Raw genomic sequence first — 230,686 nt, 5'->3', positions numbered from 1 at the left:
GGCGGCCAGACCGGCCGCGGCCGCCGGGACCAGCCCGCCGAGCGCGAGCGCGGTCACCGGGCCGATCGCCCCGGCGAGCACCCCCATCCCGGCGTCGCCGAGCGCGGGCCCGCCCCGTGAGGCCATCTGGTAGATCGCCGAGACCCTGCCGCGCAGCTCGTCCGGCGTTTCGACCTGCACGGCGGCATGCCGGACCGTCGTCGCCAGCGCGTCCGCCGCGCCCAGCGTCAGCGCCGCCGCCAGGGCGAGGACGAAGGTGCCGGACAGGGCGAGCCCCGTCACCGCGAGGCCGTACACCGCGGTGCCCCACAGCGCCAGGCGCCCCGCGCGGGCGGTGCGCACCAGCCGGAACACCCATACCGAGCCGAGCAGCGCGCCGGCCGAGGGGGCCGCGGACAGCAACCCGTAGCCCGTGGCGCCGACATGGAGCACATCGGCGGCGAACGCGGGCAGCAGCACCCGGTAGGCCCCGCTCACCGTGGCGGCCAGGTCCAGGCCCATCAGCTGCCACACCACCGGGCGGCGGGCCACGTACGAGGCCCCCTCGCGCAGGCTGGCCAGGAGCCCGGCGGGCTTCCCCCGCGCACCCGGCAGCGCCGGTACCCGCAGCACCGCGAGGGCGGCCACCAGTGCCGCGTAGGTGAAGGCGTCGAACACATAGACGGCCGCCGGCCCGCCGGCCGCGATCAGCACACCGGCGAGCGCGGGACCGGCCAGCACGGCCAGCTCCCGCGAGGGGTTGAGCAGCGCGAACGCGTCGACGAGCCGTTCGCGCGGCACGAGCGCCGGGATCAGTGCCTGTCTGGCCGGCTGGTCGAAGGTGGCGGCCGCCGTGGCGAGCAGCGAGGACAGCGCCACCGCCCATACGGTGGCCGTGCCCGTCAGGGTGAGACCGGCCAGCGCCAGCGACACCACGAGCGCCACGGCCTGGGTGGCCTGGAGCAGCCGCCGCCGGTCGAGCCGGTCGGCGTACACCCCGCCGAGCGGGGAGAGCGCCAGCAGGGCCACGGCCTGGGCGAGGCCGACCAGGCCGACCTGCGCGGTCGACCCGGTCAGCTCGTACACCTGGTACAGGTTGGCGGCCACGGCCCCGCGGGTGCCGATCTGAGACAGCACCACTCCGGCCCAGTACAGGGCGAAGTCGCGCTGCCGGAGTACCTCCGGAAGCGTCGGACGCACGGTCCTCCTCTGTGGTCGGTCGGGACGGCGGTGGTTCGGCCGGGGCCGGTCAGCCGACCGGCACCAGCGTCACCTTGTCCGGCGTGACCGAGAAGTGGACCTCCGTGCCGGGCGGGATGGAGAGCGTCGGGTTGGACCGGTTGCGGATCTCGGTGTCGCCGATCTGCACGATGTGGTCGACGACATCGCCGAGGAACGCGCGGGTCCGGACGGTGCCGGTCCACTCGTTGGGCAGACCGCGCCGCTCGCGCGACAGGTCCACGCATTCGGGGCGGATGGAGAGGAGCACCGGGTCGCCGACGACGGGCTTGCGCGGCGGATCGGCGGCCACCAGCCGGCCGTGCGGGGTGTCCACCTCCACCTCGCCGCCGTTCACGGCGACGACCTTGCCCTCCAGGAAGTTGGAGGTGCCGATGAACTCGGCGACGAAGCGGGTGGCGGGCCGGGTGTAGATCTCCCGGGGCTTGCCGATCTGCTCGACGCGGCCCTCGTTCATCACGGCGATCCGGCTCGACATCACCAGAGCCTCGGCCTGGTCGTGTGTCACATAGATCGCGGTGAGGTTCAACTCCCGCTGCAGGCGCTTGAGTTCGAACCGCATGGTCTCGCGCAGCTTGGCGTCCAGATTGGACAGCGGCTCGTCGAGGAGCATCAGCTCGGGCCGGGTCACCAGGGCGCGGGCCAGGGCCAGGCGCTGCTGCTGGCCACCGGACAGCTTGGTCGCCGACCGCTGGGCGTAGGCGCCGAGTTCCACGCTCTCCAGGACCTCGGCGACCTGGTGGTCGATCTCCTGGCGGGAGGGCCGCTTGGCGCGCGGCATGACCTCCAGCGGGAAGGAGACGTTCTTGGCCACGGTCATGTGCGGCCAGATCGCGTACGACTGGAAGACCATGCCGAAACCGCGCTGGTTGGGGCGGAGGTTGACGTCCTGCGCCGAGTCGAACAGGACCCGGCCGCCCAGCGCGACCTTGCCCTCGGTGGGGCGTTCCAGACCGGCGATGGAGCGCAGTGTCGTGGTCTTGCCGCAGCCGGACGGACCGAGCAGGGTGAAGAGTTCGCCGTCGTTGACCTCGAAGTCGACGCCGCCGACGGCATAGGTGCGGGTGGTGTCCCTCTTCTTGCGGCGGGCCGCCCTTCCCGGCGCCTCGTCGTAGGACTTCTTCAGGGATTCGACAGTCAGCATCAGCCTGTCCTTGGGCTAGTTGGAGGAGTCGGCCTGGCCCTGGAGCCCGAAGCGGGCGCCGAGCCGGTAGGCGAGGGCGACGAGCACGACCAGCAGGAGCACCATGCACACGCCGAGCGCGGCGAGCGTGGTGAACTGCCCGTTCTCGAACTGCTCCCAGATCAGGACGGACAGCACCTCCTTACCGGGGCTGTACAGCAGGATCGTGCTGGACAGCTCGCGGAAGGAGACGACGAGGATGTACACCCAGCCGGCCAGGATGCCGCTGCTCATCAGCGGCAGCAGCACCCGCCGGAAGGTCTGGAACCAGGACGCCCCGGACACCGCGGCGGACTCCTCCAGCTCGGGTGCCATCTGCGCCATCGCCGCCGACGAGTAGCGCATGCCGTACGGCAGGTAGCGGGTGCAGTACGACACCAGCAGGATCAGCAGGGTGCCGTAGATCGGCAGTGGCATCCGCAGGTAGACGAAGGCCAGGGCGAGGCCGAGGACCAGGCCGGGGATGACGATGGGGGTGAAGGCGAGCAGGTCGAGCAGGCGCCGCCCGCGCGCCTTGGTGCGCAGCACCACCCAGGAGACGACCGCCGTGAGCAGCATGACCACGGTGGCCGCGCCGAGGCCCAGGATCAGCGAGTTCTTCAGCGCGGTGAACGCCAGCGGCATGTCGAAGACCTGCCGGTAGTTGTCGAAGGTGAGCGAGGACAGCGTCTCGGCGGACGGCGCCGCGTAGTACTTCAGCAGCGACGCGTACACGAGCACCGCGACCGGCAGCACCACGGTGATCAGGAAGTACACGATGACCGCGACGCCCACGACGGGCCGGGCCCGGCCGAGCTCGACCGGGCGGGGGCGGAACGCCTTTCCGGTGACGGTCTGGAAGTTGCGCGAGGAGCGCTGGAGCCACGATGAGAGGAGCACCCCGGCCGCGGCGATGAGCAGCAGACCGATGGCGTAGGCGCCGGCGGCACCGTAGTCCGTGGGGTAGGAGCGCAGCACGAAGTAGATGCGGCTGGTGAAGACGTAGATGCCGTTCTGCAGCCCGAGCAGGGCCGGTACCTCGAAGCTCTCCAGGGACTGGACGAACATCAGCAGTGCGGCGGAGATGAGGGCCGGCCGCACCAGCGGCACCGTGATGCGGCGCAGCACCGTGAGCCGGGAGGCCCCGGACATCGCCGCGGACTCCTCGAGCGAGGGGTCCATGGCGCGGAACGCCGCGACCATCAGGAGGAACGCGACGGGGGACAGATGGAGGCCCTGGACCCAGATCATGCCCCATACGCTGTAGATGTTGACCGGTGAGGTGCCGGTGAGGGGTTTGAAGAGCAGCGCGTTCAGCAGTCCGCTCTGCGGGTCGCCGAGGAAGATCCAGGACGTGGAGTACAGGATGCCCGGGACGATCAGCGGGACCAGGGACGCGGCGAAGAACAGGCTCTTGAACGGGGTGTCGGTACGGACCTGGATATAGGCGAGCGTGGTGCCCAGGATCAGCGCGAGGGCGGCCGAACCCAGCGCGAACCACAGCGAGTTGAGGAGCATGTCCCCCGACTGGGAGTTGCCGCCGTAGGCGCGGGAGAAGGCGTCGAGGGAGACGCCGGAGCCGTCGGCGTCGAGGAACGTGTCATGGATGAGATAGCCGAGCGGTACGACCGCGAGATAGCCGACGACGATCACGGCGCCGCCGACCAGGAGGGTCTGCGCGGAGAGCCGTTTGCGCCGCAGCCGGGTCAGCAGCCCTGGCCTGGACGGCGGCGGCGGGTCCTGTGAGGGCGCGGCGGGATCCTTGCGGGAGGCGGATATCAGGGCCATCGGGTCACTTCCCCACGGTGTCGACGCCGCGCAGCAGCGCGTCGTACTTCCTGTCCCAGGTGCCCTGGTCGTGGCTGAGGCCCTTGACGTCGAACGGGACGAGGGTCAGGCCGTCGAGGCTCTTGTCGCCGGGGACCTTGGTGGAAGGGGTCAGGTGGAGCCCCACGAGCTCCTTCTGACCCTCGGTGAGCATCCAGTCGTAGAACAGCCAGGCGGAGGCCGGGTGCTGGGCGGACTTGAGCATGCCGACGCCGTTGGGGCGCGGGAACGCCGGCACCGTCGACTTCCCGCTCTTCGGCAGGAAGGTGACCGGTGCGCCGCTGGCCGCCGAGCGGGTGGTGATGTAGGTGTAGTTCATCGCCTCCATGGGGGTCTGTCCTGAGGTGAGGAACTGCATCATCGTGGTGTGGCCCTTGGCCACCTTGGAGTTGGCGACGATCTTCTTCCAGAGCTGGTCTATTTCGGCCTCGGACTTGCCGCGCTCCAGCCAGTAGTGGGTGACGTTCTCGAACCAGTCGCTGTCGCTGACCTCCAGGGTGATGCGGCCCTTGTACCTGGGGTCGGCCAGGTCCTCCCAGCTCGTCGGCTCCTCACCGGGCTTGATGAGGCGGGTGTTCCAGGCCGGGTGGAAGATGTTGAGGCGGGTGGCGGTCCAGGTGGCGAACTTGCCGGTCTTCTCCACCTTGTCGAGTGCGGAGCCGTGGAACGCGGCGAGCAGCTTGTTGTCGGAGAGCGCCACCATTTCGCGGAAGTTGGTCTCCACCGCGTCCGCGCCCGCCCTGCGGGCCTGCGACTCCTGGAGGGTGCGCTGGAGGACCGTCTCGGAGTTGCCGCGGAAGACGGTGACGTGGATGCCGGTGTCCTTCTCGAAGGCCTTGGCGACGGGGGTGGCGATGTCGGCCGTCATCGAGGTGTAGAGGGTGAACGTGCCGCCCTCGTCCTTGGCCAGTTCGCGGGCCTTCTCCCGCTGCTTCTCCTTCGGCAGGGCGGCGATCTCGGCGTAGACGGCGTTCTCCTTGCCGCCGGCGGCCGCGTTCGGCAGGGCGCCGCCGCAGCCGCTGAGGGCACCGGCGGACAGCAGCGCGGCTGCCGCGAAGATCGGGGTACGGCTCCTCATTAGAGCTCCAGATCGGTGGGAGGGACAGGTCAGTCGGCCTGCGGGGCGCCCCGCAGCAGGGCGTCGTAGGCCGCGTCCCATTTCTTGGTTTCTGTCTCGCCGGTCTTGGAGAGGGTGAAGGTCTCCGTACCGGCGGGCACGGGTTCGTCGTATCCGGGTACGTGGCGCGCCGCGGGGATCCGCAGCGACTTGGCGATCTCCTTCTGGCCCTCGCCGAGGACGTAGTCGGTCCACAGCAGCGCCGCGGCCGGATGCCGCGGACTGGCCATGAGCCCGATCCCGTTGGGCCGGAGGATCACCGGTTCGACGACCGGCTTCCAGGTGACGGGCGCGCCCTTGCGGGCGGCCTTGTCTACGGTGTGGCTGTATACGGACAGGGCCAGGCCGAACTGGCCGGCGCTGAGCATCTCGCCCTGCACGGTGTGGCCCTTGGCCACCTTGACGTTGGCGACGACCTTCTTGAACAGGGCGTCGGCCGCCGCCTCGGTCATTCCCTTCTTCTCGGTGAGATAGGTGTGCATGGCGGCGTACCAGTCCCAGTCGCCGACCTCGACCGAGAGCTTTCCCTTCCACTTCGGGTCGGCGAATCCGGTGAAGTCCTCGGGCTGCCCGCCCCTGGGGATCTCCCGGGTGTTCCAGCCGGCGACGAAGGCGTTGAACCGCTCGGCGGTCCAGTTGCCGAGGCCCTTGGCCTCGGGCTTGAGACCCCTCGCTGAGGGGCCGGTGTAGGCCCGCAGGAGGTGCTGGGAGTCGAGGGCGCGCAGTTCGAGGTCGTTGGTGTCGATGACGTCGTTCTGCGGCTTGCCCGCCTGGTTCTCCTGGAGGGTGCGCTGGAGCACCGTCTCGGAGTTGGCGCGGAAGGCACGGACCTTGATGCCGGGGTGGGCCTTTTTGAAGCCGTCGACCAGGTCCTGGATATCGGTGTTCGAGGTGTACAGGTCGAGCACACCGCCCTCTTCACGGGCGTCGGCGAGGAGCTTCGCGGTGCGCTTCCCGCCCTTCAGGCCCTCGTAGGCGGCGTACGGGTTGGACTTCTCCCGGGGGGCGTTGGCGGCGGTCGTCGTGGGCGAGGGACCGCACGCGGACATCAGCAGACCGGCGACCAGCAGGCCGGCGGTAAGAGCGCCATGACGCATCACACACTCCAGGGCCGAGGGATGGTCTGGGGAGTGGGGGGTGCCGGCGGCCGGTTTACCTTCCGGCCACCGTGCTTGTCCCTGCATGAAACAAGACCGAGGTATTATGGTCTAACCATCGGACAGGACTTTATTGATTCGTTACCGATCTGGGCCGCCCCGGGCGGCCTCCGGAGCACCCGTCGGAGCACCCGTCGGCCGCTCCGCGAAGACAAGGGACTTGATGGTCACGGGCACGGTCCCGGAGGGGTGCCGCACCCGGCCGAGGTCGACGTGGTCGAAGTCCTGGAGCGTGATGCCGTCGAGCACCAGCACCTCACCGGGGAGGCCGAGTTCATCGGTCAGCAGCCGGCCCAGGGTCATCGCCACGTCCCCGTCGAGGACCACGTACACCGGCCGGCCGGCCGCCGTGCGCGCGGCCAGCCCGTCCCGGACGCCGCGGGCGAACGGCAGCAGCCGCTCGTACGACGGCGGCCCGTGCCAGGCCAGGGCCAGCGCCACGTCCCGGTCCGGGCCCTCGGCGTCCGCCTCGCGCAGGCACCCGCGGATCGCCCCGGCGAGCGCGGCGGCGTCCACCTCCTCGCCGGGGGCGTAAGCGGGGCACACCACCGCCAGGTTGCGGCGGGGCAGCAGGGCGTCGGGCGAGGAGATATGCCCGGTGTTCCCGCTCAGCTGGACGCTGTACTCCGAGGCGCCGACCGCGGTGGCGCGGATGCACTCACCGGCGGGCAGCAGCGGCACCCCCAGCGCCCCCTCCCCGGCAGCCGCCCGCAGCCGGTCGCCGAGCCGTCGGCCCAGGTCGCCGAAGTCGCGGTGCTCACGGCCGTAGACGTACTCGGCGACCCCGCCGGAGAAGACCACCCCGTCCAGCCGGCCGAGGTTCGGCAGGGGATCGGTGAGATACAGATCCCTCACCTCGTGCGGGGCGAGCAGGGCACGGACCAGCAGGTCCGCCATCGACGCCGCCACCGCGTCCTGCTGGGCGTCCGACACCCGGCTTCCGAGGTCCCAGTCAAAGCCGGCGCGGTGGGCGTGGTCCCGGCCCGCCGGTGCCAAGCGCTCGATCCGTCCGTCGGGCCCGGTCACCTGGAGGCGGCCGCCGATGTGCACGGCCGCCGTCGCCTCCACCCGCCCGTGGTCGACCAGGGCGAGCTTGGTGGTGCCGCCGCCGATGTCGACGGTGAGCACCCGGGTGCCCGCCTCGTAGGAGGCACGGGCCGCTCCGGAGCCGTAGGCGGCGAGTCGGGCCTCCATGTGGTGGCCCGCCGTCGCGGTGACCAGGTCGCCTCCCTTGGCCGCGAGCACCGAGGCGATCGCGGAGGCGTTGTGGCGGCGCAGCGCCTCCCCGGTCAGGATCACCACCCCGGTGTCCACATCCTCGGGCCGGATGGCCGCCGCGCCGTACGCCTCGTCGACGAGCCCGCCCAGCGCACTCGCGTCGATCATCGTCTCGCTCGCGTAGGGAGTGAGCCATACCGGCGAACGGTGCAGGGTCTCCCGGCGCACCACCAGATAGCGGCTGGTCAGCTCCTCTCCGATGCGGCGCAGAAAGAGCCGGGAGAACAGCACCTGGGTCCCCGAGGAGCCGATGTCGATGCCGACGCTGCACAGGGTCACATTGTCCTGCCGCCAGATCGGGTTGTCCTCGATGCGGCCCGGGTCCTCGTCGTGCTCGTGGTCGTGGGCGGGTACGTAGGAGGAGTGCACGAGGCGGACCTCGTCGTGCCCGTGTTCTTGAGTGTGCGGGTGCGGGTGCGGCATGGATCAGCCCTGGGGGCGGGGGTGCGGCAGCGGCGGCAGGGTGGCCAGCTCGGCCTCGTACACCTCGTCCATCCGCGGCTCCATCCCGTGCTTGGCCAGCGCCTCGCGGAAGGTCTCCCGCACATAGGCGGACTCGTCGGCGTAGTCGATCTGGTCGCCGCCGATCCGCTGGCTGATCCACGCCTTGGGCACCCCCTGGGCGTTGCGCACGGAGACCACCTCGTGCTTGAAGGCGAGATAGCGGGCGGGCTCCGTACCGGTGTTGAAGTGCTGGTGGAACCACATGTTCGGCGGGACGATCAGTGTGCCGGGGCCCCACTCGTAGCGGCGCGGCTCCTCGCCCTCGGGCCACATCAGGCTGTAGCCCTCGCCGGAGAGGATGATGACATGGGCGCCGGGGCCGTGCCGGTGGCCTTTCTTGTAGGTGGCGGTGGGGAACTGGGAGATATGGCTGTTCATCGACCCCTTGGCCATCGCGAAGCGGATGTGGCCGCCGCCCGCGCCGCGCTCCTTCGCCTCGATCAGCGGCAGGTTGACCGCGTCCGCGACGAAGTTGGTGTCGAGGAGGAGGCCCTTCTGCTCGCCCTTGGGTGAGAAGTAGTCCGGCTCGCCGTCGAAGCGGTCCGGGAAGTCGCGGGCGGTGCCGAAGACGAAGTCCGGGTCGGCGTAGAGGTTCAGGACGGGCGGCAGATTGGTGGACGCCACGAAGCGGGCGGCCCTGCCGCCGGACCCGTTGAAGTGCTGGTGGTGGGTGTTGAGCGGGATCGCGAAGATCGAGCCGGCCCGCCACTCGAAGGTGACCGACGCACCGGTGTCGTTCCACACCCGGGTCGAGCCGTTGCCCTCGAGGACGAGGATCATCTCCTCGAACAGCTGGCGCTGCGGGGCGAGCTTGCCGCCGGCCGGGATCTCGCACACGTAGCAGTCGTTGGAGGTGCGGGTGGCCTCGTGGTTGATGAACACGCCGCGCCCGCCGCGCCGCTGCCATGGCTTGAGATCCACGGTGCGCAGGTCCGGAACGTAGTGGGCGGCGATGATGTCAAGGCCCTCCGCCGCGACCCAGCGGGTGTACGGGGACTCCTTCTCGGTGGCGAACTTGGCGGCGAGGTTGTCATTGACGATCGCGTTCTCGGCCATCCTGAGTCCTTTCTGGTCGACGGTGACAGCTGGGGTGGTGGGCAAAAGCGCAGCTCAAGGGGATTGGTAAAACCATAAGGCCGCTACTGTGAGCCCGCTCACCATAAGTCGACCCCATGTATGCGTCAACGGTTCGCCGTCACTCCGGCCCGCCGTGGCCGAGCACGGCCGGGGCGGGCCATGCCGGTGATGGTCGGCCACCGGCACCGCTCTTGTATCGCGTTCCGGAGCTCTGGTCTAATGGACAGACCATCGAGCTGGGAGGGACGAACCTTGCCCAAGGTGACCTTCGTCGGTGACGGCGGGCTTGAGCTCACCGTCGAGGCGGCCACGGGAGACTCCGTCATGTCGGTCGCCGTTCGCCACGGCGTTCCCGGCGTCGTCGCGGAATGCGGCGGCAACCAGTCGTGCGCCACCTGCCATGTGTGGGTGCGCGACGGCTACACCGATCTCGTCGGGCCTCCCGGGGACATGGAGGACGACCTGCTGGACCTGGCCGTCGCCGACCGGCGGGCCGGCAGCAGGCTCTCCTGCCAGATAGCCATGACGCCCGAACTCGACGGCCTGACCGTCGACATCCCCCCGGAACAGCCCTGAGGGCTCCGGCGTCACCTCACCACCGAAGCATTCGCCCCGTCAGCCGGGTCGGTTGTCCGTATCGGAAGGGAAACGGCTGTGCTCCGCAAAGACATCAATGAGCTCCTCACCCGGACAGGTCCCGGGACGGCCATGGGAGAGCTGTTCCGCCAGTACTGGATACCGGCCATGCTGGCCGAGGAACTCCCCGAGACCGACGGCCCGCCGGTGCGGGTCAAGCTCCTCTCGGAGCGCTTGGTCGCCTTCCGGGACAGCGAGGGCCGCTACGGGCTCGTCGACGAGTTCTGCGCCCACCGCGGCGCCTCCCTCTGGTTCGGCCGCAATGAGCAGGGCGGCCTGCGCTGCCCGTACCACGGCTGGAAGTACGACGTGTCCGGGCAGTGCCTGGAGGTGCCCTCGGAGGCCGACAACTCCAGCTTCTGCCAGAACGTGAAGCTCACCTCGTACCCGCTGGTCAAGATCGGCGACGTGTTGTGGACCTATATGGGCGACGCGGCCACCCAGCCACCGCTGCCCGAGTTCGAGTGGACCCATGTGCCGGCCGAACAGACCTACACCTCCAAGCGCTGGCAGCAGTGCAACTGGCTCCAGGCGTTCGAGGGCGGCATCGACTCCAGCCATGTCACCTTCCTCCACTCCGGCGGCCTCAAGACCGACCCGCTCTTCAAGGGCGCGAAGGGCAACGAGTACAACCTGAACGACACCAAGCCGTTCTTCGAGGTCGCCGACAGCGACGGCGGCCTGTTCGTCGGAGCGCGCCGCAACGCCGAGGACGGCACGTACTACTGGCGGATCACCCCGTGGGTCATGCCCGCCTTCACCATGGTGCCGCCGCGCGGCGACCACCCGGTGCACGGCCACTTCTGGGTGCCCATCGACGACGAGAACTGCTGGACCTACTCCTTCGACTACCACCCGGTGCGGCCCCTCACCGAAACCGAGCGGCAGGCCATGGTCGACGGCCATGGTGTGCACAGCAAGAACATCCCCGGCACCTACCGGCCGATGGCCAACATGGACAACGACTACCTCATCGACCGCGAGGCGCAGAAGCGTGGCGAGACCTACTCCGGAGTCGCCGGGATCGCCATGCAGGACGCCTCTCTCCAGGAGTCGATGGGCCCCATCGTCGACCGTTCCAAGGAGCGCCTGGTGCCCGCCGACAGCGGCATCATCAAGGCCCGCCAGAAGCTGAGGAAGGCCGCCGTGGCGCTGCGCGACGAGGGCGTCACCCCGCCCGGTGTGGACCCCGAGCACCACAGGGTGCGCTCCGCGGCCGTCGTGCTGCCGCAGGCCGAGTCGTTCCTCGACTCCTGCCGCGACGCGGTCAAGGCCGTCCCCGGCACCGCCCAGCACACGGTGTGACGATGAGCCTCGCCACCGGCCGACAGAGCGAGAGCGCCCGCGCCGCCTCCGCCGCTGAGGCCCGCTACCGCATCGACGTTCCCATCGCGCCCGCCCGGGCCGCCCGTGTCGTCGCACTCGACGACCGTGCGGCTCAGGTCGCGGCCCGCCTCGCCGCCCACCGGTGGGCCCACGCCGAGTTCCTGCGCGCCGACGCCGTCGGCGAGCTGCGCGAACTCGGCGGCGGCCCGCTTCCCCTGACCGCCGCGCTGATCGGCGCCGACGTGGTCGTCGTCCTCGCCACCGAGGACGGCGGCCGTGACACCGCCGAGCGCATCGGCCGGCACTGCTTCCGGTACGGGATCACCACCGCGGGCGTGGTCCTCGGCCAGGGCTTCGAGGCCGACGACGCCGTCGCCGCGCTGCGCCCTTACGCCCGTGTCCTGCTGCTCTCCGCCGACGAGAGCGATGTCTTCGAACTGCTCACCGCCCTGAGGGTCTGACCTGGAGCCGCATATGCCCGAGAAGGTGACGCTGCGGGACGTGCAGCGCATGAAGGACGCCCGGCAGAAGATCGTCGGGGTGGTGGCCTGGGACTACCAGCTCGCCCGCATCGCGGACCGGGCCGGTGTCGACCTGGTCTCCGTCGGCGACACGGTCGGCGTGAACCTGTGGGGCCACGCCACCCCGTTCGAGATCACCATGGACGAGATGCTGACCGTCACCAAGGCGGTCCGCCGCGGCGTCCAACGTGCCCTGGTCAGCGCCGACTTTCCATTCGGCCCGCTGCAGCGGGGCATCGCCGCCGCCCTCGACGCCGCGATCCGCTACGTCCAGGAGGCCGGAGTCGACCTCGTCAAACTCGACGGCGCCGCCGACCATCTGGCGGCCGTCGAGGCGGTCACCCGGGCCGGGATCCCCGTCTTCGCCCAGTTCGGCATCACACCGCAGACCGCGCTGCGCTACGGCGTCGAGTACAGGGCCGTGCCCGCCGCCGGTGACCAGGTGCCCGAGGAGATGTGCGGGGAGCTGGTGGCCGAGGCCAAACGGCTGGAGGAGGCGGGCGCCGCCCTCCTCAACTTCACCAACTCCGGCCCCGTGGTCGGCGCCGCCGTCGCCGAGGCGGTCTCCGTCCCCGTGGTCGGCGGATTCGGCGGCGGGCCCTGGCTGGACGGCCGGATGCGCATGGCCCACGCCGCCATCGGCTACGCCGCCGACACCCTCGACACCCCGCCCGACACCTACGCCCATGTCGCCGCCACCGCCCTGGACGCCCTCACCGCCTACGCCGGGGATGTGCGCGCGGCACGGCAGATCGCCGGTGGCATCCCCGTACCGAAGGAGGTCTGACCCCGTGCCCACCGCGGTCCTCGACGGCATCCCCACCCGGTACGAGGTCACCGGGGACGGCCCGCCGCTGCTGATGTTCTCCCCGGGCGGCTTCGACTCCACCCTCGACAGCTGGTACGCCACCGGCATCCACCGGCGGCTCCGGCTGCCCGCCCGGCTCGCGGCCGGGTTCACCTGCGTCACCTTCGACCGCCGCGAGTCCGGGCGGTCCGGCGGCCGTCTGGAGCGCCTTGCCTGGGACGGTTACGTCCGCCAGGGCGTGGCCCTGCTCGACCACCTGGGCTTCGGGCGGGCGCATCTGATGGGCGGCTGCGTCGGCTGCTCCACCGCGGCGGCCCTCGCCGCCGCGCACCCGGAGCGGGTGGCCGGGATGGTCCTCTACTCCCCGGCCGGTGGCGTCCACTACCGGCGCAAGCAGCACGAGCGGTTCGAGCGGCACCTCGCGTTCGTGCGCGAGGCCGGGCTCGGCGGGGTGGCGGAGCTCGCCCGGGCGACCGAGGACGGCTTCTCGAAGGACCCGCGGGTCGGCCCCTGGGCGGCGGTGCTCCGGCACGACGACGGCTTCGCCTCCGCGTACGCGGCGTGTGGCCCCGAGCGGTACCGGACGCTGGTCGCCGGCAGCGCCGCCCACCTCTTCGACCGGGACACCGTGCCCGGCGTGGAGCCCGAGGACCTGCTCACCCTCGATGTGCCCGCGCTGATCGTCCCCGGCGACGACACCTCCCACGCCCCGTCGGCCGCGCACTACCTGCGGGAATGCCTGCCCCGTACGGAGTGGTGGGGAGTGCCTCCGGGGGAGCGGGACCCGCGGAACACCTCGGAGCGGATCCTGGAGTTCCTGGCCCGCGCCTGAACCGGCCGGAGTGGCCTTGGCCTTAGGGCGTCCGGGGCCAAGGCCACTGCGGCGCTCCCAGCAGGGCTCAGCCGCCCCCTTCGAGTGCGGCGATCTGCGCCACCCGCCGGGCGTGCTTGCCGCCCTTGAACGGGGTGCCCAGCCAGGTGGAGACGATTTCGCGGGCCTGGTCGTCGGTGAGCCGCTTCGCGGGCAGCACCAGCACGTTGGCGTCGTTGTTGCCACGGGAGATCCCGGCCGTCCACACGTCGTGGCACAGGCCCGCCCGGATGCCCGGCAGCTTGTTGCAGGCGATGGTCTCGCCCAGCCCGCTGCCCCCGAGCACGATGCCCCGCCCGGCCCGCCCGTCCCTCACCCGGGTGCACACCTCGACGCACAGCGCCGGGTAGTCGACCTCCTCGGCGGTATGGGTGCCCAGGTCGGACACCTCGTGTCCGGAGGCGGAGAGCTCCGAGCACAACAGGGACTTGAGAGCGAACCCGTTGTGGTCCCCGGCGATCGCGATGCGCATGATGTGTCTCCCCTCGGGCTCAGCCGACCAGGTCGCGGGTGCCGGGCGCGAACAGCTCGTCCAGCGGCCGGGACCGCTCCAGGATCCGCTGGTCGACGGCGTGCCGCAGCAGCTCCTCCAGGACCCGCCGGTTTGGTTCGAGGCCGTACGGCAGCGGATCGGCTCCGGTCAGCTCGGCCACCCGGCGGTGCGTGGTGTCCACCGCCGTCGGGGCCTCGATCTCCCCGCCGAGCAGCCGCCGGGTGTAGAGCCGCTTGGCGCGGGCGAAGGCGTCGAAGACCTGGGCGCCCAGGTCCGGACGGGCCGCGAGGAGTTCGTCCCTGACGACGACGAGGTGGTTGATCGGGTACAGTCCGCGCTCCCGCAGCGCCGAGAACCCGGCCGCCTCGGGATCGCCGATCAGCGGGACCAGCCCCTCCTGGGGCGGGACACCGATGACGGCGTCCAACTGCCCCTGGCGCAGGGCCTCTTCGAGGGTGCGGCCGGTGCCGAGCGGCTTTACGTTCTCCGGCGGGCGGTACTCCGCGACGTGTTCGTCGCCCGAGAGCACCCAGGTCACCTTCGACAGGTCCACGCCGTACTCGTCGCGCAGCACGGCACGCGCCCAGACGCCCGTGGTCACCGTGTACCCGCGGTTCACCCCGACCCGCCCGCCCTCGAGTTCACCGGGGGTGAGCGGACGGTCCGCGGCACGCAGGATCGCACCGTGGTGGAAGCCGCGGACCAGGAACGCGGGCACGGCGGTGAACCGCGCCCCGTGGGCCTTCGCGACGAGATACGTGGTGAGCGCCATCTCGCTGATGTCGAAGGCGAGCTCACGGACCATGCGGCGGAAGCCGTGGACGAGGACGGGCACCTCCTCGAAGTCGAACCCGAAGCCGTCGGGGGACACCTCCCCCGTCTTTAGCGCCTCGTTATTGCCCTGGGTGCGGGTGCAGGTCCTGAGCAGGGGTGCTGTCATGACCCGAAAGGTACCATGGTCAGTCCATCAGTCCATAGAGTACGGTGACCGGCGGGACAACCTCAGAGCGCGAGGAGTCGCTTCATGGCAGATCACGTGCTGGCAGCCGTCCGCACCGCCCCCTCCACCACCGAACTCCGTGAGTTCCCGATGCCCGACATACCGGCCGACGGCGCGCTGCTGAAGGTCGAGGTCGCCGGGATCTGCGGCACCGACGTCAAGATGTACGGCAAGCCCCCGTTTCCCGATCCGGTGATCATGGGGCATGAGAACGTGGGGGTCATCGCCCGCGCGGGAGCGGAGTTCACCGCCCGCAAGGGCCTGCGCGAAGGCGACCGCGTCTTCGTCGAGCACTATGTGGGCTGCTTCCGCTGCGCCTGGTGCCACGCCGGGGAGTACCGCCACTGCGAGGCCACCGACTGGCGCACCAACCCCGGTGCCCGGCGCTATGGGTACACTTCGGCCGAGAATCCGTACCACCTGTGGGGCGGTTTCTCGCAGTATCTGTACCTGCCGTGGAACGCCGTCACCCACCGCGTTCCCGACGGGGTCACCCCCGAACTCGCGGGCCTGGTCACCCCGTTGTCGAACGGCATCGAGTGGGCGCTGGTCACCGCGGGAGTCGGCTACGTCTCCACGGTCCTCATCCAGGGCCCCGGTCAGCAGGGCCTCTCGCAGGTCGTCGCCTGCAAGCAGGCCGGCGCCTCCACCATCATCGTCACCGGCACCCCGCGCGACGCCGCACGCCTGGCCCTGGCCCGTGAGCTCGGCGCCGACCACACCGTCGACGTCACCGAGGACGACCCCCTCCAGCGGGTCCTCGAGCTCACCGGCGGACGCGGCGTGGACGTCGTCCTCGACTGCACCGCGGGCGCAGGTACCGCCCCGGTACTGCTCGGCATCGACGCCCTCAAGCGCCGTGAGGGCGTCATGGTGGTCCAGGGCGAGCTCGCCGCGTTCCCCGACTTCCCCCTGAAGAAGCTCACCGAGAAGTCCATCGCCCTCAAGAGCGCCCGCGGACACAGCTACCGGGCCTGCGAACTCGCCCTGGAGCAGCTCGCGTCCGGCCGTTTCCCGCTCGAAAAGCTCGCCACCCACAGCTTCCCGCTCTCCGAGACCGACCGGGCCATCCGCACCGTCGGCGGCGAGACCGGAGAGGACGCCGTGCATGTGTCCCTGCTCCCCTGGGCGGCGGTATGAGCACCGTCGTACGGAATCCGCCTCGCGCCGACCTCGCCACCGTCGACGCGCTCGCCGGCTACGGCGTCGCCACCCTCCACGAGGCGCAGGACCGCACCGGGCTCCTCGACCCCGCCCTGCGCCCGGTGTGGCCGGGCGCGCGGGCGGCAGGCACCGCCGTGACCGTGAGCGTGCCGCCCGGCGACAACTGGATGCTCCATGTCGCCGTCGAGCAGTGCCGGGAGGGCGACATGCTCGTCGTGGCCCCCACCTCGCCCTCCGAGGCCGGGTACTTCGGCGAACTCCTGGCCACCTCCCTCGCCGCCCGCGGGGTGCGCGGCCTGGTCATCGACGCGGGCTGCCGGGATGTCGCCGAACTCCGTGAGATGGGCTTCCCGGTGTGGGCCCGGCACATCTGCGCGTACGGCACCGTCAAGGAGACCCTTGGAGACGTCAACGTGCCGGTGGTGTGCGGCGGGCAGCACATCCGGCCCGGCGATGTGGTCGTCGCCGACGACGACGGAGCGGTCGTGGTCCCGCGCCCGCGTGCCACCGCCGTGGCGGAGGCCGCGCGGGCTCGGGAGGCGAAGGAGGCGCTGTCCCGGAAGCGGTACGAGAGCGGTGAACTCGGCCTCGACGTCAACCGGATGCGGGAACGCCTCGCCGCCAGGGGGCTGGTGTACATCGACCACACCGAGTGGTCCGCGGCCGGGGGAACCGACCGTTGATCATCGACATCCACGGCCACTACACGACCGCGCCCCCCGCCCACCAGTCCTACCGCGACGCCCAGTTGGCACGTCTGGAGGACCCGTCCCTGTCCGCCCCCGCTCCCGCGGCCATCAGTGACCGGGCCATCCGGGAGAGCGTCGAGCACCACCAGCTGAAGGTGTTGCGCGAGCGGGGCGGCGACTTCATGCTCTTCTCTCCGAAGGCGTCCGGCATGGAGCACCATGTCGCCGACACGGCGACCGCCCGCGACTGGGCGCGCGCCTGCAACGATCTGGTCGCCCGGGTGGTGTCCCTCTTCCCGGAGCGTTTCGCCGCCGTCTGCCAGCTTCCGCAGACACCCGGCGGCGGGGTCGGCGACGCGGTGGCCGAACTCCGCCGCTGTGTGACCGGGGCGGGCTTCGTCGGCTGCAACCTCAACCCGGACCCGTCAGGCGGGCACTGGACGTCACCGCCGCTGACCGACCCGTCCTGGTACCCGCTCTACGAGGCCCTGTGCGAGCTGGACGTGCCCGCGATGATCCATGTCTCCAGCTCCTGCAACCCGGCCGCGCACACCCTCGGCGCCCACTATCTCAACGCCGACACCGCGGTCTTCATGCAGCTGCTGCAGGGCGACCTGTTCACCCGGTTCCCGGGGCTGCGGTTCGTCATCCCGCACGGTGGGGGAGCCGTCCCCTACCACTGGGGCCGCTACCGGGGGCTCGCCATGCGCATGGGGCTGTCCGACCCCGCCGAAGCGCTCCTGGGAAACGTCTGGTTCGACACCTGTGTCTACCATCAGGACGGCATCGACCTCCTCACCCGCGTCATCCCCGCGGCCAACCTCCTGTTCGCCTCGGAGATGCTCGGCGCGGTGCGCGGCGCCGACCCGGCGACGGGGGTGGCCTGGGACGACACCAAGAAGTACATCTGCGCGGCCGGGCTCGCCGCGGAGGACCTGCGTCAGGTCCTGGAGGGCAACGCCCGGCGTGTCTACCCTCGGCTGGACGCGTTGCTGACGGCCCAAGGGCGCTGACCCTGGCCGGAGTTGGCACGATGGGCCGGGCAGCCGTTCAGCTGCCCGGCCCATCGGCGTCCGGCATCCGGCGTCCGCGTCAGACCGCCGTCCGCTGGCAGAACAGGGTCTTGAGCGGCACCTCCGCACCGGCGGCGTCCGCGGGGATATGGGCGCCGACGGTGAGGGCGCGGCGTACGGCCATGTAGTCGGCGGGCCGGTTGACGGCGTCGACGGCGAGCAGTTCGCCCCGCCGGTAGTACAGGACGGAGAACCGCTCCTCGTCCGGGGCGCCGCGCACGACGCAGTGGTCATAGCCGGTGGAGAGCCCGGCGATCTGCAGGGTCAGGTCTCCCTGGTGGGACCAGAACCAGGGCACGGAGGTGTCCGCCTCCTCCTGGCCGAGCAGCGTGGCCGCGGCCGCATTGGCCTGTGCGAGGGCGTTGGGCACGGACTCCAGCCGGATCCTGCCGTCCCCGGTGCGCGGATGCGGCCGTACGGTGCAGTCACCGGCGGCCACGACACCGGGCCGGCTGGTCCGGGAACACGCGTCCACCACGATCCCGCCGTCCACCTCGAGGGCCAGCCGCTCGGCGAGGTCGGTGCGCGGGACGGCGCCGACGCCGACGAGGACGAGGTCGGCGGGGAGCCGCGAGCCGTCGTCGAGGAGCACACCGGTCATCCGGCCGTACTCCCCGTCGAACCCGGTGACGGAGGCCGACAGACGCACCACCGTGCCCCGCCGGGTGTGGGCCCGCCGGTAGAACTCGGAGACCACCGGCGCGACGGACCGCCCCAGGAGCCGGTCCGCCGCCTCGACCACGGTCACCTCCTTGCCCTGCGCCCGTGCGGCGGCCGCCACCTCAAGACCGACGAATCCGCCCCCGACCACCACCACACGGCGGGCCCGGGCCAGCTCCTCCCGGAGCCCGAACGCGTCGGTGAGGTCGCGGAGATGATGGACGCCGCCGAGTCCGGCCCCCGGAACGGCGAGCCTGCGCGGGGCGGCCCCGGTGGCGAGGGCGAGCCGGTCGTAGGGCAACTCGCGCCCCCGGTCGGTGACGAGGACGCCGTCGCCGGTGTCGACGACCCGCTCGCCGGTGAGGAGGTCTATCCCGGCCTCGGCGTAGTACTCCGGCTTCCGGAACGCGAGCCGCCCGACGTCGTAGTCACCGGCCAGGAACTCCTTGGAGAGCGGCGGACGCTGATAGGGAGCCCGGGGCTCCTCGCCGACCACCGTGATCCCCTCACGCTCCCCGCGACGCCGCAACTCCAGGGCCACCTGGACTCCGGCCTGCCCCCCACCCACGACAACCGTCCCGCGCCCCATGTGCTGGTCCTTCCGCTGCAGTCTTCTCTGGAGTCTTCATTGGAGTCTTAACGTCAGACCATTATGCCAATGGAGAGGGGGTGAGGGTATGGGGTGGGACGCCCGGGTCAGCGGAAGGCCGCATGGCCGGTCAGCGCCCGGCCGAGCGCGAGGGTGACTGATGACGTTCTGGAGTGACGCGCCTGCGGCAGCGAGAGCGGGCCGCATGTTCTCGACGGCTTTCAGTGCCCGTGTAGTTCCCGATCGCTGCCGTCGAGCCATCGTCGGTCAGGGGACAGGTGCCGGTGAGGAAGATCCGGCGGCCCGCGGCAACGCCGTCATTTGAGGAAGTCGTCGTCGGAGAGGTCGGCCGCAGTGGTCACGGTGTCTTGGACGCGGCTGCTACGAGCTGGTGCAGGACGGGGCCGATCTTCAGGAGGGCGTCGGCGTCGTAACCCGCCGCACCCAGAGCCTCGATCCCTCGCGTCAGTGCGAGGACGAGCGTGGCCAGGTCCTCCGGATCGCCGCTGTCCGGTCGTAGCTCGCCGTTGTCCCGTGCTTGCGAGAGATGCGTGGCGAGCGCGTCTTCCATGGCCCGCAGTGTCCGGTGCGCTTCGCCACGTACCGCGGGGGTGGTTGAGCCGAGCTCTGAGGTTGCCTTGGCGATCATGCAGCCGGGCCGTGCTGGGTCCTCGATCGTCTCCTCGACGATCCGCTCGACGTAGGCGAGCACGCCGTGAAGGCCGGGCTGTGAGCGTTCGAGGATCTGGGCTGTGTTGGTGATGGCGTCGTCGCAGTAGCTGTGGAAGGCGCGTGCGTAGAGCTCTTCCTTGCTCCCGAACGTGTTGTACAGGCTGCCCTTGCCCAGACCCGTCGCCTCCGCGAGGTCACTCAGGGAGGTTCCCGCGAACCCCTTGCGGTGGAACGTGTCACGAGCGGCGCGCTCGGCGTCGGCTTCGACAAACTTTCGTGGCCTGGCCATACGGCGCATCGTAGGCAATTTTGACCGATCAGTCCAATGGTGTCCGAGCGGTTTCCGGAGTTTTTGACCGACCGACCATGAACCCGTATTGTGTACCGCATGGTCAATAACGCCACCGCGCTGTCGCGTGAACAGATGGTCGAGCTCGCCAAGAAGTACTTCCGCCTGGTCGACGGCGAGGAGGGCTCGCTGATCGACATGTTCACCACGGACTGCCGCGTCTTCTTCCCCAAGTACGGCACCGCCCGTGGCCCCCAGGAGCTGGCCGAACTCGCGAGCGGTCTGCTCAAGACGCAGAAGTTCTTCCGGCACGACTTCGACAGCATGGTCTTCACGGTCGAGGGCGACCGTCTCGCCGTCGAGGGCCTGGTGGCGGGGGAGTCCGCCGACGGCCGCTCGTGGCCGGCGCACCCCCGCAACGAGGGACGCTACTGCAACGTCTTCGAGTTCTCCGGTGGCCTCATCTCCCGGCTGCACATCTACGAAGACCCCGACTTCCTCACCGAGGACACGGCCCGCCTGCTCTGGGACTGAGCCTCCTTCACCGCCGATCCGCCCGCTCGAGATCCCCTCGTCCGGGTCCTTCCACTCCATATCGAACGGAGCTGTGCCATGAAGACCATCCAGGTGACTGCGTACGGGGACATCGACGTCCTGCGTCCCGTCGACGCGCCGCGACCGGCCGCCGGGCCCGGTGAGGTCGTCGTCAAAGTGGAGTACGCGGGCGTCAACTTCCTCGACGTGCAGGTGCGCCGGGGCATGTACGGCATTCCGACGCCGTTCACGGCGGGCTTCGAGGGCGCCGGTGTGATCACCGAGACCGGCCGGGACGTGGCCGGTCTCGCCCTCGGGCAGCGCGTCGTGTGGGCCAACGTGCTCGGCGCGTATGCGGAGTATGCCGTCGTGCCGGCCGCGCAGGCCATCGCCGTGCCCGAAGCGCTTGGCCTGGAGACGGCGGTGGCCGTGCAGGTACAGGGCATCACGGCCCAGTACCTGGTCACCGACGTGCACCCGGTCGGGGCCGGCGAAGTGGTCGTCGTCCACGCCGCCGCGGGCGGGGTGGGCCGCTTTCTGACTCAGCTGGCGAAGGCGCGGGGGGCTGTGGTCATCGGCACCGCGTCTTCCCCCGAGAAGGCCGAAGTCGCCCGCTCGGTGGGCGCCGACCACGTCCTGGAGTACACGGGGTTCGCCGACCGCGTGCGCGAGCTGACCGAGGGCCGGGGGGCCGATGTGGTGTACGACGGCGTCGGCGTGGAAACCTTCGAGGAGTCCGTCAGGGCGCTGCGGCCCAGGGGCTCGCTGGCCATCTACGGCGAATCGAGCGGGCCGGTGCCGGCCTTCAACTCGAATGAGTTCGGCGGGCAGTCGGTCACCATTTCACGGCCGTCGTTCGCCGACTTCACACGGACCCGTGAGGAAGTTCAGGACCGGGTCGATGACGTCCACGCGAAGCTGCTGGCAGGCACTCTCTCCGTCGATGTGAACACGATCTCGACCCTGGGCGAAGCGGCTGAGGCACAACGCCTCCTTCAGGACCGGCTCACGGTCGGCAAGCTCCTCCTGAAGGTGTCCTGACCGATCGCTCGGTGTCGGAACGGGCCACCGAGCCCTGCTCGTGTCCCGCGCCATGGCACGCAGCATGAGCAACCTCTTGCGCGACACCCTCAGAGTCATGAAGTGGAGTAGATGATGTCAATCGCCTTTGAGCCGGTGCGTGTGGGGCGTTGGGACCTGCCCCAGCGCTTTGTGATGGCTCCACTGACCCGGAACCGGACGCCGTCGACGGTGCCGACGGAACTCAACGCGACGTATTACCAACAGCGCGCCGCCGCAGGGCTCATCATCAGCGAGGGCACACAGCCCAGCGCGGCAGGGCAGGCATATCTGGCCACACCCGGCATCCACTCCTCGGAGCAACGCGAAGGATGGTGGCGTACGGCCGAAGCAGTCCATGGGAGCGGTGGTCGGATCGTCGTCCAGCTCATGCACGGAGGACGCATCTCGCATCCCGATAACAAGGGAGGTCTGGAGACGGTCGCGCCCAGCGCGGTCCGTGCACCGGGCGAGATCGTGACACCAACCGGACCGCAGCGCTATCCGGAGCCGCGGGCACTCGGCACGGAGGACATACCCGGGATCATCGCGGAGTTCGTGGCCGCCGCGAGGAACGCGGTGGCGGCCGGCCTCGACGGAGTGGAGGTGCACGCGGCCAATGGCTATCTTCCCCACCAGTTCCTCGGACCGCTGACCAACCTGCGAACCGATCGTTATGGCGGGAACGCGGAAAACCGGGCGCGGTTCGCGGTCGAAGTGACCCGCGCCGTCGCCGCGGCCATAGGCGCGCACCGGGTCGGCATCCGGATCAGTCCCGCCCACAACATCCACGGGCTCCGGGAGGATGACGAGGACGAGACGAGGATGACCTACAGCGCACTGCTCGACGGGATCCAGGACCTGGACCTGGCTTACCTCAGCGACCTGGCCGCACCTGACTCCCCGCTGACCGCGCACCTACGCGAGAAGTTCGGCGGCACTTTCATCCTGAACACGGGCTTCGCCGAAGTCACCACACTGGAGGAGGTCGAGTCCCTTCTGGCCAGCGGTATCGCCGACGTCGTCGCGGTGGGCCGCCCGTTCCTGGCCAACCCGGACCTTCCGACCCGCTGGCGAACCGGGCACCACCTCAACCAGCACGACCCGGCAACGTTCTACGCGGGCGCTGAACGAGGCTATGTCGACTACCCGAGCCTGAATACACCGTTCTGACGACGCGAATGTCCGAAAGCCTGTGGCGAGTCGGCGGCGGTACGCTCGTCGGCGACTCGCCCGGTGTTCCATCCCGCCCAACAGGCGAGGGGCGCGGGTAGGGCCGTCCACGGAGGCCGTCTCTCCCCGGACGGCTGTTGGCCGAACTGCCAGGGCGGGGAGCGTTTCCCGGCCCGGTCCGCAGGTGCGGAGCTCTTCGAAGTACATGTCTCCATCGCGGCACCACGCGGCACCGCGGCTCCCGTGACCGAGACGATCGTGCAAGGGCGAGCGAGCATCATTCTAACGTTTTCGCAGGTCACATGGGTTAAATGGAATCACCGCACTCCATCACCCCAGAAGAGGGGCACCCATGATCGCCAACTACGGCTTCAACGCCACCCTCACCGCAAAGCCCCACATGGGCGACCGGCTGGTCGACCTGCTGCTGACCGGCCTGAACGAGGGCAGCCCGGGCGCGAGCGAACACTGCGTCGTCTACCTCGTCTCCCGTTCCGCGTCCGACCCCGACGTCATCCACGTCACCGAGGGCTGGACCAGCGAGGAGGACCACCACCGGATCTTCGCCGGCGAGGCCGCCCAGGCCATCGTGGCGCGGATCGACGGACTGCTGGTGAAGGAGTCCGAGTACACCGATTACGTGCCGGTCCGCGGCAAGGCCGCCTTCTGACCCGCCGTCAGCATTCCCTGGTCCCCACGAAAGGCAGCACCATGACCATGGCACGACCTGGCCTTGACCCCGAACTGCGTGAGCTGCTCGCGGACACGCCCCTGATGGCCCAGCTCAGTCCCGAAGTGCTCGCGCAACTGCGCCAGCTCCCGTCAATGCCCATCGAAACCCTCCTCGCGCACCGGCACGTCGACCGGCGCGAAGTCACCGTGCCCGCCAAGGACGGTGCTCCCATCCCCCTGTCGGTCTTCAGCCCCGCGCACACCGATCGCACCAGCGCCGCACCCTGCGTCTACTGGATGCACGGCGGCGGGATGGTCATGGGCGACCGCTTCTCACAGATCGACATACCGCTGGAATGGCTCGACGAGTTCGGCGCGGTCGTGGTCTCCGTGGACTACCGGCTCGCACCCGAGGCCACCGGCACCACCCTGGTCGAGGACTGCCACCAGGGACTGCTCTGGGTCGCCGAGCACACCGCGGAACTGGGCATCGACCCCGCCCGGATCGTCGTCGCAGGCGCCAGCGCGGGCGGCGGCCTCGCCGCGGGCGTCACCCTGCTGGCCCGCGACCTCGGCACTCCGGCGATCGTCGCGCAGCTGCTGATCGCCCCCATGCTCGACCACCGCAGTGCCAGCACCTCCAGCCGCCAGTACTCAGGCGGGCCCGGCGTCTGGACGCGCGAGATGAACGAGTTCGGATGGCGCTGTGTCCTCGGCGACCTCACCCACGACGAGGTACCCGTGTACGCTTCACCCGCGCTGGCCGACGACCTCTCGGGCCTGCCCACCACCTACATCGACACCGGCTCGGCCGAAGTCTTCCGCGACGAGGACACCGACTACGCCACCCGCATCTGGGCGGCCGGCGGTCAGGCCGAACTCCACGTCTGGGCGGGCGGCTTCCACGGATTCGACGCGCTGTACCCGCAGGCGCACATCTCGGCCACGGCCCGCCGGACCCGCACCGCCTGGCTCGCCCGAGTCCTGTCCCCGAACCCCGCCGCATAACGCCGACTTCGGAGCCTCCTGCTCGGCTCGGGATCGCCGACGTCGTTCGGGCACCCGTCAGGTCGCCGGGCGCCGCTCGTGGTGGGGGATTTGCTTCCGTGTGTGGTCCGTCACCGTGGCTGCATTGAACCGGAGGCGGTGAGCAGGTACTGGGCGACGATCGGCGCGGTCCCGGCGAAGAGCGTGGTGCACAGGTGGTACGAGAGGGACACCCGCGCGCCGGTCCCCGCGCGTACGGGCAGCGCCACGAAGGCGAGGTCCAGCGACCCCTCGGCGATCCGCCCCAGCGCCTCCCCGGCATAGGCCTGGCCCTCCAGCACCAGCTCGATACCGGGGTGTTCGGAGGTGACGGCACGCGTCAGCACCGGCATCGCGGAGCAGTTGCTGGTGCCCGCGAAGCCGAGCGTGACGCGGCCGACCCCGCCCAGACGGGCCGCCTGCACGGTCCGCCGTGCGGCCGGGGTCCCGCTCCAGCAGCCGGCTCTAGCGACGGCGACGAATCCGGAAAGGTGACGTGGCTCCACCCACCCGACCATGCCATCCACGCCGGCTGAAGTACGCTGTCGGCCGCACTTGAGCGCCTGAAGCACAGCTCGGCGCCGGCGCCCGGCCGGCTCGCATGCGAACGGAGAGACAGCGCACATGGACGTCAGCGCCCACCTCGAGGCCGTCTTCGGCGATCTCCAACGACGGGATCCGGCAGAAACGGAGTTCCACCAGGCAGCACACGAAGTTCTGCAGGCGATAGGACCCGTGCTCCAGGCCCACCCGGAGTATCTGCGCACCAGGATCGTGGAGCGGCTCTGCGAGCCCGAACGGCAGCTGATGTTCCGGGTCCCATGGGTGGACGACCAGGGGACGGTGCGGGTCAACCGCGGCTTCCGGGTGGAGTTCAACAGTGCGCTCGGCCCGTACAAGGGAGGGCTGCGGTTCCACCCCAGTGTCAACCTCGGCATCGTCAAGTTCCTGGGCTTCGAGCAGATCTTCAAGAACGCGCTGACCGGCATGGCGATAGGCGGCGGCAAGGGCGGTTCTGACTTCGATCCCAAGGGCCGCTCGGACGGCGAGGTCATGCGCTTCTGCCAGGCGTTCATGACGGAGCTGCACCGGCATCTGGGCGAGCACACGGATGTGCCCGCCGGGGACATCGGAGTCGGCGGCCGTGAGATCGGCTATCTCTTCGGCCAGTACAAGCGGATCACCAACCGCCATGAGTCCGGCGTGCTGACCGGCAAGCCGGTCGGCTGGGGCGGATCGCACGCCCGCACCGAGGCCACCGGCTACGGCGTGGTGTACTTCGCCCAGGAGATGCTCGCCACGCGCGGCCAGGACTTCGACGGACGGCGGGCCGTGGTCTCCGGATCGGGCAACGTGGCCGTCTACGCGATCGAGAAGGTCCACACCCTCGGCGGCCGGGTGGTGGCCTGCTCCGACTCCTCCGGCTACCTGGTCGACGAGGACGGCATCGACCTGGAGCTGCTGAAGGAGATCAAGGAGGTGCGCCGCGCGCGGATCTCCGCCTACGCCGAGGTGAAGACGGCCGCGCGGTTCTCCACCCGGGGGTCGGTGTTCGACGTGCCGTGCGAGGTCGCCCTGCCGTGTGCGACCCAGAACGAGCTGCACCAGCAGGACGCCACCACACTGACGAAGAACGGTGTGCTGGCCGTGGCCGAGGGTGCGAACATGCCGTGCACACCCGAGGCGGTCGAGATCTTCCGCGGCGCGCGGATCCTCTTCGGCCCCGGCAAGGCCGCCAACGCGGGCGGGGTGGCGACCTCCGCACTCGAGATGCAGCAGAACGCGGCCCGTGAGAGCTGGAGCTTCGAACGTACCGAGGAGCAGCTCGCCACCATCATGCGGCAGGTGCACGCGCGGTGTCGCACCACCGCGGAGACCTACGGCGGTAACGCCGACGACTACGTGCTCGGCGCCAACACCGCGGGCTTCCTCCGTGTGGCCGAGGCCATGACCGCCCAGGGCGTCGTCTGATGGGGCCGACGGCGGGCGGCGGCCACGGACGAAGAAGCCCCGAACCGCTCAGGTGCTGGGGAAGTGCACCGTCGTGAGCTCTTCGGAGACCTGCCAGACGCGCTGGGCCTCCTCGGTGCCGCGAAGGCGCGAGTAGAGCTTCTGCCCGCCGGGAGGGCCACCCAGGTGCCCGGGCCCGCGCGGACCGTAGAACCCGCCACGCTCGGCGTCGGGGGAGGTGGCGGCGTAGAGGGCGGGAAGTCGCGCGGTGTGGACCGTCCCGGCGAGGATCCCCCGCGCGGACAGCGCCCGGATCGCCCGTACGCCCAGGGTGTCCCTGGCCCGTCCGATCTCGGGGCGGGCGGCGAGCAGGTTCGTCGGAGCGATCCCGGGATGGGAGAGGTTGCTCGTGATGCCCCAGCCATGGGCCTGACTGCGCCGGTCGAGTTCGAGGCCGAAGAGCCCCAACGCGATCTTCGACTGGCTGTAGGCCTTCATGCCGTCGTAGGAGCGTTGCCAGTTGAGATCGGCCCAGTTGATGGCGCGCTGGTTCGCCGCGACGCTGATCTGTGAGGTCACCCGTGCGTGGCCCGCGCGCAGCAGCGGCAGCAGATGGGCCACCAGGGCGAAATGGCCGAGGTGGTTGGTGCCGAATTGAAGCTCGAACCCGTCGGCGGTGGTCTGCCGGTCCGGTGGGGTCATGACGCCGGCGTTGTTGATGAGGATGTGGATCGGCTGGCCCTCCTCCTGCAGGGTCTTGCCGAGGGCCGCGACGGAGGCGAGCGAGGACAGGTCGAGCCCGCGGAGCGACACGTTCGTCTGAGGCGCCGTCTGACGGATCGTGGCGAGCGCGGCCTCGCCCTTGCGCGGGTCGCGAACGGGCAGCAGCACATCGGCCCCGGCCGCGGCGAGCCTCGTGGCGATGCCGACGCCGATGCCATCGCTCGCTCCGGTGACGACGGCGCGCCTGCCGGACAGGTCGGGGACGGTGATGTCGACGGGGTTGCGTGGCATGTGCCCACTCCTGGGTTGTGTTGTTCCGCCTCCACCGTCGTGGCAGACGGCGGCGCTGTGTCACTGAGCCTCGGCGGGCGACGTAGCGGCGGCAACCCGTGAAGGGGGGATTGACGATCCGTGGATGTCGGGAGGCGCGGGCGGTAGAAATGAGCCTCGAAGGGAAGGCACGCACGGTGACGGAGGCGCCCACGGTGATCGATCGGACCGGACTGGCGGAGTTCCTCCGGCGCCGCCGGGAGTCGCTGCAACCCGAAGACGTCGGTCTCCCGCGGGGACGCCGCCGCAGGACGAGCGGGCTGCGGCGGGAGGAGGTGGCCGCGCTGTGCCACATGTCGGCCGACTACTACGCGCGGCTCGAGCGAGAGCGCGGCCCCCGGCCGTCGGAGCAGATGATCGCCTCCATCGCGCAAGGACTCCACCTCTCCCTCGACGAGCGCGACCACCTGTTCCGGCTCGCCGGACAGACCCCGCCCCCACGGGGCGCGGACAGCGAGCACATCAGCCCCGGCCTGCTGCGCATCCTCGACCGCCTGCACGACACCCCTGCGGAGATCGTCACCGAGCTCGGCGAGACGCTGCGGCAGACCCCGCTCGGCATCGCGCTCACCGGCGACCTGACCGGCTACCGCGGCCCGGCCCGCAGCCTCGGCTACCGATGGTTCACCGACCCCGCCACGCGACGGCTCTACGCCCCCGAAGACCATCCGTTCCTCACCCGCATGTTCGTCTCGGGCCTGCGCGGGGCAGCCACCCTGCGGGGTCCCGGTTCCCGCGCGGCCCACTACGCCGACTTGCTGCTCGCTCAAAGCGAAGAGTTCCGTCAGGTGTGGAACGACCACGAGGTCGGCCTCCGGCCGCACGAGGTGAAACACTTCATCCACCCGGAGGTCGGCGCATTGGAGCTGAACTGCCAGACGCTGCTCGATCCGAACCAGTCGCACCTCCTGATCGTCTACACCGCCATTCCCGGCAGTGAGAGCTACGAGAAGCTGCAGCTGCTGTCCGTGATAGGAGCGCAGACGCTGCGTTCAGGGGTCCGTGATCAGCGCATCCAGTAGGACCGACGCAGAGCGACGCAGAGCGACGCAGAGCGACGCGGAGTCGCCGCCGCTGTCAGAGCCGTCGTCTAGTGTGCGGAAACATGGATCTGAACCTTACGGGACGCCGGGCGATGGTGACGGGGAGCAGCGGCGGTATCGGCGCCGCGGTGGCCCGGAGGCTGGTGGACGAGGGGTGCGCGGTGCTGGTGCACGGGCGCGACCCCGCGCGCGTCGGCGACGTCGCGGAGCGGCTTCGTGCTGTCGGCGGTGTGGTGGACGTCGTGCTGGGGGACCTCGCCGATGAGGCTTCCGCCGGGGCGGTGGCCGAGCGGGCCCGGGAGTGGGGCGTGGAGATTTTGGTCAACAACGCGGGCCCCTTCGCCGAGCACGACTGGGAAACCGCGGAGCCCGAGCTGTGGCTGGACGCGATGAACGGGAACGTGGTGTCCGCGGTGCGGATGATCCGGGCCCTGGTGCCCCGGATGCGCGAGCGCGGATGGGGGAGGGTGGTCAATGTGGGCAGCCGGGCCGCGACCACTCCCTTGCCGAACATGGTCGAGTATTCGGCGGCGAAGGCGGCGGTGGTCAACATGACGACCAGCCTGGCCCGGCAGCTGGCCGGAACCGGCATCACCGCGAACACGGTGAGCCCTGGTGTCATCGTGACGGACAGCATGCGGCAGATGTTCGAGGACGGGGCGGCCGCACGAGGCTGGCCGGAGCAATGGACGGAGCTGGAGCCGCTGGTGGTGGCCGAGTACGCCCCGAACCCGACGGGCAGGCTCGGCACCGCGGACGACATCTCGGCGGCGGTCGGGTTTCTCGTCAGCCCGCTGGCCGGCTACATCAACGGAATCAATCTGCGCGTCGACGGGGGCATCGCGTTGGTGCCGTAGGCCGACCGCCCACCGCGGACACCGACTGGAGGTCGCCGAGGAGATCAGGCTGTGAGGCGCCGCTTGCGGATCAGAGTGATGCCGTCCGCCATGGGGATCAGGGACATCTCCACCCGAGGATCGTCGCGGACCAGCGCGTTGAACGCGCGCACCCCTTCGGTGTCGGCGTCCCTCGCCTCGGCGTCGACGACCCGGCCGAAGAACAGGGTGTTGTCCACCACGATGAGGCCGGTGTCGCCGATGAGGGTCAGCGACCGCTCGTAGTAGTCCGGAAGACCCCGCTTGTCGGCGTCGATGAACACGAAGTCGAACGAACCGGTCCCCTGCTCCTCGACAAGGGCCTCGAGGGTCTTCGCCGCGTCACCGACGCGGACGTCGATCAGGTCCCCGACACCGGCCCGCCGCCAGTGGTCCGCGCCGATCCTGGCCCAGCGGTCGGTGATGTCGCAGGTGACCAGCTTCCCGCCCGGTGCGAGGGCGCGGGCCAGACACAGGGTGCTGTACCCGGTGAACGTGCCGATCTCGAGGATCCGGCGCGCCGGGGTGAGGCCCGCCAGCAGCGTCAGCAGCTGGCCCTCCTCGGGCATGACCTGCATCGCGCTGCCCGCGGGCAGTTGGGACGTCTCCTCGCGCAGCTCCGCGAGGACGGCGTCCTCACGCAGGGATAACTCCCGTACGTACCGTGAGAGCGCGGCCGAGAGCTCCAGTTGGTCCGCCATGCTGTGTCATCTCCTCGTCGAACCATCGAACCGTCGAACCGGGCCGGGGCCATGCCACCGGCTGCCCGGGCACGTTCCCGCACTATGCCAGGCGCGGCGTGTGCAACTCCATGGTCGGTGGGGGCTGGACTCCGGCAGGGCGGCGAGGCCGCGGCGGCGGACCAGCCGACTCGGGTAGTCTGACCATCAGGTTCACTTCGTGAACATGCGTATCAGACCCTCGATCACCATCCGGCGGAGGCTCCCATGAGCAAGTCGACGAGGTCGTCCGATGCCGCGCGCGTGGACCGGGGCGACCAAGCCGACATCCAGGCGGTGAGCAGGGTCAGCCAGATCCTGTCGCTGTTCGAGCCCGCCACTCCGGAAGTGACCGCCGTCGAGGTCGCCGAGCGGCTGGGCCTGAACCGCACCACCGCATACCGGTACTGCACCTCCCTGGCCGCGGCGGGGCTGCTCGAGCGCAATGCCGAGGGCGGCTATGTGCCCGGTGGGCTGCTGCTGCAGCTGGGCGCCTTCGCCATCGGCCACCGCAGTGTCATCAACCTCGCCCCGCGCCATATGAGGGCGCTCGCTCGCGCCACGCAGACGACCGTGGTGCTCAGCCTCTGGGGTCTCACCGGGCCGGTGGTCTCCCGGGTCGAGGAGAACATCTCCACCGTGGTCGTGGTGTCCGTGCGGGTGGGCAGTCATCTGCCGCTGGATTCGGCGCAGAGCAAGGTCTTCCTCGCGTACCACGCCGACCAGCTGTCGATGGAGCGGCTGATGGCGAATCTGTCCGGCCGGGCGCGGGAGGACCTGCGCGCCGACGTCGAGCGGGTTCGCACGGTGGGCCACTGTTCCGCGATGAGCACTCCCGGTGTCGTCGCGGTGGGGGCACCCGTCTTCGACGAGGACGGCATCTGTGCCACGATCGCGATCGTCGGCCCGGACAACACCCTGTCGATGTCCGACGACACCCCCGAGCTGAGCGTCATCGTCGACACCGCGCGTGCGCTCACCCATGAGCTCGGCGGCCACTACCGGCCCGACGACCTCGACCAGCGGGCGGTGTAGGGCGCCCCGCGCCGGGCCCGCTGGTCACAGGGGGCCGGGCCGGGGGCGCCGGGGTCCGGACTGCGGCGGGTCAGGCCAATTTCGGGATCGTGCTGTCGTCGGCCATGTCGACGTCCCTGGTCTCCGGGCCGAGGAAGCCACCGAACGCGATCAGCGCACCGGCGAGTGCGATCAGGACGGCCGGGGCGAGGTGCGAGGGCATGACGCCGTTGAACTGCTCCAGATAGAACTGGTAGAAGGCCGGGGCGATCAGCGCGAGGCTGTATCCGACGCCATAGCCCGTGGAACGGACGCTCGCCGGGAACCGCTCGGTCAGATACGCGGCGATCGGGCCGAATGTGCCGACGGTGAAGACACCGATCATGACGCCCCAGCCCAGGGCCGTCCCCAGGCCGCCGTCGGACACCATCAGCAGTGCGTACGAACCCGCGCCGACCACCGTGACCGACAGGCCGTAGCCGATGTAGAACCGCCGTCTCCCGATGCGCTGGGAGAGCAGTCCGAAGAGCGGGTAGGACACCGCCGCGGAGGCGTTGATCACGAGCATGGTCAGCGTGACCTGCTTGCTCGACAGCAGAAGGTGCTCCTTGAGCTGCCCGGGGGTCACCGCGGCCTCCATATTGGTGGCCAGCCAGGTGCCGGTCATCAGCACGAACACCTGGGTCAGCGATTTCGGGTAGCGCGTCAGCAGCCGCGCCAACGGCAGTTTGTGCCGCTCCCCGGTGTACTCGGGCGGCGGCTCGTGCACCTGGGTGAGGTAGTAGCGGAACAGCAGGGCCGACAGCAGCGCCCCGACCAGGAAGGGTATCCGCCAGCCCCACTGCACATAGGCGCTGTGCAGTCCGGTGGACGGCAGCGCCTGCAGCAACAGCAGGGTGAGCGCGGCGATCATCGCGTACGCGGCGGGTGAGGTCGAGGTGATGAGCGAGGCGTACAGGCCGCGCTTGCGCCGTGGGCTCCACTCCATCGCCAGGGGCACCGCGGTGGTGTACTCACCGCCGAGGAAGATCCCGTCGATGAACCTCAGCGCGATCAGCAGGCCGACCGACCAGGTCCCGATCGTCTCGTGGCCCGGCAGGCACGCGGTGAGCAGCGTGATGACGCCGAAGCCGCCGACCGCGACGAGCGTGGTGCGCTTGCGCCCGACCGTATCGGCGAAGTGGCCGAAGACGATCGCGCCGAGCGGGCGGCCGATGAGCGTCGACGCGAACACCAGCGATGCGAGCAGGGCTGTTGTGCTCGCGCTCAGCCGCGCCGACTGGAAGTAGTCCGTCGCGGGCGCGAGCACCACGATCGGCAGATAGATGTCGAACTGGTCGACGAAGTAGGCGAACGCCCCGCCACGCACCGCGGCGCGCGCCTTGGCGGTGTCCGGACCGTGCGGGGTGTCCGGACCGTGCGGGGTGGTCGGGCGGGCGTCGTCGTCCAAGGCCGCCGACTGCTCTGCGGGGGGCAGTGGGGACATCGTGTCCTCCGGATCGGTTGCTGGCTGCCCGCAGCTCTGAGGTGCCACATGCGGCGCGTTGCGAACTGCGTGTTCACGAAGCGAACTGTTGGCCACCTTAAAGTTATGACTTGCGGCGCACAAGACTGCTGCAAGGGGTTGACGTGCGGTCTACAGTGAAACGCGAATTCACATTACGAACCGAGGTGGTTTCCTATGAGGGAACGTCCTGCCATCGCCACCGTCCTGGACGGCTTGGTCGATATGCATGTCCACTCCGGCCCCAGCCCGTTTCCCCGTCGCCTCGACCATGTCGAGGCCGCGCAGGACGGTGCCCGGATCGGGATGCGCGCCATGGTCGCGAAGTCCCACCACCACAACACCCAGATGGACATCCTCGCGATGAAGGGACGCCTGGCCGGGGTCGCCGCGTCCGCCTACGGCGGCATCGCCCTCAACAGCACCGTCGGCGGTCTCAATGTGCACGCGGTGCGCATGTGCCTGCGCATGGGCGGCAAGGTCGTCTGGTTCCCGACCATCTCCTCGGGCCGGCACATCGACTGCCACCCCGAGGACGGGGCGTTCCCGACCACCACCGTGCCCCTGACCCTGGAGCGCATCGACATCGTCGACGAGAGCGGGGAGCTGAAGCCCGAGGCGGCCGCGATACTCGACGAGATCAAGGAGCAGGAGGCCGTCGTCAACGGCGGCCATATGTACCCCGAGTACATCCGCACGCTGTTCCGGGCCGGGAAGGACCGGGGCATGACGCGGATGGTCGTCAGCCACCCCGACTTCGTCATCGGCGCCGACCCCGACCTGTGCCGCGAGCTCATCGCGCTCGGCGCGTTCGTCGAGCACGAGGTCGGCATGTACGACCCCGAGGGGCTGCAGAAGTGGGATCCCCAGCGGCTGCTGACCTGGATCGATGCGCTCGGCCCCGAACACACGGTACTGGCCTCGGACTTCGGGCAGGCGGTGAACCCGAAACCGGTGGACGCGTGGCTGCGGGTCGCCGGGGTGCTGCTCGACCTCGGACTGCCGGAGAAGGACCTGCGGGGCATGGCCTGCGACAACCCGGCCTATCTGCTCAACCTCGACACCTGAGCGAAAGGACACCACGGTGTACGAAAAGGACGACCCCCGCTCCTCGCTCGCGACGGCGACCGCACCACGGCCGGACGGCGGCGCCGCGATAGCCGCCGCCCAGTACTTCGATCTGCACCGCCTCGCCCCGCCCGCCGCCGCGACACCGGACGCCCGTACCGCGGTAGTCCGCGCCCAGAACGTGGTGCTGGTGCACACCGAGGCACGGGCCGGTGACACCCTCGACAACGGGACGCTCGACGGTGAGCTCGCCGTGGTGGTCACCGGCGCCTCGCCCGCCTTCACGGTGGTCACCGGCGACGGCGCCACCCGCATCGACGCGCCCGGGCTAGTCGTGGTCCCACCCGGTGCCTCACGGATCGGTGTGCACGGCGACGGCCCACTGGTCCGCCTGGTCGAGGCCGCCGAACCGGAGTGGCGGGACCGCGCCGCCAACGCCGGGGCGTACGCGGCGGACCACCCGCGCGTCACCCCGCTGGAGCGGTGGCCGGAGCCCGTCGGCGGACCCGCCGTGCGGTTCTACCCGCTGGCCGACGTACCGGAGGACCCGGCGCGGTTCGGCCGCATCTTCCGCACCCGGTCGTTCATGGTCAACTTCCTGCCCGAGCTGGACGGGCCGCGTGACCCGCACAAGCTATCACCCCACACCCACGATGACTTCGAGCAGCTGTCGCTGGCCGTGCGCGGCCAGTACGTGCACCACATCCGCACCCCCTGGCTGAGCGACAGCTCCCAGTGGCGCGACGACGAACACGTACGGCTCGGCAGCCCGTCCCTCGCCATCATCCCGCCGCCCACCGTGCACACCTCCGAAGCCAACGACCCCGAGGTGAACCAGCTGATCGACATCTTCAGCCCACCGCGCACCGACTTCTCGGAGAAACCCGGCTGGGTGCTCAACGCCGACGACTACCCGATGCCATGAGCGCGCCACGACGCACCGGCGCCGGGCTGTTCGCACCGGACCGCGCCACCACCCCGGTCGGCACCTGGCTGAAGATCGCCTCGGGCGAGCCGGTCGAGATCATGGCGTACGCCGGGTTCGACTTCGTGGTGATCGACCTGGAGCACGCGCCACTGGACCTCCAGACCGCGTACCGGCTGATCAACTCGGCCGCCGCGCTGGGCGTGGTGCCCCTGGTGCGGGTGCCGGACACGACGGCCTCGACGATCCAGAAGATCCTCGACGCGGGGGCCATGGGCATCCTCGTACCGCACGTCGACACCGTCGAGGAGGCCGCCGCCGTCGGGCGGGCATGCCGGTTTCCGCCCCACGGTGTGCGCGGCGCCGGTGGCACCAGCCGCGCCGGAGCGTGGGGGCTGCGCCCCGGCACCGACTACCTGGCCACCGGCAACGACGACGTGCTGTGCATCCCGCAGCTCGAGAGCGCCGAGGCCATCAGCGCCGCACCGCGGATCCTGGCACTCGACACCGTCGACGCGGTGTTCGTGGGCGCCGCCGACCTGTCGCTGTCGATGGGTTCCACGCCCGCCTCACCGGAGGTGCTTGAGCTGATCGTCTCCGCGCAGGACGCCGCACACGCCGCGGGCAAGCGCTGCGGGCTCGCGTTCGGCGGCGCGCCCGAGCGCGCCGCGCGGGCGGTGCGCGACGGCTGCGACTTCGTCCTGCTCAGCAATGACACATCGATGCTGGCGGAGACCGCGCGCGGGCTGGTCACGGCGTTCCGGGAAGCCGACGGCCGCCGATGACGCCCCCTCGCCACCGCCCGCCCCCGCACACCATCCGAACGACGGGAGAGGACACATGACCACCACCGAGGAGAAGAACTGATGCGGGCGGCCGAGAAGGTCATCATCACCACCGCGGTGACGGGCTCCGTGCACGTGCCGTCCCAGAGCCCCTACCTCCCGCTCTCCGCCGAGCAGGTGGCCGACGCCGCACTCGAGGCGGTCGAGGCCGGATCCGCCGTGGTGCACCTGCACGCCCGGCAGCCGGACGGGCGGCCCACCTTCGAGCCCGAGGTCTTCGAGCGGATCGTCGGGCGGATCACCGCGCGGACCGACGCCGTCATCAACATCACCACCGGTGGTTCGCCCGCGATGACGATGGAGCAACGCCTGGCGGCGGCCGTCCGGCTCCGGCCCGAGCTCGCATCGATGAACATGGGCTCGATGAACTTCGTGTACTCGGGCATGGCCGACCGGGTGACCGACTGGAAGCACGACTGGGAGCGGCCCCATGTGCTCACGTCCTACGCCCGCCCGTTCATCAACACCTTCGAGACGATCGAACACTCCCTGCGTACGCTCGGCGAGTCCGGCACCCGGTTCGAGTACGAGTGCTACGACATCGGACACCTCTACTCTCTCGCCCACTTCGTCGAAAGGGGCCTGGCCAAGCCACCCCTGCTGATCCAGGGCGTGTTCGGGGTCCTCGGCGGCATCGGCGCCGACCACGAGAACCTGGACCACATGGTGCGCATCGCGGACAAGCTCTTCGGCGACGAGTACTCGTTCTCCGCCTTCGCGGCGGGCCGCGACCAGATGCCGTTCGCCACCCACAGCGCCCTGCTCGGCGGCCATGTGCGGGTGGGGCTCGAGGACAGTCTGTGGCTCGGCAGGGGAAGGCTCGCGGAGAGCAACGCCCAGCAGGTCAGAAAGATCCGCTCGCTCGTCGAGGCCGCGGACAGGCAGATCGCCACACCGGCCGACGCCCGGGCGATGCTCGCGCTGCGCGGCGTCACGGACACCGACAGGAGCACGGTCTCATGAACACTCCGCCGCTCACCGGCAAAGTCCTCCTCCTCGTCGGGGCGAGCGCGGGAATCGGAGCCGATGCCGCGCACGTCCTCGCGGAAGACGGCGCCGCGCTGATGCTCGTCGCACGCTCCAAGGAACCGCTTGCCGCGCTCACGGAGGAACTCACCTCCGCCGGACACGACGTGGCCTTCACGACCGGAGACGTCTCCGACGCGGCGAGCGTGACCGCGTTCGTCGACGCCACCGTCGCACGGTTCGGCCGCCTCGACGGGGCGTTCAACAACGCCGCGATGACCCAGGGCGGGCGCCTCGACGCCGTCCCGGAAGCGGAATTCGACCGGATCATGGCCGTGAACGTGAAGGGCACCTGGCTGTGCGTCCGCGAAGAGGTACGCGTCATGGAGCGCCAGGGCTTCGGCTCGATCGTCAATGTGAGCAGCATCGGCGGTCTCCGCGGCAGCTCCGGCATGGGCGCGTACCAGGCCACCAAACACGCGGTCATCGGCCTGACCCGCACCGCGGCCCATGACTTCGGACCGCTCGGAATCCGGGTGAACGCGCTGGCCCCCGGCCCGACCGAGACCCCGATGCTCGCCGAGACCCGGCGTGCGATCCCCGGCGGAGTGGAGGCCCGGATCGCGGCCACTCCCTTGCGCAAGGTCGGTACGGGACGGGAGGTCGGAGCGAGTGCGGCTTTCCTCCTGAGCGACCGTGCGAGCCACATCAGCGGAGCCGTCCTGCCGGTCGACGGCGGGTTCGTCGCCTGAACCCACCGGGGGCCCGTCAGCAGGCCGACGGGCCCCGGTGAGCGAGCGCGGCTAGCCCCGCTCCTGGCCGTCCGCCACTACCACGCAGGCGCTGAGATGCCAGGTCTCGTCCTCCTGCGAGGACAGCTCCAGATCCACCACGTGTCCCGATGAGCCGCCGTCCAACGGGACCCGGAGCCAGGTGAACTCCCGGCCGTCGAGCTGTTCGCTCCGGGCCTTCTCGACCCCGTCCACACCGACGGTCAGCGACCTGTTGAGGGTGTTGGGGTCACCGGTGAGCAGATGCGCGGTGCAGCGTCCGGCGGGCAGCCTCAGGCGCAGCACGGCCGGGGCACTGTCGCGCACGTAGTCCCGGCGGACGACATCGAACAGCCCGGTGTCCGTGGCGTCGGGCGTATTGCCGACCCAGCCGAACCCGGCGCCCTCATGCCAGCCGTCGGCCGGTGACAGACGGGTGTAGTCCTTCAGCACCGGCGCCGAGTCGGGCCCGGCGTCCAGCGCGTGGACGCACCGCGCGGCCGGGGGGACCACCACCGCCCTGGCCAGGCTGCGCAACGAGGAGTCCAGCACCTCCACCGCGCCCGACCTCGGGCGCGCGTGCAGGGTGGCGAGCCCGGGGGCCGCCGGCGGCACCACCGCCATCCGCACGGTCGCGTCCTCCCGCGAGGCCACATAGGCGGTCGCCTCCTCGGACCGCCAGCCCTCGGGGACATCCAGCGTGGTCACCGTGCGCAGCCCGGTGCCCGTCGCATTGACCACCTGCACCGGAAGCTCATTGCGCTCCCCGCCCAGCAGCGCCGTGTCGGCCGGGGCGACGATCGCCTGGAGCCAGCCGCGGCGCTCGTCGCGGATCCGGCTCAGCTCGAACCAGTAGGCGACCAGGGTGTCCCGCCACGTGGCGGCCTCGGTGAGCTGCTCCCCGAACCGGCGGTGCACCTCGGTGAACCGCCGGTGGTCGACCCGGCGGCGCAGCCCCTCCCAGGCCGTGCGCATCTCCGCCACCCGCGCGGCGCCGGAGAAGTGGGTGTCGTAGATGTGCTGGATCACGGTCCCGCCGCTGTCCAGCCGGTGGGTGTACGGGACATGGTGAAGGAAGAGCAGCAGTTCCTCGGGGCAGTGCGCCAGCGACTCGTAGGCGTCCCGCGTCGGCTGCGCGTACAGCTCGGTGTAGCCGTCGCCGGTGGCGGCGGTGCGGTCGTAGCCGATGCCCGCGCGGTCCGATTTGTGGAACTGGGTGGTCGTCGTCGGGCTGGGGTCGAAGTGTCCGGTCACCGAGCCGTCAGGTGGATGGGTGATGTACCCGGTGCCCAGCGGCGAGGTGTAGTCCTCGTAGGTGCGCCAGGAGTCCATGAGCAGGGCCGAGACGGTCTCGACGACCCGCGGATCGTTGCCGAAGGTCATCCGGGTCCACTCGGCGGCCAGGTCCCGCGCGGAGAGGTCCGGGTTCCAGGAGAGCCGCCCGTAGCCGTGGGTGTTGGCGGCGGCCAGGTGGGAGCCGGTCCAGTTCCTGGCATCGCCGAAGTTCATCACACCGGCGAACCCGAAGTGGGCGTAAGGGTGCACCCGGCCGGTCACCACACGGGCCACGGTGCTGCCCTCGCCCGCCTTGAGCGTGTCGAAGTCCAGGACCTCCTTCCACTGCGGAACCAGATAGCACAGATGGGTGGCGTGCCCGGTGTACTCCTGCGTCACCTGGAGTTCGATCATGGAGTTGGTACCCGGTAGCGAGCCGAAGAGGGGGTGGGCGGGCTCGCGGACCTGGAAGTCGATCGGCCCGTTCTTGATCTGCACGATGGCGTTGTCCGCGAACTCCCCGTCCAGCGGTGTGAAGTCGAGGTACGCCTGCCGGTCCCATTTCTCGTCGGTGTCGTGTACGAACGCCCGCCACATCACGACCCCGCCGTACGGTCTCAGCGCGCCCGCCAGCAGGTTGGCCCCGTCGGCGTGGGTGCGCCCGTAGTCCAACGGCCCAGGGCGGCCCTCGGAGTTGGCCTTCACCAGGAAGCCGCCGAAGTCCTCGATCCTGCCGTAGATCTCCTCGGCCTTCTCCGTCCACCAATGGCGCACCCCCGGGTCGAAGGGGTCGGCGGTGTCCAGCCCGCCCAGGTCGATGGGTGCGGCGAAGTTCGCCGTGACGTACAGCGCCACGCCGTAACGGCGCAGCACACCGGCCAGTGCGGCCAGCTTGGTCAGGAACGGCTCGGCGAGGTAGTCCGCGGGCGTGTTGACATTGTTGATCACGGCGCCGTTGATGCCGAGCGAGGCCAGGACACGTGCGTAGTCGGTGTACCGGTCGTCCAGCCGCGGCAGCTCCTCCCAGTCGAAGAAGGACCGGCCCGCGTAGCCGCGCTCGATCGAACCGTCGTCGTTGTCCCAGTGGTTGGCCATGCGCAGCGGGGCGGCCGGGCGCTCCGTGAGGTCGACGTGGTCCAGCGGCCGCCGTGTCTGCACCAGGCGCAGCAGATGGAACGCACCGTAGAGCACACCACGGTCCGCGTGGGCCGCCACCACGGTGAAGTCCCCGCCGCGCCGGGTGACCCGGCGGATGACATAGCCCTCGTCGCCCAGCTCGGCCAGGTCGGCCGCGGGGACGAGCTCCCGGATCAGCGCGGAACTCGCCGGGGTGCCCACCACGAGTGCCGCGTGTGCGGGGGCGCTGGCGCGTGGCCGCACCCGTGTGCCGAGCAGCCCGGTGAGCCCGCGGACCAGCTCGTCCACCGCCGACCGCTGGAGCGGGCCGCCGCCCTGCCAGACCAGGGCCGCCAAGGCGGCGCGATAGCGCTTGAGTTGAGCGGAGTCCTCCACCTGCCGGTACCGCAGCCACAGCTCGTAACCGTCCTCGGCGGGCAGCGCACCCGCCGGTGCTTCGGCGCCGGGTTTCGGCAGCGCCGACGCCGGAGCGGAGAGAGCGAGCGAACCGGACGCGCTTCCCAGGGCGGCCGCGGACAGAACGCTGCGGCGCCGTATTCCTGAGCTCATGAGTCCCACTTCCGCTGAAGAACGAACAGTGCACATCCAGGCCAGGAGCAAGCCCCGCAACCGTCACACGCGTGCGGACAGGTGTCAACACAATGAACCACAAGGGAACATGGCTCGACACGTATGCGCCGCTGTCCTCCATGTCAACGATCAAAATCCAACATCCACATCCGCGGTGGATTCAGGCGGCGGGCGGGTACGTCCGGGAAGGCACGGCGCGGGCGGCGACCGCACACCCAGCCGCCCGGCCAGTGGGAGCGCGAAGTCCTCCACCGAAGGTGCTGGCGAGTGGGATTGTTCACGGGTTCCGACACCACCCGTCCATGGCCTAGGGTGCGACGCTGCACCCTGCCGCGATTGACTTTCCGACTCACCATCACGGGGATCCCTCATGCGTTTGGCAACCACACTCCTGATCAGCGCCCTGCTCGCGGTGGCGCCCGCCACCGCCCAGGCCGCGTCGGCGCGTGACTCCGTCTCATACGCCGCGCTGTCGTCGAAGCGAGGCAGTGGCAGCAGCGGCGGTGGTGGCGTCAGCAAGGGCGGCGGGGGCGTCAGCAAGAGCGGTGGTTATAAGAAGTCGAAGGGCGGCGGCTACACCTCCAAGCGCAACGACGGCGGCTCGTCCAGCGGAAAGAAGAACATGCCCCTGTGGCAGGCTCTCTTGTTCCTGCTGCTCCTGGGGTGCCTCATCGGCTGGGTCATCGTCAGGCTGGTGCGCAAGTTCCGGAAGCTGGTCAGCCACTGACGGTGGTTCGGCGGGGCCGTGGCGCGGCCGGGGCGCCACCGCCCGGCTCCGCCGACCGCCCGCGGGGGCGCCCCGCACCCGGCCAGCCCGTGGTCACAGCGTGACCACGATCTTGCCGTGGACGTGGCGTCCGGCTTGCAGCGCCACGGCGTCGCGGATCCGCTCGATCGGGAACGCCGCGGCGATCGGCACGGTGATCTCCTCGGCGAGGATCGCGTCGGTGATCCGCTCCAGGGCGTCAGGTCCCGCGTCGATGCCGCCGGTCCCGCGCACGCCGCCGGGAGGGTTGGGTCCCGCGGCGATCGTGGAGATCCGCTCGGGCGGTACGCCGAGCGCGAGCGCGGTCTCGGCCGTCTCGGTGCCGAACAGGTCGGTCGCCGCGGTCACGCCACCGGGAGCCAGTGTCCGTACCCGGTCCGCGAGCCCCGGGCCGTAGGTCACCGGCTCGGCGCCCCACTGTCGCAGGAAGTCGAACGTGGCCTCCGAGGCGGTCCCGATCACCCTGGCACCGGCGAGCTTCGCGAGCTGTACCGCGAACACGCCCACGCCACCGGCGGCGCCGCCGATCAGGACGGTGTCGCCGGACCGCAGGCCGACCGCCGCCAGCGCGGCGGCTGCGGTCAGACCGGCCACCGGCAGTGTGCTCGCCACCTCGTCGCTGATGCCCTCCGGCGTGTGGAACAGCGCCTCGGACGCCCGGGCGGGCGTCCTGACCACCACGAAATCGGCGACGGCCCTGCCCAGCACGCCTCCGTAGACGCGATCGCCCACGGCAAAGCCCGTGGCGCCTTCGCCGACCTCGTCCACAACTCCGGCGAGGTCGTATCCGAAGCCGGACGGCAGGGTGACGCCGAACCGCTCCGCCGCCTCTGGCTGTGAGGCAAGGATCCAGTCCATGGGGTTCAGACCGGCGGCCGTTACCCGGACGCGGACCTCGCCCGGACCGGCGTGCGGCTCCGGGACCTCTCGCAGCTCCAGCACCTCGGGGCCTCCGAACGTCTCATAGATGACGGCTCGGCTCATGGGAAACCTCCAGCACGCAGGGTGATAAGACTTGGTCCCATCACCGTACACCAGTGACGGGACCAAGTGCCGTATCCTGTTCCCATGGCCCGCTGGCAACCCAACGCATCAGAGCGACTTGTCGCCGCCGCCCTCGATCTGTTCGCGGAACGGGGCTACGAGAACACGACGGTGATCGACATCGCGGAGCGCGCCGGACTGACGAAGAGCACCTTCTTCCGCCACTTCCAGGACAAGCGCGAAGTGCTCTTCGGCGGGGGCGCGATGGCCGAACTCCTCGCCAAGGCGATCGCCGCGGCGCCGGTCTCGGCCACCCCGCTCGAAGCGGTGGCCCATGCCCTGGATGAGGTCGGGAGCGAGGCCTTCACGGCCGCTCGCCGCGAATTCACCGCCCGGCGGCGGGCGGTGATCGCCGCCAACCCGGAGCTGCGGGAGCGCGAGGCGCTGAAGGGACTCGGCCTCACCGCTTCGATGGCCGAAGCGCTGGGGCGCCGCGGCGTTCCCGACCTGACCTCGCGGGTGGCCGCGGAGCTGGGCGCGCTCACCCTGAAGATCGCCTATGAGCGCTGGTCCGATACGGCCAACACCGAGGAATTCGGTGAAGTCGCCCGGCGCACACTTGGCGAAGTGCAAGCAGCCGGTGCCTCGTCCCTTCGCTGATGTCGGCGAGCCGCTGACGTTGGCGAGCCGCTGATGTCGGCGAGTCGCTGATGTCGGCGGTGGCAGGCGATCCGTCAGCCGCGGCGGGCGTTCCCGCCGTGGTAGCCGAGTTCCAGGTAGCGGGTGCGGGTGCTCCAGGAGCCGAGGTCGGGCGCGTTGGCCAGGACATCGTGCCAGGGATCGGCGCCGGGAGTCGCCCTGCCCGACAGGCCATCCTCGTGGTGCGCGGGCGGCCGCTCCCCGGGGCGCCCGGCCCAGAGCCGCACTCCCGACCGCGCCTCGGACTCACGGACCGGCTCCCACAGACCCACCGAGAACATGCCGGCGAGCTGGTGCATGGCGACGAAGCTGGCCACACCGGCCTCGGGATCCGTGCGGTCCGGGCGCTCGGTGAGGGCGTGCCACAGTAAGTGCATGTTCGGCAGCCGCACGTCGGGCTGGAAGCGGTACACAAGCCGCTCCAGCCTGATCGAGCCGATGCGCGGCAGCCGCACCCGGGTGAACGGGACGATCTCGCGCTTGCCGCCGGTCCAGGTCAGCCTCTCGTTGCGGCCCATATAGCCGGGCTCGCCGTAGAGGGTGACGTAGAGGTGTTCCCTGCGGTCAGGCCGCCGGTTGTGCAGCAGTCCCGCGCCGGTGACGACGCCGCCCACGGAAGCCAGGCCCGCCAGGAGGATTCTGGTCTTGCGCTTCATCGGGACGCGACACCTCGCTTCTGACGGGACGGACGCCTCCATCATGCGCCACGACGGGCGGTGCTGATCCCCAACGGCTGATGATGGATTTTTGATGTATCACCAAGCATTGAATGACGGGTTGGGGTTCTCAACACTGGCAGCTCCCGACGGGCCACGCCAGGAGGGCCCGTACGACGTGACGAGGTACCTAGGGGATGACGAAGGAACCGCTGCGGATCGGCGTTCTGGGCGCCGCCCGGATCGCCGGACTCTCGATGGTGGGGCCCGCTCGTGCGGGTGGTCACCGCCTCGTCGCGGTGGCCGCCCGCGACCGGCGGCGCGCCGAGGACTTCGCGGCCGCGCACGGCGTGGAGCGGGTGGCGGGCTCCTACGCCGAGCTCATCGCCGACCCCGAGATCGACGTTGTCTACAACCCATTGGCCAACGGCCTGCACGGGCCGTGGAATCTGGCCGCCCTCCAGGCCGCCAAGCACGTCCTCACCGAGAAGCCGTCCGCGAGCGACGCCGAGGAGGCGGCCGAGGTCCGCGATGCCGCGGCCACGGCGGGCACCGCCTTCATGGAGGGCTTCCACTATCTGTTCCACCCGGTCACCCGGCGCCTGCACGAGCTGCTGGCCAGCGGGGAACTGGGCGACCTCCGGCACGTGGAGGCCATGGTGGCCATGCCCGCTCCGCCGGACGGCGACATCCGCTGGTCGCTGCCGCTGGCCGGCGGAGCGCTGATGGACCTCGGGTGTTACGGCCTGCACGCGCTGCGCATGCTCGCTCCCTGGGCCGGTGGCCCGCCCCGGCTGGTCACCGCGCGGGGCGGAGAGCGAGCGGGGGCCGACGGTGTCGACGAGTGGCTGCACGCCGACCTGGAGTTCCCGGGTGGGGCCACCGGCACGGCCAACTGCCATATGGCGTACGACACGTGGCAGATGAGCTGCCGGGTCGTGGGCACACGCGGCGAGGCCACCGCGATGAACTTCGTACAGCCGCACCTGGACGACCGGGTGGTGGTGCGCGCAGCCGCCGGTGAGCGCACGGAGGAACTCGGGCGCAGGTCGTCGTACACCTTCCAACTCGAAGCCTTCGCGGCTCATGTGCGGGACGGCGCACCACTGGCCCTCGACGCGGAGGACGCCCTGACCACCATGCGGCTCATCGAGGAGTGCTACCAGACGGCCGGGTTCCCGCCCCGCCCGCGCACGGTGCCTCCGCTGGCGGTCCATGGGCGACGTCGATCCCGAGCTCGCGCGACGGGTCCGCGAGCGGCGGTTCCGTGAGCTCGAAGACGAGGCGACCACCGCCATCGGTTCGGGCGGTCTCCTCAGCCGGTACCGGCCGTGGCCTCGGATTCGGGTCGTAGGGGAGTGGTGGTGCCGGGGGCGGGGCCCATGCCGCGGGTGACGGCGGAGACGGCCACCATGACCACCGTGTTGAGGACGAGGGCGATGACGCCGACGTTGAGGTCCTTCACCGGTTGGGGGAGTCCCGGCAGCAGGCTGCCCACGGTGGCGTCGGAGAGGGTGACGACGGCGACCGTGGTCACCCCGACGACGATGCCCGCGGCAGCTCCCTGTTTGGTGACGAACTGCCGTGGCGCGAGGCTCGCCAGCAGGGCGGGGAAGAGCTGGGTGACCAGTGCGTAGCCCATGAGCAGCAGCGAGACGATCGAACTGCCGCCGTTGAAGGTGAAGTAGAGGGAGATCAGGGCGAGGGCGGGGACGAGCAGCTGGGCGAGCCGGCCGATGTGTTCCTCGCTGGTGTGGGGCCGGGCGAGGCGGTAGACGTTCTTCGCCAGACAGGTCGCGGAGGTCATCAGCAGCAGGGAGCCGGGGACCAGCGCGGTGAGCAGCCCGGCGCCACCGACGATGCCGACGAACCAGGACGGGAAGGTGGCGGTGGTGATGCGGAGCAGGGACAGGTCCGCGTCGGCGCCCTTGAGGCCGGGCACCACCATGATGGCGGTGAAGCCGACGAAGAAGACGAAGAGCAGGATGAGCTGGTAGAGCGGCATGAAGATGGCGTTGCGGCGGAAGACGCGTTCGTTCTGGGCGCTGTAGGCGGCGCTGAAGTTGTGCGGCCACAGGTAGAAGCCGACCGCCGAGAGCAGCACGGTGGAGGAGAACCACGAGGCGCTCATGCCGCTGGAGGGCAGGGTGAGGAGCTGGGGGTGCGCCTTGTCCACCGCGTGGAACATCTCCCCGATGCCGCCGTAGTAGTGCATCGGCAGATAGATGCCCAGGACGAGGACGACCGCGAGGATGATGGCGTCCTTCAGCACCGAGGTCCAGGCGGAGCCGTGGATGCCCGAGATCGTGACGTAGAGGGTCAGCGCCACCGTGCCGACCACGATGGCCCAGTTGGAGGAGATGCGGCCGTCGGAGGAGATGGACACGATGATCCCCAGCCCTTTGAGCTGCAGGACGAGATAGGGCACCATCGCGACGACCCCGACGAGGGCCACCAGCCCGCCGAGCAGCGGGCTGTTGAACTTGGCGACGAAGAAGTCGGACTGCGAGATCAGCCGGTGCCGCTTGGCGTAGCGCCACACGGCCGGGAGCAGCCAGTACGACAGGACGTACGCCAGTGAGCCGTAACAGAGGATGTAGTACGCGGGCGCGCCCTTGCCGTAGGCCCAGCCCGAGGCGCCGAGGAAGGTGAAGGTCGTGTAGATCTCGCCGGCCAGCAGCAGGAAGACGAAGACCGTCCCGAAGCCACGGCCGCCCACCGACCACTGCTCGAGATCCATGTCCCTGCCGCGGCGGGCGCGCAGTCCCAGGCCCAGGGCCGCGAGGAGGAAGGCGAAGATGATGGCGAGGGCGATCACGAGCTCTGCTCCTCACGGTTCGCCGGGTCCAGGCGGTAGATGACGGCCATGATCGCCGAGATCAGCACGACCCACATGACCAGCCAGAAGAGGTTGAACGGCATGCCGAGGACGTAGGGCGTCACCCGGTTCGCGAAGAAGATGCCCCCGAGGATCCCGAGGAACGGGATCGCGCCGAGCAGATGGATGGGTTTCACGTCGAGAACCTCCTGGGCCGGGCCGTAACTCCACTGGTGGGCGAGGCCGTCCGGGGCGGGTGGCACGTCGTCTCGCGGGACGCGGTCGGGACGGGGCCGTGGGGACGCCGCGCATGGCATGGGGGAGGCGGCGCTTCGGCGGGACGCCTACCGCTGGCCAAGGGCGCTGGTCAAGGCCTCGGGACCAGGCGAAACGGGATCGAAACATTTTTCGCCATGCGGAATTCAATTTTCGATCGACAGATGTATAGGTCCTCAAGGGGGCCTGTCAAGGGTGGCCATGCTTCGCCGCGCCGACTGCGCCCGCGCCTGCCCCGCCCGGCCCCGGAGAGTGGTGGGCGAGGGGTTGTTCTTCCGCATTGCAGAAAATAATATCCGTATGGCAGAATTTCGCCTCGGCCGGGAGAACCGATGAAGAACCGACTTCCCCACACGGTCAATCTGTCCATCCTCTTCACCGAACTGCCGCTGCTCGAGCGTCCGGCCGCCGCCAAGGCCGCGGGGTTCGACGCGGTCGAGTTCTGGTGGCCCTACGCGACGGCCGTGCCGACGGACGCCGAGGCCGACGCCTTCGTGCGCGCGGTGCGTACCGCCGGTGTCCGCCTGACCGGGCTGAACTTCTTCGCCGGGGACATGCCCGGCGGCGACCGCGGCCTGGTGTCCTGGCCGGGCAGGGCCGCGGAGTTCCGCGACAACATCGACGCCACCGTGGCGATCGGCCAGCGACTGGGGTGCCGTTCGTTCAACGCGCTGTACGGCAACCGGGTCGACGGCGCCGCCCCGGGGGAGCAGGACGACCTGGCGGTGGAGAACCTGGCGCTGGCGGCCAAGGCCGCCGAGCGCATCGGCGGCACGATCCTGCTGGAGCCGGTCAGCGGCGCCCCGGCGTACCCACTGCTCACCGCGGCGGACGCGATCGCCGTCATCGACCGGGTGGCGGCCGAGTCCGGCAGCCGCAACCTCCGTCTCCTGGCCGACCTCTACCACCTCTCCGTCAACGGGGACGACGTGGCCGGGGCGATCGCCACCCACGCCGACCGCATCGGCCATGTCCAGCTCGCCGACGCACCCGGGCGGGGCGCGCCCGGCACGGGGCGCCTGGACCTCGACGGGCTGCTGTCGCGTCTCCAGGCCGTGGGCTACGACGGCTGGGTGGGCCTGGAGTACAAGCCCGGGGGCCCGAGCGCGGACAGCTTCGACTGGCTCCCGCGCGAGCGGCGCGGCAGCGACCGCCACCCCCGCACCTGACCCGTTGCCGACACGAAGGAACCCACGATGAGCGCCACTTCCCGGAAGATCGCCTTCATCGGCCTGGGCATCATGGGCGGCCCGATGGCCGCCAACCTGGTGAAGGCTGGACACACCGTCACCGGCTACAACCGCAGCCGCGCGGCCGTGGACACCCTCGCCGCGGCCGGTGGCCGGGGCGCCGACAGCATCGCCGAGGCGGTGCGCGAAGCCGAGGTCGTGATCACCATGGTCCCGGCCGACCCGCAGGTGAAGGAGGTCGTCCTCGGTGAGGACGGCGTCCTGGCACACGCCGGGCCCGGCACCTTGCTGATCGACATGAGCAGCATCACCCCGCGGACCTCGCTGGAGGTGGACGCCGCCGCGCGGGACAAGGGGCTGCGCACGCTCGACGCCCCGGTGTCCGGCGGCGAGGCGGGCGCCATCGAGGGGGCGCTGTCCATCATGGTCGGCGGCGACCCGGCCGACTTCGCCGATGCCAGGCCGGTGTTCGAGGCACTGGGCACCACCATCGTGCACGTCGGCCCGCACGGGGCAGGGCAGACCGTGAAGGCCGCCAACCAGCTGATGGTGGCCGTCCATCTGCAGGCCCTGGCCGAGGCCGTGGTCTTCCTGGAGAACGCCGGAGTGGACCTGGAAGCGGCACTCGAGGTCCTGGGCGGAGGGCTGGCCGGGTCCACCGTCCTGGCACGCAAGCGCCGGGCGGTGCTCGACCGCGACTTCCGGCCCGGCTTCCGCATCGACCTGCACCACAAGGACATGGGCATCGTCACCGACGCGGCGCGGGCCGTCGGGGCGCCTCTGCCGGTTGGCGGCCTCGTCGCCCAACTGGTCGCCTCGGCCCGCGCCGGGGGCGACGGCGGGCTCGACCACTCCGCCCTGCTGCGCGGTGTCGAGCGGCTGGCGGGCCGCGCCACCGACTGAACCCACACCTCCCGATGCACTCATCGACAGGAGCATCCTCATGGCCCGAATGACCGCGGCCCAGGCGGCGGTGGAGATCCTCAAGCGTGAGGGAACCACCCATGTCTTCGGCCTGCCCGGGGCGGCGATCAACCCCTTCTACTCGGCGATGCGCACCCACGGCGGCCTGACGCATGTCCTCGCCCGGCATGTCGAGGGGGCCTCCCACATGGCAGAGGGCTACACCCGCGCCAGGGCCGGGAGCATCGGGGTCTGCGTGGGCACCAGCGGCCCCGCGGGCACCGACATGATCACCGGTCTGTACTCGGCCTCGGCGGACTCGATCCCGATCCTGTGCGTCACCGGCCAGGCGCCGGTGGCCAAGCTGCACAAGGAGGACTTCCAGGCCGTCGACATCGCCTCCATCGCCGGGCCGCTGACGAAGATGGCGATGACCGTGCTGGAGCCCGCGCAAGTGCCCGGCGCGTTCCAGCAGGCGTTCCACCTCATGCGTTCGGGGCGGCCCGGCCCGGTGCTGATCGACCTGCCGATCGACGTCCAGATGGCGGAGATCGAGTTCGACGCGGAGACCTACGAGCCGCTTCCCGTCCACCGGCCGGTCGCCACCCGGGCGCAGATCGACAGGGCCATGGCCCTGCTCCAGGCCGCCCAACGGCCACTGATCGTCGCCGGCGGCGGCGTCATCAACGCCGACGCGAGCGAGTCGCTGGTGGAGTTCGCCCAGCTGACCGGGGTGCCGGTGGTGCCCACGCTGATGGGCTGGGGCGCCATCCCCGACGACCACCCGCTCATGGCGGGCATGGTCGGGCTGCAGACCTCCCACCGCTACGGCAATGCCACCCTGCTGGAGTCCGACTTCGTCCTCGGCATCGGCAACCGCTGGGCGAACCGCCACACCGGCGGCCTGGACACCTACACCCGGGGCCGTACCTTCGTCCACGTCGACATCGAACCCACCCAGATCGGCCGGATCTTCGCCCCCGACTACGGCATCGTCTCCGACGCCAAGGCCGCGCTGGGGCTCTTCGTCGAGGCAGCGAGGGAACTGCGGGCCGCCGGAGCCATCGAGGATCGCGGCGGCTGGGCCGACAGCTGCCGGCGGCGCAAGGCCACCCTGCTCCGCAGAACCCACTTCGACCAGGTGCCGGTCAAACCGCAGCGGGTCTACGAGGAGATGAACCAGGCCTTCGGGCGCGACACGCGCTACGTCTCCACCATCGGCCTCTCCCAGATCCAGGCCGCGCAGATGCTCCATGTCTACCGCCCCCGGCACTGGATCAACGCCGGACAGGCCGGACCCCTGGGCTGGACCGTGCCCGCCGCCCTGGGTGTCGCGACCGCCGATCCGGACGCCACCGTCGTCGCCCTCTCCGGCGACTACGACTTCCAGTTCATGCTCGAGGAACTCGCCGTCGGCGCCCAGTTCCAGATCCCCTACCTCCATGTCGTGGTCAACAACGCCTACCTCGGTCTGATCCGCCAGGCGCAGCGCGGCTTCGACATGGACTACTGCGTGCAACTGTCCTTCGACAACGTCAACGCCCCCGAGGTGGGCGGCTACGGCGTCGACCACGTCAAGGTCGCCGAAGGGCTCGGTTGCAAGGCCATCCGGGTCCGGGAGCCCGACCGCATCGCGCCCGCCCTCGAAGAGGCCAAGAAGCTCATGGCCGAGCACCGGGTGCCGGTGGTCGTCGAGGTCATCCTCGAACGCGTCACCAATGTGTCCATGGGAACCGAACTCGACAACATCACGGAGTTCGAGGAACTGGCCACCGGCGCATGAGCGACGTCACCCCGCCTCCCCTCCGAACACCGCCTCGTGGAACGAGATTTCCGCCTCCAGCATGCCCGTGAACCAGCGGGCCAGCCGCTCCTGGGGGATGTCCTCCGGCAGGGCGTCGACCTCCGCCGCGAGAGCCCGTACCCCGTCCCGGAACGCCGGGTCGGCGTGGAGCGCCACCCAGGCGCTGATCGCGCCCTCGGGGACGTGGCCGCGCTCGTGCGCCCGGGTGCACCAGGTGAGGTACAGGCTCTCCGCGGCGAACAGCAGGGTCATCACCGCCGGGTAACCTCCTTCCCGCGCCACGCCGAGCGCGTACCGCGACAGCACCTCGGCCCGCCGGGCGGCGTCCGGGCGGGCGGGGACCGGCCAGGCGGCGCGGGCCTCGCGGAAGTAGTCCGCCTGGGTGGTGGTCAGCGCGTGCACCGCACGGGCGTTGCGCTCCAGCGCCGTCCGGCCGGGGGCGTCCCATACGGCCAGTCCGTGCAGCCGGGTGGCCGTCTCCACGAACGCGGCCTCGATCTCCAGGTAGTCGGCGTAGTCGGGGTCGCTGATCGTGCCTGCCGTGACCTCGGTGACGAAGCGCATGCCCAGCGCCCGTTGCATGACCGGGTCGGCGTCCTCCAGGAGCCGCTTCGACCGGCTCACCGGGAGAGCCATTCGACGAGGCCGCCGAAGACCCGGGCATAGCCGTCCCACTGCTCGCAGAACGCCGCGGGCGCCCAGTGCGGGGAGCAGTCGGAGGTGAAGACCGCCGACCGTCCCGCGCCGTATGCGGCCACCGCCACCAGGGGGTCGCCGCCCAGCGTGGCCAGGACCTCGGCGCCCGCACGTGGCCGGACGCGGTTGTAGCCGAGCAGCGGCGGCCATGTGCCGGTCACCCCGCCGAGGGCGGGATGGCCGGTACCGACGGCCGACGGACGGCCGCCCGCGGGGAGTTCGACGCGGTCGTCCTCGGGCAGCAGCTCGACCGGCAGCACCTCGTGCAGCGCGGTGTTGCGGTAGGCGGCCTTGCCCTCGAAGCCGGTGAAGGAGAGATAGCCGCCGACCATCAGCAGCCCGCCGCCGTCGCCGACCCATCCGCGCAGTGCGCCGATCCGGTCCGCCCCCGGCGTGCCGCGCTCGAACACCTCGGGGGAGAGCTGGAGGGAGTTCGCCCCGATGTCGGAGAGGATGACGACGTCGTAGGCGGCGAGCGCGTCGGCATCGCCGGGGAACTGCCCGGGTACGAGATGCGCGGGCAGGTGGGTGACCTCGTGCCCGCGGCCCTCCAGCGCCTGGCGCAGCGGCTCGACTCCGGTCACATAGGTACTGGTGGTGAACGAATCGACCCCCTTGATGTGTGTGGACTGGGAGATCCAGCTCTCACCGGCTATCAGGACGCGGCTCACGGGGTGCTCCTTCGAACGGGAAGTGGTGGAAACGGTGGGACGTCGTCAGCTCGCGGCGGCGCGCTCGAACAGCCGGGCCGGATTCGTGTGCAGCAGGCCCTCGGCGGTCCCCCGGGGCACGCCGTGCTCGACGAGCCGGGAGAGGAACAGCTCCGGCACATAGCGGAAACCGTTGCCGCCGTACGCGGTGAGCATGCTCTTGAGGAACACGTCGTGGCTGAGCAACAGCCGGTCGCCGTGTCCGCGGGCGATGAGCCCGGCGATCGCGTGCGCGGTCTCATGGGGGGCCGGGGACTGCCCCTCGCCGGGGTAGCGGAACGGCATGCCGATCATGTCGAACTCCAGCCAGACGCCGCGGTCGGCCACCGACCGCTGATAGTCAGGGTCGGCGTGCGAGGGGTCCATATGGCACAGCACCACGGCGGCCGGTGCCACCCCGTACTCTCCCAGCACCAGGTCGAGGACCTCATGGGCGCGGCGCTGCCAGCCGGGCAGATGGACATAGAGCGGCACACCGGTCTCGCGCTGGCTGCGCGCGGCGGCGCGCAAAGCGGTGTGCTCACCCTCGGTGAACCGCGGCGAGACCCCGATCTCGCCGATGACGCCCGGCCGGATCCCGGTGCCTTCGGCGCCCTCGGTGAACTCGGCCAGCAGCGCTGCCGCGAGCGGGCGCTCGTCCGCGGGGGACAGCGGCCGGGGATGGTACGGCTCCAGGTACCAGCCGCTGCCCATGACCACACGTATGCCGCTGTCTTCGGAGAACGCGCGCAGCGCCGCCGGGTCGCGTCCCAGACCGCCCGGGGTGACGTCGACGATCGTGCCGCCCCCGGCGGCGGCGAACGCGCGCAGATCGGCCAGCATCCCTTCGGTGTCGTCGAGCACACAGTGGTCCAGGCAGGCGTACGGCTGCTCGCGCAGCAGCCAGGCCAGTTCGGGCGTGGTACGGGCGTCCCGCAATGGACTGAGCCGGGGGTCGGCCGGGGCGGTGACGGCCTTACGGACGTCGTTGCGCAGATGCTCATGGGTGAGGGTGAGGCCGAGCCCGCCGCTGGGCACGGGCCCGGTCACCGTGGTCACGGTGCGGGAGGAGGGGCCGCTCATGAGCGGCCCGTCAGATGGGCGAACAGATCGGCCATCGCCCGGCCCCGCAGATTGAGCCAGATCGCGGCGAGCAGCACAAGACCGGTGACGATGGGGGTGAGGAACGGGCTCACGCCCAGCAGATTGAGGCCGTTGGCGATGACCCCGGTGATCAGGGCGCCGATGACGGTGCCGAGCACGGTGCCCCGGCCGCCGAACAGATTGGTGCCGCCGAGCACCACCGCGGCGATCACGGTGAGTTCGAAGCCCTGTCCGGAGTTGGCGGAGCCGGAGCCCAGCCTGGCCGCGGTGAGCAGCCCGGCGATACCGGCGGCCACACCGGTCAGCATCAGGGTGATCATCTTGATCCTGGCGGTGTTCACCCCCGCTCGCCGTACCGACTCCTCCTGGGACCCGATGCCGTTGACGTAGGAGCCGAACGGCAGCTTCGACAGCAGCACCGCTCCGACGGCGACCGTGGCCAGGGCGATCCAGGCCAGTGCCGACAGCCCGAGGAAGGAGGCGTCGCCGAGCTTGGCGACGAAGAGCCGGGCGTCGATGGGGACGGAGAACCCCTTGGTCCACAGCTGTGCCAGACCGCGGACGACCGACATGGTGGCGAGGGTGACGATGAACGGGGGGATCCTCTGATAGGCCGACAGCCACCCGTTGACGGCACCCCAGAAGAGCCCGGCGAGCAGCGCCACCACGATCACCACGGAGGAGTCCCAGCCGGCCTGCAGCATCTCGGCGGTACAGGTGGCGGTGAACGCGAGGATCGATCCCACGGACAGGTCGATCTGCCCGGTGCTGATCACGAAGGTCATGGCGACGGCCACGATCAGGGTGATCGCCACCTGGGTGGCCAGATTGGACAGGTTGGTGAAGGTCAGGAAGTTGGGGGCGGCGATACCGAAGCCGAGGAAGAGCGCGGCGCCCACGCCGAGCATGGCCAGGGTGGCCTTGTTGGCACGCTGCCAGCGGCTCGGGGGCCGGCCCAGTACGGCGGTGGTGGTGCGCATCGCGGTGTCGGCGCTCATATCAGGCCACCTCCTCGGAGCCGGGCGTGCCGGGGGTGCCGGACCCGTCGTTCGTGGCGCCGGATCGGGTGATCATGGCGACGAGCCGTTCGATGTCGAGATCGGAGATCGGGGCGTCCTCGACGCTGCGCCCCTCGTACATCACGGTGATCCGGTCGCAGACCTCGAACAGGTCCTGCAGCCGGTGGGTGATCAGGATGACGCCGACGCCCTGGGCGGCGACATCGCGGATCATCTTCAGCACCTGCCGGACCTCGGCGACGGCGAGGGCGGCGGTGGGTTCGTCCAGGATCAGCACGCGCGGGCGGAAGGACACCGCACGGGCGATCGCCACGGCCTGCCGCTGCCCTCCGGACAACTCGCCGATCTCCTGGTAGGTGGACTTCACCCGGACGTGCAGTTCGGAGAGGGTTTCGGCCGCTTGGGTGTGCATCGTCGCGCGGTCGATGAAGGGGCCTCTGCGCGGCTCACGGCCGAGGAACAGATTGCTGGCCACATCGAGGGTGTCGCACAGCGCCAGGTCTTGATAGACGATGCCGACCCGCTCGCGGCGGGCGTCGGCGGGGCTGGTGAAGCGGACGTCGCGGCCGTCGATGGAGATCTGCCCGCTGTCGTGCTGGACCGCACCGGCCAGGACCTTCATCAGGGTCGACTTCCCGGCGCCGTTGTCGCCGACCAGGCCGAGCACCTCACCCGGGGCCAGGGTCAGGTCGACGCCGCGCAGCGAGCGGACGGCGCCGAACGATTTGGTGATTCCTCGCAGGGAGACCAGAGCGCTCTCGCCCATCACTTCTCCAGGTAGTAGAGGTAGTCCTTGACGTTGTCCGGGGTCACCAGCTGGGTGGGAACGGGTACCTGCCGGCGGGTGGTGCGGCCGCAGGCCAGGTCGATCGCGGAGTTCATGGCCTCGTAGCCGAACCGGAAGGTGTTCTGCTGCAGCACACCGGTGATCCAGCCGGCCCGCAGCCCGTCGACGGCCTGGCTGGACAGGTCCCATCCGACGACCTTGAGGTCCTTGGTGCGGTGTTGGCTGACCACGGCGGCGGCCAGGCCGATCAGGGCGGGTTCGCCGGTGGCGTAGGCGTACTTCAGACCGGGGTCGCGGGTGAGCAGGTTCTCGGCGGCGGTCTGGGCGTTCTCCTGGATGTTGCGGCCGTCGACCACGTTCTGGATCTTCATGCCCTTGGCGGTGACGGCATCGGCGAACCCCTTCTGCCGCTCGTTCTGGATGGTGCTGTTGAGCGCGCCGACGACGCCGATCCCACCGCGGTTCCCGGCCGTCTTCAGCAGGGCCTCGCCGATCCGCCGGCCGCCTTCCGCGTTGCCGACGCCGACCTGGGTGGAGACCGCGGGGTCGTCGACGGTGGCGTCCACGGCCACGACCGGCACGCCCGCCGCCTTGGCCCGGCGGATGGCGGGCTTGATGCCCTCGGTGTCGACGGCGTCCACGATGATGGCGTCGTAGTGGTTGGCCACCAGGTCGTCGATCGCGTTGGACTGGGTGGCGGAGTCGTCGTTGCCGTTGACGATCTGGGTCTTCACCCCGGCCTTGCGGGCCACGGTCCGGGCGCCGGAGTTGATCTGGTTGAAGAACAGCGCCTGGAGGTTGATGGGCACGATGCCGATCTTCGGAGCGTGGCCGCGGACGGTACAGGAGCGGGCGACCTCCGCGGGCGGCGGCGGGCCCTGCTCGGAGGCCTTCTTCTCGGCCGCGATCTCACGGCGGGCCTGGGTGTCGCAGCCGACGGTCGTCAGCAGCAGGCCCAGCGCGACCACGGCGGTCACTTTCTGGCGCATCTGCTCTCCTTGTCCTCCTGGGGGCGGGTCGGCTCGAGGGCTCCGGGCTGTGGGGTTGCGGGATCCGGAGTTCCGGGACCCCGGGTTTCGGTCTCCGTGGCTTCGGCCTCCGGGGCCCCGGACGTGGGATGGGCCGCGAGCCAGGAGTCGATGGCCCGCCGGTCGGGCAGCCCGTCACGGGCGCCGGGCCGGGTACAGGACAGTCCCGCGGCGACGGCGGCGAAGCGCGCCGCCTCCAGCGCGGACCGGCCCCGGTCGAGTTCGGCGCAGTACGCACCGGTGAAGCAGTCCCCGGCGCCGGTGGCGTCGACCGTGTCCACCTCGATCGCCCTGCCGTCGTGGCGTTCACCGGCCGGGGTCAGCAGGGTCCAGCCCCGCGCACCGTCGGTCACGACCAGATGGACGTCGTGCTCGGCGGCGGCCCGGGCCAGGGCGGCCTCCCCGCCCAGCAGCGCGACGGCCAGCGGCCGGCCGACGACGGCGTGATCGGCCGCGGACAGCGCGGCGCGCAGTGCCTCCGCCCGGTCGCAGCCGTCGAGGTCCACCACCAGGCCCGGTCCCGGCACCCCGGGCGGGGCGTCCGCGGCGGCCTCGGCCAGCGCGGCGGCGGCCCCGGGGAAGCGGTAGCCGTCGAGGTAGAGCCAGTCCGCCCCGGCCTCGCACGCGGCCCGTACCGTACGGGTGATGTGCCGGGCGTCCAACTCGTCGTCCTGGCTGATGACGGCGCGTTCGCCGTCCGGGGTGAGCAGTACGACGGCGGTGGTGAGGGTGCCGGTGCGGGCGGTCCAGTCGGTGCGGACCCCGTCGGCGGCGAGCGCGGCGAGGAACGCCGTGCTCCGCGGCTCCGGTCCGACCACACCGGCGAACCACGCGTCGGCGCCCGTCCGGGCCGCGGCCGCCGAGGCGTTGGCGGCCATCCCGCCGTGGCCGTGGCGGATGGCGGTCGCCTGCACGCGGTCACCGGGCGCGGGCAGCACCGGCACACCGACGGTCAGGTCGATGTTGGCGTACCCGCAGAAGACGATCACGGGAGCTCCACTCCGGCCTTGGCCGCCGCGGTGGTCAGCTCGCGGACCTTCGCCCGGTCGACCCGGCCCCACCAGCGGCCGTTGTCCTTCACCGAGGACGCGACGATCACCCCGTCGCAGGCGGGCAGCAGGCCGCCGATGTTGCCCGCGGTGATACCGGAGCCGATCACCACCGGCAGGGTGGTGTGGGCGGAGATGCCCTCGACCTCCTCCAGCGAGGCGGCGTCCCCGGTCCGGGAGCCGGTGGCGATCAGCACATCGGCGCCGAAGAACTCGGCGTCCTCGGTCTGTTCGGCCAGTGTGCGGTCGGCGACGATGGCGTGCGAACCGTGCTTGACGTGCACATCGGCGAAGACCTTGACCGGACCGGCACCGATCCGGCTGCGATAGCGGCTGGCGTGCGCCGACTGGCCCTCGATGATGCCTTCGTTGGCGACATAGGCATTGGCCCACTGGTTGACCCGTACGAAGCCGCCGCCGCCGGACCAGGCGGATGCGATGGCGCACTCGGCGGCGTTGGACAGCACGCTGACCCCGAGCCTGCCACCGGCCCCCGCCAGCACGGCGTGCCGCACCCGGTCGGTCACCACGGCCATCGCCGCCGATGTCTCATAACCGTGTTCGCCCGGTTTGAGGAACGGGATGTCCCAGTGGTTCTCCACGATCAGCCCGTGGCAGCCGCCCTCCAGATAGGCCCGCGCCTCCTCGGCCGCGAAGGCGCAGATCTCGTCCAGCGGGGCGCCCTCGTAATGCGGACTCCCGGGCAGCGGCGGCAGGTGCACCACGCCGATGACGACCTTCGGGGTGCCGAACAGCTCCTTGACCGCGTTCGGCCTGGACGGGAACACCCCGAGGCCGCTCGTGCTCCCGGATGTCGTCATCGCGCCACCTCAATGCAATCGATTACAGCTGAGTTGCGGAGGACGGTAGGCAGGGGTCAGCTGCCGTGTCAAGGCTCTATGCTGATCCAACGCATGAGGTCACATCGGTGTTGGAGCCATGTGATCGCCATGTGACCGCCATGTTTCCCGGCAGGAAGGTAATCGATTGCAACGGGTCACGATCGCTCAGGTAGCCGAGCGGGCCGGTGTCTCCACCGCAACCGTGTCGCGGGTGCTCTCCCGCCGGGGCCAGGTCTCGGCCGCGGTCGAGCGCAAGGTCCGCCGCGCCGCCGACGACCTGGGCTACCAGGTCAATGTCATCGCCAGGGCACTGCGCAACAGCCGCACCGACACCGTGGGGATGGTCGTGCCCAGCATCACCAACCCGTTCTTCACCTCCCTGGTGGAGAGCGTGGAACACGCCCTGGGCAAGGAGGGCAAGGAGCTGTTCCTGTGCGACGCGCGCTCCGACCCGCGGATCGAGGCGCGTCGGCTGGCCTCGCTCGCCGCGCGCAACGTCGACGGCATCATCGTCAGCCCGAGCCACGGCGTCGACAGCCGACCGGCCGTGCAGCAGACCGCGGACCGGCTGCCGCTCGTCCAGCTCGACCGGTTCGTCGACGGCACCACCACCGACTGGGTGGGCGTCGATGACGTGGCCGCGATGCGGCAGGTCATGGACCACCTCCACGACGGCGGGGCGCGGTCGGCGGCGTTCATCGGCTCGCTGATGACCCACTCCTCCACGGAGCAGCGGTTCGCCGGGTTCCGGCGGCGCGCCGAGGAGCTGAACATCGAGGTGAAGCCCGACCAGGTGCTGCTCGGGGACTACAGCGTGGAGTGGGGCGAGACCGCCGTGGCCCGGCTGATCGCGGAGGACGCCCTGCCGGACGCGCTCGTCTGCGCCGATGACCTGATCGCGCTCGGGGCCACCCGCGCCTGCCGGGCCCGCGGTTTCGCGGTGCCCCGGCAGGTGCAGGTGACCGGCTACGACGACATCGAGTTCTCCCGGCTCGCCGAACCCGCCCTGACCACGGTCCATCAGCCCCGCGACCGGATCGCCGCGGAGGCGGTACGGCTGCTGGCCGCGGCGAGCCTGGCCAAGGACGCCGAACGCGGTCCGCACGCCCGTATCTCCCTCGTGCCCACCCTGGTGGTGCGCGACAGCACTCGGGCCGCGCAAGCGCCCCGGACCCCATATGACGGCGACTCACCACGACCCCAGGAGGCCCCGACGGATGACGCGCGACCCCAGGAGGACCCCGATGGATGACGCCGACACCTGGCGCGGTGCGACGGACCTCGCCCGGCGGCTGGTGCGGACCGACACCCGGGGCGGCCGGGAGGCCCCGGCCGCCGCACTGGTGGCGGACCGGCTGGACGGCGCCGGGTTCGACGTCCGGGTCGAGGAGCCGGTGCCCGGCCGGGCCAATGTCATCGCCCGGTTCGGGCCCGCGGCACCACGGGTGCCGGTCACCTTCACCGGACACCTGGACACCGTGCCCGCCGACCCGTCGGACTGGTCGTTCGATCCGATGGGCGGGGAGCTGCGCGACGGCCGGCTGCTCGGCCGCGGCAGCAGCGATATGAAAGCGGGCGTGGCCTGCCAGGTCGAGGCGGCGGTCCGGGCCGCCAGGGAAAGCCCGCGGGACACCGCCGTACAGCTGGTCTTCACCTTCGGCGAGGAGACCGGCTGCCACGGGGCCGAGGAGATCGACGCGGCGTCGCTCACCCCCACCGACCTGCTCATCGTGGCCGAGCCGACCGGCAACCGGACCGTACTCGGCCACAAGGGCGTGCTGTGGCTCGCCGCGACGGCCCGTGGGGTCTCCGCGCACGGCTCCCGCCCGGAGCTCGGCCGCAACGCGATCGCCGCACTCGCCGCCGCGGCGACCAGGATCCACGGGCACGAAGACTGGCCGGTGAGCCCGACCCACGGCCCGGCCACGGTCAACATCGGCACCTTCCACGCGGGCGAGCAGCCCAACCTGGTGCCTGACCGCGCAGAGATGCGGCTGGACGTGCGCACCGTTCCCGGCTTCGGACGGGACGAGGCCATCGCGGAGATCGCCCGGCTGTGCGGCGACGGCATCGCCCTCGAACCGCTGCTTGACCTGCCCGGCGTCGCCACCGACCCGTCGGCCGCCGCCACCGCCCGGGAGCTCCTGGCCCCCGGCTCCTCGGCCCGCCCGGCCGAGTACGCGACCTACTTCACCGACGCCTCGGTGCTGACCGGCCGCCTCGGCGATCCGGCGGTGGTGGTGTACGGACCGGGCGATCCGGACCAGGCCCATGTCACCGACGAATCCTGCTCGCTGGCCGCCATGGCCGAGTCCGCGGAGGCGATGCACCGGCTGCTGCGGGGCTGGTAGCCCGCCGAGCGCGGTGCCGCCCCGGGCCCAATGCTCGGTGTCGGTTGCTACCCCAGGTCGAAGGTGTTGGGGAGCCCCAGCCGGTAGCGCACCTCATCGACCCGCTTGAGGGGCTCCATCTCCGGCGGCCGGAACAACTCCCAGATGTGACACCGCTCGGCGTCCGAATCCTCCGCGTCCAGGAGCGCGTTGACGGCGCGGCGCGCGGATTCGTTGGCGCCCTCCATGGTCGCCAGGTCCACGTCCGTACGGACGTAGTCGCCCGCGAGGAAGAGGTTCGGCACCGCCGTCCTCGCCGACGGGCGGTGGTAGAGGGTGCCGGTGGGATGGATGAGGAGCTGTTCGCGGTTCTGCGGATCGGGGCCGCCGAGGCCCGTCACCGCCGGGTCCATGAACCATCCCAGACGGTCCTCGTCCCGGAGCGTCGTCTTGCCGGAGTCGTTCAGCCCGTCCTTCAGCTGGGCCCACAGTTCGGCGACGATCTCGTCTTTGGTGCACTCACGGGCCGTCCTGCCGTACAGGACGCCGGGCTTGTCCCACTCGGAGATGATCGCGGACAGGCACTCGTTGGCCTGCCCGTCTCCGTAGTCGCGCGAGAAGTCCCGTACGTCCCAGAACTGCGTCTGGCCGATTCCGGTGACCGCCCAGGGGGAGTCGAGGCAGTTGATGTGGCCGTGCACAACGGGGGTGGGCGTGCGCAGGTAGAACATCACGCCGGTCATCCAGTCCGTCTTCAGCGCATCGCACCGCCCGAGCTGCGGGTCGGCGGCGCGCAGGGCCGGGCCCCAGGTCATGCGCGCGTGTTCGACCGGGAGGGCGGAGACGTAGTGGTCGGCGGTGATGGTGCGCTGCCGGCCGCCGTCGCGCGCGGCCACCCGTACGCCGGTCACCCGGCCGCCGTCGTACACCACCTCCCGGACCTCGGTGCCGAGCACGAACTCGACGCCCAGGGAGCGCAGATACCTCTCCCAGGGGTCGATCCACGCCTCGCTGGTCGGGGCGTTCAGCACCCGGTCGATGTCGGCGTCGCCGTCCATCCCGCGGCCGAGCAGGCCCCACAGGAGCAGGGCCTCGATGATGACGCGGCCGACGGTGCGGGTGGAGGCGATCTCGGCGCGGGTGGCGACGAGGTTGCGGGTCTGGCCGATGCCGAGGAGCACCTGGTACTCGCGGCTCATCTCGCCGGCCCGGATGAAGTCCCACCATGCCACCTTCTCCCACTGGCCCTCGCGGCGGGCGTCGCAGCTGGTGAGGTGGACCAGGAGGCGGTCGGCGAAGTAGACGGCCTCGTTGGCGGGCAGGTGAGTGGCGAGGTCCAGTACCGACAGGATCTGGTCGCGGATCCAGGACGGGGTGAGGTCACCTGGGGCGGGCGGCGTGGTGGCCCGGCGGAGTGGGAAGTGCAGGTCCGGGCGGCCCGAGGCGTGTGCGAACAACGCCTCCGTACCGCTGCGGAGGTTGCCGTGGACGCCGTTCGCGTTGCCGGGGAAGGGGATACGGCGCATGGTGTCCGGCAGATTCCGGTAGAAGCCGGGGAAGAAGCGGAAGCCGTGCTCGCCGGGGAGCGGCTTGCGGCCGCCCGTTCCGGTCCCGGGGACGTCCATGGAGCGGGCCTTGCCGCCGAGGGCGTCGTAGTACTCGTAGACCGTGACCTCGTAGCCGCGTTCGGCGAGTTCGTGGGCGGCGCTGAGGCCGGAGACACCGCCGCCGAGGACGGCGACGCGCTTGCCGGGGGCGGCCGCGGCCGTGCTGCTGCCGGTTACCAACGCACCGAACGTTCCCCCGCCGACGACTCCGGCGACGGCGCCTCCCGTCGCCGTCAGGAAGCGTCTGCGGCTGTGATCGTCGTGCCCCTGGGGCTGCTGGGCGTTGTCCATTGCCATGGACACCGGAGGGTAGAGAGGGGCTTGGGAAGCGGGAAGCCCTACGCCCCGTCACCCACAGCATCCTCACAAACGCAGGGAGGCACGATGCCGAGCTGGCCGGGTGACGGACCTCTTGGCCGAGTACTCCTAGACGTCGAGCACGATGTCCGTGACCGGCGTCGCCTGGCAGGTCAGGACGTGATCGCCGGGCAGGTCGTCGGGCGGGGCCACCAGGTGGGCGACCTCACCGTTCAGGACGGTGACGGCGCAGCTCTCGCACTGGCCCAGGCGGCATCCACTCGGCATCGTCAGGCCCGCCTTCTCGCCGAGTTCGAGCAGCGTACCGTCTGCCCGGGTCCAGGTCAGTTCGCGGTCCGAGCGGACGAAGCGTACGGTCGCGCTGGCATCCGCCGGGATGTCGACGTTTCGCACAGCGGGCTGGAATCGCTCGGCGAAGATGTCGAACTTCGGGACTCCGCGAGCCGTCAGCCCGGCGGTCACGGCGTCGATCATCGCCTGGGGACCGCAGAGGTAGAAGCGGGCGCGTCGGCGGATCAGCTCCTCGTCGATGTGCTCGGCGGCGACTCGGCCGAAGGCCGAGTAGTGCACGCCGATCACGTCCCCGGTATCCGGGCGGCTGTAGTGGTCGATCACGGTCAGCCGCGGGACGGCCCTGTCGAGCTTCCGCAACCGGTCCGCGAAGGGGTGGGTCCTGCGGTTGCGGTTGCCGTAGTGCAGGACCACTTCGGGGACCGAGCCTCCGGCGGACGCCAGTGTCTCGAGGTAGCTGAGGAAGGGGGTGATACCGACACCGGCCGCGAGCAGCACCACCGGTTGGTCGTGGTCGACCGGGATCGCGAACAGGCCGGACGGCGCGGTCATCAACACCCGGGTTCCGGCGGTGAAGTCGCGGTGCACGGTCGGGGAGAACGTGCCGCCGTCGATCCGCCGGACCGCGAGCCGATACGTTCCGAGCCCGTCGCTCCGCGCCGCGCCGGTCAGCGAGTACGCCCGGGTGGTGCCAGGGGCGCCGGACTCGGCGAGGGTGATGTGCTGGCCGGGCCGGAACTCCGGCAGCGGGCCGCCGCCGACCGGGCGGAGCAGCAGCTCCCGGATGTCTTCGGTCACGTCGTCGGCCGACTCCACGACGAACTCGCGCTGCCCGGACCATGTTTCGGTCGGTATCCGGCGGACGTCACAGGGTGTGGAGCGCAGCGGTACCGAGCCGCTGATCGGGTCGTGCGAGGTGTCGTCGATGAGCAGGTTGTAGTTGCGTTCGCCGTCGGCCAGCGGGTCCGATCCGGGTAGTGCGAGGTCGGGAGCGCTCTGCCACCACCCGTACTCGGCGACCACCGTATCGGGGTGCAGGCCGGGGTCGATCCGGGCACGCATCCGCACGGCGGCGTTGCGCGTCGTGATCTCCACCAGGTCACCCTCGGTGATGTCCCGGTCCGCGGCGGCCCGTTCGCCGATGTCGACGAGGGGTTCGGGGGAGCGCTTGCGCAGTGACGACAGCCCGCGATGCTGGCTGTGGCAGAAGTAGCCGTTCTTGGCGCAGCTCAGGGTGAGTGGCAAGTCGGGCTCGGTGGGTGGTCCGGCGGATTCGGGCAGCGGGGAGTAGCCGTGGTCGAGCAGCCGCTGTGAGTACAGCTCCACCCGCCGGGTTGGCGTGGCGAATCCGGTGACCTGCCCGTCGGGCGTGGTCTCGGCGTACTTGCGGTACCGCATCGTCAGCGGCACGTCCATGCCGCCGGGGGCCGCGCGGAGCTCGTCCACGGTGAGGCCGATCGGCTCGAGCTGGTGGTTCCACGCCGCCTGGATGTCACCGCCGAAGAAGTCATCTCCGAGCCCCAGGCGGTTGGCGAGGTCGAAGACGATGTCGAGGTCGGAGCGGGACTCGCCGAGCGGGTCGAGCATGCGGGGCCGTAGCTGTACGCGCTGTTGGGCACGGTGCGAGACCTCGAAGCCCGCCCGCAGCCCTTCTCGCTCCCAGGGAGTGTTGGCGGGCAGGAGGATGTCGGCGAACCGCGCTGTGGGGTTCTCGAACAGGTCGATGTGTACGCCGAATTCGAGCCGCCGCAGGGCCTCGGCCGTGCGCACCGGATCGGGCTGGGACAGCAGCAGGTTCCCGCCGAAGGAGACCAGGGCCCGCACCCGGTACGGATCCCCGTCGATGATCGACCTGCACAGGGCCCGTGCGGTGACCCAGCCGGATGCCGGGGGGCCGAGGGGGTGCTCATCGAGGCCCAGTGCCTTCGCCACCTGCTCGGGCGCCGGCGGCAGGGCCATCTTGGTGAGTGATTGCTGCGGCAGGACGACGTTCCCACCGGGTGCGTCGTAGCACCCGGTGAGCGCGTACAGGGTGGCGATGGCGCGTTCGGTCTGTGTCGCGTCGGCGTGCTGGCCGACGCCGGTCCAGGTTGCGTAGCTGACCGAGCGTGCGCCCGCCAGGTCGTCGGCGAACGCGATGAGCGTGTCGGGCTCCACCCCCGTCACCGACGCCGTGCGCTGGAGCGGCCAGGCCGCCACGGCGTCGAGATAGCGCTGGAACGCCGGCCGGCAGGTGATCGTGCCGGTGCGAGTGCGGACCCGGTAGGTGCCGCGCAGAGCGAATCGCCGCGGGGCGGCGGCGGCCCGGGCGGTGTCGTAGGGCTGGGGCCCACGGCCGTGCTCGTCCCACACCACGTGGCCGACACCGCCGGGGGTCAGCTCGTCCGCCCGCAGGAAGTGGCCGTCGTCCTCACGCACCAGCAGCGGTCCGTTGGTCCAGGCACGCAGGAACTCCTGGTCGCCGCCGTGGCGGCGGAGAACCAGGTCGGCCAGTCCGAGTGCCAGGGCGCCGTCGGTGCCGGGCCGTACTCGCAGCCAGTGGTCGGCCTGCGTCGCACCCGCCGAGCGGCGCGGGTCGATGACGGCCAGGCGGGTGCCCCGCGCCCGTGCCTCGGCCAGGGCAGCCGACCGGGCCAGCCAGGTCTTGGCCGGGTTGTGTCCCCACAGCACCGTGAGATCGGTGTTGGCGAAGTCCGGTGTCGGTTGCGCGCTGCCGAAGGTGAAGGCGTGCGCGAAGTCCTTGTGCCAGTTGCAGATCTCGGTCGCGTAGCAGATGTTGGGACTGCCGTAGAGGTGGATGAACCGCTCCACCCAGTCGATGGCGTCGCTCATCGGGGTACCGCTGGGTGAGGTCACCGAAAAGGCGACGGACTCCGGTCCGGTGGTGTCCCGGAACTCCGCCAGCCGGTCGGTGATTTCCGCCATCGCCTCTTCCCAGCTGATCTCCTTCCACCCCGGATCGGGGTCGGTTCGCGGCGTGGTGCGGCGCAGCGGCCGGATCAGCCGGGCCGGGCTGTGCACGAGCTCGGGCGCCGCCCGGCCCTTCGGGCACAGCGCGGTACCCGTGGGGTGGTCCGGGTCCGGACGCACACCGACCATCGCCCCGGATTCGATGGTGTAGATCGCGCCGCAGCGTGACTTGCAGAGGGTGCAGTAGCCACGTGCCTCGGTCATCGTCTCCGTCTCCACGTGGTACGGCGCCCCCTTGGTGATCGCTGCCGACGGTGCGGTGGACCGCGTTCGTCAACGGTAACGAGGGGGTCCGCGGTGGCGTCGTCCGGGTCTGGTGCTGGTCAGCGGGGTCGGGGCCGCATCAGCGGGTCGGAGTCTCAGTCGAGGAGCCTGACGAGGTCATCGACCACGCCTTGGTCGGTGAACTGTGCCAGCCACGTGGCGAACGGCGGGCCGAACGCACACATGGCCGCCTTGCCGATGGCCACTTCCTCGTCCTGGCCGGGCGCGGTCAGACCGAAGTTCCGCTCCAGCCACGTCAGGTACTGCTGGCGCGCGGGGAAGAGCTCGTCGAGGTCCTCGTCCTCGTAGGCGACGTCGCGTGCGACGGGGAGCAGCCGGAGGAGCTCCCGTAGGTTGCGCGCGTGGATCCAGACGTCGCCTTCGTAGCCGAGGAACACGACGGGCAGGTCGGCGAGGTCCGCCCGGTCATCGAGTCGCCACAGCGCGTAGCTCGAGCCGCTGCAGGTGGCGTGGGCGAAGGGGATCAGCTGCTCGAAGAACTCGGCGTGGCTGGGGTTCTTGGGGTCGTCCAGCCAGCCCTTGAGTTCGTTCTTGTCGTCGTAGTCGAGCAGTTCGAAGCCGTCCGCGTAGCTGTGCGTCCCGAACCGGTCGTCGAACTTCCGGAGGAGATTGAGCTCCGGGATGGGCGAGTACGGGTTGTCCATGAAGGCCACCGTGGCGGAGAGGCGGGGTCGTGTGACCGCATCGTATGGCCGACGGTGTGTGCGCGGGACTCGGATGCGGCAACGGCTCTGTTATTCCGCCTGTGGCACCTTCTCCACGACGGTGTCCTGCGGTTCCACCGGCTGCCCGTCCGCCGCCTGGATCCGCACGGGGCGCAAGGGGCGGCCGGTGCGGCGGTCCAGGAGGCGGGAGTGGTTCTCGCCGGGGGAGAAGCACTGGTCCTCGCCCCACTGGCGCAGGGCGACGATCACGGGGAACAGGGCGCGGCCCTTGTCGGTGAGGAGGTATTCGCGGTGGGACCCGCCGTCTGGGGCGGGTTCGCCGCGCAGCACTCCGGCCTGCTCCAGCGCGCGCAGCCGTGCGGCCAGGATGTTCTTGGCGATGCCGAGGCTGCGGTGGAACTCGCCGAAGCGGCGGCTGCCGTCGAAGGCGTCCCGCACGATCAGCAGCGACCACCAGTCCCCGATGGCGTTCACCGTCCGGGCGACGGGACAGGGGTCGGTGTCGAAACGGGTGCGGACGACCATCCGTGCTCCTTGTCCTCCGGTTCCCCGGACCCCTCCAGGGTTGGTTGCAACATGCTACCCCGTCCGGCTACCGTGGCGCGCCGGTAGCAAGATGCAACCGAGTGGGAGGTGTGTCGGTATGGCGGTCGAGCGCTCCGGTGCGGTCGGCGGGGGCGGCGGAACCGGCGGCGGCCAGGCGCCCGCCACGGCGGCGTCCGTGTCGGCGTCCGTGTCGGTGTCCGGGCCGGACGCATCGCCGCCCGCCGGGCTGGTGCCCCTGCTCGCCCTCGCCTGCGGCAGTTCCGTCGCCACGGTCTACTTCGCCCAGCCGCTGCTGGTGACTCTCGGCGAGCGGTTCGCGCTCGGCTCGGGGTTGCTCGGCGTGATCGTGGCCGTGACCCAAGTCGGTTATGCGGTGGGCCTGTTGACGCTGGTGCCGCTCGGTGACCTGCTTGACCGCCGACGGCTGGTCACCGGGCAGCTGGGGCTGCTGGCCCTGGCACTGCTGGTGGCCGGGCTGGCGCCGGATGTGGCGGTGCTGCTCGGTGCGCTTGCCGTGGTGGGGCTGCTCGCCGTTGTCGCCCAGACGATGGTCGCGGCGGCTGCCGCGGCGACCCCGCCCGCCCGGCGGGGCCGTGCGGTGGGGACGGTCACCGCCGGTATCGTCACCGGGATCCTGCTGGCCCGCGCCGCCGCCGGAGTCCTGGCCGACCTCGCCGGCTGGCGGGCGGTCTACCTGGGGTCCGCGGGCGCCACCGCCGTCCTCGCCGCGTCGCTACGGTGTGTGCTGCCGCCGGGCGCGCCGTCCGCCCGGATGCGCGAGGTGTCGTACGGGCGGCTGGTGGCCTCGACCGTCGCCCTGTTCGTCCGCCATCCGCTGCTGCGGATCCGGGGTGCGCTCGCCCTGCTGGTGTTCGCGGCCTTCAGCACGCTGTGGAGCGGCGTGGCGCAGCCCCTGAGCGGTCCGCCGTGGTCGCTGTCGCACACCGCGATCGGGGCGTTCGGGCTCGCCGGGGCGGCCGGGGCCATCGCCGCAGGAGTGGCCGGGCGCTGGAACGACCGGGGGCTCGCCGCGCGCACGACCGGTGTCGGCCTCGCCCTGCTGACGCTCTCCTGGCTCCCGATCGCCCTGACCGGGCAATCGCTGTGGGCACTGGCGATCGGCGCCGTCCTGCTGGACTTCGCCGTGCAGGCCGTCCACGTAACCAACCAGACGTTGATCCACGCCGTGCGGCCCGACGCGGGCAGCAGGATCATCGGCGGCTACATGGTCTTCTACTCGGCGGGCAGCGGCCTCGGCGCCCTCGGCTCCTCCCTGGCCTATGCGACGGCGGGCTGGCCGGCCGTGACCGTTCTCGGCGCGTCATTCAGCCTCGCCGCGCTGCTTGTGTGGGCGACGGCCCGCCGTACGGGGCTGTAGCGCCACGGCCGACGAGAAGTCACCACACCGCACCGTGGACGTCGCGGATGAACCGGCCAACCACGATCCCGACGCACAGGTCTTCGATCAGTGCGACATTGGTCTGGTGGCCGACTGGGGGAACACCGTCCGTGCCCTGACCCGTGCCGTCACTGAGAGGCGGCGCTGATGCTACTGCCCGTCAACGCGACCCTCGGCGTCGTCATGGCGGTACTCCTCGTCTCCGCGGTCGCCATAGCCACCCGGGCGAACTTCGGCGATGCCCGCGGCGCCCGGCGCTATGGCAGGGAGATCGCCATCGCCGGGGCACGCGCCGCGCTGCAACTCGCTGTGGTCTCCCTTGCCGTCGGCGTCGTCGTGCGATTCCTGCCGCTGACGTTCGGCTTCGTCGTCCTGATGCTGTCCGTAGCGGCGTGGACCGCGGGCCACCGCATCACCCCACACCCCAGCTGGCGTTGGGCGGCGGTACCGATCGCGTGTGGTGTGCTTCCCGTTCTCGCCGCGCTGCTGCTGACCGGATTGCTGCCGCCGAAAGGCATCGCCCTGATTCCGGTGGCGGGCATCCTCACCGGCGGTGCGCTCACGGCGACGGTCCTCGCCGGACGACGCTCCCTCGATGAGCTCACCGCCCGCAGGGGTGAGGTGGAGGCAGCCCTGGCCCTGGGTTTCCCGGACCGCGACGCCCGCCTGGAGATCGCCCGCCCCGCGGCCTCCGACGCGCTGATTCCCGGTCTCGACCAGACCCGCACGGTCGGACTGGTCACGCTCCCCGGCGCCTATGTCGGCATGCTGCTCGGCGGATCCTCACCCGTCGAGGCCGGGGCGGTCCAACTGTTCGTCCTCGTCGCACTGCTGGCCGTGGAGTCCATCGCGGTCTGGGCCACGTTGGAACTGGTCGCGCGGAGACGCATCGTGGGGACTCCTTCTTGAGCCACAGGGCTTTGGGCCTTGACTTCAACCCTGCTTTAAGTTCCAGAGTGATCCACATGAATACCGAAACCGCGGACATCAAAGCCATCGAACAGGTCGTTGCCGCCGTCGAGCGCACCCAGCGCGCCAAGGACGCAGAAGGTTTCCTCGCGCTGTTCCGCCCCGATGCCGTCTGGACGACCGCCCACGGCAAGGTCCTCATCGGCCTCGAGGCGATCGCCGACTTCACCCGCACCGTACTGCCCAACGCGAACTGGGACGGTGAGGTCACCTACGAAGCGGTGCACACGCAGTTCCTGCGGCCCGACGTGGCGGCCGTCAAGGTCCGCCAGGTCTACCACTCGGCAGAAGGCGACTCAGAAGGCGCTCCGCTCTACGTCATGACCAAGCAGGATGATGGGAGGTGGCTGCTGCACGCGGGCCAGAACACCGAAGTGCGGGCCGGTTAGGACATCGCCCCGGCGAACCGGTCGAACTGGGACGCCCGGATACCGGTCCACCTCGCCAGCCGGCTCTACGGGATCGACGGTGAGTGCGACCCGTCACGCTGGTTCGTCCCGTGGGAGTGGGACGACCCCGGCGAGGTGGCCGGCCGCGATGTGCTGGCCATCGGCGGGCAGCGGTTCGACGTCGTCTACACCGGCAAGGGCGCCCTGTGCTACCTCCCCGACCTGGACCGCTGGGCGCTCGTCCAGCAGCAGGCCGTCCCCGAGGTGTCGGTGGATGTGCTGGACCGGCTGCCCTGTCCGTACGGGCTGGTGCGCTACGGTGTCGCGCCCGGCCACGAGAAGATCAAGTCACTGCGGAACACCCTGCGCGCGGTCCTGGAGCACCCCGGGTCGACGGCGGCTGGCAAACTCACGCGACGACTGTCGGCGGGTGATGCGAGACTCAGCCCCATGAAGCCCAATGATCCCAAGGACGACCTGCACCGTTATCTCAATGCGGCCCGCGAAGCCATCATCTGGAAGGTGGATGGACTGTCCGAGTACGACATCCGCCGCCCCCTGACGCCGACAGGCACCAACCTTCTCGGCCTGGTCAAGCACCTCGCCAGCGTTGAGCTCGGATACTTCGGCCCGACCTTCGGCCGCCCGCACAACGAATCCCTCCCCTGGGACGAGGAGGACGCCGAGCCCAACTCGGACATGTGGGCCACCACCGATGAGTCACGCGAGGATGTTCTCGGCCTCTACCACCGCGCCCGGACGCACGCGGACGCGACGATCGCGGCGCTGCCGCTCGACGCGATGGGCCACGTCCCCTGGTGGGGCGACGGCGGAGACGTGACGCTTCAGCGGATCATGCTGCACATGACGGCCGAGACGAACCGCCACGCGGGCCACGTCGACATCGTCCGCGAGCTGATCGACGGCAAGGTCGGCCTGCGGGCGGACAACACCAACATGGATGGCGGCGACCAGGCGTGGTACCGGGATTACTGGAACCGGCTGGAGACGTCCGCGAAGGAGGCTCAGGCCATGCGGAGCTGAGGTCGTCCGGCGGACCGTGGCAGCTCGTGTCCCTCCCGTGCACCGCGAGCGCACACCGCACCCCGTTCCCTTGTGGCCGTTCGAACGATGTTCGATAATGGAGCCGTGCCGGAAGGGCGGACACCCCCGTGCTCGACCCGACTCCTCACCCCGGACACCTGGGAAGACTTCGCGGCCCTGGTGGAGCGGCACAACGGGGTGTGGGGCGGTTGCGCCCTCCCGCGGAGCTCCCCACCATCAAGAACCACGCCGCCTACGGCAGGGAGCTCGATCACCTCCCCGACTGGCGGATCGGCTGTATCTGAACCGCCTCCCGGCGCCGCGGGCAGGGGGTCGCCCGCGCCGCGGTCGCCGCGGCGCTGGAGGCGATCGCGGCGGCGGGCGGGGGAACGGTCGAGGCCTACCCGGAGCAGTCCGAGGGGCGGCCCGCGCAGCGCGGGGCCTACTTCCACACGGGGCCGGAGGGGCTGTACGCGGGCTTCGGCTTCGCCCGCCAACGTAAGATCGCCAAATGGCGGTGGGTCATGCGCCTCACCGTGCCCACCGGCCATCCCCAGGAGTGACAGCCCCAAGGAGTGACAGCCCGCCCCATGGTCCCGCCGGGAGGTCCGCTCATGTCCCGGCCGCCTCGTAGTGGGCCGCGGCGAGCACCAGGTCTTCCCAGGCCATCCCCACGCTCTTGAAGAAGCGCGGTCGGTCCGGGGCGATCTCGTGCCTGCCCGACACGACATCGGCCAGGCCCACCAGCTCGCCGGGATCCACGGCGCCCGACTGGATCGCCTGGACCACATCGCCGGCCTCGCGAAGTGCGGCCGAGACCGCTTCGACGATCACTGTGGAGCGGGCGACCGCCGTTTCGTCCACCTCTCGGGCGTCGGGCTCGTGCGAGCCGACGGCCACGACGGTCGCCGAAGCCGGCAGCAGGGCGCCGTCGAACAACGGGGTGCGTGCCGTGGTGCAGCACGCGACGATGTCCGCGTCCGCGATGTCGTCCGCGGTGCCTGCCCGCGCCCCGACCTCGGCCGCGAAAGCGCGGGTGCGGTCGGCGTTCCGGCCGATGACGACGACGTCCCGGATCGGCCGGATGCAGCTCAGGGCCTCCAGATGGGACCGGGCCTGCGGCCCTGTTCCGAACAGGACAAGCCGGCTCGCGTCCGGCCCGGCCAGTGCGTCGGCGGCCACCGCCGACACGGCCGCGGTGCGTACGGAGGTGAGGGCGATCCCGTCCAGCAGGGCCAGCGGTGTGAGGGTTTCGCCGTCCAGGAGCAGATAGTTGCCCTGAATGCGGGGGAGGCCACGGGCCGCGTTGCCCGGTGCCGCGGTCACCACCTTCACTCCGGCGTAACTGCCCCAGTGCGCGGGCATGAGCAGGAGCTGGCCCTGTGGCACCGGGACGACGGAGCGCGGCGACCCCGCCTCCGGGTTCAGCCCGTCGAGCAGGCTCTTGCGCAGGACGTCGATGGCGGCCGCCATGGGCGGGGCGCCTTCCAGAACGGGAATCACAGGTAGAAGCCCTCCGGGAACGGATCCTCCGGGTCGAGGAAGAACTGAAGTGGTTCCGGTCAACCACGCACCACCAGCGATCGTAGTGATGACCGCCGGGGGCGGGGCAACGGCCGTCGTGTCCACCGGGACGCCCTCGAACCGGGTGGCGGGGGTACCGCGCCTCAACCGGCCTCGCTCGCGCGCTCATGCCTGCTGGTGATCGCGTCGTAGGTCGCGGTGAGGGAGACGGTGACCGCTTCGGGCGCACGCTGCGCGACCCTGAGGAACAGGATGTCCACCACGGTCAGTTGGGCCATCCGACTGGCCATCGCGCCGGAGCGGAACCGGGTCTCTCGTGACGTGGTCGTCAGGACGGAGTCCGCCGCCTTCGCCAGGGGGGCATCGGGGAAGTTGGTCACGGCGACGGTGTGGGCCCCCGCCGCCGAGGCCGTTCGCAGGGCGGCGAGCGTTTCCGAGGTGCGTCCGGAATGGGAGAACCCGATGGCGACGCTGCCCGGGCGGAGCACCGCGGCACTGGTGATGCCGAGGTGTGAATCAATCCAGCAGTTGGCCTGGTAGCCGATGCGGCGGAGTTTCTGCATCAGGTCTTGTCCGGCCAGGGTGCTCGATCCGGAGCCGTAGATGTCGATCACGGGTGCCTGGACGACGGCGTCCACCACCCGGTCGAGTTCCACCACGTCCAGCGCGTTGGCCGTCTCCTCGATCGCCCTGGTCTCGTGGTAGGCGAGCTTGCGCGCCACGTCGCGGGCGCCGTCGTCGGGTTCGATGTCGGCGTCCTCGACGCCGAAGCTGAGGCGCCTGCCCTGCTCGTCGGCGGCGGCGCGGGCGAGAGCTATGCGGAACGCCGGGTATCCGGGATAGTCCAGCGTGCGACACAGCCGGATGACGCTGGCCGGCGAGGTCGCACACCGCTCGGCGAGGGTGGTGATGGTCATCTCCGCTGCAGTGGCCGGGGATGCCAATGTAAGCTCCGCGATGCGGCGTTCGGCTGGGCGTAGCCCGGGCAAGGCCTGGCGTAGCCGCATCGTCACATCATCGACCATCTCTGGATCTCCCTTGTTCCATGCCCTGTACTGGCCTGCGGCCAGGGTCAGCTGGGCCTCACGGGCAGGGGGCTGGCCGAGACATCGTCCGGCGAACTATCCATATCTTCCCACGTCGTGGCTTCCGCGCTGTTCACTGGCGGACGGCGAGGAGGGCAATGGAAAGAAGTTACACGACCGATAATGCACGTGGAAGTTTTTGTGTCTAGTCTGCTCGCCAATGCCGGAAGCAGCGGGCACATCCCAGATGCTGGTCCGCATCCCCAGGAGGAAGCACATGCCTACACGACACCGCCGCACGACCAGGCACCTGATAGCCGCTGGCACCGTAGTAACCACCGTGGTCACCGCGACCGCGTGTTCCGGTACCTCCGGCTCCTCCAAGGGCGCTGACGGGCCCCTGGTGTTCGGCATCAGCGCGGACGCCAGCCAGCTGCTGCCCTGGACGGCCACCGCCATTCAGTCACAGCAAGTGCTCGGCCAGGTGTACAGCTCGCTGCTGGAGCAGGACAACCATCTCCTCCCGGGCGCCGGCCTCGCGGATATGCCCGACGTTTCGAAGGACGGCAAGACATACACGTTCACCCTGAGGTCCGGGCTTACTTTCACCGATGGATCGACCCTTGACTCCAGCGATGTGAAATACAGCATCGACAAGGTCCTCGACCCCGCGACCAAGGCGGTGGCAAGGACCTCGCTGTCCGCGGTGAAGAGCGTGAGCGCCCCTGACGCACACCGGATCGTGATCAAGCTGAAGAAGCCGGATGCCTCGCTGCTCGCCGCGCTGAGCAGCGTCAACACCGCGATCCTGCCTTCCAACAAGCCGCTGGCGAGCCTCAAGAAGAAGCCCCTCGGCTCCGGCCCCTACGCCTACAAGAGCCGCAAGCCCAACCAGTCCATCAGCCTGGTGCGCAACCCCCACTTCTACCGCTCGCGCCCCGGACTCAGCGCTCTGGAGTTCCGCGTCATCGAGGACCAGAATTCGATGGTCTCGGCACTGCGCTCGGGCGCCGTCGACATGGCGATCTTCGATGACTATGTCACCACCAAGACCGCCAAGTCCGACAACGTCACCATCCAGACGGTCGACCAGCTGAACTACCACGCGCTGCAGATGCGCCCCGACTCCAGCACGTTCCAGAACACGGACGTGCGGCTCGCCATCCAGTGCGCCATCGACCGCAAGCAGGTGGTCAAGACGGCCGCCCTCGGACAGGGCGATGTCGTGGGCCCCATCACCTCACCCGGCTACGCCTCCGACCCCGACGCACGCCCCTGCCCGTCCCGTGACCTCAAGGCCGCCAAGAAGCACCTCGCCGCCGCCGGCAAGTCCGACGGGTTCACCTTCACCGCGATCGTTCCGCAGGGACTCTATTCCAGCGCGTCCGACGAGGCACAGAACATCCAGTCCCAGCTCGCCAGCGCCGGGATCACGATGAAGATCGAGACGCTGGACTCCAGCGCCTACGTCGACCGCTGGCTGGCCGGCAAGTTCGACGCCGCGATCGCTCTCAACGGCGCGGGCGCCGACCCGGCCACGACGTACACCCGCTACTTCACCAGCAGCGGGAACTTCAACAAGGTCGCCGGCTACCACTCGGAGAACCTGGACAAGCTCTTCGCCGACGGCATCGCGACCACCGACATCTCCGAGCGCCGGGAGGTCTACCAGAAGATCTCGCGCGAACTCGAGGACAAGGCGGCGTGGGTCTGGCTGTACAGCGGCCGTCAGTACATCGCCACCAACACCCGGGTGCACGGCTTCCAGCCGGTCACTGACGGAAGCCTGCAGAGCCTGTGGGAGACGACGCTCGCATGAAGTCCACGCTCATCCATCTCGGGGGACACCCGGTGACACGCCGACTGGGTGAGGCCCTCCTCACCCTGCTGGGCGTGTCGGTTCTGACCTTCACACTGCTCCGTGTCCTGCCCGGCGACCAGATCACCTCCTCCTACGGTATCGACGCCGGTGACCTCACCAAGTCCCAGCTCGCCCAGCTCCACGCCTACTACGGACTGGACAAGCCGCTGCCCGAGCAGTTCCTGTCCTGGCTCCATGGGGTCTTCACCGGCAACCTCGGCTACTCCTCCAACGCGGGCCAGAGCGTCGCGGACATGACCGCCGACGCCCTGCCCGTCACCTTGGAGCTCGCCGTTCTCGCGATCGTGCTGGCCCTGGTGATCGGCATTCCCGGCGGCATGATCGCAGCCTCCAGGCCCGGTGCCCTGCGCGACGGTGTGGCCCAGACCGCGAGCCTGCTCGTGCTGTCCGCGCCCGTCTTCCTCACCGGAACCGTCCTCGCCAGCATCCTCGCCAATTCCTTCGGCTGGAATCCCAACGGCCAGACGTTCGCGCCCCTGACCGAGGACCCACTGATGAACATCCAGCAGATGGTGTTGCCCGCGCTGGTCCTCGGCGTGAGCATCGCCTCACCGATCATGCAGACGACGAGGACGGCGATCCTCGACATCCGGGGTGAGGACTTCATCCGAACGGCCCGGGCCAAGGGTGTTCCCGAACACGCCCTCCACGTGCGGCACGTGCTGCGCAACGCCCTGATTCCCATCGTCACCATGAGCGGTCTGCAGTTCGGGTTCCTGCTCGGCGGAGCCGTCGTGGCGGAGCAGATCTTCTCCCTGCCGGGAATCGGGCGGCAGGTGCTGCTCGGCATGGGACAGAAGGAGTACTCCGTGGTCCAGAGCACGGTATTGGTCATCGCGGTGCTGTTCGTCCTGGTCAACCTGGTGACCGACCTCGTCTACCGCATGGTCGACCCGAGGGTGTGGTCGCGATGAGCACTCTCATGGAATCCGTCGCCCCCGCCCCACCGGCGCGCCGCGAATCCCTGCTGCGCGCACTCCTGCGCAACCGGTCCGGGCTGATCGGCACCGTGCTGACCCTGCTCGTGGTCATCGTCGCCGTCGCGGGGATACTGGGCGCGCTGCCGTACGACCCAGCCGCCCAGGACGTCGAGGCCGCCCTGCAGTCCCCCAGCGGTGCCCACTGGTTCGGCACCGACCAGTTCGGCCGCGACGTCCTCTCCCGGGTCGCCTCCGGACTGGGCAGCTCCCTCCTCGTGGCCAGCGTCTCCGTCGCCCTCTCCGGAAGCCTCGGCGTCGTCCTCGGCATCCTCGCCGGCTACTTCGGAGGGGTATTGGACCGGGCGATCGGCGTGCTGACCAATGTCCTGTTCGCGTTCCCGTCGCTGCTGCTGGCGCTCACCCTGGCCGCGACCCTGGACCGAAGCTGGCGAACGGTCGCCCTCGCCATCGCCGTGGTGTACCTGCCGATCTTCGTACGCGTCGCACGGGGCCCCGTGCTGACCCTGCGCAGCGCGGATTACGTCATCGCCGCCACTGCCACCGGACAACGGCGACTGGCCACCCTGTTCACGCACATCCTGCCCAACATCCGCGGGATCATCTTGGTTCAGGTCACCCTCACGCTGTCCTGGGCCGTACTGACCGAAGCCTCTCTCAGCTTCCTCGGCTTCGGCACTCCGCCGCCCGCCGCGTCGCTCGGCGTGATGGTCTACGACGCCCGCGCCCTCTCCAGCGTCGCGCCCTGGCTGCTGAGCGGGCCCGGTATCGCGCTCATCGTGTTCGTCATCGGACTCAACATGTTCGGTGCCGGCCTGCGCGATGTCGTCGACCCCCGCTCGGGAGTCCGCCGGTGATTCCCTCCACCCCACCCACCGCCCCGCTGGACGCGCTGGTGACCGAGCGCATGGACGGCATCGGCCCCATGCTCGACGCGCTGCCCACCACCGACCTGGTGCGCCTGGTGAACGACGGTGACGCCGCCGTCGCGGACGCGGTACGGCAACAGGCGTCCGCGATCGCCGCGGTCGTCGATGCCGTGGCCACCCGCATGGCGGGCGGCGGCCGCCTCATCTACGCCGGGGCCGGAACGTCCGGCCGGCTCGGCATCCTCGACGCTTCGGAGATCCCCCCGACCTTCGGCGCCCCGCCGGGACAGGTCGTCGGCCTGATAGCCGGCGGTCCGCAGGCCATCACGGAATCGGTCGAGGCCGCCGAGGACGATCCGGAGCTGGGCCGGGCCGACATCGACACCCTCCACGCCGGGGCGCTGGACACCGTGGTGGGCATCGCCTCCAGCGGCCGCACGCCCTACGTACTGGGCGCGGTCCGGCGGGCAACCGAACTCGGCTGCCTCACCGTGGGCCTGTCCTGCAACGCTGGCGCCCCGCTGTCCGCGGCGGTCGACCTCCCCCTGGAGGTGGTCGTGGGCGAGGAAACCGTGCGCGGCTCGACCCGGCTGCGCGCCGGCACGGCCACCAAGATGGTGCTGAACATGCTGTCCACGCTCGTCATGGTGCGCCTGGGCAAGACGTACGGCAGCCTCATGGTCGACGTCCAGGCGACCAACGACAAGCTCCGTCACCGAGCCGTTCGCATCGTCACCACCGCCAGTGGCGCCGACGAGCGCACCGCCCGCCGAGTGCTGGAGGCCGCGGGCTGGCATGCCAAGACCGCCATCGCCATGATTGCCATGGACTGCGACCGCGAAACGGCACGGGCCGCGCTCGCGGCCGCCGCTGGCCGGCTCGGCGCCGTCCTGGAAGGACACTGATGCGGGTACTCGGCATGATCTCCGGCACTTCGCACGACGGCATCGACGTCGCCGTCGTCGACTTCGCCCTGGACGGCACGACCTTGCGCGGCGACCTCACCCACCACGGCTCGGTGCCCTATCCACAGCGGCTGCGATCCGACCTCGTCGCCGCGCTGCCCCCGCGGCACATCACCGCGGCGGACGTGTGCGCGCTGGACGTCCGCATCGGGCAGGCCTTCGCCCAGGCCGCCCGCACGGCGCTCGCCGAGGCGCCCGCCGACGCGGTCTGCAGCCATGGACAGACCCTCTACCACTGGGTGGAGGGCGCCTCTGCCCGCGGCACGCTGCAATTGGGGCAGCCGGCCTGGATAACCGAGGCCACCGGCTTGCCCGTCGTCTCCGACCTGCGCAGCGCCGACATCGCCGCCGGAGGCCAGGGCGCACCGCTGGTGCCGCTGCTCGACCAGATGCTGCTCGCGCCGACGGTGGAACGCGGTCTGCGCGCCGGTGCCCTCAACCTCGGCGGCATCGCCAACATCACCGTCGTGGCCCCCGGGACCGACCCCGTGGCCTGGGACATCGGACCGGCCAACGCACTGATCGACGCCGCGGTCGCCGCCGACCCGGACACCGAGGACGACTTCGATCGCGACGGCCGACTGGCCGCGTCCGGAACCGTCGACGAGGACCTGCTCGCCGAACTGCTCACCGAGCCCTACTACGCGCTCACCCCGCCCAAGAGCTCTGGCAAGGAGCTCTTCGACTCGGTGTACGTCGAGAAGGCACTGCAGCGCAGCGACCGCCAACTCCCCCTGGGCGACGTGGTCGCCACACTGACCGCCCTCACCGCGGAGGTCGTCGCGCGGACCGTGCGCGATGCCGAGCTGGACGTCATGTACGTCTCCGGCGGCGGCGTGCGCAACGCGTCCCTCATGAAGGCGATCACGGACCGCCTGCCGGGCCTCGTGGTGCACACGAGTGACGCGCTCGGCGTGCCGTCCGACGCCAAGGAGGCCATCGCCTTCGCGCTGCTGGGCTGGAGCACGCTGCACGGCCTGCCCGGAAGCGTCGCCAGCTGCACCGGTGCCGCGCATGAGCGCGTGCTGGGCCAGATCGCTCCCGGTACGCGGCCGTTGGCCCTGCCCGGTGTACCGCGAGTGCGCCCCCGTCGGCTGGTCGTCACCGGCGGGACGTCATGAACGTCAACCTCACCGGGGCCGCTCAGGAGGTCCTTGACACCGGCGACCCCGGACAGCGGCCGGCCGGGGTGTGCCTCGGGGTGGCCACTCCCGCCACGGGCACCGTGCTGGCCGCCGCGGGGTGGGCGCTGCGGCCGGACGGCACCGCGCCGGGTGAGCCCATGACCACCCGGATGCTCTTCGACCTGGCCTCCGTGACCAAGGTGGCGGCCACCACCGCTGTGATCATGAGGCTCGTATCGGCTGGTCGGCTCGACCTGGACGCCCCGGTCAGCCAGCACCTGACCGGTTTCCGCGGCGGGGACAAGGACCGGGTCACCGCCGCCGACATGCTTGCCCACCGGGCCGGGCTGACCCCCTGGTGGCCGCTGTACTGCGAGACCACCGATCGTGAGACGGCGCTGGACCTGGCCGAACGTCTTCCGCTGCACACTCCGCCCGGCCACCACCGGGCGTACTCCGATGTGGGTTTCCAACTGCTCGGCCGCATCGTGGAACGGGTCACCGGCACCGGCCTGGCCACGGCGTTCCAGCAGTGGGTCGCCCAGCCCCTCGGCCTCGCCCGCACCCAGTACGGGCCCGTCGATCCCGCGTCCGCCGCGGCGTCCGCCGACGATGACGGCATTGAATCGTTGATGGTGGAAACCGGGCAGCCGTACCCGGTGCCCTTCACCACGGCCGACTTCACCGGCTGGCGCACCACGACGGTCCGGGGGACGGCGGGTGACGGCAACGCCACTCACGCGCTGGCCGGGGTCAGCGGGCACGCGGGGCTCTTCGCGCCGCTGGATGAACTGCTCGCGCTGGGGGCCGCCCTCGTTCATGACGAAGCCTTCGTTCCGGCGGAGGTCCGGTCCCGGTTCACCGCCGTGGCCGACCCCCGGGACCCGGAACAGGGCCTCGGCTTCCGCCTGTTCGACCTGCCGACACCGGACGGGCCGATCCCCATGGCGGGCCACGGCGGCTTCACCGGGACCCATCTGGCCGCCGCCACCGACCGCCCCCTGGTACTGGCCGTCGCGGCCACCCGCCTGCACGGGACTCGGAGGGCCCGGGCCGACCTGGTGTCCGTTGATGTGCTCGCACACCGCGCCCACCTAGGCGTTGTGCGCGGCCTCACCCAGGCAGGTGCCCTCCCCACCGCCCCACTCGGCTGGTCCCACGCAACCGGCGCATCCGTCTCTGGCACCCCCTCGCACGATCAGGAGTCACCATGACCGCATCCCACACGGCCGCGGCCAGCGCGATGGCCGGCACCCCGCACGGCGGCGGACCCAAGCTGCGCATCCGTGACCTCTCGGTGGTCTACCGGACCGCCGGTGGTGACTTCACCGCCCTGGACCGGGTCGACCTCGACCTGGCGCCGGGGGAGACGGTCGCCGTGGTCGGTGCGTCGGGGTCAGGCAAGTCGACCCTGGCGGCCTGCGTCAACCGGCTGCTGGCGGACAACGGCCGGATCACCAGCGGCACCATCCAGCTCGATGATCTGGACGTCACCACCGCCGCGGAGAGGACCATGCGGCAGATCCGCGGAGCACGGATCGGCATGGTGCCGCAGGACCCTATGACGAACCTCAACCCGGTCACCACGATCGGTGCACAGATCGCCGAGGCGCTGCAGGTGCACGGCCGGGCCCAGGGCGAACGGGCACGGAAGCAGGCGATCGCCCTCCTCGAACGGGCGGGCATCGCCGAGGCCGAGTCGCGTTACAAGCAGTACCCGCACGAATTCTCCGGCGGCATGCGGCAGCGCGTCCTGATCGCCATGGCCCTGGCCTGCCGGCCGGATGTCCTGATCGCGGATGAGCCCACTTCCGCACTGGACGTCACCGTGCAGCGGCTGGTGCTCGACCAGATGGCCGAACTCACCCGCGAGATGGGCACCTCGGTGCTGCTCATCACCCACGACCTGGCCCTTGCCGCCGAACGTGCCGACCGTGTGGTGGTGATGCACGACGGCCGCGTCGTCGAAACCGGCCCTTCCGGTGCCGTCATCGCCGATCCCCAGGACGCGTACACGCGCCGACTGCTCGCAGCGGCCCCCAGCATGGCTCGGGTCAAGGTCACGCCGGTGACGGCGGACGCTCCGCGGGACGGCCTCCGCCCGTTGCTGGAGCTGCGCGGCGTCTCCAAGGAATACCGGCTGCGTGGCCGCCGCGAGCCGCTGCGCGCCGTCGACGGCGTCAGCCTGAGCGTGCTGCCGGGCCGTACCGTCTCCATCGTAGGCGAGTCCGGGTCCGGCAAGTCCACCACCGCCCGCATCGCCCTGCGCCTGGAGGACTGCGACTCCGGCGCGGCGCACTTCGGCAACATCGACATCACCAGGCTGAAGGGCCGTCGTCTGCTGCCGTTCCGGCGCGCCGTCCAGCCGGTCTTCCAAAACCCCTACGCCTCCCTCGACCCACGCCACACCATCGCCAGGATCGTGGCCGAGCCGCTGCGCGTTCACGGCATCGGTGGCAGCCGCACCGATCACCGGGCCACCGTCGCCGGGCTGCTGGACCAGGTCGCCCTGCCCGCATCCTGTGCCGACCGGTACCCGCACGAACTGTCAGGCGGCCAGCGCCAGCGCGTGGCCATCGCCCGCGCCCTCGCGCTCAAGCCACGGCTGATCGTCATGGACGAAGCCGTGTCCGCGCTGGATGTGCTGGTCCAGGAGCAGATCCTCGACCTCATGGTCGAGCTCCAGCGCGAACTGGGCCTCGGCTACCTGTTCATCAGCCACGATCTGGACGTGGTCCGGCTGGTCTCCCATCACGTCCTGGTGATGCGCAAGGGACGCGTCATCGAGCAGGGCACCCCAGAGGCGATCTTCGACCATCCGACCGACCCCTATACCCGGGAACTCATCGACGCCATCCCTGGGAAGGGCGTGCACAAGTGACCCCGCGCCCGGACTTGGAAGGGCCGTACCTGGCCGCGCCCTGACCGCCGTACTCGCGACGGCCTCGTCCGCGGCCTGAGATGCGGAACAACACCCCGAACTTCACAGCGAGTTGACCACGGACCTCATCGGAGCGCTGGTATCGCGCAGACGCGATGTGCTTCGTCTCACATATATCTGGACTCGTCCGAGTTGCGTGAGTCACAGAAGGAATGTCCGTTTAAGTGCATTCTCTATGCGGATGGTGTGGTGACGCCCTAAGTGGGGTGGCGAATGCGCCGACCGGAGCGCTAACCGCCGAGGTGACCTATGTCATAGCGCTCATGGCATTCCGTAGTTCTGTGGAGAGAGGTGTGGACTTTGACCGCTTATTTGTGCCCTCCTGCCGTGATACATGGTGAGAACGCCGTCGAGACCAGCCAGATCCTGGCGGAAGTGCGCGACCGGCACCCCGGTGCGCCGTGGCTGCCGCGGATCGACGGCATCGCCGCCAGTACGGGCATCACCTCCCGCAGGTGGATGGTGCCGCTGGAGACCGCCGCCGCACCCGCCAGCGGGAGCGGCCTGCGCACCCCCGGCCCCGTACCGGCCCGGGAGGCCCTGGCCCGCGACGGATTCACCGAGCAGAACGTGGAACGCGTGATCGCCGCTCTGGAAGCGATACCCGCCCCCCAGACCGTCGAAGAGCGCACCGCACCGGCCTGGGCGGCCGTGCGGGAGTACGGCGAGCGGGCCGCGCGCGGAGCCCTGCAGATCGCCGGACTGGACCCCGCCGACGTCGACTGCCTGATCACCAGCAACTCCACCACCCCGGCACTGCCGGGCCTGGACGTGGCACTGGCCAACCGGCTCCCGCTGCACAGTGACACGCTGCTCCTCCCGGCCACGCAGTGGGCCTGCATCGCCGGGACCCGGAGCCTGGCACTGGCGGCCGACCTGGTGGCCGACGATCCGGACCGGGTGGTCCTGGTCGTCATATCCGAGGCGCTGAGCACCACCTACCAGCCCGCGGACGACAGCCTGGAATCCTTGATCGTTCGCCTGCTGTTCGCCGACACCGCGGTCGCGGCCGTGGTCACCGGCCGCCCCCGCCCGGAGTCCGTACTGCGACTGGACGCGGCCTGGCACCACACCCTGCCCGGCACCCAGGACCTGCACCGGCTGGAGACGCGCGCCGACGGCACGCACTTCGTGATGGACCGGCGCGGGCCGCGCGCCGTCCAGGACACGGTCACCGCGATGTGGGAGTGGCTGCGCCTGCGCCACCAGGACGATGACCGGCCCTGGCACCCCGATCTGCTGCTCGCGCACCCCGGCGGGACCCGGGTGCTGGAGTACATGGAGCAGACCATGCCCGACTCATGGCCGGCTGGGCTCCTGGCGCACAGCAAGGAGAGCTACACCAGCGGAAACCGCGGCGGCGCCGCCGTCTTCGACATCCTGCGGCGGGCGCACGACGCCGGACAGAAGGCGGGGAGCCGCACGGTGCTGTACGCGGCGGCGCCGGGGCTCACGGCCACGGCCGTGGAGGGGGAGTGGCTGTAGCCCGCGCGGGAAGCGACCGCGGAGAGCGTACGCTCCGTGCGCGAGCCGTACCTTTGGGTGACCTGTGGTGCCCGGTCCGGCGCGGCGGGTCACCGTGCCGAGCCGGGCGCGACGGCAACGCCCGGGCCGTTACCACGCCCGCGCCGCCACCAGGACAGTTCCGTCACCACGCCAGTTCCGCCCAGACGACCTTGCCGGCGTCGGTCCACCGCACCCCCCAGCGCATGGTGAGCTTGTGGACGACGCGCAAACCGCGCCCCCTGTCGTCGAAGGGGCCACCGCGCCGCAGCCGCGGCCGGCCGTTGCCGGTGTCGCCCACTTCGCACAGCAGGCCCTGACGGGTCCTGATCAGCCGTACGCTGACGGGCCCGGTGGCGAACCGCACGGCGTTGGTGACCAGCTCGCTGATCAGCAGCAGGGCGCTGTCACGGGTCTCCTCCCTGACACACCACTGCTGGAGGAGTGCCGAAGCCGACGAGCGGGCGTGGGCGGGTGCGTCGTCCCGGGCGGGCAGGCGCCAGGCCGCGGTGTCCCGCTCGCGGCGGCCGGTCATCCGGGCGAGCAGCAGTGTCACGTCGTCGCGCTGTCGGCCCCGCGGAGCCAGCTCGGTGACCACCCGCCACGCGGCCCGTTGCAGGTCATCCCACGGATGCACCCGGCTCACCGCCCGCCGCAGCATGCCGACGCCCTCGTCGATGGCGACCGTGCGATCCTCTACCAGGCCGTCGGTGTAGAGGGTGAGCAGCGAGCCCGGGGGCGCGTCGAACGTGTGCACATCAAACGGTTCCCGCAGGGCGAATTCGGCACCCAGACCGGGGTGGGGGTGCACCGTCAGCGTCTCAGCGGTCGCGTCGGGCAGGACGAGCACCGGCGGGAGGTGGCCCGCACTGGACACCACCACCTGGTGGTTGACCGGGTCGTACACCGCGATGCAGCACGTCGAGCCCAGCGCGCTGTAGCCGGTCGCCACGCCGGTGTCCGCGTCATCCAGCATCGTGACGGTCTCGTCCAGGTGCCCCAGCACCTCGTCGGGCGCCAGCCCCGCCGAGAGCAGTGCCCGGGCCTCCATGCTGATCTGACCCATCGCAGCGGCCGCGCCCAGGCCGTGCCCGACGACGTCGCCCACGACGAGTGCGGTACGGCCGCCGGGCAGCGGAAAGCTGTTCACCCAGTCCCCGCCAACGCCCGCGCTGTCAGGCGTGGCGGGCTGGTAGACAGTGGCGACCTCAATGGTGTCATCCCGGCCCCGCGGCAGCAGCCGGCGCTGCAACGCCAGCACCTGGGCGTGCTCGCGCTGGTGCTGACGGGCCAGATCGACGTGGTGGGCCGTTCTGGCCACCAGTTCCTGCAGGTCGAGCAGTTCGCTGTCGTGGAAGGGCCGGTCCGGACGCCGCCACACCTCCGCCACACCCAGTACGACGGGCGGCTTGTCCCCGGGACCATCCACGACCAGCGGTACGCACACCACACTCACCGGCCGGTCAGTGGGGACCAGGGCGCTCACCAGCCGTGGACTGTCGAGTGCGCACTCGATCGTCTCCCGGTCGGGAATGACGACGGCCTGGGCGACGTCGTCACCCTTGACCGCGAGGGACAGCAGCCGGGCGGCCTCGCGGGGAAGGTCGTCGCCGGGCGTCAGATAGCCCGCGGGCCACACCCGGTCCGGCACCAGGGCAGCGCGCCGCAGCCGCATGCGCCCCTGGTCCCGCTCGATGACGGCCTCGCCGGACCACACGGCGTAGTCGAGGTCGACGGAGACCACGTCCCCCCAGGCCAGCAGCGACTGCGCCAGGGACTGCGCGGTCTCGCCGATGTCCAGCGACCTCCCGATCGCGGTCTCGGACGCGTACTGATGCAGCCTCTTGGCCATCGCGATCAGCGAGACGGTGAGGCCGTCCTGAGGCGTTGCGGCGGGCAGGATGCTCATGGAGACGACGAGCTCGGAGCCGTCGTCCCGGCGCAGGCGCTGGACGCGGGCGACGTGCGCCTCTCCCGTCTCGATGACCTGCCGCAGCCGGCGCGTCACCGTCGGTACGTCCCCGGGAGGCAGCAGATCGACGAAGGCGCTCCCGGGCTCCACGGTCAGCCCCTCGAACGCCGGGGCGTCCAGGTTGCCGCGAGTGATGCGCAGATCCCGGTCCAGATGGACAGCGCCGAGAATCTGCTCCTGGGCATCGCCGGTGCGTCCGGGGCGGTGGGCCGTGGAGTCGCCCTGGTCGTTCTCCGGCCCGGCGGACCCATCGGCAGCGCTTGGTCCGTGCTGCCGGATGTAGCCCTCCAAAGCGCGACCGACCAGGTCGAACGACGCCGAGGACGAGGGGTATGACGGTGAGTCCATGCGGTTCTTCCAGCTCACTGGCCGACCCGGCACATGCCGCAGACACGCCCGAATCCATGCGATGGGGCTCCGAGATCCGACCACGCACTTTCATTGGATAACACGCGCACTCATTCCTGCAAAGCCGACCGCGCAGCGAACGCGAGCGGTGACCGCGTGTGCCTCATCGGCGATCGGGGGGCTCCGGGTCGGCCGCGCGGAGGAAGCCGCCGATCCCGCCCGGGCGGCACCCGCCGCTGTTGCCCCTCGCAGGCCCTGCTAGGTCCCATAGGTCCCAGCATGCGCGCGGCCGCGTACCCGGTGATCCCGCGCATAAGCGCACTCACCCGAATCCGGGCAGTCCCATCAGCAGGCTACGCCGGCGGAAACGCGATATACCCCTTCTCCATGGATTCAGGCGGAGAAGGGGCACGTCGCGGCTGACGCGGTCGGCCCGCGCTCAAGAGGCTTCTACAGCGACCAGACCGACCTTCACGAGTTCCGCGACAAAAGTGCGAACCGTCGCATGGTCCAGTGCTCCCTCGGCCAGAGCCACCAGCTCTTGAAGCTCAACTCTGCTGCCATCCAGCAGTCGCTCCAAAAGCGGGCGCGCTACGCTGTCAAATGTCCATTCCTGGCCATCTGCGGTGAGAGTGACCGCGTCGTCCTCTCCACGCAGCATCGCCCGTGGTGCCAAGAAGACCACTTGAAATGCGTTATCGCCCGGAATTACGTCTGCCGTAGCGGCATTGGGCAGGCTGAGACGCGGCCGAAGGGGAGCGTTGGCATCCTGGCTGCTGAAGAACCGTGTCACCACGCTCTTGTCGTCGAGTACGTCCAGCAATGCCGTGCGGAGTGCCGCCACATGATCGATCAGGGCCTCATCGCCAGCATAACGAGGCAGATCTTGACGAAAGCGCGGATCCGCGCGCATCTCATCGGCCAGCCACGTCACCAGGTCGATCCCTGTGGGCTGTGTGATGCCGAATGTCACGTGCAGGGTCGGCTCGTCAACCGCGGCGACGGCGTGCCACCATCCACGCGGTACGTGCAGCACATCGCCATCGGAGAGGACGAACTCCGCCTGCGGCTCGGCCGGGGGCGTACGGTTGGGTTCGACGTCTCGATGGAGCGGCCAGGGGCGGGAGGGCCCGTACACGCTCCATCGCTTGCGACCGGCGACCTGAACCACCAGGACGTCGTGATCATCCCAGTGGACGCCGAAGCCGTCCGTGGCTCCCCATGAGGCGTAGGCACTCGCCGCTACGGGAACGCGAAGCCGACGCTCCAGCGCGGCAGTGAGGTCCGACACGGGACCGTGCAACTCGTCGACGCTGTCCAGGACCAAGGTCGCGCCCGAATGCAGTTGCTCCGCGAACGCCCCGGGGCGCAATTGTCGGTATTGCTCGCCTTCGAATGTGCCCCGCATCAGGGTGGCGTAGGATTCGGGCTCGATCGGCTTACCGCCGCGCATAAGTCTCAACCGCGGCGAGTCCAGGCGATGATACCTGAGAATGTCATTGAGGGCCGACCAGGACAGTAGGTCCGAAAAACGGCCATTCGGGCCTTCGAATATCTCAAACTTCCGCCCAAAGGATTGGCCCAGGAACTCGTCCTGGGCCAAGGGCGAAACAAGGTCGCCGAGATCCATAGTGCTAGGCTCGCACGGCCTGCCTGGCGTGGCTGTTCGCGAGTGTCTTTTCCTGCTCGCGTGCCTGCTGAACCTTCTCCACCTTACGGAGCAATCCTGACGCCATTGGTATCAACTCCCTCTAATGGTTCGGTCGAAGAACGATCGGATTAACCGTAGGTCAGAGCCTTCCGTCGATCAATGGACCCCGCTCCATTTTGCCATTCCGTTACCCGGCGCGAAGGTGTGGCGACGTCATGGAACACGCCATTCGAGATGCGCGATAGACCAGATATCATTGGATGGACCACTGAAAATAAAAGGCTAATGAAATCGCGAATAAGCGGCTTTGCGGAGAATCGCCAGCATTCCATATGGCGGCCGCTGCGACATATGTGCCCGTCTGCCCGCGGGCCGACCGAAACCAGCGCGCGGTATTAGCGACGCGTGGCGCGGCCCCGTCCTGGTCGAACAGGGAGATCCGGACCTCGGGGTGGGGCCGCTCGCGGCGCACGATGACGCGGGTGCCGGTCACGCCGGGGACGGCGTGTCACGGGTGGCTGGTCAAGTAGCCGCCCATCGAGGTGAAGTACTCCGTCGCGGCCCACTCCCGGCCGTCCTCGGTCCGTACGCGTGTGATGGCCAGACCGTGGTTGCGGCCGTTGCGCGCGTCGGCTCCGGCGACGATGGCCACGCCGTCGCCCTCGCGGTAGAAGATGCGTCCGGGAGTGCCGCCGTACCGGCCCTGGGACACCACGGCGGCCAGGATCTCGAGACGCTTGCCCTTGTGGAAGGTGAAGGCGCTGGGGTACGGCTCGGACTGGGCGCGGACCAGGCGCTGAAGGTCCTCCGCGGGCCAGGTCCAGTCGATGCGACTGTCCTCGATGGACCGCTTGTGGAAGAAGCTGGCCCGGGACCGGTCCTGCTTGGTGAACTCCGTCTGCCCGGCGGCGATGAGGCCGAGCGCGCCGAGGGTGACCGGGGCGATGAGGTCGACGGTTTTGTGGAAGAGATCGGTGGCGGTGTCCGTGGGCCCGACCGGAACCGCCTCCTGACGCACGATGTCGCCGGCGTCGAGTTGATCGTTCATCATGTGCGCGGTGACGCCCACTTCGGGCTCGCCGTTGATCAGTGCCCAGATCAGCGGGGAGAAGCCGGCGTACTTCGGCAGCAGCGCGTCATGGACGTTCAGCGTGCCGTGGCGCGGGAGGCCGAAGATGCGCGGCGGGATCCAGGTCCGCCAGTTGTTGGCCACGATGATGTCCGGATCGGCCTCCTTGAGGCGCTCGAACAGTTCGTCGTCGTCGGGGCGGTTGCGGAGTAGCACCGGGACGCCGTGCTCCTCGGCGAGGTCGGCGACCGAGTCGCTCCAGATCTTCTCGTACGCGTGATCGCTCTTGGGGTGGGTCACGACGAGTACCACGTCGTGTTCGGAGTCCAGGAGGGCTTGCAGGGTGCGGTGCCCCCAGGTCTGGTAACCGAACATGACGACCCGCATGGAGTTCCTCCTCAGCGCAGAGAATGGTCGTGGCTAGTAAAGCAAGGCTTACCTAAGTGGTCAACGGAGTGTCCGTGGACAGCCTTTGGCGGCCGTGTGCGTCCGGCTGTTTGCCCTCCGGCCGTCGGTTTGACTCTGGACAGCCGGATGGCATGAGCTTAGCCTTACCTAAGTTTTGGGTCGTGGCTCTTCGGCGTGCCCGACTTCCGTACTTCCTGATGCTCGACCCCGGGTCGGCCGTCCCGCATGGCGGCCGCCGCCGCACGATGGGAGTGACATGGCACAGGCTCGTCCTGGCGACGCCCCTTTGATCCACGACCTCATTGGCATCGGCTTCGGGCCGTCCAACGTGGCCATGGCGATCGCACTCAGCGAGCACAACGAAGGCGTCGGGAGGGAGGAGGCGGTCACCGCCCACTTCTTCGAGCAACAGCCGCGCTTCGGCTGGCACCGAGGCATGCTCATCGACGACGCGACCATGCAGGTGTCCTTCCTCAAGGACCTGGTGACGCTCCGGAACCCCGCCAGCGAGTACAGCTTCCTGTGCTACCTCCAGAGCAGGGGACGGCTGATCGACTTCATCAATCACAAGAACCTCTTCCCGCTGCGGGTGGAGTTCCACGACTACTTCGAGTGGGCCGCCGGCAAGGTCGACGACATGGTCTCCTACGGTCATGAGGTCGTCGGCGTGACGCCCGTCCTGCGCGACGGCGCCGTGGAGCATCTGGACGTGACGGTTCGCTCGGGGGAGGGGCTCGCCGTCCACCGAGCGCGCAACCTCGTCATCGGCACCGGTCTGCGTCCCCTGCTGCCGGAGGGTGTGGAGCGCGGCGACCGCGTCTGGCACAACTCCGAACTGATGGTGAAGGTCGATGAGTTGGAGGGCACGTCGCCCTCCAGGTTCATCGTCGTGGGAGCCGGGCAGAGCGCCGCGGAGAACGTCGCCTACCTGCACCGCCGCTTTCCCCGGGCCGAGGTCTGCGCGGTCTTCTCCCGCTACGGCTACAGCCCCGCCGACGACAGCAGCTTCGCCAACCGGATCTTCGACCCCGGGGCCGTCGACGAGTTCTTCACCGCACCGGAGAACGTCAAGCGCCGGCTGATGGACTACCACGGCAACACCAACTACTCCGTGGTGGACATCGACCTGATCGACGACCTGTACCGGCAGATGTACCAGGAGAAGGTCCTCGGTACCGAGCGCCTGCGCTTCCTCAACGTGTCCCGGCTCGTGGACGTCAAGGAGACCCCCGACAAGGTCCGGGCTGCCGTCTCGTCCCTCGTCACCGGTGAGGAGACCCTCCTGGACGCGGATGTCGTGGTCTTCGCCACCGGCTACAGCCCCGCCGACCCCGTCGGCGTGCTCGGTGAGGTCGCGGACCGCTGCCTCCGCGACGAGGACGGCCGCGTCCGCGTCGAGCGTGACTACCGCATCGCGACCGATGCCGATCTGCGCTGCGGCATCTATCTGCAAGGCGGCACGGAGCACACACACGGCATCACATCGTCCCTGCTGTCCAACACCGCCATCAGGGTCGGCGAGATCCTGGACTCGCTCCTCGGCCGGGGCCTCGCGTCCGCTTCCGGCAAGGCTCGGACGGTCGCCGACGGAACCGGCAGCACCGCCCGCTGATCCGCCCACCCGGTTCAGCCGCACACCGCCGCGCCCCCGCCTGGAAGCAAAGGGATAACGTACGTCGACATGGGCACGATCGAAGTCGAGCGCACCGCGCCCAGGGGGCCAACGCAGGTCCGTCACAGGCGAATTGTGGGTTTGGGCACGCTTGTGGTGATCCTTGTGATCACGGGGGCGGTGTCGCTGGCTGTCGGCGCGCGGGCGTTGAGCCCCGCCGAGGTGTGGCACGGGCTGTTCGGGGGTCCGGACGCCGACCAGCGGCTCACCGAGATCAGGCTCATCGTGCGGACCGTGCGGATGCCCCGGACGGTGCTCGCGATCGTGGCGGGCATCGCCCTGGGGGTCGGCGGAGCGCTGATCCAGGGGTACACGCGCAACCCGATCGCCGACACGGGCCTGCTGGGCGTGAACGCCGGTGCCTCGTTCGCGGTGGTGACGGTGATCGCCGTGTTCGGGTTCGCCGATCCGTTCCAGTACGTCTGGTTCGCCTTCCTGGGGGCGGCGGTCGCCGGTGTCGTCGTGTTCGGGCTGGCCAGCATCGGCCGGGGGGCGGGCAATCCGTTGACGCTCGCACTGGCCGGGCAGGGGATCACGGTGTTCCTCGCGGCGATGACCACGGCCGTCTCGCTGTCGGACAAGGCGGCGCTGAACGCGCTGCGGTTCTGGAACGCGGGCTCGCCGGCCGGCGTCGGATTCGACGTCATCTGGCCGGTGTCCGCGTTCATCGGGATCGGGCTGGTGCTGGCGCTGATCACGCTGCCCGCGCTCAATCTGCTCAATCTGGGTGACGATGTGGCGCGGGCGCTCGGGGTGAACATCGCCCTGAGCCGGACCATCGGCATCGCCGCCGTCACCCTGCTGGCCGGAGCGGCGACGGCGGCGTGCGGCCCCATCGCCTTCCTCGGGCTCATGGTGGCGCATGTGGCCCGCTATCTGACCGGGCCGGACTACCGGTGGCTGGTGCCGTACGCGGGTCTGCTCGGCGCCATCGTCCTGTTGCTCTGCGATGTCGCGGGACGCTTGGTGGTGCGGCCGGGCGAGTTGGACGCGGGTGTCCTCGTCGCTTTCCTCGGCGCCCCCTTCTTCGCGGTTCTGGTGTGGCGCGGAAAGTTCAAGAGCGTATGAACGGAACCGAGGTGAAGCCATCAGTGGCGCCGGGCGTCCGGCTCGGCCGTGTGTCCTTCGTCTGGCGGCCCTGGGTCGCGCTGGTCACGCTGCTGCTGGCGGCGGCGGCCTTCCTGGTGTTCTGCCTGTCCATCGGCGTGGGGGACTTCCCCATCGCACTGCCCCGGGTGGCGGCCACGATCTTCGGCCGGGGCGAGCGGGTCGACGAGTTCGTGATCATGGACCTGCGGATGCCGCGCGCCCTGGCCGGGCTCGTCGTGGGCGTCGCGCTGGGGGTGTCCGGGGCGATTACACAGTCCATCGCGCGCAATCCGCTGGCCAGCCCGGACATCCTGGGGATCACCGGGGGTGCGGGGGCGGTCGCGGTGTTCCTGGTGACGGTGTCGGGCGGGGCGGCCACGGCGATCGTCGACGCCGTGGGGCTGTCCGCGGCGGCACTCGCGGGTGGTCTCGGTACGGGTCTGCTGGTGTACTTCCTGGCGTGGCGGCGCGGGCTGGACGGCTTCCGGCTCATCCTGATCGGCATCTCGGTGAGCGCCGTGATGGAGGCGATCACGACGTGGCTGCTGGCCTCGGCCGACATCAGGGATGTGGCCCGGGCCCAGGCATGGCTGATCGGCTCGCTGGACAACCGGTCATGGGCGGAGGTGCGGGTGGCACTGTGGTGCTCGCTCGTCCTTCTGGCGGTCGTGACATGTGTCGCGTTCCAGTTCAAGCCGATGCACCTCGGCGACGATGTCGCCGCGGGCCTGGGGGTCCGGTACGCGATGGTGCGGGCGGTCCTGCTGCTCTGCGCGGTTTTGCTGGCGGGGGTGGCGGTGAGCGCGGCCGGCCCGGTGCCGTTCGTCGCGCTGGTGGCGCCGCAGGTGGCGATGCGCGTGGCGAGGTGCCCGACGCCGCCGATGGTCGCCTCGGGGGTGGTGGGCGCGTTGCTGCTCATCGGCGCGGACCTGGTGGCGCGCACGGCGCTGCCGGTCGACCTCCCGGTCGGCGTGGTCACCGCCGCGGTCGGCGGCCCCTTCCTCGTCTATCTGCTGGTGCGGGCGAACCGCGGGTAGCTGGTAAGAAGTCGGATGAGCCTGAACAAGGGGGCCTTGTGGTCACTCAGACCAGCACCGGGACCGAGTGCGCGGTCGATGACACCTCACGGCTGGCAGCCAGGGGTATCGCGGTCGGGTACGGCGCCCGGACCGTCATCGACGATCTCGACGTCGCAATCCCGCCGGGGGTGGTCACCACGATCATCGGCCCCAACGGCTGCGGGAAGTCGACCCTGTTGCGCACCCTGTCGCGGCTGCTCAGGCCGGTCAGGGGAACGGTGCTGCTGGACGGTGACGACATCGTGGGGCTCCGGACCAGGGACGTGGCGAAGAAGCTCGGTCTGCTGCCGCAGTCGCCGGTCGCCCCGGAGGGGCTTACCGTGTCCGACCTGGTCGCCAGGGGCCGCCATCCGCACCAGAGCTGGCTGCGCCAGTGGTCGTCGGACGATGCGGCCATCGTGGCGCGCGCGCTGGCCATGACCGGGGTGTCCGACCTGGCCGACCGTCCGGTGGACTCACTCTCCGGCGGGCAGCGTCAGCGCGTCTGGATCTCGATGACGCTGGCTCAGGGCACCGATCTGCTGCTGCTGGACGAGCCGACGACCTATCTGGACCTGGCGCACGCGATCGATGTGCTCGATCTGGTGGACGATCTGCACGAGTCGGGGTGCACCGTGGTCATGGTGCTGCACGACCTCAATCTGGCCACGCGCTACAGCGACAACCTCATCGTGATGAAACAGGGCGCGATCCTGGCGCAGGGACACCCCCGGGAGGTGATCACCGCCGAGCTGCTGCACGAGGCGTTCGGGTTGCGTGCCATGGTGATCGACGACCCGGTGGGGGACCGGCCGCTCATCGTGCCGATCGGCCGTGCTCACGTCCAACTCGGTTAGATCCCGCTCAGGTTATGCAAGTGAGGCTAGGCTAACCTCACCTGCTCAGGGTAAGGTTTGCCTGCCCTAAGACAGGGTCGAGTGGACAGCGCGAAAGCAAGGGGATCCCGGATGCTCCTCCACGACACGACGCGTAGAAGGCCCCGGCGGCGGTTGGCGGCGATACTGTCCGCCGCGGCCCTCGCCGCCGGCCTTCTCGCGGGATGCGGTTCCGGCTCGGAGGACAAGGGGAGTGAGACCACCTCGGGCGGCGCCGGCGGCTCGTTCCCGGTCACCGTGGAGCATGCGTTCGGATCCACGACGATCAGCAAGGCCCCCCAGCGGGTCGTCTCCGTCGGCTACACGGACGACCAGGCCATCCTGGCGTTCGGCATCAAGCCCGTCGGCATGGTCGATCAGTACCCGAACCCGGCGGGCCGGAGCCCCGACATCAACACCCAGTGGCCCTGGGTGAAGGACAAGTGGGGCGGCGCCAGGCCCGAGGTCATCATGAAGAACGGCGACTCCGGCCCCAACTACGAGAAGATCGCCGCCCTGCGCCCGGATCTGATCGTCGCGGTCTACTCCGAGATCGACAAGCCCGCCTACGACAAGCTCTCCAAGATCGCCCCGACGGTGGCCCGCACCAAGAAGGAGAAGGAGCCCTTCAGCGCGCCCTGGCAGGACAACGCGCTGCACATCGCCAAGGCACTCGGCAAGGCGAAGGAGGGCGAGAAGAAGGTGGCGGACATCCAGGGCAAGCTGGCAGCGGCCGGGAAGGCGCACCCGGAGTTCGCCGACCAGACCGCCGTGGTGCTGTCCTGGTACGAGAACTCCGTGGCGCCGTTCACCTCCACCGATGTGCGCGGACGGCTGGTGACGGGCATCGGCTTCACCTACCGGACCGAGATTGACAAGATCGCGGGTGGAAAGTTCTACACCAAGCTCTCGCCCGAACGCGTCGACCTGGTCGACGTCGACCACGTCTTCGTCATCAACGACAAGGCGGACACCCAAGCGCTGAAGAAGTTCAAGCTCTTCGCCAACCTGGACGCCGTGAAGAAGGGGAACGTGTCGTACCTGCCGGACAGCGAGGGCCCAGCGGTCGGCGCGGCCATCTCCCAGGGCACGCTGCTGTCGATGCCGTACGCCATCGACGAGCTCGTCAAGTCGGCCGAGTAGGACGTGAGCGCCACCGATACGCGCGTCCCCCCGGCAACTCTGCGCACCGCGACCGGACATGAGGCCACCCGCTGGGTCGCCGCACACTGCCGCGGTGTGCCATGGCTGACGGCCGCCACCGTCCTCACCACGGTGGCCGGGGCGGCGCTCCAGGTGCTGCCGGTGCTGCTGCTCGGCCGGGTGGTCGACGGGGTGGTTGAGGGCGAGTCGCAGTCGGTGCTGGTCGTGATCGGTGCCCTGATGGCGGCCGCCGCGCTGCTCGGAGCGGCCGCCACCGCGGTGTCGACCTATCTGATTGGGCGGTTGGGCGCGGATCTGCTCGCGCGGCTACGCGAAGGCGCCGTCCGGGCGGTGCTCGGGATGCCGAGCGCACGGATCGAGCAGGTCGGTCGGGGAGATGTGCTGTCCCGGGTCGGCGATGACGTGGCCGTCATCTCCAAGGGCATCCGCACGGCCATCCCCACGGTGTTCTCGGCGGGAGTGCTGGTCGCCATCGCCACGGCCGGCATGTTCGGGCTGGACTGGCGGCTCGGGCTGGCGGGCGCCGCCGCGCTGCCCGCGTATGCGCTGGCCCTGCGCTGGTACCTCCCCCGGTCCGCCCCGCTCTACCGTAAGCAGCGGGCGGCCCAGGCCGACCGGGCGCAGGCGCTGATCAGCGGCCTGAACGGGATCGACACGGTCCGGGCGTACCGCCTCGAGGACACCTTCCGGGAGAAGGTCACCCGTGAGTCCTGGCGGGTGCGCGATCTTGGTATCGAGGTGTTCCGGTTCTTCGGCCGGTTCGTCGGCCGGGAGAACCGCGCCGAGTTCATCGGACTGGTCCTGATCCTCCTCGTGGGCTACGCCCTGTTGGAGACCGGCGCCGCCAGTCTGGGCGAGGTGTCGGCCGCCCCACTGCTGTTCCATCGGCTGTTCACCCCGCTGGGCCTCATCATGTTCACCTTCGACGAGGCGCAGAAGTCGGGCGCGAGCCTGACCCGGCTGGTCGGAGTGCTGGCCGAGGACGCCGAGAACCGGCTGGTGGGCGACCCGGCCGTCGCCCCGGCGGGCGCCGCGCCCCTGCCGGTGACGGTAGCGGGCCTGACGTATCGCTACCCCGGCACCGAGGAGCCGGTCCTGCGGGAGGTCGGTCTCACGATCCCGGCCGGAGGCTCGCTCGCGCTGGTGGGCGCCACGGGCGCGGGGAAGACGACCCTGGCCGCGCTGGTCGCGGGCGTCGGGACCCCGCAGTCCGGAACGGTGCGTATCGGACCGACCGACCTCGCCGGTCTGGACGAGGCCGGGGCGCGGGCCCTGGTGAGCATCCTGACGCAGGAGACCCATGTGTTCTCCGGCCCGCTCGCCGAAGACCTGCGGCTCGCCGCGCCCGGGGCGTCCGATGCCGAGTTGCTGGGCGCGTTGCGCACGGTCGGCGCCGAGGGATGGGTCGAGGCGCTGCCGCACGGGCTGAACACCCCGGTCGGGGAGGGGGGCGAGCGCCTGGACGTCACCAAGGTCGCCCAGCTCGCCCTGGCCCGGCTGGTGCTGAGCCGGTCGCCGGTCGTGGTGCTGGACGAGTCGACGGCGGAGGCCGGCAGCGAAGGCGCCGCCGAGTTGGAGCGGGCCGTGCTGGCCGCGTGCTCGGGCCGCACCACGCTGTTCGTGGCGCACCGGCTGACCCAGGCGGTGGCGGCCGACCGGATCGCCGTGCTGGACGCCGGACGCGTCGTGGAGCAGGGGACCCATGAGGCGCTGGTGGCTCAGGGCGGTCGGTACGCGCGACTGTGGCGGGCCTGGCGAGAGGTCGGTTAGGTAATCCTAATTTAGGTTGGGCTAACTTTCGTGCCGTGGAAGGGACGCTGAGTCTTCGATGATGGAACCGAGCGCTCGTCTCGCACTGCTCACCCCCGACCGACTGGCCGGCGTACGGCGGCGGGTCGGCGGCTACCCCGACAGGACCATCGCCGAAGCGTGCGCCATCGGGCTGTCGTACTGGGCGACGGGCGAAAGCCCCGAGGGCATCGACCTCACCCCCGGCACGCTGTTCGCCGATGTCCTCGGGTGGGTCGACAACGGCGGGGTGGGACCCGCCGGCTGGCGGGTCGGCGCCGACGGCCGGAGCATCGCCGCCCCGGCAGGCGTCTCGCTCGCCGATGCCCAGCGCGCCCTCGACGACCTGGCCGACTTCCCGGACCGGCCCATCGGCACCATCGGCCCGGTCGGCACGGCCGAGCGGCTGGAGTCGCTGGCCGAGTGGAACGATACGCAGGCCGACCGGGACCGCCCGACCATCGTGGAGATGTTCCGCGAGCAGGCGCGGACCAGGCCGGACGCCGTCGCCATCGTCGACGAGCACCGAACGCTGACGTATCGTCAGGCAGCCGCCATGTCGAGCCAGCTGGCCCACCATCTGATCGACCGCGGACTCGATCGCGAGCAGGTCGTCGGCATCTCGCTGGACCGCTCGGCCGACATGGTGATCGGGCTGCTCGCCGTGGTCCAGGCGGGGGCCGCGTTCGTGCCGCTCGATCCGCGGTGGCCCGCCGCACGCCGCGCCGTCGTCATCGAGGACGCCGGGGTCGTCGTGCAGCTCAACCACTCCGGCGAACACGACCCGGGTGAACCGGAAGCCGTGGCCGTCGACCTCGGCGACTGGAGGTTCGACTCCCACCCCACCGAGGGGACCGGAATCACCGTCCCCGGCGCGGCCCTGGCATACGTGATCTTCACATCCGGTTCGACCGGGCGGCCCAAGGGCGCGATGATCCGGCACGAGGCGATCAGCGAGCGCCTGCTGTGGCAGGTGAACGAGATCCTGGGCTTCGGCCACGACGACGCGTCGCTGTTCAAGGCGCCGTTGTCCTTCGACATCTCCATCAACGAGATCTTCCTGCCGCTGGTCTGCGGCGCCAGGCTGGTGGTCCTGCGGCCCGGGGGCGAACGCGACCCGCACCATCTGCTGGGCGTGATAGCCGAGCAGCGGGTCACCTTCACCTACCTGGTGTCGTCCATGCTGGACGTGCTGCTGGAGATGGCGGGCGACTCCGGCCGCCTGGACAGCCTGCGGCATGTGTGGTGCGGCGGCGAGGTGCTCACTCCGGAGCTCTACGAGCGGTTCCGCGGCAAGCTGGACATCCCCCTGTACCATGGCTACGGCCCGGCCGAGACGACGATCGGCGTCTCCCATGTGATCTACCGGGGCGCGGCGGAACGCCTGTCCACCTCGATCGGCAGGGCCAACCCCAACACCCAGCTGTATGTGCTGGACGACGAACTGCGCCCGGTCCCGGTCGGGGTCGGCGGCGAGCTCTACGCGGGAGGGTTCCTCCTGGGGCGCGGATACGCGGGCGCGCCCGGTCTGACCGCGTCCCGGTTCGTCGCCAACCCCTTCGCCGACGACGGTTCCCGGCTGTACCGGACCGGTGACCTCGCCCGCTTCCACCCGGACGGATCGCTGGACTTCCTCGGCCGGGCCGACAACCAGATCAAGATCCGCGGTATGCGGCTGGAGATCGAGGACGTCGAGGCCGGTCTCGCGGAGCACCCCGGCGTACGGCACACCTGCGTCGTCGCCAAGCAGAACGCCGCGGGCGGCACCTACCTGGTGGGTTATGTGATCCCGGTGGCCGGGCGCAAGGACCTGCGCGCGGACGAGGTCACGGAGTGGGCCGGGGCGCACATGGTGGAGTACATGGTGCCCGCCCATATCGTGGTGATGGAGGAGTTCCCGCTCACCGCGAACGGCAAGCTGGACCGGCGCGCGCTGCCGGAGCCGGCGATCGGCCAGGGCTCGCTCATCCAGCCCACCACGGAGAACGAGCGTGTGGTGTGCGCGGCGGTCGCGGCACTGCTGCGGCGCGACGAGGTCGGTGTCGACCAGGACTTCTTCCAGCTCGGCGGGGACAGCATCCTGGCGATCTCGCTGCTGAGCGCGTTGCGCGACGCCGGTCTCCATGTCACGGCACGGCAGATCTTCACCCACAGCACGGTGGGCGCGCTCGCGGCGGTGGCGAGCCGTGAGGAGGTCTCCACGGGGGACCACCGCGATGTCGCGACCGGTCCGGTCGTGGGATCGCCCATCGTGCAGTGGCTCGGCGAGACCACGGACGCGATCGACGGCTTTGTGCAGTCGGTGGTGGTGAACACCCCGGCGGGCCTGACCGCCGGCGCTCTCGACGAGATCCTCGCCGTCCTCGTCCGGCGCCACGACATGCTGCGCGCCAAGCTGGTACGCGGCGACAGCTGGAGCTTCGACATCCCGGAGGCCGGACCGGCCGCCGCCGGTTGGCAGGAGAGCGACCGGCCGCTGGAGGAGTGCGTCGCGCTCGCCACCGGCGGACTGGACCCGGCGGGCGGGGTGATGCTGCGTGCCGTCTGGCGGCGCCAGGCACGGCAGCTGGTCCTGGTCGCCCATCATGTGGTGATCGACGGCGTGTCCTGGCGGATCCTGATGGAGGACCTGGCCACGGCGTGGCGCCAGTTCGCCTCGGGCGCCCCGGTCGAACTGCCGCCGGTGGGCACGTCGTTCCGGCGCTGGACACAGCTGCTGGAGCGCGCGGCGTACGACGCGGACAGCGCCTACTACCGGCGCCCGCTGCCGGGTACGGACCAGCCGGTGGGCAGGCGCGCGCTGTCCGGCGACGACACCGTCGCGTGCGAGCGGGTCCGGACCCTCCCGGTCGGCCCCGAGGTCACGGCCGCGCTGCTGGGGGAGATACCCGCGAAGTTCCACGCGGGCGTCAACGACGTACTGCTCACCGCGCTCGCCGTCACTCTCGCCCGGTGGCGCCGCGACCTCGGACAGGACCAGACGTTCGCGCATATCGAACTCGAGGGGCACGGCCGCGAGGGGCAGTTCGTGGCGGGCTCCGCCGGTTTCGAGCCCGAACTGTCGCGCACGGTGGGCTGGTTCACCACCCTGTTCCCGGTCACCGTGGACCCCGGCGCGGCGGCCGACTTCACCGCCCCCGCATACCTGACCGCCGCGCTCAAGGCCGTCAAGGACGACCTCGCCCGGGTGCCGGACAACGGCGTCTCCTACGGCGCGCTGCGCTATCTGACCCGCACCGGGTTCGACTCGCCCGCACCGCAGGTGCTCTTCAACTACCTGGGCCGCTTCGAGGCGGGCGAGTCCGGGGACTGGCAACTGTCCGGGTCCACGGGCCAGTTGGGGGAGAGGCGTGACCCGAGGATGCGCCTGCCGCGAGCCCTGGAGTTCAACGCCATCGCCGAACCCGCCCCGACCGGTGCGTACGAGCTGGTCACCACCGTCTCCTGGCCCGACGGGATGTTCACCGACGAGGACATCACGGCCATCGGCGAGTACTTCCGGGAGACACTGACCGCCCTCGCCGGGCTCGACCTGGGCGGCCACTCTCCCAGCGACTTCGGCCTGGTCCGGCTCACCCAGGCGGACGTCGACGCCCTGGACGGCCCGGCGCTGCGGGACATCCTGCCGCTGACCCCGTTGCAGGAGGGCCTGTACTTCCATTCGGTCTTCGACGACGACTCGGCGGGCTCCTACGTCGAGCAGCAGTTGCTGAAGCTGGACGGAGAGGCGGACGCCGACCGGCTCGCCTCGGCGGCCACCCGATTGCTCACGCTGTACCCGAACCTGGCCGCGCGGTTCGTGGCCCTGGCCGACGGGCGTGTGGTCTCCGTGCTGGAGGGCGGTGTTCGAGCGCCGTTCACCACCCTGGACCGCCCCGGGATCACCGACGCCGAGATCCGCGAATACGCCGAGCGGGACCGGCGCACCGGGTTCGACCTGGCGACCGGCCCGCTGATGCGGTACACGCTCATCCGCGCGGGCTCCGGCCGGAACATCCTGGTGCAGACCGTGCACCACATCATCGCCGACGGCTGGTCGGTGCCGCCGATGCTCCGTGCGCTGCTGGCCGAGTACCACACGCCGGGGACCACGTACCCCGTCGGCGGCTTCCCCGACTATGTGCGCCGGCTCGCCGGTCGCGACGCCGAGGAGAGCGACCGGGTATGGGGCGAGCAACTCGCCGATCTGACCGGCCCCTCGCTCGTCGCCGAGGGGCACACCTCGTCCGACCGGTTCGCCGACACCGCCGTGGAACCGGCCGACGACATCGACACGGCCGTACGGTCCGCCGGGGTGCCGCTGAGCGTGGCCGTGCACAGCGCGTGGGCGGTGACGCTGGGCTCCCTCCTGCACGGCCAGGACGTGGTGTTCGGTTCCACGGTGTCCGGCCGCGACGCGGACGTGCCCGGCATCGAGGACATGGTGGGCCTGTTCATCAACACCATCCCCGTACGCGCCCGTTGGGCCGCCACCACCACGGCGCACGACCTCCTCACCGCCGTCCGGGAACACCAGAGCGCGGTGCTTCCGCACCAGCATGTCTCGCTGGCGAGGATCGGCCGCCAGGCCGGGGCGGGCACGCTCTTCGACACCCTGGTGGTGTTCGACGTCGCGACCGATCCGGCCACGCTGCGGCGCCCCGGCGACACACTGGTCATCACCGACATCGCCAACGAGGGCGCCCCGCACTACCCGTTGACGCTGGTCGTCGAGCGCGTGGCCGACGGCCGTCCGCGCTTCAACCTGATCTACGACGGGGCACTGCTGCGGGAGGCGAGCGCCCGGACGATCCTGCACACGTTCACCCGGACCCTCACCGGGCTGCTCACCCGACCGGACGCCCTGGTCGACGATCTGGCTCCCGGGAACGCCACCCGTCCCGCGCCGGTCAGTCCCGTGACCCTGGGCGCGCTGTTCGACGCCGCCGCGGACCGCGACCCGGCCGCCACCGCCGTCACCCAGTGCGGCCTCGACGGCGGCAGCCGGTCACTGACCTACGGCGAACTGGCCGGGGCGAAGAACGAACTGGCCTCGGCGCTGCGCGCGGCCGGTGTCGGGCCCGGCACTCGCGTCGCCGTCGCCGTCCCGCGCTCCCTCGAACAAGTCCTCGCCCTGGTCGCGGTGGTCACGGCGGGCGGCGCGTACGTACCGCTGGACCCGGCCCACCCGGACGAACGGCTGGAGTACATCCTCGCCGACTCCGCTCCGCAGGTGGTTCTGGTGGACGGCGAGCAGCGGGACCGCTTCACCCGGATGCTGGACCGAGCGGGCGTGAGCGCCCAGGTGTTCGTGCGGGGGGACGAACCGCCGACGGGGGAGACGACCGGTCCCGGGCCCGGCTGGCACGACCCCGCGTATGTGATCTACACATCCGGATCGACCGGCCGGCCCAAGGGCGTCGTCGTTCCGCACTCCAGCGTGGTGACGCTGCTCGCGAACACCCGGCCCCAGATGGACTTCGGCCCGCATGACGTGTGGGTCCAGTTCCACTCGTACGCCTTCGACTTCGCGGTCTGGGAGCTGTGGGGCGCGCTGGTCCACGGTGGTGAGCTGCTGGTGCCGGAGTACGGCCTGACGCGCTCCCCGGTCGACTTCCACCGGCTGGTCCGCGAACGCGGTGTCACCGTGCTCAATCAGACCCCTTCGGCGTTCTACCAGTTCATCGAGGCCGACCGGCATGCCGATGAGCCGGTCACCGCACTGCGCCGGATCATCTTCGGCGGCGAGGCGCTGGATATCGGGCGGCTGCGCGGCTGGGTCGAGCGGTACGGCTCCGGCTCGCCCGAGCTGGTCAACATGTACGGCATCACCGAGACCACCGTGCATGTCACCCACCGGGTGCTGACCGAAGAGGACTTCGGCTCCTGCGACGGCGCCAGCCCCATCGGCGGCCCGATCCCCGGGCTGGTCACCTACCTGCTCGACGACCGGCTCCGGCCGGTGGCACCGGGCCGGGTGGGCGCCATCTACGTCGCCGGTGACCAGGTGTCGCTCGGCTATCTGGGCAGGCCGGGGCTCACCGCGGGCCGGTTCGTGGCCGACCCGTTCGCGGGTGACGGCTCCCGTATGTACCACACGGGCGACCTCGCCCGGCGCACCCTCGACGGCGAGCTGGAGTTCACCGGCCGCGTCGACGACCAGGTCCAACTCAAGGGATTCCGCGTCGAGTTGGGCGAGGTGGAGGCCGCGATCAGGGAACTCCCCGGCGTGGTCGACGCGGCCGTCACCGTGGCGGACACCGGTGACCACCTGGTCGCACACATCGTGGGCCGGGTGCCCCGCGATATCACCCGCCCGCTGTCCGCGAAGCTGCCCGCGCACATGGTGCCCGCCCGGATTCTGCCGGTCGCGGCCCTGCCGCTGACGGTCAACGGCAAACTGGACCGGAAGGCCCTGGCCGGGCGGGTCGCAGAGCCCGTTCAGGACCAGGACCACACCCCGCCGACCGGGAGCGATTCCGCGCTCGCCGCGCTCGTCGACATCTTCGCCGAGGCCCTGCCCGGCTCCGCCGTCGACGCCGACACGGACTTCTTCCGGGCCGGGGGTGACAGCATCGTCGCCATCACCGTGGTCAACCGGGCCAGGGCGCTCCATCTGCCGATGGCGCCCAGGGACGTGTTCCTGCACCGGACACCGCGCGCGCTCGCCGGGAACGTGGCGACGCGCCCGCCACGGGAGTCGGCCGCCACGCCGGCCCGCCGCGGAGACGGCCCGCTGACGCCGACACCGATCATCCTGCGGCAGCGCGAAATCGGGGGCTCGCTCGCCCGGTTCGCCCAGGCCAGGACGCTGGTGGCCGCCGAGGGCGTCACCTTCGCCGATATCGAGCGCGCGGCGAACGCCGTGGTGGCCGCCCACCCGGTCCTCCGGCTGCGGCTGCGCGTCGAGCACGGGGTGTGGGAGCTGCGCACCGAACCCGAACGTGAGATCACCGTCGTACGGGCGGACACGACCGACGCGACGAAGGCGGCGAACGAAGCGGCCGGACGGCTCGATCCCGAATCCGGCCACATCATCGCGTTCTCATGGCTGGCGGCGAGCCGGACCCTGGTGGTCACCGCCCACCACCTCGCGGTCGACGCGGTGTCCTGGCTGATCCTGCTGGACGACCTCGCCACCGCCCTGCGCGGGCAGCCCCTGGCACCGCCGACCACGTCGTACGCCGAGTACGCCGAAGCGCTCACCCTCCAGTCCACCCATGCGATCGACGACCTCGGGCACTGGGCCACCACGCTCCAGGCTCCTGAACTGCTGCCCACCCTCGGCGAGTCGCGCGAGACCACCGTCGTGCTCGCCCCCGATGTGAGCGACCGCGTTACGCGTACCGCGCCCACCACACTCGGCGTCGGCCTCACCGAATTGCTGTGCGGCGCGCTGCGCACCGCGCTGACCCACATCCAGCCGTCGCCCACCGATCTCGCGATCGAGCTGGAGCGGCACGGCCGGGTCCCGGCGCTGGACCACCATGACTACGCCCGTACGGTCGGCTGGTTCACCTCCATCGCGCCCGTGCGGCTCACGGCACACACCGACCCCGTGGCGGCGGCCCGCGAGCTCGCCGAACGCCAGCCCGACGAGCGCGGGCACCTCACCTACGGCCTGCTCAGATACCTCAACCCGCAGACCGCTCCGCTGCTGGTCGGCCGTCCGCAGGTGCTGTTCAACTACCTCGGCCGGGGCGGTGAGTCCCAGGCGCCGCACCTCACCGGCGGCGGGGGCAGTCCGTACGCCGTCGAGGTCAACGCGTGGACCGACGCGGCCACCGGCAGCCTGCACGCCGCCTTCACCCTCGCCGATGGCATCCCCGAGGAGATCACCGAGCACTGGCGGAGCGCGCTGGAGCACATCGCGGACGCCTCCGCGACGGCCGAGCGCACGGCACCGGTCACCCCGCTCCAGCGGGGCCTGTACTTCCAGGCCCAGATGGCCGGCTCGGCCGGACACTACGTGGCGCAGAGCTGGTTCACCTTCGACCGGCGCCTGGACACCGGCGCCCTGTCGGAGGCCATGGCGCGGGTGATCGCGCGGCATCCGGTGGTGGGCGCCGGCTTCACCACCGACGACGACGGAAACCCGGTCCAGGTCCTCACCCCGGGCCGGCGGGTCGCCGTCCACACGGTGCGGCTGTCGACGGACGCGGAAGCAGAGGCCCTGCGCGCCCGGGACCGCGACACGGGATTCGACCCCGGTGAACCGCCGCTGATCCGGCTGACCGTGGTGCGTCTGCCCGAAGGCCGCGACGGCCTGCTGCTGAGCTACCACCTGCTGCTGTGGGACGGCTGGTCCCGCGCGATCGTGCTGCGGGACCTGTTCGACGCCTACCGGGCCGTCGTGGCGGGCGAGCCGTTCGACCCGGCCCCGGCCACCCCGAGCTTCGAGGACCACGCCCGGGCGCTCGCCGCCCGGGACACCGCCGCGTCGGAGCGCTTCTGGGCGGAGCAGCTGGCCGGTCTCCCCGGCCCGACGCTGCTCGCCGGACGCGCGCCGGCCCTCTCGGAGGAGCTGCCGCACGCGCTCGTGCACACGCTGTCCGCCGAGGGGTCGGAGCTGCTGCGGGAGGCGGCCAGGGCGCACGGCGTCACACTCAACTCGGTGCTGACCGGCGCGTTCGGCCTCCTGCTGGGCGCCCACACGGGCCGCGGTGACGCCGTGTTCGGCGTGACCGTCTCCGGCCGGGAGGGCGAGGGGCTGGACGGCATCGTCGGGGTGCTCCTCAACACCGTGCCCATGTGGACCCGGGCCCGGCCGGACGACACCGTCGGGGAATACCTCTCCGCCGTGCAGACGGCCAGGGTCGAGGCCATGGACCACGAGCACCTCGGACTCGGCGAGATCCAGCGGGCCACCGGGCACGACACCCTCTTCGACACCCTCTTCGTGCTCCAGAACTTCCTGGACCTGGACGGGCTCGCCGAGATGAACGACCGGCACGGCATCACCTCGGTACAGGCCGACGACTCCACCCACTACCCCTTCACCTGGGTCGTCACGCCAGGCGACCGGCTCACGGTCAAACTGGAGTACCGCGACGAGGACACCGCGAACGCGCGGCGGCTCCTGGCGGACTACCTGCGGGTGCTCGAGGACCTGGCCCGCTCGACCGGACCGGTCGGCGCGCTGCCGGGAGTGGGGCCGCGGCCCTCGCCTGGCGAGCGTACGGACATCGGCACGGACACCGTCGTGGACCGGTTCGATCAGGCGGCGGACCGCGCCCCGGAGCGGGTGGCGCTCGTCGCCCATGGCTCGGCCATGACCTTCGCCGCGCTCAGGGACCGCAGCCGCGCCGTGGCGGGTGTGCTCGTCCGGCGCGGCATCGGCCCCGGGGCGACCGTGGGGCTGGCGATCCCGCGCTCCCCGGACTCGATCGTGGCGCTGTTCGCCGTGTTGCGGGCCGGCGCCGCGTATGTGCCGCTGGAGCTGGACCACCCGGACGAGCGGATCGCCTCGATCGTCGCGGACGCCCGCCCGGACGTGATCCTCACCGTGAGCGCCGTGTCGCCCCGGCTGACGGGCGACCTGATCGAGCTGGACCGGCCCCTGCCGGAGGCCGAGCCGTATCGGACGTTCGCGCCGGACGACCCCAACCGCCTGCGGCACCCCGCGTACACGATCTACACCTCGGGATCGACCGGGCGGCCCAAGGGCGTGGTGACCGAGTACGCCGGGCTCACCAACATGCTGATCAACCATCAGCGCCGGATCTTCGCGCCGGTGCTGGCCGAACACGGCCACCGGGTCTTCCGGATCGCGCACACCGTGTCGTTCGCGTTCGACATGTCCTGGGAGGAGCTGCTGTGGCTCGCCGACGGCCACGAGGTGCACATCTGTGACGAGGAGCTGCGCCGTGACGCCCCCCGGCTGGCCGAGTACTGCCTCGAGCACGGCATCGACGTCATCAACGTGACCCCCACCTACGCGCAGCAGCTGGTGGCGGAGGGCCTGCTGGACGACCCGGCACGGCGGCCGGCGCTCGTCCTGCTCGGCGGCGAGGCGGTCACCCCCGCGCTGTGGCGGCGGCTCGCCGAGACCGAGGGGACGGTCGGCTACAACCTGTACGGACCCACCGAGTACACCATCAACACCCTGGGTGTCGGCACCTTCGAATGCCAGGACCCGGTGGTGGGCGTGGCCATCGACAACACCGAGGTGTACGTGCTGGATCCATGGCTGCGGCCGCTGCCGGACGGAGCCCCCGGTGAGCTGTATGTGTCGGGCATCGGCATCGCCCGCGGCTACCTCGGCCAGGCCGCCCAGACCGCGCACCGCTTCGTGGCGTGCCCGTTCGGCGCACCCGGCGAGCGGATGTACCGCACCGGGGACCTGGTGGTCCGCCGGCCCGACGGGAACCTGATGTACCTGGGCCGCACCGATCAGCAGGTCAAGATCCGGGGCCACCGGGTCGAACCGGGCGAGGTCGAGGCCGCGTTCGCGGCGCACCCGGCGGTGCGGTTCGCCGCCGCGGTCGCGCAGCCCGATCCGCAGGTCGACGGCGCCTACCGGCTGGCCGCCTACCTCGTCCTGGACGGCGCCGACCTGGCGGCGGTCGCCGCCGAGGCGGGCGCCGGGCTGCCGGACTTCCTGCGCCCGACGCACTACGCCCAGGTCGACAGCATCCCCCTGACGGTGAACGGGAAGGCCGACACCAAGGCGCTGCCGGAGGCCAAACCGCTGGGCGCGCTGACCACGGCGGGGGAGCGGGGGCCGCAGACCGGGACCGAGACCGTGGTGTGCGAGTTCTTCGCCGAGGCACTCGATCTGGACGACGACGAGGTGAGCGCGGTGAGCGACTTCGTGTCCCTGGGAGGGCACTCCATGGTGGCGGTACGGCTGAACGGGCTGCTCCGCCGGGAGTACGGCCCCGTGATCACGATCCGAGACCTGTTCACCCTGCGCACCCCGGAAGCGATTGCCCGTTACCTTGATGAAAACTCCTGACACCCAGCGGCCCCGACCGGGGTCCGACATCCTCCGCACCGCGCTGCGCCGCAACGTCCGCGCCATGGCCTCGGGCACCGTTCTGATGGGCCTGTACCAGGCCGGTGAGACCGCCTTCCCCATCGCGCTCGGCCTGATCGTCGAGCACACGATGCGGGACCGGAACCTCGGCGCGCTCGGCCTGTCCATCGCCGCGCTGGCGGTGATCATCACGACGGTGTCGCTGTCGTGGCGGTTCGGGATGCGCGTCCTCCAGAAGGCCAACACCACCGAGGCGCACCGCTGGCGGGTGAAGGTGGCCGCCTGCGGACTCCAGCCGGTGGCCAGGGACACCGACCTGAAGTCCGGCGAGGTACTGACCATCGCCACCGAGGACGCCGACCAGACCGCGGACATCATCGAGGTGGTGCCGCTGCTGATCAGCTCGCTGGTGGCGGTGCTGGTCGCGGCGGTCGCGCTGGGGCTGGCCGACATCCGGCTCGGTCTGCTGGTGCTCGTGGGAACCGTCGCGATCCTGTCGATCCTGAGCGTGCTCTCCAAACGGATCGGCACCAGCACCCGTGAGCAGCAGGCCCGGGTGGCGCGTGCGGGGGCCAAGGTCGCGGACCTGATCACCGGCCTGCGCCCGCTGCACGGTTTCGGCGGCAACCACGCGGCGTTCCGGTCCTATCGGAAGGTCAGCGCGGAGGCGAAGCACCAGGCGATCACCGTCGCCAAGGTGAACGGCGCGTACGCGGGGGCCGCGCTGGCCCTCAACGCGATCCTCGCCGGCGCGGTGACCCTGACGGCGGGCTGGCTGGCGTTCCACGGCCTGATCAACGTCGGGGAACTCGTCATGGCGGTGGGACTGGCGCAGTTCATCATGGAACCGCTCAAGATGTTCGCGGAGATGCCGAAGTACATCATGATCGCGCGCGCTTCGGCCGAGCGGATGGCACTGGTGCTGACCGCGCCGCCGGTGATGACCCCGGGGCCGGAGCGCCCGGTCGAAGGGGGAGACCTCGAGATCGACTGCGTCCGGTACGGGGAGCTGCGGAATCTGGAATTCAAGGTGTCCGCGGGCGAGTTCGTGGCCATCGCCGCCTACCAGCCCCGCGCGGCCGCCGAACTCGCGTCGATCCTGGCGGTTCAGGTGCCACCCGGCGCGTACGAGGGAGCCGTGCGGATCAGCGGGCGGGAGCTCGCGGACCTGTCGGTCGAGGCGGTCCGCGAGCACATGCTGGTGAATCCGTACGACGGGGAGATCTTCGCGGGCACCCTGCGCACCAACATCGACCCGTCGGGCGCCGGCCGGATGGTCCCCGAGGCCGTCGAGGCGTCCATGCTGACCGATGTGGTCGCCCTGCACGGCGAAGGGCTCGACTACGGCGTCCGCGACCGCGGTGCGAACCTCTCCGGGGGGCAGCGCCAGCGGCTGTCCCTGGCCCGCGCCCTCGCCGCGGACACCGAAGTCCTCGTGCTGCACGACCCGACGACGGCCGTCGACGCGGTCACCGAACAGCTCATCGCGCGGGGCGTCGCGAAGCTTCGCCGGGGCCGCACCACCATCGTGATCACCAGCAGCCCGGCCCTCCTGGACGCCGCCGACCGGGTCCTCGTCCTGGACGACGGCGTCATCGCGGTCGAGGACACCCACCGGAACCTCCTCGCCACCGACGAGGACTACTGCGCGGCGGTGGCGCGGTGAACCAGGCCGTCAGCCGAGCGCCCAGGCGACGTCCCGGAGCAGCGCGTGCCGCCAGCCCGCCCGGTCGTGGTCCGAGGCCGACCGGGAAACCCGCACGGTCGCGCCCGCCCGTTCGGTGAGGGTCTCGACCGGCTCGCAATGGGGCAGCATCCGGGTCTCGTGCTCCCCGACATCGAACGCGATCCGCAGACCGGACAGGTCGGGGCGCTTCCGCAGGCGGGCGGCGATGGTGCCGCCCACCGGGCCGCCCAACGGGTCCGCCAGGTCCATGGCGCCGGGGGTCCACCAGAAGGACGCCGACTGACAGGCGACGCGGGACACCAGACCTGGGAACTCCAGCGCCGCGTACATCGCGCTCAGCCCGCCGAGGCTCTGCCCGGCGACCACCAACCGGTCCGGGTCGGCGGGCACGCCGGTGTCCGCCACCAGCGGCAGCAGTTCATCCCGGACCCCCTCCCACAGCTCGGGCCGGCACCCGAACTCGGCCGCCCTGTCCTTGGACGGCAGGAAGACCAGCGTGACCGGGGGCATCTCGCCACTGGCGACGGCCGAGTCGAACGCGGTCATGGCGGGGTGCAGATACAGCCAGTCGTCCCCGTCCAGGAGCAGGACCACGGGCCCGCCGCCGCCCGCCGGATGGACGCGCACGGTGCGCCGCCCGCCGAGCCGACCGCTGTTCCAGCGGACCCGGGTGAGCGGAACGGGCAGTACGGCGTCCGCACCCATGGCGGGCCAGTGCGGCTGGGCCGGGGCGTCCGGGGTCGCGGCGATGGACCGGTCACCGCCCGCGCCGACCGGGTTGAACGGGTCTGCGCATGCGGTGCCGCCCACGAGGAACTGATACGTCACCCGCAGCCGCGCGGGCACGCGGACCGTGGCGTACCAGCAGTCCGTATCGCCCCAACGACGCAGGGGGACCGGTTCCGACCAGCTCTCGAAACCCACGCTCGCCTCGGGCCCGCGCCACAGGAACAGGATCGCCCAACCGCCGTCCTCGGCCGGAGCCGACACGGGCGTGCCGACCGCGGCCCAGAACTCCTCGGTGCCGGGAGTGCCATGCAGCCCGAACGCGGCGAAGGCGTGCTCCATGTCGGCCGTGACCAGGGGCATGAACGACTCCTTGTGAGAGGGAAGCGGCAAAGGCTAAGCTCCGGTCGGTTAGGTCAGCCTAACCTAAGGTCAGTGTTCCGAGGAGGAGCCGAGCATGAGTACCAACCCCTTCGACGACCCCGAAGGCCGTTTCCTGGTCCTGGTGAACGACGAGGACCAGCACTCCCTCTGGCCGTCCTTCGCCGAGGTGCCCGGGGGGTGGACGGTGGTCTTCGACGAGAACACCCGAGAGGCGTGCCTGGAGTTCATCGAGGCCCACTGGACCGATATGCGCCCGCGGTCCCTCGCGGCATCCGCGGACGGCTGATCCGCCGCCGTAGCGAACCACCTGCGTCCAGGAGAGCCCTGTCAGATGCTCTGTACCAGACTGACGAACGCCCGCTTCCTCACCATGGACCCCGACCACCCCGTCGCCCACGACCTGGGCATCTGGCGGGGCCGGATCGTCGGTCTGGACGAGGCGGTGACCTCGCTGCCCGCACATGAGGTGATCGACCTTCAGGGCGCCACCGTACTGCCCGGTTTCATCGACGCCCATGTCCATCTGGCCTGGACCGGCTTCAAGGAGAAGACCCCGAGCATCACGGGCCGTACAGGGATCGACGAGGTGCTCGCCGTCGTGGAGGAGGCCGTCACCCGCAAGGGCTCGCCCGGGGCCTGGGTGAGCATCGCCGGCTATGACCAGCGGGCCCTCGGCCGTCATCTGACCGCCGCCGAACTGGACACCGTCAGCCACGGTCACAAGGTGTTCATGCTGCATGACTCCGGGCACGGCTGCGTGGTCAACACCGCCGTTCTCGATCTGCTCCCCGCCGGCACCCCGCACGACAGCGGCTTCCTCGCCGAGGGCGCCATGGGCGCCGCCCGCGCCCTGCGCCTGCCGTACTCCCAGGAGGAATTGGCCCGGGCGATCGGACGGGCCGCCCACACCTGTCTCGCCGAGGGCGTCACCGCGTGCGCCGAAGCGGGCATCGGGGGCACCCTCTTCGGCCACAGTCCGGTCGAGCTGGGAGCCTACCAACTCGCCTCCGATAAGGGCCTGTTGCCGCTGCGCGTTCAGCTCATGGTCTCCGCGGACCGGCTGCGCCCGGTCGCCGCACACGAGGCCGATGGGATTCCCCGAGCCCTCGACCTCGGCCTGCGCACCGGGTTCGGCGGCGACCGGCTCTCCGTGGGGGCGCTGAAGATCTACACCGACGGCGGCATGATGGCCCGGACCGCCGCGCTCGGCAGCCCGTACGAAGGGCTGGACCACTCCGGCCAGTTGCAGGACGACCCGGATGTGCTCGCGGACACGATCGTGGACGGCCATCTCGCCGGGTGGCAACTCGCCGTCCACGCGATCGGCGACCGCGCGGCCGATGTCGCCCTGGACGCCCTGGAACGGGCCCAGCGACTCCGCCCGCGCCCCGGCGCCCGGCACCGAGTCGAGCACGCCGGCCTGATCCGCCCCGACCAGCTCCCGCGCTTCGCACGGCTCGGTGTCAGCGCGGTCGTCCAGCCCAACTTCCTGCGCTACTTCGGCGACGACTACGCGGCGATCATGGGTCAGGAGCGGGCCCCGTGGCTCTACCGGGGCAGGGCGTTCCTGGACCACGGCATCACGCTCGTCGGCAGCTCGGACCGCCCCGTCACGGACGGATCCCCGCTGCGAGCCATCCAGTTCATGGTCGAGCGCGCCTCCGAGTCCGGCCGGCTGATCGGCCCGGACGAGGGCATCACCGTCGACGAAGCCCTGCGTGCCTACACCGTCGCCGGCGCCTTCGCCTGCCACTGGGAGGACAGCCTGGGCAGCCTCACCCCGGGCAAGCTGGCCGACCTGGTCGTGCTCGGCGACGACCCCCGGCGCGTCGACATGTCGCGCATCGGGGACATCGAGGTGGTGACGACATACGTCGACGGCCGCGAGAGCGATAAGTCGGCGTCCTGAGCGTGCTGTAACCAGGGACCTTCGCCCCCGGCCCTGGATCCGGTGACCACGACGCTCCAGCCGAGGTGTGTGTCGGGGTCGATGGAGTCGGCCTCGTACGCCACCACGACGCCGCGCCCGTCGGCCTGCCCGGCGCGCGCGGTCAGGGCCGCGCCCTCGTGGGTGCGGATGACGATGTCGCCGTTGTCCAGGACGTGGTTGACCGGGCGGATCGTCGGCAGCGCGTGGCGGGTGAAGACGACCCTTCCGAAGGACGCGGTGCCCAGCAGACGCAGGGCCTCGTCATTGTCCAACTCGACGCTCCGGCGCGGCCCGGCCGGGACGGACGGGGGGGGTGCCGATGCCGGTGCGCCGGTGCGGCATGAGCGTCGTCCCTTCCGGGCGTGGGCGGCTGCCCGTCCATGGCGTCGGATGGGGGCCGGGGACGGGCTCGATCAGGTCATTGGAATGGCACCGGAACACCTGATGCCAGGGCCGTTCGGCCCTGGTCCGGGTCCGGCCGACCCCGCTTGTCCCGGTGGGGGCCAGGCTCATGATCTCCCGCATGCGGCTCTTGGCCCCGGGGCTCCAGGGGGTGGACAACAGGGCCGACCGGCCCTGGCCCTTGGGCCCCGGAACGAGAAGGATCTCAGCGCGGAGAGCCGATCCCGGCCACAGGCGGGCACCGGTACGGAACGCGGAACCAGGGAGCGGTTTGATGGCGGACAGCGAGCGGCCCGGCGCGGGCGACCCGATCCGGGTCTTCCTGCTGGACGACCACGAGGTGGTGCGGCGCGGTGTGCGCGACCTTCTGGACGACGAGCCGGACATCGATGTGATCGGCGAGGCCGGCACGGTGGAACAGGCGCTGGCGCGTGTCCCCGCGTCGCGCCCGCAGGTGGCCGTGCTCGACGTCCGGCTGCCCGACGGCGACGGGGTGACCGTGTGCCGGGAGCTCCGATCGCGCATGCCCGAGCTGGCCTGCCTCATGCTGACCTCCTTCGACGACGAGGAGGCCCTGCTCGACTCGATCATGGCCGGTGCCTCCGGTTACGTGCTGAAGCAGATCCAGGGCTCGGACCTGGTGTCCGCCGTGCGGGCCGTGGCCAAGGGCCAGTCCCTGCTCGACCCCAGCGCCACCGCCAAGCTCATGGCCCGGCTTCGCGGCAGCCGGGAGGAGGAGCAGCGGCCCGACGGACTGGCGGGCCTGACCGAGCGGGAGCGGGAGATCGTGGCTCTGATCGGGGAAGGGCTCACCAACCGCCAGATCGGCCAGCGGCTCTACCTGGCCGAGAAGACGGTGAAGAACCACATCTCCCGCCTGCTGGCCAAGCTGGGCGTGGAGCGCCGCATCCAGGCCGCCGTCATCGCCACCCAGGTCCAGGACCGGCAGCGGCAGGAAGGGCGCTGAGACCCTGGGACGGCGGGGGAGGCGGCGCTTCCGGCGCCGTGGGGATGAGAGCACCGACGGGCCCTGTGGCCGGGGTAGTTCGGCCCTATTCCAGGTGACGGCGTTGGCGGAATGATCAAGGAGCAGGACGGCGTCTTCCCGGCCGCACTCGCCAATGCGGCAGGCCCCTACGCCCGCTCACCCGCGCGTCCGCGTTCACCGGGCCGGTCCGGAGCTGGGCGCGTCAGGTGGGGGAGAGCGGGACGATCCACTCGACGACCGTGCCGCCCGGCCGGTTCGCGGACAGGTCGAAGGTGCCGCTCATCTCCTCCGCGCGTCGGCGAAGGTTCGCCAGGCCGCTGCGGCGGGTGACCGCCGGGTCGATTCCCAGGCCGTTGTCGGCCACCCTCAGGTGCAGGGTGGCGTCGGTGACCTCGACGCCGACATCGACGGTGGTGGCGTGCGCGTGCCGGGCGGCGTTGGACAGCGCCTCGCCGAGCACGGCCAGCAATTGCTCGGCTTGCTCGGCGGACACGGCCGTGTCCAGCAGCCCGGTCATGCGCAGTGCGGGGGCGAAGCCGAGCGATTCGGTGGCCCGTTCGGTGGCCGCCACCAGCTGGGCGCGCAGCCCGCTGCTACGACGGGCCGGATCGTGCTCGCGAAGGGCGTAGACGGTGGAGCGGATGATCTTGATGGTGTCGTCCAGGTCGTCCACGACTCGCTGGACCCGTTCGCTCACCTGCGGCCGGTCGGAGACCCGGCCCAGCGCGGACTGGAGGGACAGCGCACCCGCGAACAGCCGCTGGACGACCAGGTCGTGCAGGTCCCGGGCGATCCTGTCGCGGTCGTCGAGCACGACCATGCGCTCGGTGTCCCGCCGGTGCTCGGCGACGTCCAGGGCCAGCGCGGCCTGGTTGCCGAACCCGGTGACCATGTCGATCACGGCGTCGCTGAACAGGGCGCTGCCCGGGAGGTTCGCCACCTGGAGCACTCCCCGGACATGCTCCCGCGTGCCGAGCGGCACGAAGAAGGCCGGCCCCAGCTCCACGACCGAGGCGCTGCCGCCCTCGGCGCGCGGGTCGGCGCTCACGGCCTCGCTGATGATCGTCTCCCCGGATGTGTAGACCTTCGCGGCCAGCGCCGTGGCGGGCAGCACCAGTCCGCGCACCCGCTCCGTCTGCGTGCCCGAGGCGGCCTCGAGGACCAGCTCGCCACTGTCTCCGACGGGCACCCCCAGGGTGACCAGGTCCGCGTCGGCCATCTCCCGCACGGTGGCGGTGAAGGACTCCAGCACCGCGGCCGGTTCGGCACCGGACAGCAGGCTGCGGGTCAGCTCGTTGCTGGCCGCGAGCCACCGCTGCCGGCGGTGCGCCTCGTCGTACAACCGGGCGTTGTCGATCGCCACACCGGCCGCCGCGGCCAGGGTACGCAGCACCGCCTCGTCGTCCGTGTCGAACTCCGTACCACTCCGCTTGTTCGTCAGGTAGAGGTTGCCGAACACCTGGTCGCGCACCCGGACCGGGGCGCCGAGGAAGCTGGTCATCGGCGGGTGGCCGGACGGGAATCCGGCGGACGCCGGATGATCGGCCAGGTTCGCCAGGCGCAGCGGCTCCGGGTGGCGGATGAGCAGCCCGAGGATGCCCGCGCCGCGCGGGTAGGGCCCGATCCGGGCGATGGTCTCGTCGTCGATGCCGACGGTGACGAACTGCTTGATCGTGCCTTCTTCGCCCAGCACCCCGAGCGCCCCGTACTGGGCGTCGACCAGGGCGACCGCCGACTCCACGATGCGTCGCAGCACTACCTCGAGGTCCAGGTCGGAGCCGACCGCCAACACCGCGTCGAGCAACGTGTGGACCCGGTCCCGGGCCGCCCTGACCTGCGCCACCTGTTGCTGTAGGTCGTCCAGCAGTGCGTCCAGCCGCAACTGGGGAGACATCCCGGATGCCGCCACCTCACGCGAACCCCCTGCGCGCTCGTCCACCACAGCTCCCTTCACCACGCCCCCGGCCCACCCCAAGAATGCCGGACCAACCGAACTCGTACGACGGCGCCCGGGGGCGCACCCGAGCGGACAGTGTGGGCACGGCTCACCAGTGATGGGCGGATGGTGATCGTCCCACGGCTCTCGGCCCGTTGGCACCGGGCACGGCTCGGCCCGGTGGCACCGGCGGCCCACACATGCCGTTTCGCGCGCTGCCCCACCAGGCGGCCGGGATCGCTCAACCCGGGCGGCCCGACAGCTCGTCGGCGCGAGCGATGATCAACCGGCGGACGATGACGGAGGATCGCGACGGCTGACTGTCCACGCGCTGGACCAGGCTGACCTCCACCGGTTCCGCGTCCGCCAGGGGGAACCGCACCAGACCGGTCGGGGGCGGCCGGGTGCCGAAGTGCGCCAGAAGACCCACCCCGGCGCCTTCGGCGGCCATGGTCCGAACCGTTCCGGCCGACATCGCCTCGACCATCACCTCGGCGTCCGGCAGGTGCCGGCGCAGCTGTTGATGCATCACGGTGCCCGGCCTCATGGTGACGATCGGCCACCGGCCGAGGTCGGCCCAGGTGACCTCGCGCCGACGGGTGAGCGGGTGGTCGGGCCGGGCGTAGACGACGAGCGGCGCGGTGAGGAGCCGCCGGCGGGTGAGGCCGCCGGGCGCGGGCCCGTCCGGTGTGGTGGCCACGGCGAGGTCCAGGTCGCCGGCCATCACCGCGCGTTCGATGTCGCCCGAGGAGCCTTCGCGCACGGAGAACCGCAGACCCGGATGGTCGGTGAGCAGCCGCCCCATGACAGGAGCGACGATGGTCTCGACGGTCGCCGATCCCCCACCGATGGCCACCCGGCCCTGATAGGTCCCGTTGGAGGCCAGCGCCGCCTCGCACACGGCGTCTTCGGCCGCCACGAGGCGGGTGAGCGGGCCGACGAGTGCCTCGCCGGCCGGCGTCGGGCGAACGCCTCCTCGGTTCCGGGTCAGCAGAACGACATCGAGCTCCTCCTCGAGCGTGGTGAGCTGCTGTCCGATCGTGGGCTGGCTGACGCCGCAGGCTGCCGCCGCCGACCGAAGAGATCCCGTGCGCACCGCGGCGAGGAAGTACCTGGCCCGTTCGACTCGCATCGGCTCATGTTATTGCCTTCTTCTTTCACCGATTCCAGTAAGTGACGTCTTCCCGCGGCGATGACGCCGCGGGATTGTGACATCGGTCTCGGATGACCATGACGTTCCGACGCTCGTGAAAGGAATTTCCGTGCTTGGGCCCCTCGCCGGCGTGCGTGTCCTCGACCTCTCGACGGTTCTCGCCGGCCCTCTCGCCTCCTCCCTGCTCGGCGAGTTCGGAGCGGAGGTGATCAAAGTCGAACAGCCCGGGACCGGGGACCCCGCGCGCGGTTACCCACCGCTCGAGAACGGTGTGTCCGTCGGTTGGGCGGTCGTCGGCCGCAACAAGTCCAGCGTGACCGTCGACCTGCACCACCCGGAGGCCGCGGCGCTGGTCGGACGGCTCGCCGCCACGACCGATGTGGTGGTCACCAACTTCCGGCCGGCGACGCTGCGTCGGTTCTCCATCGACTTCGACGATCTGGTCGCCCACCGGCCCGATCTCGTCATGGTGCACGTGAGCGCCTTCGGGCGCACCGGCCCGTACGCAGACCGCCCCGGCTTCGCCCGCGTCGCCGAGGCTTTCGCCGGACTGACCCACAGGACGGGGTTCCCCGACGGTCCGCCGGTGTTCGCCGGCTATCCGGTCGCCGATGGCGTCACCGGGATCTACGCCGCCTTCGCCGCGATGCTCGCACTGCGCCAACGCGACCGTACCGGTGAGCCCCAACTGGCCGACATCGGCCTGTACGAACCCCTGCTGCGGATGATGGAGGACTTCATCGTTGACTACGACGCGACCGGTGAGGCCCGGGGGCGCCAGGGCAACGAGAACCCCCACATCAGTCCCAATAACCTCTACCGGACCGGTGACGGGCGCTGGCTGGCCCTGCCGGCGTCGACCGAGCAGATGTGGCGCCGGTTGATCACTGTGATGAAGGCGCCGGATCTGGCGGTCCATGACTCCATCACGGCCCGGATCGAACACCGCGCGGAGATCGAGGGCCGGGTGGCCGCTTTCGTGGCCGCCCACGACCTCGAGTCCCTGACCGAGCTGATGGCCGAAGCGGGGGTGGCCTGCGGACCGGTGAACACGGCGGCGGACATCTGCGCCGACCCCCATGTGCGGGCCCGTGGATCGGTGGTCGAGGTGACCGACGAGCACGAGGGTCGCACCCGCCTGGCCCAGGGCTCCGCCGGACGTTTCTCGGGATTCGAGCAGCGGATCGACCGCGGTGCTCCTCGGCTGGGTGAGCACACCCGCGCCGTGTTGGAGGACCTCGGCCTCGCCTCGACCACCATCGACGACCTCGCCGGTCGGGGCGTCATCTGAACCAGGAGGCACAGATGTCCATGGCCGACGTCTCCATCGTCGTTCTCGTCGCCCTCTTCGCGGCGACCGCCCTGCCGAGGTTCAACCTCGGGCTGGCGGCCCTTCCGGCCGCCTTCCTGGTCGGTCTCGCCGCGGACCGCACCGCCGACGACGTGACGGCGTACTTCCCCGGTGACTTCTTCGTGCTGGTCGTCGGCGTCACGGCGCTGTTCGCCGTCGCCCAGATCAATGGCACCCTCGACTGGCTCCTCGATGGAATGCTCCGTCTGGTCGGCGGACGCGCGCTGCTGGTCGTCCTGGTCCCGTTCCTGATAGGCGCCGTGCTGACGGCGATCGGCACACTCCCGGCCGCCGCCACCGCCATCGTCGCTCCCCTCGCACTCGGTCTCGCCGCGCGCTACGGGATACCCCCATTCATCGCGGCCGTGCTCGGCATCACCGGCGTCATCAGCGGACTGCTCTCGCCTCTGGCCGTCTACGGCACCAGCGCGCGCCAACTGGGGGAGAAGCTGGGAATCGGTCTGCCCGACTCCGCCCCGGTCACCTTCCTCTTCGGCGGAGTCCTGGCCGGCCTCGCCGTCTCGGCCGGTTGTCTCGCCGTCGGGTTCCGCGGCGGCGCCATGCCGCGCGGCCGCGTGGCGCCGACCACGCCGGATGGACTCCACGCCACCCTCACACCCACTGCCACACCCACTGCCACCGGACCAGCAGCCGGAGAAGAGGCCGAGCGTGTCCCGTCGTCCGGCACCTCCCGGGTCCTCACCCTCGCATGTCTGCTGGCGGTGGTGGTGCTCTCGGTCGGCTTCGACGTCAACATCGGCTACCTGGGGCTCACCGCCGCGGTCATCCAGCAACTCGTCCTGGGGCTGGAGCCGAACGCCATCATCTCCCGCATCCCCTGGAATGTGGTGCTGCTGATCGGGGGGCTGCTCACCTACATCGGGCTGATGCAGGATCTGGGCGCCTTCGCGCGGATCAGCGACCTGCTGCGGGTGGAGGGGGCACCCATGCTGAGTCTGCTCGTCCTGTGTTACATCGCCGGTGTCACGTCTTTCGCCGCGAGCTCCATCACCGTCTTCGCGACGATGATGCCGCTGGTTCCCGCGGTGGTCGCCGAAGGAGTCTCGCCCGTCGGCGCCGTTCTCTCGGTCGCGTTGGCCTCGGTGCTGGTCGATGTCAATCCGCTGGGTATCACGGGTGGCCTGATCCTCGGCGCCGCCGAGCCGGAGGACCGGCCACGGCTCTTCCGGCAGTTGCTGATCTGCGGGCTGGTGTCCGTAGTCATCGCTCCCGTGCTGGCCTGGGGCGCCTTCGGGTGGTGGTGACGCCGGGGAAACCTGGACACAGCCGGGATCGGCCGCCACGATCGGCCGTCGGCCGTTCCACGCAGCCTTCAGCCATGCGGTACGACGGCGACCGGCACGGTGGAGTGGTGGAGCACCGCGTTGGTGACGGGGCCGATGTGCGTGCCCAGGGCGGAACGGCGCGTCCGGCGGCCGACCACCAGCAGTCCGGCCCCGGCCGCGGCCCGCAGCACCGACCCGGCCACGAACGCGAGCTCGATCGTGCGTTCCACCCTGACCCGCGGGTACTTCTCCCGCCACGGTTCCAGGGCCTCGTCGAATTCCCGGTTCAGCCGGCCCTCCAGATCACCGTCCAGGTAGCCGATGGGGCCCGCGGCGATGCCGTACCCGTAGTCGGACGCCGGGAGCTTGCAGACGTGCACGGACCGCAACGTCGTCCCGCGTGCGGATGCCGCGGCGAAGGCGAAGTCCAGCAGCGGCCCGGGGGCCTTCGCCAGGTTGCTGAGCGCGACGACGACCTCGTCGCCCGGCTGCTCGGTGGCGGACTGCTCATTCGCCCGCACCATCACCACCGGGCATGTCGCCCGGGCGAGGACCTGCTGGCCGACGGAGCCGAGCAGGAAGCCGGCCAGGCCGCTGAGCCCGCGCGAGCCGAGCACCAGCATCTCGGCGCTCTCCGCCCGTTCCAGCAGCGCCGTGACGGCCGTGGCGGGTACCTGCTCGGCGGTGAGCGGAAGGTCCGGGTAGCGGCCCCTCAGCTCCTTCTCGGCGTCCCGCAGGATGCGCCGCGCCCAGTGCCTCACGGTGTCCTCGCTGTCCGGGGCGGGCACATCGACGGGTTGCCAGAGCCACGCGTGCACCAGGTGCAGCGGCAGTTCGCGGCGCAGGGCCTCACGGGCGGCCCAGTTGGCCGCGGCGAAACTCTCGGGGGAGCCGTCGAGCCCGACGACGACGGGGCGAAGCATGACAGGTACCTCCGTGTGTAAGGGGGTGGGCAGCGGGTGTTCCGCGCCGGGCGGATTCGTCGCTCGGCGGTCGTCAGCCGTGCGCGATCACTGCCACCGGCGCGGGGGAGCGGTGCAGTACGGAGTGGGTGACCGGACCGATGCGCGGGCCGGTCCTGGGACCGCGGGTGAAGCGGCCGACGACCACCAGGCCGGCGTCGGCCGAGGCGTCCACCAGGTGCTCCGCGGGGCGGCCGGCCACGATCCGCTCGCTCACCTCGACGCCGGGGAACTTCGTCCGCCAGGGGCGGAGTACGTCGGTCAGCTCGCTCGCGACCTGAGCCGACCGCCCGGTGTCGAAGGGTGCCGTATAGCCGGAGGCGGAGGGTGGGCTCCATGCGTGGATGACGCGCAGTGCCACTGCCTGCCGGGCGGCGGCGCCGAACGCGAACTCGAGCACTTCCGCGGCGGGCCGCCGAAGGTCAAGCCCCAATACGACATCGCCGTGCGCGCGGGGCCGGGGTGCGGTGACGGCCGAGCCGTTCCGGTGTTCGTCCTCGTCGGCCGCACCGGCCCGGACCAGGACGACGGGGAGCGCAGCCCGGGCCACGACCGACAGGGCCACGGAGCCGACCAGAATGCCCGCCACCCTGCTCAGGCCCCGGGAGCCGAGCACCAGAAGCTCGGAGCTCTCTGCGACCGCCAGTAGCGACGGCACCGGCTCCCGGGCGACCTGTTCATGGACGATCCGCAGATCCGGGTGGTCACGGCGCAGCCGCGCCGCGGTGTCGTGCGGCAGGCGCTCGGCCCACCGGGTCAGCGATGCGGTTCCGGTGAGTGGTGCGTAGGTGAACGAGTGCCAGTCCAGCGCGTGGACGAGGCGCAGCGGCAGTTCGCGGCGCAGGGCCTCGCGGGCCGCCCAGTCGGCCGCGGCGAAGCTCTCGGGCGAACCGTCCAGGCCGACGGTGACGGTACCGGGCATGGTGCGGACCTCCTTCGGGGACGCGCTTCCACCATCTCGGCGCGGAGGGCGGGGCGGGATGGGCCCCAGGTCCCACGGACTCGGCCGACCGGCCCCATGTCCGTGTCCGCCCGACCACGCGCGGACGGACACGGACAGGGGCCAAGTCGGTACGGACGACTCCGCCTTCCCGGAGGGGGCGGAGTGCCACCCGAGCCGACCCGAGCCGGCCCGGCCCGGACGCGTGGGCCGGTCGGCGCCCCGGCGGGGCCCGTCGACCCACGCCGGGTGCCGCGCCACCAGCCCACAGTGGAGAGGAGAGGAGGCCGAGCCCGGCCTCCGCTTTCCATGTTCTTCCGGAGGGGAACCGTGGTGCGGCGATGACACACCGAACCGTGGGGCAGGTCATGACGACGGCCGTCGTCCATGTGCGGCCTGACGCGTCGTTCAAGGAGATCCTCAACGTGCTCGTCGAGCATGATCTCACCGCCGTGCCCGTACTCGACGATCAGAACAGGCCGCTGGGGGTGGTCTCCGATGCCGATCTGCTGAGCGACGCGGCGGGCAAGGACGTCCCGGGCGGCTGGGCGCTCACCGCGCGGCCGTCGCCGGAGGCCGAGCGCGACAGCCGGGTGAAGGACGCTGCCGGACTCATGAGGAGCCCCGCCGTATGCGCCGCATCGGAGTGGACGGTGTGCGAGGGCGCCCGGGTGATGGGCCGACGGGGTGTCGACCACCTCGTGGTGGTCGACGAAGCCGGGCGTACGGTGGGCATCGTCGGCCGGGGCGACCTGCTCCGGGGCTTCCTCCGCCGTGACCGGGCGATCGCCGAGGACATCCGGCGCGAGGTGATGGCCCGTTCGCTGGGCTTGCCCCGGGACGCGCTCGAGGTGCGGGTCGACGAGGGAGAGGTGTCCCTCAGCGGCGTCGTGGAGCGCAGGAGTACGGCTTCCGTCCTGGTGCGCCTGTGCGGGGGCCTCGAAGGCGTGGTCGCGGTCACCGACCGGCTCGGATACCGCGCCGACGACACTCATCCGGCCGTGGCCACCGGCGTCCGTACGGAACGGGCGGCAGGAAGCCGGTGCGGCCATCGCGGGGTGGATACGGCTTCCCGTGACGGCGGCTGATCACCGGCACCGCCCCTTGTGCGGTGCGGTGCGGGCTAGAGCCCTCGTACGCGGTGGAGCATGAGGGCGATCAGCCCAGGGCGTCCCTGGTCATTAGGCTGGTCGTGCTCTCCTCCCGCCGTCCCGGTGGAGGACCCGCGACGGTTTCGGGACCGGCCGTCGCGGATGCGGTACGCGGTCCCGGTGAGGTGGCGGACGATGTCGGGCAGAGGGGTCCGGGGGGCCCAGGTCGAGGCGACCCGGGCGGCGATCCTGGACGCCGCGGAACGACTGTTCGCCGAGCACGGGGTGCATACGGTCTCCAACCGTCAGATCAGCATCGCCGCGGGGCAGGGGAACACCGCCGCCGTCGGCTACCACTTCGGCACCAAGACCGACCTGGTCCGGGCGATCGCCGGCCGGCACGCGAAGGCCATCGCGGAGATCCGCGACCGGGTACTGGCCGAGGCCGGCGACTTCACCTGCGTCCGCGACTGGGCGGCCTGCACGGTGCGTCCCGTCACCGAGCACATGGCCGCCCTGGGGAGCCCCTCCTGGTTCGCCCGGTTCAACGCCCAGGTGTCGGCCGACCCGGCGCTTTTCGAGGTGATGATGAACGAAGACGACCTCGTCTCCGCGTCACGGGAGCAGTTGCGGAACGTCCTCGACCGGTTCCTCCCGGATCTGCCGCACCAGGTGACCGCCGTACGGGTGCTGATGGCTCGTCACCTGATCGTGCAGATGTGTGTCGAGACCGAGCGGGCCCTCGCGGAGGGCTCTGCCACGGCCCGTCTCAACTGGGAGGACACCGCCTCCGACCTGGCCGAGGCGATCACCGCCCTGTGGGAGGCGCCGGTCACGCGGCGTCCGGGGGACGTGGCGGGCAAGTGAAGACCGGCAGGGCGCGAGGGGCTCCGGCGCCAGTTCGCCATGCCGTACCGCACGCTGAGGGGGCAGACCGGTGACCTCCACCGCGGGAACGGGACACCACCGAGACCGCTGGCACGTGTTCCCGCCGCCGCACAGTGGTATCCGAAGTCCGGCCCCGAGCCGGCCCGGGTCGCCGAGTTGGCTCGGGTCGCCGAGCTGATAGCCGTGTGCGTGAGCGCCACCTGGTCGTCCAGTGGACCGCGGCCGGGGTGGGAGGCCGTGGGCTTCGCCGCCACGCGGGTCCTTCGGCCTGGCCCCGGCGGTGGCTGTTGAGCCGCGCGTATATCAGTGGCAGCGGCCGGAGGTCTCGGCGAGCGCGAGCAGGTCTGCCTCACGGCCGTGCCGGGCGATGAACTGCAAGCCGACCACGTCGCCTGCGGGGGTGCGCCCGGCCGGAAGGGAGACGGCGGGATGGCCGGTGATGTTGAACGCCCAGGTCAGGGCCACGTTCATGCGGTTGCCCGGCCCGCTGTGCCCATGGGGCGGGTGCGGGGTGGTGGGGGTGGCCAGCACGTCGTAAGCGCCGAACAGAGCGTCCACGGCGGTGTGCAGCTCGCGGCGGACCGCCTCGACCTGTTCGGCCGGGGCGGCTCGGTGGCCGCGCAACGCCATCCAGCACGGCGCTGGATCGGGCAGACGGATGTCCGGCTCGTCCACGAGCAGTCGGTCCGCGCCGAACGCGGTGCCCACGAAGGAGCGGACGCGAGCGGCGACCTCGGGGTCGGTGTCGGCGGTGCCCAGCGTGGCGGACCAGGCCGCGCGCAGCGGGCGCCGAACCGGCGTACCCGTGCTTCCGTCGGCAACGGCGAGAGCCTTGAAGGCGGCGCGCAGGTCCTGGGCGCCGCGGGCGAGGGGTCCGGCAATGTTCAGCCCGGCGGCGTCGCGGGCGGGCACGGTGCCGTTGGTGGGTTTGAGCCCGTGGACGGCGCACCAGGCCGCCGGGATGCGCACCGAGCCGGCGCCGTCGCTTCCCGTGGCGAGCGGCACCATGCCGGAGGCGACCGCGGCCGCCGATCCGGCGGATGAACCACCCGGGCTCCAGGCCGGGTTGAGCGGATTGAGGGTCGGCCCGCGATCGGTGTGCCCCCAGGTCTGCCAGTCGGCGGCGTTGGAGACCACAGGAACCGAGGTCGTCCCGACGGGGACGCAGCCCGCTTCGATCATTCGCTGTGACTGGACGCTGCCCGTGCCTTCGCCTGCCTTGATGCCGATCGGGACTCCGGCCAGCGGAAGCCGCTCCCCGGCCTCGGCGCGGGCCTGTACCTCGGCCGCGTGGGCGCGGGCCCTATCCGCCCACACCTCGGTGAAGGCCCGAACGCCCGCGTCGCGCCCGGCGATGGCGCGCAGTGCCGCTTCGGTCATGGCCTGTGCGGTGCAGCGGCCCTCGCGGACCAGCGAGGCGATCTCGCACGCGGACAGCTCCGCCCACCGGGCCGTGGCGATATCAGCCATCAGCGGACTCTTGTGGGGTGATGAGGCGGCGCACGGCGTCGGTGATCGTGGTGCGCCGCTGCTCGGCAGTGACCAGTTGACGCACGTCCTCCGTGTGCTGCTGCCACATGTTCGCCAGCGCCAGCACCAGGGCGAGGATCTCCCCGGCCGGCTTGTCCCGTGTGACGCTGCCGCGCTGCTGTGCCGCCTCGATGGCCGCGATCTTGTCTGCCATCGAGCGGGCGACGATCTCGGGCATGGCGCGCTCGGCGCGCTCCAGCGCGTACCACGACAGAAAACGCATGACCTGTGGATGCTGCGCGGCGGCATCGTGTAGGCGCCCCGCATAGCCGGGCAGGTCGTCGGCGTCGATGGGAAGCGCGCCCACCGTCTGCTCGACGATCGCCTCATAGACGGCCTCGAACAGGCCCTCCTTACCGGCGAAGAACGAATACACCAGGCCAGGGCTGATGCCGGCCCGCTTGGCGAGACGGTCCACACGAGCCCCCGCCACCCCGTACTCGGCGAACTCCGCCAGGGCCGCTTCCATCAGCTGCTGACGCTTGCGGTCAGGATCACGCGTTGCCATGGCCCCACCCTCACGTAATGAACGTTCATTTGACAAACGGCCGCGCCGCCACCCATGCTGAGGCTAGTAAATGAACATTCATTTAGGAAGGTGTTCCATGGCCGTCCCGCACTGGACCCCCGCCGACATCCCCTCGCTCGGCGGCCGTACCGCCCTCATCACCGGCGCCAACAGCGGCATCGGCTACCGCACCGCCCAGGTCCTGGCCGAACGCGGCGCCCGTATCCTGCTCGCAGGGCGCCGCCCCGCCTCGCTGGCCGAGGCCGCCCGCCGCCTGCGCGCCGACGTACCCGGCGCCCGGCTTGAGACCGTGGAGCTCGACCTCGGCGATCTATCCGCGATCCGCGATGCGGCCGCTCCGCTCGCCGCGACCGAGACCCTTGACCTCCTCATCAACAACGCCGGCGTCATGGACGTCCCCGAGCGCCGCACCACCAGCGACGGCCTCGAACTCACCGTCGGCACCAACCACTTCGGACACTTCGCCCTGACCGCCCACCTCATGCCCGCCCTGGCACGCTCCACAGCCGCCCGCGTCGTCACCGTCAGCGCCATCGCCGCCACCTGGCGCTCCGGTGACCTCGACGATCTGATGAGCGAACGCCACTACCGCCCCATGGGTGCCTACGCCAAGTCCAAGCGCGCCAATGTCGTCTTCACCCAGGAACTCGCCCGCCGCCTCGACGGCACCGCGCACCGAGCCCTGGTCGTCCACCCGGGCTCGGCCGTCACCAACTTGCAGCGCCACACCTCCAGCGGACGGATGGGTCGCCTCTTCGTCGCCCTCGCCGCCCGCACCCTGATGGGCACCGCCGACGGCGCCGCCTGGCCCTCTCTGTATGCCGCGACCCACCCCGAGGCCGTCAGCGGCACCTTCATCGGCCCCGCCGGACGCGACCAGACCTCCGGCACCCCCAAGCCGGTGCCCCTGCCCGCCCGGGCCGACAGCCCGGACCAGGGTGCCTGGCTGTGGTGCGAAAGCGAACGGCTGACCGGCGTCCCGTTCCCCGCCTTGCAGACCTGACCGGCCGACTGCCTTGCACGACGCCCGCGCAAACGGCCACCGCACCACCGCACACCCGCGGCCTTCTGGGTCAGCTCCAGGTCATGGTGATCTGGCGTTCGAAAATAACGTACCCGACGCGCTGGAAGGCGTTCGCCATGGGAGTGTTGCCGAGGTCTGTGGCCGCCCGGATGCGCGGGACGTCCTGTGCGATGAGGATATGGGTGCCTTCGGTGAGGATCTCGTCGATGTAGCCGTTGCCCCGGTGCTCGGGCAGCACGGCGAGGTAGCCGATGACGGGGTTGTAGTCATTGCGGGCCGGAGTGACGAACCCGACCGGCTCGCCGTCCGGCAGTGTCGCGATCCGCCACCAGTCCCGTGGGCTCCGAAAGTGCGCGAGTTCGTCCTCATAGTGTCTGATCGCCGCTTCGCGGGCGGACATCCGGGCCAGGTCTTCCCTGCTGTGCGCGTCCAGCGTTCCATTCAGGACCAGCGTCATCAGGGCGAGGATTTCCTCGGTGTCGCGGACCGGCCGGAACGCCAGTCGCTGTCTCGGCGTGGGGAGTGGCGTCCCGGGACGCCACTCCAAGCGCAGCCGTTCGACGAGCAGGCGGGCGCCGGTTAGCTCCAGGGCGAGCATGCGGTTCTCGACGACGTGCCTGGCCATGTGGTCCTCGCGCCAATCGGATGGGACGACACGGTTGTACTCGGGTGGCCGGGTGTTTGTGGGGATGACTTCGGCCAATGCGGTCTGGAGCAGCCGCACGCCGATGTCCACGCGATCGCGATCCGGGCTGCTGTCGTCGATGTCGAAGATGTCCAGAAGGAAGGGTGTGTCATCTCCTGGCCGGCCCCACCATGCGGCCCTGGCCAGCAGACGCTCGCCGTGAAGGGCGACCCACATCCATTTCGGACGTCGGCGGCCGGTGGCAAGGTCGTCCGCCAGTTCCTCGTCGAGGGTGTAGGGCAGTTGGGAGAAGAGGTCGAGTTCTTCGCATCCGGTGATTGGACGCATGGTCAGGTCGTTCTGATTCACGGTCACGGCACGCTCCGGCGAAGGCGCCCGTCCGCTCCGGGGTCAGATGTGGTCCGCACCCCGGGAGGGCACAAGCGCGATGGTCACGGCGATCATGGGCTTATCCCTCCTCTCGCCGTCATGGCCCCTCACCCTCGTGGCGGGGGTTCCGCCGTAACGTCTATCCAAGCGTGGCCCCGTCCGCAAACCCTTTTCGATGACGCCGTCGTTACCGCCCAGCGGAGGAGCCGCCCACACGCGGGCGGACACCGGCACCCGGCCACCGGGGGTGCGGCCGTTGGCCGGGTTCTTGCCATGGTGACGGGTGCGGTGTCCGGTGAGATGGGACGCGCCGATTTACCGGGACGGGTGAATCGCCGGCATTGGCTCCAGCATGGTTTCCAGGTTCTTTCGGGCGATCTGCTTGCGGAACTCCCCCTCGTAGGAGGTGTCACCGGAGTCATGCATCGTCTCGGTCATCTGGACTGCGGACGCCTGCCGCTCCCAAGTGTGGTTCAGACAGGTGTCGGAGTAGCTTTCGAGCAGAGTGGAATCGTGCTTCTCGGCCCACTGGATGACCGCCCGCGCAAGCACCTCGGCGTCGTGGCGGGCGAGGCTTACGGCCAGGGGATCCGCCGGCACCTCCGTCATGACGGTCAGCCAGGCGTACCCGAACTCATGGGTGGAGCAGGTGAGGACGTCGGCGGGGGCGGCGGTCCTGCTGACGCCGTGGTAGCCGTCGCTGCCGGCGACGAAATCGCGGCTGAGGGTCTTCGTCGAGCCGGCGGCGTCCCGATAGCGAACCAGAGGATGCTCGGTGTCGATGTCCTGCGGCGAAACGTCTTCGGCCTCGAAGCGAAGGGCGCCGCCGTCGCGGAGGAAGACCTTGATGAGGTTCCGGACGAGGATCTGCTGGGGGCAGTACGCGCCGTCTACATCATCCGCGTCGTCGGAATCCATCCGCCACTCCCGCTTTTCGCCGTCGATCAGCAGCGGCAAACCCGCATCGGAGGAGCCGTGGCTGTAGCCCTCCACGATCTCGCCCACCCCCACTCGTGCAGCACACGCACCCCGTCGGCGTCGAGAGAGCCGGCCCTTTGCCGCTGCTTCACGTATTCACGGCTGTGCTTCTCCAGGACGATGCAACCGATTCCCCTCCGCAGGAGAATTGCTGAGTGCCAGTCCGGCCACTCCGCCTCCCACGATAACGACGGTTGTGTCCTTTCCGGTTCGAGTCATCTTTTTCCGAGCTCCTTGCAGACAGCGGGGCCGAAACGCGCCAGAGCGTGAACGGCCGTGCCGCCCGGATGGGGCGGGCGCACTGACGACCACGATGGACCCGGCGGCCGACGCCGCCCACTGATGAATGTGCGCCGGATACCGAAAGGCCGCCAACCTGGTGTCATTCGGCCCTGTCTCCCGCCCGGGATGATGGACGGGTTCGGCTGGCGTGGCGGTCGACGCCCCGCTACTTGAGAGCTGCGGCGGCTAGGCGCAGTTCGCGAAACGCCTGGTCGAGCTGGTCATGGAGGGAAACGGATGGTTCCTGCATCCAGCGGTGGGTGGCGACGGCGAAGGTGTCCATGGCGACCAGATGCGCCGTGACGTCCTTCCGTTGGACGGCGAGCCGTCCCATACCGCGAACACACGGGCGCAGTTGCGCAGCAAGCTCTCGTCCGCGCTCACACACGCGCCGCGGTCACCGGGGTCGAACTCCACCAGCCGCACCTGCTGCGACAGCAGCAGCAGTTCACCCGCGGCCTTGCGGTCGAGCTCGGCCAACTGCGCGGGCACACCGTTGCGCGACGGCAGGCCGTCACCAGGGCCAGCCCCGCCCTACGGGCGGCTCTTCCGAACGCCACCGGCAGCCCCTTTCCGGCACGGACCAGACCGGCTCTGCCCGCACGGGCGAAGTCGCCCAACCGTGACCGCAGTTCCTCCTCCATCAGCGCGAGCGTCGACGCGCTGAGATCGGGATGCCCTACGACAGCGATCATCCCTGACTGTCCCTTCTGCCCACCGTCCATGCGCCTGCTTGCTCATCTCCGGCTCGGGCGCAGTGTGCCAGAGCCGTGCGGTAAAGAGGAAAGGGTCGGTCGGCCCTTGTGACGGCCGGAACACCGGCCTTCGCGGGGCCCGCGCCCTCGGCGGCGGATCGGGCGGCCGCGCCAACTGGCCCTGTAGGCAGGGCCGTCCAGCCCCATGGCCGCGGACTTTCGGCATCCGGCGTGACCGGGTCCGCAGGACGAGAGTGAGGGCAACGGGCAATGAGAAGACCCTAATCGAAGGGATCACCGCCATGGCCATAGACGAGCACCCGCACCGGAGTACAGGGTTCCACCTGCTTTTCCGCAGGAACCGGACGGGCTCCACGGCCGCCATGTCGGCAGACACCGTCACCCACGACGCGCGGGCCCACACCCTCGCCTCCCTGCGCCTGCTCACCGGGTTCGTCTTCCTGTGGGCGTTCCTGGACAAGACCTTCGGCTTCGGTTACGCGACCGCTTCCGGCAAGGGCTGGATCGACGGTGGGTCGCCGACGAGAGGGTTCCTCGGGTCCGTCGCCGTCGGGCCGATGGAGTCGACCTTCCATGCGTGGGCCGGTGACGCATGGGCGGACTGGCTGTTCATGCTGGGTCTGCTCGGCATCGGCGTGGCCGTCATGACCGGTGTGGCGCTGCGGCCGGCCGCGGTGGCGGGCACGGTGATGATGGCGTTGATGTGGGCCGCCGAATGGCCGCCGGCCAAGCACCTGTCGGACGGGTCGCCGAGTATGTCGTCGAATCCCTTCGTCGACTACCACGTCGTCTACGCGCTGGGGCTGATCGCCGTGGCGGCCGCGGGGGCGGGCACCACCTGGGGCCTGGGCCGCCTCTGGGCGCGGCTCCCGATCGTCCGCGACCACACCTGGCTGCGCTGAATCCCATCGGCGCGACGGTCCCGCGTACCGGACCGTCGCGCCCAGTCCCGTACGGCCCCGAAGGCCCCGCCGAACCGGGCGGGGCCTTCGGCGCGCGATCGCATGGGCAACGCGAAGATCCCCGCTCAACAGGGGCGAAACGATCGTGCGCGTCACCAGACCAGGGCCGCGACCATGGCATGGACCACGGCTGCGACGACGCTGCCGCCAGCCTGGCGCATGTCACGTCGCCCGAATCCGATCGTCGCGTCCACCGCCTGTGAGACGGCCGCACAGAGCAAGCACACGGAGGTGTCCGTCGCCGACGAGGGGGACGTGGACCGAGCCGTGACCGCCGCCCGGCGGGCCTTCGAGCGCGTATGGTCCCCGATGCCACCCGCCGAGCGAGGCAAGTACCTCTTCCGGATCAGCCGCATCATCCAGGAACGCGCCCGGGAACTGGCCGTCCTGGAGTCCCTGGACAACGGCAAGCCCATCAAGGAGTCGCGGGACGTGGACATCCCGCTGGCCGCCGCGCACTTCTGCTACTACGCAGGCTGGGCCGACAAGCTCGCCCACGCGGGCTTCGGCGCCGCACCCCGGCCACTGGGCGTCGCGGCCCAGGTCATCCCCTGGAACTTCCCCCTGCTGATGCTCGCCTGGAAGATCGCCCCGGCCCTCGCCACGGGCAATACGGTGGTGCTCAAACCGGCCGAGACCACCCCGCTCACCGCCCTGCTGTTCGCCGAGATCTGCCAGCAGGCGGAGCTGCCCCCGGGCGTGGTCAACATCGTCACCGGCGCCGCCGACACCGTACGCGCCCTGATCGCCCACCCCGGCACCGACAAGGTGGCCTTCACCGGTTCCACCGAGGTCGGCCGGGAGATCGCCCGCACGGTGGCGGGCACCCGCAAGAAGCTCACCCTGGAACTCGGCGGCAAGGGCGCCAACATCGTCTACGACGACGCGCCCCTGGACCAGGCCGTCGAGGGCATCGTGAACGGCATCTACTTCAACCAGGGCCATGTGTGCTGCGCCGGATCCCGGCTGCTGGTCCAGGAGTCCATCGCCGAGGAGGTGCTGCACCGGCTCAAGGAGCGCGTCTCCCGGCTCAGGCTCGGCGACCCGCTCGACAAGAACACCGACATCGGCGCCATCAACTCCGCCGAACAGCTCGCCCGTATCCGCGCCCTCGCCCAGACCGGCCGGGACGAGGGCAGCCAGGACTGGGCCCCCGACTGCGAACTGCCCGCGCACGGCTACTGGTTCGCGCCGACCATCTTCACCGGGGTCACCCAGGCCCACCGCATCGCCCGGGAGGAGATCTTCGGACCGGTGCTGTCCGTCCTCACCTTCCGCACCCCGGACGAGGCGGTCGAGAAGGCCAACAACACCCCCTACGGCCTGTCGGCCGGAGTGTGGACCCAGAAGGGAAGCCGCATGCTGTGGACCGCCGGCCGGCTGCGCGCCGGTGTGGTGTGGTCGAACACCTTCAACAAGTTCGACCCCACCAGCCCGTTCGGGGGCTACCGCGAAACCGGGTACGGGCGCGAGGGCGGACGGCACGGACTGGAGGCGTACCTCGATGTCTGAGTTCCCCGTGCCCGCCGCGGCCCGAGTGCCGGTGCGCAAGACCTACAAGCTGTACCTGGGCGGGGGATTCCCGCGATCCGAGTCGGGGAGGAGCTATCCGGTGACCTCAGCCGAGGGCGAACCGCTGGCCCACGCCGCACTGGCCTCGCGCAAGGACGCCCGGGAGGCGGTGGTCGCGGCCCGCCGCGCGTTCGCCCCGTGGGCCGCCCGTACCGCCTACAACCGCGGACAGATCCTCTACCGCGTGGCCGAGATGATGGAGGGGCGGCGCGCCCAGTTCGTCCAGGAGACCATCGACGCCGAGGGCCTGGATGCGGCGCGGGCCGAGGAGGTGGTCTCGGCCGCCGTCGACCGCTGGGTGTACTACGCGGGCTGGACCGACAAGGTCACCCAGGTGCTGGAGCGGCACCAACCCCGTCTCGGGGCCGTACGACAACCGCTCCGTACCCGAACCCACGGGGGTGGTGGCGGTCCTCGCGCCACCGAAGTCCCCCCTGCTGGGCCTGGTCTCGGTGATCGCGCCGGTGATCGCGACGGGCAACACGGCGGTGGTGGTGGCGAGCGAGCCGCATCCCCTGCCCGCCGTCACCCTGGCAGAGGCCCTGGCCACCTCGGACCTGCCCGGCGGTGTGGTCAACATCCTCACCGGCCGCCTCGCGGAACTGGCCCCGCCGCTGGCGTCCCACGCGGATGTCAACGCGCTGGACCTGGTGGGAGCCGGGGAGCGGGCGGCCGAACTGGAGGCGGCGGCGGCCACCACCCTCACCCGCGTCCTGAGGCCACGGCCGTCCACCGACTGGGCGGCCGCACCGGGGCTGTCCAGGATCACCCCGTTCCTGGAGACGAAGACCGTGTGGCATCCGGTGGGCATCTGACCGCTTCCGCCCGGTGGCGCCCCGCCCCGGGCCCGGCATCGGGGTGTTGCAGCGTTAGCGCCCCCGCACGGCTGCCGTGCGGGGGCGCGCCCTGAATCCGGTCGACCGTTCATCGTGCTGACGGAGGGTTCCGTTCATCTGCTGACGCTCGTCGAGAACTTGAGCGAGCGGCCGGCTTCGGTGCGGAAGGTCGAGCCGTTGTCGTCGCTGTACGCCTCGCCGCCACCTGGGTACGGGCTCGAGTCGTTGTACACCAGGCCGTAGCAGCCACTGGTCGTCGCCGAGCGGACCAGCAGGCCGTACCGTTGCCCGGCCGCGACGGAGATGGCCGGTGACACGGTGACGTTACGCGGCGACCAGCCGATCTGCGCGGCCGGCACGACCGTGGAACTCAGCGCGTCACCAGTCGGCTGGAACGAGTCGTTCGCCAGATGGACGCTGATTTCGAGCCCCGCGCCGGGGTTGCCCGCCTGGAAGCTCGTGTAGGAAACGGCGGACAGCTCGCCGGTCCGGCTGGGCACGAACGTCTGGAAGCGGGCCACGCCGGAGCCGATGTCACCGTGCGGGCGGAATCCGCTCACGCCGTCCGCCTGGTCGACGTCCCGCGGCGGGACCTGATGCCCGGGTGCGCCGGTCGACAACGTGAGCGAGAACGAATTCTGGCAGGTGATCGGCTCGATCGCCCCGGTGGCGGTGAAGGTCAGCGGGGACCAGTAGTAGTCCGCGAGGGCTTCGTTGCGCTGTCCGTTGTCCGGCAAACCTCGTCGCGGCGGCTCGGGCGGTGGCAGTGCAGCCGGTGTCGCTGCGGCCGTTGCGTCAGGAGGTCCACCACATCCCGCCCGCGGCCGAGGGCGGGGCCCGCGCGCCGAGGGCGATGTTCGCCGGCATCGACCTCGGAATCCATGCGCGTCCCGAGGTCGGGGGAGGTGTCCTCGTCGGGGGGACGGAGCCGGAGCGCGATCCGGGTCACACCCCTGGATTCGGCCCTCCGGCCAACGATGTCGAACCCGGGCGAGCGGTGAGGTGCGCGGGAGTGGTGGTCTCGACGAGGTCGCGGATCGCGGCCACGCCGCGGGCGATGCGGTCTTCGGACTCGCTGCCCACGGAGACCCGGATGTAGCGATCGCAGGAGTCCCCGTACCCGATGCCGGGCACCACGCTGATCGCGCTCTCCTTCAGCAGCCGGCCGGCGAACTCGGTGGAGTCGAGGCTGGATCCGCCCAGGGAGGCGAAGAGATAGAACGTCGACGTGCCGGGCAGGGTGTCGATGCCGTGGTCCGTGAACCAGGTACCGACGCGGTTGCGCAGCTGGACCGTGTGCTGGATCTGCGGTCTGGTGATGTCCAGAAGGTCGTCGAAACGTTCGGCGAGATAGGCGGCCAGAATGGTCGGCGCACAGGTGACCAGATGCTGGTTGATCTTCAGAACCTGGTCGGTGAGCCGCTGGTTGGCGATGAGGTATCCGATCCGCCAGCCCGAGACGCCGTAGTTCTTCGACATCGAGTTGACCGTGACCGTGTGCTCCTTGTCCGGGTCGAGCGCCCCGGCCGCGAGGAACTCGGTGCCCGGCGGCACGAACTCGTTGTACGCCTCGTCGACGATCAGCAAGAGCCCATGGCGGTCGGCCAGTTCGTGCAGGTACACCAGCTCCGCCCGGGTGTAGATGTGCCCGCTGGGGTTGTTCGGGTTGTTGATGATGACAGCACGTGTGCGGGCGGTGATGAACCGTTCGAAGTCGAAGACCGGCACATCGTGGGGAACCATCACCGGCTCGCCACGGCACATACGGATCTGCGCCGGATAGCTCAGCCAGTACGGCTCCGGCACGATCACCTGGTCGCCAGGGTCGAGGACGGCCATGAGCGCCATATGGATGGCGGCCTTCGATCCGGCCGTGACGATCACCTCGGCGTCCGGGTCCACCGGGAGCGCGAACCTGGTCTCGTAGTACTTGGCCAGCAGCCGCCGCAGCTCCGGCAGTCCCCGGGAGTGCGAGTAGTGGTGCAGACCGGGCGTCGTGAGCCCGTCGAACGCCGGCAGCGGCAGGTCGAAGAATGCCTCGCCGAGGGACAGCGTGATGATGTCCCGTCCGGCGGCCTTCATGTCGTAGACGAGGTTGTTGTACTGGACCGACAGTGCCTGGCCGATGTCCTCCATCAACAAGGAGGTGCGCAACGGCTGCTTCGTCGCGGTGTGCGGCTGTCCCTCCATCAGATCGTCCTCGTCTGGCCACTGCCCCAGACCACGTTCTTCACGGTGGTGAGCGCGTCCAGCCCCATGGGTCCCCGCACATGCAGCTTCTGGGTGGAGACGCCGATCTCCACGCCGTAGCCGAACTCCCCACCGTCGGAGTAGCGGGTGGAGGTGTTCACGAAGACGCTGCCGGAGTCGACCTCCCGGGTGAAGCGCCGCGCCACGTCGATGTCCTTGGCCACGATGCCCTCCGCGTTGGAAGTGCCCCACCGGCGGATGTGCGCGATGGCGCCGTCGGCATCGGGAACGACCTTGACCGCGAGCACGAGCCGCAGGTACTCGGTGCCCCAGTCCTCCTCGGTCGCGGCGACCGCCTTCGGCCAGACGTGCCGCACGGTCTCGTCGCCGCGGATCTCCACGCCCGCCTCGGCCAGTAGCTCGAGGACACCGGGCAGCCAGGACTCCGCCAGGTCCTCGTGGACCAGCAGGGTCTCCATCGCATTGCACACGCTGGGCCGGGAGGTCTTCGCGTTGATGGTCACCGCGGTCGCGATGTCCAGGTCGGCGGAGCCGTCGATGTAGGTGTGGCAGTTGCCCGCGCCGTCGATCACCGTGGGTACGGTGGCGTTCTGCTCGACGGAGGCGATCAGCTCCGGGCCGCCTCGCGGAACGAGCAGATCGACGTACCCCTTGGCACGCATGAGTTCCATGGCGGCATCACGGGACGGGTCCGATATCAGCTGAACGGCCGCGGCGGGCACTTCGTCGTGCTCGGAGACGGCCTCCGCCAGGGCCGCCATGATCGCGGCATTGGTGGCAGCGGCCATGGACGAGCCGCGCAGCACCGCGCAGTTGCCGGTCTTCAGACACAGCGCCGCGACCTCCGCCGTGACATTGGGCCGAGCCTCGTAGATCACCGCGATGACGCCCAGCGGCTCCCGCACCTGCTCGACCAGCAGCCCGTTGGGCCGCGTCCAGCCCTTGACGACCTCACCGACCGGGTCCGCCAGCGATGCCACCGTGTGGACGGCCTTCACCAGGCCGGCCATCCTGCTCTCGGTGAGGGTCAGGCGGTCGATGAGGGTGGGGGTGACGCCGGCCGCGCGGGCGGCCCCGATGTCCTGCTCGTTCGCCTTGGTGATCGAGTCCCGGTGGCGCTCGATGGCGGCCGCCATGTCCAGCAGGACCTGGTTCTTCTGGGCCGTGGTCAGCTGCTTGACGGCGGCGGACGCCTCCGCGGCAGCACGGCAGATCTTGGTTACCGACACGACTAGCCCTCCAAAATCCGTACGTAGTCACAGTGGTTGAACAATGCAGAGGCAGGCCGGCCGCCGGCCCCGGCCTCCGCCGAGCTGAGGCGGACGCTGCCGCGGGCGATCACCCGGGAGTCCGAGCCGACGATGTCCACGACGTCGCCGCTGCCGAACGACCCCTTGATCGCGTCGACGCTGCCGCCGAGCAGGGCTCGGCCCGACTCGATGGCCTGCTGCCCCGTGGCGTCGCAGACCACGGACCCGCTCGGGGGGTTCCGGAACGCACGCCACAGGCGGCCAAGATCGGGTGCGGCGGAGTGGGCGGTGCGCGGCGGGAAGACGGTCCCCGCCACCTCGTCGCCCCGGAAGGCCGCGACCAGGGCGGTGGAGTCCATGGCGTCGGCCACCACGGTGCGGACCCCGGCGTGCGTGGCGATCCAGCAGGCGCTCAGTTTCACGAGCATGCCGCCGGTTCCGCTGTCCCCGGTGGATCCCCCGGCCACCGCCTCGACCTCGGAGATCGGCCCCGTCACCGCGGCGATGCGTACGGCGTCCTCGCCGAGCAGCGGGTTGCCGTCGTAGAGGCCGGCCACGTTGGTGAGCAGCAGAAGCAGCCGCGCTTCGATGAACCCGCTGAGCAGAGCGGCCAGTACGTCGTTGTTGCGCACGCCCAGCGCGTCGTTCTCGTTGACGATGGGCACCATGCCCAGCGACCGCATCAGGTCGAGCGTGCGGCGGACGCCTCCACCGCGTTCCGGCGCGACGAGAGCGCGCGGCGTCAGCAGGATCTGTCCTGTCTCCAGGCCATGTGCGGCAAATCGGGCGTGGAGCGCCGAGTACAGCACTCCCTGGCCGAGCGCCGCAGCGGTCTGTGCGGCCTCCGCCGTGTCCTGTGTCAAAGTGCTGTGCATGGTCCGGCCCAGTGCGATGGCCCCCGAGGTGACGAGCACCGGCGCCAAACCGGCCTCGATTCCCTTCGACACCGTCGCGCAGAGGGCGTCGAGCTTGACGGGGTCCACCTTTCCCCGAGTGATCAGGGATGAAGTTCCGACCTTGATGACGACCCGGTTGCCAGTGCCGTCGTTGATTCCATCCCGCATGGTCTCCTCGCCTGAACCTAGGCAGTCGATATGAGAGATCGGAGGGGCGGTGGCCGCTTCCAGGAAGAGATGGTTGCCGGGGGTGGTGTTCTCTCAATGTGCTGCCGATTCGCCGCCGCTGTCGGGCGCTCCCGCACCCGCGGAACTCAGCGCTTTCCATGACCTCCGCCCTTGCGCGGGCGGCTATTCGGCGCGTTGCGCCATATCGCCAACTGGCTAAACTCGCCCACGGGCTGATGCCTGATCGATCGGGAAGGTCGCTCGTTCGGGACTTATCTGACGTCGTGCTGTGTGCCCCGGCCACGAGGCGGATCGGAATCGGGAGTTCCTGTGGCAGAACCTACGGTGTCCAGCACTTCGTCGCCGGGACTGTCCCCACAGTCGCCCCCGGCGGACGCCAGCACGCGCAACACCTGGGTGCTGGTGTCGTTCACCGCCGTGACCAACCTGACCGACGGCGTGACCAAGGTGGCGCTCCCTCTCATCGCCACGTCACTGACCGACTCACCCGCGCTGGTCTCGGGTGTGCTGCTCACCCTGACCCTGCCGTGGCTGCTGGTCGCGCTGCACGTGGGCGTGCTGGTCGACCGGTCCGATCGCCGCAAGCTGCTGTGGCTGGCCAACGCCATGCGCATGACCGTGGTGCTCGGCCTTTTCACTGCCCTGGTGGCTGACGTGGTCAGCCTTCCCATGCTCTACGGGGGCGGGCTGATCCTCGGTGTCGCGGAGGTGATCGCCCTGACATCCGCCGCGGCGCTGGTCCCGGACGCCGTGGCACCGGCCGGTCGCGAGCGTGCCAACACCTGGGTGACAGCGGCGGAGACGCTGTGCAACGAGTTCGCCGGGCCGTTCGTGGGCGGCATCCTCGTCGCCGGGAGCGCTTCGATCGCGCTCGGCGCGACCATCGGCGGATATGCGTTGGCCATCCTCGTCCTTCCCTTCCTGGTGGGCCGGTTCCGGGTCCCGCGCCGCTCCGGCCAGCCGGAGTTGACCGTCAATCAGCAGATTGGCGAAGGTCTGCGGTTCCTGTGGAACCAGCGGCTGTTGCGGATGCTCTCGCTGACGGTCACCGGGCTCATCACCTGCTGGGCCGCCTGGTTCGCCCTCATGCCGCTGATCACGACGAAGGAGCTGGGCCTGAGCGCGGACCGTTACGGCATGCTCGTGGGGGCGCTGGGCGTCGGCGGTGTCGTGGGCACGATGAGCGTCGGCCTCGCCAACCGGCTCCTCGGCCGGCGGTGGGTCATGTTCGGAAACGTCTTCTTCTCCGCTTCCATGGTCGCTGTCCCGGCGTTGACCAGCAACGTCTGGGTCATCGGTGCGGCCGCGTTCCTCGGCGGCATGGGAGGCACCCTGTGGGTGGTCAACTCCCGCAGCATCAGTCAGACACTGGTGGGTGCCGAGTTGATGGGCCGCTACAGCGCCGCCGCCCGACTCTTCTCCTGGGGCTCCATCCCGGTCGGTGCCGCGGTGTCGGGGGCGCTCGCCCAGTGGCTGGGGTACCGGGTGACGTTCGGTCTCTTCGCCGTGGCCACGGCGGTGGTCATCGTTCCCTTCCTGCGGGTCTTCACACCGAAGGCACTCATCGAAGTCGAAGCGCGGATCGCTGCCCGCTGACGGTCGGGAGGAGGCCGGCTCTTTCGGCAAGCGACTCGGTACGTGACGGTCGACGCACGTCACAGGGGCGGCGCATCGACAGCACATCGAGAGAACAACTCGGCTCGGAAGAATCGCCGTGCAGGCGTCGTAAGCGCCCGGCGGGGCCACTTCGCGGGCCGCGCCCGCCGTTATCCGATGCACGAGCGGACCCACGCTCGGCGTACGAGCCATCGGCATGAGGTGGAGACAACGTGCTGATCACACCGACAGACCTTGATTCGAGGATCGCGCAATACGCCACGGCGGAGTTCGTCGACTCCACATTGATCCAGGAGGCCGGTCTGGAGTCACTGTCGCTCCTGCGCCTTGCTGTCGAGGTCGCCGACGAGGACGCGGAGATCGATGCCGTGGGCCTGGTCGACGTACGGACGGTCGGGGACCTCAAGGTCTGGCTCATCAGCCTGTTCCCGAAGGACGCGGATGAGACCGGTGCCGCATGCTGAAGAACACCACGGCCCCTGGCGCGGCGGACCCGACCCTTCTGCCGCTGACCAATGCCCAGAAGGGGCTGCTCGTCGTCGACAGTAGGGTGCCGACCCGCGAGATCTACAACCAGATCATGCAGTTCGACCTCGATCCGCGGCTGTCGGACGATGCCGTGGACCATGCCCTCGCGGTACTGGTCACGGTTCAGCCGGCGCTGCGCCAGGTCTTCGGCCACCTGCCGAGGATGCATTCCCGATTCACCCCTCCGCCGGAGACGGGACACGTGCCGGTCGAGCGGGTGGACGTACCGCCGGAGGAGTACGCCGCCGCTGCCGAGGCATTGGCGAGGCGGCTCGGGCAGCGCCCGTTCGACCTCGCGACAGGGCCGGCCTATCGATTCGGATACGTACGCGCCACTGACGGTTCCGCGGCCGCCATTCTGCTGTGCGGCCATCACCTCATCGGGGACGGGGTCTCGACGGGGCCGATCATCCGTGACCTGGAATCCGCGCTGACCTCGAAGCTCACCACGGAGGACATCGAAACGCTGCGCGAGGCACGCGAATCGGCCTTCCTCAGGGAACTCGAGGCGCAGAACCGGGCCTCCGGCTCGCCGGAGACCGCCGAGCACGTCAAGATATGGGCCGAGCGGTTGCGTAATGTACCGCCTCTTGTGCTGAACCCCCGGCCGGGGCGGCCCGAGGAGACGGACTTCTCCGGTGCACGCCTTTCGTGGCTGCTCGGTGAGCGAGAAGCGAGCGACTTCCAGGAGACCTGCAAGCGGCTCTCCGTCACGCCCTTCGTCCTGCTGAGCGCCGTCTACGGGGCCGTACTCGCCCGGCACGGCGGTGTGTCCACGGTCCTGATCGGCAGTCCCCTGTCGGCCAGGCGCACCGTCCGCTCGTACGACCTCTGCGGCTTCTTCGTCAACACTCTGCCGGTCACGGTCGACGTGGACTGGTCGCGCACGGTGGACGAGCACATCGCCGGGACCGTCCGGGAGGCCGTCGACTACTGCCGCGGCAGGGTCTCCGTCACGCTCGACCAGCTCGTGGCGGGTGTCGGGCAGGACCGCACCAGCAACCGCAACCCCTTGTTCTCCTGCATGCTCGCGATGCAGGACACCTTCGACGGGAAATCAACCGGCGCCGTCGTCGGGGTGCGGGAACCCGGCAACGGAACGGCGAAGTTCGACCTGTGGCTCGGTGCCACGAAGGTGGAGAGCCGCTGGTTGCTGGAGCTCGAGTACGACCGGCATCTGATATCGGAGGCCGTCGCGGACGCGCTGCTCGCGTCGCTGCGCACGGCACTGCGTCGCACGCTCGCAGACGGCACCCGTCCGCTGGCCGATCTGTTCACCGACTGGATCACCGATGGCGACCTTCCGGGCACGGCGGTCGAGCCGGCGGATGCGGGCCGTCCGGCACCGGTTCCGGCAGGCGGTCTCGCGGAGTGGATCGAGCAGGCCGCTCGCCGTACGCCCGACGCGATCGCCGTCGAGGAGCCTCTGCGGAACCTGACGTACGGCGAACTCCTGGCCGCCGCCGGGCGAACCGCCGACGGACTGGCCCGGCAGGGCGTCACACCGGGGCAGGTCGTCGGCCTGTCCCTGGACGGGCTGTGCGACACCGTGATCGTGATGCTCGCGATCCTGCGCCGCGGCGCCACCTATCTGCCGCTGGACACGAGTCTGCCGTGGGAACGCCTCGCTCATATGGTGGACCAGGCAGGTTGTCGCCTGATCGTCGGCCGCGGCCTCGGCCTCCCCGGGACGCGCACCACCGGCCTGGCCGAACTCTCCGTCCCCGGCGCCGGGCCCCGTGCCGTGGGCGGCTCCGCCGACTCGGCGGTGTACCTGATGTTCACCTCGGGATCGAGTGGCGTCCCCAAGGGGGTGGTGATGGGCCACCGGCCCCTGCTGAACCTGGCGGCGTGGCAGATCTCCGCCATGGAGCACGACGCGGCGACGCGTTTCCTCCAGTACGCGCCCCTCGGCTTCGACGTCTCTTTCCAGGAGATCATTCCGACACTCGTCTCGGGCGGCACCGTCGTCTCCCGCGAGCCGGCCGACCGGCGGGACTTCCCGGCGCTGATCCGGCGCATCGAGGAGACACGGGTCAGCCACGTCTTCCTGCCGGTGGCGGCCCTCCGCCCGTTCGTCCAGGCCGCACGGCGCGCCTCGGCCCGCTTTCCCGGCCTGCGGCGCGTCTGCGTCTCCGGTGAGCAGCTCCTCGTCGACGACGAGATCCGTCGGTTCTTCGCCGACCACCCGGAATGTGTGCTCGTCAACCTCTACGGTCCCACCGAGACCAACGCCGCCACGGTGCACGAGATGCGGGGCGACGACGCGCGGTGGCCCGCCCACGCACCGATCGGCCGCCCGTTGCCGGGTGTCGCGGCGTACGTGGTCGACGGGACGGGCCATCTCGCACCCGTCGGCGTACCCGGCGAGCTCCACCTCGGCGGCGTCAGCCCCGCGGACGGCTATCTCGACGCGGAACGGACCGCGGCCGGCTTCCTGCCCGACCGGTTCTCCGGCGACAGCGCCTCGCGCATGTACCGCACAGGTGACCAGGTGGTGCGGGACGCCGACGGGACACTGATCTTCCTCGGCCGACGGGACGGCCAGACGAAGATCCGTGGTTACCGGGTGGAGCTCGGCGAAATCGAGGCGATCGCCAACACCGCGGCCGGAGTCAGGCAGTCCGTGGCGGTGGCGAGGGGGCTCGGGGCCGACCGCGAACTGGTCCTCTTCCTCGCCGCGGAGCCGGGCGCCGACCCTGATCACACGGAGCTCCAGGCCCGGATCTCCGCGGCACTGCCGTCGTACATGTCGCCGTCCTGGATCTTCGACACCGACGGGATACCGACGTCGCGCACCGGCAAGACCGACCGGGAAGCCCTGACCGCCCTGGCGGACCGGCTCATCACCGAGCGGAAGACGAACGCGGCCACGACCGCGGTCGAATACGCCTCCGATCTGGAGCGGGGACTGGCCGCCATCTGGTCGTCGATCCTGGGGACCGACAGCATCGCCCGCGACCGGTCCCTGATCGATTACGGAGCCCACTCCCTGAACATCTTCACGGCCTTCGCCGAGATCGAGGAGGAGTACGGCACGAGGGTCCCGGTGCCCGAGTTCTTCCGGTCGCCCACCATCGCGACGCTCGCCGAACTCGTACGGGCGAGCCTGGCCGAAGACGCCCGAAACGCCAGAGATGCCGACGACGCCGAAGGCGAGGCCCGGGCATGACGGCCGCGGCTGTTGCCGGGACGACAGCGGGTCGGCCTCCGGCAGCCGTCGTCAGCGGCGGAACCCGCGGTATCGGCCTCGCCTTCAGCCGCCGTCTGGTGAAGCTGGGTTTCCGGGTGAAAGCGCTGTACCGGTCCGACGAGGACGGTGCGCGCGGTGCGGTGCGGGAGTTGGGCCCCAGGCTGAACACCGTACGGGTGGACCTGTCCGACGGAGCCTCGGTGGCCGAAGCGGCGGAGGCCATTGTGGCGGAGTGCGGGCCGCCGGTGGTCCTGGTCAACAACGCCGGGATGAACGTCGACCGGCCGTTCCTGGAGATGAGCCACGACGACTGGCGGCGGGTCATCGACACCAACCTCTCCGGTGTCTTCTATCTGACCCGCGCGCTCGCCCCGGCGATGGTGGCCTCCGACACCGACGCGACGATCGTCAACGTCGGCGCCACCACGGGCATCCGCCCCCGCCGCAACGGCGCCAACTACTGTGCGAGCAAGGCGGGTCTGCTGCATCTGACCAAGTGCCTCGCGCTCGAACTGGCCCCCCGCGTCCGGGTCAACTGCCTGATCCCCGGCAACACCGAGACCGACGAACTGGTCGAGCGGTTCAACCTGAACGATCCGGACGCCCGGCGCCGAATGCTCGACGAGATACCGCAGCGGCGGATCGCCGACCCGGAGGAGATCGCGGACGCCCTCGAATTCCTCGTCGGCCCGAACAGCGCGTATATGACGGGACAGAAGCTCGTCGTGGACGGCGGACAGTTCATGTGGTGACGGGCGCACGGCGGCACGTCCGGGCGCGAGCAGTACCCCACTCCTTGGACCTCTCGATCAGCGTCTCCTCCGGAAGGGAAGCACCATGACGACCCGCACCCTCTACGACTGGTTCCGGGCCTCCGCCGAGGCGAGTCCGGAGGACCCGGCCCTTGAGGTGCTCGACGTCACCCTCACCTACGCGGAACTGCGGGCCGCCGCCGAGTGGATGTCGGCCCGCATGGTCGAAGCGATGGGTGGCCGGCCGGATCGAGTGGGCCTGCTCACCTCACGCACCGCGGTCAGCTATGTCGCCTATCTGGCGGTGCAGCGGCTCGGTGCCACCGCGGTGCCGCTGAATCCCGCCGCCCCGGCGTCGCGCAATGTCGACATCACCAAGGAGGGCGGACTCGATCTCACGGTGTTCGACGACACCGCGGGTGACGGCGCGGCGGAGTACCGGCGCGACGCCGGAGTACGGCTGCTCGACATGACGGGCGAGAAGTGGCGCCCCCTGCTCGCCCCCGACCCCTCGGACGACATCCCGAACCAGGTCCACCAGCCCGAGACCGGCACGGCGTACATCATCTTCACCAGCGGAACCACCGGCAGGCCCAAGGGCGTGCCCACCACGTACGCCAGCGTGAACGCGTTCCTCACGGAGGTCATTCCGCGCTATGGACTCGGCCCCGGCTGCCGGGTTTCGCAGAACTTCGAGATGTCCTTCGACGGCTCGGTGTCCGAGATGTTCAGCACCTGGGGATCCGGCTCGACCCTCTGCGTGGCGCAGCACGGTGATGTGTTCACCCCGGTGCGGATCGTCAACACCAGGCGGCTCACCCACTGGATGTCGGTGCCGTCCGTCATCTCCTTCGCCAAGCGCCTGCGGGCACTGGCCCCCGGGAGCATGCCCACGCTGCGGCGCGGCCTGTTCGGCGGGGAGAGGCTCGGCGTAGACCAGGCCGAGGCTTGGTGCGCCGCGGCGCCGAACGCGGTCATGACCAACTGCTACGGCCCGACAGAGACCACGATCGTCATCACCGGGTACGAGGTTCCAGAGGAGCGGGCCGACTGGCCGGAGACCACCAACCGGTCCATCCCCATCGGCCTCCCGCACCCGCGTATGGACTGGCTCCTGCTGGACGAGGACCTGCGGCCCGCCGACGACGGTGAGCTGTGTGTGCGTGGCCCGCAGCGCTTCCCCGGCTATCTGGACCCCGGGGAGAACGCCGGGCGGTTCGTCCTCATGCAATCGGGCTCGGACGCCGACTCGGACCGCGGCCGCATCCACGACGGCCGGGAGCCGGTCACGCCGGAACACTACTACCGCACCGGCGACCGGTGCCGGCTCGAGGGCGGCGAACTGGTCCACCTCGGACGCGTCGACGGACAGGTCAAGATCCGCGGCAACCGGATCGAACTCGGTGAGATCGAGTCGGCGCTGCGGTGTCACCTCTCGATCGAGGAGGCCATAGTCCTCGTCGTCCCCGCCGCTGATGGCGAGAACGAACTGCGCGCCGTGTACACCGGCAAGGAGGTCCCGGCGGACGAATTCACGAAGCTGGTCTCCGCCCTGCCCCGCTATATGCATCCGCGCGGCTACCACCACCGCGAGTCGCTCCCGCTGACCACCGTCGGGAAGGTGGACCGCAAGCGGCTGACCGACGAGTTCGCGGACTGACGAGGGTTCAGTGTCCGACCCGACCAGTTGTACAAGTCACCGAGTGACCGAGGAGACGAGTGTGAGCGCCAGACCTCTGGTCATCCCGGCGACGGCCCAACAGGCCGCCCGCTGGCATGCGTTGCGGAGCGCAAGGGACCGTTCCGTGTACCACATCACCTGGCGACTGGGGTGCGCCGGACGCGTCGATTTCGACGCCCTCGCCGCCGCCTGGCAGGCGGTGACGGACCGCCACGACAGCCTGCGTGCCCGGTTCGTGGCGCACGACGGCGAGTTGGACATGGTCATCCATCCGGCTGTGGACGTCACCGCGCGGCTGATCGAACCGGACGTACCGGACGTCGGCCAGGCCGCTCAGGAGTTCCTGCGCCTCGCCGTGGAACTCCACACACAGGAGTTCCACCTGGACGCGGGCCCCTTGGCCCGGCTGGCCCTGGTCAGGATCGGGGCACGGGAAGAACTGATCCTGACGGTCCACCACATCACTGTGGACGGCTGGGGGACGACCGTTCTGCTCAACGACCTCTCCACCGCGTACGCGAGCCTGGTCCGAGGCGAGAAGCCGGTCTTCATCAGCGACGCCATCACTTTCCACGGCTACGCCGAGAAGCTGCGCTCGGAGGAAGAACGGGGCCGATGGCGACGGAGCCTCGACCATTGGCGTACGGCACTGGACGGGGCCGTCCTCACCACGGTGGCCCACGATCGCGAGCCCCGTCGGCCCACGGCGGTCGGCGATCCCGGCAGGACCGTGCGATACCGGTTCACCGCGCAGGCCGACTCGGGACGTGCGGCACTGGCCCGGGAACTCGGTGCCACTCCGTTCTCCGTGATGCTGGCCGCCTGGCAGATCGTTCTGGCGCGCGGCGGGGAACGCGAGCTGACCGTCGGGGTCATCACCGTGAACCGGAGTACCCGCAGCGAGCAGGCACTGGTCGGATTCGTCAGCAACTCCTGCCTGGTCCGCGCTACGGTCGACGATCAGGCATCGGTCCGTGAGGTGGCCACGGCGGCACGGGACGCGACCTGGAACCTGCTGGCCCACCAGGGCGTGCCCTTCCCGGTCGTGCACGCGGCCCTCCCGGAGGAGACCCGGTCACGCCTGACCAACATCAAGCTGACCCTCAACTACCTCGGGCCGATCGGCCGGGACCTGACGCTGGGCGACATCGGCCTGACCATGCTCCAGGGTCCGAACCGCGCCGCCCGGGCCGACATGGCCGTCGCCTACTGGGACGGCGACGACGGGACTCTCGCCGAGATCGAGTACAACACCGAGGTCTACGAGGAGGAGACCGTGGTGCGGATGATGCGCGACATGGATGACGTCCTGGTCATGGCCGCGGCGGACGTGGACCGCCCGGTGGGCGGAGTCCGGGTGCTGACCCGGTCCGCTCCCGCCGCACGGTAGATCCGCTCGCGCCCAACACGCAACGCATTCTGTCAAGAGATTCGATCAAGATCCCGGTCCTGTCGGACGTGACCAGGGCGTTGAGGGTTTCCCGCTCTCGGCGGTACCACGCTCCAAGAGTCGGCCTCGGCTGTTCCCGCGCGGCGACGGCGTAGTGGTCGACAACGCGTTGTACGGCCTCGGTGGCCTCGTGATCCGAACCTGTGATCTCTCGCGCCAGGGCCCGGACACTCTGCGGAACGCGGTAGCGGTCGATCGCGAGCGACTCGATGAGGCCGGCATCGACAAGTCGTTCGGCGATCTTGTGCGCCTCACCCTCCGTCGTACTGAGAAGCACGGCCAGCGCCTCGACGGTGACCATGGTCAGATCCAGGAAGCCCAGTCTCCGCAGTGCCGTCACCGCTGTCACCGCCGTCCCGCCCGACTCATCGGACAGAAGGGGGAGGCTCGCCAGCAGTGAGTCGCGCAGGCTGACGTTGCCGCCCGCCAGGAAGTCGAGCCGCTGGTGCGGCTCGGCCACATACCGCGCGAAGTCCGCGACCGACCAGTCGGGCCGTGTCGCGAGCCGGTCGGCGGCGAGGCGGAGCGCGAAGGGCAGGTAATCGCAGGACCTGGCGAGTTCGGAAGCGGGGGCGGGTTCCGCGTCGATGCGCGCTACGCCAACGCTTCGCCGGAGCAGGTCGATCGAGGCGGACACGGTCAGCCGTCCCGGACGCAGATGCATGAGGCCGTCCACGCCTCCTATGGGCGAGCGGCTCGTGATGAGAAGCGAGCAGCCAGGCGGCGCGGAGCGGAATCCCTGGATCTGGTCGGAGTCGCGGACGTTGTCGAGCACGATCAAAGCCCTGCCCCCGGCCGGACCGGCCCACGTATGCGGCGCCGCCGCGCCACCACCGCCCCGCTCCGTTCCGAGCGAACGCAGCACAAGCCGCATCGCCTGGTCGGGCCGCAGGGCAAAGTCGCCTGTCGTACCCCGCATGTCCACATAGACCTGCCCGCCGGGGAAGTCACCGGCCGCGGCATGCGCGGCCGCGATCGCCAAGGCGCTCTTGCCCGATCCCGCCAGCCCGTGGATCGCGACCGCCGGGCGCCCTTCCGCCAAGTACTCGGCGACCGTGGTCAGTTCGGACGTCCGGCCGACGAACAGCGAGGGTTGGTGCGGGAGCGGACACGGTGCCGCCTCCGATGCCACAGCACGCTCCCTGGGACCGGACGCCGTCGCGCCATGCGGGGCGCCCCGGTCGTTCAGACGCGGATCCTCTTCCAGGATGCGCTGCTGAAGCTCGCGCAGCGGCCGGCTCGGATCGATCCCCAGCTCGTCGGCCAGCAGGTGGTGGAGGTCCCGGTACGCCCCCAGCGCCTCGGCCTGTTGCCCGGTCCCGTACAGCGCCATCATCAGGTGCTCGTGGAGCCGTTCGCGCAACGGATGCTGGGCGACCAGGAGTTTGAGTTCGGGCAGTACGTCCTCGTGTTGCCCCAAGGCGATCCGCACGCCGAAGTTCGCCTCCATCACCGCCAGCCGGGACTCCTCCAGACGCGCGGACTCGGCCATGATCGAAGAGGTGAGAGCGACGTCGGCGAGGGGCGAGCCCCGCCAGAGTTCCAGCGCGGCGCTGAAGGACTCCATGGCCTCGACCAGATTCCCCGAGGCGCGCTGCGTGCGGCCGGAGGCGACGAGTGACTCGTACTCGTGGAGGTCGAGGCTCCCGGGAGACACGGCCAGTTGGTACCCGGCGGGCCGGGTGAGAAGGGTCTGCCCGGCGGGGTCGCCGATGGCGGCGCGCAGCCGCCACACACAGCCGGCCAGCAAGCGGCCCACGTGGCTGGAGGGTCCGTCGCTCCACAGCTCCGAGTGCAGCTGCTGTGCGGGAACCAGATGGTTCGCGTTGAGGAGCAGCAGTGCCATGAGCGCGCGTTGCTTGGCGGCCTTGATGGGGACCCAGTTGTCGCCGTCGTGGTACTCGACGGGTCCCAGAATGCGGAACTTGATCGATGGTTGACTCATCGTTCGCCTCCCTGTCTCGGATCTCGCCGGCCCGGACGGCGACGATCGGTGTGTCGGGCCGATCGCGTGGGCTCAGTCCGACAGGACCAGCCGGGGGGCGTGGATCTCCAGCCAGGTCGCCAAGTCGAGCCAGCGCTCCAGGCCGGTGCGGGTCGCGCCGTCGACCTCCTCGGCGGTCCGGGCCACCGTCTGCTGCACCCACGCCTGATCGGTGAGCGTGTGCACGGCGTGGCCCCGGTCGGCGAGCACCTCCTTGGCGTGCTGCTGGAGCGCGGCCGTGTAGAACGGGTCGCGGGTGGACGGGTAGGGGGCCTTGCGGCGCTCCACCACCGACCGCGGCAGCAGATCGGCGGAGGCCGCCCGCAGCAGGCTCTTCTCACGGCCGTCGAAGGTCTTCATCGACCACGGCGTGTTGAAGACGTACTCGACCAGCCGGTGGTCGCAGAACGGCACCCGGACCTCCAGGCCCACGGCCATGCTGAGCCGGTCCTTGCGGTCCAGCAGGATGCGCAGGTACCGGGTCAGATGCAGGTAGCACACCAGCCGCATCCGCGCCTCGAACGCGTCCTCGCCGGCCAGCCGGGGGGCTTCCGCGACCGCCTCCGCGTACCGCCGGCGGATGTAGCCGGGCAGGTCGAGGGCGGCCAGCAGGCCCTTGTCGTACACCCCGGTGCCGGTGTGCGGGCTCGTCACATGGGTGTGTTCGACCCAGGGGAAGGTGTCGGCCCGCTGGGCCTCGGGCTGGTGCAGCCACTTGTAGCCGCCGAACACCTCGTCGGCGGACTCTCCGGACAGGGCGACGGTGGAACGTTCCCGGAGCGCCTTGAACAGCAGGTAGAGGGAGTTGTCGGCGTCGCCGAACCCCGTCGGCAGGTCCTTCGCGGCCACCACGGCCCGCCGTACGGCCGGATCGGCCATGCTCTGGGCGTCGAACACGAGGTTCTCGTGCGCGGTGCCGCAGTGCGCGGCGGTCTCCTTGGCGAACGGGGCGTCGGCGTCCGCCCGGAAGGGGTCGGCGGTGAAGTTCTCCTCGTGCCGGGCGAAGTCGACGGAGAAGCTGCGGATCTGCTCGCTGTCGCCGAGTTCCCGCTGGGCGAGCGCGGTGATGGCGCTGGAGTCGAGGCCGCCGGAGAGCAGGGTACAGCGTGGCACGTCGGTGACCAGCTGGCGGCGCACGATGTCGGTGAGCAGCTCGCGCACCCGGGCGACCGAGGCGGCCCTGTCGTCGGTGTGCTCGGTGGCCTCCAGCCTCCAGTAGGTGTGGGTGCGTTCGCCGCCGCGGTCGACGGTGACCAGGGTGCCCGGCCGGACCTCCCGCATGCCGCGCCACACGGCGTGCCCGGGGGTACGGATCCAGGCGAACGCCTCCCGCAGCCCGTCGAGGTCGACGGCCTTCTCCGCGCAGGGGTTCGCGAGGATGGCCTTGGGCTCGGAGCCGAAGAGCACTCCGTCCTGGGTCGGGTAGTAGTACAGCGGTTTGACGCCGAGGCGGTCCCGGACGAGCAGCAGCCGCTCGGTGCGGCCGTCCCAGACGACGAAGGCGTACATGCCGTTCAGCCGCTCGGCCAGCGCCTCGCCCCACTCCAGGTAGGCGTGCAGCACGACCTCGGTGTCACTGCGGGTGCGGAAGGTGTGGCCGCGGTGGCGCAGTTCGTCGCGCAGCTCGACGAAGTTGTAGATCTCGCCCGTGTAGGCGAGGGCCACCTCGCCGCCGCCGGTGTCGTAGGACATCGGCTGGCGGCCGCCCTCGATGTCGATGACGGCGAGCCGGCGGTGGCCGAGTGCCACGTGCGGCCGGGTCCACAGGCCGGAGTCGTCCGGGCCGCGGCAGGCCATGGTCGCGGTCATGGCGGAGACCGTCTTCCGCTCCCTTCGCAGGTCCCGTCCGTAGGAGACCCAACCGCTCAGACCGCACATGGCATTCGCCTTTCGGTGTGACGTCGTCTTATGTCTCGGGCCCCGGGAGGGGGCGTCAGCCGAGGTGGTGGGGGAGCGGGACGTCCGGTGCGAGCGCGGGGTCGGGCACCGGGGCGCCGCGTACGAGGCGCACGGGCACGACGCCCGCCCACAGGCCGAGCGCGGCGTCGGGGCTGTCGCCGTCGTCCGGCGGTCCGGTGCGCAGCTTGACCGACGCCTCTTCCAGGCTCAGGGCCAGCAGCGTCGTCGCGGCCAGTTCCTTGCGGCTGGGGCGGCGGGCGTAGTCCCACTGGCCGGGCTGGGCCTGCTCGGTGATCAGGCGCAGCCCGGCCAGGGTCTCCTCCGGGTCGGTGACCGGGCGCGGGACGCCGTAGATCATGGCGCTGCGGTAGTTGATGCTGTGCTCGAAGAGCGAGCGGGCCAGCACGACCCCGTCGACGTGGGTGACGGTCACGCAGACGGTCTGGCCCGGGGCCGAGGTCAGGCTGCGCGCGGCGACGGAGCCGTGGAAGTAGAGGGTGTCCTCGGCGGCGCCGTACACGGTGGGTACGACCACGGGGGCGCCGTCGACGACGACACCGAGGTGGCAGACGAACCCGGCGGCGAGGACGGCGTCCAGGTCTGCGCGGGCGGTGCGGCCCTTCTCCTTCATACGGCGCAGACGCGTCCGGTCCGTGACCGGGAGTTCGGTGCCGAGGGGCTGGTGCGGGGAATTGCTCAAGGCGTCACCTTCGCTGTGTGCCGGGGGCGGAGCGGTCACGGTGTGGCGCCCTGCCACCGCAGCAGACACCGCACGGCGGCCGCCGCCTCTTCGGCGGCGCCTGGCGCCGTCTTGAAACCGGCTCCGGACCAGCACGCGGCCACCACGACCGGGGGCTTACCGGGAAGAAGGCCCAGGAACGGCCCGTCAGGATGGTACAGGTCGGCCCCGAACCGCCCGCCCAGGTACGGCGCTCGGGAGACCCAGGGCCAGCGGTGGACGACCCCGGCGCGGATATGGGCGACCTGCTCGTCGGTGAGGGCGTCGCCGGCGCCGGCCGACACGTCCCACTCCTCGACCGGTCGGCCCGTCAGCTGACCGCCGGCGAACGGCTCGCCCAGCTGCGGGCGGCCCCAGATGCCGCAGGTCAGGTCGCTGACCGCGGGCAGTGGCCGGCCGGGTCCGCGGAAGAAGGCGTACCGGATGCGTTTGGTGCGGGGGGCCGGGCCGCCGGGGCGGGGCGGCAGCCGGTCGCCGAGCAGCGCCGGGGTCCCGCCGCCCGCCGCCACCACGGCACAGCTGGCGGTCAGCTCGCCCGCCGGGGTGCACACGCGCACCCCGCGCCGGTGCGGCTCCAGGGCGTGCACCGGCCCCGGGGGCAGCAGGACGGCCCCGTGCCGCAGGGCCCGGGCGAGATACAGCGCGGCGGTGCCGACCGGGTCGGCGTAGCCGCCGCCCGGCTCCCACACCGCGGCGGCCACGCCGTCCGCCGCCAAGTCGGGCCAGCGCACGATCAGTTCGCGGGGCGTGAGCAGGTCCGCCTTGATCCCGGCCGCGGACAACTCGCCGATGCCGCGTTCGGCCTCGGCGACGTCGTCGGGGCCCAGCAGCACCACCGAGCCGGTACGACGGAACCCGGCCGACCGGGGCGGGGAGGCGGCGCCCCACAGCAACTGGTGGCTGCGCACGGCCAGGGCGCGTACGACGGGCTCCGGTTCGTACGCCCGGACCAGGCCCCCGGAGGCGCGGGTGGCCGACCCGGCGCCGGGACCGAGGTCGGCGACCGCCACGCTGAGGCCCGCCGAGGCCAGTTCCGCCGCGGTGGCGGCGCCCACCGCACCGGCGCCGACGACCACGACGTCGTACCCGGTGACCGGGGCTCCGGTCGGGCGTGGTGCTGCCGGGGCCGAGAGCAGGGCGACCGGGACGACCTCCCAGCCGGCGTCGTCGTCCGCGTCGACGGGGTCGCCGTCCGCGTCGAAGGAGAGGCGGGCGGCCGCGCGGACGGCCGCGAGGAGCCGGTCACCCGTGGCGGCCGGGTTCGAGCGCAGGGCCCGTACGAGCGCCGCGAAGGCCGCCTCGACCTGGAGGTGCGGGCCGCCGCGCAGCCGTACCACCCGGGCGGAAGACACCGGGTCGCCGAGCAGATCGGCGAATTCCGCCACGGCGCAGTCGTCGGTGAAGAACAGCGGTCCGTCGTGCCCGTCCGCGCGCAGGCGCCGGGCCGTGTCCGCCGCGCCGTGGTGGGTGCCGCAGACGACGAGAGCCTGGCCCGTCGCGGCCGGGTCCGGGGACAGGGCGGCGAACCGTTCGGCGAGCCGGCGCCCGTAGGGGCTGCCGTCGTCGACGGCGGCCACGGTGCCGATGCCGAGGTCCTGGGCGGCCCGGCGGATCGCCGCGGGCTGACCCAGGTCGTGCGGGCACCAGCGCAGCGCTCCGCCGCCGCCGGAGGCGAGCAGGTCCGGGTCGGTGGCCAGCGGCAGCAGCACCGGGAGACCGGCCCGCCGGTAGTGCGGCAGGGCCCGTGCCGCGCCCAGGCTGTTGAAGTGCCCGATGACGGCTCGCACGACGGGCTCCGCCGTCAGGGCACGCGCGACGCCTTCGGCCGCGTCGGCGTCGCCCCGGTCGTCGTGGAACTCCCAGACGACGCCCGGATCGCCGTGGTCGGCGGCGGCCCGCGTGAGCAGCTCGCCCCAGGCCGCCCGCGGACCGCTGAAGGGTCCGACGACGGCCACGCGGACCTCGGTGTCATCCTGTCGTGCCATGACCTCAGTCACCGAAGACCGGGCGGTCGGGCACGGTCAGCGGCCGGCCCGCCGGGGGCGGGGTCAGCGCGGCCGCGTCGACCGCGCGGTCCGTGTCCTCGCCCAGCAGCGCGGCGAGCCGTGCCGCGCCGGCTGGCATGACGGGCGCGGCCCACGCCGACAGGGCACCGGCGACGGCCAGTTGGGCGGTCAGGGCGGCACGGTGCGCGGAGGGCGACCGGTCCCGCTCGTGCTCGTGGACGTACCAGAAGTCGTTCGCGCCGGCGACGATCTCGTCGAGGAGGGCGATGACACGGCGTGTGTCGAAGCCCTCGACGCCGTATGCCTCGCGCAGCTCCGCCACGGTGCGCTCCAGCCAGGCCCGCAGCCGCTGCCAGGCGGGTCCCTCGGGCCTCTCCTCGGGGACCCGGCCGTCGCTGTGGCGGGCGACCGCCGCGAAGAGCCGCTCCAGCCAGCCGTTCCACTGGGCGGTCAGCAGCGCCTGGGTGCGTTCCAGGTCCGCGCGGGTGAAGCTGGTCTGGCGGCCGTTGGGCCGGTCGGCCAGCACATGGTGGCGCAGGACGTCGGAGCCGGCCTCGGCGAGCGCCTCGTGGACCCAGATGGCGTGCCGTCGGCTGGTCGAGAACTTCGCCCCGTCCAGCTGGTAGAACTCGTTGACCACGAACGTCCGCGCCAGGGCGGCCCCGGGGTGCAGGGCGGCGTACAGGGCGGGGAACAGCACCGCGTGGAAGTAGCCGTTGTCGAAGCCGAAGAACTGCACGGGGGCGGGCCAGTCGCCCTTCTCCCGCTCCTGTTCGGGCAGCTCCCACAGATAGCCGGGCGCCATCTCGAACCACACATAGGCCCGCTGGTCCTCGAAGCCGGGCACGGTCACCGGCACGCCCCACTCGCCGGGGTGGCTCACCGCGATCTCCGGCAGCCCGTGGGCAAGCATCCGGTCGCACAGGGCCCGCAGATGCGGCGGCATGTCGACCTCTGCCCAGAACGCCTCCAGCCGGTCGGCGAGCGGTGCCAGCGGGAAGTACAGCCGGGCGGCGTCGCGGATCTCGGCCGGGGTGTCGCAGATGGTGCAGCGCGGCTCGCCCAGATCGGCGCAGTCGTTGGGCCGGCCGCACGGCTCGCAGGCGTTGCCGTTGGACGAGGAGCCGCAGTGTGGGCACTTGCCCGTCAGGTACGCCTCGTACAGCCAGCGCTCGCACGGGGCGCAGTACGGCAGCGGCCGGGTACGGGCGACGACGTGCCCGGCGTCGTGGAGGCGGCGCAGGAAGTCCTGGACGTAGGCGAGGTAGCCGTCCTCCTCGCGCGGACGCACCACGCGGTCGAAACCGACCTCGGCCCGCTGCCAGACCCGGGCGATGGACGCGCCGTAGCTGTCGGCGACCTCCTCGCCGGTGCGCCCGCCGTCCTTCAGCCCGCGCACCGGGACATAGCTCTGGTGGTCGTCCAAGCCGGTGGTGTAGCGGACCTCGGTCCCGTCGGCGGCGAGGAATCGGCGCAGTACGTCGCCGGCGACGTAGGGTCCGGCGATGTGACCGATGTGAAGGTCGCCGTTGGGGGTGGGCGGGGTGGCGGTGATCCAGACCGGAGTGCTCACGCGGTCCCCTCCGCACCCTCGGTCCGCTTCGGCTCGTGCAGCGGCCAGTAGACCGAGAGCCAGGTCAGGGTCCCGGACCCCGGATTGTGCACGACGTGCTCCTGGTTGCGGGGCAGGACGACCACGTCTCCGGTGGTGAACCCGGCCTTTTCGCCGGCGAGGTCGAGGCTGCCGGAACCGGAGAGGATCACCATGACCTCGTCCTGGTCGTGGCAGTCGGGGTCCGAGGAGGCGCCGGCCGGTAAGAAGCAGGCCATGCCGCCGAAAGGCGGTTCCTCCCGGCCCTCCTGTGCTTGCCAGGGAATGATCCGCTGGCACGCCATGCCGAACTCGCTGACAGCGGCGCCTTCATGTATCCGAAATTTGGTGATCATGCATTATCCATATCCCGTAAAGGAGCGCTCAGCTGGTGGGGCAGGGGCAATTGCATGCCTTTTTCCGTCCCGGTCGACTGTGCGTGCCGACCTTGGCGTTGAGCCAGCGGAGTCGGGTGACCTTACAGGAAGGTGTCACCGGCCAAAGGGTGTAATAGGTGGCTATATTGCACAATTTGGCGGGGTGGAGCACGTGCTGGATGGCAGCTCGCTGCCACGCTCCGCTACCTGTCGGCTACTCGGCCGGAATCCGGGATAGCTTTCTGACCGCCTCGGGCAATGGCATATCGAACCAACGGTCCGACGGAAAGGGAAATGTCCTGATGGGGAATCCGCACGACAATTTCTCGCCGGTTCACGACGTTGTGGGAATCGGTTTCGGGCCGGCCAATCTGGCCTTGGCCATCGCCCTTGAGGAACACAATGAGAGCGCTCGACGCGACCAGGCGGTCACCGCACTCTTCCTGGAGCGGCAGCCCAGCTTCGGCTGGCACCGGGGGATGCTCATCGACGGCGCCACCATGCAGGTGTCGTTCCTGAAGGATCTGGCCACCCTGCGCAACCCGACCAGCCGCTTCGGGTTCGTCCCGTACCTGCACGCACGCGGCAGGCTGGTGGACTTCATCAACCACAAGATCCTTTACCCCACTCGCGAGGAGTTCCACGACTACCTCGAGTGGGCGGCGGCCGGGGTCGACCACCTGGTCTCCTACTCCAGCGAGGTGACCGAGGTCCGCGCGGCCGGCGACCTGCTCGAAGTGGTCGTCCCCGGCCCCGGCGGCAGCACCGTGCACCGTGCGCGCAATGTGGTCGTCGCCTGTGGCCTACAGCCCCGGATGCCCGACGGGGTGAAGGCCGGCGCGAACGTCTGGCACAGCAGCGAGCTGCTGACCCGGCTCGCCGGGCGGACCGCGGACGTCCGCCGGTTCGTGGTGGTCGGCGCCGGACAGAGCGCCGCCGAGGCGGCCGAGTACCTGCACCGCGCCTATCCGCAGGCCGACGTGGAGGCGGTCTTCGCCCGCTACGGCTACAGCCCGGCCGACGACAGCCCGTACGCCAACCGGGTCTTCGACCCCGAGGCCGTCGACGTCTACTACGACGCCGACGAGGCCGCCAAGAACCGGCTGATGGCCTACCACCGCAACACCAACTACGCGGTCGTGGACCTCGATCTGATCGAGGAGCTGTACCGGCGCGCGTACCAGGAGAAGGTGCGCGGCCGCTCCCGGCTGCACATACAGGGCGTCAGCGAGGTCACCGACATACGGGACGAGGGCTCCGGCGTCACGGTCCGCGTACGCTCGCAGGCCACCGGCACGGAGCAGGAGGTCGCCGCCGACGCGGCCGTCTTCGCCACCGGCTACGACGAGCAGGACCCGCTGCCGCTGCTCGGCTCCCTGGCCCCGTACTGCGCCCGGGACGCCGCAGGACGGCTGCGCGTCGGCCGCGACTACCGGCTGACCGTGGACGGCCTGGAGAACGCCGGGATCTACGTCCAGGGCGGCACCGAGCACACGCACGGCATCACGTCCTCGCTGCTGTCGATGGTCGCGGTCCGCTCCGGCGAGATCCTCCGCTCGGTGCTGGAGCACCGGGAGGCGGCGATGCACGGCGACGACGAACCGCTCGCCCTGGAAGGTGCGGTGCATGACTGACCCTGTCCACCGGACGGATGTGGCCGTGGTCGGCGCCGGAGTGGTCGGTACGGCCGTCTTCCACGAACTGGCCTCCCGCGGCGCCCGCGTGACCCTGGTCGAGCGGGACCGTGCCGGGCTGGGCACGACGGCCTGGAGCGGCGCTATCGTCCGCTGCCACCACGACGATCCGGTCCTCTCCGACCGGGCGGCGGCCGGCTGGCGGTACTTCCGGGACTTCGCCGAACACACCGGGGAACCGGCGGCCTTCCACACCAGCGGGTTCCTGTATCTGCCGGCCCCGGACCGTGCGGCGGGCGCACGCGCGGAGGTGGCCCGGCTCGGTGCTCAGCTGCCCGTGACCTGGCTGGAGGCCGAGGAGGTGACCAAGCATTTCGGCCACCTGCTGGCCGGGCCGGCCGGCCGCGGGGCGGTGTGGGAGCCGGAGTCCGGCTGGCTGGACCCGGCCGAGGTGACCCACGGCTTCCTGCGCGCCGGCCGGCGCCGGGGCGGCACGGTCCTCGAAGGGGTCGCCGTGCACAGCCTCATGCGCGCGGGCGACGGCCGGATCACCGGGGTGCGTACGAGCGCGGGAGCGATCCGTGCCGACCGGGTGGTCCTGGCCACCGGCGCCGCCACCGCGCACCTGCTGACCTCCTGGGGACTGGCACACGACCTGTGGGCCCAGGCCGTCCAGGTCGAGCTGTTCCAGCCCGAGGTGCCGGTGTCCGGCCAACCCGCCTACACCGACGACGAGTTCGACATCAACGGCCGACCCGACCCGGACTCCGGCGGGGTCTACGTCGGGCACCCCACGTACCACCGGCTGCCCTCGCCGCCCGGCCGGGAGCAGATGGACGCGGCCCAGTCCCGGCTGGCCGCCGCGGCGGGCGCCCGGCGCTGGGCATGGCTGCCCGGCAGCCGCCACCTCGGCGGGCTGCGCGCCGCGGAGTGCTGGGCCCCGGGCGGCCGCACCCGTGTCACGGCGCATCCGGACGCCCCCGCGCTGCTGCTGGCCACCGGCTTCAACGGGGGCGGATTCAAGATGGCGCCCTGGGCGGCCGCCGAGATCGCAAGGCTGGCCGGTCTGGCATGACCGGCCGGACGGGGCCGCGGAGGCGGCGCGACATGAACGGAGAGAACCCATGAGTCTGCAACGGCCCGACGGGACCAGCGAGATCAAGGGGGTTCTGCCGGTCGTCATCATGCCGTTCACCGACGACGGCGCCCTCGACGAGGAGGACTTCCTCGCCCAGACGGAGCACATGTTCGACGTCGGCTGCGACGGGTTCGTGGTCGGCCAGGTCTCCGAAGTGCTGCGGCTGACACACACCGAGCGGCTGCGCGTGGCCGAGCTGAGCGCGAAGGCCGCCGTCGGACGCGGTGTGTCCGTGATGAGCACCGGTGCCGAGACACCCGAGGCCGCCATCGAGTACAGCCGGCACGCCGAGTCCGTCGGGGTGGACGCCCTGCTCGTCATGCACCCGGCCACGATCCCGCTGGACGAGAACGGGATGGTGGAGTACTTCACCCGGGTCGTGGAGTCGGTCCGGATCCCCGTGATCATCCATCACGCCAAGAGCCTGGCCAAGCAGCCCCTGACCATCGCCGCCCAGGTCCGGATGCTGGAGCGGTACGGCCCCGACCGGGTGCTGTTCAAGCCCGAGGCCCAGCCCTCGCCGCCCAGGGTCAGCGAGCTGCGCGACGCCAGCGGCGGACGGGCCCGCATCTTCGAGGGCGACGGCGGCATGATGCTCCTCGACTGTCACCGCCGCGGCCTGGCCGGAACGATCCCCGCCACCGAGATCGCCGAGATCGTGGTGACCCTGTGGCGGCTGCTGGAGGCCGGTGAGCGGGAGAAGGCCGAACGGATCGGCTACCCGCTGTCGTACCTCATGTGCCACATGATGAACAGCACCGACTACTACCTGTCGATCGCCAAGCGCTTCCTGAAAGAACGTGGCCTGATCAAGACCACCCATGTCCGCGGTCCGAGCCGCCACGTCCTCGACGACGAGTCCTGGACCGAGGTCCACCGCACGTACCGGCACCTGCTCATCCTTGCGAAGGAGCTCGCTCGATGAAGAACCACGCCTTCACCATCCGCCTCCGGGACGAGGCCGCCGCCGAGAAGTACATCGAGCTCCACCGGGAGGTGTGGCCCGAGGTCGTCGGACCGGGCGGCGCCCTGGAGACCATCGGCGTCCGCAAGCTACAGATCTTCTACATCGACCCGCTCACGCTCTTCATGTACGTCGAGGCCGAGGACCACTTCGAGCCCGTGCACGACTTCCTGCGCGCCAACGACCTGCACCCCAGGGTCCAGGAGTGGGACGACATGATGCACGACGGCGAGGGCAGCCTCCTGGTCCGGCACCCGGGCAACGACGGCCGCCTCAACTGGGCGCCGATGCGCCGCGTCCACCACGTCGACTTCACCAACACCCTTCCGGACCTGGAGGACAAGTGAGCGCGGTGGCCCGTCAGGACGTCACCGTCCTGGACTGCACGCTGCGGGACGGCGGTTACTACACGAACTGGGAGTTCGAGGACACCCTCGTCGAGGAGTACCTCACGGCATGCGTGGCGACCGGCGTGGACGTGGTCGAACTCGGCTACACCCAGTTCACCCCGGGCGACCGCGGCCCGTACGGCAGGTTCCCGTCGGGTGTCACGCTCGCGCTGCGCGACGCCCTGCCCGACGGCCACCGGCTGCGCTTCGCCGTCATGGTGGACGCGCCCGCGCTGGCCGAGGTCCCGGCGGCCGAGGCCGGTCCGCGGCTGCGCAGGCTGCTGGCCGACGGGCCGCTGCCGGTCGACCTGGTCCGCGTGGCCGTCCACCACAGCGGGGCGGCCGGTGTCGCCGAAGCCGTCGACTCCCTGCGCGAGGCCGGCTTCGGGGTCTGCCTGAACCTGATGCAGGTGGACCTGGCGACCCCCGCCGAAGTGGCCGGTCTGGTCCGTCTGGTGGCCGGCCTGGGGCCGCTGGAGTCGCTGTACGTCGCCGACTCCCTGGGCTCCCTGCACGCCCCCCGGATCGCCGAACTGGTCGAGGAGTTCAGGGCCGGCCAGGCCGCCCCCGTGGGCCTGCACGGCCACGACAACCAGGGCTTCGCGCTGCACAACACCCTTGCCGCCGCCCAGGCGGGCGCCACCTGGCTGGACGCCACCGTCCTCGGCATGGGCCGGGGCGCCGGCAACACCAGGACCGAACAGCTCCTGGCGGCGCTCGGCACGGACCAGCGGGCGCTCCAGCCGATGCTGGACCTGGTGGCCCGCCGCTTCGAACCGCTCATGCACAAGTACCGCTGGGGCGCCAGCGCCCTCTACGCCATCGCGGGCATGCGCCGGATCCACCCGACCTACGTCCAGCGTCTGGAGGAGGGCCTGGAGCGGGACGTCGACGTCAAACTGCGCGCCCTGGACTTCCTCGCCAGGAACCGCAAGACGTCGTTCTCCGCGGCGTCGCTGGAGGGCGCACTCCGCCATGCCGCTGTCTGACCGCGCCGGCGAGCGCCTCGATCGGACGCTGGCCACCCACCGCCTTGTCGTCTTCGACCTCGACGGTGTGCTCGTGGACTCCAATGAGCTGAAGGTGGAGTGCGTGCGCGAGGCGCTGGCGGAGTTCGGACCGGAACTCGTGGACCCCTGCGTCCACGAGTTCCGCCGGACCTTCGGCCGCTCCCGCCGTGAGCACTTCCTCGCCTTCCACCAGGACCACCTGGGCGGAGAACAGGCCACGGGGGAGGGATTCGAGACGTTCTACCAGCGCTGCGCGGGGCGTTATGCCGAGCTGCTCGCCGAGCGCTACCCCAAGGCGCCGCTGTGTCCGGGCGCCGACCGGCTGGTCCGCGGCCTGTCCGAGCACGGCCTGCCGCTGTACGTGGCCACCGGCACCCTGACCGCCGAGGCGGAACGGGTCCTGGACGGACACGGGCTGGCCGGTGAGTTCCGGGCCGTCCTCGGCGGCGAGGAACCCAAGGCGCGGCGGTTGTCCACGGCGCTCGCCGCCGTGGGCGCCGACCCTGGCGAGGCGGTCCTGCTCGGCGACTCGCGGCAGGACCTCCTCGCCGCCCAGGCGGTCGGCATGGGCTTCGTGCTCGTCACCGGGCACGGATTCTTCCCGCCCGCCCAGGTGCTCGACGGGGCGGACCGCCAGAGCTCCCTCGTCGCGGCCGGATTGGACCCCGGCGGCTTGCTGATCGGCACCGGAGCGTACGAGGGTCCTCCGGGGCACTGACCTGAGCCCCGCACACCCTGAGACCGCGAACACGGGAAACCCCACAGTGACACCTCAGAACGGCAACGAGGCCGCCCCCGCCCGCCGTGAGCCCCGCGGCCGACGCGTGGTCATCACCGGAGCCGGCCGGGACTTCGGCCGGACGCTCGCCCTCTTCTTCGCCCGCCGGGGCGACGAAGTCCTGCTCTCCGCCCGGGACCTGGCGGCGGCCGAGCATGTGGCCGACGAGATCCGTGGCCTCGGGTCCGACAGGGTCCACGCCCTGCGCTGCGACCTGGCGGACCCGGCGTCGGTACGCGCCTTCGCCGACGAGATCGCCACGGTGACCGACCACGTCGACGTGCTGGTCAACAACGGGGCCCGCTGGCTGTCCGGCGAGGACCTCGCCTCCGCCGCCGACGAGGACATCGCCGCCACCGTCGCCTCGACCGTGACCGGCACCGTCCTCGTCACCAAGCACCTGCTGCCGCTGCTGCTGCAGTCCGACCGGCCCGACGTGGTCAACCTGATCTCGTCGGCCGGGCTCACCGGCAACCACCGTACCCGGGCCCACGCCGCGTTCTACGCGGCCAAGCACGGGCAGGCCGGCCTCGCCGACCTGCTCTCCCCCCAACTGCGCCCGCACGGCGTGCGCGTCATCTCGCTGTACCCGCCCGACTTCAGCAACCCGGATCCGCTGGGCCCGGACTGGGACACGACGCCCCGCGAGGCGGGCTGCGAGCTCACCGCCCACTCCCTCGTGGAGTGCGTCATGTTCGCGATCGACCAGCCACGGGACTGCTTCATCAAGGCGTTCCACTTCGAACAGACCACCTGAAAGAGCACCATGGATTCCGTCAGCACCAGCACGTCCGTCGTCATCTCCGGGGTGAGCCGGGGCCTCGGCGCCGCCCTGGCCCGGCGCTTTACCGCACTGGGCCACCGCGTCGCCGGCTGCGGCCGCGACCGCGAGGCCCTGGACAGGCTCCGCGCCGACCTCGGCGAGGACCACCTGATCACCGTCACCGACGTCACCGACGCCGACGCCGTGGAGCGGTGGGCCGGGGAGACCGTACGGCGGCTCGGCGCGCCCGCCCTGGTCGTCGCCAACGCCGGGTACATCAGCCCCCAGGCCCCGGTGTGGGAGACCAGCCCGGCGGACTTCCGCACCACCGTCGACGTCAACGTCGTCGGCGTCTACACCCTGGCCCGCGCCTTCCTGCCGCGGATGGCGACCGGCGGTACCTTTGTCGCCGTCTCCTCGGGCTGGGGCCGCAATCCGCGCGGCAGGCTGGCCGCCTACACCGCGAGCAAGTTCGCCGTCGAGGGCTTCACCCGGGCCATCGCCCAGGAGGCCGAGGAACTGCTGCCGGGCGTCACCGCCGTCGCCGTCGACCCGGGCGGTGGCGTGGACACCGCCATGCTCGCCACCTGTCTGCCGGACGAGCACACCGAGTACCCGGGCCCCGAAGCCTGGGCACAGGTGGCGGCCGACTATCTGCTGCACCAGGTACCGAAGGAGCCCAACGGGGCTTCTCTGACGGTTCCCGGGCCGTAAGCCCGGCCGCGGGCTCGGCAGGCGATCCGCATCCACCGGACCAACCCGAAGGAGACGACCGTGTCCGAAGCCGGCACCGTGGTGGCCGACCCGTGGTCCAGCAAGATACGTCAGCACGAGGCCGTCGCGGCCGCCGACCCGGATCTCGCCTTCGACCTGCACGTCCTCACCGGCCCGGCGGAGCTGACCGCCCATCTGGCGGCCCGCCGGGACCGTACGGTCGTCCTGCGGCCGGAGATCTCCGACGACACCGGCTCCGCCGTGCTGGTCCGGCCCGGAGCCGCACCGCCGGAACCCGAGCTCCGGCGGCTGTGGGACCGGGGCGGCCGGATCGTCGCCCACGACCATGTGCCCGGCACCCCGTGCTTCGTCAACGGTGTCGTCCTCGACGGCGTGCTCCACCTCACCGACGTCTGGCGGTGCTTCTCGCTGGAGGAACCCCCCAGGTCACTGCTCACCAGCGTGGTGAACCTCGCGCCCGGCTCGCCGCAGGAGCGCGAACTGGCGCACCGGCTGTCGCCCGTGGTGAAGGGCGTCGGCCTGGTCTCGGGGCCCGTCACGTTCGAGGCGGTCACGGGCGCCGGCGGGACCGTGAAAGTGGTCAAGTTCGCGGCCCGGACCGCGGGCCACCCCCTGCCGCACCTCTGCTCCCTGCTCGGCCTGCCCGATCAGGCGGCCGCGCTCGCCGGCGGCTCCCGGGCACTGGCCGGACGTCCGGCCGAGCCGGGCTTCGTCGCCGACTACGCCTTCATCGCTCGCGAGGGCGGACGGCTGGTCAGCATCGAAGGGCTGGACGAGGTCCGGGCGTTGCGCTCCTACGCCGGTGACATCTTCCTGCCGACTCCGGGCGACACGATCACCGCGACCACCGGAGAAGGCGGGGCGGGCGCCATCCTGTTGAGGAACCAGGACGAGGAAATCCTGCTCGCCGACGTCGAGTTCTGCCAACAGCGCAACCGGGAGGGCGTATTCGCCGTCGCGGCCGACGCCGGGCAGCCCCTCGGCCGGTGACCTCCCACCTCCTCGGCCGACGAGCATGCCCCTCCGAACAATCGACTGGAGAATCCCAGTCGTCCCCCACGAACAGTCGCAACGGTTCTTCCGCTCTCGATGCCGATCCCCTTCAGCGGCCTGCCGGAGATCCATCTGCGACCTGATCAAGCAGTGCTCACCCCGCCACTCAGCGGCGGGCACGACATCCCATCAGCGATCAACTCTCCGGGCCAACAGGCAGGGGCACGGTCTTTCGTCAGGACTCAGCGTCCGGGAAGCACGAGTGCTCACCTGCCGGACGGCTACCATCCGGAGTCTGCCGGATAGCCGACTCCCCGAACTGATGAGGCACCACTGCAATGGAGAACCTCCGCGTCGTCATCACCGGTGCCGCCCGGGACTTCGGGCGCACCCTGGCCATCGTCTTCGCCCGGCAGGGTGCCGAGGTGTTCCTCTCGGCGCGCAGCCTGGAGGGCGCCCGCCGCACCGAGCAGGAGATCCGTGACCTCGGCGGCGACCGGGTGCACGCCTTCGCCTGCGATATCACCGATCCGGAGTCCGTACGCGCCTTCGCGGACGGCGTCCGGGAGAAGGCCGGCGCCGTCGACGTACTCCTGAACAACGGCGCCAACTGGCTGGAGAGCGAGGACCTGACCACCGCGGACGATGCCGACATCCTCGCCACCACCGCATCCGCCGGAGGCACCGTTCTGATGGTCAAGCACTTCCTGCCGCTCCTGCGCGCCTCGCAGCGGCCCGACATCGTCACCCTGGTGTCGGCAGCCGCGACGCCGAACTACACCGGCTGCGCGGGCCACGAGGCGTTCTACGCGGCCAAGGGCGGACAGGCCGCGTTCACCGGCATCCTGTCCAAGCGGCTGCGCGCGGAGGGCATCCGCGTCATCTCCCTGTTCCCGCCGGACTTCGACAACATCGACCCGCTGTCGCCCGCCTGGGAGGGCGCCTCGCGCACCCCGAAGGACACCCTGACCGCGCAGTCCCTCGCGGAATGCGTCACCTTCGCCGTCAACCAGCCCCGGGACTGCTTCCTCAGCCAGCTGCACTTCGAGCCCGGCCACTGACCGGGCGCCGTGCCGTACGTCCGCATCCTCGAAAGGCGACTGCCATGACACTGCTCCAGGTTCTGCCCGCCACGGGCGAGGCGAAGCCGCTGCTCACCACCCAGGACCCCGACCGCATCGCGGCCGAACTCGCAGTGCACGGCGCCCGGTTCGAGCGGTGGGCCCTCAAGGACCTGGCGGCCGGCTTCGGCGACGACGACGTGCTCGGCCTGTACCGGACGGAGGCGGACCGATTTTCTGCCGAGACCGGCCTGGGACATGTCGAGGTGGTCCGGATGGCACCGGACGACTCTGACCCGCGGTGGGCCACCGAGGCCCGCGCTTCGCGTGACCGCTACTTCAACGAGCACACCCACCGCTCGGATGAGGTCTGGTTCTTCGCCCAGGGCCGGTGCGGCTTCTATCTGCGGCTGGCCGACGAGGAGACCGTCCACGTGTTGATCTCCGAGCCGGGCGACCTGGTGTGCACGCCCGCCGGCGTACGGCACTGGTTCGACATGGGGGAGACGCCCGACTTCGCCGCCCTGCACATCTACGTCGCCGAGACCGACTGGGACGAGGCATTCACCGGCGACCCGATCGCGTCCCGGTTCCCGCACATGGAGGAGCTGCTGGCCACGGCTCGCTGACCCGCGGGCGCCGCCTCCAGCCCCCTTCCCGCCGGCGCCGGGTGCCCGGCACCACCGTGCCGCGCACCCCGGGTCAGCCCTGCTCACCCCGAATCTGGCCGTCGCCCGGTGGGAGCGGCTGTACGCGCTGTACCGCGAACTCGGCCACACCGTCGATCTGATCGACCCGCGCTACTACCACCTTGACACCGCGCCGGCCCTCAAGTGCTGCACGCTGGGGACACGCGGTTGACGATGGCTGCCGGAACGGGCCCATCCGCCACGCGCGTCGACCGCCGTGGCAGCAGGCCCGTCTCGATCGCGCGGGCGCCGGCCTGGAACCGGGAGTTGGTGCGCAGCAGTGCCATGATGTCGGCGACGTGGCGCCGGTAGGTGCGCACGGACATGGAGAGCTTGCGGGCCGCGACGTCATCGATGAGCCCCTCCTGGAGACAGCCGAGGACACGGCGTAATTCTTCGGCCTGGGTAAGTTCCCTCAATCGCAGACGTGGGTCCAGTACCGGCGCGGTCGGCCAGATGGTGTCGAAGAGCGCGCGCAGGTTCGTCGCCACGGACGTACTGCGTATGAGTGCCGGTTCGCCCGGGGTGTTCGACACCAGTGTCGACTCCGTGTCGGAGACGACCGCGGTGAGCCCCGGGAGCGCCGCGAGCCGCACCTCGGCCTCTTCCGGAAACACTGCGTCGAGCGCCCACCGGGTCCGGCTGCCCGGTGGGACGAGCGCCCGTACGGTGACGTCCGAGGCCAGCGTCGGGGCGATCCGGCGAAGGGCGGCAACGACGGCGGTGGTCGTCTCGGAGCGTTCGTCGATTATCAGACAGAGGGATTCCGAAGCCTGGGACATGAAGTTTTCGGCAGCTTCTCCCAGGGTTTCTCGGCTTACGGAGAGCTGGGTGACGAGTGAATCGTTCGTCGTCTGGCTACGCCATTGTGCGGCCAATGATTCCACCAGGCCCCGGACCTTGAGCAAATCCTGCTCCAGAATTTTCGTGGTCGGCAACACGTTTATTCCCTTCAGAGCGTGTCAAACAGCTGTAATTCGGCTGCTCGGGTGCCACCGGAAAAACGGGAACTGACTTCCAGGGACTCCAGGATTCTGGCGACGTGTCGGCGGTACGTGCGCAGGGACAGGCCCAGTTCACGGGCCGCGACCGCGTCGGTGGAGCCGGCATACAGCTGGGCCAGAACCCCGCGCGCGGTGTCGGTGGCGAGATAGGCGTCCAGCAGCAGATAGTCCGGCCAATGCAGCGAGGCTTCCCAGGCGCCCATGAACAGCGAGGTCAGCACGCGGACCACGGCCCGGTCGCGAACCAGCAGGCCTCCCGTGCTGTCGCCCGGCGCATGGAGCAGCGCCTCCGCGACGTCCACCACCAGGGTCTCGGCGAGCGGACGGCCGGTCACGCGTAGTTCCACCAGGTCGGCAGCCGCCGCCCAGGTCGGCAGCTCCCGCAGTGCCGAGGCGGACCCGAGCACGCGGACGGTAATCCGGCCCGGACCGGCCTGGGCCCGGGCCCTGAGGTCGCTCAGCATGGTGCGTACCGCCGCCAGCTGCCCGCTCCGACCGGACAGCGAGATCAGCACGGTGCGCCGGGCCTGGGCCACCAGGTGCGTCAGGGTGGCACCGGGCGTCTCCTGCCGCTTGTCGGCGGATAATTTCACGAATCGCGGCGCGGGAAGAGAACGAAATTCAAGAACGGCGGAATCGATGAGATTCCTCGCTTGCAGCAGCGCGTGTTCCACGGGGTCGTGAGTAAATTGTGTACTGTCTGTTTCAGACTGATCCCGATCGATGACTACCCCCAGGTTCTCCCTGGTTGGAAAGTTACCCAATCGAGACAGTCCTAGCAAGGGATTTCCGAGTACGGAACGTGCCGTTTTGTCTGACTTACGCGGCAATGTCCATTGCTCTCTGTCGTTAATTGATGGTCGAATGGCTCATTCCGGTAAGCCGGTGGCACACCGTGTGCGTGAGGCGATCTGTTCGAATTTCGCGCTTTCTCTATGCAGAGGGCCGTGGAATGGGTCGCCGAGACGATCGGGCCGATAAGGGTGTCGATTGTGGCGTCGGTGTCGAGTCTGGACGGTGTCGAGTCCGGATGAGACCTCGCTGGACCGCTTCGGTAGTACGGTGCGGTCTGGGTTCTTTGGTGTTGAGTTGCCGGTGGCTGACCCTTACCCCTCGGGTGTTGTGCCCTCCGCAGGCCGAGCCCATGGTCTTTGCCGTGTTCCTTGGCGTGGCGCTGTGTGTCAGTGCCATCCCGGTGATTGCCAAGACCCTGTTGGACATGGGGTTGGTCCACCGTGACGTCGGTCAGCTCATCCTGGCTGCCGGGACCCTGGATGACGTTGTCGGCTGGTTGTTGCTGTCTGTGGTCTCTGCCTTGGTTACCAGTGGCCTGCGTATTGCCACTGTGGTGGGCCCGGTGGCGCATCTGGCTGGTCTGCTGCTGGTGGTGATCGTGCTGGGCCGGCCTCTGGTCCGTGCGGTGCTGCGCCGTGCTCAGCGCTCCCAGGGCTCGGCTGCGGTGGTGGTTACCGCGGTCGCGATCCTCCTGGTGTGCGCGGCGGGCACCGCGGCGGTGGGTCTGGAGCCGGTTTTCGGTGCGTTCTTGGGCGGCATATTGATCGGCACCAGCGGTGCCGCCAGTCTCAACTCGCTTGCACCGTTGAACAACGGACTCTCCGCCACCCTCGCTCCGGTCTTCTTCGCTACCGCGGGACTGCGTATGGACATCGCAGCGCTGAAAGACCCTGCGGTCCTGGCCGGCGCGGGTCTCATCCTGGGCGTCGCGATCCTGGGGAAGTTCGCCGGCGCTCTGCTGGGCGGATGGACTTCCCGCCTGGGCCGGTGGGAAATCCTCGCACTCGGCGCTGGCATGAACGCACGCGGCGTCGTGCAACTCGTCGTGGCCGCTGTGGGCCTCCGCCTGGGCGTACTTAATACCGAGTCCTACACCATTATCGTGCTCACCGCGGTGATTACCTCTCTCATGGCGCCGCCCCTGCTCAGGATCGCCACCCGCCGCCTGGAAATCACCGACCAGGAGGAAATACGGCGCCAGACGATGGAGCCTCTTCTGCGGTGAAACTCTGAGCCCCCAGCCTGGGCATCGCACGATGCCGCCGCACTGTCTCCGAAGGATTCTCGTGGTACTTCTTCCGATATTCTTGAGCGAATCGGCCGAAGTGGCTGAACCCCCACCGCGCCGCCACTTCACTCACCGTCAGTCTCCCTGTGCCGGGCGCGGTCAGCTCCGCCCGTACCCGCTTCAACCGCACCTGGCGCAGATATCCGCACGGAGGCAGACCGAAGCGGCGGCTAAACGCCTTCTCCAGTGTGCGCACACTCACCCCCGCGGCCTGGGCGAGACCAGCCACCGTATGGCCGACCTCCGGATAGTCATGGATCAGCCGCACCGCTTTCTCCACCGGCCCGCCCGGCTTGGCCGACCGGCTGTGCACCAGCGCCGGGCTCGCGGTGTTCGGCTGACTGACCAGCAGCTCCGTCATCAGCGCCCGTTCCAGTTCGGTGGCCACCAGCGGGTGGATCGGCTCCTGCCCCGCGCTGTCGGCCTCATTGGCCCGCTCGGCCAGGAACATCAGCGACTCATACCAGCTCACCGCGCGGCCGGCATCGAACCGCATCAGGGGCTCGAACGCGGGCGGCTCCGCCGGGGAATGGTGCAGCAGACTGTGCAGATGAGCGGTCAGCACCGCCTGGTCCAGCTCCACGATCAGCTGCCCGCAGTCCGCCGAACACCGTGCGCTGACCGGCTCACCCGGCCCCAGCACCGCCCCCAGACCAGGGCCGATACGCATCCGCTGCGCCCCGCACAGCCAGATGTTCCCGGCCAGCGGCACCAGCACCAGATATCCGGACCGCGCCCCGGTCAGTTCAAAACGCGCACTGGCACCGAGCGAGAGATAGCTCAGCCGCAGCGAACCCAACGGACAACTGTGAAAGCGGATATCGGGCCGCGTACTCGCTGCGACCGATAACGCGTGCCGGCCGAACAGGGGGGTGAGCCATTCTTCGGCGGCGGCGACATCTTCGGTGTGCAGAACGGCATGGTTAGTCAACAGTGGTGCTGCGGACATCTGATCTCCCTCGCGCCAGATCATGGCGAATCGGAGCAGAGCGGCGGCCCCGGAAGGGCGAGTGACGGCCAAGGTTCTCACCCGTCACAATTTGATAATAATGACGGACTCGAAGCGGTAACGCAATGATCAATGCGAGCACCTTTTCGGTCATTGTTGTAAGCAGAAAGGAACTGAGCATTCAGGTCTATCGACCACGCGGTCAGCGACGTGAGGAGGCCCGGTTCCGTCAAACAGACCGGGCCGAACAGGGCGCGCCAGGGGGTGAATCAGAGATTCCGCATGTCCGGTTCTCGCTGTTTTCCATGACCGGAAAGTGCGGACAGCGCAGGATCTGGACGCCGAATGTCAACTCCTCGATCCGGCCAAGCTCCACACCCCCGCGGCCAGCCCCACCGGATCACCCCCACCGGATCACCGCCTTCCGGTTCAGCGGCCTCCGGTTCACCGCCTTCCGGTTCAGCGGCCTCCGGTGCGCCCCGGCCCACTTCGTCCCCGGTGAACCCACACCCGCCGCACCCGCCACGTCTCACGCCCGCCGCGCCCGCCACGTCTCACACCTGCCGCACCCGCCACGTCTCACACCCGCCGCACCCGCCACGTCTCACACCTGCCACGCCCGCCACGTCTCACACCTGCCACGCCCGCCATGCCCCACACCCGCCACACCTGCCACGCCCCACACACATCCGCTGCGTGAACGAAAGGGCCCCTGACCGGCGTATCAGAAAAGCCACCGGCAACTACCGCCAACTACCGGTAACTACCGGCAACGAGAGAAAGGTCCCCCGCAATGATCCTCAGGTCATGGAGCGCAACGGCCCCCCTCGGTAATACGGCCGCCTTCCTCGAGATTTTCCACAACACCGTCCTCCCGCACATGGAGGGCTTCGACGGTTACCGCGGCTGCTACCTGCTGCACCGCCAGGAGGATGACCAGGCCCGCCTCCAGGTGCTCAGCCTGTGGACCTCATCTGTGGCCGTCGCCACGTTCGCTGGCACTGAGGCGCTGACGGCGGTGATCTCACCCGCGGTCGCGGAACTCATGACTGACTACGACACTGAGGTCCGCCACGACACCGTCGCCGTGGACACCGTGACCGGCGGCACCGGCGGCACCGGCGGCACCGGCGGCACCGGCGGCATCGTCGCCGTGGATACCGTGACTGGTGGCACTGGTGGCACTGGTGGCACTGGTGGCACTGGTGGCACCGGCGGCACCGGCCGTATCGGCTGTATCGGCGGTACTGGTGGCACTGGCGGCACCGGTGGCACCGGTGGCACTGGCGGTATCGGCGGTATCGGCGGTATCGGCGGTACCGGCGGTATCGGCGGTATCGGCGGTATCGGCGGTACCGGCCGTACCGGCGGCACCGGCCGTATCGGCGGCACCGGTGGCACCGGTGGCACCGGCAGCACCGGCCGTATCGGCTGTATCGGTGGCCCGGTCGGGTTGAGCGGGGATGGCCGGTCATGACGCTGCAGTCGCCTGACCTTATGCACCTGTTCGTTGCTGTGACCCTGTTGCTGGTCGCTGCTCACACCACTGGCCACCTCTTCCAGTTGCTGCGCCAGCCGCCGGTCATCGGTGAGATCGTGGCGGGCCTGTTCCTGGGTCCGACTGTCCTTGGTGTGTTCGCCCCCGAGGTGCAGGGGTGGCTGTTCCCGTCCCAGGGTCCGGCGGCTGCGGGGCTGGGCGTGTTGTATGAGGCCGGGCTGCTTTTGCTGCTGTTCCTCTCCGGCCGGGAGATGGTCGAGCACCGTCACCGTGGCCGGGGGAGATCCACTGCTTCGATGGCGTTGATCGGCGTCATCGTGCCGTTCGCTGCTGGTCTGTTCACCGCGCGGTTCGTTGACATCGATGCACTGTCCGGACCGCAGGGCACCCGTACCAGCGTGGGGCTGGTCTTCGGTATTGGCGTGGCCGTGACCAGCATCCCGGTGATCTCTCGTATCATGCTTGACCTGGACATTCTGCGTACCGCTTTTGCCCGTGTGGTGCTGTCCATCGCCGTCTTCGAAGACCTGGTGCTCTATGTGATGCTCGCCGTCGTGCTGGGCTTGGCCCAGGCGAAGTCCGGTACCACCTATGGGCTGTGGTCGGTGTTCGACAATAACGACGCCTTGCCCAGTACTGTTTACTACGTGGTGGCCAGCCTGGTCTTCTTTGCCGTCTTTCTGCCACTGGGCCGGGGCTTTTTCCGTATGCTGGCCCGTGGCCCGGCCCACTTCATCGAAAAGCGCAGCCCCACCGGATTCCGGCTGGTGTTCATGCTGGGAATGGCCCTGATCTGTGTGGGCCTGGGCATCAACCCGGTCTTCGGAGCCCTGCTGGCCGGCGCCTGTGCCGCCGGTGCGGACACTCAGGCCGCCGAGCCGGAGCAGCGGGCATCAGCTGACGCCGCATGGGAGGCCCTGAAGAGATTCTCCCTCGGCTTCTTCATCCCTCTGTACTTCGCGAACGTCGGCCTTCAGCTGGACCTGGCCCACCATTTCCCGCTGCTGTTCTTCGCCGCCTTCCTCCTTATGGCCTGCCTGGTCAAACTGGTCAGTGTCTGGGCGGCGGCCCGACTGGCCGGGGAGGACAACAAGGCCGCCCAGCACTTCGCCGTCGCCTTGAACGCACGGGGTGGACCAGGCATCGTGCTGGCCACCGTGACACTCGCGGCCGGAGTCATCAACGAGGACTTCTACACCGTGCTGGCCATGCTCTCGATCGTCACCTCACAGATCGCCGGCGTGTGGTTGCACGTTTTCCGCAAACAGGTCATCGACATCGCCCGGCAGTCCGCCCCGTCCCCCGCGCTCGCGACACCACAGGGTGCGGCCAACTCGGCGAAGCAGAGGTGAACATGATGGCCGACTTCATCGCAAGCCTTCACCAGAGCACCACCGGCACCCGCTGCGCGATCCTCGACGCTGACGGCACTGAGAGGGCCGCCAGTACCCGGCAACACACCCAGCTGCGGCGCGCGGACAACCGCCTTGAGCACGACCCGGCACAGATCTGGGACCACACCCGGGCCGTCCTGGCTGAGGTGCTCGGCCACGCCCGGCTGACCCCCGCCGACCTGGCCGCCATCGGCATCACCAACCAGATCGAGACCACTATGGTCTGGAACCGGCACACCGGCCAGCCCTACCACCATGCCATCGCCTGGCAGGACACCCGCACCCGCCCCCTGGCCGCCGCACTGGAAGCCGACGGCCACGCCGAGACCATCCACCGCAAGACCGGTCTGGTCAGCAACCCCTACTTCAGTGCGACGAAGATCCAGTGGCTGCTGGAACACATCCCCGGACTGCGCCGCGCGGCTGAGAAGGGCCAGGCCCTGTTCGGATCCATCGACACCTGGCTGATCTGGCAGCTGACCGGCGCGGCCGCGGGCGGCCGTCACGTCACCGACGTGACCAACGCGGCCCGCACCATGCTGATGAACCTCGCCACCGTGGACTGGGACGAGGAACTGCTGGACCTGTTCGGCATACCCTCCGCCATGCTGCCCCGGATCCGCCCCTCGGCCACCCCCGACGGCTTCGGCGCCACCGTCGAGCACGGCGTACCGATCAGCGGCGTCCTGGGCGAACCACAGGCCGCCCTGTTCGGCCACGGCTGCTGGGCCACCGGCGCGGCATGGTGCAACAACAGCCACCGCAACCTTCTCATGCTCACCATGGGAGACCAGCCCCTGCACTCCCGCCACGGTCTGAACACCACCATCGCCTACCAGCTGACCGGCCGACCCCCCGTCTACGCCCTGGAGGGAAACATCCCCCACACCGGCGGCGCGGCACGCTGGGTGATCGAAGACCTCGGCTCGCTGCCCAGCTGGCGGGCCTTCGAGGCCGCCGCCTCCTCGGTCGCGGGCACGATGGGCCTGTACTTTGTGCCCGCCTTCACCGGCCTGGGCGTACCCGATCCCCAGCCCCACGCCCGCGGCGCGCTCATCGGCCTGACACCCCGCCACACCAAGGACCACATCGCCAGAGCGGCCCTGGAATCAACCGGATACCGGATGCACGACCTGCTCACCGCCATGACTGAGGACTGCGCGGTGACACCCCGCTGCCTGGCCGCCGACGGGCCCGCCGCGGCCTCGGACACCGCCCTGGCGATCCAGGCCGACGTGATGGGCATACCGGTGAGCCGGGCCGCGGTCGCCGAGCCGCCCACCCGCGGCGCGGCGTACGCGGCAGGTCTGGGCGTCGGCTACTGGAAGGACACCGCGGAACTCCCCGTCCACCGGCCGCCCCGGCACCGCTGGAGGCCGGGCTGGACGGCCGGGCGGCGGCGGGCCGCGGTGGCGGGCTGGCGCCGGGCGGTGGCCCGTACCGGCCCCCTGACCACGCCACAGGACCCACCCCCCGCCCCGCCCGCGCAGCATCCCGCGCCCGGTGCCCCGGCCCCGGCGCAGGCACCGGCCACCCCCTGGTGCCGGTCTCAGCCGAGGGCGTCCAGCGCGGCGAGGATGTCGGCCGGCTCGGCGCGCACGGTGAAATCGGTGTCCACGAAGGCCCACCGGACCGTCCCCGACCGGTCGATGACATAGGTGGCGGGTATCGGCAGCACCCGGGCGTGACCGTCATTGACCCGCTCCAGGTCCAGCCCCGACCTGGCGTAGTGGGCCGCCAGTTCCTCAGACACCTCAAAGGCCAGGCCATAGCGCCGCGCGGTGGCCGAGCCGATGTCGCTGAGCACGTCGAAGGCCAGCTGGTGCTTCTGGCTCTGGGACAGCGACTCATCCGGCCTCTGCGGCGAGATGGCCACCAGCCGGGCGCCACGGGCCGTGATGTCCTTGTGGTGCCGCTGGAGGGAACGGAGCGTCATATTGCAGTACGGGCACCAGGCGCCCCGGTAGAAGGTGAGCACCACCGGGGCGCCTGCGGAGAGCAGGTCCTCAAGCGCGAGGGTCCCGCCCGTGGCCGACGGCAGGCGGAAGTGCGGTGCCCGCGCACCGACCGCCAGCGCACGCTCGGCCTGACCGGACTCGGCCAACTCCCGGGCCGCCCGCTCCTTGACGGCGCGGGCCCCGGCCGCGTCCTGCCGGTGCTGGACTTCGCGGAACGCGCGCAACTCATCCTCAAGACTCATGGTTGCCCTGACCTTCCCTTGACTCGGCAGCGGGGGAGACCGGAACCCGGGAAACCGCGGTCACCGCGGCCGTACCGTATGCGTCTCCAACGTAGCGCGGCCCAGCCACCGGGGAAGCGCATCCCCAAGCCGGGCACCGCCCGGGCGAAGACAGCCCGCCGCGGCATACCGCCGCCGCCCGCACACCAACCAGTGGCCCGCCCCGCGCGGGGGACCGTAATAACACCCCGTGACCAGCTCGAATGGCAAAGTCCTCCTAAGGTAGGAATGCCGGGGTTCCTCCTTCCGGTGACCAGCGGGAGAAAGCCCTAGGGCAACGACTGGCCCCCGCCTGACAGTGCGGCGCATACCCCAAGAAATTGATAGCCTGTCACCTCCGCGTGCAGCAGGGAGGCGATTGCGGATGGCAAAGGCGCACGGGCTGATGCCGCTCCTTGCGGTCACCCCACTCCGCCCCCGTGAGAGATTACGGCGGGGACCGGGCATACCAGGCCGCGGCCGGGTTCCCGCAGCCGGCGGTCCGGCACCAGAACCCGCCACCACACTCCTCGGCGGCACCGCGCCACTGCGCCGGCCGGGCCCCGCCACCGCCGCGTCCGGCACACAGATGAGCCATCGCCCATTCGCCCATGACAAGGTGAACCACCCAACGGATCCGATAGCCCTCGCGTGCTGTGGGTCCTGTGCATGCACCGAAGCGAAAACCCTCCCTATCAGGGCCGAAGGAGAATGACGCATGGGCATTCTGGAATCAATCCGCGGGCCGCAGAACCTGAAGCAGCTCGACGCCGGTGAACTGGACCAACTGGCCGCGGAAATCCGTGAATTCCTCATCAACGCCGTCGCCCGCACCGGAGGACACCTGGGGCCGAACCTGGGCGTGGTGGAGCTGACCATCGCACTGCACCGGGTCTTCGACTCCCCCAAAGACCGCATCGTCTTCGACGTCGGCCACCAGGCCTATGTGCACAAGCTGCTGACCGGCCGCCAGGACTTCTCCGGGCTCCGCAAAGAAGGCGGCCTCTCGGGATACCCCAGCCGCGCCGAATCGCCACATGACATCGTCGAGAACCAGCACGCCTCCGTAGCCCTCAGCTGGGCCGACGGCATGGCCAAAGCCGACCGGCTGGCCGGCCGGCGTGACCGCTGCGTCGTCGCTGTCGTCGGCGACGGCGCGCTGACCGGAGGCATGACCTGGGAAGCGCTGAACAACGTCGCCGCCGACAAGAAACTCCCCCTGGTCATCGTCGTCAACGACAACGGCCACTCCTACAACCCCACCATCGGCGGACTCGCCACCCATCTGGCTGCCCTCCGCACGACGGACGGCTATGAGCAGTTCCTCGAGCGCACCAAGAACGCACTGGACCGCACCCCCTTCGTCGGCCGCTCGGTCTACGACGCACTCCACGGGGCGAAGAAGGGCCTGAAGGACTTCATCGCCCCCCAGGGCATGTTCGAGGACCTGGGCCTGAAGTACGTGGGCCCCATCGACGGCCACGACGTGGCCGCCATGGAGATGGCCCTGCGCCGCGCCCAGGGCTTCGGCGGCCCGGTGATCGTCCACTGCATCACCGAGAAGGGACGCGGCTACAGCTTCGCCGAGGAATCCGATGAGCGCTTCCACCAGGTGAAGGTGATCGACCCCGACACCGGTAAGCCCGTCTCGGTCGCGGGCAAGGACTGGACGTCGGTCTTCGGTGAGGAAATGGTGCGGCTGGGCACCGAGCGTAAGGACATCGTGGCCATCACCGCCGCGATGCGGCGCTCCACCGGGCTGGCACCGTTCGCCGAGCGGTTCCCCGACCGGTTCTTCGACGTCGGCATCGCCGAACAGCACGCGGCGGCCTCCGCGGCCGGACTGGCCACGGCCGGACTGCACCCGGTGGTCTCGGTCTACGCGACCTTCATGAACCGGTGCTTCGACCAGCTGCTGATGGACGTGGCCCTGCACCGCTGCCCGGTCACCTTCATACTGGACCGTGCGGGCATCACCGGTGACGACGGCGCCTCCCACAACGGCATGTGGGACATGGCCCTCCTGCAGGTGGTGCCGGGGCTGCGGATCGCCGCACCGCGTGACGCCGATCAGCTGCGCAGCCAGATGCGCGAGGCCGTCGCGGTGGACGACGGGCCCACGGTGGTGCGCTACTCCAAGGGCACCGTCGGCCCCGAAGTGGCCGCCGTCGCCACCGTGGCGGGCATGGACGTGCTCCGGGGCTCGGAGGAGGCGCAGGATGAGGCCGATGTGCTCATCGTCTCCGTTGGCGCGCTGGCCCCCATGTGCCTGGAGATCGCCGACCGGCTCGCCGAACAGGGCATCAGCACCACCGTGCTGGACCCGCGGTGGGTCAAACCGGTCAACGAAGCCCTCCCCGCCATCGCCCGCCGGCACCGGCTCGTGGTGAGCGTCGAGGACGGGGTACGGGCCGGAGGTGTCGGAGCCGCCATCGCCCAGTCCCTGCGGGACGCCGAAGTCGACGTGCCCCTGCGGGACTTCGGCATCCCCGTTGAGTTCCTCGACCACGCCGAGCGCGGCCGGGTACTGGCCCGTGTCGGCCTGACCGCGGCGGACATCGCCCGCCGCGTCTCGGGCGTCTTCGCCGGCCTGGGACGGGAGGAGATGGTCTTCCCCGGCTGAGCCAGCCGCGCCCTTCCCCGGCTGAGCCAGCCGGACCGGGACCGCCTGGCCAAGGGGCCGCCCTGGCTTAAGGGGCACTGTGGCTTAAGGGGGCGTTCTGGCCAAGGCTGCCCTGGCTTAAAGGGGGCGTCCTGGCTAGGGGGCCGTCTTACCGCACGCTCCCGGGCGTCGGCCTGCGGACCGCGAACGCGGACCCCGCAGACCGGCGCCCGCCCTGTACCCCCCTAGGTTCAACATCGCAACGGCCGCCACCGGCCGCCCAACGCCGCTTAGCGGTCCCCGGACGAAGCCCCCGCCCACCCCGCCCCGGCCCGGCCGAAGGGCACGCGGCACAGCAGCGCCGCGGTGAGCAGTGACACCAGCGTGACAGCGCCGCACAAAGCGGCGAACGCCTCGGTATACCCCTTGGCCGGCGCCGCGCCGCCGGCTCGCGCCCGCTCGTAGGCCGCCAGGAACGGCAGCATCAGCACCGCCGTGCCCACGGCGTTGCCCAGCCGCTGCATCGCGGTCAGAATCCCCGAGGCGCCCCCGATGTGGGCCTCTCCCACGCCATCGAGCACGGCGTTCAAGCTGGGTGTGACGAAGAGTCCCTGCGCCACGCCGAGGACCACCATGCACGGCAGCAGACCGTTGGGTAAAGCGCCCGGCGCGGCCAGAGACACCCCCAGCGCCACACCGCCGCCGACGCCGTGCAAAACAGCCCCTGCGGCGAGGACCACACGCCTCCCAACGCGGCGGATGAACCGGCCCGCGGCAAACGAACTCACCGCGACCGCCATCGCCAGCGGGGCGAACGCGAGTCCGGCACGCAAAGGCGAGTCACCGAAGCCCTCCTGGAGCAGGATCGTATAGCCCAGATACAGCGGCGTCATGGTGGCGGAGAACAGCAGCACCACCACGGCCCCGCCCGTGAAGGCACCGCTGGCCAGCAGTTCGGCATGCAGCAGGGCCGCCGCACCGCGTCGTGCCCTGCGGACCTGGACGGCCAGGAACACCGCGAGCACCACCACCGCGACGGGCAGCATCCCCACAAGCCACCCCGGCCACCCCAGCTGCTGCCCCTCGATCAGCGGAACCAGCAGCACCACCAGCGCCACCCCACCGAACAGCATCCCGCCCCAGTCGGTCTCCTCGGCGACAGCGGCCCGGGATTCGGGCACCGCGCGCCGCACGAGCAGCAGCGCGGCCAGACCGATCGGCACATTGATCAAGAACACCGGACGCCAGCCCAGTCCCAGCACATCGGCCTGTGTCACGGCACCGCCCAGGATCTGCCCGAACACACTCGCCAGCGCCTGTACCGCGCCCATCAGTCCGAACGCCCGGGCCCGCTGCCGCCGGTCCACGAACGAGGTCCGGATGATCGCCAGCACCTGCGGAGAGAGCAAGGCGGCGGCAGCGCCCTGCACCAGCCGGGCCGCGATCAGCTCCCCGGCACTGGCGGCCAGGCCACACGCCAGCGAGGCCAGGGTGAACCCGGCCAGCCCCACGGCGAACATCCGCCGCCGGCCGTAGACATCCCCCAGCCGCCCGCCAGCGATCAGCCCGACCGCGTAGGTCAGCGTGTAACCGGCGATCACCAACTCGGTGTCCGCGGTCCCCGCACGCAGATCCGCCTGAATACTCGGCGCCGCGACATTGACGATGAACGTATCCATCATGGCGATGAACGCACCGGTCAAGAGAACACCGAGACCGAGTGAGGAACATGCCGAACCGGTCCGCGCACCGTCGGCCACCGCGACGCGACGTACTCCCAGTTGAGATCACCGCCATGTGTTGTCAAAGGCCAGTACCGACCCCGCGGCCACCGCACACAGGCGGGCCCGGACCGAGAGGCACCCCAGCGTGCCCCACACGCCGCTAGCGGCCCGAGCGCGCGTACCACCGGCCGTCGTGGCGGGCGACATGAACCGGACGTCCGAAGCAGAGAGTCATGTTCTGCGCGGTGAGCACGCTGTCGGCCGGGCCGGACGCCAGCTCGCGGCCTTCCCTGAGCAGGTAGGCGTGGCTGGTGCTGGGCGGAAGTTCCTCCAGGTGGTGGGTGACCGTGACGGTGGCGAGATGGGCCCGGTCGGCCGCCAGCTGGCACAGCGAGTCCACCAGGTCCTCCCGGGAGGGGAGATCGAGGGCGTTGAACGGTTCGTCGAGCAGCAGCAGCGACGGATCGGCCATCAGCGCACGGCAGATGAGGATCCGGGCACGCTGGCCGCCCGAGCAGTCACTAAAACGGCGCTCGGCCAGCTCCTTGCACCCCAGCTCGGCGAGCAGGACATGGGCACGCTCACGGGTCGCGGTGTCGTACTTACCCCACAGCGGCGCCACCGTGCCGGTCGCCCCGGTCAGGACGACGGTGTGCGCGGTGGCATCCAGCGGCACCTTCTGGGCGGCGGAGACCAGCCCGACCCGCGCACGCAGCTCCCGCATGTCGATACGACCGAGCCGGTCACCAAGAACCTCGACCGTGCCCGTGGTGGGATACATGACCGCCCCGATGAGCCGGAGCAGGGTGGTCTTCCCGGCCCCGTTGGCCCCCAGCAGTGCCCAGTGCTCGCCAGGCCCAACCCTCCAGTTGATCCCGTCCAGGACGATCTCCTGCCCGGTGGTGCGGCGGTGGACAGCGACCTCCCGCAGCGCGACAACGGCACGGGGCTTGCGGGTTTCATCCATGCCAGCACAGTACGCTCGCGCGCCGGGCTTGACCTTCGACCAGGGGCGAAGGTCTACCGTCGAAGACTGTGAGCACGATGCGGATCTCCCAGCTCGCCGAACGCTCCGGCGTCCCGGCGACCACGCTGCGCTTCTACGACGGCGCCGGGCTCCTGCCCGCCGCCCGGACCCCGGCCGGCTACCGGCTGTACGGGCAGGACGCGATCGAACGGCTGGCGTTCATCGGCGCGGCCAAACACCTGGGGCTGCCGCTGGAGGAGATCCGCGAGCTGCTCGCCGTATGGGAGGACGGCGCGTGCCGGGAGGTGAAGGCCGCCCTTCGGCCGCGGATCGCCGCCCGCCTGACCGAGGCCGGCACCCGCGCCGCCGGGCTGGCCGCGTTCACCGCGTCCCTGCGCACGGCCCTTGCGCACCTGGACACGCTGCCCGACCGGGTGCGCCCCTGCGACCCGGAGTGCGGATTCCGCCCTCCGCCGGCTCCGGCCGCCCCCGCCACACCTCGGCCCGCCGCCCGGCCCGCACCGAGCCGGCAGACCGCCGACACTCACGGCGCCAAGGCGTGGCGGGCGGCGCCGGTGGCCTGCTCCCTGACCGGTGAGGAGGCGCGCGAGCGGACCGCCGGCTGGCGCGAGGCGGTCGGCGGCGCCGTGCGGACCGAGCTGCCCGAAGGACTGCGGCTGACGCTGCCCGCCGAACGGACCGCGCGCGTGGCGGAGCTGGCCGCGGCCGAACAACGGTGCTGCCCGTTCTTCGGCTTCCGCCTCCATCTCGACGGCCCCCACCTGCACATGGAGATCCGCGCACCAGCCGAGGGGGCGAGCCTGCTCACCGACCTGTTCGGCCCCGACACCTGATCGCGTCTCCCTCCTGCGGAGCCTGCCGCGCTCGTCGCCCGTTCCACCGCCCGGCCACCATCACCCGCGCCGCGCCGGGGCGGGAGGGGCGCCGCGGTGTTCATGAACAGCAGGAGCAGTCGGGACGGCGGCCGCGGGCGTCCTCGGCCGTGCCCTCGGCTGTGGTACCGGCCGGGGCGCGCGCCGCGGTGCCGGGCGCCGGGTGGGCGGCGGGGGCGCAGCAGCCCGTGCCCTGCCAGGCGTCGCGGCCTTCCCTGACGGCGATGGCGGCGATGCCGAGGGCGGCGACGGGGTCGGCCCACGACCAGCCGAGGGTCGCGTTGAGGACCAGGCCCGCCAGGAGCACGGCGGAGAGGTAGGTGCACAGCAGTGTCTGCTGGGAGTCCGCCACGGCGGAGGCGGAGTTGAGTTCGCGGCCGGCCCGGCGCTGGGCGGCGGACAGCCAGGGCATGACCGCGAGCGACAGCGCGGCGATGACGATGCCGGCAGGGGAGTGGTCGGCCTCGCCGGTGCCGGCCAGCGCGCGGATGGCGTCGGTGCTCACGTAGGCGGCAAGGGCGAAGAAGGAGACGGCGATGATCCGCAGCACGGTCTTCTCCCGGGCCTGCCGGACCGCGTGGTCGCGGGCGGAGAACTGCCAGGCGAGGGCGGCGGCGGAGGAGACCTCGATGACGGAGTCGAGGCCGAAGCCGACCAGGGCGGTGGAGGAGGCCGTCGTGCCCGCGGTGATCGCGACGAGGGCTTCGATGACGTTGTAGGCGATCGTCGCGGCGACCAGCAGCCGTATCCGGCGGGCGAGGACATCACGGCGGGCCGGCGACGGCCCGGGGGATACCGCGGTCACCTCAGCAGCAGCCCTTCTCCGCGGCCTCCGGGCAGGCCCTGTCCGGCTCGGCCGCCACCACCGAGGCGAGCAGGCCATCCAGGGCGTGGCCCAGGCGCCCGTCGGCGAGCTCGTAGCGGATGCGTCGCCCGTCGGGAACGGTGACGACCAGCCCGCAGCCGCGCAGGCACGCCAGGTGGTTGGAGAGCCGGGTGCGGGAGACGCCGAGCGCGTCGGCGAGGTCGGCGGGGTAGCCCGGTGCCCGGCGCAGGGCGAGGAGGATCCGGCAGCGGATCGGGTCGGCGAGCGCGCGGCCGAAACGGGCCAGCACCTCGATGTCGGAGGCAGCGGTCAGCATCCCACCACAGTACAGCCAAACCTGAATTCAAGATATCCTGAATGATGGTGGTCGTGTCATGGACCGACTCACCTTCATGGGCACCCGGCTCTCCCCGGGCCTCCGGCCGGAGCCACCGGTACTGGGCGCCTCGGCCGCAGCCGCACTGACCGCAGCGTTCCCAAGGCGCGCCCTCGCGCCGCGCCGCGGCATTCGTGGCCACCGCCGGCCGCGAGCCACTTCCGGCGGGCAAAGGGGCCGGGTAAGCATCGGGATCCGCACACCCGAGCGTCGGCGAAGCCCCAGGCCAGCACCTTTCGTCGGTTGGCCACGGCGCCCCGCGACGCCGGACACGGCCAGGACCAGGCCCGCCCCGGCCCCGGCGCCTCTCCCGCCGGCACCCGCACCCGAAGCGGTACCACGCACGCCCGCGACGCCCACGCGGAAGCAGGGCACCGCCTCCGTCCGTCAGGCGCGAGGCACGGCGCAGCTCTTCGAGGGCGGCTTCCCCTCCGGCCAGGCCACGGCGACCAGTGCGGGGCGCTTGCTGGTGAAATCGAGCTGGACCAGGGGAACTGCCTTGTCGTAGGGGCTGCCGGACCGGTCCAGGCAGATCCAGCCGCTGGCGCCTTCCACCCTCCCGGGGCCGTTCAGCCGGGGCCAGATGCTGGCGACGGCGGCCAGACCGGGCAGTTTCTCTCCCTCCGCCCTACTCAGGTTGATACCGGCGACGGCGGTGAGACCCGCGTCATACGTCGCCACGAGTGTGCCGTCCATGGTGTCGCCGACGTCCGCGGACAGCCTGCCCCCGCTCTTTGCCGCATGAAGCAGGGCATCCAAAGACTTGCTCGACCCGCCCGTCTTCGGAGCGGAGGATCTCCGCCAGGCATCGGGGTGGAACCCGGTGGCGTACTCCACGCGGACCTTGACCGGGCCCCGCAGCCTCTCCCGGTCCAAGGCGGGATCGGTGGTGAGGCGGCCCGTGTCCGAGCCGCTGATGACGGTCAGGTCCTGCTTGGCGCAACTCAGGCTCCCCGCCATCGAGTTGAGGAAATGCCGCAGTGACTCCGCACGCCCCGCGAAGAGAACCGTCTCGATCTCCGGCGTCTGCCGACACACCTCGCTGGCGATGTCCGCGATCTTCTTTTCCCTCGCACGGTCCTGCTTCGGATTCTGTGAAGCTGTATACAGCTGCGGAGGAAACGGTGACTTCTCCGCGATCTGCTCGAACCCGGAGTGCAAACTCTTCACGTACAGGTCGCTCGGATTGTCCTCGCTGACCAGGACCGCCCCCTGCGGGTCGAGGTCTTTCAACGTGCCGATCAGGGCGCGCCGTTGGTCATCGAGGTCGGGCATGACCTGGGCGGCCCCGGTGGGGGCGTTGTCCCCGGTGCCCGCAGGGACCGGAGCGGTCGAGGCGTTGACCACGGGAATGCCGCGTGCGGCCAAGCGCGAGCTCGCCTCACGGGCCCGCGTGGTGTTCGCGTCGAGGCCGATGACGGCGCGCAGCGGGGACGGGCCCTTGGTCAGATCCTCCAGCCGCGGGATGACCTTCGCCCAATAGGCGCCGTCACGACCGGGGTTGGCCAGCAGGAGGCGGATCTTCATCCCCTTCCCCGGCACGTAGTTGGCGCGCCGCTGCGCCAGGAGAGCGCCCATCAGCCTGTTCTGGATCCGCCGCTCTTCTGCTGAGTCGGAGGTGGTCATCGAGGTCATCAGGGCGATGGAGACCGAGGGAGCACCGCTTTGCAAGACCTTGGCGTTCTCGTCCATGATCCATTGCGATATCTCCTCGATCCCCTTGGCGAACGCATACCGGCCGTCGGTGACCCCGATACATTCACCGGCCACCGTGGCCACGCCCTCCGCCGCACACTCCCGCGGGTCCCGCACATACAGATAGAGACCACCGCCGAGCAACCCCGCGACCAGGGACAGCGCGAGGAGGACCCGGCCCGGCCGCCGTGACCACAGCGACCGCGCCGCATTCCACCCCCACCGCGCCCACCTCTCCCAGCCAGGAGTGGTTCCCGGCGCGGTGGCCCGCCCGGACCCCGCCTCCGCCTCCGCCTCCGCCTCGGCCTCGGCCGCTCGGCGTGCCGCCTCCGCCTCAGCCGCCCGCCGTGCCGCCTCGGCCGCCTGCTGCGCCGCCTCGGCGGCCCGCTGCGCCTCGGCCGCCCGCCGTCGCGCCTCCGCGACCGCCCACCGGTTACGGACCAGGGCGATGCTGGTGCCGCCGTTGCGCGCCCGCTGCTGCGGCTGAGGGCGGCCCTTGGCGGCAAGCTCACCGCGCACATGCCTAAAAAGCGCGTCCATGCTCAACGGGTCCGGCCCGCCGGGGACTCCCTCTTCCAGAGCCCGGAGCAACTCGCCGGTGAACGCTGTGTACTTCTCGCCGGGCGGGGCGAGGGCCTGCTTGGTCCCCGCGGCGGCGGTCATGACATACGTCCCCTCGACCGCGGCCGAGTCGGCGACCGCCACGGGCCCAGCGAATCCGGCCACCCCCGCGGCCCTGGCCCCCGAACCCATGTAGCCGTCCATCGCGCGACCGCCGTAGCAGCAATCCAGAAGGACAACGCGGCTGCGGGCACTGGCCTCGTCGACCAGCTGAGAGCGCAGCAGATCGTACGAGACACCGCTGTAGATGCGCTCCGCATGCGAGGAAGGCAGCGCCAGATACAAATCCCCCTTGAGGGAAACCAGACCGTGCCCGGCGAAGTAGACCAGCAGGGCGTCCTCAGCCTCCGCCGCCGCGGCATGCACAGCGTCCAGTACCGTCTCGATCGAACGGGGGTTGGACAGTACCGTGCAGTGCCGAGGACTCAGACCCCACAGATCGGGCTCGGTGAGCAGCGTCTTCAACCGCCGCAGATTACGCGCCACCCCGGGCAACGGCTCCATCTTCTGATAGCCGCTCACACCGATCAGCACCGCACGCGACGCGCCCGGGTCAGGAAGACCCGCCACTGAACTCACCCGTCATCCGCCCGCCGCTGTACGGGCTCCGCCTCCCCCGCACCCTCCTGCAACCGCGCCACGGCCGCGCGCAACGCCTCCGCAGAGGCATCCTTAAGGACCACCGTCGTGGCGTTGACCGTCAGGTGCACGGGCGGAGCGGACGGCCGGGCGGAGCGCCAGGCGGCGTAGGCGGAAATGACCACGCCGAGAACCGAGCACACGACATTGATGTACTCGACGGCCCCCATGGCCCCGCTGCCCGGCTCGGCCGAGCCGGGACTCACCCTCGCCACACGCTTGACGTCCTCGTCCTGACGCAGCCACCGGTACAGATCGAGCAGCGCATCATCCTGCCTCGCCGCAGCACTGATCCGAACCAGCATCGCCACCCCCCCCATCACTCCGACTCCCTGCTTGTTCACCCTATGCGCAAAGCCCTCATCGCAGCGGAAGTTGACAAACGCGGCCAGCCACAGGCGGCGTGTCAGACATCGGTGTGCCGCATCCCATCGCGCGTGTGCTGGTGAGCCGCGCGGGCAGCCACCACCGCGGCTGCCCCAAAGGGGAAGACCGCCGCGGTGGGCGCCGGGTGCCTAGTGCTCTGACCGGGAAGGTGCGCCGGGTTGAGTAGGCTCGGCCTGGCTGCGGTGGAGGAGGGGGGCGGGCGTGACGCGGAGACCGTCGGTGGATGAGGCCGTGGGACTACTGGAAGATGAACCGGGTTCTGGAGCCTTTGCCGATCTGGTCCCGGAAGACGTCTGGCTTGCCTTCCTTCGTTTCGGCCGCCGGCTGTTCCACGTCCCGGACACACCCGATGCCGACGGGCTTTTGTTCCAGTACGGGACCGACGCGTTCGACGGTCCTGCGACGTTCACGCTGGACCTCACCCGACAGTTCGAGGTCTCCGACAGCGACGGTGATCACGACCACTACGTGCAGGTCCCCTGCGAGCTCCGATACGGACTCACACCCGCCCTGGAGGCCCTGGGAAGCTTCCACTCGTGGTTCTTCCATCATGCCGGTGCAGATCTCGAAGAGTGGGCCCAAGGGCTGACCGAACGGGCGGTGTGGACAGCGATCCGCGGACTTAAGCCGACCGAGATCAGGGTGTACCAAGAGCGGGTGTAGCTGCTCAGGCCGCCATCGTGGTCGGACGCCCTGACTCCCCAGCGGATGCCCTTCTCGTTTCGTAGGCGAGCGCGTTCGCGTCACTGGGCAGTGAGGACGTCGGGGTGGCGGGCGTTGTGGTTGCGCCAGCACAGGCAGGCATGCAGGGCCCGGGTCTGGACGGTGTGGTTGGGGTGGTGTGAGTTGGCCGGGGTGAACTGCCGCAGCGGCCCGAAGTGGGCCTCTATGGGGTTGGCCCAGGGGGCATAGGCCGGCGTGCAGCAGAGCAGGGCTGCCCAGGTGTGGTCGATGCCCATGCGTCTTTGGTTGATGCCCCACAGCTTGTCGTCGCCAACCGAGAGACCGTCACCGAGCTCCACTACGACAAGACCGTGGTGATGGCGGCCAGCCTGTCGTGGCTCCGTGGCCGCGACGAACCTCCCGGCCAAGGACGAGGACCTGCGTGTGTCCCAGCGCCTGGTGACGGCATGCTGCTACGACTTCGTCGCCACGGTGCACGAACAGCAGCGGAAACTGCCTCTGGACAGCACACAGCAACTCATCGCCACGATCACCTCCCCGGACAGGCCCAGAGCGCTGGCCCCCGTCACCTCTGCCCGGGGCGGCATCGACGGTTCTAAGAGCACACCCGCGCATGCCCGCCGGCCCCACTACAGCCAGCCTGCGCACGCTGTGCTCTCCCCGACAGTGGGAGACGAAGAAGTGCGGAGCCGCGCCGAAGGGGTGCGCACCGACTTGATGGTGAACCAGTTCGGGCTGTCGCCAACGGCGCTCACGCCCCGTGGTTCTCAGCCACGGCGGCCCCGCCAAGGGCGCCCGATATCCGGGGGCGCGATCAACGGCAGTGCGAACGGCGATGAGCAGCTGCCGCGCGGCCGGGGCTATGGCCGCGACCACGATGACCCCGGCCCGGGCCCGCCCCGCACCAGACCTAGCCGCGCATGCCCGACCAGCCTCTTCCCGTCAGCCACCACCGACAGCCGACGGTCCCACCCGATACTCTCGACCACCAGATAGGTGCCGTGCTCTCTGCAGCGGATACGACGTGGACACTCGCATCCGCGCAAGTCAACGGCACCTATCTGCTACCGGGGCGTCAAGCAACCCCATTCCGCTGAATACCCCGGGGTCAGAACTTGACTAGGCGGCAGGCATGGTCCGCCTCACCTCCCGTGACGCCATGAGCTACGAGCAAGGCGACACAGAAAGGACTCGGGCCTGTAGGAAGTGGTTGGTAGCCACAAGCCTCATGGACGATGTCCCCCACGGCGTAGCCGTTGGCTTTGAGGTAGTCCACGCAGTCAAAACCGCTGGCCTGCGCCGTACCAGACGTGACCAACGGCACCACTCCCGCTGCCGCGACCACACTCAGTGCCGCCAACACGCGCCTCAACTTCATGTTGTTTCCCCCTCAGCTACAGAATTGATTTTTTTTGGCGTGCACAAGCAATCACGAGCCACCAGAGCTGAGCATTACCTCGGGTTCAAACACTCTCTCTCCTGCCATTTTGGACGTTGCGGCGGCTCACCTGAAAAAGCTTGTGCGAGTCGAGGTATGAACCCTGCCCAATCCGGACTGCGCTTTCGTTGTTCACGATTCTCCAGTGAGATCGGATACCGCGCACGAGTCGTCTGCAATACTTCGGCAATGACATATGTCATCCGTACCGGCACATGACGACAGGCCCGGGCCCGCATACCCCGGCCGGGGCGCCCAGCCGCTCTTATGAGGTGACGACCGAACTCGCCAGCCATACCTGGCGCACCCGGGCGCACCCCCTGGACTCCAGTGCCATCAGGGTCAGTTCACCCGGACCGGCTGCAGGCCCGAGTTCGCGGCCCCCCCCAGTGTGGCCGCTCGCCCTGCAGCGGCACTTCCCGCCCCAACCGTCCGACCCCGATCGCACCACCGAGTAGCCCTGCGGGGAAGACCGGCGGTCCCGATACCCGCTACCGTCCGGATACGGCTGATAGGGCGGGTGCGCGCCATACAGGGCGGGACCGTACCAGCAGGCTCCCCTTTGACCACCACCGGGCGGCCCCACCTCACCGGGCCCCTTCAGGCGGCCACCTCAGGTCCGCCTCGCCGAAGAACACCCCTCCTTGGCCATGGACTGGTCCAGATACCGCTTGAGCAGGCCGACCGCCTCCGCCCGCCACCGATCGGGGGGTGATACGGCCCGGGGCCGTACTCCGCCCCTGCCGCCGGGTATGGCGGTATGGGCGGCAGAACACTCTGTCACCGCCGTAGGCCGGACACGGAACGGGAGAGGACCGATGGCGGACGAGGTGAGGGCCGGTGGCCGGGGAGCCGGTGCGCGCCCGGGTGTGGCGGGCGGGCCGGTGCAGGCGCGGCGCGGCTGGGCCGGGCTGTTCGTCATGGTCCCGGTGCTGCTGCTGATCGGCGGTGTGGTGCTGGATGTTTTCGGACCGGTGCCGTACGCCGGGTTGCCCCTGCTGTCCGCCGGTCCGCTCGCCGCCTGCATGGTGCTCACCTTCCGGGGCGCGGTGATCACCGCGGCCGCCGCGTGTGTGCTGACGGTGTGTGTGGACGTGCTGGTGAACCGCCCGCTGACGGCCCTCGTGGTGGACCTGCTGGACGTGGCGGTGATCAGCGCGGTCGCGCTCTGGCTGAAGTGGGTGGTCCAGCGTCAGGGGCAGCGCTTCGCGGCGGTGCGGGCCGTGGCCGAGGTGGCGCAGCGGGCGGTCCTGCCACCGCCGCCCGCGCGGGTGGGAACGGTGTCGGTGGCCACCCGCTATGAGTGTGCGCACGCCGAAGCCCTCATCGGCGGGGACTTCTACGCGGTGCGCAGTTCGCCGTTCGGAGTGCGGGCGCTGATCGGGGACGTACGGGGCAAGGGACTGCCCGCCGTGTCCACCATGGCCGTGGCGACCAGCGCCTTCCGCGAGGCGGCGGAGCAGGCGGCGACGCTGCGGGAGCTCGCCGCGTACATGGAGCGGGCCCTGACCCGGTTCGCGGCGGACGTCGGCGACCAGCCGGACGCACTGGAGCGGTTCGCCACCGCCGTCCTGGTCGAGATCAGCGAAACCGAGGGGCGGGTGCGGCTGCACCACCGCGGTCATCCGCCGCCGTATCTGATCCGCGGGGGCCAGGTGACGCCACTGGAGCCCTCGATTCCGGGGCTTCCCCTGGGCCTGGGAATGCCGGAGGACCCCGGCATGTCCGGCTGCGACACCTTCCCCTTCCACCACGGGGACTACCTGCTGCTGGTGACCGACGGCGTCACCGAGGCGCGCGACCGGCACGGGACCTACTACGAACCCCGCACGAGGCTGGCCGACCGGGAATTCCGCACCGCCTCGGAGGTGGTGGACACACTCGTCGCCGATGTCACCGACTGGACCGGGGGCCGGCGCCACGACGACATGGCGATCCTGGCCCTCACACCAGTGCACTGAGAGGGGGGAAACACCGGCCCTCACCGCGGAGCCGCGGAGCCGTGGAACGGGATGGCAGCGTGCGACCCGCACCCGCACGCATCATGGAGCGATGGATTACACGAGGGTGGACGACGGATCCGCGACGGGGTGGCTCGGAGAACGGCTCACGGAGTTCGACGGGACAGTGGCCGGTGTGGCGCCGGGCGGCTTCGGTGCGTACGCGCGGATCGTGCACCCGGCGTACCACGGCGATGCAGCCGTCGCCTGGTACGAGGTGGCCACTGCCAACGGACGGGCAGCGCACGCACTGATGCAATGGGACCACATCGTCGGCGCGCGCCGGATACACGAGCAGCCGGGGGTGTGGGACGAGGCCCCCTACGAGGGGAACGTTCCTGAGCCGCTGTTGCGGCAGCTCGCCCGGGTCCTGCGCGAGCACACCGGCACGCCCGGCGACTGCTGGTTCGGGCTGTGGGAGGGATGGGGCGATGTGGCTATCGGACCGGGCGACACAGCGCGGTTCGAGATCCCGCACCGGGGGATGCTGCTGCTGTCCGGCTCCTTGGACACCGTGCACCGGTCGTCACTCACGCCCGGGCCATGGGCCGCCGATGACCCCTCGGTGGCCGTCGCCGCAGGCCCGAAGCCGCGCCAACCGGCCGCTTGCAAGGAGCCGTTGGACCGTGATCCCTTCTGGCGGGCACCCAATCTGTGGTGGCCCGAGGACCGGGCCTGGTGCGTGGCCACGGACATCGACTTCACCTCTACCTACCTGGGCGCCTCACCGGCGTGCGTCGACGCCGTGCTGGCGGCCGACGGCATCGAGGCCTACCGCGCGCACCTCATCGACCCGGTCACCGACGAGAGCGACCACCTCAACCCCCGCCCGGCATGACAGCGGAACGGCCTGCCACCAAGGGGTGGCGGGCCGCGGGTTCGGTGATCGTTTCGGAATGTGGTGATCGGTGCGGGATTTCTTTGCGCCTGTGTGGCGAGGATCGGGTTGTGCTGGTCAGGGCCGGTGTGGGGACTGTCCCGTGGGTGGTGACTCGGACCCGGGGGTGAGTGGGGCGCTGGCCGGGCCCTGCGAACCCGACCGGACGGGCACGGTGAAGTGGCTCGGCCCGCTGCGAGTCGTACGACTGCCCTGATTACTGCCTGCGGCGCTACAGCTACCAGCTACCAGCTGCGGGCGGACCGGGCGGACCGGGCGGACCGGGCGGACCGGTCGGACGGGACGGAGCTGCTGTAAAAGGGCGGCTCGTTCGTGCCGGTGATCGCCTGGGGCTGAGCCGCCCGGTGCCGGTCTGAGGCGGTGACAGCTGATACTGGAGTGACCTGTGATGTGTGTCACATCGAACGTGAGTGCAGAGTGTATCGGGCCGGGGCACGTAGCCTCCAGGCAGCGACGATCTTGACCGTCCACGGGGGACACGATGACCGCGTCAGCCAGTACCGGACCGATGACATTCGCCCAGGAGCGGCTGTATTTCACGGGCGAGGCCGAGGGGCACGACACCTACCTGGTGGCCGTGGCGATGCTCATCGACGGGGACCTCGACGTCGAGGCGCTGCACCGGGCCGTCCAGGAGGTGACGGCCCGTCATGACGCGCTGCGGGCCACCTTTGTCTTCGAAGGCGGTGCGCTGCTCCAGCGGATCGGGGACCGCTTAGGCGAGCCCTCGTGGACGGTCACCGAAGCCGATCCGGCCGCCGAGCGGTCGGCGGCGGTGCGCGAGCTGGTCACACAACTCAACGCGCCGCCGTTCGACCTGGCGGCCGGCCCGCTGGTCCGCTGGGGACTGACCCGGATCGGCCCGGCGGCGTTCGGGCTGGCCCTGGTGGCCCACCACATCGTGTGCGACGGCTGGTCGCTGGGAGTGATCTTCCGCGACCTCGAGACCATCTACGCCGCGCGCGTGGCGGACCGCGACCAGCAGCTCTTCGACGGCCAGGCACCCAGCCCGCTCGTCTGGGCGGCACGCGAGCGCGCGCTCTGGACGCAGGGCGACGCCTCGTCCGCCGACCTGGACTTCTGGCGCGGTCACCTGGCCGGGATGAGCCCTCTGGCACTGCCGACCGACCTGCCGCGCCCGGCGGTTCCCAGCGGGGCCGGCGGATCCTTACTGGTGCCCCTCGACGAGGAGTTGGTCACCCGGCTGCGCGCCACCGCACAACGGGCGGGCGCCACCGTCTTCATGGCCTTCGCCGCGATCTACGCGACCGTCCTGGGCCGGTACGCCCGCCAGGACGACGTGGTGATCAGCAGCCCGGTCGCGGGCCGGAACTCCGAGGAGGAGCAGGACCTCGTCGGATGCCACGTCAACATGGTCCCGCTGCGCCTGGACGTCTCCGGCCGTCCGGGCTTCACCGACCTGCTGCGCCGCACGCGAAGCGCCGTACTCCCGGCCATGGCCCGGCAGAACGTACCCGTGGATGTGCTGGTCAGGGAACTGGGCCTGCGCGGCGCCGCCGGACGGTCGCCGCTGATGCAGTGCTCGCTGGCCGTGCAGAACTTCGACGCGGGACTGCCAGAGCTCGCGGGAGTGACCGTCACCGACGTCGAGGTGCACAGCGACAGGGCGAAGTGGGACCTGGCCCTGACCGTCGACCTCTCGGGTGAGAGTCCCTCCCTCCGGCTCGAGTACGACGCCGACATCCTGGTCGCGTCCAGCGCCGGGACCCTTGTGCGCCATCTGGAGTCGGCGCTGCGGCACGCGGTGGAGTTCCCCGAGAGGCCGTTGCGGATGGTGGACGCCGAGGAGGCCGAGTACCTCACCCTCGGGGCCAACCCGCCGCCGGCCGCGGCCGAGACCCAGACCGTGCTCGCCCGGTTCCGGCGCGCCCGCACGGCCCACCCCGACCACCCGGCGCTGACCGACGGGAGGACGACACTGACCTACGCGGAACTCGACGCCCACGCCGACCGGGTGTGCCGAGACCTGCGGAGCGCCGGAGTGGTACCGGGCACGCGGGTGGGCGTCTGCGGACAGCGGAGCCCGTGGACCGTGGTCGCGATGCTGGCAGCGTGGAAGGCCGGTGCGACGTACGTACCGCTCGACCCCGCAGGCCCCAGCGAGCGCCTGCGGTCGATCACGTCGAGAGCGCAGGTCGGCCTGGTCATGGCCGACCGGGCGAGCCGGCCCGTGGTCCGGGAGTGGCTGCCCGCCCTGGACTGCCTCGTGCCGGATGCGCAGGAACACCGCACAGCACCCACAGCAGCAGCACCCACAGCAGCGGACGCCGTCGGCGGCCTGCCCCTGGAGGAGAGCGACCCCGCACAGGCCGCGTATGTCATCTTCACCTCCGGCTCGACCGGGGAGCCCAAGGGCGTAGAGGTGCCGCACTCCAACCTCTCCCAGCTCTTCGCCGACCGGCCCGCCGGGCTGGAGACGGACGCCACGGATGTGTGGCTGTGCACGCACTCGTTCGCCTTCGACTTCTCCGTCTGGGAGATCTGGGGCCCGCTGACCACCGGCGGCACCTGCGTCATCGCGGGGCAGGACCAGGTACGCGACCCCACAGCGCTCGCCGCTGTGGTCCTCCAACGAGGGGTGACGGTCCTCAGCCAGACACCCGGCTCGCTCTACCGCCTGGCCCCGGCACTGACCGCGGCGGCCCGCCCTAACGACTCCAAACTGCGGTACATCGTGCTCGGCGGCGAGGCACTCGACTGGGACCGGCTGGCCCTGCTGCTCGGTGACAGCGATCTCGCCGCCACCGTGGTGAACATGTACGGGATCACCGAGGGGACCGTCCACGTCACCGTGCGGCGGGTCCCGGCCGCCGAACTCGGCTCGGTGCGGGCGAACTCGATCGGTGTTCCGCTCCCGCAGGCCCGCTGCTACGTGCTCGACGAGTACGGGGAACCCGCCGGACTCGATGTGCCGGGCGAGCTCTGCATCGCCGGCGGGCACGTCGCCCGCGGCTACCTGAACGACAGCGAACAGACCGCTGAACGCTTCACCCCCGACCCCTTCCACGCCAGCGGAACGATCTACCGCACCGGTGATCTCGCCCGCTGGCGCACCGGCGGCGAGCTCGAGTACCTGGGACGCAACGACGACCAAGTGAAGGTAAGGGGCTACCGCGTTGAGCCCGCGGAGATCGAACGGGCCGTGCTGCGGCTGCCCGGACCCCGCCCCTCGGCCTGCGCCGTCCTCGCCCACGACGACACCCTGGTCGCCTTCGTGGTGGTCGACGGGCCACTGCCGGAGACCGAACTGCGCGAGCACCTGCGGTCGGTACTGCCGCCCTACCTCCGGCCCAGCCGCTTCGTCCAGCTCGAGAGCATCCCGCTGACACCGAACGGGAAGGCGGACCGCGCCCTCATGCGCGGCCTGCTGTCCACCGGCCCGCGCGAAGAACCCCCGGGACAGGCGTCCACCGCCGCCGCACCGCCAAAACCCGGGCGACGGGACCTGGCGGACCTCACCAGGACCGTCCTCGCGACCTGGCAGGCGGTGCTCGTCCAGTCCGACATCGGACTGGACGACAACTTCTTCGACGTCGGCGGGCACAGCTTCGCCCTGCTGGAGGTCCACGAGGCACTGGGCAGGGCCGGTCTCGAGATCAGCGTCAATGACCTCTTCCGCCACACCACCGTTCGAGCCTGCGCCCGCTTCCTGCACGGGACGTACGGCACCTCCCCGTCTGCGGGGACACAGCCGCTGCCGGCGGACCGGCCCTCCGGTCGCCGGCGCCCCGTGGACGGGCGGATCGCTGTGGTCGGCATGGCGGCCCGATTGCCCGGCACCGGCGAGGACCTGGACGCGTTCTGGCGGATGGTGCTCTCCGGTGAGCACGCCGCCGCCCGCTTCGGGGAGGAAGAACTGCGCGCCGCGGGCGTACCGCGCAGCAGCCTCGAGGCCGCGGGGTATGTACCGGTGCGAGCCGTTCTCGACGATGTCCGGGCATTCGACCGGACGTTGTTCGGATACTCGCCGCTGGAGGCGTCCCTGCTCGACCCGCAGCAGCGGATCCTGCTGGAGTGCGCCTGGCGTGCGCTGGAGGATGCCGGGTATGCCCCGGCGGGTCCGGAGGAGAACCGCACCGCCGTGTTCACCGGCATCGGCGGCAACGCCTATCTCCAGGAGGTGCTCGCCGACCCGAAGACTGCGCAGAACGCCGGGCCCCTGCAAGTGGCCATCGCCGGCGACAAGGACTTCGCGTCCACCCGCATCTCGTACAAGCTCAACCTCCAGGGGCCGAGCGTCACGGTCCAGACCGCGTGCTCGACATCCCTGGTCGCCACGCACATGGCCGTCCAGAGCCTGCTGTCCCACGAGAGCGACCTCGCCCTCGCGGGCGGCTGCTCACTCGCGCCGCCCTCCCAGCACGGCTACGTCCACGAGCCCGGCGGCATCTTCTCCCCGGACGGCCTGTGCCGGCCGTTCGACGAGCACGCGCAGGGCACCATTCCCGGTGACGGGGCGGGGATCGTGGTACTGAAGCGGCTGGAGGACGCGCTCGCCGACGGGGACACCGTCCACGGCGTCATCCTCGGATCCGCCGTCAACAACGACGGTGCCCGCAAGGTCGGCTACACCGCGCCCGGTCCGGCTGCCCAGACCCAGGTCATCCGGGCCGCCCTCGACGCGGCGGGGGTGCCGGCCGAGTCGATCGGTCTGGTGGAGGCCCACGGCACCGCCACCCGACTCGGCGACCCGGTGGAAGTCTCGGCCCTGCGCGAGGTCTTCCTCGGCCAGGCCCGGGACGCGCAAAGCCCTCCGCTGTACGTCAGCGCCGTGAAGTCGAACACCGGTCATCTCGACGCCGCGGCCGGAGTGGTGGGCCTGATCAAGGCCGTACTCGCCGTACACCACGGCACCGTGCCCCCGATCGCGAACTTCACCCGCCCCGCCGAACGGCTCGCCTCGGAGGGAACCGCCCTGCGCTTCCCCGCCACGCCCCAGCCCTGGCCGCAGGGGCCGGCCCCACGCCGCGCGGGGGTCAGCTCCTTCGGCATCGGCGGGACCAACGCCCATGTCATCGTGGAGGAACCACCCGCCCAGCCCGCCGTCGCCCCGCAGCCTGCCGCACCTCAGCTCCTGACGCTCTCGGCCGCCGACGAAGCCGCGTTGGGCAGGGCCGTGAACCGCCTGGCCGACCACCTGGAGGCGAACCCCGACCTGTCCCTCGCCGATGTGGCGCATACCCTCCGCGTCGGCCGGGCCGTCCTCCCCTGGCGTGCGGCACTCGTCACTGCGGACACCGCTCGGGCACCGGCTCTCCTGCGCCGGACCGCACTGGGCCGGGCCCGCGCCACGGCCGGATCGGGCACGGTGCTGATGTTCCCCGGACAGGGCACCCAGCGACCGGGGATGGGACGCACACGCTACGACGCGGACCCGGTCTACCGGGCCTGCGCAGACGAGGGACTGGAAGCCGTCGACCCCGCTCTGCGGCAGCAGGTGGCGGATGCGCTGCTCGCCCGGCCCGACTCCGCACAACCCGACGCGCCGGACGGCTCCGTGAGCACCCTGCTCGCCCAGCCCTGCCTCTTCCTGGACCAGGTCGCCACGGCACTAAGCCTCACCGCCCGGGGACTTGAGCCACGGGCACTCCTCGGACACAGCCTCGGCGAGCTGTCCGCGGCCTGCGCCGGCGGGGTCCTCACCCTTGCGGACGGGATGACCGCGGTCACCGCGCGGGCACGGCTGATGCAGGCCGCGCCGCCGGGTGCGATGACGACCGTCATCGCGTCCGCCGATCAGGTGACGCACCTGTTGGCCGAGGGTGCGGCCGGCGGCGCCGACCCACCGCACGAGGAGGCGGCCGGTCTGGTCGTCGCGGCCCACAACGGACCGCACTCGACGGTCGTCTCCGGCCCGCCCGAGAGCGTGGCCGCCTTCACCGACCGCTGCCGGGCCGCCGGACTGACCACCGTGGCGCTGCGCACCACGCGTGCGTTCCACTCCCCAGGCATGGCCGCCGCCGCGGCCGACTTCGCCGAGGTGATGGCGGGCATCGGCCTCAACACCCCTTCGACACCGCTGTTCTCGGCCGCGACGGGACGCCGGCTCGACGACTCCCAGGCCATCGACCCACAGTTCTGGGCCTCGCAGATCCGGCTGCCCGTGCGCTTCTCCGACGCGGTCCGCGCCGCCTCGGACGAGCTCTCACCCGCCGTCTGGTGGGAGACAGGGGCGGGTTCCACGCTTCAGGGCCTGGTGAGCGACATCCTGCGGGACCGCACGCCACTTCTGGGCGGTTTCGACCGGCCGCGGCACGGCGGGTCCCTCGCCTCGGGGCTGGAAGCCATCGGGGAGCTGTGGCGCCGCGGACTCGGAGAACTGCGGCGGGGTGAGGCCGAGAGCGCCCGAAGGGTGTCACTTCCGACGTACTCCTTCACCCGGGAGCGGTGCTGGATCGAGCCGGAAGCCACCGTGCCCGCCCCGCGCGCGTCAGGCACCGCGCAGCACATGGAGATCGACGAACCAAGCGACGTCAAAGAAGACGTGAAAGAGGAGGAGACGGCCATGAGCAAGGTGACGGGGGACACCGACTCGGTGCTGAGCGCCCTGTGGTGCGAGGTTCTGGGCGTCGAAGCGGTGAGCCCCGAGGACGACTTCTTCGACCAGGGAGGGCACTCCCTCGCCGCACTGCGCCTCAGCGCCCGCATACGCGATGCCCTGGGGCTGGAGATCAGCCTGGACTCGTTCTTCGACGAGTCCACCTTCGGCGGGCTGGCCCAGGTCGTACGGGACCGGCTGGGTTCGGCGGCGCCGACCGCACCGCCGGCCGCGCAGACCCCTGCGGCACCGGTCACGGCCGCACCCGCACCCGCACCCGCACCCGCACCCGCACCGAAAGAGCACCGCCCGGCGACGCCCGCCGACAACCTCACCACCAGCGTGTACTTCTTCTCCTCCGCACAGGGCGACCTCGGATCCGACTACGACCTCATCCTGGCCGCCGCCCGCGAGGCGGACGCGCTCGGCTACGAGGCGATCTGGACACCGGAGCGGCACTTCCACGAGTTCGGGGCGCAGTACCCCAACCCGGCGGTGCTCAGCGCGGCGCTGGCAGCGAGCACCGAGCGCATCCACATCCGGGCGGGCAGCGTCATCCCCGCCCTGCACAACCCCCTGCGCCTGATCGAAGACTGGCGGATCGTCGACCGGATCTCGGGAGGCCGGATCGGCGTGTCCTTCGCCCCCGGCTTCCACCCCAGCGACTACGTACTGGCCCCCGACCGGTTCGCCGGCCGCCGCGACACCTTCGAAGCCGACGTCCGCCGGCTTGGCACACTGTGGTCCGACGGAGTCGCGACGGATGCCGTCGACGGCACCGGCGGCCGGATCCAGGTGTCGCTGTACCCCAAGCCCGTCCAGCCGGAACTGCCGACCTGGCTGACCGCGACCTCGAACGACGAGAGCTTCCGCCGGGCCGGCACGCTGGGCGCCAATCTCCTCACCGCCCTGCTGGAGCTGAAGGTCGACGAACTCGCCGACAAGATCCGCATCTACCGCAAGGCGCGTGAGGAAGCCGGACACGACCCAGGCACCGGCCGCGTCACCCTGATGGTCCACTGCTACGTGGGCGAGTCGGAGGACATGGTGGAAGAGGTCTGCCACGACCCCTTCCTGCGCTACCTGCGCAGTCACACCCAGCTGCTCGGCACGCTCACCGCCGCCCTGCCGCAGGAGCAGATCGACCTGGACCGGGCCAGCCCGAAGGACGTGGACGCCATCCTGCGGCGCGCCTACCGCAAGTTCCGCGGTGAGCGAGCGCTGCTGGGCGATCCGGTCACGGTACGGCAGCGGTGCGAGCTCCTGCGGGAGGCCGGAGTGAACGAGATCGGCGCCCTGGTCGACTTCGGCCTGACCCAGCGCCAGGTACTCGGCAGCCTGCGGCGGCTGGCCCAGCTCCGGGACGAGATGGCGGGAGCCGACGCCGGAACAGCCACCCGATGAGCGGCATGTTCCGAAAGTTCCTGACCGCCACCGCGGTCTCGGACACCGCCAACGGCGTCTTCGCCGTGGCGGCGACGATCACGGCGGCCGCGGCGTCGCACTCGGCGATGGCGGTGGCCGCGGTCACCATCGCGGCCACCCTGCCGTGGCTGATCGCCGCGGTGCCGGCCGGTGTCCTGGTGGACCGGATCGGTGCGGTCCGCGCCGTCACCCTCGCCAACCTCGGACGCTGCGCCGCGATGTTTTCGCTGGCGGGACTGATCTGGGCCGACGTGGCGCTCGCGGTCACCGTCCCGGCACTGGTCTTCGTGGTCTCCTGCTTCCAGACCGTCGTCGACACCGCGGCCGAGGTCGTGACGGCGAACGCGGTCGACGACGCCCGCCGCACCCGGGCGAACGGTCTGCTGGCCGTGTCGACCCGGCTGTTCTACCAGTTCCTGGGCCCCGCCCTGGCGGGTGTGCTGGTCGACGTCGACCACGTACTGCCCAGCGTGCTGGCCGCCATGGCATGCCTGGCCGCCGCACTGGTCGCCGCCCAACTGCCGCGCACCGAGGCCGCAGCGACATCCGACGAAGCCTCCACCGGCTTCTGGGACGGGGCGCGGATCGTCTTCTCCCAGCCGATCCTCGCGACCATCGTCGCCGTGGGCGGCCTGACGACGATCGCCAACAGCATCTTCTTCACCCTCCTCGTGGTGTACGCGATCACACCGGGCCCCCTCGGCCTGTCCGCCTCCCAGTACGGCTTCCTCATCGGCGCCATCGGGGTGGGCGCGGCCGCCGGTGCCCTGCTCACCCACCGGGTGGAGCGGTGGCTGGGCCGGAGCCTGACCCTCACCCTCACCCGGGTGGGCTGGGCACTGGTCTTCGCAGGCCCGCTGTTCGCCGACGGAGCCCAGCTGACAGCCGTCATGACCATCGGCAGCGCGCTCGGCGGAATGTGGTCCGTCGAGTCGATGTCCGTACGCCAACTCACCGTCAGCCGCGCAGACCTGGGGCGCGTCAGCGGGGCCTCGCGGATGCTGACCTACGGGATGACACCAGTCGGTTCGGCGATCGGCGGCACCGTCGCGTTCGCCGTCGACGCCCAGGTCCTCTTCGCGGTGTCCACCACCCTGGCCCTGCTGACCGTCATCCCGATCCGCGCCTACCTCTCCGATCGGGCGATCGAGGCGGCGACCCGGAGGCCCGAACCAGACGCCCAGAAGGTACCGGTGTCCGACAGCGAGGGGGACGCCCAGTGAGCACCGACACACCGCGCCCGATGCCGACGACCGAGGCCTGGGAGCCGCTGCTGGAGGAGACGCTGCGCCACACCACGCGTCCGCCCGGAACCTGGACCGACGCCCCCTTCGGCGAGCTGGGCGGCTCCTCGCTCCAGGCGTACCACCTGGCGGCGCTCGGCGAACGGCGGCTGGGCCGGGCACTGGACCTGAAACTGCTGCTGAGCGGCGCCCCGCTGGGCGAGGTACTCGCCGACGCACAGCCGGTGACCGCCCGGTCCGTACCGACGCCACCGCCAGGTGACCGCCCGCTGCTGCCCGGTCAGGCACAGATGCTGACGGCCCATCTGGCGGGACGCGACGCGACGTACCGGCTGATGTTCTCCGTGGTGGCCCCCAACCTCGACACCACGCGGGTCGCCGCCGCACTGCGGGCGCTCACCGCACGCCACGAATCCCTGCGGACACGGTTCGTCGCCGAGGGCGACACGTTCGCCCGGCGGGTTCTTCCGCACTGGCGCATCCCACTGCGCGAGCTGGAGCTCCCGCCGGGCGGCGGCCCCGCCGAACGGATGGAGGCACTGGTCGGCCCGACCGCCGGACGATACCTGCGCCCCTGCGAGCAGCCGCCCTGGTGCGCGTTCATCGGCCGCTCCGCCGGTTCCAGCGACGTACTCACCCTGGTGTTCCACCACACGATCGTCGACGGATGGAGCATCGGCGTCCTCCTGCGCGAGTTCGCGCAGTGCTACAGCAAGGGCCGGATCGAGGACCCGAGCACCCCCGTACCGGACTCCGCCCTGTCCCGGTACCGCGCCAGGGCCACGTCGGGCCGACTCGCCGAAGACCTCGCCAGGGTCGCCGAGCGGGTGGCGGGAGCGCCGACCGACCTCCGGCTTCCCTGGGCGCCCGGGCCAGAGGAGGGGCCGTTCGACCCGAACGGCAGCCGTCTGCCCTTCGTCCTGCCGCCCGAGGTGCGGGACGCGGTCGACACCGTGGCGCGGCGGATCGGTGTGCGCCGCCCGGTCGTCCTGCTGGCGGCCTGGGCGCTGGTGCTGGGGCGACGGGCAGGCGTCGACGACCTCGTGGTGGGGATGCCCACGAGCGGCCGTTTCCGCGCGGACCAGTTCGACGCGGTCGGCCTGCTGACACGGGTGGCACCGGTCCGGCTCCGGCTGGAGCCGGAACTCACCGCGGACGGCTACCTCCGCCGGACGGCCGCCGACTACGACGCCGCGATACGCGACTCCGAGGCCCCGTACGAGGACATCGTGCGCCACCTCGACGCGCGCCCGGTCCGCGGCTCCAACGCGCTGACCCAGTTTGCCTTCGCCGCGCACGACGAACTCATCCCGGCCACCCTCGACCTCGCCGGAACAACAGCCGAGGTGGTCGAAGGGCACTGCCGCGGCGCGGTGTTCGACGCGATCCTCTACCTTCAGCGCTGGGGGAACCAGCCGGCCCTCGCCCTGGAGTACTCGCTGTCCCAGGCCGGACCGCAGACCGCCACCGCGCTCGCCGGCGCGCTGCTGGCGACGCTGCTCGACTTCGAGCGGACCCCGGACACACCCGTCGGCGGACTCACCGGACTCTCGGCCGTCGAACGAACCCGGATCGCTTCGGCGGCGCACGACGCCCCCGACCCGAGGGACGGGCCCGAAGGCCTTTGGGAATCCTTCACGGCGGCGGCCGGCAGATGTCCCGACGCCGTCGCCGTCACCGATCCCTCCGGCGGCCACACACTGACCTACCGCCAGCTCGAACAGGCCGCCACACGATACGCGTCCCTCCTGCACGGCGCGGGTGTCCGAGCCGGGGACCCGGTGATCATCCAGCTCGACCGCTCGGCCGCGGAGACCGTCGCGGTGCTGGCGGCCCTGCGAACGGGGGCCTGCTACGTCCCCGTGCCACCGCAGACGGCCCGCACCTGGCGTGCCGAGGTGCTCCGCGTCACCGGGGCCGCCGTGGCAGTGGCCCCCGCCGACCACCGGAGCGACTGGCCTGAGCAGGTGCGGCTGGTGCCACCGTGGTCCCCCGAGGCGGCCCCCCTCCAGGAGACCGGAGCGAACACGGAACCACACCCGCGCGCCGCGGACAGCACGGCCTACATCTCCTTCACCTCCGGAACCACCGGTACGCCCAAGGGAGTCCGCACCCCCGACCGTGCGGTGATCCGCCTCGCCGCGGACACCGGCCTGCTGCGCCCGGCCGACGACGAGGACCCCGGTCGCCGCCGCTCGATGCTGCGCATGGCACCCCTCGCCTTCGACGCCTCGACCCTCGAGCTCTTCCACCCGCTCCTCAACGGGGACCGGATCGCGATCCTCCCGCCCGGCCCCGCCTCGCCCCAGGCGATCCGCGGCTTCCTGCGCGACGAAGAGATCACCCACGCCTGGCTGACCTCGGGGATCTTCCGCCTGATGGCCCAGTACGACGCCGCCGCGCTCGGCTCGCTGCGCCAACTGCTGACCGGTGGGGACGTGGTCTCAACCGACCATGTCCGAACCGTCCTGGAGGCCTCTCCCGGACTGTGGGTCACCAACGGGTACGGGCCGACGGAGAACACGACCTTCACCACGGTCCACCACGTGACCTCGGGGGACGAGGTCGGCGACACCGTGCCGATCGGCCGGCCGGTCGCTGGCACCGGGGTGCTCGTGCTCGACCGTACGGGCCGGGCGGTCCCGCCCGGGGTCGACGGCGAGCTGCACGCCACCGGCCTGGGCCTGGCCCACGGCTATGCCGGGGACGCCGGGCAGACGGCCGCCGCCTTCGTCGCCGTGCCCTGGCCCTCTTGCGAACGCGCCTACGCCACCGGGGACATCGTCTGCTGGAACGAGGCCGGAGAGCTGCTGTTCCGCGGCCGCCGGGACCGTCAGATCAAGGTCCGCGGCCATCGGGTCGAGCTCGCCGCGATCGAGTCCTACCTCAGATCCTGGCCGGGTGTCCTCGACGCGGACGTCAGCGCCGTCGGCGAGGACCACACCGACCGGGCCGTCCTCGCCGCGGTCGTGGGACCGCAGCGGCCCGCCCTCCAACAGCTCATCCCCTCGCTGGCGGACACCTTCCCCTCGTACTCGCTGCCCGACCTGTGGTGCCTGGTTTCGTCCCTGCCCCTGAACCGCAACGGCAAGGTGGACACCGACGCCCTGGTGGCCCGGGCGCTGACGACCGAGCACTTCCTGGCCGAGAGCCCCGCACCGGCCGCACCGGCCGCACCGGCCGCACCGGCACCGGCACTGGTACCGGTGGCCGGTTCGCCGGCCGAGGACGACCTCGTCGAGAAGGTCGCCAACGTTTGGCGGCACCTTCTCGGCGGTGACGACTTCGACTACGACGAGGCGTTCTTCGACGCGGGCGGCGACTCGCTGCAACTGACCGAGATGCGCAACGCACTGCGCAAGCAGTTCCCGGGAGTCCGGATCACCTCGGTCGACATCTACCGGGCCCCGACGGTCAACAAGCTGGCGGCGCACATCAAGGAGGGCATGCGCGGTGCGTGAAGCGGAGACGGCCACGGAACCGATCGCCGTCATCGGCGTGTACGCCCGGACCCCGGGCGCGGGAGACGATCTCGACGCCTTCTGGCACATGGTGGCCGAGGGGCAAGAGGCGGTGACCGCTCCGCCCGACCCGGCCGCCGCCGGCCGGTCCGACCCTGCCCCCCGGCGCAAAGTCCTCACGGACATCGAGCAGTTCGACGCCGAAGCGTTCGGCATACTGCCGCGGGAGGCCGAGCTGACCGACCCGCAGCACCGGCTGCTGCTGGAGGCCGCGTGGATACTGCTGGAGCGGGCCGGGCACGGCAACAGCGGTGAGCGCGACCGGCGGGGCACGGAGCCCAGGCGGGTCGGCGTCTTCGCCGGTACGGGCCTGAACTACTACCTGCTGCGCCACATCCTCACCGATCCCTCGATCGAGCGGTCGGAGGGACTGCTGCCCCTGGTCCTGGCGAACGACCGGGACCACCTCGCTGCCAAGATCGCCTACCGGCTGGGTCTGACCGGCCCGGCGATGACCGTGCAGACCGCGTGCTCGACCTCGCTGGTCGCCGTGCACCAGGGCGTTCGGGCGCTGCGCAGCCGGGATGCCGACCTGGTGCTGGCCGGCGGGGTCAGTGTCGAACTGCCGCAGGACGAGGGCTACTCGCCCGCCGCCGGCAGCGTGCTCTCCCGCAACGGCCGCTGCCGCCCGTTCCAGACCGGCCGGGACGGCTCCGTGCCGGGCAACGGTCTCGGCCTGGTCGCCCTGCGGCGGCTCGGGGACGCGATCGCCGACCACGACACCGTGCTGGCCGTGATCCGCGGCTCGGCGGTGAACAACGACGGCGGTGACAAGGCCGGATACACCGCCCCGGGGTTCGCGGGCCAGGTCGAGGTGTTGCGCACCGCCTACCGGGACGCCGGAGTCGACCCCGCCACGATCGGATACCTGGAGGGACACGGCGCCGGCACCGAGGTCGGCGACGACATCGAACTCGCCGCACTGGCACAGGTGTTCACCCGCGGTGGGTCGGATGAGCCGCTGCCACTCGGCTCGGTCAAGGCCAACATCGGGAATCCGGGCGCGGCCGCCGGGGTGATCGGCCTGGTCAAGACAGTGCTGGCCCTGCACCACGGAGTCCTCCCGCCTCTGGTGGGCGCCGGGGACGATTGCGCCGCGGACGACCTGCCGGACGGCTTCGTACTGGATCCCCTCGCCCGGCCGTGGGCCGATGCGCCGGGCGTGCCCAGGCGGGCCGGGGTCAGCTCGTACGGCATGGGCGGAACCAACAGCCATGTCGTGGTCGAGGAGTACCGGCCCTCCCGGCCCGCGCCGGTGCAGGATCTGGCAGCGGCGGTGATCCCGCTGTCCGCGAGGGGGCCGCAGGGGGTACTGCGCTACCGGGACGCCCTGGTGGACCACGTGGCGGCCACTCCCGGCCCACGAGTCGGCGATGTCGCCCGCACCTTCACCTCCGGCCGGCGCAGCTTCCCCGTACGCCTGGGCGCGGTCCTCACTCCGGACGGCCCGGTCCGCGCGTCCCTCCAGGACGCCCCCCGCCGGGCACCGCGGAAGGCACCCCCGATCGTGTGGGCCCTCGGCGGCCAGGAAGCCGACGCGCACGGCATGCTGGCGGGCCTGTACCCCCGCTACGCCGTGGTGCGCGAGCGGGCGGAGGAGGTCCTCGCCCACCTGGGGGAGACGGACGCTACGAGGATCCGCGGTGTCCTGCTCGATGAGACGGACAGTGCGGCGCCCCCGTCCGACCTCGCCCCCGTCTGCCTGTACGTCGGCCAGTTGGCCGTCGCCGAGCTCCTGACGTTCCTGGGTGTCGCCCCCGCGGCCGTACTGGGCCATGGCACCGGGGAGTACGCTGCGGCCTGCCTCGCCGGCGAGTTCTCGGCGCCCGAGGGCACCGACCTGTTGGCCAAACCCCTCCCGGAGCATCCGGACGGCGTCGCCCGCAAGCCACCGGCCCTGCCTGTCGTCTCCGCATGTACCGGCCGGGCAGTGGATCCGCAAAACGGCCGTGACCCCCACTTCTGGGCCGCCCAGCCACCGCAGGCCGTGCGCTTGCCCGACGCCGTAGCCACGCTCACCGACACGGTTCCAGGCGCGCTGGTCGTCGAGATCGGGCCCGGGCGGTCGCTGACTGACCTGCTGCGCCCGCACATCGGGGACGACGGCTTGTACGACGTGCTGCCGTTGGTGCCCGCCACCGGCCTGGTGCCCTTCCTGACCCAGCTCGGCCGGCTGTGGTCAGCGGGCGCCGGAGTCGACCTGGAACGGGCCAACGGGGCCGACGGTTACTACCGGGTGCCCCTGCCCACCTACCCGTTCGAGCGGCGGCGGCACTGGATCGACGCCCCTCGCCCCGACACCGATGACGCGGCCGTCCGGGAGGGCGGGAACGGTACGCCCGCGCCGACCGCGGGCGGGGCCGGGACGCTGCCCGCCGTGCTCCGTGCCTGGGAGGAGACGCTCGGGCTCACCGACATCGAGCCCGACGCCGACCTCTACATGCTCGGCGGGGACTCCTTCACGCTGGTCCGGCTGGCCGTCCGGCTGTCACAGGACTGCGGCCCGCAGATCACCGCGAGGAACCTGCTCGGCGTCGACCTGACACCCCGCGCCATGGCCGGCCTGATCGATGAGATGACCAACGGTACGCACAAAGAAGCGAGTCAGCCGTGCAGCAGCACGAAGTGATCGAAGGCGAGCGCGTCACGGTTCAGGCCCCCGACCGGGCCTCGGCCGCCCTCGCTGCCGCCGTCGTGGCGGCACGGGTCTGCCACCCAGGACACGCCACCGTTCGGGTCGGACCGGACACCCCCGCCGAGGGGGTGAGCGTGGCCCTGGCGGACGGCGGACATGAGGCGGTGACACGGCTCGGCGAGGCGATCGAGGCGTGGTCCCGGCGCGGCACGGTCCGCCTCGACGTGCACTGCGACAGCTGCCGGGACGGCGCGGGAGACCACCCGCCCTGCCGACTCGAAGTGCCGCACAGCGGGAAGGACGAGCCGCCGACCGTCGTACACCGGTGCGGCAAGACCTTCACGCGCTGGGCACCGGAGCGGACACGGACCGTGCTGCAGCGGCTCGCCGCCACTGCCACGTCGGGTCTGGACCACCTGGTGGTGGCCGGCGCCGAGGAGCACCAGATGCTCCGGTCCCTCGCCGGAGCACAGGTGGCCCGCCCGCCGTCCTCGCTGCACGAGCTGATCGTGCGGACGGCCGAGCTCCACCCCACGCGGGTGGCGGTCACCGCCGGGAGCGAATCGCTGACCTACACCGAACTCCTCGCCCAAGCACGCGCGTTCGCGGACCGGCTCCGGGCCGAGGGCGTCCTCCCAGGCGACGTGATCGGGGTGAGCGCCTGGCGCTCGGTGGAACTCCCCGGGGTGCTGCTGGCCATCCTGCTGGCCGGCGGGGCCTATCTGCCACTCAGCCCCGAGGCCTCGCCCGCCCGCCTCCAGACCATGATCGAAACGGCCGGAGCGCGGATCGTCGTATCCGCCGAGGAAGCCGTGGAAAAGACGCGGCAGGCCGCACCGCAGGTGGCCCTGCTGGGACTCTCCGGCATACGGCTGTCAGGACCGCCCTCCGCCGGACCAGCCCCCGCTACGGCCGGCGGGCACCCTGCCCGGTCGGACGACCCGGCGTACGTCCTTTTCACCTCCGGCTCGACCGGGCGCCCCAAGGGCGTCGTCGTTCCGCACAGGGCCATCGTCAACCGTCTGCTGTGGATGCAGGACCACTTCGGCCTCGACGGCTCGGACACCGTCCTGCAGAAGACCCCGTTCGACTTCGACGTGTCCGTGTGGGAGTTCTTCTGGCCGCTGCTCGTCGGGGCCCGCCTCGCGATGGCGCCCCCGCTGGCGCACCTCGATCCCGAGGAGATGGCCGAGACCGTCATCCGGGAGGAGGTCACGGTCGCCCACTTCGTACCCTGCGTACTGGAGCAGTTCCTGCGCGAACCGCGGGCCGCGGAGTGCACCCGGCTGCGCCGGGTGGTCTGCAGCGGCGAGGTGCTTTCGCCCGCGCTGGCGAACCGGGCGGCCTCGGTGCTGGGCGCCACCGTGCACAACCTCTACGGACCCACCGAGGCGGCCGTCGACGTGACCGCCTGGGACTGCCGTGCACCCGAGCCGGGCCCCGCCGTACCGATCGGTGGGCCGATCGACAACGTCAGCGCCTATGTGCTGACCCCGAACGGGGAACCGGTGCCCTTCGGAGCGGTCGGCGAGCTCCATCTGGCCGGAGTGTGCCTCGCCTCGGGGTACGCCGGTGCTCCGGACCTCACCCGTGAGCGGTTCGTTCCCGACCCCTTCGCAGCCCTGCCGGGCGGACGCATGTACCGCACGGGCGACCTCGTCCGGTGGTCCACCTCGAAGTCGTCCGCCGACGGCCGCCCGGTCCTGGACTACCGGGGGCGGACCGACCAGCAGATCAAGATCCATGGGGTGCGGATCGAGGCGGGAGAGGTCGAGCACGTTCTCGACCAGCACCCGAAAGTACGCGCGAGCGCGGTCGTGAAGACCACGACGCCCGGCGGGGACCAACTCATCGCCTGGCTCATCGTCGACCCAGACGACCCGCCCGGCCGGGCGGAGCTGCGCCGCCACGCGCTGACCCTGCTGATGCCCGCCATGGTCCCGGCCCGGTTCACCGTTCTCGAACGGTTCCCGATGACCGCCAGCGGCAAGATCGACCGGTCGAGGCTGCGCGAACTCAGCCGGCAGGACCACACCGCGCCACAGCAGGAGGCATTCCCGGCATGAGCTCCGCTCTCCTCCCGCCCGCCCCCGGGCCCCAGCCGCGGCAGCCACCGGCCGGACTCCCGCCCGTGGCCGTACCGCACGCGGGCGGAACCGCACACGCCTTCCGCAGAGCCGGCGGCACACCGGCGGACGTGCTCGACGACCGCGGCATGCGCGAGCTGGCCGTGGCGAGGCTCCTTAACGACCTCGCTTCGCTGCACGGTTTCGTCAGCGACGACCGTCGTCTGACCACCCCCACCGCCGCGTACGCGGGCCGCACCGACCGGCTCGCCCCGCCCCGGTCGCTCGCCCGCTGGACGGGCGCTGCCCAATCGGTGACGACCCGGACCTTCGACAGCGGTCACTTCTTCCCGCACGACCGCACGGAGGAGGCGCCCGACGCGATCCGGCTCGATCTCCCCGACCGCGACGCGCCCCAGGTCACCGGTCGCCCCCACCACACCCATCGGCCCTGACTTCTGGAGCTCAGGTATGTCCCGCATCGAGACGCCGCTGTCCTTCGGCCAGCAGCGCATCTGGTTCGTCGAGCAGGTCGCCCCCGGGAACGTCGCCTACATCAACCCCGATGTCAGGATTCTGCGCGGTGCGCTCGTGGCCGGCGCACTCGACACCGCCGTCCGGACGGTCGTTGAGCGGCATGACGCTCTGCGCACCAGGATCACCCCCGCGACCGGCGGTCACGAGCCCATGCAGTGGGTCGAGCCACAGGCCGGACAGGTGCTGGACGTGGTGGAGATGTCCGCGGAGGACATCTCCACCGATGCGCTGCGGCCGGACATCGAGGCCTTCGTACGGGAAGCGGCCGGGCGGCCGTTCGACCTGGCTTCCGAGTCACCGATGCGGGTCTACCTGCTGCGCTGGAGCCCCACGCTGCACGCGCTGGTCGTGATCGGGCACCACATCGCCCTGGACGGCTGGTCCCTGACCAACGTGATCGAGGAGATCGCCCTCTTCTACAACCGCGAAGTCGGCGCCACGGACAAAAAGCCCCGGGAAGTGACGGTCCAGTACCCCGAGTTCGCCGCCTGGCAGCGGGAGCACCTCAACGAGGACCGGATCCGGGAGGAGGCCACGTTCTGGCGGGACTACCTGGAGGGAGCCCCCGCGCAGATCGAGCTGCCCTGGGACCGACCGCGCCCCGAACGCCGCGACATGACGGGCTCCATGATCAACCTGATGCTGCCGGACGAGGTGTACGACGCGGCCCGGCAGCTCGCGTCCACGGCACGCTGCACCCTGTACATGGTGCTCGCCGCGGCGCTGTCCGTGGTGCTCACCAGGTACTCCGACCAGCGGGACGTCGTGCTGGGCACGCCGGTCGCCGGACGGACCAGGACGGAGTTCGAGTCCACCGTCGGACTCTTCTTGAACCTGATCTCGGTCCGCGTCCCGGTCGACGACGATGCCTCCTTCCTGGATCTGCTCAAGTCCACCCGCAGCTCCAGCCTGAAGGCGATGCAGCACCAGGAACTCCCCTTCGACCAGGTTCTGCAGAGCCTGCCGGTGCGGCGGCAGGACAACCTCTCGCCGGTCTTCCAGGTCTCGCTGTCCGTCGCCAACCTGCCCGACCTGCCCTTCCACCTGGACGGTCTGGAGCCGACCGAACACCTCTGGGTCGAGCTGAACGGTGCGCGGTATGACCTCACGACCACCTTCGTGCCCGAGGCCGGCCGTCTGCGGCTGCGCCTCCAGTACGACACGGCCCGCTTCGACCGGAGCACGATGCTCGCCCTGGTCTCCCACCTCGGCCAGGTCCTGCTCCAGGCGGCCGGGACGCCCACGGTGCGGGTGGCGGACCTCGACCTCGCCTCCCAGGAGGAGAAGAACCGGGTGGGCGAGTTCTCCGGGCTGGGCACCGTGGAAGCCGCCGCCCGGCCCGTCCCGGACGTCCTGACGCGGTTCGGCCAGGCAGTGCAGACCTGGCCCGACCGGATCGCCGCACGATCCGGCGACGGCCACCTGACCTTCCGCCAACTTAACCGGGAGGCCGACGCGTTCGCCGACGCACTGGCCGCCGAAGGCATCGGCCACGGCGATGTGGTCGCCGTCCGGCTGCCGCGCGGCCTCGATTTCCTCGCCACCGTGCTCGGCGTCTGGAAGCTGGGCGCCGTCTTCCTCCCGCTCGATGCCGCGCACCCCGCTCAGCGGGTCGCGTTCATCCTCGAGGACGCCAACGCCCGACTCGTGGTGAGCCACGAGGGCACCCCGGCGCTCGCGGGCGTGCGCACGGTGAGCCCGGCCGGACTACGGGGCCGTACCGCCGAGCGGGCCGCCCGCCCGGACCCCGAGACAAAGACGACCGCGTACATCATGTACACCTCGGGTTCCACCGGTGACCCGAAGGGCGTCGCCGTCGCCCGCACCGCGCTCTCCGCCTTCTGCGAGGCAGCGGTCGAGCTCGTCGGGATAACCCCCGAGGACGTCTCGCTGAGCCTGACCACCACCTCGTTCGACATCTCCCTGCTGGAGTACCTGGTCCCGCTGCTGGCCGGCGCCTCGGTCCAGCTGCTTTTGGAGGGAGCGACCAGCCCGGCAGCGGTCGGGCGGGCGCTGTCGAGGACCCCACCGGTGACCTACGTCGGTGGCACTCCCACCGTGTGGAAGTCCTTGCGTGAGGCGGGAGTCGAGGTCGCCAACGGCACCAGGCTGATGCTCGGCGGCGAACCGCTGCCCGCCGATTTCGCCGCCTACCTGGACGGGCGCGGACTGGAGTACTGGAATTTCTACGGTCCGACGGAAGCCACGGTCTACTGCACCGTCCAGAGCTCCGGCGGGGGCGGGAAGGCCCACGCCGCCCGGGTCGAGACGGCCTCCTGCGTCGGCGTCCCCTTCGGCCTCAACCGCGCCTACGTCCTTAACGCCTCCTACCGCCCCTGCCCGGTCAACGTACCCGGGGAGATCTTCCTCGCCGGCCCCCAAGTGGCCCAGGGCTACGTCGGGCAGCCGGAGCTCACCGCCAGCCGCTTTCCGCTCGACCGGATCGCGGCGGACGGGTACCGCCGCTACCGCACCGGGGACGCGGGGCGCTGGGACGCCCAGGGACGGCTGCGCTTCCTGGGGCGGCTCGACACCCAGGTCAAGGTGCGCGGCTTCCGGGTCGAGCTGGAGGAGATCGAGAAGCGGCTGGCGGAATGCCCCGGCGCCGCCGCCGCCGTCGTCGGTGTCGATCCCGAGGCCGCCGACCGGCTGATCGCCGGCATCATCCCCGAGGGCGACAACCCGCCGGACGCGGCCGAACTGCGCGAGCACCTCTCCCGGACACTGCCCGCCTACATGATCCCGTCCCGCTACGTCCGCCTGGACGCACTGCCGATGTCCGCCAGCGGCAAGCTCGACCGCCGCGGCCTCGCCGACACCACCAGGCCGGCGCCGGTGGCCGACAGGGACGGCGGCTCGCCCCACGAACACCTGGTCCGCGGGGTCTTCCGCGACCTGCTGGGACGCGACGACATCGGACGCGACTCCCACTTCTTCGACCTGGGCGGGCATTCGCTGCTCGCGGTACAGATGGTGCTGCGCTTCACGGACATGTTCGGTGTCACCCTGGAGACCGCCGAGGTCTTCCGTTACCCGACCCCGCGGACCTTCGCCGAACGGCTCGGGCGCCCGGAGTTCGTTCCCAAGTCCTCGGTCCCGCTGCGGGCCGCGGGCGGCGAGCCGACGGTGATCTGCCTCCCGCCGCTGAGCGGCACGGCGTGGAGCTTCGTCCAACTGCTGCCGTATCTCCCCAAGCACATGCCGGTCCACGGCGTTCTGTCCCCGATCCTCAAGACCGACGGCCGATCCGCCGATCCGGCCGCCGTGCTGGAGGAGTTCCTCTCGGCCGTTCAGGACATCGACGTGCTGGGACCGGTCGTGCTGGTCGGCTGGTCCATGGGCGCGGCGCTGGCACCCGCCGTCGCGGCCGAACTCCACGACCGCGGCCACCAGATCGAACACGTGGTGATGTTCGACGCCGCCGACGTGGACCTCGCCGGCCCGCCGCCCCAGGCGCCCTGCGGTCTCACCCACTTCCTGGCCGCGGACCGCACCTCGGTCCTCGACGGGCGGTACTGGGAGGGCCTCTTCGAGGGCCAGACGGACACGATCACGACCACCGCACCGCACCTGCGCATGCTCGACCCGGACAAGCTGGCCGAATCCGGACCACACCTGCGCAAGACACTCATCGAGTGCGGCGACTGAGCCCACCGGGCCGCAGACCCGCCGCCGAGCAGCTGACAGCACCCACGTACGGAAGAGGCCATGACTGAAGACCTGGACGGCATCAAGGACATCGACAGCGCCGACGGTGCGACCCTGCGCGAACGGCTTGCCGCAGCCGCGGAGGTGGCCCGCGCCCACGCGGTCGACGTGGACGCCGCGAGCCGCTTCCCGACCGAGGCCATCGCCGCACTGAAACGGCACCGGCTCCTCGCTCCCGAGCCCGCCCCGGGCCAGGGACTGTGGACCGCGCCGCAGATCGTCGCGGTGGCCCACGCACTCGGCCAGGCGTGTGCCTCCACCGCCATGATCTGGGCGATGCACCAGGGGCAGCTCCAGGCGGTCGCACGCCAGCCGAAGACCAGCACGGCCGTACAGGAGTTCCTCGACTCCGCGTGGCAGACCCAGCCCCTGGTGGCGAGCCTGATGTCGGAGACCGGAGCCGCCAGCCCCCGGGAGAGCCGGGCCCACTGCCGCGAGGAGCCGGACGGCAGCGGCGCCGTCCTCATCGACAAGAACGTCTCGGTCTCCTCCTATCTCCAACAGGCCGACGCCGGACTGCTGGTGGCCCGGCGCTCGGCCGACGACGCGGTCACCGAGGGAGCGGTCGTGCTGGTGCACCGCGACGAACTGGCCGTGTCCCACTGGCGCGAGTGGCAGGCGCTCGGCATGCGGGGCACGGGCAGCGGCGGCGGCAGGGTCCGGGCCCGGACGCATCGCGACCGGATCCTGGAAGAGTCGTTCAGCGAGGTCTCGGCCCGCGTCATCATGCCGCTGTCGAACCTGGGCTGGGCCGCGTGCTGGCTGGGCATCGCCGAGTCCGCGTTCACCACCGCACAGGACGCCTTCCGACGACAGCAGAGCAGGACCGCACCCGACGTCCTCACGGCCAAGACGATGCGGCTGGGACGGGCCTCGGACACCATCGACGAACTCACGGAGCAGATCCACTCGCTCGCCGCCCAGTACGAGGAGTTGCGCGGCATGGCCGGCGACGCCATGGTGCGCCGCTCGAACGCGCTGCGCCTGACGGCCGCCGCCCGGGCCAACGAGAGCGTGCTGGACTCCTTCCAGGTCATTGGGGTGGACGCCTACCGGGAGCCGTCGGCGAGCAAATGGAGCCTGAGCCGCCAGATACGTGACGTGCTCTCCGCCCGGGTCATGATCAGCGAGGACCGCATCCGCCTCGGCAGCGGCGGACTCGCCCAGCTCCCGCGCCGAAGCAGCCTGCAGGACGCGCTCGGCTGATGCGGCAGGTGAGGACGGCCCGACGGCCCGGGCGTCCGGCGCGGATGACACAGATGCTGGCAGACGGCGGAGGATGGGCGTGGACGTGGTGACATCGCGATACGACGGAGAGGTCCTGGCGGACGGCGACCGGACCGTGGACCCCCGGCATGGAGTGGACACGGCGGCACTCACCCGGGCCGTGCACGCGCAGGCGGGGCGGCCGGTGGCGGGCATCGACGACATGGCGTCGTATCTCGCCGACCAGGTGTCAGACACCTCGCACCGCGAGGTGATCGGCCCGCTGCTCGACGGGCAGGGAGCCAGCGGTGTCGTGGTGCGGGCCGGCACGGTGCTCGCCGCGTGGGGCGATCCCGCACGCGCCGAGATGGCCTACAGCGCCACGAAGAGTGTGCTGTCGCTGGTGGCGGGCATCGCCTTCGACGACGGTGCGCTGCGGTTGGACGAGCCGGTGCTGAAGACCGTGGACCTGCCCGAGTTCGACACTCCTCACGGACGCGCGATCACTTGGCGCCACCTGCTGGACCAGACCAGCCAGTGGGAGGGCGAATTGTGGTCCAAGCCCACCTGGGCCGATGCGCAGAGCACCCGTGAGGGCACGGAGTCGGCCGGCGGGCCGCCCGGCGCCGGCTGGGCCTACAACGACGTGCGCGTGAACCTGACGGCGCTGGCGCTCACGATCCTGCTCCGCCGCACCCTGCCGGATGTGCTGCGCGAACGCGTCATGACACCGATCGGCGCCTCCGAGGGCTGGTCCTGGCACGGCTATGACCACGCGGTCATCGAGGTGGACGGCGCACAGGTACCGGTGGTCTCCGGCGGCGCGCACTGGGGCGGCGGCCTGTGGATCAGCGCCCTGGACCTGGCCCGCATCGGCCTGCTCTGCCTGCGGGGCGGGCGGTGGGGCGAACGTCAGGTCCTGTCACGGCGCTGGACCGAGGAATTGTGGACGCCCTGCCCAGTCAAGCCCGAGTACGGCCTGTCCTGGTGGCTCAACGACCACGGCACGGTATGGCCCCGCGCCCCGCGCACAGGCCGCTGCGCCCGCGGCAACGGCGGCAACCACCTGTTGTGGGTGGACCCGGCACGCGACCTGGTGATCGCCTCACGCTGGGGGAGTGAGGTGGAGCAGCTCCTGTCCGAGGTGTCATCGGCGGTGCCACCCTGTGCGTGAGGCGCAGGCGGCGGCTCAAGGCCGGTGCCACGGTGATTCCGGGGCTCTTGGGTGGTCCTACCGTATCTCGCATGGGGTCAACACTGGCCGTCCGTAAGACCGGTGGGGCTCGAGGGCTTCGGGCGCTGCCGAGGGGGGACGTCGCCGTCGAGACGACGTCCCCCCTCGTTCATGTCGGACGTGCCGTCGGCGAAACCACCTCGCCGAGGTAGGTAACATGCCAGCATGCCGCCCAGCCGCGAGCGCGCCGAGCTCACGTTGAAGCCCCTGCCGCACGCGAAGCAGTCGCTTGCCGAGCAGGTGATCTCCGAGGTGCGGCGGGCGGTGCACACAGGGGCGATGGTCCCCGGGCAGCTCTACTCCGTCTACCAGGTGGCCGAGAAGCTCAATGTCTCGCGGAGCCCAGTGCGCGAAGCGCTGCTGCGGCTCGAAGAGGCAGGGCTGGTGCAGGTCGAACGCAACCGGGGGTTCCGTGTTGTGCTGCCGCATCCCAGGGAAATCATCGAGATCTTCGGGGTTCGCCTGGCCCTGGAGCTGCCCGCCGTCCGGCGGGTTGCCAGGGCAGGTGAAGCCGAGCTCGGCGAGTCGTTGCGGGCGACCATGGAGGACATGGCAGCAGCAGTGGATGCCGACGACGAGCTGCTGTTCTTCCAGCTGGACCAGACCCTGCACGACCACATCCTGATCGCGGCTGGCAACAGCCGCGCCCGCGCGATCGTCGGCGGCCTGCGTGACACTATGCGCATCCTCGGTATGTCGACGGACGACCAGTCCCGCAGCCTGCGGCGGGTGCATGAGGAACACGAGCCCATCGTGGCGGCCCTCCTCGCCGCAGACGCCGAGGGCGCCGTACGGGCGATGCGTGACCATCTGAGCAATACGGGCCTCATCCTGGCCGGGCAGGCGGCCCGGGCGCAGGGCGAGCCGGTCGACACGGGCGCGCTGTGGGCGTCCATCGTGGACGAATCCGACCTGACCTGACCTGCGGGAGCCGGGCCCCGGGCACAGCGGTCACCTGACTTGGGCCGCAAGCTCCCCTTCGTACGCAAGTAGGCGGCGCGGCCCGCATCGATACGCACAGGCCGTGCAGGAGTCGGCGGAGCCCCCGGCCAGCGCCTCGAACTCGATGGCCGCGCCGCCTTCGCTTCCCTCCCAACGGGATAAATACGGCATTCGCGATGAAACAGGGCCCCGGGATGTCGCATGTAACATGCTACTCATGAATCAGATCGCCACCCTCGCGACTGAGCTGCGCCGACGCCAAGTCACCGACGTCGTGACCGACCTCCTGTCGCGGTCAGCCCATTCCTCCGACGCCTCCCTCTACCGGGTGCCGCCACTGCTCGTCGCACGGCCCCGGTCAGCCGAGGACGTGGCCGTCGCGGTCGAACTGTGTGCGCACCACGAAGTCCCCCTCACCGCCCGCGGCGCCGGCACGTCGGTCGCCGGGAACGCGGTCGGCCCAGGACTCGTCCTGGACTTCAGCCGGCACATGCGCAAGGTGCTGCGCGTCGACGCCGAGTCCCGTACCGCGGTAGTACAGCCCGGCGTCGTCCAAGCCGAACTGCAGCAGGCAGTGGCTCCGTACGGGCTGAGGTTCGGCCCCGACCCCTCCACCCACACCCGCTGCACAATCGGCGGCATGATCGGCAACAACGCCTGCGGCTCCAGGACCCTCGGCTACGGCCGAACCTCCGACAACGTCGCCGGTCTCAAGGCCGTGGCGGGCAACGGCACCGCGCTGGACCTGCCGTCCCCGCTGGGCGCCCCCGCGCCGGGAGCCGCCGCCGAGCTGACCGCCCTGCACGGCCTCGTGAACGCCAACCTCGCCACGATCAGGACGGAGTTCGGCCGGTTCGGCCGGCAGGTGTCCGGATACGCGCTGGAGCACCTGCTGCCGGAGCGACGCTTCGACGTGACCCGCCTGCTGGCCGGCAGCGAGGGCACGCTCGCCGTACTGACCGAGGCAACGGTGAAGCTGGTCACCGACCCGGCGCACCGGGTCCTGGTGGTGCTCGGATACGACGACATCGCCACCGCCGGAGACGCGGCCCCCGCCCTGCTGAAGCACCAGCCCACGGCCTGTGAAGGCATCGATGCGCGCATCGTCGACGTGGTGCGCACGCGGCGCGGCCCGGACGCGGTGCCACCACTGCCACGCGGGTCCGCGTGGCTGTTCGCCGAAGTCGCCGGAGACGACGAGACCGAAGTCCTCGATCGGGCCCGGCAGCTGGCCGCCGCCAGCCAGGACGCCCTCGTCATCACCGACCCGGCCAGGGCGGCGGCACTGTGGCGCATCCGGGAGGACGGCGCAGGCCTGGCGGGCCGCAGCCCCGCCGGACGGCCCGCCCACGGAGGCTGGGAGGACGCCGCCGTACCCCCGGCGATGCTGGGCCGCTACCTGCGCGACTTCGAGGCACTGCTGGGCGAGTACAACGTGACCGGCCTGCCGTACGGACACTTCGGCGACGGCTGCCTGCACATCCGGATCGACTGGCCGCTGGAGGAGCCAAAGGGGCCACAGCAGTTCCGCGGCTTCCTGGAGGCCGCGGCCACCCTGGTCGCCGGCTACGGCGGCTCACTGTCCGGCGAGCACGGCGACGGCCGCGCCCGGGGCGAACTGCTGCCGCTGATGTACTCCACGGCGGCGATCGACCTGTTCGGCCAGGTCAAAGCGATCTTCGACCCGGACGACGTGCTCAACCCCGGGGTCCTGGTGCGGCCCCGCCCGATCGACGCCGACCTGCGGATCCCGGCAGCCCACCCGGTGCGCGGGAACCTCGCGCTCGCCTACCGCCACGACGGCGGCGACTTCGGCCAGTCGGTACACCGCTGCACCGGCGTGGGCAAGTGCCGGGCGGACAACACCGGATCCGGCGGAGTCATGTGCCCGTCCTACCTGGCCACCCGGGAGGAGAAGGACTCCACCCGCGGGCGGGCCCGGGTTCTGCAGGAGATGATCAACGGATCCCTGGTCTCCGGAGGCTGGCGCGCGCCCGAGGTACACCAGGCCCTCGACCTGTGCCTGTCCTGCAAGGGCTGCGCATCGGACTGCCCGACCGGCATCGACATGGCCGCCTACAAGAGCGAGGTGCTCCACCAGAGCTACCGCCGACGGCTGCGTCCGGCCGCACACTACTCACTGGGCCGCCTGCCGCTGTGGGCGCGCCTGGCCGGACTGATGCCGCGCGTCGCCAACGCCTTGCTGCGGGTGCCGGGACTGCGGTCCCTGGCGCTGGCCGCAGCCGGCGTGGACCAGCGCCGCAACCTGCCCGCATTCGCACCCCAGACGTTCCGCGACTGGTTCGAGCAGACCCGTGACGACCGCCCGGCGAAGGGCCGACCGGTCCTGCTGTTCGTCGACACCTTCACCGACTACTTCACACCGGAGGTCGGACGCGCGACCGTGGCCGTACTGGAGGCCGCCGGGTACCGGCCCCAGATCATCGAGCGCCGCCAGTGCTGCGCGCTGACCTGGATCTCCACCGGACAACTCGACGCGGCCAAGAAGATCCTCGGCCGTACGGTCACCGAGCTGGCCGAGGCCACCGAGGCGGGCGTGCCGATCGTGGGCATGGAGCCGTCCTGTACGGCGGTCCTGCGCTCGGACGCGCTCGAGCTGCTGGACGAGACGGTCGCAGCCCCGGTCGGGGAGCGCACCCGCACGCTGGCCGAGCTGCTCGCCCAGACCCCGGGCTGGCAGACGCCCTCGTTCGAGGGGGCGGCCGTCGTCGCCCAGCCGCACTGCCACCACCACGCCGTCATGGGCTGGGACCACGACGCCCGGCTCCTGCGGGAGGCAGGCGCACAGGTACACCGGCTGGGCGGCTGCTGCGGCCTGGCCGGCAACTTCGGGGTGGAGAAGGGGCACTACGAGGTGTCCGTGGCAGTCGCCGAACACCAGTTGCTGCCCGCACTGCGCGAAGCGGAGCCGGAGACGGCCATCCTCGCCGACGGCTTCTCGTGCCGCACCCAGATAGCCGACCTCTCGCCCCGGCGGGGAGTCCACCTGGCGCAGCTCCTCGCCGAAAGACTGCCCGAATCACAGAAATAATTACCATTTATCCAGAACGCGTGGCCGGGCTTCACGACGGGGCAAGTTCTGGATCCTGCAGCTCGCCGCAGACCTCGACGGCAAGGTCGACCAGACCGGCCACCGCGGGATGCAGAGGGCGATCAGCGTGCCATGCCGCGCCGATGACGAACGGCGGCAGTTCATCGACCGGCCGGGTCACCGCGATCGCCTCATCTTGATCATCCACCGCGAAGGCGGGAACCAGGGCCGCCCCCAGCCCGACGCCGACCAGACGCTGGATGGCGGCGTTGCCGTCAGTCCGGAAGACCACCTGGGGCGTATGGCCGTGAGCGGCGAGGTACTCCTCCATCCGCAGCGCATTGCGCAGGCTCCGGTAGCCGATCAGCGGAAGCTGTGAGATCCCCGCCATGCTGACGTCGCGGGGTACGGCACCGGCCGCCGTGATGAGCACATACTCACCGTTCATCAGATGCCGCCACGCGAACGGCCCCTCGCCGACCGGCAAAAGCGCGAACGTCAGGTCGAGCCGCCCCCGTTCGACGAGGTCCAGCAGCTGCTCGTCGCCTGCGTGCTCGACCAACTCGACAGTGACATCCGGCCAGCGCGCTTGGAACCGTTGCAGCAGGGGCGGCAGCACGCGCACCGCGACGCTCTGGAACGTGCCGATCCGCAGAGTAGGAGCGGCCGCGTCCGCGGTGGCGTGGACGTCAGCCTCGGCGAGCTCGGCCCGCCGCAGGATCGCCTGCGCATGGACCACCAGCCGTTCACCGGCCGCCGTCAAAGAGATACGGCGCGGACCGCCTGGCCGATGAACCAGCCGGGCACCGAGCATCCGCTCCAGAGCAGCGATCTGCTGGCTCACCGCGGACTGGGTATAGCCCAGCCGCTCCGCCGCACTGCCAAAGGAACCGGTCTCGGCCAACGCCATCAGCGCGACAAGATGCCGGAACTCCCAAGAAGGTCCATTAGCCATACTGATACACCCTAGACAAAGTTGAATTGTGATAATGACCCTAGGTTCCTAGCGTGTGGGCAGGCAACCTCTACCGAAGGAGCCCGCCTGTGCCCACCCCTGCTCAGACCACGACCCCTCTCCGCCCCGCACCACTCCTGCGCCCACCACTGGCAGACGAGTTCGACGAGCCGGTCGCGGACCTCCTCCTACCGCTTGAAAAGGCACCCAGCCCGGCGGCGGTGCTCCTCGGAGTGCCATTCGACGCGACGACCATGGGCCGCAGCGGCAGCCGGCACGCGCCAACAGCAGTCCGAACCGCACTGGCCGGGCTGCTCAGCTACCACGCAGGTTTCGACAGCGACCTCCGCCAGGGGGGCACGCTCGCGGACGCCGGTGACGTCGACGCGCTGCAGACCGACGTCGAAGAGACATGGCGGCGGATCAGCGAGGCCACCACGGCCCTGATGTCCACCGTGGACGCTCCTCTCATAGTGCTCGGCGGGGACAACAGCCTCACCTTCCCGGTGCTCCGCGGCGCTCTCGCCGCCCGAACCGGCCGACTCGGAGTCGTCCACTTCGACGCCCACTTCGACGTCCGAGCCTCACACCACGGCGAGCCCGCATCCGGCGTACCGTTCCGCCGGGCCCTGGAAGACCTCGACGGCCGGATCAGCGGCCGCAACATGACCCAGATCGGCATCGCGGGCTGGGAGAACACCAAAGCGGCGGCGGACTACGTCGCCCAGCAGGGCATCCGCGTGTACTCCGCACGCGAGGTCCAGACCACACCCATGGACACGCTGGTGGAAGAGGCGGTCTCCCGGGCCGTCGACGGCACCGACGGCGTCTGGATCAGCATCGACATCGACGCGGTCGACGGCGCCTTCGCCCCCGGCACCAACTGCCCGACCGTCGGCGGACTCACCTCTCACCAACTGCTCGAACTCGTGTGGCGGCTCTCCCAGGTTCCCCAGGTCATCGGCCTGGACCTGTCCGAGGTATCGCCGCCCCTCGATCGCGACGGCCTCACCGTGCAATTGGCCGCGGCGACCATCCTGACCTTCCTCGCCGGGCAGGCGAAAGCCAGGACCACGACGTGATCTCCCGGGTACACACCGCCCTGGAGACCATCGACCCGGAACTGGGCGCCTTCATCACGGTCGACGCAGGCGGCGCACTCGCCCGCGCGCGACACCCTCCCAGCGGCCGGGCCGAAGGACTTCTCATCGCGGTCAAGGACCTGATCGACACGGCGGACCTGCGGACGACCTACGGATCAACCCGGTACTGCGACCACATCCCGCGCCGTACCGCGCCGATCGTGACCGACCTCGAACGCGAGGGCGCAGTCGTGATCGGCAAGACCAACCTCAACGAGTTCGCATACGGAGTGTCCGGCTACAACCCCCACTACGGCCTGATGCGCCTGCCGCAGGACCGCTCCCGCACCCCAGGAGGGTCCAGCGGCGGCTCCGCGATCGCCGTCGCCGCGGGCGCCGCCGACGTCGGTATCGGCACCGACACCAGCGGCTCGATCCGGATCCCGGCGGCCTGCTGCGGAATCTTCGGATTCTGCTGCGCTGCCCGCGCGGTACCCCTGGCCGGCGTCCACCCGCTCGCCCCCGACTACGACCGGGCCGGGTACCTCACCCGTGACGTCCCGACCCTGCAGCGCATCCTCGACATCCGCCAGCTGCCAGAGACCAGCGGGCTGAAAGTGGTCAGCGCGGCAGAACTGCAGCTGCCCGCGCTGCCCGATGAGCACTGGACCCTGTTCCGCGAGCAGGCGCACCGAATCCACCGGGAAGCCGCGGTACGCGAGCCGCAGACCTACGGCGCCGACCTGCACGTGAAGCTCGCCCAGCCTGTCGGCGACCCCGTGCGGGCGCGCGAGACCATGCGAGCCTGGCGCGCCGAGGTCGATGCCGCGCTTCACGGCATCGACCTGCACGTCGGCCCCGTGATGGATGGCCCCGCGCCGCTGACGACCGATGTCCTGGCCGACTATCGCGACGGCACGCTGCACGCCTCCGAGCCGTTACTGGCCCACACACCGACCGCGAACGCGCTCGGCTGGCCAGCGCTTGCAGTGCCGACCCCCGACGGCCCCCGACAGATCCTGGGCCGCCCCGGCGCCGAGCCGGCAATTCTGGCCCTCGGAGCGGAGATGTCTCGTGCGGCACTGCCGCCGAGCCCTGGCTACCAGTCCTGATCTCGTCACCGGCTCGTCACCGGAAGGACCTCCTGTGTCTCAACCTCCAACTGTCTCTCCACCCCCAGCGAAGAGCCTGCAGCGACGGCACATCACCATGATCACCCTCGGTGGCATGCTCGGCGCCGGCTTGTTCGTCGGCAGCGGTGCCGCGATCAACCAGGTCGGCCCCGGCATCCTGATCTGCTACCTGCTGAGCGGGCTGCTGCTCATCCTGGTGATGCGCATGCTGGCCGAGCTGGCCGCGGATCACCCCAACAGCGGGTCTTTCTCGACCTACGCCGAAGAGACCTTCGGCCGGTGGGCCGGCTCCCTGGTCGGCTGGCTGTACTGGTGGTTCTGGGTCGTGATCATCGCCTTCGAGGCCAGCGCCGGCGCATCGATCGTGCACGACTGGGTGCCCGCCGCCCCGCAATGGACGATCGCGCTGCTGCTGATGGCGGCGCTGACCACCACCAACCTGTGGTCAGTACGCTCCTACGGCGAGTTCGAGTTCTGGTTCTCCGCCATCAAGGTCGTCGCGATCATAGCGTTCATCGCCGTCGGGGCCATCGTCCTCATCGGCCTCTTCCCGGGCCATCCGTCGCCGGGCCTTGGCAACCTCACCGGACACGGCGGGTTCCTGCCGCACGGGGGCGGCTCGATCGCCAGGGGCACCCTGATCGTCTTCCTCACCTTCGTCGGACCAGAGATGGTGAGCATCGCCGCAGCCGAGTGCGAGGAGCCGACTCGGGCGATCCGCAAAACAACCAACAGCATCATCTGGCGGATCCTGTTCTTCTACATCGGCTCCATCGGCATCGTGGTGACGCTGCTGCCCTGGAACTCCTCAAAGGTCGACCAGAGCCCTTACGTCGCCGTGCTGGACTTGATCGGGTTCCCCTCGGTCGGCGTGGTCATGGCGGCCATCGTGCTGACCGCCGTGCTGTCGTGCCTGAACTCCGGCCTCTACACAGCGTCCCGCATGGTCTTTTCACTCGCTGAGCGTGGCCAGGCGCCAGCGGCACTGGCCCGTCTCAGCAGCCGGGGCGTACCCCGGTCGGCCATCCTGGCCTCGGTCGCCGTCGGATTCGTGGGCGTGATCTTCAACTACCTCTCCCCGAACAAGGTATTTCTGTTCCTGCTCAACTCCAGCAGTGCCACGGCACTGTTCGTCTACATCGCCATCGGGCTCACCCAGATCGTGAGCAGATACCGGCTCCGCACCAGGGACGCCGAGCAGACACTGACCATCCGGATGTGGTGCTTCCCGTGGTTGAGCGTGCTCGCCGTCGCCGCGATGGTCTACATCATCGTGGCGATGCTGGCCGACTCATCCGTCCGGTCACAGATCGTCAGCTCGCTGGTGGCCGCCGCGGTCTTCCTGGCGCTCGGCGCCCTCAACCAATTCCGCTCCAGGCGGCACACCGTGCCCGACGCACCATCCACCCGGCCTTTCCGGCCTCGCTCTGAACAAGGAACCGAGCATGTCCGATGAACTGTTTTCCCTCATCGACGACTGGGGGCCGGAGAAGATCGTATGTGTCTCCGACTCCCGGACAAGGATGCGCGGCGTCCTCGTTCTGGACAACACCGCGCGCGGCACCGGCAAGGGCGGCACCCGGATGGGCCCGGCCGTAACGGTCACCGAAATCGCCCGGCTGGCACGCACCATGACCTGGAAGTGGGCCGCCGTCGACCTGTTTCACGGCGGTGCGAAGGCCGGCATCGTCGCGGATCCCCATGCGGACAACAAGGAAGCCGTCCTGCGAGCGTTCGCCCGGGCACTGTCGAACGAGGTGCCACGCGAATACGTGCTGGGACTCGACATGGGCCTGTCGGAACCCGACGCCGCCATCTTCCTGGACGAGTTGGGCGACCGCGGCGCATCAGTCGGTCTGCCCACCGCGCTCGGGGGACTTCCCTACGACGAACTCGGGGTGACCGGATTCGGCGTCGCCGAGGCGGCCGACGCCGCTGCAGGCGAGACCGGCCTGCGCCTGGCCGGCGCGCGCGTCGTCATCCAAGGCTTCGGTGCCGTGGGGACCGCCGCGGCGGCACGGTTCGCCGAACTCGGCGCGACCGTCGTCGCCGTCTCCACCACGACCGGCGCCGTCTACGCCCCCGACGGCCTCGACATCGAGCGCCTGCGCGGGCTGCACGCGGAGCTGGGCGAGGACTGCGTCCGTGCCTACGGCGGCAAACAACTCGACGCCGGCGCCGAGCTCGCTGTGGACACCGACGTCCTCGTACCCGCCGCCACCCAGGACGTGATCGACCCCACCGTCGCGCGCGACGTGACCGCCCGCCTCGTGGTGGAGGGCGCGAACCTGCCGACGACACCAGAGGCCAGGCTCGCACTGTCTGCCCGGGGAATCACCGTCGTACCCGACTTCATCGCCAACGCCGGCGGCGTCGTCGCGGCGGCGTATGCGATGGACGCGCGATACTCGGCCTTCCGGCCCGAGCTGGAGCAGGTCTTCGCCAGCATCTCCGACAAGCTCCGCTCGAACGTGGCGACCGTACTCGAACGCAGCCGTGCGCTGAAGGTCAGCACCCACCAGGCGGCGTTGCAGCAGGCCCAGGACCGGGTCCGCGAGGCGATGCGGCTGCGCGGCAGGCTGCCGGTGACGCAAGGAGGCCAGCGATGACACACACCGTTGCGACCTGGGAGCTGCGATCACGGTTCGCCAGCAGCCTCTCAGCCCTGTACGGCACCGAGGTACCGGCATACACCACCCTGGTCGAGGCCGCCCAGCAGGTGAATGCCACGGTCCTGCGCGACCGCGGCGCCAAGGCCGAACGGCTGGGCAGCATCGACCGGGTGACCGCCGAGCGGCACGGCGCGATCCGGGTCGGGACACCACGTGAGCTCCGCCAGATCGCCAGGATCTTCGGCGCCGTCGGAATGTACCCGACCGGCTTCTACGACCTTCGGGACGCCGCGCCGACACCCATCCCCGTGGTGTCCACTGCCTTTCGCCCGACCGACCCCGCAGAACTCGCCCGCAATCCGTTCCGCGTCTTCACCTCCCTGCTCATCCCCGACGACCGTCGTTTCTTCGACAACGACGTACGCGCCGCTCTGGAGAAGTTCCTTAACCAGCGGCGACTGTTCGGGGACGAACTGCTCGAGCTCGCGGATGCCGCCGAAGCCGGGGGCGGCCTGCCCGAGCCCGCCGCCACCCGCTTCGTGGAACTGGCCACCGCATCGTTCGCCCTGTCCGACACCCCGGTCGACCGCACCTGGTACCAGACCCTGGAAAACATCTCCGGCGTCGCGGCCGACATCGGCGGAGTGAGCACCACCCACATCAACCACCTCACCCCACGGGTACTCGACATCGACGAGCTCTACCGGCAGATGCAGTCCAGGGGCATCGCGATGATCGACCGAATCCAGGGGCCGCCGAAGTGGGACGGGCCCGACGTCCTGCTCCGGCAGACGTCCTTCCGCGCGCTGGCCGAACCACGCCGGTTCGCCGAACCGGACGGGACCGTCAGCGACGGCCAGCTCCGGGTCCGGTTCGGCGAGGTCGAGGCCCGCGGCATCGCCCTCACCCCGGCGGGAAGGGACCGCTACGACCGACTGCTGGCCGAGACCGACGGCTCAGCCACCGCCTGGGCATCGCGGATGCCACGCACCGAGCGAGCACTGGCGGAAGGGGACCTGGCCTACTTCACCGCCGTCGTGAACCCCCACCGGCCACGCGACGGGAACGCCCCGCCCACCGACCTGCCAGCCCTGGTCCGCGGCGGCTGGGTGGACCTCGAACCGATCGTCTACGAGGACTTCCTGCCCCGGTCCGCCGCGGGCATCTTCTCCTCGAACCTGACCGGCGAAACCAGCGTCGACCACGACCAGGACGGCATGGCCCGCGATGCGCAATGGCTGGCAGGCGTGCTCGACCGGCCGCTGCACGACCCCTTCGATCTGTACGACCGGCAGCGCGCCGACTCACTGCACACGGTTGCCGTCAAGCTCGGCACCAACCGGTGAACGTCCTCGAACACGAGCGGACCGGACCGGCGGCGCGGTCGACGCCCCACTCAGCGACGCGCCCGGCAGAAGCGGACACCCCGACAGGGCCAGGCTCTAGCCCTCTCGTCCCCCCAGGTGGGGGATGCCGCTGGGGGGTGGCTGCCCTGTGACCTCGTCGAAGACATCTGCCGCCACCTGCTCGAGCGCCGCCAGGTAGGCCGCGACGGCCGGGTGCGTGGCACCGCCCTGCCGGACCGCCACGTAGACATGCCGGCTGATCCGTTCCGCGACGGGGACGACCCGCACCGCCGCCGGGACCGGGATCCTCGCGCTGGAAGGAAGCAGCGTCAGGCCCATTCCGGCCTCGACCAAGGCAAGGATCGCCGTCCAGTCGGCCGCGCGATGGCGCACCATGGGCCTAAAACCGGCGGCCAGGCAGGCACCGTGCAGGAGCTGGTCGCACGAGTCACCCTCCCGGGTGCCCACCCACTCCTGGTCGGCGAGGTGAGAGAGAACGGCGGCCGGACCGCGGGCAGAGGGGTGATCGAGCGGAACGGCGAGCAGGAAGTCGTCCACACCCAGCGGGAGCCGGGCGTAGCGCTGGTCATCCGGCGGCTGCGTTCCGGCGCCCTCGACGCCCACCACCAGGTCGAGATCGCCCGTGGAAAGCTGGTCCAGCCCGGCCGGCACCTCGACCTCACGCAGATCGACCCGCAGCCGTGGATGCCGCTCGCGGGCCACCCGGACCGCCGGAATCAGCAGCGTCGCGATCGCGGACGGAAAGGCCCCGACGGTGAGCTGCCCGAGCTCACCGTCGGCCGCGGCCCGGACATCCCCCTGCGCGCGTTCGAGCCGCGCGAACACGGCGTACGCGTGCTCGACGAGAACCCTGCCCGCGTCCGTCAGCCTCAGACGGCGCCCGTCCATCTCGGTCAGCCGGGCCCCGGCCTCGCGGGTCAGGGCCGCCAACTGCTGCGACGCCGCAGAGGTCGAGATGTGCAACGCGGACGCGGCGGCCTGCAGTGTGCCCCGCTCATGAAGGGCCAGGAGCAGGCGGAGACGGGACAAGCTCATCATGAAGCTCACCTTAACATCACCCGCCATAAAGTCCGCCTTGTCTGTACTGTTTGCCTGTGGCAGCGTGAGAAAGGCCAGACCAGCCTCATCGGACAAAGGCGACCCAACTCATGAAGATCCTCGCCGTGAGCTCCAGTCCACGGAAAGACAGCAACTCAGGCCTGCTCGCACAGGCAGTCCTCGACGGAGCAGCCTCCCGCGGCCACAGCACCGAACTCGTCCACCTCACGGACACGGTGACCGCTCCACTACGCGACTGCCGATCCTGCCGCCAAGACGACGGCACCTGCTCCATCGAGGACAACTACGAGCAACTGGTCCTACAGAAAGTGCTGTCGGCGGACGCGATCGTCTTCGCCACCCCGCTGTACTGGTACGGAATGTCAGGACAGCTGAAGATCTTCATCGACCGCCTCTTCTGCTACATAAAGTCGGACTACCCGGACTGCGAGTCGGTCCGTGAGCAACTGGTCGGCAAGCGCATGGTCGTCACGATCAGCTCAGAGGAGTCCTACCCAGGCGCCGTCTCCAGCATCGTCGCCCAGATGCAGGAATTCGCACGGTACCTGCACAGCGACCTGGTCGGCGTCGTACGGGGGATCGGCAACACCCGCGGCGAAGTGGAACACGACCCCTCACGACCGCTCGATCAGGCCCACGACCTGGGAACACGACTATTCGAAGAACGCTACACCGACTACCGCATCGACACCCCCCGCAGCGGCGTCGTATGGCCCGTACCACTCGGCTAACGCCGCGACCACACACCCCGGCCAGATCGGTGACCGCGGAGCCAGATACGGGGTGACGCCCGATCCGACGGCCGAAGCCACGGTGACCGAACCCGTCCCAAGTGCGCAGCGACCGACCCACCAGGACAAGCACAAGCCACAGCAGACCGTGCCTCGTGGCAGCACGAGCTCGGTGCACCACGAGCGCACGACGATACCCCCGCTCGACCGGCCGGAACCGCGTGCCAGCGACCGCCCCGCGGACACAGCCGAACGAAGACACCGTCCGGGAAGTGACCTAACGGCTCAACGAGGGTCCGGCCTGCCCGGACCCTCGTTGAGCGCAACCCCCGGCCCCCGCCCGCCCATCAACCAGCGCCTCGATACCCGCCACACCAAGACACCCCAGCCCTTCGAAAAACGCCACGACCACGTCCCCACAGCCGCTGAACGACCCGACCTGACCCTGATCCCCTCCCGCACCCACAACCCCAACCGCCGACAGCCGATCTCCCACCGACACTTCAACCCGCACCTCAAGACCTACATCGCCGACCTTAAAGCCCAACTCGCGCCGTACCTCACCACACCACCCCCGCCTCCCTGACCCAACCTCGGATCGACGCCAAACGAGAGGAACCTGGCCGACGACCGTCAGATCCAGTCGATACCCAGCTTCTGCAGTGAGTCAAGCTGGTCCTGGGTAAGCTTGCCCCGCCTCGATTTGATGTTGGAGACCCACACACCCAGCTTCACGACCACTGGCTCCCCCTCGCCGACGATCACGATCTCCTCGACATGACCACGCGGTACGGATCGGTGAGCGCCTTCCCGCTCGACCCACTGGGCGAGGGCTACCAAGCCGCGTTGGAAGGCCTGCTGTGCTGTGCTCCGCCCCTTCGCCAAGCGCTTAGCCGCCGGAACCGGAGACAGAACTTCCACAGGCTTCAAGCCCAGCTTGGCCAGCCGCTCCTGCTGCTCGCTCGACAGCTGCGCCCAGGCGGCCGGCTGAGTCTGCCGCTGGAGCCACCGCCCGATGTCGTCGCCGTCCATGAGCACACCGGGCGCGACGTCGGGCAAGACACCGCCGGGTTCGTCCTCGGCGAGGTAGGCGAGGATGCGGTAATGGCGTTGCCAGTCAAGTGGCCAGGGACAGTCCCAGTCGGAGTCGACGGCAGCCAGCTGCTGCGCGCGCTTCTCCGCCCGTTTCGGGTCCTTCCCGAGGCCGTTCTTGCGACGGAGGTTGGCCATGTGCTGCCCGATAGGCACCAGGCCCTCGGCTTCGCTCTCGCCCCACACAGCGTCCTGCCGGGGTGCAAGGTGCCCCATGGCCCGCCGATAGGACCGGAACGCGGCGAGCTTGGACTCCCAAGCTTCTTCGCCGGGTTCCCAGACCATCCCGGCCTCCGGTACGTCCAGCAGGGTCTTACGTCGCTCCTCCAGCTGCCCGGCCCGCAGCGCCTTCCGCTGCTGGTGGACCCAACGGCCAAGCGGAAACGCCTTCGTCGTCCCGACCTCGACCTCGACGTCATAGGGGACGGCGCAGACGTCGGTGATCTCATTCTCCTTCCGCCAGCGCAGCAGCGCCTGGTAGCCCTCCAGCCACACCAGGGACTCCGGCCGGTAGACCCGGGCCCGCAGGAAGGCGGCGACGGTCGCCGCGTCCCGGGGAGAGGAGAAACGGAGCAGGGCCGACTCGGCAGCGACGTCGGTGTCGTCCTGCTCCTGGCCCTCGCCCTCACCGCCGGCCCCGACGATCCGCCCGTCCTCGTCACGCTGCACGTGGACCCTGCGCCTGCCGCTGGTGAGCGCCCGGGAGGCGAGCTGCTCGACCAGGCGCTCATCATGACTGCGCAGACCCTGGAGGACCGCTACAAGGGGACGGAACGAAGCGCTGGCCACCATGTCCTGCGGATCCTCGCCGGCCTCGAGGAAGACGGGCACGATGATCCGCGCGACCTTCGTGGAGCCGTCGCGGTTCAGCCGGAGCGCCCGGCCGATGTTCTGCACGATCTCAACCTGGGAGCCGCGGGTGTCGGCGAAGCAGACGGCTTCCACTCCCCGCTCGCCGGTGATGTCGACACCCTCCCCAAGCACGCGGCAGCTGGCGAGGAACGCGCGGTGAACTCGGCGGCCGGCGGCGTCGATACCGCCTGCGAACTGCCTTAGCACTTCGCGCCGCTCGCTGACGAGATGGTCGCCGCACAGCCACGCCGACCACACCCGGTCCGGCGGAACGTGGCGGCCGGCCTCCAGCTCGTAGAACTCCGCGCTGATCGACGACTGCGCCAGCTCCTCCGCGGCTGCCAAGCCGTCGTCGGAGGCGTCGTTGACATACAACTCTGCAGCCGTCTCCGGCATCTTCCTCGCGAACGCCGCCGCTTCCTCGACCTTCTGATGGAAAGTCATCACCGTGCGCAAGTTGTACGCGGCGGCGTGCTCCAGGAGCGCGGTCTGCAACAGGGCCAGACGTCGGCCTCGCTGCGCCTCCTCCGGTTCCCCGAGGATCGGCGCGGGGTCGCGGATCTCCACCACGTCGATCTCGAAACCCGCGAGGATGCCCCGCTCGATCGCCTCGCTCAGCCCGAGCTCGGCAAGCCAGGGACCGTAGGTCTGGGAGTCCTGGCCCATCGACGCGATCTCCAGCTCCTGGCCACCCGCGCCCCTCTGCGGCCGGGGGGCGGCGAGGATGCGCGGGGTCGCGGTCAGGTAGAGCCGGAAGTCGGCGGGAATGCGGGCGTTGTCGTGGATCGCTGCCCACGGCCGACCTAGATCACCTGCGGTTGAATGGGCCTCATCGATGATGGCGAGCGCGAAACCGTCCATCTGCTGTCCATACAACCGCTCCCCACCCGCCAAAGCGGCCTCCAGTGGCCCACGAACCTTCCCCTGGCCCATCGGGTCGTTGAAGTCTTCGCGGTCCACCAGGGAGGCGTACGTAGCGAACGCAATTATGGGCCCGGACCCGGCCCACAGGGCGAGCTGGATCGGGTTGGTGGTGGTGCGCACCCCCAGCTCGCCCAGGACCGGGTCGTTATCCAGCGAACACACCGCGACCATCGGTGCCCGGTGGCCCACCAGGCGCCACGCCTGGGCGGTCTGCACGAGCAGGTCCAGAGTCGGCACGGTCACGAGGATCCGGCCGTCCGCGAACAACTCCAGCGCGCACGCGGCGGCTGTGATCGTCTTGCCCGAGCCAGTCGCTGACACGATCGTGCCCCGGGCACCCTGCGGGGGAACAGATGATCTTGCAGGAAATCCCACCCACCTACGAAACGCGGAGCGTTGATCTACCTGGTGTTCCTTGAGCTGGATTGCTGACATTTCCTTGCCTCCCCTATGCCTGAATTCCCGTAGCCGTTCAGATAGCCGTGTGCGAAATGCAGGCTCGAAATTGAGTGCTTCTGCCGGACAGTTGGGGAGTGTCTCGTGTTTCTGCCAACGGTACATGCTGCATCAAACTATGCACGCGATACGCTGAAACCCACGCGAGCGACTACTCCTACCTCTCGTAGTCAGCCCGGCCCGCGCCAGCGGGCCCAACGGTTCTGGAGGCGCAGCCGGAAGGACCGTTAGGCGGGGGAGCGCAGCGGACCCGCCTCAGGCTGGAGTGCAACGGAAGCCTGATAGCGCGGCATGCCGCGCCGGTCCGGGAGCGCAGCGGACGGACCGTCACCCTGCCTGCGCAGCAGGCAGGGTGAGCGGGTGGCGCAGCCACCCGCTCCGCTTCCGCGGAGCGGAAGCGCAATACCCGTGCGCAGCACGGGTATTCGCTTACACATCGCGCAGCGATGTGGTACCCGC

At 70.6% G+C, this 230,686-nt stretch carries 174 protein-coding genes and 5 pseudogenes (1 of these 179 cut by a window edge); 105 read left to right on the top strand and 74 right to left on the bottom strand.

All coding sequences use genetic code 11. The features are described from left to right. The 7 genes from VT50_RS03500 to VT50_RS03470 form a co-directional block, all read right to left on the bottom strand. On the bottom strand, positions 1-1,179 hold the 5' portion of the coding sequence (locus VT50_RS03500; protein WP_046089864.1) for an MFS transporter. 63 nt of this gene lie to the left of the window's left edge; 1,179 of the gene's 1,242 nt are visible here — the first part of the coding sequence; its start codon is at positions 1,177-1,179; the stop codon falls past the left edge of the window. Positions 1,180-1,228: 49 nt separating this feature from the next. After that, positions 1,229-2,362: an ABC transporter ATP-binding protein gene (locus VT50_RS03495; RefSeq protein WP_046089863.1), complete on the bottom strand. Its 1,134-nt coding sequence runs from the start codon at positions 2,360-2,362 to the stop codon at positions 1,229-1,231. 15 nt (positions 2,363-2,377) lie between these two features. After that, positions 2,378-4,168 carry an ABC transporter permease gene (locus VT50_RS03490; RefSeq protein WP_046089862.1) on the bottom strand — a complete coding sequence of 597 codons (1,791 nt, stop codon included), beginning with the start codon at positions 4,166-4,168 and terminating at the stop codon, positions 2,378-2,380. A 4-nt stretch (positions 4,169-4,172) separates the two neighbouring features. Beyond that, positions 4,173-5,285: an ABC transporter substrate-binding protein gene (locus tag VT50_RS03485; protein ID WP_046089861.1), complete on the bottom strand. Its 1,113-nt coding sequence runs from the start codon at positions 5,283-5,285 to the stop codon at positions 4,173-4,175. Positions 5,286-5,314: 29 nt separating this feature from the next. Continuing rightward, positions 5,315-6,421 carry an ABC transporter substrate-binding protein gene (locus tag VT50_RS03480; RefSeq protein WP_046089860.1) on the bottom strand — a complete coding sequence of 369 codons (1,107 nt, stop codon included), beginning with the start codon at positions 6,419-6,421 and terminating at the stop codon, positions 5,315-5,317. A gap of 141 nt (positions 6,422-6,562) precedes the next feature. Continuing rightward, positions 6,563-8,182 carry an ethanolamine ammonia-lyase reactivating factor EutA gene (locus VT50_RS03475; RefSeq protein WP_046089859.1) on the bottom strand — a complete coding sequence of 540 codons (1,620 nt, stop codon included), beginning with the start codon at positions 8,180-8,182 and terminating at the stop codon, positions 6,563-6,565. A 3-nt stretch (positions 8,183-8,185) separates the two neighbouring features. After that, positions 8,186-9,319 carry a cupin domain-containing protein gene (locus VT50_RS03470; RefSeq protein WP_046089858.1) on the bottom strand — a complete coding sequence of 378 codons (1,134 nt, stop codon included), beginning with the start codon at positions 9,317-9,319 and terminating at the stop codon, positions 8,186-8,188. Positions 9,320-9,601: 282 nt separating this feature from the next. On the opposite strand from VT50_RS03470, the gene VT50_RS03465 reads away from it, so the two are divergent. From VT50_RS03465 to VT50_RS03445, 5 genes are all read left to right on the top strand, one after another. Then, a complete protein-coding gene (locus VT50_RS03465; protein WP_240529030.1) occupies positions 9,602-9,916 on the top strand; it encodes a 2Fe-2S iron-sulfur cluster-binding protein in 315 nt (104 codons plus the stop codon). A 78-nt stretch (positions 9,917-9,994) separates the two neighbouring features. Beyond that, positions 9,995-11,281 carry an aromatic ring-hydroxylating dioxygenase subunit alpha gene (locus VT50_RS03460; protein ID WP_046089856.1) on the top strand — a complete coding sequence of 429 codons (1,287 nt, stop codon included), beginning with the start codon at positions 9,995-9,997 and terminating at the stop codon, positions 11,279-11,281. A gap of 2 nt (positions 11,282-11,283) precedes the next feature. After that, positions 11,284-11,763: a hypothetical protein gene (locus VT50_RS03455; RefSeq protein WP_046089855.1), complete on the top strand. Its 480-nt coding sequence runs from the start codon at positions 11,284-11,286 to the stop codon at positions 11,761-11,763. Positions 11,764-11,776: 13 nt separating this feature from the next. Next, positions 11,777-12,610 (top strand): 3-methyl-2-oxobutanoate hydroxymethyltransferase, encoded by an 834-nt coding sequence (locus tag VT50_RS03450; RefSeq protein ID WP_046089854.1) that lies wholly within the window; start codon positions 11,777-11,779, stop codon positions 12,608-12,610. A 4-nt stretch (positions 12,611-12,614) separates the two neighbouring features. Then, positions 12,615-13,463 carry an alpha/beta fold hydrolase gene (locus VT50_RS03445; protein ID WP_046089853.1) on the top strand — a complete coding sequence of 283 codons (849 nt, stop codon included), beginning with the start codon at positions 12,615-12,617 and terminating at the stop codon, positions 13,461-13,463. A gap of 67 nt (positions 13,464-13,530) precedes the next feature. Here VT50_RS03445 and VT50_RS03440 read toward each other — a convergent pair whose 3' ends face one another. Together VT50_RS03440 and VT50_RS03435 are read right to left on the bottom strand one after the other, a co-directional pair. Beyond that, the gene (locus tag VT50_RS03440) at positions 13,531-13,974 is read right to left on the bottom strand and encodes an RpiB/LacA/LacB family sugar-phosphate isomerase (RefSeq protein WP_206269333.1); all 444 of its coding nucleotides are present in this window, start codon (positions 13,972-13,974) and stop codon (positions 13,531-13,533) included. 19 nt (positions 13,975-13,993) lie between these two features. Then, positions 13,994-14,935, bottom strand: a complete 942-nt coding sequence (locus VT50_RS03435; protein ID WP_046089852.1) for a substrate-binding domain-containing protein — start codon at positions 14,933-14,935, stop codon at positions 13,994-13,996. Positions 14,936-15,019: 84 nt separating this feature from the next. Between VT50_RS03435 and VT50_RS03430 the strand changes: the two genes are divergently transcribed. From VT50_RS03430 to VT50_RS03420, 3 genes are read left to right on the top strand one after another with little or no spacing between them, the layout of a single operon-like run. Continuing rightward, positions 15,020-16,135 carry a zinc-dependent alcohol dehydrogenase gene (locus VT50_RS03430; protein ID WP_046089851.1) on the top strand — a complete coding sequence of 372 codons (1,116 nt, stop codon included), beginning with the start codon at positions 15,020-15,022 and terminating at the stop codon, positions 16,133-16,135. Next, positions 16,132-16,842 carry a 4-carboxy-4-hydroxy-2-oxoadipate aldolase/oxaloacetate decarboxylase gene (locus tag VT50_RS03425; RefSeq protein ID WP_046089850.1) on the top strand — a complete coding sequence of 237 codons (711 nt, stop codon included), beginning with the start codon at positions 16,132-16,134 and terminating at the stop codon, positions 16,840-16,842. The genes VT50_RS03430 and VT50_RS03425 overlap by 4 nt, the downstream gene beginning before the upstream one ends. Then, on the top strand, positions 16,839-17,861 hold the full coding sequence (locus tag VT50_RS03420) for an amidohydrolase family protein (protein WP_046089849.1): 1,023 nt from the start codon (positions 16,839-16,841) through the stop codon (positions 17,859-17,861). Before VT50_RS03425 ends, VT50_RS03420 begins: the two co-directional genes overlap by 4 nt. Positions 17,862-17,940: 79 nt before the next feature. Here VT50_RS03420 and VT50_RS03415 read toward each other — a convergent pair whose 3' ends face one another. The 3 genes and pseudogenes from VT50_RS03415 to VT50_RS03405 all read right to left on the bottom strand — a co-directional run bounded on the left by VT50_RS03415 (position 17,941) and on the right by VT50_RS03405 (position 20,131). Further along, positions 17,941-19,170, bottom strand: a complete 1,230-nt coding sequence (locus tag VT50_RS03415; RefSeq protein ID WP_046089848.1) for an NAD(P)/FAD-dependent oxidoreductase — start codon at positions 19,168-19,170, stop codon at positions 17,941-17,943. A 156-nt stretch (positions 19,171-19,326) separates the two neighbouring features. After that, positions 19,327-19,480 (bottom strand): annotated as a pseudogene (locus VT50_RS40195) (RidA family protein); the annotation flags it as partial. Between the two features lie 48 nt (positions 19,481-19,528). Further along, a complete protein-coding gene (locus VT50_RS03405; RefSeq protein ID WP_046089847.1) occupies positions 19,529-20,131 on the bottom strand; it encodes a TetR/AcrR family transcriptional regulator in 603 nt (200 codons plus the stop codon). 99 nt (positions 20,132-20,230) lie between these two features. Between VT50_RS03405 and VT50_RS03400 the strand changes: the two genes are divergently transcribed. The 5 genes from VT50_RS03400 to VT50_RS03380 all read left to right on the top strand — a co-directional run bounded on the left by VT50_RS03400 (position 20,231) and on the right by VT50_RS03380 (position 24,577). Next, complete coding sequence (locus tag VT50_RS03400) at positions 20,231-20,665, top strand: nuclear transport factor 2 family protein (RefSeq protein ID WP_046089891.1); 435 nt, start codon at positions 20,231-20,233, stop codon at positions 20,663-20,665. 78 nt (positions 20,666-20,743) lie between these two features. Then, positions 20,744-21,706: a quinone oxidoreductase family protein gene (locus VT50_RS03395; RefSeq protein WP_046089846.1), complete on the top strand. Its 963-nt coding sequence runs from the start codon at positions 20,744-20,746 to the stop codon at positions 21,704-21,706. A gap of 114 nt (positions 21,707-21,820) precedes the next feature. Next, positions 21,821-22,897: an alkene reductase gene (locus VT50_RS03390; RefSeq protein WP_206269332.1), complete on the top strand. Its 1,077-nt coding sequence runs from the start codon at positions 21,821-21,823 to the stop codon at positions 22,895-22,897. A 352-nt stretch (positions 22,898-23,249) separates the two neighbouring features. Then, positions 23,250-23,567, top strand: coding sequence for a putative quinol monooxygenase (locus VT50_RS03385; protein WP_046089845.1), 318 nt, complete (start codon positions 23,250-23,252; stop codon positions 23,565-23,567). 41 nt (positions 23,568-23,608) lie between these two features. Continuing rightward, positions 23,609-24,577 carry an alpha/beta hydrolase gene (locus VT50_RS03380; protein ID WP_046089844.1) on the top strand — a complete coding sequence of 323 codons (969 nt, stop codon included), beginning with the start codon at positions 23,609-23,611 and terminating at the stop codon, positions 24,575-24,577. A gap of 110 nt (positions 24,578-24,687) precedes the next feature. On the opposite strand, the gene VT50_RS41255 is transcribed toward VT50_RS03380, so the two are convergent. Further along, the gene (locus VT50_RS41255) at positions 24,688-25,020 is read right to left on the bottom strand and encodes a type 2 periplasmic-binding domain-containing protein (RefSeq protein WP_046089843.1); all 333 of its coding nucleotides are present in this window, start codon (positions 25,018-25,020) and stop codon (positions 24,688-24,690) included. Positions 25,021-25,219: 199 nt separating this feature from the next. Here VT50_RS41255 and gdhA point away from each other — a divergent pair, with 199 nt between their 5' ends. Beyond that, positions 25,220-26,566 carry an NADP-specific glutamate dehydrogenase gene (gene gdhA, locus VT50_RS03370; RefSeq protein WP_046089842.1) on the top strand — a complete coding sequence of 449 codons (1,347 nt, stop codon included), beginning with the start codon at positions 25,220-25,222 and terminating at the stop codon, positions 26,564-26,566. A 48-nt stretch (positions 26,567-26,614) separates the two neighbouring features. Here the strand turns inward: gdhA and VT50_RS03365 are convergent, their stop codons facing one another. Further along, complete coding sequence (locus VT50_RS03365; protein ID WP_046089841.1) at positions 26,615-27,559, bottom strand: SDR family oxidoreductase; 945 nt, start codon at positions 27,557-27,559, stop codon at positions 26,615-26,617. A gap of 194 nt (positions 27,560-27,753) precedes the next feature. Here VT50_RS03365 and VT50_RS03360 point away from each other — a divergent pair, with 194 nt between their 5' ends. Both VT50_RS03360 and VT50_RS03355 read left to right on the top strand, forming a co-directional pair. After that, positions 27,754-28,620: a helix-turn-helix transcriptional regulator gene (locus VT50_RS03360; RefSeq protein WP_046089889.1), complete on the top strand. Its 867-nt coding sequence runs from the start codon at positions 27,754-27,756 to the stop codon at positions 28,618-28,620. An 83-nt stretch (positions 28,621-28,703) separates the two neighbouring features. Then, complete coding sequence (locus VT50_RS03355) at positions 28,704-29,498, top strand: SDR family NAD(P)-dependent oxidoreductase (RefSeq protein WP_046089840.1); 795 nt, start codon at positions 28,704-28,706, stop codon at positions 29,496-29,498. Between the two features lie 44 nt (positions 29,499-29,542). On the opposite strand, the gene VT50_RS03350 is transcribed toward VT50_RS03355, so the two are convergent. Continuing rightward, positions 29,543-30,217, bottom strand: a complete 675-nt coding sequence (locus VT50_RS03350) for an O-methyltransferase (protein WP_046089839.1) — start codon at positions 30,215-30,217, stop codon at positions 29,543-29,545. Positions 30,218-30,463: 246 nt separating this feature from the next. On the opposite strand from VT50_RS03350, the gene VT50_RS03345 reads away from it, so the two are divergent. Beyond that, a complete protein-coding gene (locus tag VT50_RS03345) occupies positions 30,464-31,270 on the top strand; it encodes an IclR family transcriptional regulator (RefSeq protein WP_046089838.1) in 807 nt (268 codons plus the stop codon). Positions 31,271-31,340: 70 nt separating this feature from the next. Here the strand turns inward: VT50_RS03345 and VT50_RS03340 are convergent, their stop codons facing one another. Continuing rightward, positions 31,341-32,735 (bottom strand): MFS transporter, encoded by a 1,395-nt coding sequence (locus VT50_RS03340; protein ID WP_075200529.1) that lies wholly within the window; start codon positions 32,733-32,735, stop codon positions 31,341-31,343. Positions 32,736-32,930: 195 nt separating this feature from the next. Between VT50_RS03340 and VT50_RS03335 the strand changes: the two genes are divergently transcribed. The 5 genes from VT50_RS03335 (at position 32,931) to VT50_RS03315 (ending at position 37,309) form a co-directional block, all read left to right on the top strand. After that, positions 32,931-33,821, top strand: coding sequence for a DUF6282 family protein (locus VT50_RS03335; protein WP_046089837.1), 891 nt, complete (start codon positions 32,931-32,933; stop codon positions 33,819-33,821). 16 nt (positions 33,822-33,837) lie between these two features. Beyond that, positions 33,838-34,746: a cupin domain-containing protein gene (locus VT50_RS03330; RefSeq protein WP_046089836.1), complete on the top strand. Its 909-nt coding sequence runs from the start codon at positions 33,838-33,840 to the stop codon at positions 34,744-34,746. Beyond that, the gene (locus VT50_RS03325) at positions 34,743-35,531 is read left to right on the top strand and encodes an HpcH/HpaI aldolase family protein (protein ID WP_046089835.1); all 789 of its coding nucleotides are present in this window, start codon (positions 34,743-34,745) and stop codon (positions 35,529-35,531) included. The genes VT50_RS03330 and VT50_RS03325 overlap by 4 nt, the downstream gene beginning before the upstream one ends. Positions 35,532-35,612: 81 nt before the next feature. Next, a complete protein-coding gene (gene kce / locus VT50_RS03320; protein ID WP_046089834.1) occupies positions 35,613-36,554 on the top strand; it encodes a 3,5-dioxohexanoate:acetyl-CoA acetone transferase in 942 nt (313 codons plus the stop codon). After that, positions 36,551-37,309 carry an SDR family NAD(P)-dependent oxidoreductase gene (locus VT50_RS03315; RefSeq protein WP_046089833.1) on the top strand — a complete coding sequence of 253 codons (759 nt, stop codon included), beginning with the start codon at positions 36,551-36,553 and terminating at the stop codon, positions 37,307-37,309. Before kce ends, VT50_RS03315 begins: the two co-directional genes overlap by 4 nt. 51 nt (positions 37,310-37,360) lie before the next feature. Here the strand turns inward: VT50_RS03315 and VT50_RS03310 are convergent, their stop codons facing one another. Then, positions 37,361-40,288, bottom strand: a complete 2,928-nt coding sequence (locus tag VT50_RS03310) for an alpha-glucuronidase family glycosyl hydrolase (protein WP_053048804.1) — start codon at positions 40,286-40,288, stop codon at positions 37,361-37,363. Between the two features lie 397 nt (positions 40,289-40,685). Here VT50_RS03310 and VT50_RS03305 point away from each other — a divergent pair, with 397 nt between their 5' ends. Then, the gene (locus VT50_RS03305; RefSeq protein WP_143645176.1) at positions 40,686-41,036 is read left to right on the top strand and encodes a hypothetical protein; all 351 of its coding nucleotides are present in this window, start codon (positions 40,686-40,688) and stop codon (positions 41,034-41,036) included. A 93-nt stretch (positions 41,037-41,129) separates the two neighbouring features. Here VT50_RS03305 and VT50_RS03300 read toward each other — a convergent pair whose 3' ends face one another. Beyond that, positions 41,130-42,059, bottom strand: coding sequence for an NADP-dependent oxidoreductase (locus VT50_RS03300; protein WP_046089831.1), 930 nt, complete (start codon positions 42,057-42,059; stop codon positions 41,130-41,132). Positions 42,060-42,143: 84 nt separating this feature from the next. Between VT50_RS03300 and VT50_RS03295 the strand changes: the two genes are divergently transcribed. Then, on the top strand, positions 42,144-42,719 hold the full coding sequence (locus VT50_RS03295; protein ID WP_046089830.1) for a TetR/AcrR family transcriptional regulator: 576 nt from the start codon (positions 42,144-42,146) through the stop codon (positions 42,717-42,719). Positions 42,720-42,793: 74 nt separating this feature from the next. Here VT50_RS03295 and VT50_RS03290 read toward each other — a convergent pair whose 3' ends face one another. Continuing rightward, on the bottom strand, positions 42,794-43,414 hold the full coding sequence (locus VT50_RS03290) for a hypothetical protein (protein ID WP_046089829.1): 621 nt from the start codon (positions 43,412-43,414) through the stop codon (positions 42,794-42,796). A gap of 197 nt (positions 43,415-43,611) precedes the next feature. Between VT50_RS03290 and VT50_RS03285 the strand changes: the two genes are divergently transcribed. Beyond that, a complete protein-coding gene (locus VT50_RS03285) occupies positions 43,612-44,685 on the top strand; it encodes a Gfo/Idh/MocA family protein (RefSeq protein WP_046089828.1) in 1,074 nt (357 codons plus the stop codon). Positions 44,686-44,729: 44 nt separating this feature from the next. On the opposite strand, the gene VT50_RS03280 is transcribed toward VT50_RS03285, so the two are convergent. Further along, positions 44,730-46,232 (bottom strand): sodium:solute symporter family protein, encoded by a 1,503-nt coding sequence (locus tag VT50_RS03280; RefSeq protein ID WP_046089827.1) that lies wholly within the window; start codon positions 46,230-46,232, stop codon positions 44,730-44,732. Then, a complete protein-coding gene (locus VT50_RS03275; RefSeq protein ID WP_046089886.1) occupies positions 46,229-46,429 on the bottom strand; it encodes a DUF3311 domain-containing protein in 201 nt (66 codons plus the stop codon). The genes VT50_RS03280 and VT50_RS03275 overlap by 4 nt, the downstream gene beginning before the upstream one ends. 411 nt (positions 46,430-46,840) lie before the next feature. On the opposite strand from VT50_RS03275, the gene VT50_RS03270 reads away from it, so the two are divergent. Genes VT50_RS03270 through gcl form a run of 3 tightly spaced genes read left to right on the top strand, consistent with a single transcriptional unit; the run spans position 46,841 to position 50,384 of the window. After that, positions 46,841-47,677: a hydroxypyruvate isomerase family protein gene (locus VT50_RS03270; RefSeq protein ID WP_046089826.1), complete on the top strand. Its 837-nt coding sequence runs from the start codon at positions 46,841-46,843 to the stop codon at positions 47,675-47,677. A 27-nt stretch (positions 47,678-47,704) separates the two neighbouring features. Continuing rightward, positions 47,705-48,601 carry a 2-hydroxy-3-oxopropionate reductase gene (locus tag VT50_RS03265; RefSeq protein ID WP_046089825.1) on the top strand — a complete coding sequence of 299 codons (897 nt, stop codon included), beginning with the start codon at positions 47,705-47,707 and terminating at the stop codon, positions 48,599-48,601. 40 nt (positions 48,602-48,641) lie between these two features. Continuing rightward, the gene (gcl, locus tag VT50_RS03260) at positions 48,642-50,384 is read left to right on the top strand and encodes a glyoxylate carboligase (RefSeq protein ID WP_046089824.1); all 1,743 of its coding nucleotides are present in this window, start codon (positions 48,642-48,644) and stop codon (positions 50,382-50,384) included. A 6-nt stretch (positions 50,385-50,390) separates the two neighbouring features. On the opposite strand, the gene VT50_RS03255 is transcribed toward gcl, so the two are convergent. From VT50_RS03255 to VT50_RS03220, 8 genes are read right to left on the bottom strand one after another with little or no spacing between them, the layout of a single operon-like run. Next, positions 50,391-51,029: a TenA family protein gene (locus VT50_RS03255; RefSeq protein WP_046089823.1), complete on the bottom strand. Its 639-nt coding sequence runs from the start codon at positions 51,027-51,029 to the stop codon at positions 50,391-50,393. Then, positions 51,026-51,772 carry a glutamine amidotransferase gene (locus tag VT50_RS03250; RefSeq protein WP_046089822.1) on the bottom strand — a complete coding sequence of 249 codons (747 nt, stop codon included), beginning with the start codon at positions 51,770-51,772 and terminating at the stop codon, positions 51,026-51,028. Before VT50_RS03250 ends, VT50_RS03255 begins: the two co-directional genes overlap by 4 nt. Positions 51,773-51,817: 45 nt before the next feature. Next, the gene (locus VT50_RS03245) at positions 51,818-52,873 is read right to left on the bottom strand and encodes a phosphotriesterase family protein (protein ID WP_046089821.1); all 1,056 of its coding nucleotides are present in this window, start codon (positions 52,871-52,873) and stop codon (positions 51,818-51,820) included. Next, entirely contained in the window at positions 52,870-53,892 is a 1,023-nt protein-coding gene (locus tag VT50_RS03240; RefSeq protein WP_053048803.1) for an ABC transporter permease, read from the bottom strand. The genes VT50_RS03245 and VT50_RS03240 overlap by 4 nt, the downstream gene beginning before the upstream one ends. 1 nt (position 53,893) lies before the next feature. Then, a complete protein-coding gene (locus VT50_RS03235) occupies positions 53,894-54,679 on the bottom strand; it encodes an ATP-binding cassette domain-containing protein (protein WP_046089820.1) in 786 nt (261 codons plus the stop codon). After that, positions 54,679-55,689 (bottom strand): substrate-binding domain-containing protein, encoded by a 1,011-nt coding sequence (locus VT50_RS03230; protein ID WP_046089819.1) that lies wholly within the window; start codon positions 55,687-55,689, stop codon positions 54,679-54,681. Before VT50_RS03230 ends, VT50_RS03235 begins: the two co-directional genes overlap by 1 nt. Then, positions 55,674-56,717, bottom strand: a complete 1,044-nt coding sequence (locus VT50_RS03225) for a carbohydrate kinase family protein (RefSeq protein ID WP_063893278.1) — start codon at positions 56,715-56,717, stop codon at positions 55,674-55,676. The genes VT50_RS03230 and VT50_RS03225 overlap by 16 nt, the downstream gene beginning before the upstream one ends. Then, entirely contained in the window at positions 56,714-57,598 is an 885-nt protein-coding gene (locus VT50_RS03220; RefSeq protein WP_046089818.1) for a BtpA family protein, read from the bottom strand. Before VT50_RS03220 ends, VT50_RS03225 begins: the two co-directional genes overlap by 4 nt. Positions 57,599-57,764: 166 nt before the next feature. Between VT50_RS03220 and VT50_RS03215 the strand changes: the two genes are divergently transcribed. After that, positions 57,765-58,871, top strand: a complete 1,107-nt coding sequence (locus VT50_RS03215) for a LacI family DNA-binding transcriptional regulator (protein WP_063893277.1) — start codon at positions 57,765-57,767, stop codon at positions 58,869-58,871. After that, entirely contained in the window at positions 58,864-59,970 is a 1,107-nt protein-coding gene (locus tag VT50_RS03210) for a M20 family metallopeptidase (protein WP_046089817.1), read from the top strand. Before VT50_RS03215 ends, VT50_RS03210 begins: the two co-directional genes overlap by 8 nt. Before the next feature lie 47 nt (positions 59,971-60,017). Here VT50_RS03210 and VT50_RS03205 read toward each other — a convergent pair whose 3' ends face one another. The 4 genes from VT50_RS03205 to VT50_RS03190 all read right to left on the bottom strand — a co-directional run bounded on the left by VT50_RS03205 (position 60,018) and on the right by VT50_RS03190 (position 66,610). Then, a complete protein-coding gene (locus VT50_RS03205) occupies positions 60,018-61,853 on the bottom strand; it encodes a hydroxysqualene dehydroxylase (RefSeq protein ID WP_046089816.1) in 1,836 nt (611 codons plus the stop codon). Between the two features lie 129 nt (positions 61,854-61,982). After that, on the bottom strand, positions 61,983-65,339 hold the full coding sequence (locus tag VT50_RS03200; protein WP_078840964.1) for a molybdopterin-dependent oxidoreductase: 3,357 nt from the start codon (positions 65,337-65,339) through the stop codon (positions 61,983-61,985). Positions 65,340-65,494: 155 nt separating this feature from the next. Then, positions 65,495-66,064: a hypothetical protein gene (locus VT50_RS03195; protein ID WP_046089814.1), complete on the bottom strand. Its 570-nt coding sequence runs from the start codon at positions 66,062-66,064 to the stop codon at positions 65,495-65,497. Positions 66,065-66,154: 90 nt separating this feature from the next. Next, positions 66,155-66,610 carry a winged helix-turn-helix transcriptional regulator gene (locus VT50_RS03190; RefSeq protein ID WP_046089813.1) on the bottom strand — a complete coding sequence of 152 codons (456 nt, stop codon included), beginning with the start codon at positions 66,608-66,610 and terminating at the stop codon, positions 66,155-66,157. 118 nt (positions 66,611-66,728) lie between these two features. Between VT50_RS03190 and VT50_RS03185 the strand changes: the two genes are divergently transcribed. From VT50_RS03185 to VT50_RS03170, 4 genes are all read left to right on the top strand, one after another. After that, positions 66,729-68,009: an MFS transporter gene (locus tag VT50_RS03185; RefSeq protein ID WP_078840963.1), complete on the top strand. Its 1,281-nt coding sequence runs from the start codon at positions 66,729-66,731 to the stop codon at positions 68,007-68,009. 168 nt (positions 68,010-68,177) lie between these two features. Continuing rightward, positions 68,178-68,939 (top strand): ABC transporter permease, encoded by a 762-nt coding sequence (locus VT50_RS03180; protein ID WP_046089812.1) that lies wholly within the window; start codon positions 68,178-68,180, stop codon positions 68,937-68,939. A gap of 56 nt (positions 68,940-68,995) precedes the next feature. Beyond that, positions 68,996-69,388, top strand: a complete 393-nt coding sequence (locus VT50_RS03175; RefSeq protein WP_078840962.1) for an SgcJ/EcaC family oxidoreductase — start codon at positions 68,996-68,998, stop codon at positions 69,386-69,388. Positions 69,389-69,838: 450 nt separating this feature from the next. Then, positions 69,839-70,432, top strand: a complete 594-nt coding sequence (locus VT50_RS03170; protein WP_046089881.1) for a DinB family protein — start codon at positions 69,839-69,841, stop codon at positions 70,430-70,432. Between the two features lie 612 nt (positions 70,433-71,044). On the opposite strand, the gene VT50_RS03160 is transcribed toward VT50_RS03170, so the two are convergent. Both VT50_RS03160 and VT50_RS03155 read right to left on the bottom strand, forming a co-directional pair. Continuing rightward, entirely contained in the window at positions 71,045-71,905 is an 861-nt protein-coding gene (locus tag VT50_RS03160) for an ornithine cyclodeaminase family protein (RefSeq protein ID WP_046089810.1), read from the bottom strand. A 194-nt stretch (positions 71,906-72,099) separates the two neighbouring features. Continuing rightward, positions 72,100-72,963, bottom strand: coding sequence for a MurR/RpiR family transcriptional regulator (locus VT50_RS03155; RefSeq protein WP_420822167.1), 864 nt, complete (start codon positions 72,961-72,963; stop codon positions 72,100-72,102). 295 nt (positions 72,964-73,258) lie between these two features. On the opposite strand from VT50_RS03155, the gene VT50_RS03150 reads away from it, so the two are divergent. The 8 genes from VT50_RS03150 (at position 73,259) to VT50_RS03115 (ending at position 83,185) form a co-directional block, all read left to right on the top strand. Continuing rightward, positions 73,259-74,800 carry an ABC transporter substrate-binding protein gene (locus tag VT50_RS03150; RefSeq protein ID WP_046089808.1) on the top strand — a complete coding sequence of 514 codons (1,542 nt, stop codon included), beginning with the start codon at positions 73,259-73,261 and terminating at the stop codon, positions 74,798-74,800. Positions 74,801-74,832: 32 nt separating this feature from the next. Further along, positions 74,833-75,777 (top strand): ABC transporter permease, encoded by a 945-nt coding sequence (locus VT50_RS03145; RefSeq protein WP_206269330.1) that lies wholly within the window; start codon positions 74,833-74,835, stop codon positions 75,775-75,777. Next, positions 75,774-76,658 (top strand): ABC transporter permease, encoded by an 885-nt coding sequence (locus tag VT50_RS03140; protein WP_053048800.1) that lies wholly within the window; start codon positions 75,774-75,776, stop codon positions 76,656-76,658. The genes VT50_RS03145 and VT50_RS03140 overlap by 4 nt, the downstream gene beginning before the upstream one ends. Continuing rightward, positions 76,658-77,575, top strand: a complete 918-nt coding sequence (gene murQ, locus VT50_RS03135; RefSeq protein ID WP_420822166.1) for an N-acetylmuramic acid 6-phosphate etherase — start codon at positions 76,658-76,660, stop codon at positions 77,573-77,575. Before VT50_RS03140 ends, murQ begins: the two co-directional genes overlap by 1 nt. After that, positions 77,575-78,756 (top strand): anhydro-N-acetylmuramic acid kinase, encoded by a 1,182-nt coding sequence (locus VT50_RS03130; RefSeq protein WP_046089805.1) that lies wholly within the window; start codon positions 77,575-77,577, stop codon positions 78,754-78,756. The genes murQ and VT50_RS03130 overlap by 1 nt, the downstream gene beginning before the upstream one ends. Further along, on the top strand, positions 78,753-79,973 hold the full coding sequence (locus VT50_RS03125) for a serine hydrolase domain-containing protein (protein ID WP_046089804.1): 1,221 nt from the start codon (positions 78,753-78,755) through the stop codon (positions 79,971-79,973). The genes VT50_RS03130 and VT50_RS03125 overlap by 4 nt, the downstream gene beginning before the upstream one ends. Next, the gene (locus VT50_RS03120; RefSeq protein ID WP_240529027.1) at positions 79,970-81,640 is read left to right on the top strand and encodes an ABC transporter ATP-binding protein; all 1,671 of its coding nucleotides are present in this window, start codon (positions 79,970-79,972) and stop codon (positions 81,638-81,640) included. The genes VT50_RS03125 and VT50_RS03120 overlap by 4 nt, the downstream gene beginning before the upstream one ends. Before the next feature lie 360 nt (positions 81,641-82,000). Then, positions 82,001-83,185 (top strand): type III polyketide synthase, encoded by a 1,185-nt coding sequence (locus VT50_RS03115; protein ID WP_107424717.1) that lies wholly within the window; start codon positions 82,001-82,003, stop codon positions 83,183-83,185. A 163-nt stretch (positions 83,186-83,348) separates the two neighbouring features. On the opposite strand, the gene VT50_RS03110 is transcribed toward VT50_RS03115, so the two are convergent. The 3 genes from VT50_RS03110 to VT50_RS03100 form a co-directional block, all read right to left on the bottom strand. Continuing rightward, entirely contained in the window at positions 83,349-85,523 is a 2,175-nt protein-coding gene (locus tag VT50_RS03110) for a SpoIIE family protein phosphatase (RefSeq protein ID WP_046089802.1), read from the bottom strand. 439 nt (positions 85,524-85,962) lie between these two features. Beyond that, positions 85,963-87,153, bottom strand: coding sequence for a cupin domain-containing protein (locus tag VT50_RS03105; protein WP_046089801.1), 1,191 nt, complete (start codon positions 87,151-87,153; stop codon positions 85,963-85,965). A gap of 529 nt (positions 87,154-87,682) precedes the next feature. Beyond that, entirely contained in the window at positions 87,683-88,630 is a 948-nt protein-coding gene (locus tag VT50_RS03100; protein WP_046089800.1) for a methionyl-tRNA formyltransferase, read from the bottom strand. A gap of 277 nt (positions 88,631-88,907) precedes the next feature. Between VT50_RS03100 and VT50_RS03095 the strand changes: the two genes are divergently transcribed. The 8 genes from VT50_RS03095 to VT50_RS03060 all read left to right on the top strand — a co-directional run bounded on the left by VT50_RS03095 (position 88,908) and on the right by VT50_RS03060 (position 108,920). Next, positions 88,908-90,263: a lysine N(6)-hydroxylase/L-ornithine N(5)-oxygenase family protein gene (locus tag VT50_RS03095; protein ID WP_046089799.1), complete on the top strand. Its 1,356-nt coding sequence runs from the start codon at positions 88,908-88,910 to the stop codon at positions 90,261-90,263. Positions 90,264-90,332: 69 nt separating this feature from the next. Next, entirely contained in the window at positions 90,333-91,391 is a 1,059-nt protein-coding gene (locus VT50_RS03090; RefSeq protein WP_046089798.1) for a FecCD family ABC transporter permease, read from the top strand. Then, the gene (locus tag VT50_RS03085; RefSeq protein WP_046089797.1) at positions 91,388-92,449 is read left to right on the top strand and encodes a FecCD family ABC transporter permease; all 1,062 of its coding nucleotides are present in this window, start codon (positions 91,388-91,390) and stop codon (positions 92,447-92,449) included. The genes VT50_RS03090 and VT50_RS03085 overlap by 4 nt, the downstream gene beginning before the upstream one ends. Before the next feature lie 38 nt (positions 92,450-92,487). Next, positions 92,488-93,327 carry an ABC transporter ATP-binding protein gene (locus tag VT50_RS03080; protein ID WP_046089796.1) on the top strand — a complete coding sequence of 280 codons (840 nt, stop codon included), beginning with the start codon at positions 92,488-92,490 and terminating at the stop codon, positions 93,325-93,327. A 111-nt stretch (positions 93,328-93,438) separates the two neighbouring features. Continuing rightward, positions 93,439-94,488: an iron-siderophore ABC transporter substrate-binding protein gene (locus VT50_RS03075; RefSeq protein WP_046089795.1), complete on the top strand. Its 1,050-nt coding sequence runs from the start codon at positions 93,439-93,441 to the stop codon at positions 94,486-94,488. 3 nt (positions 94,489-94,491) lie between these two features. After that, positions 94,492-96,279 (top strand): ABC transporter ATP-binding protein, encoded by a 1,788-nt coding sequence (locus VT50_RS03070; protein ID WP_046089794.1) that lies wholly within the window; start codon positions 94,492-94,494, stop codon positions 96,277-96,279. A gap of 58 nt (positions 96,280-96,337) precedes the next feature. Then, on the top strand, positions 96,338-107,233 hold the full coding sequence (locus VT50_RS03065; protein WP_046089793.1) for a non-ribosomal peptide synthetase: 10,896 nt from the start codon (positions 96,338-96,340) through the stop codon (positions 107,231-107,233). Beyond that, the gene (locus tag VT50_RS03060) at positions 107,220-108,920 is read left to right on the top strand and encodes an ABC transporter ATP-binding protein (protein ID WP_046089792.1); all 1,701 of its coding nucleotides are present in this window, start codon (positions 107,220-107,222) and stop codon (positions 108,918-108,920) included. The genes VT50_RS03065 and VT50_RS03060 overlap by 14 nt, the downstream gene beginning before the upstream one ends. 9 nt (positions 108,921-108,929) lie before the next feature. Here the strand turns inward: VT50_RS03060 and VT50_RS03055 are convergent, their stop codons facing one another. Next, positions 108,930-110,030, bottom strand: coding sequence for an alpha/beta hydrolase-fold protein (locus VT50_RS03055; RefSeq protein ID WP_046089791.1), 1,101 nt, complete (start codon positions 110,028-110,030; stop codon positions 108,930-108,932). A gap of 94 nt (positions 110,031-110,124) precedes the next feature. Here VT50_RS03055 and VT50_RS03050 point away from each other — a divergent pair, with 94 nt between their 5' ends. Both VT50_RS03050 and VT50_RS03045 read left to right on the top strand, forming a co-directional pair. Beyond that, complete coding sequence (locus VT50_RS03050) at positions 110,125-110,337, top strand: MbtH family protein (RefSeq protein WP_046089790.1); 213 nt, start codon at positions 110,125-110,127, stop codon at positions 110,335-110,337. Positions 110,338-110,382: 45 nt separating this feature from the next. After that, positions 110,383-111,960, top strand: coding sequence for an amidohydrolase (locus VT50_RS03045; RefSeq protein ID WP_046089789.1), 1,578 nt, complete (start codon positions 110,383-110,385; stop codon positions 111,958-111,960). A gap of 38 nt (positions 111,961-111,998) precedes the next feature. On the opposite strand, the pseudogene VT50_RS03040 reads toward VT50_RS03045, so the two are convergent. Then, positions 111,999-112,253, bottom strand: a pseudogene (locus tag VT50_RS03040) (pyridoxamine 5'-phosphate oxidase family protein); the annotation flags it as partial. A 404-nt stretch (positions 112,254-112,657) separates the two neighbouring features. Here VT50_RS03040 and VT50_RS03035 point away from each other — a divergent pair. Next, complete coding sequence (locus VT50_RS03035; RefSeq protein WP_046089788.1) at positions 112,658-113,350, top strand: response regulator; 693 nt, start codon at positions 112,658-112,660, stop codon at positions 113,348-113,350. Positions 113,351-113,573: 223 nt separating this feature from the next. Here VT50_RS03035 and VT50_RS03030 read toward each other — a convergent pair whose 3' ends face one another. Further along, entirely contained in the window at positions 113,574-115,265 is a 1,692-nt protein-coding gene (locus VT50_RS03030) for a sensor histidine kinase (RefSeq protein ID WP_046089787.1), read from the bottom strand. Positions 115,266-115,548: 283 nt separating this feature from the next. Continuing rightward, on the bottom strand, positions 115,549-116,439 hold the full coding sequence (locus VT50_RS03025; RefSeq protein ID WP_046089786.1) for a LysR family transcriptional regulator: 891 nt from the start codon (positions 116,437-116,439) through the stop codon (positions 115,549-115,551). Between the two features lie 151 nt (positions 116,440-116,590). Between VT50_RS03025 and VT50_RS03020 the strand changes: the two genes are divergently transcribed. Further along, the gene (locus tag VT50_RS03020; protein WP_158083182.1) at positions 116,591-117,751 is read left to right on the top strand and encodes a CaiB/BaiF CoA transferase family protein; all 1,161 of its coding nucleotides are present in this window, start codon (positions 116,591-116,593) and stop codon (positions 117,749-117,751) included. A gap of 14 nt (positions 117,752-117,765) precedes the next feature. Continuing rightward, entirely contained in the window at positions 117,766-119,076 is a 1,311-nt protein-coding gene (locus VT50_RS03015) for an SLC13 family permease (RefSeq protein ID WP_046089785.1), read from the top strand. A gap of 68 nt (positions 119,077-119,144) precedes the next feature. On the opposite strand, the gene VT50_RS03010 is transcribed toward VT50_RS03015, so the two are convergent. Together VT50_RS03010 and VT50_RS03005 are read right to left on the bottom strand one after the other, a co-directional pair. Further along, positions 119,145-120,020 (bottom strand): universal stress protein, encoded by an 876-nt coding sequence (locus VT50_RS03010; RefSeq protein WP_046089784.1) that lies wholly within the window; start codon positions 120,018-120,020, stop codon positions 119,145-119,147. A gap of 73 nt (positions 120,021-120,093) precedes the next feature. Beyond that, on the bottom strand, positions 120,094-120,981 hold the full coding sequence (locus VT50_RS03005) for a universal stress protein (protein WP_046089783.1): 888 nt from the start codon (positions 120,979-120,981) through the stop codon (positions 120,094-120,096). A gap of 359 nt (positions 120,982-121,340) precedes the next feature. Here VT50_RS03005 and VT50_RS03000 point away from each other — a divergent pair, with 359 nt between their 5' ends. Both VT50_RS03000 and VT50_RS02995 read left to right on the top strand, forming a co-directional pair. Next, positions 121,341-122,087, top strand: coding sequence for a CBS domain-containing protein (locus VT50_RS03000; RefSeq protein WP_046089782.1), 747 nt, complete (start codon positions 121,341-121,343; stop codon positions 122,085-122,087). A gap of 198 nt (positions 122,088-122,285) precedes the next feature. Beyond that, positions 122,286-122,957, top strand: a complete 672-nt coding sequence (locus VT50_RS02995; RefSeq protein WP_046089781.1) for a TetR/AcrR family transcriptional regulator — start codon at positions 122,286-122,288, stop codon at positions 122,955-122,957. A gap of 324 nt (positions 122,958-123,281) precedes the next feature. Here the strand turns inward: VT50_RS02995 and VT50_RS02990 are convergent, their stop codons facing one another. Both VT50_RS02990 and VT50_RS02985 read right to left on the bottom strand, forming a co-directional pair. Next, on the bottom strand, positions 123,282-124,448 hold the full coding sequence (locus VT50_RS02990; RefSeq protein WP_046089780.1) for an amidase: 1,167 nt from the start codon (positions 124,446-124,448) through the stop codon (positions 123,282-123,284). Further along, entirely contained in the window at positions 124,441-125,016 is a 576-nt protein-coding gene (locus VT50_RS02985; RefSeq protein WP_046089779.1) for a TetR/AcrR family transcriptional regulator, read from the bottom strand. Before VT50_RS02985 ends, VT50_RS02990 begins: the two co-directional genes overlap by 8 nt. Positions 125,017-125,113: 97 nt before the next feature. Between VT50_RS02985 and VT50_RS02980 the strand changes: the two genes are divergently transcribed. Next, entirely contained in the window at positions 125,114-126,040 is a 927-nt protein-coding gene (locus VT50_RS02980; protein WP_046089778.1) for an oxidoreductase, read from the top strand. A gap of 70 nt (positions 126,041-126,110) precedes the next feature. On the opposite strand, the gene VT50_RS02975 is transcribed toward VT50_RS02980, so the two are convergent. The 4 genes from VT50_RS02975 to VT50_RS40185 form a co-directional block, all read right to left on the bottom strand. Next, the gene (locus VT50_RS02975) at positions 126,111-127,034 is read right to left on the bottom strand and encodes a GNAT family N-acetyltransferase (RefSeq protein WP_046089777.1); all 924 of its coding nucleotides are present in this window, start codon (positions 127,032-127,034) and stop codon (positions 126,111-126,113) included. Positions 127,035-127,391: 357 nt separating this feature from the next. Then, on the bottom strand, positions 127,392-128,081 hold the full coding sequence (locus VT50_RS02970; protein ID WP_206269329.1) for an FAD-dependent monooxygenase: 690 nt from the start codon (positions 128,079-128,081) through the stop codon (positions 127,392-127,394). Next, a complete protein-coding gene (locus VT50_RS41250) occupies positions 128,021-128,170 on the bottom strand; it encodes a hypothetical protein (RefSeq protein ID WP_420822165.1) in 150 nt (49 codons plus the stop codon). The genes VT50_RS02970 and VT50_RS41250 overlap by 61 nt, the downstream gene beginning before the upstream one ends. 352 nt (positions 128,171-128,522) lie before the next feature. Then, positions 128,523-128,816 carry a hypothetical protein gene (locus VT50_RS40185; RefSeq protein WP_240529025.1) on the bottom strand — a complete coding sequence of 98 codons (294 nt, stop codon included), beginning with the start codon at positions 128,814-128,816 and terminating at the stop codon, positions 128,523-128,525. A gap of 517 nt (positions 128,817-129,333) precedes the next feature. Between VT50_RS40185 and VT50_RS02960 the strand changes: the two genes are divergently transcribed. The 3 genes and pseudogenes from VT50_RS02960 to VT50_RS02950 all read left to right on the top strand — a co-directional run bounded on the left by VT50_RS02960 (position 129,334) and on the right by VT50_RS02950 (position 132,401). After that, on the top strand, positions 129,334-129,954 hold the full coding sequence (locus tag VT50_RS02960; RefSeq protein ID WP_046089775.1) for a DoxX family membrane protein: 621 nt from the start codon (positions 129,334-129,336) through the stop codon (positions 129,952-129,954). 300 nt (positions 129,955-130,254) lie between these two features. Then, positions 130,255-131,526, top strand: a pseudogene (locus VT50_RS02955) (aldehyde dehydrogenase family protein); the annotation flags it as partial. Further along, positions 131,519-132,401, top strand: a pseudogene (locus VT50_RS02950) (aldehyde dehydrogenase family protein). The pseudogenes VT50_RS02955 and VT50_RS02950, both read left to right, overlap by 8 nt. Before the next feature lie 134 nt (positions 132,402-132,535). On the opposite strand, the gene VT50_RS02945 reads toward VT50_RS02950, so the two are convergent. The 4 genes from VT50_RS02945 to proB form a co-directional block, all read right to left on the bottom strand. Further along, positions 132,536-133,159: a hypothetical protein gene (locus VT50_RS02945; RefSeq protein ID WP_206269328.1), complete on the bottom strand. Its 624-nt coding sequence runs from the start codon at positions 133,157-133,159 to the stop codon at positions 132,536-132,538. Between the two features lie 208 nt (positions 133,160-133,367). After that, positions 133,368-134,612, bottom strand: coding sequence for a pyridoxal phosphate-dependent aminotransferase (locus tag VT50_RS02940; protein WP_046089773.1), 1,245 nt, complete (start codon positions 134,610-134,612; stop codon positions 133,368-133,370). Further along, positions 134,612-135,862 (bottom strand): glutamate-5-semialdehyde dehydrogenase, encoded by a 1,251-nt coding sequence (locus VT50_RS02935; protein WP_046089772.1) that lies wholly within the window; start codon positions 135,860-135,862, stop codon positions 134,612-134,614. Before VT50_RS02935 ends, VT50_RS02940 begins: the two co-directional genes overlap by 1 nt. Positions 135,863-135,864: 2 nt before the next feature. Further along, positions 135,865-136,947 carry a glutamate 5-kinase gene (gene proB, locus VT50_RS02930; protein ID WP_053048798.1) on the bottom strand — a complete coding sequence of 361 codons (1,083 nt, stop codon included), beginning with the start codon at positions 136,945-136,947 and terminating at the stop codon, positions 135,865-135,867. 330 nt (positions 136,948-137,277) lie between these two features. On the opposite strand from proB, the gene VT50_RS02925 reads away from it, so the two are divergent. From VT50_RS02925 to VT50_RS02900, 6 genes are all read left to right on the top strand, one after another. Further along, a complete protein-coding gene (locus VT50_RS02925; RefSeq protein WP_240529023.1) occupies positions 137,278-138,564 on the top strand; it encodes an MFS transporter in 1,287 nt (428 codons plus the stop codon). A gap of 233 nt (positions 138,565-138,797) precedes the next feature. After that, positions 138,798-139,049, top strand: coding sequence for a hypothetical protein (locus VT50_RS02920; RefSeq protein ID WP_206269327.1), 252 nt, complete (start codon positions 138,798-138,800; stop codon positions 139,047-139,049). Beyond that, positions 139,043-142,285 carry a non-ribosomal peptide synthetase gene (locus tag VT50_RS02915; protein WP_063893276.1) on the top strand — a complete coding sequence of 1,081 codons (3,243 nt, stop codon included), beginning with the start codon at positions 139,043-139,045 and terminating at the stop codon, positions 142,283-142,285. The genes VT50_RS02920 and VT50_RS02915 overlap by 7 nt, the downstream gene beginning before the upstream one ends. Then, complete coding sequence (locus VT50_RS02910) at positions 142,282-143,058, top strand: SDR family NAD(P)-dependent oxidoreductase (protein WP_046089771.1); 777 nt, start codon at positions 142,282-142,284, stop codon at positions 143,056-143,058. Before VT50_RS02915 ends, VT50_RS02910 begins: the two co-directional genes overlap by 4 nt. An 85-nt stretch (positions 143,059-143,143) precedes the next feature. Further along, the gene (locus VT50_RS02905) at positions 143,144-144,718 is read left to right on the top strand and encodes an AMP-binding protein (RefSeq protein WP_046089770.1); all 1,575 of its coding nucleotides are present in this window, start codon (positions 143,144-143,146) and stop codon (positions 144,716-144,718) included. A gap of 61 nt (positions 144,719-144,779) precedes the next feature. Continuing rightward, on the top strand, positions 144,780-146,129 hold the full coding sequence (locus tag VT50_RS02900) for a condensation domain-containing protein (protein ID WP_075200527.1): 1,350 nt from the start codon (positions 144,780-144,782) through the stop codon (positions 146,127-146,129). Here VT50_RS02900 and VT50_RS02895 read toward each other — a convergent pair. The 6 genes from VT50_RS02895 to VT50_RS02870 form a co-directional block, all read right to left on the bottom strand. Continuing rightward, positions 146,053-148,134: an AfsR/SARP family transcriptional regulator gene (locus VT50_RS02895; RefSeq protein ID WP_053048796.1), complete on the bottom strand. Its 2,082-nt coding sequence runs from the start codon at positions 148,132-148,134 to the stop codon at positions 146,053-146,055. The genes VT50_RS02900 and VT50_RS02895 overlap by 77 nt on opposite strands. Positions 148,135-148,206: 72 nt before the next feature. Next, positions 148,207-150,051, bottom strand: a complete 1,845-nt coding sequence (gene asnB / locus VT50_RS02890; protein ID WP_046089769.1) for an asparagine synthase (glutamine-hydrolyzing) — start codon at positions 150,049-150,051, stop codon at positions 148,207-148,209. A gap of 55 nt (positions 150,052-150,106) precedes the next feature. After that, positions 150,107-150,703 carry a pyridoxamine 5'-phosphate oxidase family protein gene (locus tag VT50_RS02885; RefSeq protein ID WP_078840968.1) on the bottom strand — a complete coding sequence of 199 codons (597 nt, stop codon included), beginning with the start codon at positions 150,701-150,703 and terminating at the stop codon, positions 150,107-150,109. Positions 150,704-150,807: 104 nt separating this feature from the next. Next, positions 150,808-152,796: an FAD-dependent oxidoreductase gene (locus VT50_RS02880; protein WP_053048795.1), complete on the bottom strand. Its 1,989-nt coding sequence runs from the start codon at positions 152,794-152,796 to the stop codon at positions 150,808-150,810. Between the two features lie 4 nt (positions 152,797-152,800). Beyond that, positions 152,801-154,390: a methionine--tRNA ligase gene (locus tag VT50_RS02875; protein WP_046089767.1), complete on the bottom strand. Its 1,590-nt coding sequence runs from the start codon at positions 154,388-154,390 to the stop codon at positions 152,801-152,803. Then, complete coding sequence (locus VT50_RS02870) at positions 154,387-154,764, bottom strand: cupin domain-containing protein (RefSeq protein WP_046089766.1); 378 nt, start codon at positions 154,762-154,764, stop codon at positions 154,387-154,389. The genes VT50_RS02875 and VT50_RS02870 overlap by 4 nt, the downstream gene beginning before the upstream one ends. A 323-nt stretch (positions 154,765-155,087) precedes the next feature. Between VT50_RS02870 and VT50_RS02865 the strand changes: the two genes are divergently transcribed. The 11 genes from VT50_RS02865 to VT50_RS02815 all read left to right on the top strand — a co-directional run bounded on the left by VT50_RS02865 (position 155,088) and on the right by VT50_RS02815 (position 164,879). Then, positions 155,088-156,419 carry a lysine N(6)-hydroxylase/L-ornithine N(5)-oxygenase family protein gene (locus VT50_RS02865; protein ID WP_046089765.1) on the top strand — a complete coding sequence of 444 codons (1,332 nt, stop codon included), beginning with the start codon at positions 155,088-155,090 and terminating at the stop codon, positions 156,417-156,419. Next, positions 156,412-157,494: an NAD(P)/FAD-dependent oxidoreductase gene (locus VT50_RS02860; protein ID WP_078840956.1), complete on the top strand. Its 1,083-nt coding sequence runs from the start codon at positions 156,412-156,414 to the stop codon at positions 157,492-157,494. The genes VT50_RS02865 and VT50_RS02860 overlap by 8 nt, the downstream gene beginning before the upstream one ends. 49 nt (positions 157,495-157,543) lie before the next feature. Continuing rightward, the gene (locus VT50_RS02855) at positions 157,544-158,482 is read left to right on the top strand and encodes a dihydrodipicolinate synthase family protein (protein WP_046089763.1); all 939 of its coding nucleotides are present in this window, start codon (positions 157,544-157,546) and stop codon (positions 158,480-158,482) included. Continuing rightward, entirely contained in the window at positions 158,479-158,868 is a 390-nt protein-coding gene (locus VT50_RS02850) for an L-rhamnose mutarotase (RefSeq protein WP_046089762.1), read from the top strand. Before VT50_RS02855 ends, VT50_RS02850 begins: the two co-directional genes overlap by 4 nt. Further along, positions 158,865-159,899 (top strand): beta/alpha barrel domain-containing protein, encoded by a 1,035-nt coding sequence (locus tag VT50_RS02845; RefSeq protein ID WP_053048793.1) that lies wholly within the window; start codon positions 158,865-158,867, stop codon positions 159,897-159,899. The genes VT50_RS02850 and VT50_RS02845 overlap by 4 nt, the downstream gene beginning before the upstream one ends. Beyond that, the gene (locus tag VT50_RS02840) at positions 159,886-160,638 is read left to right on the top strand and encodes an HAD family hydrolase (protein WP_046089761.1); all 753 of its coding nucleotides are present in this window, start codon (positions 159,886-159,888) and stop codon (positions 160,636-160,638) included. The genes VT50_RS02845 and VT50_RS02840 overlap by 14 nt, the downstream gene beginning before the upstream one ends. A gap of 46 nt (positions 160,639-160,684) precedes the next feature. After that, positions 160,685-161,455, top strand: coding sequence for an SDR family oxidoreductase (locus tag VT50_RS02835; RefSeq protein ID WP_046089760.1), 771 nt, complete (start codon positions 160,685-160,687; stop codon positions 161,453-161,455). A gap of 9 nt (positions 161,456-161,464) precedes the next feature. Continuing rightward, on the top strand, positions 161,465-162,175 hold the full coding sequence (locus VT50_RS02830) for an SDR family oxidoreductase (RefSeq protein ID WP_046089759.1): 711 nt from the start codon (positions 161,465-161,467) through the stop codon (positions 162,173-162,175). Positions 162,176-162,235: 60 nt separating this feature from the next. Beyond that, entirely contained in the window at positions 162,236-163,186 is a 951-nt protein-coding gene (locus VT50_RS02825; protein WP_046089758.1) for a hypothetical protein, read from the top strand. A 341-nt stretch (positions 163,187-163,527) separates the two neighbouring features. Then, entirely contained in the window at positions 163,528-164,250 is a 723-nt protein-coding gene (locus tag VT50_RS02820) for an SDR family oxidoreductase (RefSeq protein ID WP_046089757.1), read from the top strand. Between the two features lie 44 nt (positions 164,251-164,294). Further along, on the top strand, positions 164,295-164,879 hold the full coding sequence (locus VT50_RS02815; RefSeq protein ID WP_046089756.1) for a hypothetical protein: 585 nt from the start codon (positions 164,295-164,297) through the stop codon (positions 164,877-164,879). 200 nt (positions 164,880-165,079) lie between these two features. Here VT50_RS02815 and VT50_RS02810 read toward each other — a convergent pair whose 3' ends face one another. Beyond that, positions 165,080-165,880 carry a helix-turn-helix domain-containing protein gene (locus VT50_RS02810; protein WP_143645175.1) on the bottom strand — a complete coding sequence of 267 codons (801 nt, stop codon included), beginning with the start codon at positions 165,878-165,880 and terminating at the stop codon, positions 165,080-165,082. Positions 165,881-165,891: 11 nt separating this feature from the next. Beyond that, positions 165,892-166,617 (bottom strand): helix-turn-helix domain-containing protein, encoded by a 726-nt coding sequence (locus VT50_RS02805; RefSeq protein ID WP_143645174.1) that lies wholly within the window; start codon positions 166,615-166,617, stop codon positions 165,892-165,894. Positions 166,618-167,087: 470 nt separating this feature from the next. Between VT50_RS02805 and VT50_RS02800 the strand changes: the two genes are divergently transcribed. After that, positions 167,088-167,963, top strand: coding sequence for a cation:proton antiporter (locus VT50_RS02800; RefSeq protein ID WP_240529022.1), 876 nt, complete (start codon positions 167,088-167,090; stop codon positions 167,961-167,963). Here VT50_RS02800 and VT50_RS02795 read toward each other — a convergent pair. Then, positions 167,911-168,975, bottom strand: coding sequence for an AraC family transcriptional regulator (locus VT50_RS02795; protein ID WP_075200590.1), 1,065 nt, complete (start codon positions 168,973-168,975; stop codon positions 167,911-167,913). The two genes, VT50_RS02800 and VT50_RS02795, sit on opposite strands and share 53 nt — an antisense overlap. 793 nt (positions 168,976-169,768) lie before the next feature. Here VT50_RS02795 and VT50_RS39910 point away from each other — a divergent pair. Genes VT50_RS39910 through VT50_RS02775 form a run of 3 tightly spaced genes read left to right on the top strand, consistent with a single transcriptional unit; the run spans position 169,769 to position 173,525 of the window. After that, the gene (locus tag VT50_RS39910) at positions 169,769-170,452 is read left to right on the top strand and encodes a hypothetical protein (protein ID WP_053048659.1); all 684 of its coding nucleotides are present in this window, start codon (positions 169,769-169,771) and stop codon (positions 170,450-170,452) included. Then, positions 170,449-171,825 (top strand): cation:proton antiporter, encoded by a 1,377-nt coding sequence (locus VT50_RS02780; protein ID WP_046087912.1) that lies wholly within the window; start codon positions 170,449-170,451, stop codon positions 171,823-171,825. Before VT50_RS39910 ends, VT50_RS02780 begins: the two co-directional genes overlap by 4 nt. 5 nt (positions 171,826-171,830) lie before the next feature. Continuing rightward, a complete protein-coding gene (locus VT50_RS02775; RefSeq protein ID WP_078840818.1) occupies positions 171,831-173,525 on the top strand; it encodes an FGGY family carbohydrate kinase in 1,695 nt (564 codons plus the stop codon). Here the strand turns inward: VT50_RS02775 and VT50_RS02770 are convergent. Next, a complete protein-coding gene (locus tag VT50_RS02770; protein ID WP_046087913.1) occupies positions 173,417-174,067 on the bottom strand; it encodes a peroxiredoxin-like family protein in 651 nt (216 codons plus the stop codon). The genes VT50_RS02775 and VT50_RS02770 overlap by 109 nt on opposite strands. A gap of 736 nt (positions 174,068-174,803) precedes the next feature. Between VT50_RS02770 and dxs the strand changes: the two genes are divergently transcribed. Then, the gene (gene dxs, locus VT50_RS02765) at positions 174,804-176,708 is read left to right on the top strand and encodes a 1-deoxy-D-xylulose-5-phosphate synthase (protein WP_046087914.1); all 1,905 of its coding nucleotides are present in this window, start codon (positions 174,804-174,806) and stop codon (positions 176,706-176,708) included. Positions 176,709-176,977: 269 nt separating this feature from the next. Here dxs and VT50_RS02760 read toward each other — a convergent pair whose 3' ends face one another. Continuing rightward, on the bottom strand, positions 176,978-178,447 hold the full coding sequence (locus VT50_RS02760; RefSeq protein ID WP_046087915.1) for an MFS transporter: 1,470 nt from the start codon (positions 178,445-178,447) through the stop codon (positions 176,978-176,980). A 124-nt stretch (positions 178,448-178,571) separates the two neighbouring features. Further along, positions 178,572-179,378, bottom strand: a complete 807-nt coding sequence (locus VT50_RS02755; protein ID WP_046087916.1) for an ABC transporter ATP-binding protein — start codon at positions 179,376-179,378, stop codon at positions 178,572-178,574. A 68-nt stretch (positions 179,379-179,446) separates the two neighbouring features. On the opposite strand from VT50_RS02755, the gene VT50_RS40910 reads away from it, so the two are divergent. Beyond that, positions 179,447-180,232, top strand: a complete 786-nt coding sequence (locus VT50_RS40910; protein WP_107424716.1) for a MerR family transcriptional regulator — start codon at positions 179,447-179,449, stop codon at positions 180,230-180,232. 100 nt (positions 180,233-180,332) lie between these two features. Here VT50_RS40910 and VT50_RS02745 read toward each other — a convergent pair whose 3' ends face one another. The 4 genes from VT50_RS02745 to VT50_RS02730 all read right to left on the bottom strand — a co-directional run bounded on the left by VT50_RS02745 (position 180,333) and on the right by VT50_RS02730 (position 184,733). After that, positions 180,333-181,076 carry a cation efflux transmembrane domain-containing protein gene (locus VT50_RS02745; protein ID WP_046087918.1) on the bottom strand — a complete coding sequence of 248 codons (744 nt, stop codon included), beginning with the start codon at positions 181,074-181,076 and terminating at the stop codon, positions 180,333-180,335. Position 181,077: 1 nt separating this feature from the next. Beyond that, positions 181,078-181,413 (bottom strand): ArsR/SmtB family transcription factor, encoded by a 336-nt coding sequence (locus tag VT50_RS02740; RefSeq protein WP_046087919.1) that lies wholly within the window; start codon positions 181,411-181,413, stop codon positions 181,078-181,080. 447 nt (positions 181,414-181,860) lie between these two features. Beyond that, positions 181,861-184,359 (bottom strand): caspase family protein, encoded by a 2,499-nt coding sequence (locus VT50_RS02735; protein WP_143645172.1) that lies wholly within the window; start codon positions 184,357-184,359, stop codon positions 181,861-181,863. 5 nt (positions 184,360-184,364) lie between these two features. Beyond that, positions 184,365-184,733 (bottom strand): effector-associated constant component EACC1, encoded by a 369-nt coding sequence (locus tag VT50_RS02730; protein ID WP_046087938.1) that lies wholly within the window; start codon positions 184,731-184,733, stop codon positions 184,365-184,367. Between the two features lie 301 nt (positions 184,734-185,034). Here VT50_RS02730 and VT50_RS40170 point away from each other — a divergent pair, with 301 nt between their 5' ends. Continuing rightward, positions 185,035-185,478 carry a hypothetical protein gene (locus tag VT50_RS40170; protein WP_240529020.1) on the top strand — a complete coding sequence of 148 codons (444 nt, stop codon included), beginning with the start codon at positions 185,035-185,037 and terminating at the stop codon, positions 185,476-185,478. Between the two features lie 83 nt (positions 185,479-185,561). Here the strand turns inward: VT50_RS40170 and VT50_RS02720 are convergent. Further along, positions 185,562-185,816: pseudogene (locus VT50_RS02720) on the bottom strand (IS630 family transposase); the annotation flags it as partial. Positions 185,817-187,755: 1,939 nt separating this feature from the next. On the opposite strand from VT50_RS02720, the gene VT50_RS02715 reads away from it, so the two are divergent. The 13 genes from VT50_RS02715 to VT50_RS02650 all read left to right on the top strand — a co-directional run bounded on the left by VT50_RS02715 (position 187,756) and on the right by VT50_RS02650 (position 217,964). Further along, positions 187,756-188,898: a PP2C family protein-serine/threonine phosphatase gene (locus VT50_RS02715; RefSeq protein WP_240529019.1), complete on the top strand. Its 1,143-nt coding sequence runs from the start codon at positions 187,756-187,758 to the stop codon at positions 188,896-188,898. 91 nt (positions 188,899-188,989) lie between these two features. Then, the gene (locus VT50_RS02710) at positions 188,990-189,775 is read left to right on the top strand and encodes a hypothetical protein (protein ID WP_046087920.1); all 786 of its coding nucleotides are present in this window, start codon (positions 188,990-188,992) and stop codon (positions 189,773-189,775) included. A 568-nt stretch (positions 189,776-190,343) separates the two neighbouring features. Next, positions 190,344-197,798 carry a hybrid non-ribosomal peptide synthetase/type I polyketide synthase gene (locus VT50_RS02700; protein ID WP_046087921.1) on the top strand — a complete coding sequence of 2,485 codons (7,455 nt, stop codon included), beginning with the start codon at positions 190,344-190,346 and terminating at the stop codon, positions 197,796-197,798. A 5-nt stretch (positions 197,799-197,803) separates the two neighbouring features. Then, the gene (locus tag VT50_RS02695; RefSeq protein ID WP_046087922.1) at positions 197,804-199,042 is read left to right on the top strand and encodes an MFS transporter; all 1,239 of its coding nucleotides are present in this window, start codon (positions 197,804-197,806) and stop codon (positions 199,040-199,042) included. Positions 199,043-199,062: 20 nt separating this feature from the next. After that, positions 199,063-202,524 carry a non-ribosomal peptide synthetase gene (locus tag VT50_RS02690; protein WP_143645171.1) on the top strand — a complete coding sequence of 1,154 codons (3,462 nt, stop codon included), beginning with the start codon at positions 199,063-199,065 and terminating at the stop codon, positions 202,522-202,524. After that, positions 202,517-205,213 carry a type I polyketide synthase gene (locus VT50_RS02685; protein ID WP_046087924.1) on the top strand — a complete coding sequence of 899 codons (2,697 nt, stop codon included), beginning with the start codon at positions 202,517-202,519 and terminating at the stop codon, positions 205,211-205,213. Before VT50_RS02690 ends, VT50_RS02685 begins: the two co-directional genes overlap by 8 nt. Continuing rightward, complete coding sequence (locus tag VT50_RS02680; protein ID WP_053048664.1) at positions 205,195-207,285, top strand: amino acid adenylation domain-containing protein; 2,091 nt, start codon at positions 205,195-205,197, stop codon at positions 207,283-207,285. Before VT50_RS02685 ends, VT50_RS02680 begins: the two co-directional genes overlap by 19 nt. Continuing rightward, entirely contained in the window at positions 207,282-207,740 is a 459-nt protein-coding gene (locus VT50_RS02675) for a hypothetical protein (RefSeq protein ID WP_046087925.1), read from the top strand. The genes VT50_RS02680 and VT50_RS02675 overlap by 4 nt, the downstream gene beginning before the upstream one ends. Before the next feature lie 16 nt (positions 207,741-207,756). Continuing rightward, positions 207,757-211,470, top strand: coding sequence for a non-ribosomal peptide synthetase (locus VT50_RS02670; RefSeq protein WP_046087926.1), 3,714 nt, complete (start codon positions 207,757-207,759; stop codon positions 211,468-211,470). Positions 211,471-211,530: 60 nt separating this feature from the next. Next, the gene (locus tag VT50_RS02665; protein WP_046087927.1) at positions 211,531-212,736 is read left to right on the top strand and encodes an acyl-CoA/acyl-ACP dehydrogenase; all 1,206 of its coding nucleotides are present in this window, start codon (positions 211,531-211,533) and stop codon (positions 212,734-212,736) included. An 85-nt stretch (positions 212,737-212,821) separates the two neighbouring features. Further along, complete coding sequence (locus VT50_RS02660) at positions 212,822-213,910, top strand: serine hydrolase domain-containing protein (RefSeq protein ID WP_240529018.1); 1,089 nt, start codon at positions 212,822-212,824, stop codon at positions 213,908-213,910. A 225-nt stretch (positions 213,911-214,135) separates the two neighbouring features. Continuing rightward, a complete protein-coding gene (locus tag VT50_RS02655) occupies positions 214,136-214,891 on the top strand; it encodes a GntR family transcriptional regulator (protein ID WP_046087928.1) in 756 nt (251 codons plus the stop codon). A gap of 238 nt (positions 214,892-215,129) precedes the next feature. After that, a complete protein-coding gene (locus VT50_RS02650; RefSeq protein ID WP_107424715.1) occupies positions 215,130-217,964 on the top strand; it encodes an FAD-binding and (Fe-S)-binding domain-containing protein in 2,835 nt (944 codons plus the stop codon). A gap of 31 nt (positions 217,965-217,995) precedes the next feature. Here VT50_RS02650 and VT50_RS02645 read toward each other — a convergent pair whose 3' ends face one another. Next, a complete protein-coding gene (locus tag VT50_RS02645) occupies positions 217,996-218,919 on the bottom strand; it encodes a LysR family transcriptional regulator (RefSeq protein WP_078840815.1) in 924 nt (307 codons plus the stop codon). An 89-nt stretch (positions 218,920-219,008) separates the two neighbouring features. On the opposite strand from VT50_RS02645, the gene speB reads away from it, so the two are divergent. The 5 genes from speB to hglS are packed head-to-tail and all read left to right on the top strand — an operon-like array spanning position 219,009 to position 225,092. Next, complete coding sequence (gene speB, locus VT50_RS02640) at positions 219,009-220,001, top strand: agmatinase (protein ID WP_143645170.1); 993 nt, start codon at positions 219,009-219,011, stop codon at positions 219,999-220,001. After that, positions 219,998-221,113 carry an amidase gene (locus tag VT50_RS40165; protein WP_053048667.1) on the top strand — a complete coding sequence of 372 codons (1,116 nt, stop codon included), beginning with the start codon at positions 219,998-220,000 and terminating at the stop codon, positions 221,111-221,113. The genes speB and VT50_RS40165 overlap by 4 nt, the downstream gene beginning before the upstream one ends. Further along, a complete protein-coding gene (locus VT50_RS02630; RefSeq protein ID WP_276207295.1) occupies positions 221,076-222,590 on the top strand; it encodes an amino acid permease in 1,515 nt (504 codons plus the stop codon). Before VT50_RS40165 ends, VT50_RS02630 begins: the two co-directional genes overlap by 38 nt. Beyond that, positions 222,580-223,743 carry a Glu/Leu/Phe/Val family dehydrogenase gene (locus VT50_RS02625; protein WP_046087931.1) on the top strand — a complete coding sequence of 388 codons (1,164 nt, stop codon included), beginning with the start codon at positions 222,580-222,582 and terminating at the stop codon, positions 223,741-223,743. The genes VT50_RS02630 and VT50_RS02625 overlap by 11 nt, the downstream gene beginning before the upstream one ends. Beyond that, complete coding sequence (gene hglS, locus VT50_RS02620) at positions 223,740-225,092, top strand: 2-oxoadipate dioxygenase/decarboxylase (protein WP_046087932.1); 1,353 nt, start codon at positions 223,740-223,742, stop codon at positions 225,090-225,092. The genes VT50_RS02625 and hglS overlap by 4 nt, the downstream gene beginning before the upstream one ends. 96 nt (positions 225,093-225,188) lie before the next feature. Here the strand turns inward: hglS and VT50_RS02615 are convergent, their stop codons facing one another. Further along, the gene (locus VT50_RS02615; protein WP_158083180.1) at positions 225,189-226,148 is read right to left on the bottom strand and encodes a LysR family transcriptional regulator; all 960 of its coding nucleotides are present in this window, start codon (positions 226,146-226,148) and stop codon (positions 225,189-225,191) included. A gap of 113 nt (positions 226,149-226,261) precedes the next feature. Here VT50_RS02615 and VT50_RS02610 point away from each other — a divergent pair, with 113 nt between their 5' ends. Continuing rightward, positions 226,262-226,903: a flavodoxin family protein gene (locus VT50_RS02610; protein WP_046087933.1), complete on the top strand. Its 642-nt coding sequence runs from the start codon at positions 226,262-226,264 to the stop codon at positions 226,901-226,903. A gap of 316 nt (positions 226,904-227,219) precedes the next feature. Then, on the top strand, positions 227,220-227,489 hold the full coding sequence (locus tag VT50_RS38940) for a hypothetical protein (protein ID WP_143645169.1): 270 nt from the start codon (positions 227,220-227,222) through the stop codon (positions 227,487-227,489). A 47-nt stretch (positions 227,490-227,536) separates the two neighbouring features. Here the strand turns inward: VT50_RS38940 and VT50_RS02605 are convergent, their stop codons facing one another. After that, the gene (locus VT50_RS02605; RefSeq protein WP_075200435.1) at positions 227,537-230,206 is read right to left on the bottom strand and encodes a DEAD/DEAH box helicase; all 2,670 of its coding nucleotides are present in this window, start codon (positions 230,204-230,206) and stop codon (positions 227,537-227,539) included. Positions 230,207-230,686 lie beyond the last annotated feature (480 nt).

This window comes from Streptomyces antioxidans (assembly GCF_000968685.2).
Classification (GTDB): domain Bacteria; phylum Actinomycetota; class Actinomycetes; order Streptomycetales; family Streptomycetaceae; genus Streptomyces; species Streptomyces antioxidans.
This window is presented reverse-complemented; position numbering and strand designations above follow the sequence as displayed.

Excerpts from the sequence above, each read along its gene's own strand:
- VT50_RS03495 (WP_046089863.1), bottom strand. The coding sequence starts at position 2,362 with ATGCTGACTGTCGAATCCCTGAAGAAGTCCTACGACGAGGCGCCGGGA.
- VT50_RS03490 (WP_046089862.1), bottom strand. The coding sequence starts at position 4,168 with ATGGCCCTGATATCCGCCTCCCGCAAGGATCCCGCCGCGCCCTCACAG.
- VT50_RS03485 (WP_046089861.1), bottom strand. The coding sequence starts at position 5,285 with ATGAGGAGCCGTACCCCGATCTTCGCGGCAGCCGCGCTGCTGTCCGCC.
- VT50_RS03480 (WP_046089860.1), bottom strand. The coding sequence starts at position 6,421 with ATGCGTCATGGCGCTCTTACCGCCGGCCTGCTGGTCGCCGGTCTGCTG.
- VT50_RS03475 (WP_046089859.1), bottom strand. The coding sequence starts at position 8,182 with ATGCCGCACCCGCACCCGCACACTCAAGAACACGGGCACGACGAGGTC.
- VT50_RS03470 (WP_046089858.1), bottom strand. The coding sequence starts at position 9,319 with ATGGCCGAGAACGCGATCGTCAATGACAACCTCGCCGCCAAGTTCGCC.
- VT50_RS03455 (WP_046089855.1), top strand. The coding sequence starts at position 11,284 with ATGAGCCTCGCCACCGGCCGACAGAGCGAGAGCGCCCGCGCCGCCTCC.
- VT50_RS03450 (WP_046089854.1), top strand. The coding sequence starts at position 11,777 with ATGCCCGAGAAGGTGACGCTGCGGGACGTGCAGCGCATGAAGGACGCC.
- VT50_RS03440 (WP_206269333.1), bottom strand. The coding sequence starts at position 13,974 with ATGCGCATCGCGATCGCCGGGGACCACAACGGGTTCGCTCTCAAGTCC.
- VT50_RS03435 (WP_046089852.1), bottom strand. The coding sequence starts at position 14,935 with ATGACAGCACCCCTGCTCAGGACCTGCACCCGCACCCAGGGCAATAAC.
- VT50_RS03430 (WP_046089851.1), top strand. The coding sequence starts at position 15,020 with ATGGCAGATCACGTGCTGGCAGCCGTCCGCACCGCCCCCTCCACCACC.
- VT50_RS03425 (WP_046089850.1), top strand. The coding sequence starts at position 16,132 with ATGAGCACCGTCGTACGGAATCCGCCTCGCGCCGACCTCGCCACCGTC.
- VT50_RS03415 (WP_046089848.1), bottom strand. The coding sequence starts at position 19,170 with ATGGGGCGCGGGACGGTTGTCGTGGGTGGGGGGCAGGCCGGAGTCCAG.
- VT50_RS03405 (WP_046089847.1), bottom strand. The coding sequence starts at position 20,131 with ATGGCCAGGCCACGAAAGTTTGTCGAAGCCGACGCCGAGCGCGCCGCT.
- VT50_RS03400 (WP_046089891.1), top strand. The coding sequence starts at position 20,231 with ATGGTCAATAACGCCACCGCGCTGTCGCGTGAACAGATGGTCGAGCTC.
- VT50_RS03395 (WP_046089846.1), top strand. The coding sequence starts at position 20,744 with ATGAAGACCATCCAGGTGACTGCGTACGGGGACATCGACGTCCTGCGT.
- VT50_RS03390 (WP_206269332.1), top strand. The coding sequence starts at position 21,821 with ATGTCAATCGCCTTTGAGCCGGTGCGTGTGGGGCGTTGGGACCTGCCC.
- VT50_RS03385 (WP_046089845.1), top strand. The coding sequence starts at position 23,250 with ATGATCGCCAACTACGGCTTCAACGCCACCCTCACCGCAAAGCCCCAC.
- VT50_RS03380 (WP_046089844.1), top strand. The coding sequence starts at position 23,609 with ATGACCATGGCACGACCTGGCCTTGACCCCGAACTGCGTGAGCTGCTC.
- gdhA (WP_046089842.1), top strand. The coding sequence starts at position 25,220 with ATGGACGTCAGCGCCCACCTCGAGGCCGTCTTCGGCGATCTCCAACGA.
- VT50_RS03365 (WP_046089841.1), bottom strand. The coding sequence starts at position 27,559 with ATGCCACGCAACCCCGTCGACATCACCGTCCCCGACCTGTCCGGCAGG.
- VT50_RS03355 (WP_046089840.1), top strand. The coding sequence starts at position 28,704 with ATGGATCTGAACCTTACGGGACGCCGGGCGATGGTGACGGGGAGCAGC.
- VT50_RS03350 (WP_046089839.1), bottom strand. The coding sequence starts at position 30,217 with ATGGCGGACCAACTGGAGCTCTCGGCCGCGCTCTCACGGTACGTACGG.
- VT50_RS03345 (WP_046089838.1), top strand. The coding sequence starts at position 30,464 with ATGAGCAAGTCGACGAGGTCGTCCGATGCCGCGCGCGTGGACCGGGGC.
- VT50_RS03340 (WP_075200529.1), bottom strand. The coding sequence starts at position 32,735 with ATGTCCCCACTGCCCCCCGCAGAGCAGTCGGCGGCCTTGGACGACGAC.
- VT50_RS03335 (WP_046089837.1), top strand. The coding sequence starts at position 32,931 with ATGAGGGAACGTCCTGCCATCGCCACCGTCCTGGACGGCTTGGTCGAT.
- VT50_RS03325 (WP_046089835.1), top strand. The coding sequence starts at position 34,743 with ATGAGCGCGCCACGACGCACCGGCGCCGGGCTGTTCGCACCGGACCGC.
- kce (WP_046089834.1), top strand. The coding sequence starts at position 35,613 with ATGCGGGCGGCCGAGAAGGTCATCATCACCACCGCGGTGACGGGCTCC.
- VT50_RS03315 (WP_046089833.1), top strand. The coding sequence starts at position 36,551 with ATGAACACTCCGCCGCTCACCGGCAAAGTCCTCCTCCTCGTCGGGGCG.
- VT50_RS03310 (WP_053048804.1), bottom strand. The coding sequence starts at position 40,288 with ATGAGCTCAGGAATACGGCGCCGCAGCGTTCTGTCCGCGGCCGCCCTG.
- VT50_RS03300 (WP_046089831.1), bottom strand. The coding sequence starts at position 42,059 with ATGAGCCGAGCCGTCATCTATGAGACGTTCGGAGGCCCCGAGGTGCTG.
- VT50_RS03295 (WP_046089830.1), top strand. The coding sequence starts at position 42,144 with ATGGCCCGCTGGCAACCCAACGCATCAGAGCGACTTGTCGCCGCCGCC.
- VT50_RS03290 (WP_046089829.1), bottom strand. The coding sequence starts at position 43,414 with ATGAAGCGCAAGACCAGAATCCTCCTGGCGGGCCTGGCTTCCGTGGGC.
- VT50_RS03285 (WP_046089828.1), top strand. The coding sequence starts at position 43,612 with ATGACGAAGGAACCGCTGCGGATCGGCGTTCTGGGCGCCGCCCGGATC.
- VT50_RS03270 (WP_046089826.1), top strand. The coding sequence starts at position 46,841 with ATGAAGAACCGACTTCCCCACACGGTCAATCTGTCCATCCTCTTCACC.
- VT50_RS03265 (WP_046089825.1), top strand. The coding sequence starts at position 47,705 with ATGAGCGCCACTTCCCGGAAGATCGCCTTCATCGGCCTGGGCATCATG.
- gcl (WP_046089824.1), top strand. The coding sequence starts at position 48,642 with ATGGCCCGAATGACCGCGGCCCAGGCGGCGGTGGAGATCCTCAAGCGT.
- VT50_RS03245 (WP_046089821.1), bottom strand. The coding sequence starts at position 52,873 with ATGAGCGGCCCCTCCTCCCGCACCGTGACCACGGTGACCGGGCCCGTG.
- VT50_RS03240 (WP_053048803.1), bottom strand. The coding sequence starts at position 53,892 with ATGAGCGCCGACACCGCGATGCGCACCACCACCGCCGTACTGGGCCGG.
- VT50_RS03235 (WP_046089820.1), bottom strand. The coding sequence starts at position 54,679 with ATGGGCGAGAGCGCTCTGGTCTCCCTGCGAGGAATCACCAAATCGTTC.
- VT50_RS03230 (WP_046089819.1), bottom strand. The coding sequence starts at position 55,689 with ATGCGCCAGAAAGTGACCGCCGTGGTCGCGCTGGGCCTGCTGCTGACG.
- VT50_RS03220 (WP_046089818.1), bottom strand. The coding sequence starts at position 57,598 with ATGACGACATCCGGGAGCACGAGCGGCCTCGGGGTGTTCCCGTCCAGG.
- VT50_RS03210 (WP_046089817.1), top strand. The coding sequence starts at position 58,864 with ATGGATGACGCCGACACCTGGCGCGGTGCGACGGACCTCGCCCGGCGG.
- VT50_RS03205 (WP_046089816.1), bottom strand. The coding sequence starts at position 61,853 with ATGGCAATGGACAACGCCCAGCAGCCCCAGGGGCACGACGATCACAGC.
- VT50_RS03200 (WP_078840964.1), bottom strand. The coding sequence starts at position 65,339 with ATGACCGAGGCACGTGGCTACTGCACCCTCTGCAAGTCACGCTGCGGC.
- VT50_RS03195 (WP_046089814.1), bottom strand. The coding sequence starts at position 66,064 with ATGGACAACCCGTACTCGCCCATCCCGGAGCTCAATCTCCTCCGGAAG.
- VT50_RS03190 (WP_046089813.1), bottom strand. The coding sequence starts at position 66,610 with ATGGTCGTCCGCACCCGTTTCGACACCGACCCCTGTCCCGTCGCCCGG.
- VT50_RS03185 (WP_078840963.1), top strand. The coding sequence starts at position 66,729 with ATGGCGGTCGAGCGCTCCGGTGCGGTCGGCGGGGGCGGCGGAACCGGC.
- VT50_RS03180 (WP_046089812.1), top strand. The coding sequence starts at position 68,178 with ATGCTACTGCCCGTCAACGCGACCCTCGGCGTCGTCATGGCGGTACTC.
- VT50_RS03175 (WP_078840962.1), top strand. The coding sequence starts at position 68,996 with ATGAATACCGAAACCGCGGACATCAAAGCCATCGAACAGGTCGTTGCC.
- VT50_RS03170 (WP_046089881.1), top strand. The coding sequence starts at position 69,839 with ATGAAGCCCAATGATCCCAAGGACGACCTGCACCGTTATCTCAATGCG.
- VT50_RS03160 (WP_046089810.1), bottom strand. The coding sequence starts at position 71,905 with ATGGCGGCCGCCATCGACGTCCTGCGCAAGAGCCTGCTCGACGGGCTG.
- VT50_RS03155 (WP_420822167.1), bottom strand. The coding sequence starts at position 72,963 with ATGCGGCTACGCCAGGCCTTGCCCGGGCTACGCCCAGCCGAACGCCGC.
- VT50_RS03150 (WP_046089808.1), top strand. The coding sequence starts at position 73,259 with ATGCCTACACGACACCGCCGCACGACCAGGCACCTGATAGCCGCTGGC.
- VT50_RS03140 (WP_053048800.1), top strand. The coding sequence starts at position 75,774 with ATGAGCACTCTCATGGAATCCGTCGCCCCCGCCCCACCGGCGCGCCGC.
- VT50_RS03130 (WP_046089805.1), top strand. The coding sequence starts at position 77,575 with ATGCGGGTACTCGGCATGATCTCCGGCACTTCGCACGACGGCATCGAC.
- VT50_RS03125 (WP_046089804.1), top strand. The coding sequence starts at position 78,753 with ATGAACGTCAACCTCACCGGGGCCGCTCAGGAGGTCCTTGACACCGGC.
- VT50_RS03120 (WP_240529027.1), top strand. The coding sequence starts at position 79,970 with ATGACCGCATCCCACACGGCCGCGGCCAGCGCGATGGCCGGCACCCCG.
- VT50_RS03110 (WP_046089802.1), bottom strand. The coding sequence starts at position 85,523 with ATGGACTCACCGTCATACCCCTCGTCCTCGGCGTCGTTCGACCTGGTC.
- VT50_RS03105 (WP_046089801.1), bottom strand. The coding sequence starts at position 87,153 with ATGGATCTCGGCGACCTTGTTTCGCCCTTGGCCCAGGACGAGTTCCTG.
- VT50_RS03100 (WP_046089800.1), bottom strand. The coding sequence starts at position 88,630 with ATGCGGGTCGTCATGTTCGGTTACCAGACCTGGGGGCACCGCACCCTG.
- VT50_RS03095 (WP_046089799.1), top strand. The coding sequence starts at position 88,908 with ATGGCACAGGCTCGTCCTGGCGACGCCCCTTTGATCCACGACCTCATT.
- VT50_RS03090 (WP_046089798.1), top strand. The coding sequence starts at position 90,333 with ATGGGCACGATCGAAGTCGAGCGCACCGCGCCCAGGGGGCCAACGCAG.
- VT50_RS03085 (WP_046089797.1), top strand. The coding sequence starts at position 91,388 with ATGAACGGAACCGAGGTGAAGCCATCAGTGGCGCCGGGCGTCCGGCTC.
- VT50_RS03075 (WP_046089795.1), top strand. The coding sequence starts at position 93,439 with ATGCTCCTCCACGACACGACGCGTAGAAGGCCCCGGCGGCGGTTGGCG.
- VT50_RS03065 (WP_046089793.1), top strand. The coding sequence starts at position 96,338 with ATGATGGAACCGAGCGCTCGTCTCGCACTGCTCACCCCCGACCGACTG.
- VT50_RS03060 (WP_046089792.1), top strand. The coding sequence starts at position 107,220 with ATGAAAACTCCTGACACCCAGCGGCCCCGACCGGGGTCCGACATCCTC.
- VT50_RS03055 (WP_046089791.1), bottom strand. The coding sequence starts at position 110,030 with ATGCCCCTGGTCACGGCCGACATGGAGCACGCCTTCGCCGCGTTCGGG.
- VT50_RS03050 (WP_046089790.1), top strand. The coding sequence starts at position 110,125 with ATGAGTACCAACCCCTTCGACGACCCCGAAGGCCGTTTCCTGGTCCTG.
- VT50_RS03045 (WP_046089789.1), top strand. The coding sequence starts at position 110,383 with ATGCTCTGTACCAGACTGACGAACGCCCGCTTCCTCACCATGGACCCC.
- VT50_RS03035 (WP_046089788.1), top strand. The coding sequence starts at position 112,658 with ATGGCGGACAGCGAGCGGCCCGGCGCGGGCGACCCGATCCGGGTCTTC.
- VT50_RS03030 (WP_046089787.1), bottom strand. The coding sequence starts at position 115,265 with ATGTCTCCCCAGTTGCGGCTGGACGCACTGCTGGACGACCTACAGCAA.
- VT50_RS03025 (WP_046089786.1), bottom strand. The coding sequence starts at position 116,439 with ATGCGAGTCGAACGGGCCAGGTACTTCCTCGCCGCGGTGCGCACGGGA.
- VT50_RS03015 (WP_046089785.1), top strand. The coding sequence starts at position 117,766 with ATGTCCATGGCCGACGTCTCCATCGTCGTTCTCGTCGCCCTCTTCGCG.
- VT50_RS03010 (WP_046089784.1), bottom strand. The coding sequence starts at position 120,020 with ATGCTTCGCCCCGTCGTCGTCGGGCTCGACGGCTCCCCCGAGAGTTTC.
- VT50_RS03005 (WP_046089783.1), bottom strand. The coding sequence starts at position 120,981 with ATGCCCGGTACCGTCACCGTCGGCCTGGACGGTTCGCCCGAGAGCTTC.
- VT50_RS03000 (WP_046089782.1), top strand. The coding sequence starts at position 121,341 with ATGACACACCGAACCGTGGGGCAGGTCATGACGACGGCCGTCGTCCAT.
- VT50_RS02995 (WP_046089781.1), top strand. The coding sequence starts at position 122,286 with ATGTCGGGCAGAGGGGTCCGGGGGGCCCAGGTCGAGGCGACCCGGGCG.
- VT50_RS02990 (WP_046089780.1), bottom strand. The coding sequence starts at position 124,448 with ATGGCTGATATCGCCACGGCCCGGTGGGCGGAGCTGTCCGCGTGCGAG.
- VT50_RS02985 (WP_046089779.1), bottom strand. The coding sequence starts at position 125,016 with ATGGCAACGCGTGATCCTGACCGCAAGCGTCAGCAGCTGATGGAAGCG.
- VT50_RS02980 (WP_046089778.1), top strand. The coding sequence starts at position 125,114 with ATGGCCGTCCCGCACTGGACCCCCGCCGACATCCCCTCGCTCGGCGGC.
- VT50_RS02975 (WP_046089777.1), bottom strand. The coding sequence starts at position 127,034 with ATGCGTCCAATCACCGGATGCGAAGAACTCGACCTCTTCTCCCAACTG.
- VT50_RS02960 (WP_046089775.1), top strand. The coding sequence starts at position 129,334 with ATGGCCATAGACGAGCACCCGCACCGGAGTACAGGGTTCCACCTGCTT.
- VT50_RS02940 (WP_046089773.1), bottom strand. The coding sequence starts at position 134,612 with ATGGAGGGACAGCCGCACACCGCGACGAAGCAGCCGTTGCGCACCTCC.
- proB (WP_053048798.1), bottom strand. The coding sequence starts at position 136,947 with ATGCGGGATGGAATCAACGACGGCACTGGCAACCGGGTCGTCATCAAG.
- VT50_RS02915 (WP_063893276.1), top strand. The coding sequence starts at position 139,043 with ATGCTGAAGAACACCACGGCCCCTGGCGCGGCGGACCCGACCCTTCTG.
- VT50_RS02910 (WP_046089771.1), top strand. The coding sequence starts at position 142,282 with ATGACGGCCGCGGCTGTTGCCGGGACGACAGCGGGTCGGCCTCCGGCA.
- VT50_RS02905 (WP_046089770.1), top strand. The coding sequence starts at position 143,144 with ATGACGACCCGCACCCTCTACGACTGGTTCCGGGCCTCCGCCGAGGCG.
- VT50_RS02895 (WP_053048796.1), bottom strand. The coding sequence starts at position 148,134 with ATGAGTCAACCATCGATCAAGTTCCGCATTCTGGGACCCGTCGAGTAC.
- asnB (WP_046089769.1), bottom strand. The coding sequence starts at position 150,051 with ATGTGCGGTCTGAGCGGTTGGGTCTCCTACGGACGGGACCTGCGAAGG.
- VT50_RS02885 (WP_078840968.1), bottom strand. The coding sequence starts at position 150,703 with ATGAAGGAGAAGGGCCGCACCGCCCGCGCAGACCTGGACGCCGTCCTC.
- VT50_RS02880 (WP_053048795.1), bottom strand. The coding sequence starts at position 152,796 with ATGGCACGACAGGATGACACCGAGGTCCGCGTGGCCGTCGTCGGACCC.
- VT50_RS02870 (WP_046089766.1), bottom strand. The coding sequence starts at position 154,764 with ATGATCACCAAATTTCGGATACATGAAGGCGCCGCTGTCAGCGAGTTC.
- VT50_RS02865 (WP_046089765.1), top strand. The coding sequence starts at position 155,088 with ATGGGGAATCCGCACGACAATTTCTCGCCGGTTCACGACGTTGTGGGA.
- VT50_RS02860 (WP_078840956.1), top strand. The coding sequence starts at position 156,412 with ATGACTGACCCTGTCCACCGGACGGATGTGGCCGTGGTCGGCGCCGGA.
- VT50_RS02855 (WP_046089763.1), top strand. The coding sequence starts at position 157,544 with ATGAGTCTGCAACGGCCCGACGGGACCAGCGAGATCAAGGGGGTTCTG.
- VT50_RS02850 (WP_046089762.1), top strand. The coding sequence starts at position 158,479 with ATGAAGAACCACGCCTTCACCATCCGCCTCCGGGACGAGGCCGCCGCC.
- VT50_RS02840 (WP_046089761.1), top strand. The coding sequence starts at position 159,886 with ATGCCGCTGTCTGACCGCGCCGGCGAGCGCCTCGATCGGACGCTGGCC.
- VT50_RS02830 (WP_046089759.1), top strand. The coding sequence starts at position 161,465 with ATGGATTCCGTCAGCACCAGCACGTCCGTCGTCATCTCCGGGGTGAGC.
- VT50_RS02820 (WP_046089757.1), top strand. The coding sequence starts at position 163,528 with ATGGAGAACCTCCGCGTCGTCATCACCGGTGCCGCCCGGGACTTCGGG.
- VT50_RS02815 (WP_046089756.1), top strand. The coding sequence starts at position 164,295 with ATGACACTGCTCCAGGTTCTGCCCGCCACGGGCGAGGCGAAGCCGCTG.
- VT50_RS02800 (WP_240529022.1), top strand. The coding sequence starts at position 167,088 with ATGGTCTTTGCCGTGTTCCTTGGCGTGGCGCTGTGTGTCAGTGCCATC.
- VT50_RS02795 (WP_075200590.1), bottom strand. The coding sequence starts at position 168,975 with ATGTCCGCAGCACCACTGTTGACTAACCATGCCGTTCTGCACACCGAA.
- VT50_RS39910 (WP_053048659.1), top strand. The coding sequence starts at position 169,769 with ATGATCCTCAGGTCATGGAGCGCAACGGCCCCCCTCGGTAATACGGCC.
- VT50_RS02780 (WP_046087912.1), top strand. The coding sequence starts at position 170,449 with ATGACGCTGCAGTCGCCTGACCTTATGCACCTGTTCGTTGCTGTGACC.
- VT50_RS02775 (WP_078840818.1), top strand. The coding sequence starts at position 171,831 with ATGGCCGACTTCATCGCAAGCCTTCACCAGAGCACCACCGGCACCCGC.
- VT50_RS02770 (WP_046087913.1), bottom strand. The coding sequence starts at position 174,067 with ATGAGTCTTGAGGATGAGTTGCGCGCGTTCCGCGAAGTCCAGCACCGG.
- dxs (WP_046087914.1), top strand. The coding sequence starts at position 174,804 with ATGGGCATTCTGGAATCAATCCGCGGGCCGCAGAACCTGAAGCAGCTC.
- VT50_RS02755 (WP_046087916.1), bottom strand. The coding sequence starts at position 179,378 with ATGGATGAAACCCGCAAGCCCCGTGCCGTTGTCGCGCTGCGGGAGGTC.
- VT50_RS02740 (WP_046087919.1), bottom strand. The coding sequence starts at position 181,413 with ATGCTGACCGCTGCCTCCGACATCGAGGTGCTGGCCCGTTTCGGCCGC.
- VT50_RS02730 (WP_046087938.1), bottom strand. The coding sequence starts at position 184,733 with ATGCTGGTTCGGATCAGTGCTGCGGCGAGGCAGGATGATGCGCTGCTC.
- VT50_RS02715 (WP_240529019.1), top strand. The coding sequence starts at position 187,756 with ATGGCGGACGAGGTGAGGGCCGGTGGCCGGGGAGCCGGTGCGCGCCCG.
- VT50_RS02710 (WP_046087920.1), top strand. The coding sequence starts at position 188,990 with ATGGATTACACGAGGGTGGACGACGGATCCGCGACGGGGTGGCTCGGA.
- VT50_RS02700 (WP_046087921.1), top strand. The coding sequence starts at position 190,344 with ATGACATTCGCCCAGGAGCGGCTGTATTTCACGGGCGAGGCCGAGGGG.
- VT50_RS02695 (WP_046087922.1), top strand. The coding sequence starts at position 197,804 with ATGTTCCGAAAGTTCCTGACCGCCACCGCGGTCTCGGACACCGCCAAC.
- VT50_RS02690 (WP_143645171.1), top strand. The coding sequence starts at position 199,063 with ATGCCGACGACCGAGGCCTGGGAGCCGCTGCTGGAGGAGACGCTGCGC.
- VT50_RS02675 (WP_046087925.1), top strand. The coding sequence starts at position 207,282 with ATGAGCTCCGCTCTCCTCCCGCCCGCCCCCGGGCCCCAGCCGCGGCAG.
- VT50_RS02670 (WP_046087926.1), top strand. The coding sequence starts at position 207,757 with ATGTCCCGCATCGAGACGCCGCTGTCCTTCGGCCAGCAGCGCATCTGG.
- VT50_RS02665 (WP_046087927.1), top strand. The coding sequence starts at position 211,531 with ATGACTGAAGACCTGGACGGCATCAAGGACATCGACAGCGCCGACGGT.
- VT50_RS02655 (WP_046087928.1), top strand. The coding sequence starts at position 214,136 with ATGCCGCCCAGCCGCGAGCGCGCCGAGCTCACGTTGAAGCCCCTGCCG.
- VT50_RS02650 (WP_107424715.1), top strand. The coding sequence starts at position 215,130 with ATGAATCAGATCGCCACCCTCGCGACTGAGCTGCGCCGACGCCAAGTC.
- VT50_RS02645 (WP_078840815.1), bottom strand. The coding sequence starts at position 218,919 with ATGGCTAATGGACCTTCTTGGGAGTTCCGGCATCTTGTCGCGCTGATG.
- VT50_RS02625 (WP_046087931.1), top strand. The coding sequence starts at position 222,580 with ATGTCCGATGAACTGTTTTCCCTCATCGACGACTGGGGGCCGGAGAAG.
- hglS (WP_046087932.1), top strand. The coding sequence starts at position 223,740 with ATGACACACACCGTTGCGACCTGGGAGCTGCGATCACGGTTCGCCAGC.
- VT50_RS02615 (WP_158083180.1), bottom strand. The coding sequence starts at position 226,148 with ATGAGCTTGTCCCGTCTCCGCCTGCTCCTGGCCCTTCATGAGCGGGGC.
- VT50_RS02610 (WP_046087933.1), top strand. The coding sequence starts at position 226,262 with ATGAAGATCCTCGCCGTGAGCTCCAGTCCACGGAAAGACAGCAACTCA.
- VT50_RS02605 (WP_075200435.1), bottom strand. The coding sequence starts at position 230,206 with ATGTCAGCAATCCAGCTCAAGGAACACCAGGTAGATCAACGCTCCGCG.